Origin of the sequence: Nonomuraea sp. NPDC052116 (assembly GCF_040680035.1) — a bacterium.
Taxonomy (GTDB): Bacteria; Actinomycetota; Actinomycetes; order Streptosporangiales; family Streptosporangiaceae; genus Nonomuraea; species Nonomuraea angiospora_A.
This window is the reverse complement of sequence record NZ_JBFAWA010000004.1, coordinates 228,350-453,025: the sequence shown is the minus strand read 5'-3', so window position 1 is coordinate 453,025 and position 224,676 is coordinate 228,350. Positions and strand designations below refer to the sequence as shown.

The 224,676-nt window shown below is 69.3% G+C and carries 212 protein-coding genes, 4 tRNA genes and 1 pseudogene (2 of these 217 only partly in view); 110 read left to right on the top strand and 107 right to left on the bottom strand.

The window, feature by feature from the left end; translation table 11 throughout:
* From AB0L65_RS10205 to AB0L65_RS10165, 9 genes are all read right to left on the bottom strand, one after another.
* On the bottom strand, window positions 1–786 hold the 5' portion of the coding sequence (locus AB0L65_RS10205) for a hypothetical protein (RefSeq protein ID WP_364242759.1). The gene continues 219 nt to the left of window position 1, outside the view; 786 of the gene's 1,005 nt are visible here — the first part of the coding sequence; it begins with the start codon at window positions 784–786; its stop codon lies beyond the left edge, outside the window.
* 124 nt (window positions 787–910) lie between these two features.
* On the bottom strand, window positions 911–1,858 hold the full coding sequence (locus AB0L65_RS10200; RefSeq protein WP_364242756.1) for a C40 family peptidase: 948 nt from the start codon (window positions 1,856–1,858) through the stop codon (window positions 911–913).
* A gap of 42 nt (window positions 1,859–1,900) precedes the next feature.
* Entirely contained in the window at window positions 1,901–2,767 is an 867-nt protein-coding gene (locus AB0L65_RS10195; RefSeq protein WP_364242753.1) for a replication-relaxation family protein, read from the bottom strand.
* Between the two features lie 55 nt (window positions 2,768–2,822).
* Complete coding sequence (locus AB0L65_RS10190) at window positions 2,823–5,288, bottom strand: type IV secretion system DNA-binding domain-containing protein (protein WP_364242750.1); 2,466 nt, start codon at window positions 5,286–5,288, stop codon at window positions 2,823–2,825.
* On the bottom strand, window positions 5,285–7,093 hold the full coding sequence (locus tag AB0L65_RS10185) for an ATP-binding protein (protein WP_364242747.1): 1,809 nt from the start codon (window positions 7,091–7,093) through the stop codon (window positions 5,285–5,287). The genes AB0L65_RS10190 and AB0L65_RS10185 overlap by 4 nt, the downstream gene beginning before the upstream one ends.
* Entirely contained in the window at window positions 7,093–8,043 is a 951-nt protein-coding gene (locus tag AB0L65_RS10180; RefSeq protein ID WP_364242744.1) for a PrgI family protein, read from the bottom strand. Before AB0L65_RS10180 ends, AB0L65_RS10185 begins: the two co-directional genes overlap by 1 nt.
* Window positions 8,040–9,404 (bottom strand): hypothetical protein, encoded by a 1,365-nt coding sequence (locus tag AB0L65_RS10175; protein WP_364242741.1) that lies wholly within the window; start codon window positions 9,402–9,404, stop codon window positions 8,040–8,042. The genes AB0L65_RS10180 and AB0L65_RS10175 overlap by 4 nt, the downstream gene beginning before the upstream one ends.
* A gap of 365 nt (window positions 9,405–9,769) precedes the next feature.
* The gene (locus AB0L65_RS10170; protein WP_364242738.1) at window positions 9,770–10,177 is read right to left on the bottom strand and encodes a pilin; all 408 of its coding nucleotides are present in this window, start codon (window positions 10,175–10,177) and stop codon (window positions 9,770–9,772) included.
* A gap of 249 nt (window positions 10,178–10,426) precedes the next feature.
* Entirely contained in the window at window positions 10,427–11,281 is an 855-nt protein-coding gene (locus AB0L65_RS10165) for a hypothetical protein (RefSeq protein ID WP_364242736.1), read from the bottom strand.
* Window positions 11,282–11,645: 364 nt separating this feature from the next.
* Here AB0L65_RS10165 and AB0L65_RS10160 point away from each other — a divergent pair, with 364 nt between their 5' ends.
* Window positions 11,646–12,119 carry a hypothetical protein gene (locus tag AB0L65_RS10160; protein WP_364242733.1) on the top strand — a complete coding sequence of 158 codons (474 nt, stop codon included), beginning with the start codon at window positions 11,646–11,648 and terminating at the stop codon, window positions 12,117–12,119.
* Between the two features lie 50 nt (window positions 12,120–12,169).
* Here AB0L65_RS10160 and AB0L65_RS10155 read toward each other — a convergent pair whose 3' ends face one another.
* Window positions 12,170–12,517: a hypothetical protein gene (locus AB0L65_RS10155; protein ID WP_357749575.1), complete on the bottom strand. Its 348-nt coding sequence runs from the start codon at window positions 12,515–12,517 to the stop codon at window positions 12,170–12,172.
* Window positions 12,518–13,031: 514 nt separating this feature from the next.
* Here AB0L65_RS10155 and AB0L65_RS10150 point away from each other — a divergent pair.
* The 4 genes from AB0L65_RS10150 to AB0L65_RS10135 all read left to right on the top strand — a co-directional run bounded on the left by AB0L65_RS10150 (window position 13,032) and on the right by AB0L65_RS10135 (window position 17,220).
* Entirely contained in the window at window positions 13,032–13,988 is a 957-nt protein-coding gene (locus AB0L65_RS10150) for a hypothetical protein (protein ID WP_364242729.1), read from the top strand.
* Window positions 13,985–14,863: a DNA methyltransferase gene (locus tag AB0L65_RS10145; RefSeq protein WP_364242727.1), complete on the top strand. Its 879-nt coding sequence runs from the start codon at window positions 13,985–13,987 to the stop codon at window positions 14,861–14,863. The genes AB0L65_RS10150 and AB0L65_RS10145 overlap by 4 nt, the downstream gene beginning before the upstream one ends.
* Before the next feature lie 798 nt (window positions 14,864–15,661).
* Window positions 15,662–15,853: a helix-turn-helix domain-containing protein gene (locus AB0L65_RS10140; RefSeq protein ID WP_364242724.1), complete on the top strand. Its 192-nt coding sequence runs from the start codon at window positions 15,662–15,664 to the stop codon at window positions 15,851–15,853.
* Entirely contained in the window at window positions 15,850–17,220 is a 1,371-nt protein-coding gene (locus AB0L65_RS10135) for a tyrosine-type recombinase/integrase (protein WP_364242721.1), read from the top strand. Before AB0L65_RS10140 ends, AB0L65_RS10135 begins: the two co-directional genes overlap by 4 nt.
* A gap of 212 nt (window positions 17,221–17,432) precedes the next feature.
* Here the strand turns inward: AB0L65_RS10135 and AB0L65_RS10130 are convergent, their stop codons facing one another.
* The 11 genes from AB0L65_RS10130 to AB0L65_RS10080 all read right to left on the bottom strand — a co-directional run bounded on the left by AB0L65_RS10130 (window position 17,433) and on the right by AB0L65_RS10080 (window position 30,117).
* Window positions 17,433–17,735 carry a hypothetical protein gene (locus AB0L65_RS10130; protein WP_364242718.1) on the bottom strand — a complete coding sequence of 101 codons (303 nt, stop codon included), beginning with the start codon at window positions 17,733–17,735 and terminating at the stop codon, window positions 17,433–17,435.
* Between the two features lie 4 nt (window positions 17,736–17,739).
* Entirely contained in the window at window positions 17,740–18,330 is a 591-nt protein-coding gene (locus AB0L65_RS10125) for a hypothetical protein (protein ID WP_364242716.1), read from the bottom strand.
* A 2-nt stretch (window positions 18,331–18,332) separates the two neighbouring features.
* A complete protein-coding gene (locus AB0L65_RS10120) occupies window positions 18,333–20,288 on the bottom strand; it encodes a DUF6571 family protein (protein ID WP_364242713.1) in 1,956 nt (651 codons plus the stop codon).
* A 413-nt stretch (window positions 20,289–20,701) separates the two neighbouring features.
* Window positions 20,702–21,484 carry an IS21-like element helper ATPase IstB gene (gene istB / locus AB0L65_RS10115; RefSeq protein ID WP_364242710.1) on the bottom strand — a complete coding sequence of 261 codons (783 nt, stop codon included), beginning with the start codon at window positions 21,482–21,484 and terminating at the stop codon, window positions 20,702–20,704.
* Between the two features lie 93 nt (window positions 21,485–21,577).
* A complete protein-coding gene (gene istA / locus AB0L65_RS10110) occupies window positions 21,578–23,194 on the bottom strand; it encodes an IS21 family transposase (RefSeq protein WP_364242707.1) in 1,617 nt (538 codons plus the stop codon).
* Between the two features lie 219 nt (window positions 23,195–23,413).
* Entirely contained in the window at window positions 23,414–23,632 is a 219-nt protein-coding gene (locus AB0L65_RS10105) for a DNA cytosine methyltransferase (protein WP_364242843.1), read from the bottom strand.
* 988 nt (window positions 23,633–24,620) lie between these two features.
* Complete coding sequence (locus tag AB0L65_RS10100) at window positions 24,621–24,854, bottom strand: peptidoglycan-binding protein (protein ID WP_364242841.1); 234 nt, start codon at window positions 24,852–24,854, stop codon at window positions 24,621–24,623.
* 173 nt (window positions 24,855–25,027) lie between these two features.
* On the bottom strand, window positions 25,028–25,975 hold the full coding sequence (locus tag AB0L65_RS10095) for a pentapeptide repeat-containing protein (RefSeq protein ID WP_364242704.1): 948 nt from the start codon (window positions 25,973–25,975) through the stop codon (window positions 25,028–25,030).
* Between the two features lie 163 nt (window positions 25,976–26,138).
* The gene (locus AB0L65_RS10090) at window positions 26,139–27,119 is read right to left on the bottom strand and encodes an HNH endonuclease (RefSeq protein ID WP_364242701.1); all 981 of its coding nucleotides are present in this window, start codon (window positions 27,117–27,119) and stop codon (window positions 26,139–26,141) included.
* 652 nt (window positions 27,120–27,771) lie between these two features.
* Entirely contained in the window at window positions 27,772–28,851 is a 1,080-nt protein-coding gene (locus AB0L65_RS10085; protein ID WP_364242699.1) for a hypothetical protein, read from the bottom strand.
* Window positions 28,852–28,962: 111 nt separating this feature from the next.
* Window positions 28,963–30,117, bottom strand: coding sequence for an HNH endonuclease (locus AB0L65_RS10080; RefSeq protein ID WP_364242696.1), 1,155 nt, complete (start codon window positions 30,115–30,117; stop codon window positions 28,963–28,965).
* 509 nt (window positions 30,118–30,626) lie between these two features.
* Between AB0L65_RS10080 and AB0L65_RS10075 the strand changes: the two genes are divergently transcribed.
* Entirely contained in the window at window positions 30,627–30,971 is a 345-nt protein-coding gene (locus AB0L65_RS10075) for an ABC transporter ATP-binding protein (protein WP_364242693.1), read from the top strand.
* On the opposite strand, the gene AB0L65_RS10070 is transcribed toward AB0L65_RS10075, so the two are convergent.
* Window positions 30,925–31,386, bottom strand: a complete 462-nt coding sequence (locus AB0L65_RS10070; protein WP_364242690.1) for an SMI1/KNR4 family protein — start codon at window positions 31,384–31,386, stop codon at window positions 30,925–30,927. The genes AB0L65_RS10075 and AB0L65_RS10070 overlap by 47 nt on opposite strands.
* Before the next feature lie 246 nt (window positions 31,387–31,632).
* On the opposite strand from AB0L65_RS10070, the gene AB0L65_RS10065 reads away from it, so the two are divergent.
* The 3 genes from AB0L65_RS10065 to AB0L65_RS10055 all read left to right on the top strand — a co-directional run bounded on the left by AB0L65_RS10065 (window position 31,633) and on the right by AB0L65_RS10055 (window position 33,618).
* Window positions 31,633–31,890 carry a hypothetical protein gene (locus tag AB0L65_RS10065; protein WP_364242688.1) on the top strand — a complete coding sequence of 86 codons (258 nt, stop codon included), beginning with the start codon at window positions 31,633–31,635 and terminating at the stop codon, window positions 31,888–31,890.
* 106 nt (window positions 31,891–31,996) lie between these two features.
* Entirely contained in the window at window positions 31,997–32,593 is a 597-nt protein-coding gene (locus AB0L65_RS10060) for an RNA polymerase sigma factor (protein WP_364242686.1), read from the top strand.
* Complete coding sequence (locus tag AB0L65_RS10055) at window positions 32,590–33,618, top strand: DUF742 domain-containing protein (protein WP_364242683.1); 1,029 nt, start codon at window positions 32,590–32,592, stop codon at window positions 33,616–33,618. The genes AB0L65_RS10060 and AB0L65_RS10055 overlap by 4 nt, the downstream gene beginning before the upstream one ends.
* A gap of 557 nt (window positions 33,619–34,175) precedes the next feature.
* On the opposite strand, the gene AB0L65_RS10050 is transcribed toward AB0L65_RS10055, so the two are convergent.
* Both AB0L65_RS10050 and AB0L65_RS10045 read right to left on the bottom strand, forming a co-directional pair.
* Complete coding sequence (locus tag AB0L65_RS10050; protein WP_364242680.1) at window positions 34,176–34,370, bottom strand: hypothetical protein; 195 nt, start codon at window positions 34,368–34,370, stop codon at window positions 34,176–34,178.
* A gap of 730 nt (window positions 34,371–35,100) precedes the next feature.
* Entirely contained in the window at window positions 35,101–36,648 is a 1,548-nt protein-coding gene (locus tag AB0L65_RS10045) for a hypothetical protein (RefSeq protein ID WP_364242677.1), read from the bottom strand.
* A 319-nt stretch (window positions 36,649–36,967) separates the two neighbouring features.
* On the opposite strand from AB0L65_RS10045, the gene AB0L65_RS10040 reads away from it, so the two are divergent.
* From AB0L65_RS10040 to AB0L65_RS10020, 5 genes are all read left to right on the top strand, one after another.
* On the top strand, window positions 36,968–37,348 hold the full coding sequence (locus tag AB0L65_RS10040) for a PrsW family glutamic-type intramembrane protease (protein WP_364242675.1): 381 nt from the start codon (window positions 36,968–36,970) through the stop codon (window positions 37,346–37,348).
* 232 nt (window positions 37,349–37,580) lie between these two features.
* Window positions 37,581–38,765 carry a hypothetical protein gene (locus AB0L65_RS10035; RefSeq protein WP_364242672.1) on the top strand — a complete coding sequence of 395 codons (1,185 nt, stop codon included), beginning with the start codon at window positions 37,581–37,583 and terminating at the stop codon, window positions 38,763–38,765.
* 47 nt (window positions 38,766–38,812) lie between these two features.
* Entirely contained in the window at window positions 38,813–39,142 is a 330-nt protein-coding gene (locus AB0L65_RS10030) for a hypothetical protein (RefSeq protein WP_364242670.1), read from the top strand.
* A 458-nt stretch (window positions 39,143–39,600) separates the two neighbouring features.
* On the top strand, window positions 39,601–40,479 hold the full coding sequence (locus AB0L65_RS10025) for a DUF732 domain-containing protein (protein WP_364242667.1): 879 nt from the start codon (window positions 39,601–39,603) through the stop codon (window positions 40,477–40,479).
* 363 nt (window positions 40,480–40,842) lie between these two features.
* Window positions 40,843–41,112 carry a hypothetical protein gene (locus tag AB0L65_RS10020; protein WP_364242665.1) on the top strand — a complete coding sequence of 90 codons (270 nt, stop codon included), beginning with the start codon at window positions 40,843–40,845 and terminating at the stop codon, window positions 41,110–41,112.
* A gap of 43 nt (window positions 41,113–41,155) precedes the next feature.
* Here AB0L65_RS10020 and AB0L65_RS10015 read toward each other — a convergent pair whose 3' ends face one another.
* Together AB0L65_RS10015 and AB0L65_RS10010 are read right to left on the bottom strand one after the other, a co-directional pair.
* Entirely contained in the window at window positions 41,156–42,301 is a 1,146-nt protein-coding gene (locus AB0L65_RS10015) for an SMI1/KNR4 family protein (protein WP_364242662.1), read from the bottom strand.
* A 418-nt stretch (window positions 42,302–42,719) separates the two neighbouring features.
* Window positions 42,720–42,792 (bottom strand) — tRNA-Arg (locus AB0L65_RS10010).
* Window positions 42,793–43,603: 811 nt separating this feature from the next.
* Here AB0L65_RS10010 and AB0L65_RS10005 point away from each other — a divergent pair.
* The gene (locus AB0L65_RS10005; RefSeq protein WP_364242660.1) at window positions 43,604–44,647 is read left to right on the top strand and encodes a D-alanyl-D-alanine carboxypeptidase family protein; all 1,044 of its coding nucleotides are present in this window, start codon (window positions 43,604–43,606) and stop codon (window positions 44,645–44,647) included.
* Between the two features lie 4 nt (window positions 44,648–44,651).
* On the opposite strand, the gene mscL is transcribed toward AB0L65_RS10005, so the two are convergent.
* The 6 genes from mscL to AB0L65_RS09975 all read right to left on the bottom strand — a co-directional run bounded on the left by mscL (window position 44,652) and on the right by AB0L65_RS09975 (window position 49,686).
* Entirely contained in the window at window positions 44,652–45,044 is a 393-nt protein-coding gene (mscL, locus tag AB0L65_RS10000) for a large conductance mechanosensitive channel protein MscL (protein ID WP_364242657.1), read from the bottom strand.
* Window positions 45,045–45,066: 22 nt separating this feature from the next.
* Window positions 45,067–45,654 carry an RcpC/CpaB family pilus assembly protein gene (locus AB0L65_RS09995; RefSeq protein ID WP_364242654.1) on the bottom strand — a complete coding sequence of 196 codons (588 nt, stop codon included), beginning with the start codon at window positions 45,652–45,654 and terminating at the stop codon, window positions 45,067–45,069.
* A complete protein-coding gene (locus AB0L65_RS09990) occupies window positions 45,651–46,457 on the bottom strand; it encodes an S-methyl-5'-thioadenosine phosphorylase (RefSeq protein ID WP_364242652.1) in 807 nt (268 codons plus the stop codon). The genes AB0L65_RS09995 and AB0L65_RS09990 overlap by 4 nt, the downstream gene beginning before the upstream one ends.
* 766 nt (window positions 46,458–47,223) lie before the next feature.
* The gene (locus tag AB0L65_RS09985; RefSeq protein ID WP_364242650.1) at window positions 47,224–47,520 is read right to left on the bottom strand and encodes an FmdB family zinc ribbon protein; all 297 of its coding nucleotides are present in this window, start codon (window positions 47,518–47,520) and stop codon (window positions 47,224–47,226) included.
* 67 nt (window positions 47,521–47,587) lie between these two features.
* Window positions 47,588–49,093: a potassium/proton antiporter gene (locus AB0L65_RS09980; RefSeq protein WP_364242648.1), complete on the bottom strand. Its 1,506-nt coding sequence runs from the start codon at window positions 49,091–49,093 to the stop codon at window positions 47,588–47,590.
* A gap of 23 nt (window positions 49,094–49,116) precedes the next feature.
* On the bottom strand, window positions 49,117–49,686 hold the full coding sequence (locus AB0L65_RS09975; RefSeq protein ID WP_364242646.1) for a 5-formyltetrahydrofolate cyclo-ligase: 570 nt from the start codon (window positions 49,684–49,686) through the stop codon (window positions 49,117–49,119).
* A gap of 24 nt (window positions 49,687–49,710) precedes the next feature.
* Here AB0L65_RS09975 and galU point away from each other — a divergent pair, with 24 nt between their 5' ends.
* From galU to AB0L65_RS09940, 7 genes are all read left to right on the top strand, one after another.
* Window positions 49,711–50,613 (top strand): UTP--glucose-1-phosphate uridylyltransferase GalU, encoded by a 903-nt coding sequence (gene galU, locus AB0L65_RS09970; RefSeq protein WP_364242644.1) that lies wholly within the window; start codon window positions 49,711–49,713, stop codon window positions 50,611–50,613.
* On the top strand, window positions 50,600–51,787 hold the full coding sequence (gene glp, locus AB0L65_RS09965; RefSeq protein WP_364242641.1) for a gephyrin-like molybdotransferase Glp: 1,188 nt from the start codon (window positions 50,600–50,602) through the stop codon (window positions 51,785–51,787). Before galU ends, glp begins: the two co-directional genes overlap by 14 nt.
* Window positions 51,784–52,266, top strand: a complete 483-nt coding sequence (gene moaC / locus AB0L65_RS09960; RefSeq protein WP_364242638.1) for a cyclic pyranopterin monophosphate synthase MoaC — start codon at window positions 51,784–51,786, stop codon at window positions 52,264–52,266. The genes glp and moaC overlap by 4 nt, the downstream gene beginning before the upstream one ends.
* A complete protein-coding gene (locus tag AB0L65_RS09955; protein WP_364242635.1) occupies window positions 52,263–52,745 on the top strand; it encodes a MogA/MoaB family molybdenum cofactor biosynthesis protein in 483 nt (160 codons plus the stop codon). The genes moaC and AB0L65_RS09955 overlap by 4 nt, the downstream gene beginning before the upstream one ends.
* Before the next feature lie 54 nt (window positions 52,746–52,799).
* On the top strand, window positions 52,800–53,444 hold the full coding sequence (locus AB0L65_RS09950) for a GNAT family protein (RefSeq protein ID WP_192788162.1): 645 nt from the start codon (window positions 52,800–52,802) through the stop codon (window positions 53,442–53,444).
* 124 nt (window positions 53,445–53,568) lie between these two features.
* Entirely contained in the window at window positions 53,569–54,156 is a 588-nt protein-coding gene (locus AB0L65_RS09945; protein ID WP_364242632.1) for a hypothetical protein, read from the top strand.
* Window positions 54,157–54,205: 49 nt separating this feature from the next.
* Window positions 54,206–54,279, top strand: a tRNA-Ala gene (locus tag AB0L65_RS09940).
* A 247-nt stretch (window positions 54,280–54,526) separates the two neighbouring features.
* Here the strand turns inward: AB0L65_RS09940 and AB0L65_RS09935 are convergent.
* From AB0L65_RS09935 to AB0L65_RS09915, 5 genes are all read right to left on the bottom strand, one after another.
* Entirely contained in the window at window positions 54,527–54,793 is a 267-nt protein-coding gene (locus tag AB0L65_RS09935; RefSeq protein WP_364242629.1) for a hypothetical protein, read from the bottom strand.
* A 122-nt stretch (window positions 54,794–54,915) separates the two neighbouring features.
* On the bottom strand, window positions 54,916–56,364 hold the full coding sequence (locus tag AB0L65_RS09930; protein WP_364242626.1) for a TfuA-like protein: 1,449 nt from the start codon (window positions 56,362–56,364) through the stop codon (window positions 54,916–54,918).
* A complete protein-coding gene (locus tag AB0L65_RS09925; RefSeq protein WP_364242623.1) occupies window positions 56,364–57,548 on the bottom strand; it encodes a YcaO-like family protein in 1,185 nt (394 codons plus the stop codon). Before AB0L65_RS09925 ends, AB0L65_RS09930 begins: the two co-directional genes overlap by 1 nt.
* A gap of 48 nt (window positions 57,549–57,596) precedes the next feature.
* Window positions 57,597–57,737 (bottom strand): hypothetical protein, encoded by a 141-nt coding sequence (locus AB0L65_RS09920; protein WP_355199200.1) that lies wholly within the window; start codon window positions 57,735–57,737, stop codon window positions 57,597–57,599.
* Window positions 57,738–57,854: 117 nt separating this feature from the next.
* Window positions 57,855–58,949, bottom strand: a complete 1,095-nt coding sequence (locus tag AB0L65_RS09915; protein WP_364242620.1) for an L-histidine N(alpha)-methyltransferase — start codon at window positions 58,947–58,949, stop codon at window positions 57,855–57,857.
* 398 nt (window positions 58,950–59,347) lie between these two features.
* On the opposite strand from AB0L65_RS09915, the gene AB0L65_RS09910 reads away from it, so the two are divergent.
* A complete protein-coding gene (locus AB0L65_RS09910) occupies window positions 59,348–60,592 on the top strand; it encodes a hypothetical protein (protein ID WP_364242617.1) in 1,245 nt (414 codons plus the stop codon).
* 453 nt (window positions 60,593–61,045) lie between these two features.
* Window positions 61,046–61,243, top strand: coding sequence for a hypothetical protein (locus AB0L65_RS09905; RefSeq protein WP_364242614.1), 198 nt, complete (start codon window positions 61,046–61,048; stop codon window positions 61,241–61,243).
* A 59-nt stretch (window positions 61,244–61,302) separates the two neighbouring features.
* On the opposite strand, the gene AB0L65_RS09900 is transcribed toward AB0L65_RS09905, so the two are convergent.
* From AB0L65_RS09900 to AB0L65_RS09890, 3 genes are all read right to left on the bottom strand, one after another.
* Window positions 61,303–61,716, bottom strand: a complete 414-nt coding sequence (locus tag AB0L65_RS09900) for a hypothetical protein (protein ID WP_364242611.1) — start codon at window positions 61,714–61,716, stop codon at window positions 61,303–61,305.
* A gap of 647 nt (window positions 61,717–62,363) precedes the next feature.
* Window positions 62,364–62,573, bottom strand: coding sequence for a hypothetical protein (locus AB0L65_RS09895; RefSeq protein ID WP_364242609.1), 210 nt, complete (start codon window positions 62,571–62,573; stop codon window positions 62,364–62,366).
* A gap of 840 nt (window positions 62,574–63,413) precedes the next feature.
* Window positions 63,414–64,259, bottom strand: a complete 846-nt coding sequence (locus AB0L65_RS09890; protein ID WP_364242606.1) for an MBL fold metallo-hydrolase — start codon at window positions 64,257–64,259, stop codon at window positions 63,414–63,416.
* An 85-nt stretch (window positions 64,260–64,344) separates the two neighbouring features.
* On the opposite strand from AB0L65_RS09890, the gene AB0L65_RS09885 reads away from it, so the two are divergent.
* Complete coding sequence (locus AB0L65_RS09885) at window positions 64,345–64,953, top strand: XRE family transcriptional regulator (RefSeq protein WP_364242603.1); 609 nt, start codon at window positions 64,345–64,347, stop codon at window positions 64,951–64,953.
* A 387-nt stretch (window positions 64,954–65,340) separates the two neighbouring features.
* Here AB0L65_RS09885 and AB0L65_RS09880 read toward each other — a convergent pair whose 3' ends face one another.
* Window positions 65,341–65,970, bottom strand: a complete 630-nt coding sequence (locus AB0L65_RS09880; RefSeq protein WP_364242601.1) for a TetR/AcrR family transcriptional regulator — start codon at window positions 65,968–65,970, stop codon at window positions 65,341–65,343.
* A gap of 87 nt (window positions 65,971–66,057) precedes the next feature.
* Here AB0L65_RS09880 and AB0L65_RS09875 point away from each other — a divergent pair, with 87 nt between their 5' ends.
* Window positions 66,058–66,444, top strand: coding sequence for a nuclear transport factor 2 family protein (locus AB0L65_RS09875; protein ID WP_364242599.1), 387 nt, complete (start codon window positions 66,058–66,060; stop codon window positions 66,442–66,444).
* A 2-nt stretch (window positions 66,445–66,446) separates the two neighbouring features.
* Window positions 66,447–67,880: an MFS transporter gene (locus tag AB0L65_RS09870; RefSeq protein ID WP_364242596.1), complete on the top strand. Its 1,434-nt coding sequence runs from the start codon at window positions 66,447–66,449 to the stop codon at window positions 67,878–67,880.
* A gap of 393 nt (window positions 67,881–68,273) precedes the next feature.
* Here the strand turns inward: AB0L65_RS09870 and AB0L65_RS09865 are convergent, their stop codons facing one another.
* Complete coding sequence (locus AB0L65_RS09865) at window positions 68,274–69,077, bottom strand: integrase (protein WP_364242593.1); 804 nt, start codon at window positions 69,075–69,077, stop codon at window positions 68,274–68,276.
* Between the two features lie 127 nt (window positions 69,078–69,204).
* Here AB0L65_RS09865 and AB0L65_RS09860 point away from each other — a divergent pair, with 127 nt between their 5' ends.
* Complete coding sequence (locus AB0L65_RS09860; protein WP_364242590.1) at window positions 69,205–69,555, top strand: hypothetical protein; 351 nt, start codon at window positions 69,205–69,207, stop codon at window positions 69,553–69,555.
* An 88-nt stretch (window positions 69,556–69,643) separates the two neighbouring features.
* Here the strand turns inward: AB0L65_RS09860 and AB0L65_RS09855 are convergent, their stop codons facing one another.
* On the bottom strand, window positions 69,644–70,861 hold the full coding sequence (locus AB0L65_RS09855) for an MFS transporter (RefSeq protein ID WP_364242587.1): 1,218 nt from the start codon (window positions 70,859–70,861) through the stop codon (window positions 69,644–69,646).
* A 72-nt stretch (window positions 70,862–70,933) separates the two neighbouring features.
* On the opposite strand from AB0L65_RS09855, the gene AB0L65_RS09850 reads away from it, so the two are divergent.
* Window positions 70,934–71,776: a LysR family transcriptional regulator gene (locus tag AB0L65_RS09850; protein WP_364242584.1), complete on the top strand. Its 843-nt coding sequence runs from the start codon at window positions 70,934–70,936 to the stop codon at window positions 71,774–71,776.
* Window positions 71,777–71,911: 135 nt separating this feature from the next.
* Here the strand turns inward: AB0L65_RS09850 and AB0L65_RS09845 are convergent, their stop codons facing one another.
* Window positions 71,912–72,787 carry an alpha/beta hydrolase gene (locus AB0L65_RS09845; RefSeq protein WP_364242581.1) on the bottom strand — a complete coding sequence of 292 codons (876 nt, stop codon included), beginning with the start codon at window positions 72,785–72,787 and terminating at the stop codon, window positions 71,912–71,914.
* A 212-nt stretch (window positions 72,788–72,999) separates the two neighbouring features.
* Between AB0L65_RS09845 and AB0L65_RS09840 the strand changes: the two genes are divergently transcribed.
* Both AB0L65_RS09840 and AB0L65_RS09835 read left to right on the top strand, forming a co-directional pair.
* Window positions 73,000–73,551: an RNA polymerase sigma factor gene (locus tag AB0L65_RS09840; protein ID WP_364242578.1), complete on the top strand. Its 552-nt coding sequence runs from the start codon at window positions 73,000–73,002 to the stop codon at window positions 73,549–73,551.
* Window positions 73,548–74,132 carry a hypothetical protein gene (locus AB0L65_RS09835; protein WP_364242575.1) on the top strand — a complete coding sequence of 195 codons (585 nt, stop codon included), beginning with the start codon at window positions 73,548–73,550 and terminating at the stop codon, window positions 74,130–74,132. Before AB0L65_RS09840 ends, AB0L65_RS09835 begins: the two co-directional genes overlap by 4 nt.
* 108 nt (window positions 74,133–74,240) lie before the next feature.
* On the opposite strand, the gene AB0L65_RS09830 is transcribed toward AB0L65_RS09835, so the two are convergent.
* Entirely contained in the window at window positions 74,241–74,975 is a 735-nt protein-coding gene (locus AB0L65_RS09830; protein WP_364242573.1) for a hypothetical protein, read from the bottom strand.
* Window positions 74,976–75,103: 128 nt separating this feature from the next.
* On the opposite strand from AB0L65_RS09830, the gene AB0L65_RS09825 reads away from it, so the two are divergent.
* Both AB0L65_RS09825 and AB0L65_RS09820 read left to right on the top strand, forming a co-directional pair.
* Window positions 75,104–75,829 (top strand): ABC transporter ATP-binding protein, encoded by a 726-nt coding sequence (locus AB0L65_RS09825; RefSeq protein WP_364242570.1) that lies wholly within the window; start codon window positions 75,104–75,106, stop codon window positions 75,827–75,829.
* Window positions 75,826–77,139, top strand: coding sequence for an ABC transporter permease (locus AB0L65_RS09820; protein WP_364242568.1), 1,314 nt, complete (start codon window positions 75,826–75,828; stop codon window positions 77,137–77,139). The genes AB0L65_RS09825 and AB0L65_RS09820 overlap by 4 nt, the downstream gene beginning before the upstream one ends.
* A 19-nt stretch (window positions 77,140–77,158) precedes the next feature.
* Here AB0L65_RS09820 and AB0L65_RS09815 read toward each other — a convergent pair whose 3' ends face one another.
* Window positions 77,159–78,010 (bottom strand): helix-turn-helix transcriptional regulator, encoded by an 852-nt coding sequence (locus AB0L65_RS09815; RefSeq protein ID WP_364242565.1) that lies wholly within the window; start codon window positions 78,008–78,010, stop codon window positions 77,159–77,161.
* A 128-nt stretch (window positions 78,011–78,138) separates the two neighbouring features.
* On the opposite strand from AB0L65_RS09815, the gene AB0L65_RS09810 reads away from it, so the two are divergent.
* Entirely contained in the window at window positions 78,139–79,134 is a 996-nt protein-coding gene (locus AB0L65_RS09810; protein ID WP_364242562.1) for an aldo/keto reductase, read from the top strand.
* Between the two features lie 37 nt (window positions 79,135–79,171).
* Here AB0L65_RS09810 and AB0L65_RS09805 read toward each other — a convergent pair whose 3' ends face one another.
* Together AB0L65_RS09805 and AB0L65_RS09800 are read right to left on the bottom strand one after the other, a co-directional pair.
* Window positions 79,172–80,032, bottom strand: a complete 861-nt coding sequence (locus AB0L65_RS09805) for an LLM class F420-dependent oxidoreductase (RefSeq protein WP_364242559.1) — start codon at window positions 80,030–80,032, stop codon at window positions 79,172–79,174.
* Between the two features lie 81 nt (window positions 80,033–80,113).
* Window positions 80,114–80,407 carry a helix-turn-helix domain-containing protein gene (locus tag AB0L65_RS09800; protein ID WP_364242556.1) on the bottom strand — a complete coding sequence of 98 codons (294 nt, stop codon included), beginning with the start codon at window positions 80,405–80,407 and terminating at the stop codon, window positions 80,114–80,116.
* 66 nt (window positions 80,408–80,473) lie between these two features.
* Between AB0L65_RS09800 and AB0L65_RS09795 the strand changes: the two genes are divergently transcribed.
* Window positions 80,474–81,394 carry an alpha/beta hydrolase gene (locus AB0L65_RS09795; protein ID WP_364242553.1) on the top strand — a complete coding sequence of 307 codons (921 nt, stop codon included), beginning with the start codon at window positions 80,474–80,476 and terminating at the stop codon, window positions 81,392–81,394.
* A 44-nt stretch (window positions 81,395–81,438) separates the two neighbouring features.
* Here the strand turns inward: AB0L65_RS09795 and AB0L65_RS09790 are convergent, their stop codons facing one another.
* Entirely contained in the window at window positions 81,439–81,828 is a 390-nt protein-coding gene (locus AB0L65_RS09790) for an NAD(P)H-binding protein (RefSeq protein WP_364242550.1), read from the bottom strand.
* Window positions 81,829–82,001: 173 nt separating this feature from the next.
* Here AB0L65_RS09790 and AB0L65_RS09785 point away from each other — a divergent pair, with 173 nt between their 5' ends.
* The 4 genes from AB0L65_RS09785 (at window position 82,002) to AB0L65_RS09770 (ending at window position 86,722) form a co-directional block, all read left to right on the top strand.
* A complete protein-coding gene (locus AB0L65_RS09785) occupies window positions 82,002–82,856 on the top strand; it encodes a hypothetical protein (RefSeq protein WP_364242547.1) in 855 nt (284 codons plus the stop codon).
* Window positions 82,853–84,055 carry a S8 family serine peptidase gene (locus AB0L65_RS09780; RefSeq protein ID WP_364242544.1) on the top strand — a complete coding sequence of 401 codons (1,203 nt, stop codon included), beginning with the start codon at window positions 82,853–82,855 and terminating at the stop codon, window positions 84,053–84,055. Before AB0L65_RS09785 ends, AB0L65_RS09780 begins: the two co-directional genes overlap by 4 nt.
* 142 nt (window positions 84,056–84,197) lie before the next feature.
* Window positions 84,198–85,019, top strand: a complete 822-nt coding sequence (locus tag AB0L65_RS09775; protein ID WP_364242542.1) for an SDR family NAD(P)-dependent oxidoreductase — start codon at window positions 84,198–84,200, stop codon at window positions 85,017–85,019.
* Window positions 85,020–85,063: 44 nt separating this feature from the next.
* Window positions 85,064–86,722, top strand: coding sequence for a TlrC/CarA/OleB/SrmB family ABC-F type ribosomal protection protein (locus AB0L65_RS09770; RefSeq protein ID WP_364242539.1), 1,659 nt, complete (start codon window positions 85,064–85,066; stop codon window positions 86,720–86,722).
* Here the strand turns inward: AB0L65_RS09770 and AB0L65_RS09765 are convergent.
* The 3 genes from AB0L65_RS09765 to AB0L65_RS09755 all read right to left on the bottom strand — a co-directional run bounded on the left by AB0L65_RS09765 (window position 86,697) and on the right by AB0L65_RS09755 (window position 90,238).
* Entirely contained in the window at window positions 86,697–87,155 is a 459-nt protein-coding gene (locus AB0L65_RS09765; protein WP_364242537.1) for a hypothetical protein, read from the bottom strand. The two genes, AB0L65_RS09770 and AB0L65_RS09765, sit on opposite strands and share 26 nt — an antisense overlap.
* A 27-nt stretch (window positions 87,156–87,182) precedes the next feature.
* Complete coding sequence (locus tag AB0L65_RS09760; protein ID WP_364242534.1) at window positions 87,183–88,541, bottom strand: hypothetical protein; 1,359 nt, start codon at window positions 88,539–88,541, stop codon at window positions 87,183–87,185.
* A 143-nt stretch (window positions 88,542–88,684) separates the two neighbouring features.
* Window positions 88,685–90,238 carry a carbohydrate-binding protein gene (locus tag AB0L65_RS09755; protein ID WP_364242839.1) on the bottom strand — a complete coding sequence of 518 codons (1,554 nt, stop codon included), beginning with the start codon at window positions 90,236–90,238 and terminating at the stop codon, window positions 88,685–88,687.
* A 306-nt stretch (window positions 90,239–90,544) separates the two neighbouring features.
* Here AB0L65_RS09755 and AB0L65_RS09750 point away from each other — a divergent pair, with 306 nt between their 5' ends.
* Window positions 90,545–91,765: an MFS transporter gene (locus AB0L65_RS09750; protein WP_364242532.1), complete on the top strand. Its 1,221-nt coding sequence runs from the start codon at window positions 90,545–90,547 to the stop codon at window positions 91,763–91,765.
* Window positions 91,766–91,777: 12 nt separating this feature from the next.
* On the opposite strand, the gene AB0L65_RS09745 is transcribed toward AB0L65_RS09750, so the two are convergent.
* Window positions 91,778–92,182, bottom strand: a complete 405-nt coding sequence (locus AB0L65_RS09745) for a hypothetical protein (protein WP_364242530.1) — start codon at window positions 92,180–92,182, stop codon at window positions 91,778–91,780.
* Window positions 92,183–92,349: 167 nt separating this feature from the next.
* On the opposite strand from AB0L65_RS09745, the gene AB0L65_RS09740 reads away from it, so the two are divergent.
* The gene (locus AB0L65_RS09740) at window positions 92,350–92,781 is read left to right on the top strand and encodes a hypothetical protein (protein WP_364242527.1); all 432 of its coding nucleotides are present in this window, start codon (window positions 92,350–92,352) and stop codon (window positions 92,779–92,781) included.
* 57 nt (window positions 92,782–92,838) lie between these two features.
* Window positions 92,839–93,684, top strand: coding sequence for an NAD(P)H-binding protein (locus AB0L65_RS09735; RefSeq protein WP_364242525.1), 846 nt, complete (start codon window positions 92,839–92,841; stop codon window positions 93,682–93,684).
* Between the two features lie 254 nt (window positions 93,685–93,938).
* Here the strand turns inward: AB0L65_RS09735 and AB0L65_RS09730 are convergent, their stop codons facing one another.
* Complete coding sequence (locus AB0L65_RS09730) at window positions 93,939–94,559, bottom strand: hypothetical protein (protein WP_364242522.1); 621 nt, start codon at window positions 94,557–94,559, stop codon at window positions 93,939–93,941.
* 118 nt (window positions 94,560–94,677) lie between these two features.
* Here AB0L65_RS09730 and AB0L65_RS09725 point away from each other — a divergent pair, with 118 nt between their 5' ends.
* Both AB0L65_RS09725 and pip read left to right on the top strand, forming a co-directional pair.
* A complete protein-coding gene (locus AB0L65_RS09725; RefSeq protein WP_364242519.1) occupies window positions 94,678–95,460 on the top strand; it encodes a neutral zinc metallopeptidase in 783 nt (260 codons plus the stop codon).
* 58 nt (window positions 95,461–95,518) lie between these two features.
* Window positions 95,519–96,478, top strand: coding sequence for a prolyl aminopeptidase (pip, locus tag AB0L65_RS09720; protein WP_364242517.1), 960 nt, complete (start codon window positions 95,519–95,521; stop codon window positions 96,476–96,478).
* A 268-nt stretch (window positions 96,479–96,746) separates the two neighbouring features.
* On the opposite strand, the gene AB0L65_RS09715 is transcribed toward pip, so the two are convergent.
* The gene (locus AB0L65_RS09715; RefSeq protein WP_364242515.1) at window positions 96,747–97,457 is read right to left on the bottom strand and encodes a TetR family transcriptional regulator; all 711 of its coding nucleotides are present in this window, start codon (window positions 97,455–97,457) and stop codon (window positions 96,747–96,749) included.
* Window positions 97,458–97,538: 81 nt separating this feature from the next.
* On the opposite strand from AB0L65_RS09715, the gene AB0L65_RS09710 reads away from it, so the two are divergent.
* Entirely contained in the window at window positions 97,539–98,648 is a 1,110-nt protein-coding gene (locus tag AB0L65_RS09710) for an FAD-dependent monooxygenase (protein ID WP_364242512.1), read from the top strand.
* Window positions 98,649–98,654: 6 nt separating this feature from the next.
* On the opposite strand, the gene AB0L65_RS09705 is transcribed toward AB0L65_RS09710, so the two are convergent.
* Both AB0L65_RS09705 and AB0L65_RS09700 read right to left on the bottom strand, forming a co-directional pair.
* On the bottom strand, window positions 98,655–99,455 hold the full coding sequence (locus tag AB0L65_RS09705; RefSeq protein WP_364242509.1) for a maleylpyruvate isomerase family mycothiol-dependent enzyme: 801 nt from the start codon (window positions 99,453–99,455) through the stop codon (window positions 98,655–98,657).
* A 5-nt stretch (window positions 99,456–99,460) separates the two neighbouring features.
* Complete coding sequence (locus AB0L65_RS09700; RefSeq protein ID WP_364242507.1) at window positions 99,461–100,651, bottom strand: Cmx/CmrA family chloramphenicol efflux MFS transporter; 1,191 nt, start codon at window positions 100,649–100,651, stop codon at window positions 99,461–99,463.
* 271 nt (window positions 100,652–100,922) lie between these two features.
* Here AB0L65_RS09700 and AB0L65_RS09695 point away from each other — a divergent pair, with 271 nt between their 5' ends.
* Both AB0L65_RS09695 and AB0L65_RS09690 read left to right on the top strand, forming a co-directional pair.
* The gene (locus AB0L65_RS09695) at window positions 100,923–101,513 is read left to right on the top strand and encodes a TetR/AcrR family transcriptional regulator (RefSeq protein WP_364242505.1); all 591 of its coding nucleotides are present in this window, start codon (window positions 100,923–100,925) and stop codon (window positions 101,511–101,513) included.
* Window positions 101,510–102,157, top strand: coding sequence for a haloacid dehalogenase type II (locus AB0L65_RS09690; RefSeq protein WP_364242500.1), 648 nt, complete (start codon window positions 101,510–101,512; stop codon window positions 102,155–102,157). Before AB0L65_RS09695 ends, AB0L65_RS09690 begins: the two co-directional genes overlap by 4 nt.
* Here AB0L65_RS09690 and AB0L65_RS09685 read toward each other — a convergent pair.
* Genes AB0L65_RS09685 through AB0L65_RS09675 form a run of 3 tightly spaced genes read right to left on the bottom strand, consistent with a single transcriptional unit; the run spans window position 102,147 to window position 104,238 of the window.
* Window positions 102,147–102,620, bottom strand: coding sequence for a VOC family protein (locus tag AB0L65_RS09685; RefSeq protein WP_364242498.1), 474 nt, complete (start codon window positions 102,618–102,620; stop codon window positions 102,147–102,149). The genes AB0L65_RS09690 and AB0L65_RS09685 overlap by 11 nt on opposite strands.
* Window positions 102,621–102,650: 30 nt before the next feature.
* Window positions 102,651–103,442, bottom strand: a complete 792-nt coding sequence (locus AB0L65_RS09680; protein WP_364242496.1) for an alpha/beta fold hydrolase — start codon at window positions 103,440–103,442, stop codon at window positions 102,651–102,653.
* Between the two features lie 28 nt (window positions 103,443–103,470).
* Window positions 103,471–104,238: a PIG-L family deacetylase gene (locus tag AB0L65_RS09675; protein ID WP_364242493.1), complete on the bottom strand. Its 768-nt coding sequence runs from the start codon at window positions 104,236–104,238 to the stop codon at window positions 103,471–103,473.
* A gap of 58 nt (window positions 104,239–104,296) precedes the next feature.
* Between AB0L65_RS09675 and AB0L65_RS09670 the strand changes: the two genes are divergently transcribed.
* The gene (locus tag AB0L65_RS09670) at window positions 104,297–104,974 is read left to right on the top strand and encodes a TetR family transcriptional regulator (RefSeq protein ID WP_364242491.1); all 678 of its coding nucleotides are present in this window, start codon (window positions 104,297–104,299) and stop codon (window positions 104,972–104,974) included.
* Between the two features lie 311 nt (window positions 104,975–105,285).
* Here AB0L65_RS09670 and AB0L65_RS09665 read toward each other — a convergent pair whose 3' ends face one another.
* Together AB0L65_RS09665 and AB0L65_RS09660 are read right to left on the bottom strand one after the other, a co-directional pair.
* Complete coding sequence (locus tag AB0L65_RS09665) at window positions 105,286–106,218, bottom strand: DUF5996 family protein (RefSeq protein ID WP_364242488.1); 933 nt, start codon at window positions 106,216–106,218, stop codon at window positions 105,286–105,288.
* 14 nt (window positions 106,219–106,232) lie between these two features.
* Entirely contained in the window at window positions 106,233–106,994 is a 762-nt protein-coding gene (locus AB0L65_RS09660; RefSeq protein ID WP_364242485.1) for an MBL fold metallo-hydrolase, read from the bottom strand.
* A gap of 79 nt (window positions 106,995–107,073) precedes the next feature.
* Between AB0L65_RS09660 and AB0L65_RS09655 the strand changes: the two genes are divergently transcribed.
* Window positions 107,074–107,472: a MerR family transcriptional regulator gene (locus AB0L65_RS09655; protein ID WP_313043208.1), complete on the top strand. Its 399-nt coding sequence runs from the start codon at window positions 107,074–107,076 to the stop codon at window positions 107,470–107,472.
* A 9-nt stretch (window positions 107,473–107,481) separates the two neighbouring features.
* Here AB0L65_RS09655 and AB0L65_RS09650 read toward each other — a convergent pair whose 3' ends face one another.
* Together AB0L65_RS09650 and AB0L65_RS09645 are read right to left on the bottom strand one after the other, a co-directional pair.
* Window positions 107,482–108,666 (bottom strand): hypothetical protein, encoded by a 1,185-nt coding sequence (locus tag AB0L65_RS09650; RefSeq protein ID WP_350725879.1) that lies wholly within the window; start codon window positions 108,664–108,666, stop codon window positions 107,482–107,484.
* A gap of 113 nt (window positions 108,667–108,779) precedes the next feature.
* Window positions 108,780–110,414 (bottom strand): phospholipid carrier-dependent glycosyltransferase, encoded by a 1,635-nt coding sequence (locus AB0L65_RS09645; protein WP_364242482.1) that lies wholly within the window; start codon window positions 110,412–110,414, stop codon window positions 108,780–108,782.
* Window positions 110,415–110,491: 77 nt separating this feature from the next.
* On the opposite strand from AB0L65_RS09645, the gene rsmI reads away from it, so the two are divergent.
* Complete coding sequence (gene rsmI / locus AB0L65_RS09640; RefSeq protein WP_364242480.1) at window positions 110,492–111,340, top strand: 16S rRNA (cytidine(1402)-2'-O)-methyltransferase; 849 nt, start codon at window positions 110,492–110,494, stop codon at window positions 111,338–111,340.
* A 10-nt stretch (window positions 111,341–111,350) separates the two neighbouring features.
* On the top strand, window positions 111,351–112,937 hold the full coding sequence (locus tag AB0L65_RS09635) for a phospholipid carrier-dependent glycosyltransferase (protein ID WP_364242478.1): 1,587 nt from the start codon (window positions 111,351–111,353) through the stop codon (window positions 112,935–112,937).
* On the opposite strand, the gene AB0L65_RS09630 is transcribed toward AB0L65_RS09635, so the two are convergent.
* Window positions 112,873–114,348 (bottom strand): hypothetical protein, encoded by a 1,476-nt coding sequence (locus tag AB0L65_RS09630; protein WP_364242476.1) that lies wholly within the window; start codon window positions 114,346–114,348, stop codon window positions 112,873–112,875. The two genes, AB0L65_RS09635 and AB0L65_RS09630, sit on opposite strands and share 65 nt — an antisense overlap.
* A gap of 171 nt (window positions 114,349–114,519) precedes the next feature.
* On the opposite strand from AB0L65_RS09630, the gene AB0L65_RS09625 reads away from it, so the two are divergent.
* Together AB0L65_RS09625 and metG are read left to right on the top strand one after the other, a co-directional pair.
* A complete protein-coding gene (locus AB0L65_RS09625) occupies window positions 114,520–115,740 on the top strand; it encodes a glycosyltransferase family 2 protein (RefSeq protein ID WP_363970623.1) in 1,221 nt (406 codons plus the stop codon).
* 89 nt (window positions 115,741–115,829) lie between these two features.
* Window positions 115,830–117,611, top strand: coding sequence for a methionine--tRNA ligase (gene metG / locus AB0L65_RS09620; protein WP_350725869.1), 1,782 nt, complete (start codon window positions 115,830–115,832; stop codon window positions 117,609–117,611).
* On the opposite strand, the gene AB0L65_RS09615 is transcribed toward metG, so the two are convergent.
* Both AB0L65_RS09615 and AB0L65_RS09610 read right to left on the bottom strand, forming a co-directional pair.
* Window positions 117,556–118,791, bottom strand: a complete 1,236-nt coding sequence (locus tag AB0L65_RS09615) for an FAD-dependent monooxygenase (protein ID WP_364242473.1) — start codon at window positions 118,789–118,791, stop codon at window positions 117,556–117,558. The two genes, metG and AB0L65_RS09615, sit on opposite strands and share 56 nt — an antisense overlap.
* A gap of 46 nt (window positions 118,792–118,837) precedes the next feature.
* Window positions 118,838–122,041 carry a BTAD domain-containing putative transcriptional regulator gene (locus tag AB0L65_RS09610; RefSeq protein ID WP_364242470.1) on the bottom strand — a complete coding sequence of 1,068 codons (3,204 nt, stop codon included), beginning with the start codon at window positions 122,039–122,041 and terminating at the stop codon, window positions 118,838–118,840.
* Between AB0L65_RS09610 and AB0L65_RS09605 the strand changes: the two genes are divergently transcribed.
* Together AB0L65_RS09605 and AB0L65_RS09600 are read left to right on the top strand one after the other, a co-directional pair.
* Window positions 122,040–122,915: a TatD family hydrolase gene (locus AB0L65_RS09605; protein WP_363970629.1), complete on the top strand. Its 876-nt coding sequence runs from the start codon at window positions 122,040–122,042 to the stop codon at window positions 122,913–122,915. The two genes, AB0L65_RS09610 and AB0L65_RS09605, sit on opposite strands and share 2 nt — an antisense overlap.
* Before the next feature lie 109 nt (window positions 122,916–123,024).
* A complete protein-coding gene (locus tag AB0L65_RS09600) occupies window positions 123,025–123,942 on the top strand; it encodes a ubiquitin-like domain-containing protein (RefSeq protein ID WP_364242468.1) in 918 nt (305 codons plus the stop codon).
* Window positions 123,943–123,946: 4 nt separating this feature from the next.
* Here AB0L65_RS09600 and AB0L65_RS09595 read toward each other — a convergent pair whose 3' ends face one another.
* Window positions 123,947–125,134 (bottom strand): hypothetical protein, encoded by a 1,188-nt coding sequence (locus AB0L65_RS09595; protein ID WP_364242836.1) that lies wholly within the window; start codon window positions 125,132–125,134, stop codon window positions 123,947–123,949.
* The gene (locus tag AB0L65_RS09590) at window positions 125,134–127,002 is read right to left on the bottom strand and encodes a protein kinase (protein ID WP_364242834.1); all 1,869 of its coding nucleotides are present in this window, start codon (window positions 127,000–127,002) and stop codon (window positions 125,134–125,136) included. The genes AB0L65_RS09595 and AB0L65_RS09590 overlap by 1 nt, the downstream gene beginning before the upstream one ends.
* Window positions 127,003–127,072: 70 nt before the next feature.
* On the opposite strand from AB0L65_RS09590, the gene rsmA reads away from it, so the two are divergent.
* Both rsmA and AB0L65_RS09580 read left to right on the top strand, forming a co-directional pair.
* Window positions 127,073–127,933 carry a 16S rRNA (adenine(1518)-N(6)/adenine(1519)-N(6))-dimethyltransferase RsmA gene (gene rsmA, locus AB0L65_RS09585; protein ID WP_364242466.1) on the top strand — a complete coding sequence of 287 codons (861 nt, stop codon included), beginning with the start codon at window positions 127,073–127,075 and terminating at the stop codon, window positions 127,931–127,933.
* A 638-nt stretch (window positions 127,934–128,571) separates the two neighbouring features.
* Window positions 128,572–129,345, top strand: coding sequence for an NlpC/P60 family protein (locus AB0L65_RS09580; RefSeq protein ID WP_364242463.1), 774 nt, complete (start codon window positions 128,572–128,574; stop codon window positions 129,343–129,345).
* Here AB0L65_RS09580 and AB0L65_RS09575 read toward each other — a convergent pair.
* Window positions 129,318–130,160 carry an arginase family protein gene (locus AB0L65_RS09575; protein ID WP_364242460.1) on the bottom strand — a complete coding sequence of 281 codons (843 nt, stop codon included), beginning with the start codon at window positions 130,158–130,160 and terminating at the stop codon, window positions 129,318–129,320. The genes AB0L65_RS09580 and AB0L65_RS09575 overlap by 28 nt on opposite strands.
* A 223-nt stretch (window positions 130,161–130,383) precedes the next feature.
* A complete protein-coding gene (locus AB0L65_RS09570; RefSeq protein WP_364242457.1) occupies window positions 130,384–131,286 on the bottom strand; it encodes a 4-(cytidine 5'-diphospho)-2-C-methyl-D-erythritol kinase in 903 nt (300 codons plus the stop codon).
* Window positions 131,287–132,183: 897 nt separating this feature from the next.
* Between AB0L65_RS09570 and AB0L65_RS09565 the strand changes: the two genes are divergently transcribed.
* Entirely contained in the window at window positions 132,184–134,025 is a 1,842-nt protein-coding gene (locus AB0L65_RS09565) for an ABC-F family ATP-binding cassette domain-containing protein (RefSeq protein ID WP_364242455.1), read from the top strand.
* A 211-nt stretch (window positions 134,026–134,236) separates the two neighbouring features.
* Here the strand turns inward: AB0L65_RS09565 and AB0L65_RS09560 are convergent, their stop codons facing one another.
* A complete protein-coding gene (locus tag AB0L65_RS09560; RefSeq protein ID WP_364242452.1) occupies window positions 134,237–134,743 on the bottom strand; it encodes a MarR family transcriptional regulator in 507 nt (168 codons plus the stop codon).
* A gap of 57 nt (window positions 134,744–134,800) precedes the next feature.
* On the opposite strand from AB0L65_RS09560, the gene AB0L65_RS09555 reads away from it, so the two are divergent.
* From AB0L65_RS09555 to AB0L65_RS09540, 4 genes are read left to right on the top strand one after another with little or no spacing between them, the layout of a single operon-like run.
* The gene (locus AB0L65_RS09555; protein ID WP_364242449.1) at window positions 134,801–135,571 is read left to right on the top strand and encodes a trans-aconitate 2-methyltransferase; all 771 of its coding nucleotides are present in this window, start codon (window positions 134,801–134,803) and stop codon (window positions 135,569–135,571) included.
* The gene (locus AB0L65_RS09550; RefSeq protein WP_364242447.1) at window positions 135,568–135,906 is read left to right on the top strand and encodes a glyoxalase; all 339 of its coding nucleotides are present in this window, start codon (window positions 135,568–135,570) and stop codon (window positions 135,904–135,906) included. The genes AB0L65_RS09555 and AB0L65_RS09550 overlap by 4 nt, the downstream gene beginning before the upstream one ends.
* Window positions 135,907–135,958: 52 nt before the next feature.
* Window positions 135,959–137,437 (top strand): CYTH and CHAD domain-containing protein, encoded by a 1,479-nt coding sequence (locus tag AB0L65_RS09545; protein WP_364242444.1) that lies wholly within the window; start codon window positions 135,959–135,961, stop codon window positions 137,435–137,437.
* Window positions 137,434–138,609, top strand: a complete 1,176-nt coding sequence (locus tag AB0L65_RS09540; protein WP_364242442.1) for a cytochrome P450 — start codon at window positions 137,434–137,436, stop codon at window positions 138,607–138,609. The genes AB0L65_RS09545 and AB0L65_RS09540 overlap by 4 nt, the downstream gene beginning before the upstream one ends.
* Window positions 138,610–138,633: 24 nt before the next feature.
* On the opposite strand, the gene AB0L65_RS09535 is transcribed toward AB0L65_RS09540, so the two are convergent.
* From AB0L65_RS09535 to AB0L65_RS09520, 4 genes are all read right to left on the bottom strand, one after another.
* Window positions 138,634–139,464 carry an NUDIX hydrolase gene (locus AB0L65_RS09535; protein WP_364242439.1) on the bottom strand — a complete coding sequence of 277 codons (831 nt, stop codon included), beginning with the start codon at window positions 139,462–139,464 and terminating at the stop codon, window positions 138,634–138,636.
* Entirely contained in the window at window positions 139,457–141,517 is a 2,061-nt protein-coding gene (locus tag AB0L65_RS09530; RefSeq protein ID WP_364242436.1) for an RNA degradosome polyphosphate kinase, read from the bottom strand. Before AB0L65_RS09530 ends, AB0L65_RS09535 begins: the two co-directional genes overlap by 8 nt.
* Window positions 141,518–141,705: 188 nt before the next feature.
* On the bottom strand, window positions 141,706–142,665 hold the full coding sequence (locus AB0L65_RS09525; protein WP_364242433.1) for a TetR family transcriptional regulator: 960 nt from the start codon (window positions 142,663–142,665) through the stop codon (window positions 141,706–141,708).
* A 43-nt stretch (window positions 142,666–142,708) separates the two neighbouring features.
* Entirely contained in the window at window positions 142,709–143,647 is a 939-nt protein-coding gene (locus tag AB0L65_RS09520) for a fatty acid desaturase (protein WP_364242430.1), read from the bottom strand.
* 300 nt (window positions 143,648–143,947) lie between these two features.
* On the opposite strand from AB0L65_RS09520, the gene AB0L65_RS09515 reads away from it, so the two are divergent.
* From AB0L65_RS09515 to AB0L65_RS09460, 12 genes are all read left to right on the top strand, one after another.
* A tRNA-Gln gene (locus AB0L65_RS09515) sits at window positions 143,948–144,019 on the top strand.
* Between the two features lie 126 nt (window positions 144,020–144,145).
* Window positions 144,146–145,597: a bifunctional UDP-N-acetylglucosamine diphosphorylase/glucosamine-1-phosphate N-acetyltransferase GlmU gene (glmU, locus tag AB0L65_RS09510; RefSeq protein WP_364242428.1), complete on the top strand. Its 1,452-nt coding sequence runs from the start codon at window positions 144,146–144,148 to the stop codon at window positions 145,595–145,597.
* Window positions 145,594–146,571, top strand: coding sequence for a ribose-phosphate diphosphokinase (locus AB0L65_RS09505; protein WP_364242425.1), 978 nt, complete (start codon window positions 145,594–145,596; stop codon window positions 146,569–146,571). Before glmU ends, AB0L65_RS09505 begins: the two co-directional genes overlap by 4 nt.
* 100 nt (window positions 146,572–146,671) lie before the next feature.
* Window positions 146,672–147,286: a 50S ribosomal protein L25/general stress protein Ctc gene (locus tag AB0L65_RS09500; protein ID WP_364242423.1), complete on the top strand. Its 615-nt coding sequence runs from the start codon at window positions 146,672–146,674 to the stop codon at window positions 147,284–147,286.
* A 63-nt stretch (window positions 147,287–147,349) separates the two neighbouring features.
* A complete protein-coding gene (pth, locus tag AB0L65_RS09495) occupies window positions 147,350–147,934 on the top strand; it encodes an aminoacyl-tRNA hydrolase (protein WP_350725826.1) in 585 nt (194 codons plus the stop codon).
* A gap of 108 nt (window positions 147,935–148,042) precedes the next feature.
* Window positions 148,043–149,482 carry a sugar transferase gene (locus tag AB0L65_RS09490; RefSeq protein WP_364242420.1) on the top strand — a complete coding sequence of 480 codons (1,440 nt, stop codon included), beginning with the start codon at window positions 148,043–148,045 and terminating at the stop codon, window positions 149,480–149,482.
* The gene (locus tag AB0L65_RS09485) at window positions 149,482–150,246 is read left to right on the top strand and encodes a 3'(2'),5'-bisphosphate nucleotidase CysQ (RefSeq protein WP_364242417.1); all 765 of its coding nucleotides are present in this window, start codon (window positions 149,482–149,484) and stop codon (window positions 150,244–150,246) included. Before AB0L65_RS09490 ends, AB0L65_RS09485 begins: the two co-directional genes overlap by 1 nt.
* 20 nt (window positions 150,247–150,266) lie before the next feature.
* The gene (gene cysD / locus AB0L65_RS09480; protein WP_350725820.1) at window positions 150,267–151,181 is read left to right on the top strand and encodes a sulfate adenylyltransferase subunit CysD; all 915 of its coding nucleotides are present in this window, start codon (window positions 150,267–150,269) and stop codon (window positions 151,179–151,181) included.
* Window positions 151,181–152,443: a sulfate adenylyltransferase subunit CysN gene (gene cysN, locus AB0L65_RS09475; RefSeq protein WP_364242414.1), complete on the top strand. Its 1,263-nt coding sequence runs from the start codon at window positions 151,181–151,183 to the stop codon at window positions 152,441–152,443. The genes cysD and cysN overlap by 1 nt, the downstream gene beginning before the upstream one ends.
* Window positions 152,444–152,530: 87 nt before the next feature.
* Window positions 152,531–153,427, top strand: coding sequence for a sulfotransferase (locus AB0L65_RS09470; protein WP_364242412.1), 897 nt, complete (start codon window positions 152,531–152,533; stop codon window positions 153,425–153,427).
* On the top strand, window positions 153,424–154,305 hold the full coding sequence (locus AB0L65_RS09465; RefSeq protein ID WP_364242409.1) for a glycosyltransferase: 882 nt from the start codon (window positions 153,424–153,426) through the stop codon (window positions 154,303–154,305). Before AB0L65_RS09470 ends, AB0L65_RS09465 begins: the two co-directional genes overlap by 4 nt.
* Window positions 154,302–155,198, top strand: coding sequence for a WecB/TagA/CpsF family glycosyltransferase (locus AB0L65_RS09460; RefSeq protein ID WP_364242406.1), 897 nt, complete (start codon window positions 154,302–154,304; stop codon window positions 155,196–155,198). The genes AB0L65_RS09465 and AB0L65_RS09460 overlap by 4 nt, the downstream gene beginning before the upstream one ends.
* On the opposite strand, the gene AB0L65_RS09455 is transcribed toward AB0L65_RS09460, so the two are convergent.
* Genes AB0L65_RS09455 through AB0L65_RS09430 form a run of 6 tightly spaced genes read right to left on the bottom strand, consistent with a single transcriptional unit; the run spans window position 155,188 to window position 161,614 of the window.
* Window positions 155,188–156,072, bottom strand: coding sequence for a sulfotransferase (locus tag AB0L65_RS09455; RefSeq protein ID WP_364242403.1), 885 nt, complete (start codon window positions 156,070–156,072; stop codon window positions 155,188–155,190). The genes AB0L65_RS09460 and AB0L65_RS09455 overlap by 11 nt on opposite strands.
* Window positions 156,069–157,334 (bottom strand): polysaccharide biosynthesis C-terminal domain-containing protein, encoded by a 1,266-nt coding sequence (locus AB0L65_RS09450; RefSeq protein WP_364242400.1) that lies wholly within the window; start codon window positions 157,332–157,334, stop codon window positions 156,069–156,071. Before AB0L65_RS09450 ends, AB0L65_RS09455 begins: the two co-directional genes overlap by 4 nt.
* A complete protein-coding gene (locus AB0L65_RS09445; protein WP_364242831.1) occupies window positions 157,322–158,167 on the bottom strand; it encodes a sulfotransferase domain-containing protein in 846 nt (281 codons plus the stop codon). The genes AB0L65_RS09450 and AB0L65_RS09445 overlap by 13 nt, the downstream gene beginning before the upstream one ends.
* Before the next feature lie 5 nt (window positions 158,168–158,172).
* The gene (locus AB0L65_RS09440) at window positions 158,173–159,069 is read right to left on the bottom strand and encodes a hypothetical protein (RefSeq protein ID WP_364242397.1); all 897 of its coding nucleotides are present in this window, start codon (window positions 159,067–159,069) and stop codon (window positions 158,173–158,175) included.
* Complete coding sequence (locus AB0L65_RS09435) at window positions 159,066–160,346, bottom strand: hypothetical protein (protein ID WP_364242395.1); 1,281 nt, start codon at window positions 160,344–160,346, stop codon at window positions 159,066–159,068. The genes AB0L65_RS09440 and AB0L65_RS09435 overlap by 4 nt, the downstream gene beginning before the upstream one ends.
* Window positions 160,343–161,614 (bottom strand): Wzz/FepE/Etk N-terminal domain-containing protein, encoded by a 1,272-nt coding sequence (locus tag AB0L65_RS09430; RefSeq protein WP_364242392.1) that lies wholly within the window; start codon window positions 161,612–161,614, stop codon window positions 160,343–160,345. The genes AB0L65_RS09435 and AB0L65_RS09430 overlap by 4 nt, the downstream gene beginning before the upstream one ends.
* Before the next feature lie 323 nt (window positions 161,615–161,937).
* Here AB0L65_RS09430 and AB0L65_RS09425 point away from each other — a divergent pair, with 323 nt between their 5' ends.
* Entirely contained in the window at window positions 161,938–162,948 is a 1,011-nt protein-coding gene (locus AB0L65_RS09425; RefSeq protein ID WP_350726204.1) for a hypothetical protein, read from the top strand.
* Here AB0L65_RS09425 and AB0L65_RS09420 read toward each other — a convergent pair.
* The 3 genes from AB0L65_RS09420 to AB0L65_RS09410 all read right to left on the bottom strand — a co-directional run bounded on the left by AB0L65_RS09420 (window position 162,893) and on the right by AB0L65_RS09410 (window position 165,769).
* Complete coding sequence (locus AB0L65_RS09420) at window positions 162,893–163,768, bottom strand: sulfite exporter TauE/SafE family protein (protein ID WP_364242389.1); 876 nt, start codon at window positions 163,766–163,768, stop codon at window positions 162,893–162,895. The two genes, AB0L65_RS09425 and AB0L65_RS09420, sit on opposite strands and share 56 nt — an antisense overlap.
* The gene (cysC, locus tag AB0L65_RS09415; RefSeq protein WP_364242387.1) at window positions 163,765–164,979 is read right to left on the bottom strand and encodes an adenylyl-sulfate kinase; all 1,215 of its coding nucleotides are present in this window, start codon (window positions 164,977–164,979) and stop codon (window positions 163,765–163,767) included. The genes AB0L65_RS09420 and cysC overlap by 4 nt, the downstream gene beginning before the upstream one ends.
* Window positions 164,980–165,049: 70 nt before the next feature.
* Complete coding sequence (locus tag AB0L65_RS09410; RefSeq protein WP_364242384.1) at window positions 165,050–165,769, bottom strand: methyltransferase domain-containing protein; 720 nt, start codon at window positions 165,767–165,769, stop codon at window positions 165,050–165,052.
* Between the two features lie 170 nt (window positions 165,770–165,939).
* On the opposite strand from AB0L65_RS09410, the gene AB0L65_RS09405 reads away from it, so the two are divergent.
* The 19 genes from AB0L65_RS09405 (at window position 165,940) to AB0L65_RS09315 (ending at window position 182,988) form a co-directional block, all read left to right on the top strand.
* A complete protein-coding gene (locus AB0L65_RS09405; protein WP_350725795.1) occupies window positions 165,940–166,194 on the top strand; it encodes a signal peptidase I in 255 nt (84 codons plus the stop codon).
* A 92-nt stretch (window positions 166,195–166,286) separates the two neighbouring features.
* Window positions 166,287–169,775 carry a transcription-repair coupling factor gene (mfd, locus tag AB0L65_RS09400; protein ID WP_364242381.1) on the top strand — a complete coding sequence of 1,163 codons (3,489 nt, stop codon included), beginning with the start codon at window positions 166,287–166,289 and terminating at the stop codon, window positions 169,773–169,775.
* A gap of 29 nt (window positions 169,776–169,804) precedes the next feature.
* Window positions 169,805–170,407, top strand: a complete 603-nt coding sequence (locus AB0L65_RS09395; RefSeq protein WP_364242378.1) for a SurA N-terminal domain-containing protein — start codon at window positions 169,805–169,807, stop codon at window positions 170,405–170,407.
* A gap of 3 nt (window positions 170,408–170,410) precedes the next feature.
* Window positions 170,411–171,349, top strand: coding sequence for a MazG family protein (locus AB0L65_RS09390; protein ID WP_355197407.1), 939 nt, complete (start codon window positions 170,411–170,413; stop codon window positions 171,347–171,349).
* A gap of 103 nt (window positions 171,350–171,452) precedes the next feature.
* Window positions 171,453–172,730: a phosphopyruvate hydratase gene (eno, locus tag AB0L65_RS09385; RefSeq protein ID WP_363970698.1), complete on the top strand. Its 1,278-nt coding sequence runs from the start codon at window positions 171,453–171,455 to the stop codon at window positions 172,728–172,730.
* A 133-nt stretch (window positions 172,731–172,863) separates the two neighbouring features.
* The gene (locus AB0L65_RS09380; protein ID WP_364242375.1) at window positions 172,864–173,280 is read left to right on the top strand and encodes a septum formation initiator family protein; all 417 of its coding nucleotides are present in this window, start codon (window positions 172,864–172,866) and stop codon (window positions 173,278–173,280) included.
* On the top strand, window positions 173,270–173,758 hold the full coding sequence (locus tag AB0L65_RS09375; protein WP_364242828.1) for a DUF501 domain-containing protein: 489 nt from the start codon (window positions 173,270–173,272) through the stop codon (window positions 173,756–173,758). The genes AB0L65_RS09380 and AB0L65_RS09375 overlap by 11 nt, the downstream gene beginning before the upstream one ends.
* Window positions 173,749–174,696 (top strand): Ppx/GppA phosphatase family protein, encoded by a 948-nt coding sequence (locus AB0L65_RS09370; RefSeq protein ID WP_350725782.1) that lies wholly within the window; start codon window positions 173,749–173,751, stop codon window positions 174,694–174,696. The genes AB0L65_RS09375 and AB0L65_RS09370 overlap by 10 nt, the downstream gene beginning before the upstream one ends.
* Window positions 174,697–174,869: 173 nt before the next feature.
* Window positions 174,870–175,976 (top strand): hypothetical protein, encoded by a 1,107-nt coding sequence (locus tag AB0L65_RS09365; RefSeq protein WP_364242373.1) that lies wholly within the window; start codon window positions 174,870–174,872, stop codon window positions 175,974–175,976.
* Between the two features lie 98 nt (window positions 175,977–176,074).
* On the top strand, window positions 176,075–176,401 hold the full coding sequence (locus tag AB0L65_RS09360; RefSeq protein WP_364242371.1) for a PadR family transcriptional regulator: 327 nt from the start codon (window positions 176,075–176,077) through the stop codon (window positions 176,399–176,401).
* Window positions 176,398–177,270 (top strand): hypothetical protein, encoded by an 873-nt coding sequence (locus AB0L65_RS09355; protein WP_364242369.1) that lies wholly within the window; start codon window positions 176,398–176,400, stop codon window positions 177,268–177,270. The genes AB0L65_RS09360 and AB0L65_RS09355 overlap by 4 nt, the downstream gene beginning before the upstream one ends.
* Before the next feature lie 18 nt (window positions 177,271–177,288).
* The gene (locus tag AB0L65_RS09350) at window positions 177,289–178,083 is read left to right on the top strand and encodes a uracil-DNA glycosylase (RefSeq protein WP_364242366.1); all 795 of its coding nucleotides are present in this window, start codon (window positions 177,289–177,291) and stop codon (window positions 178,081–178,083) included.
* A gap of 95 nt (window positions 178,084–178,178) precedes the next feature.
* Window positions 178,179–179,495: an NAD(P)/FAD-dependent oxidoreductase gene (locus AB0L65_RS09345; protein WP_364242364.1), complete on the top strand. Its 1,317-nt coding sequence runs from the start codon at window positions 178,179–178,181 to the stop codon at window positions 179,493–179,495.
* Window positions 179,496–179,575: 80 nt separating this feature from the next.
* Complete coding sequence (locus AB0L65_RS09340; RefSeq protein ID WP_350725772.1) at window positions 179,576–180,088, top strand: ACT domain-containing protein; 513 nt, start codon at window positions 179,576–179,578, stop codon at window positions 180,086–180,088.
* Window positions 180,089–180,104: 16 nt separating this feature from the next.
* Entirely contained in the window at window positions 180,105–180,680 is a 576-nt protein-coding gene (locus AB0L65_RS09335; RefSeq protein WP_364242362.1) for a peptide deformylase, read from the top strand.
* 49 nt (window positions 180,681–180,729) lie between these two features.
* Window positions 180,730–180,802: transfer RNA gene (locus AB0L65_RS09330), tRNA-Leu, on the top strand.
* 519 nt (window positions 180,803–181,321) lie between these two features.
* Window positions 181,322–182,113 (top strand): Bax inhibitor-1/YccA family protein, encoded by a 792-nt coding sequence (locus AB0L65_RS09325; protein ID WP_364242358.1) that lies wholly within the window; start codon window positions 181,322–181,324, stop codon window positions 182,111–182,113.
* 168 nt (window positions 182,114–182,281) lie between these two features.
* Entirely contained in the window at window positions 182,282–182,515 is a 234-nt protein-coding gene (locus AB0L65_RS09320; RefSeq protein WP_185068609.1) for a DUF4287 domain-containing protein, read from the top strand.
* Window positions 182,516–182,580: 65 nt separating this feature from the next.
* Window positions 182,581–182,988 carry a PPOX class F420-dependent oxidoreductase gene (locus AB0L65_RS09315; protein WP_364242355.1) on the top strand — a complete coding sequence of 136 codons (408 nt, stop codon included), beginning with the start codon at window positions 182,581–182,583 and terminating at the stop codon, window positions 182,986–182,988.
* A 249-nt stretch (window positions 182,989–183,237) separates the two neighbouring features.
* Here the strand turns inward: AB0L65_RS09315 and AB0L65_RS09310 are convergent, their stop codons facing one another.
* The 3 genes from AB0L65_RS09310 to AB0L65_RS09300 form a co-directional block, all read right to left on the bottom strand.
* On the bottom strand, window positions 183,238–184,452 hold the full coding sequence (locus AB0L65_RS09310) for an acetyl-CoA C-acetyltransferase (RefSeq protein WP_364242352.1): 1,215 nt from the start codon (window positions 184,450–184,452) through the stop codon (window positions 183,238–183,240).
* A 45-nt stretch (window positions 184,453–184,497) separates the two neighbouring features.
* Window positions 184,498–185,856 carry a PQQ-binding-like beta-propeller repeat protein gene (locus AB0L65_RS09305; RefSeq protein ID WP_364242349.1) on the bottom strand — a complete coding sequence of 453 codons (1,359 nt, stop codon included), beginning with the start codon at window positions 185,854–185,856 and terminating at the stop codon, window positions 184,498–184,500.
* 89 nt (window positions 185,857–185,945) lie between these two features.
* A complete protein-coding gene (locus AB0L65_RS09300) occupies window positions 185,946–186,953 on the bottom strand; it encodes an SGNH/GDSL hydrolase family protein (RefSeq protein WP_355197389.1) in 1,008 nt (335 codons plus the stop codon).
* Between the two features lie 146 nt (window positions 186,954–187,099).
* On the opposite strand from AB0L65_RS09300, the gene AB0L65_RS09295 reads away from it, so the two are divergent.
* Complete coding sequence (locus AB0L65_RS09295; RefSeq protein WP_364242347.1) at window positions 187,100–188,470, top strand: cystathionine beta-synthase; 1,371 nt, start codon at window positions 187,100–187,102, stop codon at window positions 188,468–188,470.
* On the opposite strand, the gene AB0L65_RS09290 is transcribed toward AB0L65_RS09295, so the two are convergent.
* Window positions 188,471–189,328 (bottom strand): NAD(P)-binding domain-containing protein, encoded by an 858-nt coding sequence (locus tag AB0L65_RS09290; RefSeq protein WP_364242344.1) that lies wholly within the window; start codon window positions 189,326–189,328, stop codon window positions 188,471–188,473.
* Window positions 189,329–189,392: 64 nt separating this feature from the next.
* On the opposite strand from AB0L65_RS09290, the gene AB0L65_RS09285 reads away from it, so the two are divergent.
* Window positions 189,393–192,479, top strand: coding sequence for a BTAD domain-containing putative transcriptional regulator (locus AB0L65_RS09285; protein ID WP_364242341.1), 3,087 nt, complete (start codon window positions 189,393–189,395; stop codon window positions 192,477–192,479).
* Here AB0L65_RS09285 and AB0L65_RS09280 read toward each other — a convergent pair.
* Window positions 192,402–193,208, bottom strand: a pseudogene (locus AB0L65_RS09280) (histidine kinase); the annotation flags it as partial. The gene AB0L65_RS09285 and the pseudogene AB0L65_RS09280 sit on opposite strands and share 78 nt — an antisense overlap.
* A 408-nt stretch (window positions 193,209–193,616) precedes the next feature.
* Between AB0L65_RS09280 and AB0L65_RS09275 the strand changes: the two are divergent.
* Together AB0L65_RS09275 and AB0L65_RS09270 are read left to right on the top strand one after the other, a co-directional pair.
* A complete protein-coding gene (locus AB0L65_RS09275) occupies window positions 193,617–193,805 on the top strand; it encodes a hypothetical protein (RefSeq protein WP_364242339.1) in 189 nt (62 codons plus the stop codon).
* A 123-nt stretch (window positions 193,806–193,928) separates the two neighbouring features.
* Entirely contained in the window at window positions 193,929–195,068 is a 1,140-nt protein-coding gene (locus tag AB0L65_RS09270; protein WP_350725751.1) for a cystathionine gamma-synthase, read from the top strand.
* Window positions 195,069–195,084: 16 nt separating this feature from the next.
* Here the strand turns inward: AB0L65_RS09270 and AB0L65_RS09265 are convergent, their stop codons facing one another.
* Complete coding sequence (locus AB0L65_RS09265; protein ID WP_364242336.1) at window positions 195,085–195,516, bottom strand: hypothetical protein; 432 nt, start codon at window positions 195,514–195,516, stop codon at window positions 195,085–195,087.
* Between the two features lie 10 nt (window positions 195,517–195,526).
* The gene (locus tag AB0L65_RS09260) at window positions 195,527–195,652 is read right to left on the bottom strand and encodes a hypothetical protein (protein ID WP_364242334.1); all 126 of its coding nucleotides are present in this window, start codon (window positions 195,650–195,652) and stop codon (window positions 195,527–195,529) included.
* 138 nt (window positions 195,653–195,790) lie between these two features.
* Here AB0L65_RS09260 and AB0L65_RS09255 point away from each other — a divergent pair, with 138 nt between their 5' ends.
* Window positions 195,791–196,213 carry a DUF6292 family protein gene (locus AB0L65_RS09255; protein ID WP_350725745.1) on the top strand — a complete coding sequence of 141 codons (423 nt, stop codon included), beginning with the start codon at window positions 195,791–195,793 and terminating at the stop codon, window positions 196,211–196,213.
* A 484-nt stretch (window positions 196,214–196,697) separates the two neighbouring features.
* On the opposite strand, the gene AB0L65_RS09250 is transcribed toward AB0L65_RS09255, so the two are convergent.
* The gene (locus tag AB0L65_RS09250; protein WP_364242330.1) at window positions 196,698–197,177 is read right to left on the bottom strand and encodes a YcxB family protein; all 480 of its coding nucleotides are present in this window, start codon (window positions 197,175–197,177) and stop codon (window positions 196,698–196,700) included.
* 391 nt (window positions 197,178–197,568) lie between these two features.
* Between AB0L65_RS09250 and AB0L65_RS09245 the strand changes: the two genes are divergently transcribed.
* The gene (locus AB0L65_RS09245; protein ID WP_364242327.1) at window positions 197,569–200,814 is read left to right on the top strand and encodes a BTAD domain-containing putative transcriptional regulator; all 3,246 of its coding nucleotides are present in this window, start codon (window positions 197,569–197,571) and stop codon (window positions 200,812–200,814) included.
* Here AB0L65_RS09245 and AB0L65_RS09240 read toward each other — a convergent pair.
* Window positions 200,799–201,500 (bottom strand): hemerythrin domain-containing protein, encoded by a 702-nt coding sequence (locus AB0L65_RS09240; protein ID WP_364242325.1) that lies wholly within the window; start codon window positions 201,498–201,500, stop codon window positions 200,799–200,801. The genes AB0L65_RS09245 and AB0L65_RS09240 overlap by 16 nt on opposite strands.
* 115 nt (window positions 201,501–201,615) lie before the next feature.
* Between AB0L65_RS09240 and AB0L65_RS09235 the strand changes: the two genes are divergently transcribed.
* Together AB0L65_RS09235 and AB0L65_RS09230 are read left to right on the top strand one after the other, a co-directional pair.
* Window positions 201,616–202,569, top strand: a complete 954-nt coding sequence (locus tag AB0L65_RS09235) for a pyridoxamine 5'-phosphate oxidase family protein (protein WP_364242323.1) — start codon at window positions 201,616–201,618, stop codon at window positions 202,567–202,569.
* A 191-nt stretch (window positions 202,570–202,760) separates the two neighbouring features.
* A complete protein-coding gene (locus tag AB0L65_RS09230; RefSeq protein WP_364242320.1) occupies window positions 202,761–203,483 on the top strand; it encodes a hypothetical protein in 723 nt (240 codons plus the stop codon).
* Between the two features lie 70 nt (window positions 203,484–203,553).
* Here AB0L65_RS09230 and AB0L65_RS09225 read toward each other — a convergent pair whose 3' ends face one another.
* From AB0L65_RS09225 to AB0L65_RS09210, 4 genes are all read right to left on the bottom strand, one after another.
* Entirely contained in the window at window positions 203,554–204,033 is a 480-nt protein-coding gene (locus AB0L65_RS09225; protein WP_364242317.1) for a GNAT family protein, read from the bottom strand.
* A 33-nt stretch (window positions 204,034–204,066) separates the two neighbouring features.
* A complete protein-coding gene (locus AB0L65_RS09220; RefSeq protein ID WP_364242314.1) occupies window positions 204,067–206,085 on the bottom strand; it encodes a hypothetical protein in 2,019 nt (672 codons plus the stop codon).
* 30 nt (window positions 206,086–206,115) lie between these two features.
* Window positions 206,116–206,829, bottom strand: coding sequence for a hypothetical protein (locus tag AB0L65_RS09215; RefSeq protein WP_364242311.1), 714 nt, complete (start codon window positions 206,827–206,829; stop codon window positions 206,116–206,118).
* A gap of 94 nt (window positions 206,830–206,923) precedes the next feature.
* Complete coding sequence (locus AB0L65_RS09210) at window positions 206,924–208,315, bottom strand: sigma 54-interacting transcriptional regulator (RefSeq protein WP_350725727.1); 1,392 nt, start codon at window positions 208,313–208,315, stop codon at window positions 206,924–206,926.
* Window positions 208,316–208,486: 171 nt separating this feature from the next.
* Between AB0L65_RS09210 and AB0L65_RS09205 the strand changes: the two genes are divergently transcribed.
* Entirely contained in the window at window positions 208,487–209,656 is a 1,170-nt protein-coding gene (locus AB0L65_RS09205; RefSeq protein WP_364242825.1) for an FIST N-terminal domain-containing protein, read from the top strand.
* A 93-nt stretch (window positions 209,657–209,749) separates the two neighbouring features.
* On the opposite strand, the gene AB0L65_RS09200 is transcribed toward AB0L65_RS09205, so the two are convergent.
* The 5 genes from AB0L65_RS09200 to hppD all read right to left on the bottom strand — a co-directional run bounded on the left by AB0L65_RS09200 (window position 209,750) and on the right by hppD (window position 214,071).
* Complete coding sequence (locus tag AB0L65_RS09200) at window positions 209,750–210,415, bottom strand: hypothetical protein (protein WP_364242309.1); 666 nt, start codon at window positions 210,413–210,415, stop codon at window positions 209,750–209,752.
* Window positions 210,412–210,957, bottom strand: coding sequence for an RNA polymerase sigma factor (locus AB0L65_RS09195; protein WP_364242306.1), 546 nt, complete (start codon window positions 210,955–210,957; stop codon window positions 210,412–210,414). Before AB0L65_RS09195 ends, AB0L65_RS09200 begins: the two co-directional genes overlap by 4 nt.
* Window positions 210,958–211,029: 72 nt before the next feature.
* The gene (locus tag AB0L65_RS09190; RefSeq protein WP_364242303.1) at window positions 211,030–212,442 is read right to left on the bottom strand and encodes a M1 family metallopeptidase; all 1,413 of its coding nucleotides are present in this window, start codon (window positions 212,440–212,442) and stop codon (window positions 211,030–211,032) included.
* A gap of 44 nt (window positions 212,443–212,486) precedes the next feature.
* Complete coding sequence (locus AB0L65_RS09185; protein WP_364242301.1) at window positions 212,487–212,927, bottom strand: RDD family protein; 441 nt, start codon at window positions 212,925–212,927, stop codon at window positions 212,487–212,489.
* A 34-nt stretch (window positions 212,928–212,961) separates the two neighbouring features.
* The gene (gene hppD / locus AB0L65_RS09180) at window positions 212,962–214,071 is read right to left on the bottom strand and encodes a 4-hydroxyphenylpyruvate dioxygenase (RefSeq protein ID WP_364242298.1); all 1,110 of its coding nucleotides are present in this window, start codon (window positions 214,069–214,071) and stop codon (window positions 212,962–212,964) included.
* Between the two features lie 103 nt (window positions 214,072–214,174).
* Between hppD and AB0L65_RS09175 the strand changes: the two genes are divergently transcribed.
* The gene (locus AB0L65_RS09175) at window positions 214,175–214,654 is read left to right on the top strand and encodes an Lrp/AsnC family transcriptional regulator (protein WP_350725715.1); all 480 of its coding nucleotides are present in this window, start codon (window positions 214,175–214,177) and stop codon (window positions 214,652–214,654) included.
* 255 nt (window positions 214,655–214,909) lie between these two features.
* Window positions 214,910–216,910, top strand: a complete 2,001-nt coding sequence (locus AB0L65_RS09170; RefSeq protein ID WP_364242295.1) for a transglycosylase domain-containing protein — start codon at window positions 214,910–214,912, stop codon at window positions 216,908–216,910.
* Here the strand turns inward: AB0L65_RS09170 and AB0L65_RS09165 are convergent.
* Window positions 216,907–218,859 (bottom strand): thioredoxin domain-containing protein, encoded by a 1,953-nt coding sequence (locus AB0L65_RS09165; protein ID WP_364242292.1) that lies wholly within the window; start codon window positions 218,857–218,859, stop codon window positions 216,907–216,909. The genes AB0L65_RS09170 and AB0L65_RS09165 overlap by 4 nt on opposite strands.
* Before the next feature lie 158 nt (window positions 218,860–219,017).
* On the opposite strand from AB0L65_RS09165, the gene AB0L65_RS09160 reads away from it, so the two are divergent.
* The gene (locus tag AB0L65_RS09160; protein WP_364242822.1) at window positions 219,018–220,166 is read left to right on the top strand and encodes a hypothetical protein; all 1,149 of its coding nucleotides are present in this window, start codon (window positions 219,018–219,020) and stop codon (window positions 220,164–220,166) included.
* Here the strand turns inward: AB0L65_RS09160 and AB0L65_RS09155 are convergent.
* The 3 genes from AB0L65_RS09155 to mca are packed head-to-tail and all read right to left on the bottom strand — an operon-like array spanning window position 220,149 to window position 221,529.
* Window positions 220,149–220,445 carry a GNAT family N-acetyltransferase gene (locus AB0L65_RS09155; RefSeq protein WP_350725709.1) on the bottom strand — a complete coding sequence of 99 codons (297 nt, stop codon included), beginning with the start codon at window positions 220,443–220,445 and terminating at the stop codon, window positions 220,149–220,151. The genes AB0L65_RS09160 and AB0L65_RS09155 overlap by 18 nt on opposite strands.
* Complete coding sequence (locus AB0L65_RS09150) at window positions 220,446–220,610, bottom strand: hypothetical protein (protein WP_192788033.1); 165 nt, start codon at window positions 220,608–220,610, stop codon at window positions 220,446–220,448. It lies immediately after the preceding gene.
* A 34-nt stretch (window positions 220,611–220,644) separates the two neighbouring features.
* Window positions 220,645–221,529 (bottom strand): mycothiol conjugate amidase Mca, encoded by an 885-nt coding sequence (mca, locus tag AB0L65_RS09145; RefSeq protein ID WP_364242289.1) that lies wholly within the window; start codon window positions 221,527–221,529, stop codon window positions 220,645–220,647.
* Between the two features lie 135 nt (window positions 221,530–221,664).
* Here mca and AB0L65_RS09140 point away from each other — a divergent pair, with 135 nt between their 5' ends.
* The 4 genes from AB0L65_RS09140 to AB0L65_RS09125 form a co-directional block, all read left to right on the top strand.
* The gene (locus tag AB0L65_RS09140; protein ID WP_364242287.1) at window positions 221,665–222,084 is read left to right on the top strand and encodes a DUF4307 domain-containing protein; all 420 of its coding nucleotides are present in this window, start codon (window positions 221,665–221,667) and stop codon (window positions 222,082–222,084) included.
* A 108-nt stretch (window positions 222,085–222,192) separates the two neighbouring features.
* Entirely contained in the window at window positions 222,193–222,693 is a 501-nt protein-coding gene (gene greA, locus AB0L65_RS09135) for a transcription elongation factor GreA (protein ID WP_148437100.1), read from the top strand.
* A gap of 122 nt (window positions 222,694–222,815) precedes the next feature.
* Window positions 222,816–223,973 carry a C40 family peptidase gene (locus AB0L65_RS09130; RefSeq protein ID WP_364242285.1) on the top strand — a complete coding sequence of 386 codons (1,158 nt, stop codon included), beginning with the start codon at window positions 222,816–222,818 and terminating at the stop codon, window positions 223,971–223,973.
* A gap of 630 nt (window positions 223,974–224,603) precedes the next feature.
* On the top strand, window positions 224,604–224,676 hold the beginning of the coding sequence (locus tag AB0L65_RS09125) for a hypothetical protein (protein WP_364242282.1). It continues 449 nt past the right edge of the window; the window shows 73 of its 522 coding nt (coding positions 1–73); it begins with the start codon at window positions 224,604–224,606; its stop codon lies off the right edge, out of view.

The window sequence follows — 224,676 nt, the reverse complement described above, 5'->3', positions numbered from 1 at the left end:
TGCATGGTCTTCGAGCCAGCCGTCGTCGGCAATGGTGACGAAGCCGGGATACATGCGCGAAGGACTGACGAGTTTGGTGCCCGAGGCGACGAGCCCCTCTTCGAGCAGGTCGTACACACATATGTCGCTGCGGGAGCGAGCGCCGACGCGAGAGCGAGGCTTGGTGCGGGCCCGGTTGGATGCTTCGGTGGGCACTTGTGCCTCAGCGCGAGAGGACGCTTGACGGGCGCGAATACGCCAGCGGACCGTGCGCTGTTCCTGCGCGGTAGCGGAAGGCGGAGCGGGGATGAGGCGGTGCCCGAGCAGGTGCAGTGTGTGAAGGATGGGAGGGACGTACTCGCTCAGGCTGATCTGATCCTCCAGCGAGATGGTGTCGTCCTGAGGCCGGTTGCGATTATGCAGGTAGACCTGATCGGAGGCGAGCAGGTGGTTGTAGAGCTCTCCTTCCAGCCAGCCGGCCTGCCCGGAGTGCAACTTGTCGTCGTTTCGGCGAACGAGCAGGGCCCGGTACCAGGCATTGTCACGGGTGCTGGCGTGGTTGAGTACTCGAGTGCGCAACCCCCCAGGGGAGGCTTTACCGACATAGGCTGCCCAGCGTCCGGTTGGGTCTGGGCGGTCCAGCAGGAGATAGATACCCGGAACGTTCCAGTGCGCCGTGAGCCGATGGACGGCACTGCGGTCGACGATCGCCATGCCGATCACGCGATGTCCGATGGAGATCTGCAGGGGGTCGTTGAGGTCATTCGGGATCATGACGTGGAGCGGCTTGGGGCGGGAGGTTTCCATTCCGGGTCTCCTTCGAGCATGAGGCGAGTCGAAATGTGCCCGGAGAGTACCGAAAATATGACTGTCCGTGACAGTCGCTTTGGGAAAGCAGCCACAGGTTCGCGTGCGCCGGAACGCGTGGGGTTCATCGGGAGGCGGGGCGCGTGAATCCGATGAGGTCGGCCCGCCGGTAGCTGGCGATCTTGACGGTCTCGTGGCGGTTGGGGGCGTGGATCATCTGGCCGTTGCCGATGACGATGCCGACGTGTCCGGGGCCATCAGGTTGCATGTGGAAGAACGCCAGGTCGCCGGGCTGTTCATGGCCGGGCGGGATGGGCTGGCCATGTCTCCATTGGTCGGCCGCGACGCGAGGGATAGTGATGCCTGCCGCCTGGTAGGCGCGCATGGTGAGGCCGGAGCAGTCGAAGGCGAATGGGCCTTCGGCACCCCAAAGGTAGGGCTTGCCGAGTTGGGCGTGGGCATAGGCGAGAACGGCTGCTACTTTCTCGCCCGCGATGGGCAGCACGCAGGCACCAGAGACGGCGTCGACGGCCTGCTGGGCGAGCGGTTCCCAGCGGGCGTACGCATCGGGGTAGGCCGAGCGTTGGACGGCTTGTGCCGCCCTGGTCAGTGGCAGCTGCTCCCAGCGGGGGACCTTGACCAGGCGATCGTAGAACTGGCGAGCCGCATGTGACGGGTCGAGGATCTGCTCGCGAGTTCCCCAGCCCTGTGAGGGGCGTTGCTGGAACAGGCCCAGGCTGTCGAGGTGGCCGTGGGGAAGATTGCGGAGCTCGGACTCCTGCAAGGCGGCCGCCACCGCGATCACGGCGGCGCGCGCGGGCAAGCCGAGCTGCTGGGCTGTGCTGACGATGAGCAGGGCATTTACGCGTTGCTCATCATCGAGGGTCGTGATCTGGCGGGTGGGTTGGTTGGCGGGTGCCGCGACCGGGGCGACCTCTCCAGTGGTGCGTGCCATCGTCGCCACGCAGGCCGAGCCGCTCGGTCCAGCAGAGTCCAGGAGACTGGCCACCGCTGCGATGATGGCGGCTACGAGGAGTAGGAGAAGAGCGGCGCCGGCCGCGGCGTACTTCATCTCGTCCCAGCTCCGTTCCTTGTCGCGGGAACGGTTGGGAGGTCACGCATCCGCGTGCTTCTGAGGCCGGCCGGGGAGAGTCCAGGCATCGGCGAGTTCGGCAAGCCGCAGACGGGGCTCATCGGATCCGGCGGGGATCCAGATGGCTCCTGCCGGGCCATCATCGGAGTGGACCGCCGTGGCAACCGGGACCTCGGCTGTAGCCATGAGCTTGCGCAGGTTGTTCTCTCGGGTGCGGTTGGGCAGCCAGAACAGGACAGGTGTGGTGATCCCGGTGGCGTCGGTGAGGTTGGCGTAGGCATGGAGCTTGGCGGTGACCTTGGCGAGGGTTTCGGTGCCGGTGTCGTGTTCGAGGAAGAAGTCGAAGTCGCGGCCGTCTTCGATCCAGCGGCCATAGGCATCGGGGCGGGCAATGTCGCCCCAGACCTGGGCGCAGCGCCGTTCGGACCACCATGTCCTGACCTCGGCCTGCGCGTCGGGTTGCCGGGCGCGATGGTGCAGGTGTGAGAAGAACTCGTTGACGCCGACCTGGTGGGTCAGTCGCGAGGAGACTGCAATCGGGTGGTCGGGGTCGTAGCCGAGCTCTTTTACGGTGATGCCTTCTCTTATGGCCAGGGCGGCGGCTCCGGCTCGGCCGAGGAGCCAGTGCACGGGTTGTGAGCCTGCGCCGTACGGGGCCCAGGGGCGGAAGCGGGTGACGGCGTTGAGCGCGTAGAGGGTGGCCAGGCGTTTGCGGGCCGATTGCGGGATGCCGAAGAAGATGCGCTGGAGCTGGTGGGTGGTAAGCACGCGGTGGCGGTGAAGGTAGGCGAGGATCTCGTAGTCGCGCGGAGTCAGGCGGGCGGCCAGCGCGGTCAGGGTGACGCGGTCGAGGCGGGGCTGTCCGGTCGGGACGGGCTGTGCGGTCATGCGGATCTCCCTCTTGGCGAGCTGGCTGGCTCGGTCGGATCGGGTGCTGGGTGAGTCAGTGGTTGTGGGCACGCGGGTCGTGTTCGGACCTGCCATGGGCTGGTCGCTTCTGCCGTATCGGGCGTTGGGCATCGGACGGGGGCGAGCTGGTGAAGCGGTCCCGTGATGCCTCGCGGATGGCCTGCTCGCGACCGGGGATGAGAGACGGCAGAGGGCGGGTGCGCAGCGTGAAGGCGGCGGCTTGCTGGCCGTCGACGATGAGACGTGTGGCGGCCTGATAGGCGCCGAGGTGAGTGAGGTCGTGCGGAGTGATGAGCGGCGCGGTGTGGTGCTTGAGCTCGGCCGCGTCTTTGGGGGAGGCGTTGAAGTAGATCTTGTTGCGGGCGTCGGCGGAGAGAGCCTCGCGCAGGTCGGCGGGGAGCTGGTCGAGGTGCTGGTGGGCGAGGATGAGGGAGAGGCGGTAGCCGCGTGCTTCGGCCAGGACATCGTTGATGTGGCCGGGCAGGTTCAGGAAGTTGTGGCACTCGTCCAGGTAGATCGCGGCGTCCGATCGGTCGGCCTCGTTGCGGGTGGCTCGGCGGGTGGCGGCTTGCCAGGTATGGGCAAGCAGGATCGATCCGAACAGCCGGGCCGCGTCGTCGCCGAGGATGCCTTTGGGGAGGCGGGCCAAGATCAGCCCTCCGTCGTTGAGGAGCTGGCCGACGGGGACGGTGGTCGCGGGGCTGGCGAGCGCTTGGCGGATGAACGGACGGAGGAGGACGGCGCGCAGCTTGTTCATGACCGGGCCGATGACGGTGGCTTGTCCGGCAGGCGTGAGGGCCTGGTAGGAGTCCCAGAACCCGGTCAGGAGCTCATCGTTGAGCCGGGCGGTGATGCGGGCGCGGAAAGCGGAGTCTGTGAGCAACCGAGGAACTTCAGCCAGCGTGGCCTGCTGGCCCAGCACCTTCGTGAGGGTGAGGCAGGCAGAGCGCAGCAGGTCGTCCACTCGCGGTCCCCAGGCCGACCGGAAGCAGCGGTGAAAGATGGTGACAACGGAGTCGACGGCGAAGGCGGGGTCGGGCCCGGCGAGCACGTTGATTGCCGGCGGCCTGCTCGGGTCTTGCGGGTCGAAGACGACGGTCTTGCCGAGGGCGCGGTCGGGGAGGCGGGTGAGGACGTCGGTGATGAGGTCGCCTTTGGGATCGATGACGAGGGCGCCTCGGCCTGCGTGAGCGTCGGTGAGGATCATGTTGGCGAGCAGGGTGGATTTGCCGACGCCCGTGCCGCCGAGGATGTGGGTGTGGTGGCGGCCATCGGCTACAGGTTGGGCTATGGGGCGGCGTGGGCCGCTGTCGCTGTCGCCCAACACCCGGACCGGCCCGGCCGCCGCGTCGCGCGGTACGGCCGGTGACGGGGCTATGGGGCGGGCTCCGGCACGGGTGATGCCAGGGGCGTCGGCATCCCAGGGCAGATGCGCCAACGCTGCGAGCTCGCTGATCGACAGCAGGAATCCCGAGTGCAAGAGCCGTGACCGGATGATCGCGTGGGGGCGGTAGAGACGGGCGCGGCGAAGGTGCTGGTGGCCGGAGGTGAACAAGGCGAAGACGCCGGCCAGGGCGTGGGCTTGGCCTCGTAGCCAGCCGGGTGTTGAGTCGTCGTCTCGTGTGGAGGCGACGGCGTAGCGGATCGCGACTTGATAGCGCGGCTGGCCAGCCTTGGCGAGGATGGCACGTACCTGCTCGGCGCGTTCGGGAAACATGCGAGCGAGCTCGCCGGGGTGGCTGTGGCCGGACATGGGCGCAAGTTCGTCGAAGGCCTGGCCTAGCAGGCTGCTGGTGCGGGCGCCACGGAGCGCGGCTGCGGCTCGATAAGCGCGGCGCAGGCGGCGTCCGGTGGTGGGCCGGGCGAGGATCTGGACGGCGGCGTGTTCGCCGTCGCGCAGGCCGCCCATCGCGCTGAGCAGGGAGCGTATGGGGTCGTTCGGGTGTTCTGACTTGAGAGGGAAGTGCTCGGCCCGGCCGAGGATGAGCCGTCCGCCTGCCATATCAGTCGCGGGCGGGAGGGGGCTGGCAGCGGGCGCGGTGGTCGTGACGGCGCCAGGCCAGGCGGCCTGGATGGCCTTCTCGACGATGCCAGGTGGGATGGTGCCGGGTACCCACAGGCGTACGCGAACCCCGGAGGCGTCACCGTGGTACTCCCACACCAGGTGGGGTTGGCCACTCAGAAGGCGTTTCCATGCAGGGCGGAGCAGTCCGACGAGCTGGCTCCACAGCACCTGGGCGCCGTGCGGGTCGCTGTCGGGCGGGCAGGAAATCTCGATCAGGCGGGCACCGGGAAGCAGGGGCCGGTGGCGTAGCCGTCCGATGAGGCGCCGTACGAGCTCCAGCGATGACATCGCGCCTAGGACGATGGCGGCGACCTGCCAGCCGTAGCTCAGGGCGTAATCGGACAGGTGCGACGGCAGGTCCCTGAGAAAGCTCAGAACGGCTTGTACGTCCTGATCGTCAAGGTCGCACAGCAGGCAGGAACTTGTTGCTCTCATAGCGGGTCAGCCTCTCCGTCGAATTCGTTGTAGGCGGTGTTGGAGATCAGCGGGTCTGCGGCGGGTTCGGAGGTGTTCAGCTCGGCGAGTTCGGCTGGGTCTGTGGTGATCAGCTGCGCCTCGGTGGGGGAGGCGGTGACGTGGAAGGCGACGCGGCTTGCGGGGCCGGCGACCATGAGGGCTTCGCCGCGTTCGGCGGTGAGCAGGAATTGCCGCTCGCCCTCGGACAGGTCGAAGGCGTCGCCGACGGCGGAGATGGCTTGCGGGGATTGGCGGAGAAGGATCTGGCTGGCTGCGTTGGCGACGATGGCCTGGCCGAGGTTGGTGCCGAGCAGGTCGGCGGCGTCCTGCGTGATGACGGCGAGCCCGGCCCAGTGCTTGCGGGCGGCTTTGGCCATCCGGAACAGGAACCGGGCGCCCTCGGCTTCCTTCATCAGGAGCCAGGCTTCGTCCACCACGACGAGGCGTTTCTTGCGGTCGTGCGGGTTGGCTACGCGGCGCCAGATGGCATCGAGGGCGAGCAAGGTACCGACAGCTTTGAGCTCGTCGGGCAGGTCGCGGAGGGAGAAGACGATCAGGTGGCCGGTGGGTGTGGTGGTGGTCGGGCCGTCGAACAGTTCTCGGTAGGAGCCGGTGACGTACGGGGCGAGCTGGGCGGCCAGTTCCGCGCTCGTGGTCTTCAAGGCAGTGACGAGGTCGCCCAGTAGCGGGGCGGGTCTGTTCCAGGTGTCCGGGTCTCGGGTGATTCCGGCCTGCTGGTAGGTGGCGATGATCGCGGTGTCGAGTGAGGCTCGCTGCTGCGGGGTGAGCGGGGTGGCGAGCATGGTGGCGATGAGGGTCTGCAGGAAGAGCGCTCGCCGCGACAGGACGTCGTCGTGGGGGCCGTGGCTGGTAGGCAGGTCGAGCGGGTTCCAGCGGACTCCGGTGGCACCGAGGCGTAGGTGGGTGCCGCCAACGGCGCGGGCCAGGCGGGCGTATTCGTCCTCGGGGTCGACGACGGCGACTTCGACGCCCTGGTAGAGCAGGCGCAGGGCTTCGAGTTTGGTGAAGAAGCTCTTGCCGGCGCCGGATCGGGCCAGGGTGACGGAGTTATGGTTGTCCTGGGCGAAGCGGTCCCAGACGACGATGCCGGAGCTGGAGGCGCTGAGCCCGTACAGGATGGCGCTGTCGCTGGTGGGGGCGGCGAGGTCGGGCGAGGTGAACGGGAACGCGGCCGCCAGAGCGGTGGTGTCGAACGTACGGGTCAGCTGCACCGAGTCCACTCCGAGGGGCAGGCTGGTTGCCCAGCCCTGCAGGGCCCGGAAGGTGGTCGGCTGGGCATCCAGGAGGAGCGAGGCGGCCAGGGCGTGGACGCGTTCGAGCTCGGCGTTGAGTTCTTCTTCGCTGGAGGCGTGCACCGTGAGGTAGAGGCCGACCTTGAACAGTCGCCCGTGGCCTCGGGCGAGGCTGGCGGCCAACTCGGTGGCGTCGTCGGCGGCGGCTTCGACGGCGAAGTCCTGCAGGCGGCCGTGCTGGGCGTCGGCCCGGCTGGACGATTCCAGCCGGGCGAGCTGGCGGCGCAGCCGCATTGCGGCGACGGCCTGCGGGATCGGCTCGATGTGCAGCGACACGTCCAGGCGGCCGGGATAGGTGAGCAAGGGTTCCAGCCAGCCCGCACCGACCTCACGCGGGTAGCCGACCACAGCGAAGGACGCGGCGACTCCTTCAGGGAAAGCCAGAACGCGAGCGCCGACCTGCAGAGCGGCAGGCCTCAGCAGCGTGGCTGCTTCTGCCGTGCTGTCGTGCTGGCCGTGGTGTCGTCTCATCAGTCCTCCTGGCCAGTGGTGGTGATCACGTCGTCGGGGAGGGCCGCCGGCACGGGGTGCCAGCCGCCGGGGTCGAGGCATTCGGAGAGAACCCGATGTGCCGCTGGGGCGTTCAGGACGGTGGCGGAGATGCCGAGCGCGGCAAGGGTGCGGGCGCTCTCGTCGGCGCGGCGCAGCACGACGGCGGCCGCGGTGTCGCGCCTGGTGGCGCGGCGCCCGCGAGCCGGGCCCGAATCTCGCAGCACGATGAGCACCTGGCGGGCCAGCAGCTCGCGGGAGTCGTTGAGCTGCTGCAGGAACGCCGCATGCTCGGTCGCGCTACGAGCGAGCGCCAGGTGAGGCAGCCGATCGGCGCGTCGCAGGACTGTGCCGATCAGGGCATCGAGCTCGATCGGGCGGGCCCGTACCAGGATCTGCGCGGATGCTTCGAGCGAGTTGAGCCAGCGGCCGAACGCGCCCACCAAGCCCGCTTGCTCCGCGGTCGTGCGCAGATGGAAGGAGACGGTGGTGGTCTCCACGAGCACCGCCACCCCGCCGTCCATCAGCTCCAAAGCGCCATCCGTACGAATGGCGCGAACCGGCAGGCGAAGCGGCGCGGGCAGCTTGCCCCGCAACCGGCACCAGACGGGCGGCTCGACCACCTCGCCGGAGGCAGCGACCAGTCGCTTGGGAGCGCGGGCGAAGCGCAGGGCGGCCAGCGAGAAGCGATCGAGGCTGAGGCCCTCCCGGCGTCCGAGGGCGACCGCCAGGCCGACGGCGAGCAACGGCAGCACCAGCCCCGCGATGACCACCACGGGTAGCAGGTGATGGAACAGGTAGTAGATGGCGGCGGCAAGGGCTCCGGCGGTAGCGACGATGATGATCTGGCGGATGGTCAGCCCGTAAGCGATCTTGTCGGGCTGGGAGATGTCGGCGGGGATGTGGGCGATCAGCGGCTCGGGCTCGTTCACGGATCTCTCCTTCCGCGTGGCAGGCGGCGGGGTGGCGGATCGAGCCGCAGGTGTAGTTGTCGTTGGCGTCCGGGACGGGTGGGCATGCCGGGCAGCATGGGTTGCACCCACGGCGGGCGGGGGCGGATCCATGGCCCGCTAGGCACAGGTGGCGGTGCTGGTGCGGGTGGCCGTGGCACCCGGGTGACCGGGAATGGCAGCGCCAGCTGGCGACCGCGTGCCCGCGAGGCAGGGGCCGGTGCCGGCGCGGGCGGCAGGTTGAGCGGAAGCGCGAGCTGCTGCGGCCCGCGATTACCGCCCGCTGCGGTGGTGGAGCTCGACGGGGCCTGGGCAGATGCGTTCATCGGCTGGGGTCCTCTCATGCTTGGCGGCCCGCCCCTGGGTCGAGGCCCGCTCGGGCCTCGCCGTCCGGCCCGTCCTGGCCCGGACGGCGGTCGCGAGTGACGTGCGGCTCCGGCGCCTCTGGCGGCGGAACTGGCGGCCTTGCCCTTGCGCAGAGCGGCGCCAGCCAGGCCGAGGGTCTTGTAGACGATCAGGGACTTGATCAGGCGTTGGAGCAGCTGGGGCTGGGCGTGTTGCCAGACGGAGCGGGCGACCCAGCCGGGGATCTTGATCAGGATGAACAGCAGGCCGATCAGTACCAGCGTGTCGATGGCCCGCGTGACGACCGGTTTCACCACCGCCACGACCGGCTGATCGGGCGGGGTGGCGAACGCGTCGGTGGAGTCGGTGAAGTACACCTTGAACGCCAGGATGAGCACCAGCGCCTGCAGCACCTGCATGATCAGGACGCCGGTGAACGCTCGCCACCACAACCGGGCGATGTGCTCGGTTTGCGGCAGCGCGTGGCAGAGCAAGGCGAGTGGCGCCGCGATGATCAGGAACAGCAGCAGGGCGACCCGCAGGATCGCGATGAAGGCCAGGACGAGGCCCATCACGACGGCGAGTCCGATCATCCAGATCAGGAACATCTGCGGGCCTTGGAGCTGGCCGACCGGGTTGGCGAGCTTGTTGGCCAGCAGGTCGCCTGCCCGCTTCCCGTCGACACCGTCGCCGAGCAGCGCGGCGACCAGACCGTTGGCCAGCTCGATGGCGTACTGGCAGAGGGTGATCGAGGTGTTGAGCGCGACGACGGCGACCACCAGGCGCGGGATGATCTCCTGTGCGGTGGTGGAGGTCTGTACGCTGCCGTACGCCATCACGATCAGACCCGCGACCAGTACGAACAGCGCCAGCAGCGCGTTGGCCACCAGCCGCACGTGAGCCGACAGCTCCTGGACCCGCTCCAGCATCGAGGGTGGCGGCGAGGACAGCAGGAGAGTCCCGACCGCCTGGAAGGCCGGCTGGATCGCCTCGGTCACGATCAAGCCGAACCAGCCGTTCAGCGCCCGATTGATCTTGCAGCCGAAATCGAGCCAACCGCACTCGTCTGGAGCAGCCGTTTGATCTGGCGTCGAGGTGGAGGGCGGCGTGGTGGGATGCGGCTGGGGCGGCGGCGTGAGCATCGGACCAGTGAGTGAAGTCGGCGCTGGTGTGGAGGCCGGCCCAGGTGCGGGCGGGGTGGGCTGTGGATTCAAAGATGGCGAGGGCGTCGGCGGCGGAGACGCCCACGTTGGGGAGCTCATCGCGGCCAGCGTGGTGACGATGAGCGCGAGCAGTTGCGCTGTCGCGACCACCACGCGTCGTGGGCTCGCGGCGGGCAGAAGCGGCGACTGGCGGGGCACTGTCAGGCTCCTACGATGCCCTTGAGGATGCTGACCAGCAGTGGCGCCAGAACAGCGATGCCATAGCCCATAGCCGCGTAACGCAGGGTCTTCTTGGCCGCCTCCACCTCACCGGGATCGCCGCCGGCCAGGATGTAGCGGACCCCGCCCACGGTCAGGAAGAGGGTGGCCAGCGCGACCAGCAGGCCCACGATCACGTTGCGCAGGTTGTCTATCACCTGGTTGAGCGAGCTGGCCTCCTTTGCCAGAGCAGGCCCAACCCAGGCCGAAGCCCTGATGCCGGAGATGCGGGCGGCCTCGGCGAGGTGGGCGAGCGCCAGCTCGAGGAGCGTGCCGAGTGCGGTGCCCGCGACGATGACGACGCCGATGAGAAGGACCTTGCGAGGGGTGAAGCGGGAACGTGGTACCACTGCTACCTCCCGGTATGGCGTTGAGGATGCGTGCGATGGGTGGGACAGGCAGCGCGGAGGCCCGGTCCCGGCCAGGGCCGGGTGGGCATCCTCCTTCTGTGCGGGGCGGTTGGCGGGTCCGGTGGTGACAGGAACCGGGTGGCCTGGTGCGGCCTGGCCGGACCGGTGCCGTCCGCGCTGCCTTTCACCTGTTAAAAGACCGGGTTCAAGTGCCGAGATCGGACATCGAGGCCCGTGGAATTTGCCCGATCATGACCTTGAGCGGTGGCGCGTGGCGCTGGCCGTCATGCCGCCAAGCTCGGCGGTGCCGGATAGCTCGCCGCTGATCAGGGCCTGGCGGAGGCGTGCTTCGGCACGCTGCCGGCGTTTGAGCTCCGCGCAGTAGAGCAAGCCACGAGCTCGGCAATAGTCGGCCAGCGATGTGTTGTCCAGCCGGGTCATCCCGATCAGCTCCGCCGCCTCCGCCGTGATGATGCCGGCCTCGACCGCGCGGGCCAGCAGCAGATCGGCGTGACCGGACGGATAGCGCAACGCCAGCCGGTCATCGCTCATCTCGGGCTCGGAGAGCAGCTCGGGCTGATTGACGGCGTGGGCCCGCAGGACGCCGAACTGGGTCAGCCGCGACAGCCGCAGCAGCGGGTGGGACCAGGACAGCTCCACCCGATACAGCGCCTCCATGAAGCAGGCCAGCATCTCGGCCTCCAAGTCCTCATGCTCGGCGTTGACCATCTCGTTCAGGGTCTTGAGCAGGCGGCGCAGCATCGGCGCCGCCAGCGCGACGGCGGCGACCATCCAGGCGCCTCGGTGGGCACGGGCCTGCTCGATCAGGTGCCGCCAGACCCCGTCCCTTGTGGTCCGATCGCAGCTGGGGTGCAGCAGGATGGTTCGCAGCTCGTCCAAGGGGATGGGGCGAGCGGGTAGGGCGAGCCCGAGCGCGGCCCCGTCGACCGCCAGCGGCTGCGGTCCTTGCATGAGCAGCGTGAATGAATGCTCGGCCTGGTTCAGCGGACGCCTTCGGATCGAGGCGGTGGAAGAGGCGCCCGAGGAGGGAGCCTCGTCGCTGCTCGTGAGGGCGGCTGTGGTCTGGGATTGGACGTGGAACATGGCAGCTCCCGAAAGAGTGAGCGGGTTCGGATGCTGCTCATGGCGCCAGAGGCCGCGTACAGAAACGGGACGACTTCCGGGCGGACTTCGGCTCAGATAAAGATCACCCAAAGCTCGAATGTGCGTAGGAATTTTTACCTGACCTGCGCAAACGCCTCTCGGCGCATCGTTGAAGGAGCGGAGAGGGGCGAGGATCGGGCACCGTCCGCTCCGAGTCCGGAAACGCGCCCACCTGCGTAAACGGTGAGGACCAGGATCGGAGGCTTATAGATATGGCAAAGAGAGCCGGACGGTGGACCGGCCGCCGCTCTACTGCGAGGTTGCTGCCCCTTACGCACCTTGTCTAAAGGGCAATGGCGGCAGGGTGACCGATGAGACGATGGTGCGCTGGGAAGGCACCGGTCCATCTGGTTGTCTGCTGGCCCTCGGCGTCCTGCCGTTCGGCGTCTTACTTACGTTCGCGCTGAATCTCTTCTTCTCGGTGCCGTGGTTCCCGCACGGCCTGAACGCCCTCGGCTCGATGCTCGCTCTGGGCGTTGTGCCGTGGCCGGTGAACGAGCGGTACGAGGTTACGGTGGCGGAGTTCATACGGCACCAGATCCGTCTGGTCAGCAGGGCCGCCGTTCGTACGGTGGAGGCGGCGGACTCGATCGGGGCGATCGTGGCCCATTCGGCCTCCATCAATGAGGGCTACACGCGGACATCGCTGCAGGTGGCCTGGTACGGCGGGAAGGAGATCGCCGACGGTTTTCACGCTGCCACGCTCGCCCCATCGCTCAGGCGACTCCTCCCGCCAGGCGTCCGGCACGTGTGGGAGGAGCTGGAGTATCTGCTGTGAAGAACGCCCGAGGGCCGTTCAGCCCGCATCCTTCACGCTGTCACGGGCTATCAGTGCCAGCCGATGCGGATAGGGGTACGGCATCGACCGTACTTGGTCCCCTCGCACAACTTGAAGACGTTGATTCGGCTGAAGAAGGTGGAGTCGGTCCCACAGCCCCATCGGGCGCCGTTGGAGTCGACCACCGTCCAGGTCTGCAGGTAGGAGGTCTTATACACGGCTCGTACGGCACGACCGTCGTTGCTCAGGTCGCAGACCTCGATGTGTTTGCGGTCGGCTGAGATGGTGACCGATCCCCAGCCGGCGTCGTCGTACCAGCCGCCCGCCGAGTCAGCTGAGGCTGAGGAGGCGCAGAGCACGGCGGCGAGGGTGATGGCCAGTGCGCGGCGAACGTACATAGGGCGTCCGTTCCGTTGAGGCGAATTAGAACGGAGCCACTGTGATCCCATCGCGCGCCTGAATCTCGCGGGTCAGAGCCCGTGACGACATGGCTTGATCAACATTTGGCTGGCACGCGAGGCAGCGACGCAGTGAGGGGGCGTGGAGCACCCCGAGCCGAACCCGAGCGTGCATCACTGCTCGACCTGGGCCGTGATCTCTCCGTCCCTTCTCCAGAACAACGGGGCTCGAACGGCGGTCGATGACTGTCCGGTCCTTGTCCCGAACGTGTCCAGAAGCGCTGTGACCTGCGAAAACTCGATGGTAGAAGTTGCCTTGGAGACGGTGGCGGGGAGACCGCGTGCTCGAACGGATACTGCTGTCCCCTCTCCGAATCGAGCCTGTTCAGGACTGGGCATACGTGTCATAGAACCGGGTGCCACCCAGTGCCCGACTGAATCTTTGCCTGCCCTCATGTCTCAACTCGGCCCTCGGCGCCGGTATTTAGATAGGTGACAGGAACCAGGTGGTCCGGTGACGGGCCACACCATCGTGACACCACCCGTACACGCTGACTGCTCCGCCGCCACCACTCACTTCGTCGCTCCTCGTCGAACCGTTCGCGACGTTCACCAGAAGCATCTGCCGTTGAGCGTCTGGCTGGCTGCGGCCGATGCCGAGACCATTTCCGCCTGCCGAAGTGGCTGCTGCGTCCCGGTGAGCCAGGCCCTGGCCCGCCATCTCGTCACAGTCTGTACCCGGCTCGGCGATCTCGTGATCGACATGGACGCCGCCGACCACAACCTCATCTCCACCGCACTTGCACTCGGCTGCCGGGCCACCGCCACCGTCGCCAGCCCACGCCGTGCTGGCGAAATCGGCAAGCGGCTGGCCACCACCCACTCCGACGCCCGTCTGGAGGTGGCCGACCTACGCGTTGTCCGCCCCGAATCCCTGCACTCGGCCGTCAGGGACTTGGCCGGAGCCGCAGCCTTGGTGGTGTTCACCCACACCTGTCCAGGCCAGCACTGGGGGCAGCAGCTCATGACGGCCCGGCTGGTTGACGGGTCCGAGCAGGCTGCGGTCGATCCAGCTGGATTGGCGGCGCTGCTGAAGCCGGGTGGTCACCTTGTGGTTGTGACCGGCCTACACCACGGCGAGCAGGAACTCGTCGACCCGGTCCCAAGCTTGATCGCAGGCGTGAAGCGTTCGGGGCTGGCGTACATGCAGCACATCGTGGCCCTACGGACGCCCGCCCGCGGCGGACACCTCGAACAGCCTCTGGGATGGGGCGCGCAAACGACTGGCACTGCGGGGACAGGGCGGCCGGCCAGTGCTCGCGTGCACAGCGACGTACTCATCTTCACCAAACCTCGCGCCAGCCGTGGAACGCCGCTATCCGTAGTCGAGCCGCCCCGAAGGACCGACCACCAGCAGACGAATAGTCCGGTGCTGGGGGAGCGGTCTTGGCTGGAGGGAGAGCTGTCATGACGCCGATCACGTCGGTGTGGGCGACGGGCCAGCAGCAGTCACGTACTCAGAGGCGAGACCGGTACCTGCCGGAGTCGATGAAGCACCCGGGCAAGATGCTGCCCTCGATCGCAGCCCAGGTGATCGACACCTACACCCAGCGGGGTGAGCTGGTTATCGATCCGATGTGCGGGATCGGCACCACTCTGGTCGAAGCCGTCCACCTGGGTCGGCACGCCGCCGGAATGGAATACGAGGAGGGTTGGGCGAAGCTCGCTGTGGCCAACCTCGCTCACGCCCGCCGCCAGGGCGCCACCGGGTTCGGCACGGTGATTGCCGGAGACGCGCGAGGCATCGCCCGGCTGCTGCCGGACCTGGTCGGCCAGGCGGCGCTGGTGCTGACCTCACCGCCGTACGGGTCGGCCACGCACGGCCACATCCGCGCCACCCGCGACAGCGGTGAGCCAGGTATCCGGAAATGGAATCAGCGCTACTCCCGGGACAGGGCCAACCTCGCGCACCAGGGTCTCCCAGTGCTACTGGATGGGTTCGCCCAGATCCTGTCCGGGTGCGGTGAGCTCCTACGGCCCGGCGGCGTCGTCGCGGTGACGGTGCGTCCGTACCGGCACCGCGGGGAACTGGTCGACCTGCCTGGCCACGTCCAGCAGGTGGCGCAGCGCGCTGGGCTGGTATTCGCTGATCGGATCGTGTGCCTGCTGTGCGGGCTGGGCCACGGCAAGCTGCTGAACAGGGCGTCGTTCTTCCAGCTGTACGAGGCACGTAAGGGCCGGGCTCGCGGCCTGCCGATCCACGCCACCGCGCACGAGGACCTGCTTGTCTTCACCAAGCCTCACCCGCTCGACAAGACCGCTTCGACCGTCCAGAGAGCTGCGTGATCCAACTGAGGGGACCTCACACGGCGTGCGGTCAGCGTCTGGATGCTGAGGGCACGGTGCGGATGGCGCGGCTGGTGGGCAGCCGCCAGACCGCAACCGGCCATCCACAAACCTGTGCCTCGCTCTCGTACCCGACCATTTCAGGGGATGGCGCAAGGGTCCTTGCACCATCAATCGGGGCGATTCAGCTTGGGCGAGCCGTAAGGCGCAGCTTCCCATGCCACGTTCGCCGTCACGCCACCGGTCTTGACGACCCGGTCGGAGGCGGTGATTCATATCCCTGCCCCTGACGGTCTGGGACACCCGCTATGCGGGTGGTCGCCCCCAGGGACACGGCGAAGCGCCAAGCCTTGCAGCCCGGCTGGCTGCTGGACGCGCCTCCGCGGACCGTCATCCAGTTCGTCCTGGTCAACGGAGCAGGCAGGTGACCTGCTCATTGGCCAACAAGAAGGAGCGATCAAGGAGGTCGTGAACTATCCGAGACTGCGCCGACTCGCCCGCATCAAAGTCGACGCCCGCAATAGCGCCCTCGCCTGGCCACATCCGCCAAGATCCGCCAGGTCGAGGGCCATCCCACACCAGACCACTGGAGAGGACGTATCCCATCTTGCACGAGCGTGTCCATTCCGGCGCCAAGACGAGAATGACCGACTGGCTCGACGACCCGGACAACGATCGCTGGGCCATCGCAGTCGGCGGCTCTCACTGCCCGCACTGGGCCTGGCCAACGTCATGCTGTCGGGCCACAGCGGGAAGCCGTCGGACCGCGACCTGTCTGCTGAACGCGGGCGGTGGTCGATGACCAAGCAAGACGAGTTGCTAACCATCCCTCAAGTTCTCGACGAGCTGGGCGGCGTCTCACGCCGCACCTTCTACCGCTGGCGCCAGCTTGGCCGCGCGCCGGTCTGCATCCAACTACCCAACCTCGAACTGCGCATCTGGCGGAGCGATCTCATGGCCTGGCTCGACTCCCGACGGGAGGCCGCGTGAACACCACGTACGACGTGAAGCTCAGTGGAGTTCAGCACCGCACCGACCGAGACACCCCCACGTTCGTCGCCCGGTGGCGCGTCGCAGGCAAGGCCAAGTCCAAGAGCTTCCGGACCAAGGGTCTTGCCAACGCCTTCATGTCCGACCTGCGGCAGGCGACCAAGGTAGGGGAGGAGTTCGACATCGCAACCGGGCTGCCGTTGTCAATGCTCGCGCCGCAGTCCTCCGGCCCGACATTCCTGGAGTTCGCACAGGCGTACATCCTCAGCCGCTGGAACAGCCTGGCAGCTCGAACCCGAGAGACGGAAGCTTACGCACTCCTCTCGCTGATCCCTGCTCTGGTGACCGACGCACCGCGCCGTCCCACGGCCGAGACCCTGCGAGAGGTCCTCCGGATTCATACGCTCCTTCCGGAGAAAAGACGGGCCAGCCTGACCACAACCCAAGCTGCGGCCTTGGGCTGGCTGGAACGGGCGTCCGTTCCACTGTCCGCGTTGAAGGAGCCGCACATCCTTCGTACGGCACTCGACGCCATCTCGGTCACCTTCGCTGGTACTACAGCCGGCGCGAACACCGTACGGCGCAAGCGCGCCATCCTTCATCACCTCCTGGAGCACGCGGTAGAGCAGAAGGCATTCAGCAGTAACCCGCTGGACGAGATCAAATGGACGGTGCCCAAGGCTGTCACGGTCATCGATCCGCGTACGGTGGTCAACCCAACCCAAGCGCGGCAACTCCTCGACGCCGTGCCCAAGGTGGGCCGGAAACGCGGTCCCCGGCTCAGGGCCCTGTTCGCATGTATCTACTACGCGGCGCTCCGTCCCGAGGAGGCGGCGGACCTGCGGCTGAGGAACTGCACTCTCCCGGAGAAGGGCTGGGGCCTGATCGTCTTGGAGAACGCACGACCTCAGGCAACGAAGCGCTGGACCAACTCCGGCGAGACCCACGAGTCGCGCAGCCTGAAGCATCGAGCGGACAAGGAGACGCGCGAGATCCCGATCCCACCCATTCTGGTTGCGATGCTCCGTGAGCACATCGCCGAGTACGGCACCGCCAAGGACGGCAGGATCTTCAGCACGGGCACCGGCGGCACCTACTCCAGTTCGGCGCACTCCTACGTCTGGCAGGAAGCCCGCAAGCTTGTCCTCACTCCAGCGCAGGTCGACTCTTCCTTGGCTGCCCGGCCGTATGACCTACGCCATGCAGCGGTGTCGCTCTGGCTGAACGCGGGAGTCCCGGCTCCCGAAGTCGCCAAGCGGGCCGGCCACAGCGTTGACGTCCTGCTTCGGGTGTACGCGAAGTGCATGGACGGTCAGCAAGAACACGTCAACAGCAAGATCAACAACGCACTCGACGTGCACATGTAGAACCGTGGACCCCAAGTCGGCCCCGGTCTTCGCCCGGGGCCACCTATATCTCCGCTCACTCTCGTTGGCTGCAGGGTGACTGCCACCTTGTTCTACAGGCGCACGGTCGGTAGCTCCTGCTGGGATCAGATCAGTAGTCCACCGTCTGAACGCGGCACAGGCTCGACTGGCCGCTGTCGCGGGTATGAGGGAGAGACACGATCATGTTGGTATCAGGGCAGTCCATATCTTCGCTTGATTGAGGCGGCTTCTTCCTCGGTGACCTCACTCGGCGTGCGGCCCAGTATCTGCCGCAACTCGTCCATAATCGCTTGTCCGGAGGTCCGGGTCCGGGTACCTAACAGGGTGAGTTGGGCGTCGAACTGCTTGGCACTCGGGCCGGTCCAGACCTTGCCGGTATGGAACATCTTGCTGGGCCTGTCAACGTCAGTATTGATTTGTTCGATCAAGGAGCCGATCGCACGGATGGCGTGCTGGAGCGCCTCATACAGCGGGTTGCTCACCATCGCGGGCATAGGTTCAGTCCTTGGTCTTTCCGGGGGTGGGTGTCGCGTCGAGGATCAGTTTGGGGGCGATCAGCTTCATCATGGCCACCGTGTCGGCCGCGTTGTCGCGCCCTTTGACGCCCCGTACGAGTTCTACGGTCACGCGGTCTTGGCCGTGTACCAGAACTGCGGCTGCCTGCGTGTTGTCAGCGCTGCCGTCTTGGAAATAGAAGCCGACTGCGCCAGGAACGACTTCCGGGAGGCGGGCGGCACCGTTGCGAATCCGGTACGCGACTTCCTCTTCCGTCCCGTCGGGGGACAGGCTGACATCCAGCACCTTCGACTTGTCACCTGTTGGCCGGTAGACGAAGCACCCGCCACTGCCCCATTTCGAGCTTCCCATATTTTCGCCGGCGGCCATGTCGAACTTCCCGTCAACGATAGGGTCCTGCACACCCGTCATCAGCCGTACAGCATCAAGCGGAATGTAGTCGCAGACATACGGAGGGGATGCGGCCGACGGGAGCGGTGCCTTATTGACTGGAGGGTCTTCCTGTTGCTGGCATGCGCTAACCAATACTAATGCAGTCAGCGCCGTGACAGGTAAATACAGATACGCTTTCATGGCTAAGTGTGCCTCGATTGCCCCTTCTTGAAGCCCGACTCTAATGCTTCGTTGAGCGTTTCCCATCGTTTCCCAGCGAAGGCATCCTCCAGCCATGTTTCGTAAGCCTGGAGTCTCGGGTGGCTGTCGCCGTCATACGGCGCCATCTCCTTACGTGTCATCAGGGATTTCCCATCATCCTTCAGGAAATTATGGCGCGATTCTCTGGGATCATCTCCCTTTCTTAGATCTGGAAGCGAAGCCCACGGGTGCGTCTTGGCGGGCGGATCAGAGCTGCCGAACAAGCCATGCCGAAGCATTGCATCCACGGCGATCTGGTCGAGCAAGAACTGCGCCTTGTTATCCGCCACGTTCGCGTCGTATTTGGCTTTTTCTGTATTCTTGTCAGTCTTGGCCGTATCTTCGATCAGGCCTGTCCATGAGCCCACGGTATCTGCGGTTATCCCCGCAATGGCTGTCTGCGGGATCGCGAGGCCGGTGTTGACTACGGCCATGAGAATTTTCATGTTCCTCTCCTGGGTCTCGTCCAACTCCTGGCCTTGCTGAATTTTGGCAAGCCCGCTGGCGTCTGTGATCATCCCGAAGCCGGCACCGGCCTCTCTAGCATTGACCAGGAGGTATCGGCCGTCCTTGGTCTGGGCGGCCACCGCAGCGCCATAGTCAAGTAGCTTTCGCCCCCAGGCGGTCTGCGCGGCCGTGACCGCTGCCAATGCCTTTGAGTCGTACTTGAAGGCGTCTCTCATGACGATGCTCAGATGATTTTTCTCGAATTGTGCATTCCAGACCCGATCTTCTTCTGGAACATTTTTCCGGTTTATTTCGAATACGCTGGAATCATCATCACTGGTCCCTTTGGCGACGCGGTTCACGTCGTTGATGTAAGCGGCCAGGATGCGCCCGGTGGTGCCGGTGGTCGCGAAGGATGGGCCTTTGGTGCCGTCCAGGATGCGCTGAGCCTCCCAGCGGATGAAGTCTGAGGCTATCTTGGCCGAGATGAACCCCGGTGACGGTTGTTGGGTTGTTCCGTCGCGGTCACGATACGTCATTGTCGCGGCCTCTAGAGCCAGACCGAAAGCTGCTCCGTTGTCGTACATTGGCCGCTCGGTGACGTACCGTTTCATGATGCTGGGATCGCCGGCGAAGAAGTCCTGCGCGGCCTTCGGATGCTTGGCCAGCGCCTTCATCACTCCGATCATCGGATCCTGCGGGATGCCTGCGGAAACGGCATCGTCCCAAGTTTTCCTGTCTATGCCTTCCAGCGTCTTAGCGACGGCCACCAGGAAGTCTCGCTCGTAAGTCCCATGAGGGAGCAGCGCGGAGAGCGCATGCTGATCCTCCGGTACTCGCAGATTCGACAACAACTCCTTCTGCCATGACGCGTTCAGGCGAGTACTGGCCGCACCGAGCGCCTTGCCCAATGCCGCCTGCAAACGCTGTTTCCCAGCATCCTTCTGGTATGCCAGCGCTGCCATGAGATGCCGGAACCGTTCGGTCCCCAACGCGTACATGAGCGAAGTGGCGAACCCCTCATCGCCAGCGCGCTTCTCCAATTGGGCGATGGTCTTCTCATCTACCTTGCCGTTCCGGCTGATCTCGCCAAGCCTGAGCGCGGCTGCGTACACGTCGGGGTCGCCAGAAGCTCCGCTGTACAGCGCCTCGTCGAACGGGCGTAGACCGCCGGTCGCATCCGTGCCCCATTCCGTCGTCACAGCCTGGATCGTCTCGTTGCGGCGTCGCAACTCCGGCCGCTTGGACCCGATCCAGTTGCTGAGCTCCCGCATGGCGTTCAGCCGCGACGTGTCCAGGTCGAGGTTCTGCAACATCCGGCGGATCTGCGGCTCGGCGCGGCCGAGCGTGTTCCCCGCCTGCCCCAGGTCGCGCTCGAAGTCGTGCATCAGCTTCGGATCAATCCCCGAGTACTTCCAGTCAGGCGGCTGTGCCAGCGCGGGCGGGGTCATAGAGGGAGGTGCCGGGGTCGTTTCGGTACGGGCGGGGCGATCGGTGGGTGGACGCTCGGGAGACGGCTGGGGAATCGGCGATGGCGGGGTCGTCATGGCGGGTCTCCAGCACAAACGAGGACCACCGAATTGTCCCCCAGCCGCACTTTCATGGCGAGGGGCGCATAACGGATCAGCATTGTCATTCCCGGCTCTGAGATGGTGAGACGCCAGGACGTACGCAGCGCACGCTCCGCAGGTTCGCTTCTATAAGCAGACAGTCGCATCAGACCAAGCGTGTCGACCCGTGCCGAAGCTTCGGTAACCTGCCGCATACAGCACCTTCCACTGCAGTATCCCGTGGGTGTGAACGATCTCGTTATTGAGCAGGGCTGCGTTCACGTAATTGACCAGGTCCCGGTCTGCGTTCTGTTCTATCCCGCGTTCGTCGTGCTGGGGGTCGCGGCGCGCCCGGGTCGTTTGTTGGGACGGTAGCTTGGCCCGTTCATGAAGACCTGGTGGCTGTTGTTGATCAGACGGTCGAGCAGGGACTCGGCGACGACGGGGTTGGGGAACAGGGGATACCAGTCCGTCGGCTGCCGATTCGAGGTCAGGATCATCGATTTGCCGGTCCGTTCGCTGATCAGCTCGTAGAGATCGTCGGCCTGGGCCGCGGTGAGCTCCCGCATCGCGAAGTCGTCCAAGATGAGGATGGCGGGTCGGGCGAGCTCGGCCAGGCGGCGGGTCCAGGTGCGGTCGGCGTGACCACCGGCCAGCTCGGCCAGTGCACGGCTGGTCTTGACGAAGCGGACGTCGGCGCCGTGCCGGATGGCCAGGTGACCGAGGGCTTGGGCGATATGGCTCTTTCCAACCCCAACCGGGCCATAGAGGATGACCGATTCGCCGGCGTGCAGCCAGCGCAGTGCGGCCAGGTCGCGGATTTGAGCGGCGGGGAGTTTCGGGCTGGCGCCGAAGTCGAAGCCTTCCAGCGTGGCCTGCTGCTCGAAGCGGGCCTTGCGCAGTCGTCGCTGCATTGCCATGGTGTCGCGGCGGGAGATCTCGTCCTCGCAGAGGACCTGAAGGAAGTCGATGTGGCCAAGTTCCCCGGCGCGGGCCTGGGCCAGGCGGGCGTCCAGGGTGTCGAGCATGCCGCCGAGCTTGAGCGCGCGCAGCGCCTTGTCCAGCGCGCCGGTCTCGATCGGGGTGATGGTGGTCATGGTGAAGCTCCTCATGATGGTTCGTGGTGCGCTGGTTCAGCGCGAGTGTGATTGCCGTACTTCGCGGTGAGCCTGGTCAGCGCGGTCAGGGTGTCAGCTGGCGGCCGGGGCGCTGGCCTCGCGCAACGGGATCACCTCGGCGATGTGGCCCTGGTAGGCGTCGGCGAACAGGGCGTCGGGGCCGTGCAGGAAAGCATCGGCGCCGCCGTCGCCGCGGCTGGCCGGCGCGGGGTCGGTCTCGGTGCCCGCGGCCAAGATGCCCTTGACGGTCCGGTAGGAGGGGTCGCCGACGGCCAGCGCCTTGGCGCAGGCGGCTTCCAGGCGCTCGGGGTTGTGCTTGTCGGCCAGGCCGAGCACCCCTTGAGCGGCGCGGAGCCGATACAACGCGTTCTCGCTCAGCAGGTCGGCGATCACCTCGATGCAGGCGGGGCCGATCTGCTCGGCCTTGCTGCGGCACCAGGCCGGGGTGCGCATATGGAAGGCGACCTTCTCCGGCGGGTAGTCGGCCAGGTCGGTCTGCTTGCCCGCGAGCTTGCGCGGGTGGGTCTTGATCAGCTCGCCGCCGAGGAAGAACTGCACCTTGGTGGCGGTGGAGCGGACATCGAGCTGTCGGCCCAGATATCGCCAGGGGATGGAGTAGAGCACCCGCTCCACCCGGGCGTGGATGTCCGGGCCGACCTTGGCCTTGCTCCAGCGCGACAGCACGAACGGCGTGGCGGGCAACGGCGCCAGCCGTTCAGCCTCGATTGCGTCGAAGACCATCAGCGGCGCGGCATCGGCCAGTGGGCGGCAGGCGCGGGCCCCGGCGACCTCGATGCACCAGCGGGCGGCCTGTTCGCGCATCTCCTCCATGCTGGCGAAAGTCCGACCGCGCCAGAAGCTGTCGCGGATATAGGGCATCGGCCGCTCGACGCTGGCCTTGTCGCGTGGCTTTCGCGAGCGGGCCGGGTCGACCAGAACGCCGTAGTGCGCGGCCAACTCGGCATAGGCGCGGTTGATCTTCGGGTCATAAAGGTCGGGCCGGTCCACGCCGGTCTTGAGGTTGTCGGGCACCAGCCGGGTCGGGCAGCCGCCGAAGAAGGCGAACGCGGCCACGTGCGCGCTGCTCCACGCCTGCTGGTCCATCTTTAGCACCGGGTAGACGAACATGTGCCGGGAGGCGGGCAGCACCATCACGAAGGCCTGCACCATGTGACGGCGCCCGGTCTTCGGGTCGGTCCAGCGGCCCAGTTGGCCGTAGTCGATCTGCCCCTGCTCGCCTGGTTCTGCCTCGCGCAGCCGCAGCACCCGCACCTGCGAGGCGCGCATCTCCTCGGGCAGGTTGGCGTGCACATAGCGGCGCATCGAGGCGATACTGACCGCCAGCCCTTCCTCATCACGCAGTCGCTGGTGGATCGTGGTCACCGTCACTCCGGCCTTGAGCTGGGCGACGATGTAATCGCGGTGCTGCTCGATCGTTGGCCAGGTCACCTGCCGCAGCCGGATGTCGGTCAGCTCCGGGAACCATTCACGCACCCGCGCCGCCCACTCCGCCGAGCTGATCGCCATCCCACCTGGAGCGATTCCCGCAGCCTCGGCCGGGGCCACGTACTTACGCACCGTGTTACGCGAGACCGCCAAGCTGTCCGCGATCTCGTTCTTCGACCGGCCTGCATGCCAGTGCACCAGGATCTCGGTGATGTCCACCACGTCGAAGCTCCTCCTCGCCATCGGCCCCCCGTCCCGTGACGAGGGCAAGAATGCTGATCTTCCGATGACCAGGTCCATCCCGACACGCACGCCGTGACCAGGGTCAATAACGTGATCGAGGTGGTCAATTACGTGATCGCAGAGGGCTCATGCCTGCTCAATTCTGTGATCGTCGACAGTGGGGGGCAGAGGCCAAGGTTGAGCTGCTCCTTTATGACCGAAGGCCGGTTCTCTTCAGCATCATGCGGAGGACGGCCATGGCTGCGAGCCGGGACTCGGTGTAGATCGGCGGCTGCGCTGAGGTCCGCACGGTGGCGTGCACAAACAATGGTGCAAAGCGCCTGCGATTGCCCTGGCCAGGCCGACGGGGACTGCATTATCGATTTGGCAGGCGATGCAGATTTTGCTGCCAGCCCACTTGTAGTCGAGTTGGAATCCCTGCAGGAGCGCGACCTCCAGGTGGGTGATGGGGGCGCTCGGCCTTCGGATAGAGGTAACGCCCCCTCTCGGGCTTGTAGAACTCGGTGCGGATCGTTACGGAAGGTTGGTCCCGCCAGAGGCGGGCCCATGATGTCCCCCGAGCCGTTTCGGTGGTTGATCCAGTTCGGAGTGGACAACCCAGGAGGCAGATCGTGGCGGGTTCTGCCCTCAGAGATCTCTCGGCACCGCTTGAGCGAGAGGCCAGTTGGATTGCGCCCGATGTGAAGGTCCGTGGTGTGGAAGATGCCGGGCAGCGTCTTGCCGGGGAGTTCGCAGGTGGGGTCGAGGAGCTCCGTGGTGTGGGTATAGGTGTCGGTGGGTGGTGCTGAAGACTTCGCTGGAAGGAGTCCAGTCATCGATGGGCTCGAAGAGCGTCGACCGCCCGCTGCCGTCACTGTCGGGCTTCCTGGGAGTTGGTCGAGGGTGTTCAAGGGGCTTCCCGAAGGGCGGGAGGCCGCTACGTCTCGATGACTGGCCGGGACGACTATTGACCGACGGGTCTGGTGTTTCGCCGTAGTCTGCCGCGTTGAGCAGTTTCGTCTCCAGGACGGTCGGCCGCGCCATCGTCTACCACGTCCTCGAACGCGCCGCACCAATTCAAACTTGCACCGAGCGCCTGACGCGCCACCGAAATCCAGCCAGGGCGGCCGCGAGCGGCATACTACTCCCGCAAGCCCAGTTCGCGTTCGAGCTCGGCGATCCGCGGGTTCCCCGAGCGAGCCGCATCTCGCGGTCGGCCAGGCGCTGGCGGATCTTTGCGGTCTGCCGTGGGTGGGCGGCCGGTGACCTCCACGGCCATCTATGCGAGCGGCCACACCGCGTCGGCCGCGAAGCCGACAAAGCGGACCATGGTGCCGTCTACCAAGTCTGCTCTGTTCGATCAGGTCGGTGTTGCGCAGGGCCGTAGCCGTCTTCTGCGCACTGTAGGCGAGTGCTGCTACGTAGAAGAGGGGGATCAGTCAGCCGGTCACTTCACCGCGGCCGCCTTCCGGCCGGCCTGCCACGTGGTCCTGTCCACGGTGCCGGTGACGAAAACCTTGGCCGTGGTCTGGGACTTCTTGGTCGCTGTGGTGGAGCCGGGATCAGACAGGCCATCCACGTCGACGTCGTAGCCCAGCTCGTCGAGGAGAGCCTGCCACGCCTCAACTCGGCACCTTTCATCATGACCCTGCCCTTGGTTTGGATGAGCGTCCGCGACCAGGCGAAGGCGTTCTCTCTCCAGACGCTGGCGTTCTTGTAGAAGCCGGGGCCTCCTCAGGGCGGCTGCGGCATAGAACGTTAACGCGATGCTGTGCGTGGTGCGCTCGGTCTGCTCGTGGCGCTATCTGCCCACCGATCTGTCGTCCCTTTCTGCGGAATCTGACTTGTCGAGTTCTACTCGATTGCGGTGTTTGACGGCCCACCCTCGTCGTTGGTGAGGTGCATTCCGGCGTGGAGAAGGCGGTTGGTGTCGAAGTCGAGCGGCCAGGCTGTCGTGGCGTCGACCAGTGCGCCGACCAGTGTGGCGTCGGTGAGATCGGCGCCGCGAAGATCCGCCCCGCGGAGGTCAGCCCTACTGAAGTCGGCTCCCCTCAGATTCGCACCCTCCAGATAAGCACCACGGAGGTTGGACTCTACGAAGCTGGCGTTCTCGAGATTCGTCTGCCGGAGGTCGGTCGACTTGAGGTCGCTATGATCCAGCCGTACGCCGCGTAGCCAGGCCCGCGCAAGATTGGCGTGGCGTAACTGTGTGCCGATCAGGCGCGCCCCGTCCAGTTGGACACTGCGTAGGTCCACGCGAGATAGGTAGAGTCTTCGTGCTTCTGGCGACGTAGGACGATTTCCCAGCACGTCCATGGCGGTCTGAATGTCAGGGGCGCGGACATGCAGCCAGGGCAGATGTTGATCCACCGTGGTGGTCGGATGCTCGGGGCCGTCGGGCATGCCGACCGGCCAGGCTGCATGGGTGCGAATGAACGCTCCGAGGATGAACTGGACAGTGTTGCGATCCGATGGGGAGTTATCAGCGATGCGTCGCAACGCGTAGATACCGCCGACGCGGACGTCGGTGTTGTCACTCCCGAGTTGGTCGACAGCCCGGGTGAATCGCTCGGTGATCTGTCCTTCGCGGTTGACTTGCACCTGCCGCCAAGTCGCCACCGCACCCGCGACGACCAGCAAGCCAGCGACAGCCTGGAGGAGGGTAGAGCGTGCATTGTTCTGCAGCTGAGACTGCGCCTGTTGCAGCTGGATGCGGGTATCAGCACCTTTCACTCCGCTGAGCTGGGTATCGGTCAAAGGCGGGTAGAGCAGGTGCGGTAGCAGCGTGAGAGTGCCGAGCACAACGACCAGGAAACATGCGACACCAGCCACGGTGCGCCAAAAAGCCGCGCCTATCATGGGGCCCCTCTTATCACGTCGATCAGCTTCGCGGCTTGCAGTCGGTCCGAATATGCCGCGGACGATTCCCGGGTCAGGCTAGCCGTGCCTTAGCCGTAACAGTCAATCAGTTAGGAACACCCATTGTTGACTTGGATGCTGCGATAAACACCTCATTTCGATGCCATTCCAGGAAGGCTTGGCTGGGTCGGTCGGCTGCGTTGGTAGGCATAGTGACCGTACTCCCTGCGTGCCGGTAGACCTCGTCGCCGGCACCGAACTCTTCGCGTAAGCGCGGGCTGACCAGCAGCCGGTGGTCCGTATCGATCGCGAGATATCCCTGATCGAACAAAATGTGCACGTCCGAACGCAGCAGGATGCCGTTGTCCAGACGATGCTCGCCTCCGCGTGTTACCGGGCGAATGTGGGCTGCTTGCAGCACAGGGCGGATCGTCGAGCCGGTGATGGCGCAGCGTCCCCCATAGGCGTTGAGAACCACAGCCTTGAAAGCGCGCTGGCCCAGACGCCGGGGGGCCAGACGGGGATCCCCGAAGACGGGGCCTTCGCGCCGCCATGGTTGTGACACGTCGGCAGTGTTGTCTCCGAGCAGACGGGTCATGAGGTCGGTGAAGTAGTCGGTGTAGGAACCGGCGTACATGTCGTAGCCCTTGCCCTGAACGATGTTGGGGGCGAAGCCGGGGGGCGGGCCCGTTGGAGGCTCGAAGAATCGAGTGTCTCGGAGCAGGACGCAGCCGATGATCGGGTCCTCACTTGCGGCTATGGGACGTCGACGATACTTGCTGATCCTCTCCCTCATCTGCTCCCGATTGTCGGTGCCGTTGGCCTCACCGAAGATCTCCCATGCCTCGGACAGGGGAAGCGGCTCGAAGGCCTCGAAGATGCCGCCGCCGACCACCCGATCGTACGGAAAGCCGCTGACCGGGTGCCTGCCCGGGTGGTGGGTCTTGAAGAAGAACGGTTCGCCGGGACGCAGCGCGCGGAAGCTTGTGCCGCCCGAGGGGCGCCAGAAGTTGGCCTCCATCAGGGCTGGGCGCGTCGCCAGGAAGCGATACCAGTCGCCGTCGGTGACTCCGACATATGCCTTCACGTACGGAATTGTGCAGCTCGAAGATCGTTTCTGCTAGTGGATATGCCCGAAGAAGCTCGGCAGATCGCCTTGTCGTGCTGATGTCCGGTTCGGCACGCCAAGCTCAGGCACCGAGCGAACTCGTGTCGGCGAAGGCGGAGGCAGGTCGTGGAGAGCCGCATGGTGCGTCGGAGGGCGTTGGGATGTCGAGTTGCTGTGTGGCGGACCGCAACGGTGACGGCACCCTCCGGAATTGGCGAGAAGTGGTCCTTGCCGCTTAATCGCGGAGAGCATGGTCCATAGCCATGGCCGCTGGACAGTGGCCGGACGGCTGATTTACCGAGGCTCTAGCGTTTGCTGTTCAAGGCGAGTCCTTGATAGAGATCCGCCATGCGATAGGCGGTCGCCCGTTGCCCCATGCATATACCGAGGCACACTCCGGGCCAGAGGATGTAGCTCTTGAAGGCGTACCGGCCATCGGCTCCGTTGCGGTATGTCTAGGCGCTCCAGCCTTCTCGGCCGGCGGGCAAGCTGGTGGAGGTGCGTGGGTGAGCTTGCGGTGGTGCTGTTGTTCGTGACGGAAGGCCGTCCGGGGTAAAACTGCACGTTTTCTGGCTATCTGGAACGGGGCCGAGCTCATGCTTTCTGGAACTTCGGAGAATTATACGTCGCCTTACACGGCTGGCTGTGACCGATTGCGGGCGGCTTCGGCGTAGGCATCCTTGAGCAAGCCGAGCATCTCTTGGTTCATCGGATCGGTGAGGTAGTTGTTCTGGCCGATCTCTTTGGGGAAGCGCTCGTCCATGCGCGCCAGTGTCAGGGCTGCCTCGGCCTCTATGACCGAACGCTGCGGGCAGACGAAGGCTCCCCGGTCATTCCAGATGCTCACCATTCCGCGCTGCTGGGCCGGCAGCCTCAGGTTCAGGATCCAGCGTCCCTTGCCGACAGTCGTGTACAACGTGGTCAGTCCCTCGCTCTCCAACTGCTGCGCCCATGCGCACAGGCGGCGCAGGTGCTCGCGGTGGGACGGCTCGGCATTGTCGATGCTGTTGACGAACAGCGCCGATCCCAGCGTCGGCTTCGCCTCTCTTCCCGGCCTTGGCGATCGGAGCGGCGCCTGCGGGGCCGCCTGCTCGGGCTCGACCAGCTGGGGCACTAATACCTGGCTGTCGCCGACCTTGTAGGCAGACACGGTCACCAGGTCGATATCGAGCCGGTCATTGGTAACCGCTTGCAGGTATCCCGCGAGGTCGATCAGGTCGGCTGAGGCAGCGTCGAGAACCACCACGCACCGGATCCGTCCCTGTTCCAGCGCCTCGGCCAGGCTGACGCGAAAAGCCGCCGGGTCTATTGAGCCGTCACCGACGTCTGTCTCGACCGCTTCGGCGATTGAGGAACTGCCCCGTCTGGCCAGATGCGAGCCCAAGAGTTCCTCGAATGCTTCCGGTGTTAGCCGGAAAACGTACGAGGCATAACCGAGGACCTGGGTGAAAACGGACCTTCTGTCAGAGTTGGCCGCCAGCTTTACCTCAATGATCACGGGTATGCCGGTATAGGCGTCGACCGCGACGAGATCGGCGTATCCGGTCCCGAGGGCGACCTCCCGCCCCAGGACCACCAGGCGAGGCTGCCCGCGTAGCGGCAGCATGGCCGGAGCCCGCTCGATACTGTCGTGAAGATCCTGCTCGCGCAGGAACGGCTCCGCGTTCAGAGGGACCAATCCGTCGGCGGTGTCGTGCCAGATTCCGGTCATCAACTCTCCGGTGATTCTCGCGATAACGTGATGCGCCTCTGATCCGCGTAATTGCCAGGATAGGGGCCAAGAGCGGAACAGGCAGCCGATACGTTCGCCTGAGTGACGGCGTCAGTACATGCTTCGGTGGTACGCCAGATACTGCGGATCGACGTCGTGGCCGGGGACGGTGCGCAAGGCCCCTCGCGACTCGCCGGTGAGCTGGTTGACCACCGTGAGGTCGTCTTTGATGGTGATGGCGCCTTGGTCGAAGAGCACGTGGTCGTTGGGGCACAGGCACAGGAGGTTGCCTGCCACGTCATGACCGTCGTGTGGGCTGCCGAGCGGCCGGATGTGTGCTCCCTCGGCGTACTGGCCGTGAGGAAGCAGCAGTCGGGTTCCACAGATCTGACATGTGTGGTCGTGCAAGCTCTTGACCAGCCGTGAGAGCGCGTTGTCGCGGATGATCCGCCTGACCGTGACCGGGCGGCGCTCCGGAGTGCGGAGATCTTCGGGCGGCGGTGGCGGCTCGTCGCCGACCGTGTCCATGCCGACGCGCGTGAGTAATGCGTTCTGGTCCTCGTCCGGGAAGTATTGGCTCAAGAGGTACGCGCTCGCCTGAGACCGTACTGTCTCGTTCTCCGCCACCAGGTCGTACACCCAGTCGTGGAGACCGGAGATCGGCTGGTTCCGGCTCATCCACCCAAGAGGAGCGCTGCCACTGGGGCGGGGCGGCTCCGGGTGGTCGAGCAGCGTCCATAAGCCGAAATGTGTGAGCTTCAAGACCGGGTATTCGGGATTGGGCCGGTCGCCGTCGAGGCCGAACTCCGTGATGAGCGCGCTGACCTCAACCCAAGTCACATCCCAGGGAACGAGACGCTCCTGTCGTTGTGCGGCCCGGCCGAGAGCCCACAGCAGAGTGAGCGGCTGATGTCGCTTGGGGCGGCCATTCGAGACGGCTGTGTCGAGATTTCTGATCTTTTCGAGGAAAACCTCTGCGGGGGAGATGCTCTCGTGCGGGGTGACGAGGAATCCAAGCTGGCCGAGGATCCTGCCCACCGTGGCGGCGCCACCAGAGAATTCCGAAGCGCGCAGTGGTCGCCCGCCGACACCACGGTGTGCCACGCCGGCGATGGCCTTGGAGTCGTATCGACGTCCGTTGTGAATTAGGAAATAGTCACGGGCCTCGCGGTAGCCGTACTGTTCCAAGAAGGCGCTGCGGCCTAGCTGGTCGTACTCCTTGATGGCTGTCACAACCATCTCGCGATCAAGGTCGGATAAAGCCATCGGGTCATGATATGTCCGGACGCTCGCAGTTGTATGCGTACTGGGCATCCGGTCGGCTGCCGAGCGCCAAAGGCACATCGATGTGCACCCTGCGCAGTTGTCGTGTGCGCCGCATGGTCACGCAGTTGAGCTTCTCGGAGTGGGCGGACTCGTTGATCGCGACGTAGCGCGCTACTCAGAGTGGGCCGCCAGAGGCGCGGTAGGACGTCGTGTTCGCAGGGATGCCATGCGCCGGTCGAACTTGGCGCGGGTGCCCGAGCTCTGGTCGACGTTCTGCATGTGGTTGGCCAATTCCATCGTGACCCAAGAGGTACTTGTCTTCGCCGACTCGCTTGCCGACGCCTGGCCCCAGCCCGCCGCCACCGACGGCGACCTGCGCGCCGCCCTGGCCACTGTAGACGTCCTCACCTGGGCGGAGGCGCTCTCTGACGGGCCTGGCCACCATCGTCGGCGAAGGCGGCCACCGCCCAACCGGAGCCCAGCGCCAGCCGCTCTCCCCGGCCTGGCTGATGCTGGCCAACCCCGCCATGGCGGTTCTCGACGAGAGCACGGCCGAGACGGGCAGCGTTGGCGCCTGCGCGCTGGAACGCGCCGTGGACAGGGCCGTCGACGACAGGACTGCGGTCATCGTCGCCCACCGTCTCACTCAAGTTGCCATCGCCGACAGCGTCGTGGTCCTGGAGGACGGACGCATTGTGGAACGCGGCTCCCACGGCGACCTGCGCGCGGCGGTCGGCCGCTACGCTGCCCACTGGGTCGCTTGGGCCGTCCCGCGCCCGCAGCAGGACGATGAACTCGTCGTCGCACTCAGAACCACATCATGGGCCCGTCATGTGACGGATCCAGCCCGGTGAGCGGCGAGGCCAGCCTGCTTGTCAGGTCGGCGATCACCAGTTCGGTCAGGGTACCGGGGAAGGTGTGCCGGTCGAATTGGACGTCCCAGACCATCGTCCACCGGTCGGGGTCCGGATCGCTGGTGTCCCACCAGATGGTCTCGCGGCCTTCGGTGTTCGCGCACCACAGCAGCCCTCCCGGCGCAGGATGCACAGCCATCGCCTCGTCTTCCTCCCAGTCGAGATATTCGACCTGCTCTTCGTGCTGCTGCTGGAGCTCCTCCGGATGTCCGATCATGATGCCGTTGATCCCGATCGCCCCGTACACCTCGAACAACCGCTTGTAGTCGCTCGGAAGCCGCAAACCGAGCGACCGCTCGATCGCCGGCCAGTCATAGGTGTGGCCACCGGTCCGCGACGCTCCGATGATCGTCACTAACTGCGCCAGCGCGTCTCGCGGCGCCTCTTCCGCGGGCGTGGAACATCTCGGACTTGATCAGCTCCAGCGGGACGGTGATGTCCCCTCGTTGAACAAGCGCTCGCCCTTGCGAACCCGATCGAGTGCAGAATTCGGGCACTAGGGTCACCCTGTATCCCCGGCTAACTGCCGTTTTCACGCGGCCACGCTCGTGCGGACCTTATCGGGTGACAACAGTTCACCCGCTCATGAAGGACATCACTGGTGGATCCGCACGTCACACCGCAACAGCTCGGGTCTGATGATGCCCCGCCGCCCAAAGGCACGGACCGGGTCGATTCGTCGCCCAGCCGCCGGAGGCCGTCGCCCGAGGCGTGGCAGGCCAGCAGTCTGCTTGCTCTCATCAACGGGGTCATGGTTGCCGTAGGTGGCGTCTTCGTCACCACCTCCTCCCTGGTCATCACTGTGATTGCCAGCGTGGTGGCGCTGCTCATCGCTCTGATGATTCTGGTCAAGAACTGATGCGACCGTCACGTTCCATAGATCATGCTTCTGTCTTCAACGCTTGATGGGATCTCACCGCAACGAGGGCGAGCGGCACGGGCCTCGAAAACACGGAGGTTGGCAGGTGGTCCAGCTGGACAAGGGCACTGCTCGAGTTGCGGCTCCGCCGGGGGCGGACCTCGGCAGCCGAGGCGAGGTCGAGCAGTTCTTTCGCGGCCACTATCGACTGTTGATGAAGGTGGCGCGAGTGGCCGGCGCCACAGAGCAGGAGGCCGATGATGCCGTTGGCATGACCATGGTCGACCTGTGGCGGCGTTGGCCGACAATTGACCGCCCCAAGGCCTACGCCTGTCGGGCGGTGGTGAGCAACTTCATCAAGCGCCGCAATCGGGAAGCGAAGGAAACTGAGCGGCTGCTCAGCACGCAGGCGCCCGTCACAGAGGCCGACTGGGATGCCCGGATGACCTTGTGGGAAGACCGCGAGTGGGTGGAGCAGATGCTCGATCGGCTGCCACCCACGCAGCGCGAGGTCATGGCGTGCTACGTGGAGGGCCTGAACTCACCGGAGATCGCTGACTACCTCGATAAGAGGCCCGACGCGATTCGCAAGAACCTGCAGTTCGCCCGCGAACGCCTCAAACAAATCATTGAGCAAGAGCGCTGCATACAGGCGTCGCCCATCCACACGGCGCCACGGACCAGGGAGGAGGATGCTCTGTGAACCACGACCACACCCCCGAAGCCCTGCAGCAGCCGCTTCCGCCGATGTCTCATGACCCGGTGGCTGATTACCTGGAGTTCCTGGAAGAGATCAGCGAGGACATCGACCAGATCCCCGACCAGAAGGTGGACGAGCGAGCGCGGCAGATCTTCGGCCAGTCCGCGCAGCCGAACGGACTAGCGGTTCAGGGCACTCGCCTGGATGACGTCGTCGGTTCCGGTCAGCCTCAACAGATGGGCATGGGCCGTATCCTGAGGACGATCATCAGGATCAGAGACGTTCTGAAGGGCAGGCCCCCGGAGCTGTCCGACGTGGTAGAGATCGTCGCCGCCGCACAACGAGAGGCTGACCGAACCCGGCGCACGGCGTGCCAGGAGGCGCTGGCTGAAGCCGCGCACCTTTGCGCCGAGGCTGAACGCGACGCGAGCGCCCTCACGGACACCGCCCTCACAGGAGCGGCCGACATTACGACCAAGGCGCATCGCACCGCTAAGGGCGAGGCCGCTCACATGCACGCCGGTACTGAACGCACCGCCGAGGCAGTCATGGGCTCCACCCGCGAGCGAATTGCCCTTCCCCGCAGGCCGACTGCAAATGTACTGACCGCGCCCGCCAACAAGGTCGACGCCGACAGGAGCGCGTCTCTCACAGAGCGGGGCCCCGATGCGAGCCGGGACGCACGCTGGCTGGACGAGGACGCTGGTGCGATCGTTCCCGCCTACTTGCTGACCAGGAGTCGTACAGTACCCGCAAGCGAGGCCATCGACCTTATTGCAGTGATCACCACAACCGGCGCCCTGACACCGCCTGCGGGCCTCGGCCCCGAGCATTTGATCGTCCTGCACAAGTGCACCAAATCCACCCAGCTCGTGGACCTGGCCGTCGAGTTGAATCTGCCCATCGGCGTAGTCCGCGTGCTGGTGGGTGACCTGCACGTGCAGCAACTCGTACAAGTCGAGAATCCGCCTCCCGCGCCGGATGTCAATGTCCTGGCGAAGGTGATCAGCAACCTGAGCGCTCTATGACCGGCCAGTGGTGAGCCGACCGTGCCGGTCGGCGAGTACGGGGCATGGTCGGCGCCGGTCTCCGGGCCTACCGGCCTACCGAGCCGGTTTTGTCGAGGGTGCGAACGTGAGCGGAGGAGGGGCGGTAGCCGATGGGGAGGCTGTGGCTGATGTAGTGGCGGTTTACATGATGGCGGTCTCCCGCGATGGAGAGGCGGCTGAGTGCTCTCCCAGGAGGGGAGGAAGGATGATGCCACCGTGTGATCGCAGCCACTGCGATCGCCGCGAAGCGATCGACAGTATCTGGGACGTCCAGCTGCGCGCGGCCGGCTCCCAGAGCTCTGCTGGACCGGTCAGCGTCCACGTTCGCTCGAGTCGCACGATGACCTCCGTTGCCGGGGGCCGGTCTTCGCTGGCTGCTGGGTCTTGCTGGAGAGCACGCCAGCACTCGGCCGTCCGGTGAAGCAGGGTGCGAGCGTCGGCTCCGCCCTGGGGATCCTTTCGGTGTGCGGTTTGCCGGGGCCTCAGCTTGCCACCCAGATGCGAGGTGTCAGCGTCCTCGCCTAGCACCCTGGCGGCTAGGACCTTGGGATGTCCGGTGCCGAAAAGGCGGCTTGCTGCCGGGCGGCGTAGGCGATCAGGAGTGCCCAGTTGGGGATGTCAGTCGCGGCGCCGCCGTACTCCTCGGGGCTGCTCCAGCAGGGCGAGCCGACGATCATGCCGGTACGGGTCATGGCGGTCTCCTCCAGGGCGTGGACGGTCCCGAAGTCCACGACTCATGGACACCCTGCGGCGGCAGGATCAGAGTGCCGGGCTTAGACCCGATACACAACGTCCGCGGCGTGTATGGCGACGATCGCCTCGGCCAGACCGGCCGCCAGGCCGACCGGTCAGCGGCCCGTGTTGCCGAACTGGTAGAGCAGCCGGGTCAGCTGTGTAGCGGGGGACGACGCTCGGCTTTACGCACGTATGCGGCACGATTAACCGGTGTGTACGTCGCATGCCCGGACGGTCGTAACGGGTTGCCGTAGGCCCTGATGGCCCAAAACCGGGATCCGGCCAGGGGAAACACCTTCAAGATCATCCCGCATATGTCCCCTGATCATGGTCTTACGGCTGCATGCGGGCACCGTCGGCTGCCTATCAAGGTCCACAAAGCAAAGACCTGCGGCTGAGAAACCGCAGGTCAGGGGCCAAAATGCCTGTTCAGGTAAGTGCCCCCGGCAGGATTCGAACCTGCGGCACCCGCTTTAGGAGAGCTCTAGCCACACGGAGTCCATTATGTCTTGTAATGGGAGATATGAAGCCGCCACTCGGTGTGTGTCATTTTCCAATGATGACCTCCTACGCCGATCACTTGACTGCTGTTTGGCCTGGTCAGGACGATATCCGTGGTGAGAGGTGCGTTGGGTGTTCCCGCTCGTCAGATGCGGGTGTCCTGACTGGTAATCGCTGTGCTGCTTAAGCCAGGTGTATCAGTGGGTGCGGTTGCCTGGGGCTGTTTCATGGCCTGGGGTCAACCGTGCGTAGGAGGCTGAGCAGGCCTTTAACCGTCTGGTATTGGTCGCGGGAGAGCGGGTCGGGGGTGAAGTGCATGAGATCGTTACGGATCTCGCGGACTTCGTTCAGATATCCGAGGAAGAGGTGGTGATCAAGCTGCCAGCCGAGGATGGACCAGCGCTGCTCGTCCTTTAGGAGGAAGATGTAGTCACCGAAGGTGAGGTCGGAGGCTCGGTGGACCTTCAGTTTTCGGTGTGGCTGTACCGCGTCGCGGAGATGTTCCATGGTGAATGCTTCGTCCGCGGCACGCCGAAGCCTGTTCTCGGCTTCCTCGATGAGCACGAAGGGGCGTGCAAGGTTTCCGAACTGGCCGGTGAGGTCGGCGGCCGTGAGGATGCCGGTGACGTGCACTCGATCGGGGTCTCGTACGAAGATGAAACCCTTGTCGCGGATTGCTTCGATTTGATCGAGGAGGAGTGCGTCGTGGTCGGCGACCAGCGCCGGTGTGATGGCGTCCTTCAAGGAAGGATCGTTTGAGGCGATGTGGGCGCGGCCGATGGATTCCCAGCTGATCGCTCCGTGGTAGGTGCCGTCTTCGTCGATCACAGCGATCTGTGAGAATCGGTTTTGCAGCATCAAGGTCTTGGTGTAGGTCAGGGCGACGGTGCTGGGGACCGAGACCAGCCGTGAGGGCAGGCTTCCCAGGCGCAAGCTCATGTGCTCGGGTGCGGCCACGTTCTCGGTGTCAGCGGCTTCTTCGACGGTTTCGGCGCCGGATCCGGGCTCGGCGCTGAGTGGCACAAGGGTTACCTCGTCGCTGACTGAGCCTTCGGTGAAGGGCGGCCGAGTCGTCAGCCCTTTGTTGGCCAAGTCGGCCTTGATGGTGGAGATGACCGGGCTGGTCCGGCGCCGTTGGCCCCAATGCTCCAGCAGGCTGCGGATGGTCAGCCGGCGTGGATTGGCGGGGTCTCGCAAGGCGGCGTCTTGGAGGAGTTCGTCGGCGGTGGTGGCCTCCTCCTCGCCCTCCATGCCGGGGTCTGCCCCTGTGGCGGCGATCTGAGCGAGGCGGCTCGCGGCATTGTTGCGTGTCAAGCCGCACACGGTAAGCAAGGAGCCAAGGCTGGCACGCAGGTCAGATCTGATTGTTTCTACAGATACATCTGAACGCAGCCAGTCGACCTTTCGTACCTGCTGGAAGTCTTCCGACTCCTGCCGACGATATTCATAGGCGCCCGTGACTGTGCCGATGGCGAGGTGCCCGGCATGCGATCTCAACGGCATCACGACCAGGTCTCCTGGGCGAATTTCCGTCGCGAATCTCCATAGTTGCCCCGTCCAGTTGGCGATGACGTTGGACGCGGCGCTCGGAAATGCGAGGCGTAGTGCGTCGGCGAGTTGGTCTCGTGTCCGGTAGCGGCTGAGGTCGCCGACCTCGTGCCAGCCGATGATGACGAGCCCTTCCTCTAACGCGCGCGCCTCGCGTTGCCCTTCCCGGCCGCCGCGGATCATCCATGCTCGCAGCTCGGCCGTACGCCGGACGTCTTGGTGCATGCTCCACCTCTCTCAACTCCGCTGAATTCTGGGAATCTGCCAGATGCGCAGGGGCGAGACAAGAGGAATCCGAGATCGTCCAGGATCGCGACCTTCGCATTGTTCAGTCCATCAGTTGCGCACCTGCTGGTGTTTTAGCCGTTCGTTATAGATCGGGCTAGGATGGTCGATTCTGGCCTAGTTTGCGTGCTGTTTCTGGTATCCGGCGGAGCGGAACGGCATCGATGCTTACCTTGGCGATGGTGGCGGCAGCCTGTTATGGCGTGTTCCAGCTTGCGCTGCTTGGCTGGGCAGGGCGTTCGGTGCGGGTTGGCGGCCGATGGTGGCCTTGGGGACGGGGCTGTATCGGTGCGGCATGCTCGCGGCGCTGCTCGAGCTGGCGTGGACGCGGGGCGTGGCGGCATGGTCGGGCGAGGCGGTGCGCGAGGTGGTCGGCACCGCCTCCTACACGGTGGATCCGTTCATCGAGGAGGTCGTCAAGGTCATACCGCTGGCGGTGGCGGCATGGGTGGTGCGGCGGAGGCTGCGGTGGGGACTGACCGACCATCTGCTGCTGGGGGCGGCGTTGGGGGCAGGGTTCGCGCTGCTCGAGGCGTTGCTGCGGTTGAGCCACCTGGCCGGGCGCGCGATCCCGGTTGTTGGAGGTTGGGTGATTTCGCGGTCGGCCGCGGCGTACGTGCCGGACGTAGGGCGGCGTTAGGCGCGTGGCTGCCGGGGCCGGTGGCTTTCGAGCGGCTGGCACGACTGCCGCAGGAGCCGGGCGTGGACCTGCATCTGGCCTGGAGCGCATTGGCCGGTTTCGGGATCGGGATGCTGGTGAGATGGCGCGGGCCCACGCGGCTGCTCGGTCTCGTCCCGGTGGTGCTGGTCGGGGCGGGCATGCGGCTTACAACTACGACCTGGCCCATCCCGCCTCAGGCGCGACGGCGGGAATGCTGGCCGCTCCGGCGCTGGCCGTGCAGTCGGTGCTGGGACTGTGGCCGCTGCTGGCTCTGGTAGTGGCGGCCTGGATCGACTCCAGGGCGATAAGGGCGGCCAAGGCTGCTCATCCCGAGCTGCTGCTGGAAGGGGAACGGCCGAACGGCTGGTCAGGGTTGCGGGCCATAGGGCGCTATGCGACTGGCCGTCCGCCCTGGGGTGTCGTGGTGATTTGCCGCTTCGTCCTGACGCGTCGCGCGGCGCTGCTGATCGGGGACGGACCTGCGCTCCGCCTGGCGTCAGACCTGCGGCAGCGACTGTCCGCGCGTCGAGCTGCTGGGGGGCGAGGCGAACTGCGGGTGCTGCATTACTGGCCTGTCCTGGTGTGGGCGGTGCTGGTGCTGCCCGCGGTGGTCTATTTCGCGGTGGGGACGACCCCCGCGACCGCCCGTGCTCAGGGGACACTTGCCGCGTCGCCGGGATTTGTCGTCATGCTGGCGCTGCTCGTGGTGGGCCTGCTGTGGATCGGCTGGCGGATGGTGTCAGGGCTGCGCCTGCTGCGCCGTGCCTTACGCGCGGGATACGGCGAGGGGGCGGCCCTCGCGCAGTTCCAGGTGTTCGCTGCAGCCGGCGCCGGAGTCCTTGGCGTCCTGAACCTGGCGGCCTGGCTACGAGGCGCCGCTCCTGGGCAGCGCGTGATGATCGGCGCGCATGTTCTGGAGGCCCTCGACGCGCTGTTGCTATACGGCGGGATCGCGCTGCTGTTGCTGGCGTTCCTGTGGTTCCCGCCTGTGGGTGCCGTCGCGCTGGCCGGTGGAGGCATCGCGCTGGTGCCTACGGTCTCGGCGGGGTTCGTGGGCTTGGGAGCGCTGGGATTGACCGGCATCGCACTGTCCCAGGCGAGCCCGGAGTCCTCGGAAGGAGGCGAGGGCGGGGAGCAGGAAGCGCCCGACGAAGACTTCGAAGGTACCGGCTTCAGCAGGGAAGAGAGGGCACAGCTCGTCTACCGGCACGCCGGAGGTGGCGACCTGGCGGGACGGCCCTCGTTCGGCAAGATCCTGGAGACATTGACGAAGGGCCGGCCGACCGAGTTGGAAGGGCAGAACGCGGTGAAGTACGAGTACCAAGGGGTGCGGGTCATCATCAATCGGGACCAGCCTCTACGCAGCACGGGGTACAGGATCGGTGGCAGGCGATGACGTGGACGGAAAATGACGCCAGGGAGGTGGAGGCGTGGCGACTACACGTGGACAAGATCGACACTGAGCGGTCGCTGTCGAACGCCGACCCCGCCGTCCGCGCCAACCCACGGGTGTGGGGTGCCCACGATCTGCCGGCCGCGCTTTACATCCGCGACCGCGTGGAACAGGCCCTTGCCGAGCCGGACGCGCCGCAGGAAGCGCGTGAGGTGGTGGCGGCCGCCGACGCCAGGTTCGCGGCGGCCACCAGAGCGGGTGGCCGCCGCCTGATCAGCCTGTTGCTGAACGAGGACCTCACCGGTAAGGCCTGGTGGTGGGATCGGGTGCCCACCTCTGGGCCGATCATTGAGGAACTGGGGCGGCTCTTCGGCGGATGAACGATTGGTAAGGCCTGGAGCTGTCTCTTGTGTAAGTCCGCGTTAGCCCTGTCTGGCTCCAAGCCTCGGGGTACCACGCCAGGAGGAGGCAGGGCCCGATCACGCCTTCGTTGGACGCCACTTGGGTCCGTTCGAGGGCCACCAGTCGGTCGCCTCCCGTGCCTGCCAAGCTGGGATGCATGGCGACTCACACATCGCATCATCTGGAAGCGGAAGGAGCATGCTTGCCGCTCTTTGGGTCAATATTCACCGCCCTCAGGTTGATCTGATAACCGCCGGACTGATGCAGTGTTAATAAGGAAGTGTGTGGGTCGGCGCGGAGAGTGGAACTGAAAAGCCCTTCGTGGCCCAACGTGCTCGACCTTTACGGTCTGATCCATCCAAGCTGCCGGACGGCGTCGACATGCGACCATACGGCACGCATCTTATCCTCTCTCTACGGCGAGGGGTGAATGACAATGCATCCTCAGCTGATCAGATACATCTGGTTGATGATGAGCGCGGCAACGTTCTTTGTTGTCGGCCTGATCGGATTGTGTGTAACAGCACAGGCGAATGGCGATGAGCCGACGATGTTCGCGGGCGGCGCGACACCGCCTTCCGTGCGCGATCCGGATGATGAGAAATTCCTCAATGACATCCATAGCGCGGGCATCGTTGCGCCCGACGATCAGGCGATCAAGGTTGGGCATAAGGTGGTCGATTTCGCTTATGGTGTGGTGGAAGATTTCGGTGTTTATGACTATCACGTTCCAGCTTTCGTTCAGGCAGCAGTGAACGCATATCAGCCAGTCGGACGCTCATCTGGGTCAGCTTTGAGCGATGGGCAATTCCTCAATGACATCCATAGTGCGGGCATCGTTGCGCCCGACGATCAGGCGATCAAGGTTGGGCATAAGGTGGTCGATTTCGCTTATGGTGTGGTGGAAGATTTCGGTGTTTATGACTATCACGTTCCAGCTTTCGTTCAGGCAGCAATGGGCGCATATCGACCAAACGCGACTTCTTCAGGTGGTACTTTTCCTGCTCCGAGGACTGGAACGGGCCTCTCCGGAGACTGGAGTGGAACCTGCACGAAGGTCGGAACAGGGGCAACCTGGGATCTTGACATCGCTATCCGCGACGATGGTATGTACAGCTGGACGAGCAAATTCCCGGCGACTAGCGATAGTCCGGGTTGGACCGTCACCGCCACCGGCACGGTCGACCGTACGTCTGGGCAACTGATCGAAAGTGAGCCGAATAAGGGCAGGATAGCCGCCTACTACTCGGTAGACGGCAGGAACATGCGCGTCGATACAGGTAATGGAATGGCGCGGTGCTCGCTCACACGATAGTCAATATCCCTTCACGGCCACCGTCCGGAAGCGTTTTGGGAGGCCGACGCCGCATCCGCTTGGGGGGCCAGGAGGTTCGTCAGCTTCCCGGAAACGCGGAGTCACCCAATGCTGGGTCTAGCGTGCACCCCTTCGCCGACACGAAAGCGGATTACTGCTTGGGTCAAGATAAGCGCCATGGCATGAACGCCGTCGCATTCTGCCATGGCTCCGCTGGACGCCGTATCCATTCAAGTTGATCACAAGTGTGGTGTCGTGCTCCAAGGCCTGGCGACACGTCGCGGCCGCAACCCTGTCATCTGCACCCAAGTTGTGCTCCCGCCGCGTAGCCCTCGGTCCGTGTTCTTGGGGCAGCAAAGGAGCATGGTGCTGCTGGGTAACACGGCGCGGGCTTCGCCGTGGCGGTCCTCGACGAGGCCACGGCCGAGGCGGGCGGCCTCGGCGTCCGCGCGCTGGAACTGCCGTGGACAGCACCATCGACGGCAGGACCGCCTCGACGTCGCCCACCGCCTTACCCAGGCCGCCACCGCCGACAGCGTCGTCCTGCTGGAGGATGGGCGCGTCATGGAACGCGGCTCCCCGGGCGGCGTGGGCGCGATGGGTGGCCGCGATGCCGCCCGCCGAGTCGCCTGAGCCGACCAGCGCCCGCAGCAGGACGATGAAATCGTCGTCGCCGTCAGAACCACATCATGGGCCCATCATCTGACGGATCCAGCGCGGTGAGTGACGAGGCCAGCCTGCTCGTCAGGTCGGCGATCATCAGCTCGGTCAGGGTGCAAGGGAAGTTGTGCCGATCGAATTCGACGTCCCAGACCATCGTCCACCGGTCGGAGTCTGGATCGCGGGTGTCCCACCAGATGGTTTCGCGGCCCTCGATGTTCGCGCACCACAGCAGCCCTCCCGGGGCGGGATGCACGGCCATCGCCTCGTCATCCTCCCAGTCGAGATATTCGGCCTGCTCTTCGTGCTGCTGTTGGAGATCTTCCGGATGTCCGATCGTGATGCCGTTGATACCGATCGCCCCGTATGCCTCGAACAACCGCTTGTAGTCGCTCGGAAGCCGCAATCCGAGTGACCGCTCGATCCGTGGCCAGTCGTAGGTGTGGCCGGCGGTCCGCGGATCTCCGATGATCGTCGCCAACTGCGCCAGTGCGTCTCGCGGTGCTTCCCCGGCAGGCGTGGCGGAGGCGGCGGGCTCGGCGCCTGGCGGGAACAGCAGGCGCGGACGCGGCACCGCCGACAGCGACAGCACCGGCAGATCCAGCCGCCCGTCCAGCCACCGGCCGAGAAATCCCGTGGCGCTGTACGGCAGCCGCTGCCACCCCAGGCCGTCGACATCGACCACCACCACCGGCCACTCGGCCGGCTCGCCGCTGACGGGAAGCCACCAGCACGTCTCACCCCCGTCGAATACGCCCCACAACCGCAAGCCGCCGGGCTCGGGCGCGATCGGTGACGGGACCACCCGCTCGCCCGCCGCTCGCCGCGCACGCAGCCGTTCGCTCACCATGGCCTCTTCCGCATTCAGGTCGAAGCCCTCCGGCGCGCCCGGAGCGAGCAGCCGCAGCACGCCGGCCAGCTTCCCCACGCCGTACTCGCCGACCAGCGCGGCATAGTCCTCGGGCACCCCTGTGGTCGCCTCGACCCTCGCCGCCTGCGCGACGACCTCGAGAGCGAGCGGCGCTTGCGGGAAGGAGGCCCTCTCCGGCAGGTCCTTCAGCACGAGTGAGGCGAATTTCCAGGCGTACGGAGGCGACACCGCGGGCAGCGCTTCCCCCAAGTCCAGGCTGCCGCTCACCCGCGCGGCGAGCACTTCCGTCATGGGCGCGTCCACCAGCTGCCACGTCTCATCCGGCCAACGCTGGGTGAAGATCGACGTGCACAGGCAGCGCACACCCAAGATCAGCCAACGTCGAGACGGTCAGCGGGCACGATCCGGCTGGGAGTTGGGCTGGGCTTACGCAGCGAGGTGACGCTCGGATTGTGCGCACATATTTGGCACGATCAACGGCTGTGTTCGTGGCATGCCCGGCCAGTCGTAGCGGGCGGCCAGAGGCTTGAATGGCCCTGAATTAGGGTCTGGCCTGGGGAAACGTCGCCAAGATCATCCCCCGCATGTCCCCTGATCATGGTCTTACGGCTGCATGCGGGCACCGTCGGCTGCCTATCAAGGTCCACAAAGCAAAAGACCTGCGGCTGAGAAACCGCAGGTCGAGGGCTGAAATGCCTATGTAGGTGAGTGCCCCCGGCAGGATTCGAACCTGCGGCACCCGCTTTAGGAGAGCGGTGCTCTATCCCCTGAGCTACGGAGGCGGACTCTCGTAAGCCTAGCGAAAGTCTGGCACTGCGTGGGACGTGGAGCCGGGGTGAGTTTGGTGGGGTTGGTTATGGGTGCTCTGAGCTGCGGTAAAGGCATGACAAGTGGTCGGAATCTTGTGGATCCGGCGTGGATAGCGTCTGCCTGTGACCAGGAGGCGATGTAAGCAGGCACGGCGGCGGCCTGTCGTGTTGTTCGGGGCGTTGTTGGCGCCGGCGATCCTTGCTGGGGGGTTGTTGGCTGGGGAGATGCGGGGGTTTGAGGGGAGTGTCCCGGCGGTGGTTCGGGAGCGGGTCGTGCGGGTGGGGTTTGGGCCGATGGTGGTTCGGGCGCCGGCGCATCCGGATCGGCTGTACGAAGGGAGCGTGCCGGCTCCCGTTCGCGTGGTGAGTCGGCCGCGGGCTGTTGTTCCGGCGGCGGTGCTGCCTGTCGGGGATGTGGAGCCTGGGGTGGAGGAGCCTGTTACGCCGGCTCCGGTGCGGACTCAGACTCAGGTGGGGTGTTCGGGGGAGTGGGTGAACACCTGGCTGTGGGATCTGTGCCGGGACGAGGAGGAAGGGGTGGGGTTGAAGGTCGGTGGGAGTTTGGTGCCTGGCATCTGATAGGCCCTGTTTCGGTGGCGGGATCTGGCTGGTCGCGGGGGGTGGGCGGACAGAGTGCGCTTTTTGTCTCATAACAGCTCTCCCGAGTTCGGTCCGGGCACTCGGGGGGCTGTAGTAACGTGCGTGCCTGACCCAGGTAACGAGTTTGCAAACGGAGGAGTCGAACGTGCCAGCCCCTCGATCAGCGGGTCTGATCGCGGTAGTCATGGCGGTGGCTTCTCTTTTCGTGCCTTCCGGGCAGGGGCGCGCTCAGGCGCAGGTGGCGCAGAAGCAGGAGCGGCAGGCGCCGGGCGACCTGGCGGCGCTGCGCAAAGAGGCCGAGCGGTCGGCCAAGGAGCTCGAGGACGCCACCAAGGCACTGGAGAAGCGGCGGTCGGACATCGCCGCCTCCGAGAAGCAGCTGAAGACCAAGCTGGCGGCTCTGCAGGATCTGGAGCAGCGGGTCGCGGTGATGCGGCAGCCGGTGTCGCAGATGGCCGAGCTGCTGTATGAGCAGCCGATCATGGCGGACGGGATCGTGCCGTTCCTGTCCGGGACCGCGGACGAGACGACGCTACGGGCGCTCAGCGACGTGACTCAGATCGTCTCTGTACGGCAGCAGGCCGTCGAGCAGACCAGCGTGCTGTACCAGCAGGCCGAGGGGCTGGCTGCGGAGGCGCAGGAACTGCGGGCCGGTAACCTGCTGGCCGAGGCACAGCTGGCGGTCGAGGTGGACACGCTCCGGCAGCGTTCCGACAAGATCGTGAAGTCGCTGACCGCCGCGCTCGTGAAGATGGGCATCAAGATCGACAAGGTCGGGCGGGCGGCGCTGGGATGCAACCCGTTGCGGGCGGCGACGGCCAACGACTATCCCAACGGGCTGATTCCGAAGAGCATGCTCTGTCCGTTGCAGCAGAAGGGTTTCAGTCTGAGGGCCGATGCCACCATCGCGTTCGTGAGCCTGAACGAGGCCTATCGGAAGCGGTTCGGGAAGAGCATATGCGTCACCGACGCCTATCGGAGCCTGGCCGAGCAGCAGTCGGTCTACTACCGGCGGCCGGGGTTCGCCGCCGTGCCGGGGCGGAGCAACCACGGGCTCGGGCTGGCCGCGGACCTGTGTGGTGGCGTGGAGAGGTCGGGGTCGGCGGAGTTCGTCTGGATGGAGAAGAACTCGAAGAGGTACGGGTGGTTCCATCCCTCCTGGGCCTACACCGGCCCGTTCGAACCATGGCACTGGGAGTACGATCCCAAGATCGATTCGCTGCTCTAGCTCCCTAGGCGACCTGTGAGCTGCAGAAGGCGCAGCGGGACGCGGCCTTGGGGATTTCCGACAGGCATTCGGGACAGTCGCGGGTCTTCGATCCGTTCTTGGCGACGCTGCGGTCCTTGAGGTGCGTGTACGGCTTCACCAGTAGGAAGTAGACCACCGCGGCGACCATCAGGAACGAGATGACCGCGTTGATGAAGTTGCCGTACATGAAGTTGGATCGGCCGACCGTGACCTTGAGTGAGGAGAAGTCGGGCAGGCCACCGAACGCCGAGATCAGCGGGGTGAGGAGGTCGGCCACGAACGACTGCACGATCGAGTTGAAGGCCGCCCCGATGACGACCGCCACGGCCAGGTCGATGACGTTCCCCTGCATGAGGAACCTCTTGAATCCGCTCATGGGGAAAATCGTAGCTGAGCGATTACGTTGAGTTAGCTTTGATGGTGATCGAAAGGTGGCCGGTCGTCTGGGCGGAGGCGAGTTCGGCGGCTTGGGTCGGGGTGGTGGCGAGCACGACCAAGGCGCCGTGAGTTTCGCTTGTCGTCTTGGGCGTCTGCGGGATCGTGATGATCCGTACGTCCTCGGCAACTGTGCGGGCCGGATGGATTTCCTCGCCGGATGCCAGGATGGTGATCGTGGCTCCTGGGGTGAGGAGGCTCGCGGTCGCGGCGTCGGCGATGCGGACCGGGGTGGCGACCATGCCCGGTGGGAGCCGGTAGGAGTGGAGAAGGCGGACATCCGTCAGCGGCTCGCCCTTGCGCATGGGGCTCGCCAGGATCTGGCCCGCCGCGGCTGCGCGTACGGCACCTGTGGGTGGATGGTTGAGGGCCGCAGGGGTCAGGTCGCCGGGGCCGAGAGGGCCGGGAGACAGGTCGCGGGCCGCGACCAGGACCGTGGGGGTCGGCTCGGGGCGGGTGGCGATGAAGGCCGACACGACGGCCAGGGCGGCCAGCGCCGCCGCGACGAGGCGGCGGCGACGGCCGTAGCGGATCAGCCAGGCTCGGATCACGGCAACTCGAAGGGGAGCTTGATGCCGTCAAGAGTCGCCCCGCACGGGCAGGTGCGCTCTTCGGGGAGGGCTTGCACGGTCTCCGCCACCAAGGTGCGCATGCGGGTGACGTTTTGCGCGAAGAACTCCAGGACCTCGTCGTGCGTGACGCCCTGGCCGGCCTCGACCCCGGCGTCATGGTCGGTCACCAGGGAGAGCGAGGTGTAGCAGAGGGCCAGCTCGCGGGCCAGGACGGCCTCGGGGAAGCCGGTCATGCCGACGATCGACCACCCATTGCCCGCGAACCACTGGGACTCCGCTCGCGTCGAGAAACGCGGGCCCTCGATGACCACCAGGGTGCCGCCGTCGACCGTCTCCCAGCCTGTCGAGCGGGCGGTTTCCACCGCGACGGCACGGCCTGAGGGGCAGTAGGGGTCGGCGAAGGAGACGTGGACCGCACCGTCCACGTCGTAATACGTCTGGACGCGGCCTGAGGTGCGGTCTACGAGTTGGTCGGGGATGACCATGGCGCCGGGGCCGTACTCGGCTCTCAGCGAGCCTACGGCGCTGGGGGCGAGCACCTGGCGCACGCCGAGCATGCGCAGGGCCCAGAGGTTGGCGCGATAGGGGATGCGGTGCGGGGGGAAGCGGTGATCTCGGCCGTGTCTGGGGATGAACGCCACCGAACGGGTGCCGATGCGTCCGACTGTGACGACGTCGCTCGGGGGGCCGTAGGGGGTGGAGAGCTTGATCTCTTCCGCGTCGTCGAGCAGCGAGTAGAAGCCGGAACCGCCGATGACGCCGATGTCTGCGCGAGGGACCATGGCCGAGAGAGTAGCCGGATCCGGGACGGGCCAGGGTGAGCCGAATTCCGTTCTGTGGATAACTTGATTGCGGCTCAAGGGTCCCGGCTTTGGGGATGCGTCTGGCCCGGCGCCAGGGGCCTGAAGCTCCGGTGGATCCGAGAGGTCCCAGCCGGGTGAGGGCGGGGTGGCCGCCGTGCCGGGTGGCTGGTGCGTGGGGATTCAGGACCCCTGAGGGGTGGAGTCCGGCGTCGGCAGCGGTGCACATACGGGCGGGTCACAGGAGCCGTCGACGCCGATGCGGGCGAGGGGATCCGCGTGGGCTGGGCATGGGTGCGGTGGTGCGCAAGTGTGGCCCGGCGGAGGGTGACGTGGGCCCGCGTGAGAGTTAGGTGTGGGGGCCGACGCCTGTGCTTCGCTGTGGTGGTGCGTGGTTTGGGCCTCAGGTGAGATGCGCGTGTGGGGCCGACGCATGCACATGGCCGCGGTGGTGGACGGTGTGGGTCCCCACGAGATGCGGGCGGTCGCGGTGGACCGGTGTGGGTTCCGCGTGAGGTGCGGGCGTGAGGCCGAGGTGGGGCTGCACCAGGCGTACGTGCGGGACCGATGTCGGTCCCGTGTGAGGGCTTGGTGTGGGGTCCAGCGTGAGCCTGTGTCCCATGTCGGTGCGCGCACGCGGAAACGTACGCGCGCGAAACCCGCCCAGGTGTCCATGGCCGCGGCGGCCAGGTCCTGGGGGGCGGCTACGGAAAAGATCCGCGGGAGGCCGCGGTCGCTGACGGGAGGGTCAGTTGGAGGCGGCGGCGGGGGCGGCGGCAGGGGTGGACGTGCTCGTGTCCGCGGACTTGCTCTCCGCGGGCTTCGACGACGAGGAAGAAGAGGGCGTCGTGGAAGTCGAGGCCGACGACGAGCGGTTGTCGGTCCGGTAGAAGCCCGAACCCTTGAACACGATGCCGACAGCCGAGAAGACCTTCCGCAGGTTCCCCTCGCAAGCAGGGCAAATCGTCAACGCGTCGTCAGTGAACTTCTGAACGACCTCGAGCTGCTCGCCGCAGTCGTTGCAGGCGTACTGGTACGTCGGCACGCGCTCCTCCTTAAGGTCTGGCACTCGAGGGATGCGACTGCTAATGGTAACCGATTAGGTCAAACGCCTATTCCAGTCCCCGCTCTCCGTACCAACCCGCCAGCTTTCCGCTACGGCTCACGGCGCGCAGGCGGCGTTCGACCTGGTCACGGCAGGAGGCGGTGGTGACCAGCAAGATCTGGTCCTCCACCCTGATCCTGGTATTTCCGGTGGGGACGAAGGATTTGCCGTCACGCACGATCAGGGTCACCTGCGCCCCGGCGGGCAGGCGGAGCTCGAAGATCTCCACGCCGTGCAGCCGCGAGCCGGGAAACACCTTGACCTGCAGCAGGTCGGCCTTGAGCTCTTCGAGCGGCGCCGCCTCCACCTCCAGGTCGTGCGCCTCCCCGGGGGCCGCCACTCCGAGCAGCCGGGCCACGAAGGGCAGCGTCGGCCCCTGCACCAGCGTGAACACGATGACGATCACGAAGACCTCGTTGAAGATCTCCTTGGATCCCTCCACGTTCGATGCCCAGGGGATGGTGGCGAGCACGATCGGGATCGCGCCGCGCAGCCCTGCCCACGACAGGAACGCCTGTTCGCGCCAGCTCACCCTGCCCGCCCGCAGCGCCCACGACAGCAGCGAGCTCACCATGACCGAGAGCGGCCGCGCCAGGAGCACCAGGACGGTGCCGGCGATCAGGCCGGGCACGATGGACGACGGCATCTCCTTGGGGCTGGCCAGCAGACCGAGCATGACGAACAGCCCGATCTGCGCCAGCCACGCGGCCCCCTCCGCGAACCCCCTGGTCGCCGCCCGGTGCGGCAGCCGCGAATTGCCCAGGATCAACGCCGTCAGGTAGACGGCCAGGAACCCCGAGCCGTGTATCAGCACGGCCCCGCCGTACGAGACGAATGTGAGCGAAAGCACGGCGAGCGGATAGAGGCCGGAGGCGGGGAGCGCGACGCGGCGCAGCGCGTACGCGCCCGCGGGGCCGACGGCCAGGCCCACCGCGGCGCCGATGATCAGCTCGACCGAGGTCTCGAGGAGGAACGTTCCCGGGGACGCCGAAGAGCGTCCCGCCCCGCTGAGCAGCATCACGGCGATCACCGTGGGGGCGTCGTTGAAGCCGGACTCGGCCTCCAGCACGCCCGCCAGCCGGGGCGGGAGCGGCAGTCTGCGCAGCACGGAGAAGACGGCGGCGGCGTCCGTTGAGGCCAGCACCGCGCCGAGGATCAGCGCCGTCGTCTGGTCTATACCGAGAATCGCCTGTACGACCAGCGCCACCACGACGATGCTGACCGTCACGCCCACGGTCGCCAGGATCATGGCCAAGGGGACTGAACGCCGTACGTGAGACCAGTTCGTGGTAAGTCCACCTTCGGCCAGGATCAACGCCAGCGCCGTGAGGCCGATCTGCTGGGCGAGCTGGGGGTTGTCGAAGGGGATCCCGAACCCTGCCTCGCCCAGGACCAGGCCGAAGCCGAGGAACACGAGCAGGCTGGGCAGGCCGGTACGGTGCGCGACGCGTACGGACGCGATGGCCGCGATGACAATTGCGGCGCCAAGAAGAAGCCAGACATCTAGTGTCATCTGGCCCCCTCTCGTACCTGCGGTCACATAAGCCTAGTGAGTCCCTCCGGGGTCGCGGCAAAACGGACGTGCCGGTCATGAGGCTCCGCCGGGATGCCGTCGATCAGCTCGCCGTCGTGCAGCAGGGCGACCGTCGGTACGTTCGGGCCCACCCTGGCCAGGGCACGATCGTACGAGCCGCCGCCGCGCCCCAGACGTACACCTGTCGCCCTGTCCACCGCCAGGGCCGGGACGATCACGAGGGCGGCGGTGCGGATGGCGTCGACGCCGCGGCGGGTGTCGACCGGCTCCATGATCCCGAAGCGGCCCGGGGAGAGCGAGTCTGGCCCGTCGTACACCGCCCAATCCAGGTCATAGTCCTCAAGCAGGACGGGGAGGATAACGGTGGCTCCATGTTTCCAGAGAGCGAACACGAGCCCGTGCGTATCCGGCTCCGACCCCGTTGACCAGTAGCAGGCCACGAGACCGGCCATCTGGACCCACGGCTGGTCGAGCAGCGTTTCGCGGATCTTGATGGAGTTTGCCCGCTGTTGTTCGGGGGAGAGGGAGGCACGTGCCGAGCTCAGCTCGCGACGCAGGTTCAGCTTGTCCACAGATACCTCCACTAGGGTCTACTCATGGCTGACTTCGACCCTGTGACGAAAGCCGTCGTGCCCGCCGCGGGTCTGGGCACCCGGTTCCTTCCGGCGACCAAGGCGACACCGAAGGAGATGTTGCCCATCGTCGACAAGCCCGCGATCCAGTATGTCGTCGAGGAGGCAGCCTCCGCTGGGCTCCTCGACGTCCTCATGGTCACCGGCAAGAATAAACGCTCCATCGAGGATCACTTCGACCGCGCGTTCGAGCTGGAGGAGGCCCTTGAGGCCAAGGGCGACGAGCACCGGTTGTCCCAGGTACGCGAGCCGGCCTCGCTGGCGACGCTCCACTACGTACGTCAGGGCGAGCCCAAGGGGCTCGGCCACGCGGTGCTCTGCGCCAAGCAGCACGTCGGCGGCCACCCCTTCGCCTGTCTGCTCGGCGACGACCTGATCGACTACCGCGATCCGCTGCTCAAGCGCATGATCGAGGTGCGCGACACGTTCGGGGGGAGCGTGATCGCGCTGATGGAGGTGCCCAAGGAGCAGGTCTCCCTGTACGGCGTCGCGACCATCGAGGCGACCGCCGACGACGACGTCGTACGCGTGACCGACCTGGTGGAGAAGCCGCCGGCCGACGAGGCGCCGTCCAACTGGGCGATCATCGGGCGCTATGTGATCGACCCCGCGGTGTTCGAGGTGCTGGAGAACACGCCGCCGGGGCGCGGGGGCGAGATCCAGCTCACCGACGCGCTGCGCACGCTCGCCGGACGCGGGTCCGGGGAGGGCGGGCCCGTGCACGGGGTGCTGTTCAGAGGGCGCAGGTACGACACCGGCGACAAGCTGGACTATTTGCGGACGGTGGTGAAGTTCGCGGCGGGCCGGGAGGACCTGGCGCCCGATTTCGTGCCGTGGCTGCGGGAGTTCCTCGATGAAATCGGTTGACGAGCATCTGGCTGAGATCCTGGCCACTGTTCGTCCGCTGGCGCCGCTGGAGCTGGAGTTGGAGCAGGCGCTGGGGGCGACGCTGGCCGAGGAGGTGGTCTCGCCGGTTCCGCTGCCGCCGTTCGACAACTCGGCCATGGACGGCTATGCCGTACGGTCTGCCGATATTTCGGATGTTCCGGTTACGTTGCCGGTGACGGACGATGTGGCGGCCGGGTCCGAGGAGCTGCGGGCCGTGGGGCCCGGGCACGCCATACGGATCATGACCGGTGCTCCCATGCCCGCCGGGGCCGACGCCGTGGTGCCGGTCGAGTGGACGGACGGGGGGACGGTCACCGTACAGATCTCCCGCCCGGTGAGCGCCGGCAACGCGATCCGCCTCGCGGGCGAGGACGTGCAGGCCGGCGAGGTCGTGCTCAAGCCGGGCACGGTGATCGGGCCCTCCCAGCTCGGGATCATCGCCGGGGTGGGGCGGCGGCGGGTCTGGGCGCGGCCCCGGCCCAGGGTCGTCGTCATCTCGACGGGCGCGGAGCTGGTCGAGCCGGGTGGTCCGCTGGCCCCCGGGCAGATCTGGGACTCCAACAGCTTCACGCTGACCGCCGCCGTGCGGGAGGCCGGAGGCGAGGGGTTCCGGGCGGGGTCCGTCGGGGACGATCCGCGCGTACTCCTCGATCGGCTCGACACCCACCTGATGCGGGCCGATGCGATCATCACCAGCGGTGGTGTGTCCATGGGAGCGTACGAGCCGGTCAAGGAGGCTCTGTCCCCGCTGGGCACTGTCCGGTTCGAGAAGGTCGCGATGCAGCCGGGGATGCCGCAGGGGTTCGGCGTGCTGGGGGAGGACCAGGTGCCGATCTTCGCGCTGCCCGGCAACCCGGTGTCGTCCTATGTGTCTTTCATGCTGTTCGTACGTCCGGCGCTCGACAAGATGCGCGGGCTCCCCGCGGACATGCCGCAATCGGTGACCGCCCGCCTGACCAGGCCGGTGCGCTCGCCCGCCGGACGGCGGTCGTTCCTGCGCGGCGTGCTGGCTGCGGACGGCACGGTGTCGCCGGTGCACGGGCAGGGCTCGCATCAACTCGCCGCCCTGGCCTCGGCGAACGCGCTGATCGTGGTCGCGGAGGACGTGACCGAGATGCCCGAGGGGGCGACTGTCGAGGTGATCCGGCTGTGAGCGACTCGGGGCTGACCCATGTGGATGAGACCGGGGCCGCTCGCATGGTGGACGTCTCCGCCAAGGACGTGACGGCTCGCACCGCCACGGCGACCGGGCGGGTGCTGCTGTCGGGCGAGGTCGTGGAGCTGCTGCGGTCCGGCGAGGTGCCCAAGGGCGACGCGCTGGGTGTGGCGCGGATCGCGGGGATCATGGGGGCGAAACGGACGCCCGACCTGATCCCGCTCTGCCATCCGATCGCGTTGCACGGGGTGAAGGTCACGCTGGACGTCGAGGACTGGGGTGTGGCGATCACCTGCCGGGTGAAGACGGCCGACCGCACCGGCGTGGAGATGGAGGCGCTGACGGCGGTCTCCGTGGCCGCGCTGGCGCTGATCGACATGGTCAAGGCGGTCGATCCGGCCGCGGCGATCACCGATGTCCGGGTGGAGGAGAAGCTGGGCGGCAAGACCGGCCGCTGGACCAGGGAGCCGGAATGATCCGCGCACTCGTGATCACGGTGTCGAACCGGGCGTCGGCCGGGATTTATGCGGATAAATCCGGGCCGCTGCTCGTTGACCTGCTGCGCCGCGACGCGGGCTGCGAGGTCGTGGAGGGCCCCTTGGTGGTGCCCGACGGAGAGCCGGTCGAGGGAGCGCTCCGTGACGGGGTGGCGCAGGGGTTCGACGTCATCGTGACCACCGGGGGGACCGGGTTGACGCCCATGGACCTGACCCCGGAGATGACGGCCAGAGTAATTTCTCGGGAAATTCCCGGTATAGCCGAGACCATTCGGCTGGCGAATCGGGAAAAGGTCCCGACCTCGATTCTGTCCAGAGGGCTGGCCGGCCAGGCGGGCGCTACCTTGATCGTTAATTTGCCCGGATCATCGGGTGGCGTACGCGATGGCGTCGCCGTACTCGCGCCGATTCTCCAGCACGCGGTCGATCAGATCCGGGGAGGCGATCACCCGCGCTGATCGCGGTTCCCTGATGCGTGGCGACATCATGCCCGATGGGGGGATGATGAGTGGGTGGATCGACTTCGTGGCTGGCCGGTGACCCTGAACGAAGGTCCGGTAGGCCTCCGGCCGCTGCGGCTGAGCGACGTGCGCGTGTGGCGCGAGACCCGGCTGCGAAACGCCGACTGGCTACGCCCCTGGGAGCCCAGCAATCCCGAGACGCCGCTGTTCAGGACCGGGCTCGGCCCGTACGTCTCCATGGTCGGCACCCTGCGCCGCGAGGCCCGGCAGGGTCTGGCGATGCCGTGGGTGATCACGTACGGCGGGCGCTTCGCGGGGCAGCTGACCGTGGGCGCGATCGTGTGGGGCGCCGCCCGTTCCGCCCAGGTCGGCTACTGGATCGACGGCGCGCTCGCCGGGAAGGGGATCACCCCCACCGCCCTCGCCATGGCCGTTGACCATTGCTTCTTCACCACGGGGCTGCATCGGCTGGAAGCGAACATCCGCCCCGAGAATCAAGCCAGCCGACGGGTGGTTGAGAAGCTCGGATTCCGGGAAGAAGGCATTCGGCGGCGCCAACTCCACATCGATGGGGCCTGGCGCGACCACATTTGCTACGCGTTGACCGCTGAGGACATTCCTGGCGGCCTGCTCGTGCAGTGGCGTCGCGCGCGTGAGTCAGCTGCTCACGGGGGGCCTTCCGTCGAAGAGGTTTGACGATCTCGCGACACACCGCACCGAATGCTCGTCAATTAGTGACACGCGGTCTTACGGTGCGTGACGTGAGCACATTGAAGGCGCGACGAGCACACTCGCGTCTTTGTGCTGCCCGGAGGTGCCCATGAGTAGCGCCTTCCTCTATCTGGTCATCGTCGTGATGTGGCTTTGCGTCCTGATCCCGATGTGGCTGCGCAAGGACAAGACCAACCTGGCCGAGCTGGCCGAGCTCGAAGAGCACTACACCGGCGAACACCAGCTTCCCGATCTCGACAACCTGGACCCATCGGACGCGGACGAGGACGACGGGTCGTCTCCTGCCGAGGTCGAGAAGGTCGATGTGCGCCAGTTCCGGCTCCGGCGCCGCGCCATCATCGTGGCCCGCCGGCGGCGGCTGCTGTTCTTCACCACGCTGCTGGTGCTGGCCTCTGTCGTGACGGCCGCGGTCAAGATGATCCCGTGGTGGGGCGTGGCTCCCTCGGTCGTCATCATGTTCGCGTACATGGCCTTCCTTCGCATCGCCGTACAAGTCGATAGGGAACGCCGCGAACGGGGCCGTCAGGCGCGCGCTGAGCGCCTGCGGCGCGCACGTGAGCGGCGGCGGGCCGCGGAGGAGGCCGCCCAGGCTGAGGTCATCGATCTCACGACCCTGCAAGCGGACGTTCTGTTCGATCAGTACGCCGAACCGCCCAAGCGGGCGGTGGGCGACTGAAACGTTGGCGCGAGGACCCCTCAGAGTTTGCTAATCTGGTCGAGTCCTTGGGGATGTAGCGCAGTCCGGTAGCGCACTTCGTTCGCATCGAAGGGGTCAGGGGTTCGAATCCCCTCATCTCCACAAGGGGCCGTTCTTGAGACGGCTGGACTGAAGTTGACGGGATCCCGTCTGATCGTTGAGATCGGGCGGGATCTTGTCGTTTCAGGGGTTTCCGAATCGGGTTCGTCCTGGTTCGGGGACTACGGAGTCGGCGTCTGGGAAGGCCCAGGTGGTGGCAGGCCGCTGGTGGAGGACCGAGATCCGGCCGTTGGGCATGGTGGAGCCGACGGTGAGCTGGGCGCTGCGACAGGGTGGCGGGTTTTGCGGCTTATGGGGCGGGTGGTGGCCTGCTCTGGCCTGCGGGTGGCGTGCCGTCGAAGGGCTCGACTGGAGTCTGCGGAGTGTCGGCCGGTGTGATCGGCTCGTCTTGGGGCTGGTGGGTGTGGCGCCACTGGTCGAGGAAGTGGTCGTTGGCGACGGTGACGAGCAGGGCGACCAGGATGGTCTGGGCGACGCGGGCGCGGGCGAGCCGGTTCTTCGGGTTGCTCAGGTCGAGGTCGTGGCCCTTGAGACGGCCGTTCAACCCCTCCGTCATCGCCCTGGCAGTGGAGTACGTCCTTCGCCAGGAGGGGCTGAGGCAAGGCAGATCCGGACGGAACTTGTCGAGGTGGCCGAGGTCGCCCGGGGTGCAGGATGATGGTGTGCTGGGACGAGGATCTACATCTTGCCGGGCGCTGACGATTGAGTCTCTGCAGGCGGTGAAGGGCTCACGTTCGAGTGGTCGATGTGCAGGTCCATGAGGTCCGGGTTGTACCTTGCCAGGAGGTAGTACGGTCGGGCCGCAGCGACCAGGACGTCCCGGGAGCCTATCCCCCGGTCCAGTGCGTGTAGTTCCAGGGCTCCGGGTTCGGCGCCCCATCGTTCGCTGATATGGGTCAGAATGCGGTCCGCCGACAAGGTATGGATGTCGAAGATGGACTGAGTCTGCTGTGCGTGCTCGTTCACCGACTTCGCGGCGTTGACGAGCTTCGCCGCTGTCGAGACGATTGGCCGCCGGCGCAGCGCGTCCAGCGCCAGGCCGTCCGCGGGAGCCCCAGGCGTCAGCTGGAAGCTGCGCACCAGGAAGGTGCCGAGCTGGTCCTTCAGCGGGCGTGAGGTTCGCTCTGACGGGGTCAGCCACAGGTCGAGGAAGCTCAGCTCTTCGAGGTTGTCAGATCGGGGATCCGGGATGACGTTGCGATGCCGTGCGTGCTCCAGCGCTCTGTCGAGGGTCGCCTCCGTGTGCTGGGTCCGGCAGTTGGAGGCACATTCCTGGACCAGATGGTTGAAGACCAGGTCCCGGTAGAAGTCTGGGTAGTCCCGGGCGAAGAGCTGACACATCCGCAGGACGCTCATCTCGGCGGTCCGGCCGTCCTCGGTGTCGACGCTGCGTGCTCCCAGCTGCCAGCGGTGCACGTAGATGGTGGGTGCCATGGTGAAGTTGGGCGAGGGGTGCGTGGTGCCGTTCGCGCGGCTTTCGTGGGGCATGCGTAATCTGTGGACCAGTTGCAGTGCGTCGTCGCGTTTGAGGTTGACGGCCCGGGTCGCGCACAGATGCCGTAGCGCTTCGACCTTTGCGGCTGGTATGGCCGCCTCGCGGGCGAGCTGGATGAGTTCCGGGTAGGAGCGCAGGCGGTACGGCCGCCGGGCCAGCACGGCGACGAGGTGAGCGGCGGTGGGCTCGTCGAGGATCCCTTCCTGTATGCACAGGCTCAGGGTCGCGCGTATGTTGACGAGGGCTTCGGAGAGCGGCCGGTAGCGTTCCTCCGCTGGACCGTGCAGGAGGGCCACCTCGTCGTCGGCCGTCAGCCGGCCTTCCAGGTAGTCGCGGTAGATGCGTCCCACGCCGTACATGCCGAAGGTGTCGAGTTCGGCTGCGCGCAGAGCGCCCATGCTGGCAGCGCCGAGGACTGTCACGCCGGTCTGGATGAGGGAGAGGATCTCTTTGTGCCGGACGGCGCGGGTCTGGCGGAAGTAGCCGTCGATGATGCCGACGACGTCTCCCTGCTGGGGCGCGAGTTTCAGCAGGTCTCCTGCCGCTACCGGTGGGAGGACGGTGATGTCGTCCGCCGCGAGCAGGTCGGCGGCCTCCGGCAGGCTGGGGCCGACGAAGAGGTACCGGGTCATCACATGAACGCCGGTTCGCAGAGAAGCCCGGGGCAGACCACTCGTACGACGGGGATGCCGAGGTCGGGCCTGGTATGGTCCGCGACCAGCGGAGATCGCCCGGTCAGGGCGAGGACGCGGGTGACCGTGGTGCGCAGGTCGTCCGCGAGGGTTTCGTTGCGGACGGAGGCGATCTCGTCGTAGCTGAGCCGGTCGGCTTTCGAGAGCGGTGCGGGACGCGCGGACCCGCTCGAGACGGCGCGCCGGTAGGCCCCCGTGGTGAGGTCGTCCCGGGCTCCGGCGATCTGGGTGGCGCGCGACTGCGCGGCCTCGGTCAGGGCGCGGCACAAGGCGACGTCACGGTCAAGGTGGGCACCCGCGCCGGCGAAGAGCACCGGGAACTCTTCGCTCCAGATGGTGGCCAGGAAGCAGGCGAGCCCGGTGGGCGACGGGAGTACTTCGACCCGGACCTCGACCGCGGCCGCGTCCATGAGGCCCAGCAGCTCCTGGGCTGGACCGTCCACGGTGGCCAGGTCCAGGGCCGGTGATGGGTTCCTCTTGGCGCGGGCCAGACAGTCGCGTTCGATGACCTCGTAGATGCCGTGGAGTGCCGCTTCGGCGAAGGTGTTACCGCTGGCGAGTCCATTGCTGTTCTGGGCGAACAGGGGTGGTGCCCAGGTGTCGCGCACACGGCCGTCAAGGCGCAGCAGGTCGGTCGGCAGGAAGGTGTCCGTTCCGTCGTCCAGGCGGCTTGCCCTGGTCCATTCAAGCTCCAGGCCCGGCCGGAGGTGGTGGCGGGGTTCCAGGGGCAGTTCGTGGACGCGGTAGCCGCACGCGCGTTCCATGTCGCCAACGGTTGCGGTCGTCTCGCCGGGATCTATGCGCTCGGCGTGCCAAGATTCGATCGATTCCATGGCAGCCGAGACCTGGGCGAGGTCGTGAGTGAGGCCTTTGCCCTGGCTCACCGACACCGTCCGGGAATTCGGGCGGACGGCCTGGTGGACCGGTATGCCGATCTCGTCGAGCCAAGTGACGTCGGCGAGCCGGGTGATACCGACGATCGGGAAGAGTGGCTGGATCCGGCGCAGCGTGTCTGTGGGGGTCAGGACGCGGTGGGTGCCGGACACGCAGGCTTTGCGGATCTCGTCGAGGGCGGGAACGGGGTGTGCGAGCACTCCGTCCCCGCCCGACAGGTTGTCCGCCATGCCGCTGTCGGTGTGGTCAACAGTGGTGAGACGGCTCAATCTGAACCGTCACGCGCCGTGGACGTCGGCGGGCTCGAGGTCGTCGTTGTCCTTCAGCTTGACGCTCCAGACGGTGTCCTTGCTCGTCATCTGGAGCAAGTTGGTCAGCTCGCCACGGAGTTGGGTTGCGGTGGGCAAGTTGAGATTCATCCGCCAACCTTTCTGTCGTCGGCCGGTAGCGCACCGGCGATCCCACGCTGAGCGTAGCCAAGTCTGATCTTCCTGAGAAGATCTTTCCCGTCGGAGTCCGGGCGCGGGCTTCGACGTTCACTGCGCCGGCGTCGCGGCGACGAGGACCACCTGCCTGTCCTGACCGTGTTCGAAGAGGCGCACCTGGAGCCCACAACGGGTGAGCTGGTCGGCCACCGCCGCGCTGTCGTGGTAGAGGTAGCGCCAGACGAGCACTGTGTCGCCCGGCTCGAACGACACCCTCCTCTGGTCATCTCCGACGTCGAAGGTCACGGTGACCGGCTCGATGAACCGTGCCCGGACGAAGACTTCGCTGCGAACGCGGTCGAACCCTGTTTCCGTGACGTACCAGGAGCGGTCGATGGCGAGCAGGTTCAGTCCCACCAGCTGCTGGGGCTTGTACGGGCTGCCGACGCTGACCTGATCCATGAACGGGGGCCTGTCGACGCCGGTGTCGATGCGCAGCGTCAGCAACAGCACGTCGTGGTCGCTCATGGCGTGACATACGTGGCGCAGGACCTGGGCCGGCTCGGCGAAGTTGTACGGCGTCCCGCCGGCCAGGACGACGAAGCGGACCGGATCGGCACCATCGTGGCCGAGCCTGGGCTTGGCGGTGAGGACGCGGGCGAGATCGGGGCCGGTGAAGTCGCCGCGGCACAGCTCGAAGCGCTCCACATGAGCGGGGAAGTCAGCTCGGAGGTTCTCCCTGGCCAGCTCAAGGATCTCTGCGCTGATGTCGATCGCGCGATAGCCGGTCAGGCGGGACCTGTCCAGCAGGTGGCGGATCAGCCCGCGCACGGGACGCGTCGTTCCCGGCCCCAGATCGACGATCTGCACCGGCGATGATGACGGCGCAAGGGCGAGGAGCTGCTCGGCGTGGCAAGTCAGGAGCGTGTCGAAGTCGCTCAGCATCGGTGCGAGTTCGGGGTTGGACGGCACTTCGCTTTCGCGCCACATCTCGCTCCCGTCGCCGAGGTAGGTCAGTTCGTACGGAAACTCGGCACGGTCGTTGAGCGAATCGACGATGGCACCCACCTGTGTCGCCGAGTAGGCGCGATAGAAGTTCTCGTGCGGCGACACCGCATGCTGCTGTACACCCATCACGTCGGACAGTACATCGCCGGCCACATACGTCCGTCTACTCCTCCACAGCCCCGGCTCCAGACGGGTCACCGCCGTTAACGCTGACGGTGACGGATCCTGCGGATCAGGAACGCCGAATCAGCTGTTCCTTATCCGCCGAATCGTCGTGCTGAGCGGAGGTTTGATCATTTCGCGGTGCAGGCCATGGCACCAGCGTCGAGCTCGCTGTCCAGCGCCGTACTACTGGTGAACAGCCCTGTTCACTCGGCCAGATATGCGGTTCCCGGTGCATCGCGGAAGGGCGGCCGATGAAAAGCCTGCGAAGGATTACTCCACTCGTACGACGCACGCGGTCTGGCGGCGGTGTGTGCGGTAGACGGTAAGTGCGTGATCACGTGCAGCTTCCTGGTGCGAGAGGCGTACCGCGCAAGGGCCGACGCGAGTCGAAGGGCGCGCTGGCGCCAGGGAGCACTGGCTAATATGCGCGCATGCCATTGGACGACGCGCTGACGGCCCGCATGGCTGACTCCGGCTTCTGGGCGGCATACCTCTTCGAAGACGACGCTGCCGAGCCCGAGTTCGACGAAGAAGATGCGGAATCGTTCAGCGCGGAGTTCCAGGTGGCGGAGGGGCTGGGGCTCGTCCTTGAGTTGGACGTTGCCACCGGGTACTTCGACCTCGCCCTTACGGCCCCCGAGTTGCCCGAGCCCGTCACCGTCGGCTGGGACGACCAGGCTCACTTTCATCCCCATACGATGCGCTGGAGCGAACTGGACCTGCTCGCTCGGGCCGTGGCGCTGCGCGATCCCCAACTGCGCCATCCCGGACCGATGCTTGCGCTGTTGGCCCGCTTCGTTGTCCTTGACGAGCAGGACGACCCGGACGCCATAACCCCGCTGATGGACGCGGCCTTGCGGATGGTGCGCCCGGGTCCGCTGAGCGGTCTGCGGCCTGAGACCCGCGACTGGTTCGAACTGCGCGACCTGCGCGGCTGCGGACTACGGTGGACGGCTACGGACCATGGCTGCCTGGCTGTCGAGCAGCCTGACCTCGATTCGACCACACATGATCTCTACTCCCTGCGCGCTCCCGGGTCCGCGGATTTCCCCTTCGCGGCCTGGGCCGCTCTTCTCGACCAGGCGGAGCAGGCTCTCGTCCGTGCCACGGGCGCCGCATCTCTGCAGACCCCTGCAATGCGTGACGCCCTCAGCCGCTGCGATACCGACGAAGGGCATGCTCACCTCGAACCACTGGCCGCGGCGTTGCAGACCGCGGACTGGGTCCATCCTGTTCTCGTGCGGGCCCTGACTGAACCAGTGAGCAGGGAGGAGTCCTGCTGGGCCGTGGAGACGCTGGCCGGGCTGCCGCGAGGCTCTTTGGTCCGGCGACGGTACGGGCCAAGCCGCATGGCCGGCGCCCAGTCATGGGAACTGTGTCTGACAATCGCCACCGAACGGCGTCCGGCGGAGCGTGCCCGTCTCCTGATCTCCGAGCTGCACGATGCCTTGAAACAGGAGGGGCTCGGTCGCGCCGAGATCACTGGCAGCGAGATGGCTCGCCGGGGGGAATCGGGAAGCCTGATGGATGTCTCGGCCTCGGCCGACGTACTCATCCGCGACGACCTGCCACGCGGCTTGTCGCTGATCTCGCAGATCCTGCGCCGCCACGACGCCGCAGACACGGCTGAACTCCGTTACGCATCCCCGCCGCGTGCTTCGGTTCCCATTCCCTGACGCCTCAGCCGCCCCTTCTGGCCCAATACGCGGGAAACGATCAACACCCGCGTGGGAAGCGATCTCCAACGGCGCCAATGGTCCACAGGTCAGATGTACTCGTGAACAGCCCACAAGGGGCCGTTCTTGAGACGGCTGGACTGAGGTTGACGGGATCCCGTCCGATCATCTGAATCGGACGGGATTTCGTGTTTTCCGAGGTCTTCGGATCGTTGGGCGGGCTGGTTCTGGCTCGTTTGGCGTTCGTGGCGAAGGGCGCTGGTGGTGTTGAGCCGCTGGGAGCGCGTGAAGGGCTGGCGGCCGGGCGTGCGGGACCGGTCGGTCGGAGTAGTGCTGTCCGGTTATCACCCCAGCGAATCAGGCGCCCGGTGGCGGTCTTCCGGATGCTGCCGGCGGTTCCGGATCCGGCTCTTGTGCATCGAATGTGTAGGTGTCCTCGGGCGGAGGTTCGCGGTGGTCGTGGGCTTGCCGCCAGGCGAGCAGGATGAGCTCGTTGGTGACGGCGACCATGAGCGCGGTGAGCAGGGTCTGAGCGACGCGGCCGTGGGCGAGGCGATTCTTGGGGTCGCCGAGGTCGATGTGGTGGCGCCGGTGAAGACAGATGCGCAAACCTCAGCGTGCAAAGTGGCCAGCCTGCAAAGGGGTAGATGATCGCCAGATGCCCGTAGTTCGGGCGGCGTGCCGAACAGCGTCTGCTCGACTGCCAACCCTCACGAGAGCCTGGCCACCAGCACCGCCCAACTGGCACCGGACGGAGCCTTGACCGTCAGCGTGCGTGGTTTCGGTTTCGAGACCGGGTAATTGTCGAGTGTGAACGTGGTGTAGCCCGCGGCACACTGCCGCAGCGTCTGGAAGCCCTCACTGATCACGATTGCTAACTTTCCCTGAGAACCGGCACAATCCACAGCGATCTTGTACGAGTTCCCCACCTTCAACTCGCCGGCCCATTCATCCTCGCCGCCGTCGGCGACATGATGCAAGAGAACCTTTCCCTTCACCTTCTTCCGCAAGTCAACCAACGGCCGCGCCGATGGAGGGCTTGCCGACGGGGAAGGCGCGGGAACCTGAGCAGACGGGCCCGGTTCCGCGGATAACCGTTCAGAGCAGGCGGTCAGCAGGAGCATGACCACGACGAAACCAACGGGGAACCGGCCGAGTCGACTGGAACGAAGATCAGAAGGCATCACGGCGAGCACTCTAACGACCCGACACCTCGAAAACTCCGGGAAGCGCTCACAGAAATTCAGGGAAGCGATCTTCTACATGCATACTCCGCCCCAGGCCAGCACTATTCGTGAACACCCCACAAGGGGCCGTTCTTGAAACGGCTGGACTGAAGTTGACGGGATCCCGTCTGATCATCATGATCAGGCGGGATCTTGTCGTTTCAGGGGTTTCCGAATCGGGTTCGTCCTGGTTTGGGAACCGCGGAGCGGGTGTCCGGGGAGGCCCGGGTGGTGTCAGGGCACTGGTGGAGGTCGGAGCTCGCGTCGCTGGGCATGGCGATGCCGGCTCCGGGCTGGGTGCTGCGACACGGTGATCTGAAGTGCGGGTTATGGGGCAGGTGGTGGCCTGCTCCGGCCCGTGAGCGGCGAGCAGTCGAGGCGCTCTGCTGGAATCTCGGGGATGTCGGCGGATGTGTCGGGCTCGTCTGGGAGATGGTAGGTCTGGCGCCACTGGTCGAGGAAGTGGTCGTTGGCGGCGGTGACGAGCAACGCGACCAGGATGGTCTGGGCGACGCGGCCGTGAGCGAGCCGGCTCTTAGGATCACTCAGGTTGAGAGCGTGGCCCTTGAGACGGCCGTCAGCCCCTCCGTCATCGCCCTGATGGTGGAGTACGTCCCCCGCCACGAAGGGCTGAGGTAAGCCAGGTCCTGCCGGAACTTGTCGAGGTGACCGAGGTCGCCGGGGTGCAGGGTGATGGTCTGCTGGTGGCAGATCTTCGGCAGTTCGCCGCTCTTGCGGTCAGGGGTAGGGGGCAAGACGCGGGGTTTGGCCGCCGGGTGGGCGGCTGGCTGCCGGGCATCGGTCAGGTCGACCGTGGTGGGCCTGCTGGGCCCGCGCTGGTGGAGGCGGTCGAAGCGGGGGGCAGGTCAGCGATGGGGAGGTGCTTGCTGCCGGGCACTGGAAGCGGACGGTGCCGCCTGGGTTTGGGCTCTGCTTGGGGCGCATGCAAGTACGGATTTCGCGCGCTGATGAGTGTGGTGAGTTCTTCCGATGGTGTGCCCATCCAGGCCGGCGGCGGCCTGGATGAGCCGGTAACCGAGCTCTCGTGCGGGCTGGTCGAAATGGGCGCTCTGTTGGTCGGTGTAGGCGCGGTCGACGACAGCGAATGCTACGGGCAAGCCGAGGGCGGCGATGGCGTTGGCGCCGATGCCTTTGTGCGGGGTGTCCAGGACCAGGCCGAGCGCCAGTTGCGGAAGAGACCCGGAAACCGAGCGCGTGCGGGCGGCGACGGTGAGGGTGGCGCTGTAGCCGGTACTCGGGTAGGCCGTGTCCGGCCGAGTGATGCCAGCCCGCGGTGATCTCGGTGGAGGCGATCAGTTCGCCGGTGGAGCGGCGAGCTCGGGGTGGGCGGGCGAAGACCGGGTGGCGGTGGTGTCGATGCCGACATCGCCGCGGAAGTGACGGAGGTAGCCCCGGCCTTTGGTCCAGCGCACCGGGGTGAGGGCCCTGAGGTCGACTCGTTCGACTCCGACGAGCCAGGACGCACCCTTGCGGTGGCCGTCCAGGTGGTTGAGTTCGTGGGCGCCCAGCCGGGCCGGACGAGCTTGCCCTCCTTGGCCGCCATCGCGAGCGCGGCCCGGAGCCGACAGGCTCGATCAGCCGATCGGTGGTGCGAGGTATTCCAGCGCATAACCGGCGCCGGAGGGGGTTACGCGGGCGATACCGGGTGAGTCGAGGTGAGCGCCGGCTACGAAGTGGTGTGGTTGGGTCAGTCGTTCGAGGAGGGCTGCTCGCGCGGCGCGGGCCTGGGACTGGTTGCCGTCGAGCTCCCAGGACACGTTCGGCTGATCGAACTGGAGCGTGGGAACGTGAACGGTGTCGCCCCAGACGAGAAGGTGGCCGGTGCCGCTCCTGACGTCGTAGACGGTGTGGCCGGGTGTGTGGCCCGGTGTCGGGATCGCGGTGGTCCAGTCGTTGATCGCGACCTTCTCCGACACGGGTACGACCCGGTCGCGGATCGGCTCCAGCCGCCCCGTGAACACCGAGGTGTCGCCCGCGCCGATCCACACGCGCTCGAGTTTGGTGAACGCCTCTGAACCGTCCGGCGCGATCAGGCCGCTCACATGGTCTTCGTGCTTGTGGGTGATGGCCACATCGGTGACCTGCGCGCGGTCGATTCCCGCTTCGTCGAGCGCGTCGTAGATCAATCCCATCGTGGGGTCGTGCCAGGCGTTGGACGCGCCGGTGTCGATGAGAACCGACCGTGTGCCGTCGGTGACGAAGAAGGCGTTGACCGACAGCCGCAAGTTGTCGCCGGTCAGCGGGACGGCGGCTGGCAGCTCATCGAGCGTGCGCCCCTCCTCGTCGCGCAGCCGTGTCGGCGGCATGTCGATGTACCCGTCTCGCAACGAGATCACCTGCAGATCGCCGAATTCGAACGTGGCATGGTGCTGGCCACTCGAGATCAAACGCATGGAACCTCCGTCGTGTTGGGCGCACATCGCGCTTCTCCGATAGGAGACAATATCTTCTTTAGGAGAAACCCTACACTGTGGGAAGCGAGGTATCCATCGATCGAGGAGCACGGTGGTCGAGCAACACGGAAACGCGGCCGAACCACAGCACGGTGACGACCTGGCCGGCGCGTTCGGCGGGAACGTGCGGCGACGCCGCGAGGAGGCGGGCCTGACGCTGGAGCAGTTGTCCACACAGTCGTCGGTCAGCCGGGCGATGCTGTCCAAGGTCGAACGCGGTGAGAAGAGCCCGACGATCGGCGTCGCGTCTCGGATCGCCCACGCGCTCAACGCGTCGCTCTCGGACCTGATCGGTGCGCCGGCTGCTGCCGCGTCGGGGGTGGCCATTGTCATGCGCAAGAACGATCGCCCCGTTTTCCGTGACCCGGAAACCAGCTTCGAGCGGCACATGGTGTCAGCGGCCCCGGGCGCGGGAGGAGCCGAGATGGTCGTCCACTACCTCCCCGCGCAGGTCTCTACCGGGCTGCTGCCCGCGTATCCGCCGGGTACGGAGAAACAACTCGTGGTGCTCGAAGGTACCCTCACCGTCGCGATCGGCGGGATCAGCGAGACCCTGAACACAGGCGACTCCCTGTTCTTCCAGGCCGACGCGGACCACGGCTTCGCCAACCGAACTAACGCTCCCTGCGAATACATCATGGTCATCTCGCGCAGAACCTGATCGGCCGCAGCCTGCGGTACAAGCCTGTCCTGCAACACACCGACGTACGGGGCAGGTCAGTTCCTCACGCGCGATGGACGGTCGTTCCAGGCGACGCTGCGCCACGGCCGGCCGCTCCTGAATCTTCTCCGTCTGCCCAGACGGCTCGGCGGAGTCCTGCCGTGTGGACTCCTAGGTCCGCCCATGCCGTCTCCGCGACGATCTCGAAGATCCGTTCCGGCGAGCAAAGGAGCAATGTGTGAATACCGGACAGCTCGGGCGGGGTGCGGACGGTTTGGTCGTTCAGGTCGGTGGCAGCCTGTGCCAGACGCTCGGGCATCAGGTTACCGCCGATGAGCAGAGCGCCGTGGACGCTGCCTTGGATGCCCGGTAGCGGCGCCTGTGCCTTCACTTATTCGTCAGGCTCACGCCGATGAGCTTGATGAGGAACCGATCGATCTGCTCCTCCAGAGGTGGCCACGCCAGGCCCGGCTCGTTCACCCGGATCGACACGGCGCCGTGCACGGCTGCGCGCAGGTCGAGCGCGAGGGTGACGGCGTCGCCGACGGGCGCGAGCCCCGCGTCCAGGCACCGCTGGACGGCAGCCGTGGTGCGCACCGCCAACTCCTCCTTGAACACCAGGTGCATCCGCCGATTGAGCGTGCTCTCGTGCAGCACTTTGTACAGGCCCGCGTGGTCGCGGACCCACGTGCCGAGGAACAGCAGGCGCGCTCGTAGCCGGGCAACCGGGTCGTCGTGGACGGACTCCGCCTGATTCAGGTCGGACAAGAGGCCATGGGTGCACTGCTCCAGGGCGGCGAAGACCAGGGCGTCGCGGTCGGCGAAGTGGATGTAAACCGAGGTCGCCGCGATGCCCACCTCGCGCGCGACGGCGCGTAGGGACAGCGCCTCATCGTCGCCCAATTCATCGAGCATCCGCAGCGTGGCATCGATGATGTCGCGGCGCAGTCGTTCCCCCTGGCCTCGCCGGTTGCGGCCCCGCGCGGACGAGGGAGAGGCCGAAGAGATGGCATCCATGGCCCGTATTGTATTGCGACGTCCGTTGCCTTACAGTCGTAGCCTTACAAGAGTAGGACTACAGCTGTTAGCTTAGTTGGGGAGATCATGAAGTCGAGGCTTGAAAGCAACAAGCAGACCGTTCTGGCCTTCTACGAGGTGGGTCTGAACCAGAAGGACTTCGAGGCCGCGTCGAAGCTCATCGGCGACCGTTACGTCCAGCACAATCCCCGCATCGCGGACGGCATCGAAGGCTTCGAAGCCTTCGTCGGCCAGTTGCGGGCGGACTTTCCCGCGCTGCGAGCCGAGGTCAAAAAGATCTTCGCCGATGGCGACTTCGTCATCGCACACGTGCACGGCATACGCGTGCCGGGGCAACTCGGCACGGCCATCGTCGACATTTTCCGGCTGGACGAGAACGGCAAGATCGTCGAGCACTGGGACGTCATGCAGCCGATCCCGGAGACCGCCGAGAACCAGAACGGGATGTTCTAGCCGTGACCACCACGACCGGCACCAGCCGGCATCCCGCCGACGCGACTCTGCCCGACCCCCGGCGCTGGTGGGCGCTGGCCACGGTCGCCACGGTCCAGCTGATGGTCGGCATCGATATGACGATCGTGAACATCGCGCTGCCTTCCGTACAGCGCTCACTCGACCTGTCCGACCCGGCCCGCCAGTGGGTGATCACGCTCTTCGCGCTCTGCTACGGCGGCCTGCTGCTGCTCGGCGGGCGGCTGTCGCAGCTGATCGGCCGCAGGCGGATCCTGCTGGCAGGGCTGATCGGTTTCGCCGCGGCCTCGGCGCTCGCCGGCGCCGCAACCGGACCGGCGATGCTGCTCACCGGCCGGGCCCTGCAAGGCGTGTCCGGCGCGCTGCTCACCCCGGCCGTGCTGGCCACCCTGGCCACCGCCTTCCCCTCACCCGCCGAGCGCGGTAAGGCGTTCGGCATCTACGGCACCGTGATGGGCAGTTCCTCCGGCCTGGGCGTGCTGCTGGGCGGAGTGCTCACCGACTACCTCGACTGGCGCTGGTGCATGTACGTGAACCTGCCCATCGCGGCCCTGGCCGTGGTCGGGGTGCTGTACGCCGTGCGCCCGTCCCTCCGTGCGGCCGGCGCCCGCATCGACGTCACCGGCGCGGTCCTGGCCACCGCCGGCCTGATGGCCCTGGTCTTCGGGTTCGCCCGGGCCGAACCCGACGGTTGGAGCGCGCCGACCACCTTGGGCCCGCTGGCCGCCGGAGCATTGGCACTGGTCGCGTTCGTCTGGGTCCAGGCCCGGGTCAAGGGGCCGCTGCTCCCGCTGCGGGTCGTCCTGGACCGTCCTCGCGGCGGTTCGTACCTGGCGGTGTTCGGCCTGGCGGTGGGCATGTTCGCCGCGCTGTTCTTCCTCACCTTCTACCTGCAGAACGTGCTCGGCTATTCTCCGATCCAGGCAGGCCTGGGATTCCTGCCGCTGACCGCCGGTCTCACGATCGGAGTTCGGGCGGTGAGCCCGCTGATGGCCCGCGTTCCGGTGCGGGCGCTGCTGTGTCCCGGACTCCTGACGATCGCGGCCGGGCTCGCCCTGCTCGGCTTCCTGCGAGCCGACAGCGGTTACCAGCTCCACGTACTGCCGGTGTTCCTGCTGGTAGGGCTGGGTACGGGATGGGTACTCGTCACCGCCAACAGCACGGCAACCCTCGGCGCCGGCGCCGACAGCGCGGTGGCGGGAGCCATGGTCATGACCTCACAGCAGATCGGCGCGTCCCTGGGCACTGCGCTGCTCAGCACGATCGCCGGGACGGCCGCGGCCCGTCACTTCGGCCACACGCCGGCCGAGACCGCCGTCCACGGCTTCAACGTGGCCAGCCTCGGCGCGGCCGGGTTCCTGTGCCTGGCCGCACTCGTGGTCTTCTTCGTCACCGGTCCGCGCAGACCTCAACCCTGAAACGCCGCTGACGGCGGCGGGTTGTGGGCGGGTGGTGCCTCGTCGACGGCGACCGGCCCACCCCCGCCTGGAGTGGTCCGAGCACCCCGAACACACCTGGGCCGGCCCCGACAACCTGCCGCTGCTCCTGGAGAACCGGTAACACGGCGACACCTTCATCCCCTCTTAGACCACACCGCCACACCTGGGAAGCGATCGGGGAGCCATCCCGTCGGATTCCGCCCGCTTGGTGATCTTTTCGAGGCGTTCAGTGGGGCGCCCGTGCAGAAGACCAGGTGGTGATCTTGGCGGGTGTGGTGTTGCCGGAGGGCCTCGGCGTATGACGTGGCTTGTGGGTCTTGGGGTCCCCGGCCCGCACGGCCAGACGCATACGAGGTTGCAGGGCAAGTGTCGTCAAGCCTGCCCGAAGTCGGTGCAGTGTGCGATCGTCGCATCGTCCGCCGCTACCGCGTGATGTGCCTCCGCCTGCCGGACACGGCGAATGATTTCGTCTGGTCCGCTCGACGCCAGGACGGTCATGACCCCTGGCCAGTCGGTGAGCCCGAACCGGTCCACGATGCCGCTGGCGCCATTGCTGAGGAGAACGGCGCCGACATCGGTCAGCTCCGAGATCGGACAACTGCCGGTGATGGCCTCGTCCGCCGCCCGCGGGTCGTCCTTGGCCACCCAGAAGCCGCCCGGTTGGTTCCGGTTCGAGCGTAAGTCGTTGAGGATCCGGTGGTACTCGTCGCTACCCTTGGTGGCGGTCTCCAGCGCGGGCTCGTACGAGCGGCTGATCACGACCTCCCGGGGATCGGAGACGACGAGCGGCGCGCTGTCTGCTTTGTCGAGCACGACGTACGCGTCGCCGAGCACCAGGTATTCGACGAGGCCATTGGACAGGCGCAGGATGGCTACCGCCGCCGACGGGCTTATGCGGTTGGCGACGTCGCAGGTGCTGCGGTGATCGTCCGTCACCTGCTCGATGGCATCGGCGAGCACTGCCGGAAGGTCGCGGTCCTGTGCGAGTGACAGGAGACCGAGGAGGCTGCCTCCTAAACGGTTGGCATACCAGGCCACGCCGTGCCGGCAGATCGATTCCGTGCCGGGGATGCCGGCACCGTCGACCAACACGGCCGCCGTCGGCAAGGCCCCGGTGAAGTCCTCGTTCGCGCGGTCGGCCCGCCCCGCGGCAGCGCTCGCCATGGCCACCCGCATGTCCTACCGCCGATCAAAGCGCTCACCATAACAATCGCCGACGCGCTGAAACGTACACGTCTGCCTGATCGCCCGCTTCCCGAGCGCGGTCCTCGGCGCCCGGGACGCCTCCGGGGCACCGCTGCTGGTGCGCACGCGGCCGAAGGCCACCACAGACGGCTTCACCATCGCGACGGACGCCGCCGATGGCCTCGTGCCGGGCACGGCCAGCCTGCTCGTGCACCGGCACGACGAACGACTCAACGCCATGCACAACGCACTGATCCGCGGCGAACTTCACGCCGACGGCGACCAATGGACGATGGTCCCGCGGAATGTGATCGAGCCGGCCGGATCCGGCCGCATCAGCGACGCGTTCCACACCCTGCGCAACGCCCGCCGCTCCACGCTCCGCTACCTGGAGCGGCGCGGCCTGGCGCGGCCCCGGGTTCAGTGGGACCAGTTCCAGCTGCTCGCCACATCCAGCAAAGACGCATAACGCCGGGCTGGGCAGGACGGCAGGGTCACCGGTCCTGCCGTCCGCAGCCCTCACCGGCCGCCGGTGAGGCGCCGACGAAACGCCGGATTCAGGTCGGCGTGACGGTGTCGCAGGGCTCGAGTGCCTGCGATGAGGACGACGGCGCCGCCGCGGGTGACCGGCGCGAGAGCAGGTATCCCGTCAGTGCGGCGAGCAGACCGGCCAGACCGGCCGCCGTGAAGCCGCCCGCCGGCACGGACGCGTCGATCGCCACTCCCACGACCGGGGAGCCGAGCGCGAACCCCGCGCTCGCCGCCGAGGACTGCAGGCCGGTCGCCTCACCTCGTACACCGGCCGGCGTCAGCCGGCTCACCGCGTCGGAGACCGTCGAAAGGGTCGGTGCGGTGAGCAGCCCGGCACCGATGACGGCCACGCACAGCCAGGGCCAGTCATGGGCAAGTCCGGCCGGAATCGTCACCAGCCCGAGCAGGCCGAGCAGCAGCCAGGTGGGCATCGGCCGGGGCAACGCTCCGTACACCAGACCGCCCACGACGGACGACACCCCGAGCGCGGCGATGACCACGGCCGCCCACGAGACCTGGCCGGCTTCTCGAAGAGTGGCGACGATGGCCAGGTCGACGCCGCTGAGCAGCATCGCGACGCCGAACCCCATCGTCAGAACAGCGACCATGCGCGCTCCCAACCACTCCCGGCGCCGGGGCCGGCCCGCTGCCTCGCCGTCCACCTCGTCCTCGGCCCGCAGCGGCGGGTTGAGCAGGGCGATCCCTGCCCCGCCGGCGACGATCGCGGCGCCCACTCCCCATGCCACCACGCCGGGGGACACCGTCGCCGCGCACAGGATGACCACCGCCGGCCCCACCATGTACGACAGCTCGCCCGCCACCGACTCCAGCGCGAACGCTGCCCGCCGCTGCCCTGCCGTCGTCATCGCGGCGATCGCCTGCCTGGTAACCGATTGGACCGGCACCATCAGCAGACCGGCGGCGAAGGAGGCGCACAGCAAGATCACGAACGGCAGCACGGGCACGGTCAGCCAGAACACGAGCTGCGGCACGACCGTGGCCAGCAGCACGGTACGCAGTCCCCGCCGGTCGATCATCCGCCCCAGCAGCGGCCCGCCCAGCGCGACACCGGCGGTGAGCGCCGCCACCACGGCTCCCGCCGCCGCGTAACTCATGTCGAGGGCGACGACGACGTACATCGTCAACGCCATCGCGTCCGCCGTGATCGCGGTACGAGCGAGCAGCGAGATGCCAAGCAGTGGCGTCATCCCCGGCACCGCGAGCACCTGGCGAAATCTGGTCACCGTTTTGACGCTAGATCACCCGTTATGCCATAGGAAGTCGCGAATTCATTGGACCGGACATAATGAACACTTATGGCACGTGATCTCGAGACCGCACTGCTGCGATCGTTCGTCACCGCCGTACGAGCGGGCAGCATCAGCCGTGCGGCGGCCGCGCTCGGCCGCACCCAGCCCGCGCTCAGCCAGCAGTTGCGCAAGCTCGAGAGGGACGTCGGCAGCCCGCTGCTGCACCGGGCGCCGTCCGGCGTCTCGCTGACCCGGGCGGGCGAGGAACTGCTGCCCTACGCCGAGCGCATTCTCGCGCTGTCGGCACAGGCCCTCGCCGAAACGGGACGTGCGCTCACCGGGCATTGCGGGGTGGGGCTCCTCGAAGATCTCGCCGCTTCCCGCCTTCCTCAGGCACTCGCCGACCTCGCACGGCTGCACCCGGACGCGACACTGGAGGTGCTCAGCCTCTCCAACGCGGCGATGCGGGAGGCCTACGACACGGGCCGCGTCCAGCTCGTGCTCGACGAGGCCGCGGTTCTTCCCTGGCCGCCCCGCTGGACGGTGCGTCTGCCGCTGGTCTGGGCGGTCGGGCCGGGTGTCGCCACCGACGCCGATCCGCTGCCGGTGGTGCTGTTCTCGAACGCGTGCGCCTGGCGGACGTCGGTGCTGGAAGCGATGGAAGGCACAGGGCGCCGCTGGCGGGTGGCGTTCGAGAGCAACAGTCTCGCCGGAGTGCTCGCCGCGCTACGGGCCGGGCTCGGAGTCGCGGCGCTCCTGCCCGCCAACCTCGAGCCGGCCATGGCCTGCCACGACGCGGCCGTGCTGCCTGCTCTGCCGGACGTCGAACTCGGCCTTGCCCGCCACCCCGGCACCGAAGGTGATGCGCTCATCGACGCTGTGGAGACCGCCCTGCGGCGGATGCTCTGAGCCGTAAGCCTGTCCCCGCCGGCCCCCGGGAGGTCTCAAGGGACCGCATCGAGGTGGCGCGGCGTACCGGCGGTTCCGTTACCGCTGGACGTCCGACACAGTCATGATCGCGAAGTGTCACCGGAGCGCCAGGGACTAACTGATCAGGCTTCTGATCGCCGCGGTGACGGCGTCGGGTTGAGTCTCCGGTAGAAAGTGCCCACCCGGCAGCATCAGGGTGCGGACATCCGGCGACCAGCCGTGCCAGATCGCCGAGGGGTCGAACGGCAGGACCATGTCGCCGGGGTCCTGCCAGATCGCCAGGGTAGGAGGCTTGACGCGCCGATCGGCCTGCCGATCTTCGCTGTCGTGGGCCGCATCGACGAAGGCGCTGGCCCGGTAGTCCTGGCAAATGGCGTGGATCGTTTCCGGATTGCGCGTCGCGGCCAGGTATGCCTCACGGACGTCGGCGTCGAATGTGCCGGGCTCGGCCCAGGCATCGAGGAAGTGGCCGAAGAACGTGTCGGGGTCAGCGCCGATCATCCGCTCGGGCAGGTCGTTGAGCTGCGCGAGGAAATACAGGTGGAAGCCGAAGACGCCACCCACGCCCGCCAGCGACCCCCACATGTCGGCAGTAGGGATGACGTCGATCACGCCGAGGTGAGCGACGGCGTGAGGGTGATCCAACGCGGCGCGGAAGGCGACCAGCGCTCCACGGTCATGACCGACCAGGCTGAAACGTTCGTGGCCGAGCTGCCGCATCAGTGCCACCATGGTCGCCGCGGTCACACGCTTGGCGTACTGTTCGTGGCCACCCTCCGGCTTGGCGCTGGCCCCGTAGCCGGGCAGGTCGGGGCAGATGACGCGGAAGCCGTCTGCCAGCACCGGAGCGACATGCCGCCAGGTCAGATGGGTCTGTGGGAAGCCGTGCAGCAACAGCAGCGGCGGTCCCTCGCCTCCTGAAGCCACATGGAGATCAAGGCCGTCCACCCGGACCGTGTGTTCGTCGAAGCCTGAGATCGTTGAGGGCATCGGCTCAGGCTGCCATCAGCAACCGACAATTCTTCGCCGGCCTCCGGCCTTTGACGTGTCCAGCGGGGTGCCGCCGCTCGTGCGGAACACCGGGTCGCTCACGCCGCCCAGGGCCCCAGTACGGACAGCCGACGCGTCTACGACGTCCGCTTGTAAGCCTTTGGTCGCTTCCTACCAAGTATGGGTGTAGATCGACGAAGGGAGCATGGCCGGTGCGTCGTAAACAGGCGGAGTTCGCCACAGACTCTGCGGCGTTCGAGGCCTTCTACCGGCGGCACGTCGAAGGAGTCACGCGATTCCTCGCCCGCCGGGTCGATGACCCACACATGGTCGCGGACCTGGTGGCGGATGTGTTCCTGGCGGCGATGGAGTCCGCTCACACCTACCGGCCGGGACGGGGCAGCGAGGTCGCGTGGCTGTACGGAGTAGCGCGCAACACGCTCTCGGCCGAGCGGCGCAGGTCGTTGCGGGAGTCCCAGCTGACCGACCGCGTGAGCAGGCGACGGCCGCTGGACAGCGATGACATCGCCCGGCTGGAGGAGCGGATCGACGCGGAGCAACCTGCCCGGCGGGCCTTTCAGGCCATGGCTGAGTTGCCCGAGGGGGAACGCGCCGTGCTGGAGCTGGTCGTCCTCGATCAGCTGACGGTCACCGAAGCCGCGAGCTCCCTCGGCATCCGGTCGGGGACCGCCATGGTCCGGCTGCATCGCGCGCGCCGAACGCTCAAGGAGCTGCCCTTCGTCATGGAAGGAACCGGCAAATGAGTTTCGAGGAGCAGTTGCTGATGGATCTGAAAGTCGAATTCGCCGCGCGGGCCGAACGCCGCCGCCGTACCGTTCGCCGCGTGTCCGTGGGAGCGGCGGTGGCCGGCCTTGCCGCCGCGGCGGCCATCGCGGTGCCGCTGCTGACGGGCACGGAAAGCCCGGCGTACGCGGTGAGCAAGAAGGCGGACGGCACCGTGGGGGTCGAGATCCGTGAATTCAAAGACGCCGACCAACTGGAACGGGACCTGCAGGCGGCGGGCGTCAGAGCGGACGTCACGTACCTCGAGGCCCGCAAGCAGTGTGAAAAGAACAGAGGAATGAGCACCCTTCCGGCAGAAGGGGCGATTCGCATGCGGAACGGCGGGCTGGACATCGATCCCCGGCTCCTCGACAAGGACAAGACGCTGGTCCTGGAGTTCGCCGGGGACGAGGACGGAGACCCTGCGGCGGAGCCGCCGAAGACGTGGTGGGTGCTCTCGACACTGATGATCCCCGGCAAGGTCGGCCCGTGCGTCGTCGTCGACAGCACGGACTGGGACGACGCCGGCGGCCCGCAGGGCCAACCCCCAGCGGGAAGCTAGCACTCGCGTGGGAGCAGGAGGATGCGGCGGGTCGGCGCCCGGGTACGAGGCGACGCGGGTGAGGTCTTCCGTCCTGGGGAACGCGGTACGACCGAAGATCGCGGCTCGTCAGCCCCACAGCCAGTCGGTCAGGAGATCCGCGAAGGCACTCTCCTCCCGTGAGCCCCGCAGCGGACGGGTCTCCTTGTGGAACCGCAGGGTCACACCGGCGACGGGCAGAGGTGGCTGGTCGGGGACGACCATCGACGTCCCGGCGGGCAGGTCGAAACGCCGGGACCCCCAAGAGGCCCCCTCCTCCTGCCAGGCCAGCACGGCGCACAGCCCCGCGAACGAGGCGATCGGGCTCTGCCGGGCGTCGCGGAAGACCGCGCCGTCACTGCCGTCGTGTACGGCTCTCCACTGATGCTCGCTGAGGGTGGGAGCGTTCGGCGGCTGCGTGAACTCTTGGTGGGACAGGATGGCCATGTCGTAGCCCCAGGAGCCCTCACCCGTGGGATGAACGCTCAGAATCCGCAGGTTACGCAGGTAGGCGGCCTTGACGGCTTCCTCGGTCGGCGTGCGGCGCGAGCACAAGAACGCTGCGGGCCGCCCTTCCGAAGCGGCGGTCGTTCCCACCTGGGCGGCAAGGTCCGCCACGCGCGCGACGTCGTCGACGGTGACCGTCGCATCGAGCGACCACGCGTCGATGAGCGCCACCACCTTCAACTCGTCGTCGACGGCGCGGGCCACCCGCGTGGACCCGCCCGCCGGCGTCTGGAAGTGCCAGATGTCGTCCTCTTCGGACATCGCTCGGGCAACGGCGTCGAGAAACCGCCGGTGATCGGCGGGCTCAGCTCGCGTCATGGCCGATGATCATACGGCCTGCGAACGCGGCGCCGACCAAGGAGTGGGTGAGATGTCAGCGCGCCTCAGGGGCCGATCAGGGAGATGCCGGATGGGTGAGGCGTGCGCGTTCCGGCACGCTGTTGATCATGATCGACCATGCGGTCCACCTTGAGGAAGTGACCAGGACATATGGGAAAGGCGCCACCGAAGTGGTCGCGCTCCGGCAGGTCAGCATCGGATTCCCGCGCGGCAGTTTCACCGCGGTGATGGGCCCGTCGGGGTCGGGCAAGAGCACGTTGCTGCAGTGCGCGTCGGGGTTGGACCGGCCGGATTCGGGGGCGGTTCGCATCGCCGGGCAGGACATCACCCGCTTCGGGGAGAACGAACTGGCGGTGCTGCGCCGCGACCGGGTCGGCGTCGTCTTCCAGGCGTTCAACCTGGTGCCGTCGCTGACCGCCTGGCAGAACGTGGTCCTGCCCAGCAGGCTGGCCCGGCGGCGGCCCGACCCGTCACGCGTGCGCGAGCTGCTGCACCGGGTCGGGCTGGCCGGGCGGGAGGGGCATCGCCCGTCGCAGTTGTCCGGTGGCCAGCAGCAGCGGGTGGCGATCGCGCGTGCCCTGCTCGGCAGGCCGGAAGTGCTGTTCGCCGACGAGCCGACGGGGGCGCTGGACCGCCGTACCGGGCACGAGGTGCTGGCACTGCTGCGGGAGGCGGTCGACGCGTTCGGCCAGACGGTGGTCATGGTCACGCACGATCCGGAGGCGGCGGCCCGGGCGGACAGCGTGCTGTTCCTGACCGACGGGCGGATCGTCGAGGTTCTGGACAGGCCCTCGGCCGACCAGATCGGCCTGCGGCTGGGCGGCCGCCGGTGACACTCGTCCTGGCCTGGAACAACGTACGGACCAATCGGATGGGCTTCGCCGCCTCGTTCGCGGCGGTGGTCCTGGCCGTGATGCTGATCGGCGGGAGCGGCCTGGTGGTCGCCGGCGCGGGCGCACGTGACGACTTGAACGGCGTCATGGGGTTGCTGGTGCTGTCGGCCGTGGTGTCGGGATTCGTGTCGATCTTCGTGGTCGCGGGCACGCTGAGCCTGCACGTGCTGCGGCAGCGCAGGACCTGGGCGTTGCTGCGGTCGGTCGGCATGAGGCCGCGGCAGGTGAGCCGGCTCATCACGGCGGAGGCGCTGGTGGTGGCCGTGCTGGCGGGCGTGGCGGGCTGCGTGCTGGCCGTCCCGTACGCCGCGCTGATGGCGGCGTTCATGCGCATGACCGGGTTGGCGCCGGGAGGCGTCCCGGTCGAGGTCACGACGGGGCCGTTCGTCGTGGCGCTGGTGGTCGGGCTGGCGGTGACGCTGCTGGCGGCCCGGGTCGCGGCGCGCAAGGCGGTGCGTGTGGGGCCGCTGGAGGTGCTGCGGGACAGCGCGGCGCAGCGGCGGCTGCTGCCCTGGTCCAGGGCGGTCGTCGGAGCGGCGGCGCTGGCCGGCGGCGGCGTGCTGCTGTGGCTCGTGCCGCAGGTCACGTCGAAGAACGCGCCGCCGACTGCGCTGGGGGCGACGATGGCGCTCTGCGTGGGTGCGTCCGCGCTGGGCCCCGTCGCGGTACGGGGGATGGGATGGCTGCTCGGAGCCCTGGCTGCCCGGCTCGATCCGGGCGCCGGGATGCTGGCCAGGTCCTCGCTGGTCGCTCAGCCGCGCCGGGCGATGGCGGCGGCGTCGCCGGTGATGTTGACCGTGGCGCTGGCGTGCACCTTCCTGTTCGCCGTGGCGACCACCGATGCGGTGGCGGGGGTGACCCGTACCGGGCCGTCGGCGTGGGCGGCCCCGGTGCTGGTGGGATCGGCGGTGGCTTACACGGTGATCTCGGTGCTCAACGCGACGGCCATGACGATGGCCGAGCGGACGGAAGAGATCCGGCTGCTGCGCACGGTGGGGACCAAGCCGCGGCAGCTCGCGAGAGCGGTGTGCTGGGAGACGTTGATCGTGACGTGCATCGGTACGCTGCTCGGAACGGGCATCGCCGCCGCTTCGCTCACCATGCTCGGCAAGGCCGCGACCGGCGAGCCGTGGTTCGCCTACTCTCTGCCGCAGTACGCCGGGCTGGTGCTGGTCTGCGCGGTGAGCGGCCTGGTGGGAGGACTGGCCGCCACGCGGCGAGTACGGCGTCGGGCCCTTCTGTCGGATTGAGGCAGGGAGGAAGCGGCTTTCACCGTACGGGCGTGCCCGTGGGGAACTCCTCGATGCCGAGCACCAGCAGCAGCTCCAGCCGCTCGCGGGACTCGGCGTCCGCCGGGGTGAGCACCAGCAATTCCTGGCCCTGATCGGGGGTGACCAGGGTCTCGCAGTCCATCACCAGGCGGCCCACCCGCGGGTGCAGCAGGGTTTTGCGGTCGCCGCGCCGTACGGCCACCTCGTGCTCGGCCCATATCCGGCGGAAGTCGGCGCTCGCGGCCTGCAGCCGGTCGACGAGCCCGGCGACCACGGGGTCGCCGGAGCGGCGGCCGGCGGCCGCGCGCAGGTCGGCCACGAACTGTCGGGCCCGATGCTCCTGCTCCTCGGGCGGGCAGACGGCGCGCGTGGCGGGGTCGGTGAACCAGCGGTAGACGATGTAGCGCCGGTCGCCGGAGAAGCCGGTGTGGTCGCCCGTCAGCAGGACGGCCGCGCGGTTCTGGGCGAGGATCTCGCCCAGGTCGGACAGCACCAGGGCCGGGGTGTCGCCGAGCAGGTCGAGCATGCGGATCAGGCCGGCGCGGGCCAGGCGGGCCACCCCGTCGGCGGGCTGCGGCCGGTGGCCGGCCAGGTGGAACAGGTGGTCACGCTCGTCGTCGGACAGGCGCAACGCCCGGGCCAGCGCGCCGAGCATCTGCGTCGAGGGCTGACTGCTGCGGCCCTGCTCGAGGCGTACGACATAGTCCACCGACATGCCCGCGAGCAGCGCCACCTCTTCCCGGCGCAGGCCGGTGGTGCGGCGGCGGGGGCCGTCGGCGAGGCCCACCTCGGCCGGCCGGATCCCCTCGCGGCGGCGGCGCAGGAAGTCGGCGAGCTGGTCACGTTGCATGGCTTCATACTGCCTCGCGGCCGGCGAGCCGAGCCAGGGAGCGGCTCTCCCACGATGAACGCTCCGCTCCCGCCCGCCCCGGTTCGGGCGCATGGTTGGGGACGACATCGAGAACGAGGGAGAACGTGATGCAGAGACGAACCCTGGGCCGCACCGGACCGGCCGTTTCCGCGCTGGGCCTGGGCGCGATGGGCATGTCGGGCGCGTACGGCACGGCCGACCGCGCGGAGAGCATCGCCACCGTGCACGCCGCGCTGGAGGCCGGCGTCACGCTCATCGACACCGGCGACTTCTACGCCATGGGTCACAACGAGTTGCTGCTCGCCGAGGCGCTGCGCGGCCGGGATCGCGACAGCTACCGGCTGAGCGTCAAGTTCGGCATGCTGCGGGGGCCGGGCCATGAGTTCGGCGGGCATGACGGCCGGCCCGAGGCGGTGAAGAACTTCCTGGGCTACTCGCTGGCCCGGCTGGGCACCGACCACATCGACATCTACCGTCCCGCCCGGCTGGACCCGGCGGTCCCGATCGAGGAGACGGTGGGCGCGATCAAGGAGCTGGTCGAGGCCGGGTACGTACGGCACATCGGCCTCTCGGAGGTCGACGCGGCGACGATCCGCCGGGCCCACGCCGTCCACCCGATCGCCGACCTGCAGATCGAGTACTCGCTGATCTCCCGCGCGGTGGAGGCGGACGTCCTGCCCACGCTGCGGGAGCTCGGCGTCGGCCTGACCGCGTACGGCGTGCTCGGCCGCGGCCTCATCTCCGGTCACTGGACCGCAGGCCACACCGCCGGCTCGGGTGACAGCCGCGGCTTCAGCCCGCGCTTCTCCAGCGGGAACGTGGAGCACAACCTCGCCCTCGTGGACGCTCTGCGCCGGGTCGCCGAGGCGAGGGGCCGCACCGTCGCCCAGCTGGCCATCGCCTGGGTGGCCGCACAGGGTGAGGACATCGTGCCCCTGGTCGGCGCCCGTACCCGAGAGCGGCTGGCCGAGGCGCTGCCCGCGATGGGCCTGGGCCTCACCGCGGACGACCTCGCCGAAATCGAGAAGGCGGTGCCGCCGGGCTCGGCGCGCGGCGACCGATACCCGTCCGTGTTCATGTCCGGCCTCGGCGTGGGCAACTGAGCGCGCGCTCTCGCCGCCTGTCCACCGCCGGAGCAGGTCAGCGGACGCTGAGGAGGGCGAACCGCTCGGCGAACGCGGACATCTCATCACGCTGCTGTTCCGGATCCGCCGAGGTGGGGCCGACCACGACGCGGGTAACGCCTTGCGCGGCGAAGGCCTCGACCCGTTCGGCGGACATGTCGATCGACCCCCATCGGGTGTGCTCCAGCGCGCCGGGGTCACGGCCGGCCTCCACGGCGGTGGCCCGGGCCAGCTCCCACTGGATCGCGCGTTCCTCCGGAGTGAGGGCGCCGCCGGGGAAATAGCCGTCGCCGCGCCGACCGGCGCGCCGCGCGGCCGCCCGGCTCGACCCGCCGACGTGGATCGGCAGGTGGGTGCCCGAGTACGGCTTCGGGTAGCTGGTCACGTCGTCGAAGCCGAAGAACTCGCCGTCGAAGCTGACACCCTTCTCGTCGCCTCCCCACAGCAGCCGCAGCACGTCGATGGCCTCGTCGGTACGGCGTCCGCGGGTGCCGAAGTCGACTCCCATCGCCCTGGCCTCACCGGGCAGCGTGCCCAGCCCCACGGTGAGCAGCCGCATCCGTCCCTTGGACAGCACGTCGATGGTCGCCAGCCGCTTGGCCAGGACCACGGGATGGTGGTACGGCAGCAGCAGCACGGCGGTGCCGAGCAGGATGCGACGGGTGGCCGCCGCGACGAAGGCCAGGCAGTCGAGCGGATCGGGGAAGGGCAGGGACGGCGGGAACTCGAAGGGGCCGACCGCGGCGCCGGGATACAGCACGACGTGCTCGGGCAGGTACAGCCCCTCAAAGCCGCAATCCTCGGCATGGCGGGCATATGTTACGAGCCTGTCGGGGTCGAGCCCGTCGGCCGTGGAGTAGCTGATCGCGAATTTCATCGTCATCCTCGAGGTCAGAGTCCGCGGGCACGCTACATCCTTGACGTCAGTGTCAGGGCAAATGCGTGGCCGACGCCGTGCTCACCGGAACACGACGGCGAGGAGCCCGGGAAAGCGCTCCTCAAGATCGTCTCTGCGCAGGGTGAGGTAGTTTCTGCGTCCCGAGTGGCGCAGGCGGATCACGCCGCTCTCCCGCAGGACCCGCCAGTGATGCGTGAGGGTGGATTTCGGCGCTCCGGTCTCGATCGCCCCGCAGTACGTCTCCTCGCCGGAGGCGAGAGCGCGCACGATCGTCATCCGGACCGGGTGCCCGAGTGCGGCGAGCACGTCTTCCAACTGCAACTGCTCGGTCGTCGGATGCAGAAGAGCAGCCATGGTCCGATCGTACGGTACTGCCGTAGTCGGCTAATGTACGGTACTCCCGTACATTGGGAGGATCACATGCCGAAAGCACTGTCCGACGCCGAGCTGGCGCGGTCGTTGCCGGGCGGGTTCGTCAGCAGTCACGCCGACGTCAACGGGACTCGCCTGCACTACGTGATGGGCGGGCAAGGCAGGCCCTTGGTGCTGCTGGGCGGATGGCCGCAGACGTGGTGGGAGTTCCACAAGATCATGCCGCCGCTCGCCGAACACCACCAGGTGATCGCCGTCGATCTGCGTGGCATGGGCGGCTCGGACAAGCCCGCCTCCGGCTACGACAAGAAGACGATGGCCGCTGACGTCCTCGGACTCGTGCGCCGGCTGGGCCACGACCGGGTGGACATCGCCGGCCACGACATCGGCGGCATGGTCGCCTACGCCTTCGCCGCGAACCATCCCGCTCACGTCCGACGCATCGCCCTGCTGGACATCGCCCACCCTGACGAGCGCTTCTACACTTTCTCGTTGCTCCCTCGGCCCGGACGCCAGCAGGTCGACGGCGACATCCACGCCGGGCCGGGCCGCTTCCTGTGGTGGTTCGCCTTCAACCAGGTGCCCGGCCTGCCGGAACGCCTGCTCGCCGGCCGCTCCCGCGAGCTGATCGACTGGATGTGCGACTACCTGGTCGAGAATCCCGCCTCCATCGGCGACCGCGATCGTGACATCTACGCCCGCGCCTACTCCACGCCGGACGCGATCCGGGCGGGCAATGCCTGGTACCGGGCGTTCGGGCAGGACATCGCCGACGAGAAGACCTACGGCAAGGTGACCGCCCCGCTGCTGGGTCTGGGTGGCGGAGAGGGAGGTCACCTGCTCCTTCAGGCGGTGCTGCCGGACAAGGGCACCGATGTCGAGGTGGTGCTGGTGCCGGACAGCGGCCACTACATCCCCGAGGAGCAGCCCGAGCTCGTCGTGAAGCACCTGACGCGATTCTTCGCCTGAAGCCGAGCCGCACGGCGAGACCCCGCCCGATCTCGGCGGGCGGCCTAACGGCTGATCTTGAAACGTTCGGCGTGCTCCGCCACCCATTGCGCGAACGTAGGCGCCGGACGGCCGATCACCCGTTCGACGGTGTCGTCCACGGTCGTGGCGGAATCGCTGGGGGTGGCGGCGATCGCCCGCCGGACCAACTCGGGACCGACCTCGGCGAGTCCCGTCGTCACCGTGATGTGCAATCGGCCGGCGCCGTCGAGGGCGGTGTCCAACGTCGCCGGTTCGTGGTGCGTGCCGGCCACCAGCTCCACCTCGGCCGGCACCTTCTCGGCCGCCGCGACCGGATCGCGGGTCAGCGCCCGAACGGGCTCCCCGCGGCGGAGCAGCTCCGTCACCACATGGCGGCCGGTGTTCCCGGTGGCGCCCGTGACAAGTGTCGTCACAGTCGAACTCCTTTCGTCCGCCGCCGACGACGCTAGAAGCTGAATCGCACTTGAGGTCAAGGAAGTCCGGGGAGGTGATCCGCCGAGCACCGATAGGGTCAGAACGCGCAAATCGATCAGAGGGGCTTAAACGGAACCTTGATCGGCCCGCTCGCACGACAGGAGAGACATTGATGTACCCCCCGTCCGGCTCCGGGCCGGGGTTCCATCCCCCTCAGCCGCCCCCGGGGCCTCCCCAGCCGTACCCGCCCGGCCCCTACCAGCAGCCGCCACCGCCGACCGGGCCGGTGCGGCCGCAGCGCAGCGCCTGGCGGGTCCTCGTCGGGCTGGTCGTCGCGGGTTTCGGTCTGCTGGCCGTGCTCGGCGGTGGCGCGCTCATCGCGCACGCCTACTCCAACAGCCGGCAGGTCATCCACAACTCGGCGTACTCCAAAGAGCTGTGGCGCAACGTGCCTGTCGAGAAGCTGTTACCGCCGCGGCTCGGCCGGGAGCACCCCGACAAGGGCTACTCCTCTCCGAACGACGAGCGCGGCTGGACCAGGGCCGCGATCTCCTCCGACACCTCCTGCCGGGCGGCGCTCTCCGGCGAGCTGGCCCGGGTCGCCACTGAGCGGGGCTGTGTCGCGGCCGTGCGCGCCACGTACGTGGACGACACCGGAGGGACGGCCGCCACCGTGGCCCTGGTCGCCTTCCGCGAGTCGCAGCCCCGCGTCGACCTGGAGGGCATCGTGCGTGAGGCGCAGCGGAAGCCGGACCACGCGGTACGCGCTCTCGCCGCGCCCGGCACCCAGTGGAAGGACTCCGCGCGCACCGGCAACGGCGGCCGGACCGTTGGGGACGTGCCCATGTTCGTGGCGGTCACCACGGGGCCGGCGGACGGCCGCAGGCCCGGACGGCTGCCCGAGCCGTGGGGCAGGAGGGAGTTCCCGCAGCGCGAGGACCGTGAGGCGTGGGCGTACACCGCGCAAGGGCTCGCGGAGAGCCTGGCCACCCGGCTGTACGCGGAGGCCCGGAAGGTGGGGGCATGATTCGCAGGCTGACCTGCGCGGCCGTCATGGTCGCCGGACTGGTCGCGGCCACCGCCGCGCCAGCCGTGGCCGAGGCACCGCGGGGCTGGGAACAGCAGATCATGAAGGTGCCGGCCGCGCAGCGGCTCGGACAGGGCAAGGGGGTCACCGTCGCGGTCCTGGACACCGGGGTCGTGAAGAACCATCCGGAGTTCCGCGGACGGGTGACGAACGGTCCCGACTTCATCGGCGGCGGCGCGAAGCCCGGGCAGTCGTACTGGGGCGCGCACGGCACCGCCATGGCCTCCAGCGTGCTGCGGGTCGCCCCGCAGGCCCGCGTGCTCTCGGTACGGGTGATCTGGGACCGGGAGGACCCGGCGCGCAAGCGCGCGGAGTCCGCCGCCAAGTCCGGCGGCACCGCCGCCGACAAGGAGAGCATCAAGGCGGCCACCGCGCTGGCCAAGGGCATCCGGTACGCCGTCGACAAGGGCGCTCGGGTGATCTCCATGTCCCTCGGCACCGACGAGTGGGGCCTCGGCAGCGGCTACGACGAGACCACGGCCGCGGCCGTCGACTACGCTCTCGGCAAGGGGGCCATCCTGCTGGCCAGCGCGGGCAACGGCGGATCCACCGACCCGCTGGAGGTCGACGCGAACAACGTCGTCTCCTACCCGGCCGCCTACCCGGGAGTGATCGCGGTGGCGGCGATGGGGCCGGGCGGCGCGCGGGCGGACTTCTCCCAGGTGCACACGTACAACACGATCACCGCACCCGGCGTGGACATCTACGCCGCCGACAACCGCGGCGACTACCGGATGGGGGACGGCACCTCCCCGGCCTGCGCGCTCGCGGCGGGCACCGCGGCGCTGATGCTGTCCCGCAATCCCGATCTGACGCCCCGGCAGGTACGCGACATCCTGGTGCGGACCGCCAGGAAGCCGCCGTCCGGCTACAACGTGTTCCTCGGCTTCGGGCTGATCGACGCGGCGGCGGCGGTGCGGGCGGCGGGCGCCGCCAAGGACACGAAGATCGAAGCGGCCCCGTACAAGGGGAAGGAGTACCTCGGTGGCGGGCCGGTCGCCCCGCCGACCACCAACCCGCCGATCGACATGACCTACGTCGTCGTGGGCGGCGCGGCCGCCGGAGCGGGGCTCTTGTTCCTGCTGGTCGCGGTGCTGCTGATGCGCCGGCCCCGCGCACGCCCGGTGCCCGGCGCCTGACCTGGCGAACCCGGTGACGGTGCGGGCAGCCGCATGCCGTCCAGGCGAGACGAGACGGTCCGTCTTGACGTAGAAGGGGAACGCCTGTATACCTTGTCATCACGAGACGGACCGTATCGTCTCATAGTGATGAGGAGTCCGTGTGACGACTGCCCGAGTCTGGTTCATCACCGGCGCGTCGAGGGGCCTGGGCAGGGCCTTCGCCGAGGCGGCGCTCGCCGCCGGAGACCGCGTCGTGGCCGCCGCCCGCGACCTCGGCCCCCTCGCCGGCCTCGCCGCCGCCCACCCCGACAGCCTCGTACGGCTGACGCTGGACGTCCGCGACCGCGCGGCCGTCCGGAAGGTCGTGGACGAGGCAGCGGCGGCGTTCGGCCGGCTCGACGTCGTGGTCAACAACGCCGGCACGCTGCTGTTCGGCATGGTGGAGGAGGCCACCGAGGAGCAGATCCGCGCCCAGTTCGACGTCAACTTCTTCGGTGCGGTCTGGGTGGCCCAGGCCGTGGTGCCGCACCTGCGGGCGCAGGGGTCCGGCCACATCCTGCAGGTCACCTCGATGGGGTCCGGCGGCGGGTTCGCGTCCGTCGGGTTCTACGCGGCGAGCAAGTCCGCGCTCGACTCGGCGAGCCAGGCGCTGGCGATGGAGGTGGCGCCGTTCGGGATCAAGGTGACGATCGTGCAGCCGGGCGGGTACGGCACGGACCTGTTCACGCGGGGCACCACGCTCGCGGAGCGGCGTCCGGAGAACGAGCCGCTGCACGCCCAGCTGGCCGAGATGTGGGGTGAGGACGCCGGTCCCGACCCGAGCACCGCGGCGCCGGTGATCATGGAGCTGGTCGAGCTGGCGGAGCCGCCGCTGCGGCTGATCGTCGGTGGCGCCTCGTACGACATGGTCCAGCAGATGGAGCAGGCCCGCACGGAGGAGTACCGGGCCTGGGAGCACCTCAGCCGGAAGGCGCCGGGCTGACCACCTCACCCCGTTTGTTCATCCTCGAAAAGGAGGCATGCCTTTTGCGTACCGCTGCCCAACTCGCGCTCACCGAGATCACCAAGCGTTACGGCACCCGCGTCGTCCTGGACCGGGTGTCGCTCACCGTCAGACCCGGCGAGCGGATCGGAGTGATCGGCGACAACGGGTCAGGCAAGTCCACGCTGCTCAGGCTCATGGCGAACGCCGAGCGGCCGGACAACGGCGAGCTCCTGGTCGTCGCACCCGGCGGCGTCGGACACCTGCCGCAGTCGCTCGCGCTGCCGCCGCACGCGACGGTGGCCGACGCCGTCGACCTGGCGCTGGCCGACCTGCGAGAGCTCGAGGCCCGGATGCGGGCGGCCGAACGGTCGCTCGAAGAGGCGGGCACGGAGGCGGACACGGAGGCGGACACGGAGGCGTACGCGGGGCTCGTGGCGCAGTTCGAGGCACGGGGCGGCTACGAGGCCGACGTCCGGGTGGAGATCGCGCTGCACGGGCTCGGGCTGCCCGGGCTCGACCGGAGCCGAGCGCTGGGCACGCTCTCCGGCGGCGAACGCGCCAGGCTCGCCCTGGCCGCCACGCTGGCGTCCGATCCTGAGCTGCTGCTGCTCGACGAGCCGACCAACGACCTGGACGACCAGGCCGTGGCCTGGCTCGAACAGCGCCTGCGCGCCCACCGTGGCACGGTCGTGGCGATCACGCACGACCGGATGTTCCTGGAGCGGGTGACCACCGCCATCCTGGAGGTCGCCGACGGGCAGGTACGCCGCTACGGCGACGGCTACGCCGGGTACCTCGTCGCCAAGGCCGCCGAACGCGCCGCACAGGCGCGGGCCCACGAGGAGTGGAAGACGGAGCTGGACCGGCACGCCACGCTGGTGGCGGCCAACGCGGGCCGGCTGGCCGGGATCCCGCGCAAGGTCGCCAAGGCGGGCATGGGCACCGGCGCCTGGCGGGCGCGCTCGCGTACCCACGGGGCCGCCGGGCGCATCCGGCAGTCCCAGCAGCGGCTACGGTGGCTCGCCGAGCACCCGGCGCCGCCGCTTCCCGAGCCGCTGCGCTTCACCGCCACCTTCGCCACCGCGGGGACCGCTTCCGAAGCCGAGGTGGCCGCGCTCGACGGCGTGGTGGTGGCGGGCCGGCTTCGCCTCGACTCCCTGGCCGTCCGCGCCGGTGAACGGCTGCTCGTCACCGGCCCGAACGGGGCGGGCAAGACCACGCTGATGCGGGTGCTCGCCGGGGAGCTGCGTCCGGACGCGGGCGAGGTACGGCGGGCCGGCCGGGTCGGGTTCTTCCGGCAGGACGAGGGGGGCCTCGGGCCGGCGGACCGGACGGTGTTGCGGGCCTACGCGGACGGGCGTCCCGGGAGCCTGGACGAGCACGCGGACGCGCTGCTCGTCCTGGGGCTCTTCCGGCCGTCGGACCTCGGGTCGCGCCTGGGGGAGCTCTCCTACGGGCAACGGCGCCGGATCGAGCTCGCGCGGCTGGTGAGCGAGCCCGTGGACCTGCTCCTGCTCGACGAGCCGACCAACCACCTGTCGCCGATGCTCGTGGAGCAACTGGAGGAGGCGCTGGCCGCCTACCGGGGCGCGCTGGTGGTCGTGACGCACGATCGGCGCCTGCGGGCCGCGTTCACCGGCTCCCACCTGGAGCTGGGCGCGGCGGATCGCGGGGTCAGCGGCGGAACGAGCCAGCGTTGAACACCATCACCATGCCGCTCGGCGGGCAGAGCCTCGCGGTGCCCGGCCAGTCGTCCCCCGCCGGTCGCTCGTCACCTCCGGCTTCGACCGTGTCACCGTCCATGACGCGGCCGAAGCCGGGGACGTCCACGCCCCGCCGCCCGCCGTCCTCCACGGGGCGCGTGCCGGCCGGCCAGATCGGCGTGAAGATCGCCTCCTTCCCGCCCCTCGTGGCGGAGACGGTCAGGCACCGGCCTTCGGCCTGGTATCTCAGGGTGCCGCCGACCTTCATGTCGGCGCCGTAGGTGAGGGTGTGGACGACGATCGAGGGGTCGTCGCCCGTGACCGCGAACTGGTCGGGACCGGGCGTGGTCGCCCCCGTGCCGCCACCGCCGGTGCAGGCGGTGGCGGCCGTCAGGAGCGTCACGGCCAGTGCCACGGCGGCCCGGCTCATGCTGCCTCCTCCTTCACGCCGTGTCCGTCAGCGGTGCCAGACGTCGTAGCCACGGTTCTGGTACAGGTACGCGGGCGTGAACGCCGACTTCCCGCTGATCAGGCCGAAGTGGATGCCGTACGCGGTCCCGGCGTAGTACCAGGGTCCGCCGGAGTCGCCTCCCTCGCTGATGTTCTTGTCCATGACCACCATGTGCTTCATGCCCCCGGCGGAGACGTCGCGGCGGGCGACCTTGGCGCAGCTCCCGCCGCTGGTGATGCCGAAATGGCAGATACGCGTGCCTATGGAGGGCATGGCCGAACGGTCGTCGGCGTACCTCGTCTTGTTCCAGTCGTGGTAGAACGTGCGGCCCGCGGTCTTGGAGCCGACGGTGTAGTAGGAGAGGTCGCCCCAGTCGCCGACCGCCCACCAGACGCGCTTCACCGTGGTCGAGCCGCCGTGGGTGCTGTGGTTGGAGTACGTGCGGGTGGGGTAGTTCTGCGCGCAGTGGCCGGCGGTGCCGTGGCGCTTGGTGTTGCTGTGGATGTACTTCAGGTTGAAGCCCGAGGTGCAGTTACCGAGCGAGCCGCCGCCCCGCATGTACCTGTCCTGCGGCTGCGACACCTTGTCGACCAGGGTGACCTGGGCCTGGATCCCGGCCTCCGACGCCTGCCGGGGCAGCAGGCCCTGGGCGGTGAGGGGCGTGCTCGACTGCGCCTCCACGGTGACGGTCCCGGTGCGTACGTCGTAGGAGGTGGTGGCGTCCTGCACGGCGGGGTTGGCCAGGACGGTCGCGTGGGTGGCCGTGCCGGCGGCGGCCAGTTCCTGCTCGGAGAAGCCGCGGTCGCCGACCAGGTCGACGCGTATGGGGAGGGTTCTGGCGAGTTCGACCGCCTTGGCCGGGACGTCTCCCTTGAAGCCGAACCAGGCGCTGTCGTCGTACTTGACCGCTCCGGCGAACTCGGCGGGGAAGCCGGTCTCGAGTTCCGCGGCCACCTTCTCGAACTGGGGCTGCCAGGAGATCGCGTCGATCGCGGCGGCCAGCCCGATGCCCTCGGCGGCGGCGATGCGCGTGAGGTCCTCGATCTCGCCCGCGTGCAGGTCGTCCACCATGACGTCAGGGGTGTCCACGGGACCGTCGGGCTGGGCGGCGGCCGAGAAGGTCTGCTTGGCGGCGGTGGCGCTGATGTAGTCCTTGACGGCCTGCTCCAGGGGGACCCCGTCCTGGGCGGCCCGCTGCTTGATGGCCTCCAGCGTGGGGCGGGCCGGCTTGGGCTGGTCCTGGGCGGCCAAGGTGACGCCGGTCGTGCCGGGCTCGGCGGACGCGGCCCCGGCAGGTAACCCGACGAGCGCGAAGGCGAGCACGGCGCCGGCGCCGATATGGCGGGCATGGGAGAACGAGGGCATGCGCAAGCTCCTGCACTGTCGTCGGAAAAACGGGATGCATGCCCCAAGATACACAATTCTAGAGCACACGCTCCATTATCTTTCCCGCTGAACGCCGAGAGCGGGGCGAGTACGGTGGCGTACTCGCCCCCTCTGTCACGGCGTCACCCGAAGGTCACGACGAGGCGGCCGTCCGAGGCGAAGGACCAGTGCAGGGCGCCGCTGTAGGACGAGCACCGGGACCCGTTCGAGCCGGACCAGAACTGGTTCGAGCTGTCGGAGTTGCCGACGATCCGGTCATTGGTCCCGCTGCCGCTGCGGCACGAGGTGTTGTTGCGGAACACCGAGGTGCCGGCGTCGAACGAGTAGTTGCGCTCGGTGTTGTCGATGCTGACGTTGTCCGACACCGTCATCGTGCCGGGGTTGCGGTTGTAGGTGAAGCCGTGCTTGCCGTTGCGGTACGCGATGCTGCGCCGGATGGTGTGGTTGACCGCGATGTCCTCGCCGCCGAGCTTGTAGCCGTTGCGGTCACCGTTGCCGGCCTGGCTGCCGTCGCTGAGCGTGCCGTTGTTGTACGACAGGGAGTCCTCGATGGTCACCGGGCCGATGGCGCCCGTGTCCGTCTTGGTGTAGAGGTCCCAGCCGTCGTCGATGTTGTTGCGGGACACGCAGTAGCGGAAGACGTTGCCGGAGCCGACGGTCAGTTTCGCGGCGAAGCCGTCGGCGTCCTCGCCGTCGGAGTCGGCGTTGTCGTGCGACAACGCGCTCAGGATGAGGTTGTTGGACGGCCACTGGTCGCGGGGCGTGTCGGAGGCGATCCGCGAGAGTTGCAGCCCCGTGTCCCGGTTGAACCGGGTCTCCGTGCGCTCGAAGATGTTGTTGCTGCCGCCGACGAAGATGCCGTTGTCACCGGCACGCTCGACGACGATGCCGTAGATGTGCCAGTACGACCCGTTCACGGCGAGTCCGCGGTTGGCCGGGTCCTCGCTCTGGGCCGAGAAGTTCAGGATCGGGGTCTCGCCCGGGTAGGCGGACAGTTTCTTGCGGGCGCTCGAGGTGCCGTTGTTGCCCGCCGCGATGGTGACCGTCTGCGAGAAGTTGTAGGTCCCGCCGCGTGCGTAGATCGTCCCGCCGGCGGTGATGCGGGTGATCGCCGAGGTGAGGGTCGTCGGGTCCGACTGCGTCCCGGTCGCGCCGTCCCTGCCGTTCGGCGCCACGTAGAGCGCGCTGCCCGTCGGTGGGGTGGTGCCGCCCGCGTCGACGTCGATGTAGTCGAGGTTGGCCAGGCCGTTCGAGGTGGTCGGGCTGAACTGGATGGTGTTGCCGCCCGCCCGCACCGACACGGTGAGCGTCTTGGTGACCCAGGTGTCCCACGCGCCGGTGCCCTCGTACGAGACGTTCTGGACCGTCGACCCGTTGACGATCAGGTCGGCGGGGCGGGCGGTCGTGGTCCCGTTCGCGAACCGCACGCTCAGCGTCGCCGTCCCGGCCGCGCCGGCGTTGATGGTGAACTGGGCGGAGGCGCCGGTGGCGTTGTTGCCGTTGCAGAATCCGCTGCCGGAGTAGCCGGACCAGTTGCTGTCGATGGTGCCGGTACAGACCGCGGGCGAGCTCTCCGCCTCGTACCGCGTCGGCGCGGCCTGTGCGGCGGTCGGTGACAGTGCGACGAACGCGCCGGCTAACAGGCCGGCGCACGTGAGGATGGCTTTCAGGCGCATCATCGTTCTCCAAGGTGTCGGGTACGGAGGCGCGGGCGAAACGTCGCCACAGTAGGAAAGCGCTTTCCTTGCCGTCAATGCGCCACTGCAAACGCGTCAACCCCGAAACCATCGCCGCTGGCCAGGGATTTACCGCCAGCTCAACCGCCGGTGAAACTTTCATTCAGCCCGAGCAGCGAGGCCCTGCGGCAGGAACAGGCACTACCATGCTGCCATGCAGCACCTTTGTGCCTGACCAGCGGATGCGCCGACGACGTCATCCCTTTCCGGTCCTTCTCCGGAAGGACGCACCGCTGGAGTCACCGAGTGTTCCCTGCATGGCGCCGATCTTCCGGCGACCTCTTCACACTGCTGCGCGGCAACGCCGATTTCCGACGCCTCGTCGGCGCCTGCGCGCTGAGCCTGACCGGCGACTGGTTCGCCTTCGTCGCGTTGAGCGGTTTCGTCTACCACAGCACCGGCTCGCCGGGGTGGACGGCGCTGCTGTTCGCGATCAACTCCCTTCCCGGGGTGCTGCTGTTCCCGTTGATCGGCCCGCTCACCGACCGCTTCGACCGGCGACGTCTTCGGATCGTCTGCGACCTGGGCTCGGTGGTCCCGGTGGGCGGGCTGCTCGTCGCCTTCCACACCGGCTCGGTACCACTGGCCCTGGGAGGCCTGGCCGTCCTGTCGGTGCTCGCGGCGATGTCCGGTCCCATCCCCGAGGCTGCGCTGCCCAACCTCGTCACCGGCCGAGACCTCTCACTGGCCCAGACCGTGCTCGGCAGCCTGTACTCGGCCGGCCTGCTCGTCGGAGCCGGCCTGGGAGGCCTGGTCACCGCCGCCTGGGGAACCTCGGCCACGCTCCTCGTGGACGGCGCCTCGTTCATCGTCTCCGCGCTGCTCGTCGCGAGGATCAAGCGGCCCTTCTCCAGCGCCGTGTCGACGCGCCGCATACGGATACGCGCTGACACCGCCGAACTCTGGCGGTTCCTGCGAACCACCCCCGTGGCCGCGGCCCTGCTGTGGCTGACCGCGGGGCTGCGTATCTGCTACGGAATGGTCGGACTCCTGCCGGTCTACGCCCTTGATCGCTTCCACGTCGGCGATGCGGGAGTCGGCGCCCTGTACCTGGCGCAGGGCCTCGGCGCCGTGCTCGGCCCCTTCGCGGGCAGGCGGCTCGCCGGCGGCTCGACACGTCGGCGGCTGTACGTGGCGGCGGCGGCCCTGGCCCTCTTCGGTCTCGGATACCTGGTCCTCGCCCACGTCTCCGGACTCGGCCCGGGAATGGCCGCGGCGTTCGTCGGCCACCTCGGGGTGGGCGCGTGCGCGATCCTCGCCCTCAACGGCCTGCAACTGGCGACGCCTGACCATGTACGGGGACGCGTGATGGTGCTGGTCTTCAGCCTCTCGGCGGCGTTCCAAGGCGTGTCGACACTCGCGGTCGCGCCCATGACCGCGGCCATCGGCATGGCCGACACCACCCGTCTCCTCGGGCTCCTGGCCGTCGCGTACGCGATCGTCTGGACGGCACGCGTCCGGCGCTGACACCGGTCCTGCTCAGGGCTGGGAGCCGGGTGGCAGGGCGAAGGGATCTTCGGGGAGGAAGCAGCCGTAGTCCTGCAACGGCATCGGATCCTCGAGCACGATCCGCTGGAGCTCGCCCGCCGGTGACAGGCCGTCCGGACGGTCCACCACGCGCCGGCCCGGCCGCAGCCCGCCGCGGCCGAGCGACGTCTCCGGCGCGTCCGCCGCGAGTTGCCCGAACCGGTCCAGCAGAACGTGTACGGCGTCATAGACGTCGCGGACGTTCTCGGCGGCGTCATCCTCGCCCGCCTCGGGCCAGAGGTCATGGTAGGCGGCGCGGGCCGCGGCCAGGAAACGCTCCGGATCCACGATCACCACGTCCCGGCGCGTCCGTACGCTGATCGTCATACCCGCCGCCGGAAGCGTCTGCTCATCCACCGTCCGACGGTATCCCGCCGCCGAGCCTCCACAGCCGGCCCGGCGAACCGGATGCGGCCTTCGACGAGGTCGATCCCGGGACGCCGGGATCGTCGGCACGCGGATTCTGCACAGAGCCCTTACATCGGGCGCGTAAGACGCGCACACCCGTCTGCTTCGATGGCAGCGTGATCGACCGGAGACTGGAAAAGGCCGGCGAGGTGTCCTGGACCTTCGGGTGCGCCCTTTCCGTCGTTGTCGCCCTGGCGTGCGCGATCGCCGGGAGCTACTTCGACGCGACCCTGGTGGCCCGCGCTCAGGTCTATTGCGGTCTCGATCTGAGCTCGGGCGAGAAGCTGTCCGAGGTGCTGTGGCTGCTGAGCCGTTTCGCCGTCATTCCGGTCGTCTCGGTTGTGTCGGCGATCCTGGCGTTGCCGTTGCACCTGGTGGCCCGGCTTCCCCCGCTGGCCGGCCGGGTGTGGCCGGTGCCCGTCTTGGCGCTGCTCGCCGTCGGTGTCTCGATCGCGGGGCCGGTGGCGATGGTCATGTACGACGTCGCCACCGAGGGCACGCCCGATGGTTGCGTCCTGCCCTGGTGGCCCTCGTGGCTGCCTTCGTAGGGCGACCCGATCGGGAGCGGCCGGAATATCGCCGTCCGCGTCCGGGCTGACCCGGTCATGACCGAGATTCTGGTGACCGGGGCGACCGGGAACGTCGGCCGGCAGGTGGTGGCCGGGCTGGTGTCCGCCGGTGGTTCCGTGCGGGCGTTGGTGAGGGATGCGCGGGCGGCGCGGCTTCCGGGGGGAGTGGCGGCCGTGGAGGGGGACCTGGGTGTGCCCGGCACGCTGGAGCGGGCGCTGTCGGGTGTGGAGACGGTGTTCCTGGTCTGGCCCTTCCTCACCGCCGACGGCGCCTCCGCCGTTCTGGAGGTGATCAGGAGCCGGGCCCGCCGGGTCGTCTACCTCTCGTCGTCGGGGGTGGACGACGGGGTGCAGCGGCAGGGTGACCCGATCAACCAGCTGCACGCCGACATGGAGGGCCTGATCGAGAGGTCCGGGCTGCGGTGGACGATCCTGCGGTCGAACACCATCGCCTCCAACACCCGGGGATGGGCGGCGCAGATCCGTGCCACCGGTGCTGTGCGCGGGCCGGAGATCGCCGCCACCGCGGTGATCGACCCGCGCGATGTCGCGGAGGTGGCGGTCCAGGTGCTGGCCGGTGACGGGCACGACGGCGCGACGTACGTGCTGACCGGGCCGCAGGTGATGGGCCGGGCCGAGCAGGTGCGCGCGATCGGGGAGGCCATCGGGCGCCCGCTGCGGTTCGAGAAGGTGGCCGTACAGGCCGCGCGTGAGCAGATGCTCGCGGACGGGAGGCCGCCGGCCCTGGTGGAGGCCCTGCTGGCCAGCGCGGAGGCGCGGCCGCGGTCGGAGCTGATCACCTCGACGGTGGAGGAGATCACGGGGGCGCCGGCGCGTACGTTCGGGCGCTGGGCCGCCGACCACGCGGACGAATTCCGCTGACCGCAGGCCGCTTCAGCGGCACCCGCTGTACGCCGCCCGTGTCGGCGTACAGCATCGTGAACTCCCAGGAACGCGTCCACGGGGGACGGCTCGGCATCGGTGTGCCGGCAGAGGAGAATGGTGTCCTCCTGCCAGGCGCATTCGGTTCACGCGATGCCGAGGCCGTCCGTCTTCGGTTGGGCCGGTGCGGGGTGCTCGCTGTTCATGTCGCAGTCCCTTCGCCCCGTCCCTCTGACGATGAGGCCAGAGGCGCGTCAGTTGCCGAGGATCTGGTTGACCAGCGACGAGACCCCGGTGGTGTCCAGGAGCGTCACGGGCTGCTCCACCGTGAGATCGCCCGGCGACTCGAACGTCCAGGTCCCGGTGGCCGGGGACCAGGTCGGGAACCAGCTGGTCGGTGACCAGCTGGTCGGGGACCAGGTGCTCGTCGCGGCGCAGGGCACCGCGCCCAGCCAGAGCGAGTCGACGACCTGCGTGAGTCCCAGGGCGGCCAGCAGCGACGAGGACGACGTGCTCGTCGTCGTCGTGCACGGCGCCGCGGGTGCGGGGTCGAGCAGCCCGTCGACCAGGCCGACGACGCCGCCGGCCTTGTACGTGGGGATGCTCTGGCTGCACGTCGTCGTCCGGTTGACCCAGGTCAGGCCGTCGACGGGGATCGGGCGCCCGGACCACGGCGGCCCCAGCGGCGACTCGTTGAAGACCGATTCGGCCAGGGCCTGGAAGTCCTCGGTCCAGGACGACTGGCCGTTGTAGCTGAGGACGTTGTTGTTGCCGCACAGGACCGTGTCCACGGCCCCCTCTTCTGCGGCGGCCGGCCCGGCGGCCAGCAGCAGGCCGGAAGTCGCGGCGAATGCGGCAATGGCGTGCTTGTACATGGTGCTCCCTGCGGATGGTAATCCGGTTATCCGCAGAGATCATTACCCTTAGTGGTGGTTGAATTACTTCATAGTTGTATCTAGCCCTCTTTACCGGGAGGTCCTATTCTCACGACTCGTGAAACTTCTCATGTTCGCGGCGCTTGCGGGCGCCCTCATGATGCCCTTAGCGGGTACCGCTACCGCCCAGGCAGCTGCATACCCCGTCAAATCCTCCCAACTAACCGCCAATCCGCTCTATAAGGCAGGCGCACTGCCGACGACCACCTGTACGGAGCCGTCGCTCAAGCCGAACAATCGCAAGCAGGCCCGCGCCTATCTCGACGCGGTCATCGCCTGCCTGGAAACCACCTGGGAACAGCACCTCACGAACGCCGGCCTGACCTACAGGCCGGTCAAGGTGCGGCACATGGACCGGATTCCGAAGAAGTGGTGCGGCTATGACATCGAGAAACTGAATTCCCAGACCTGGTACTGCGACCGCACCGAGACACTGGCCTTCCAGCTCGGCAAGGACTGGCTCGACGAACCCGACGACCTCTGGCTGTTCGAGACGGCGGCCTCCATGTACGGCTACCACGTGCAGAAATTGGTCGGAATCGCCAAGGCCTACGACAAATTGCCCTATGACAAAAAGACCGAGCTGTATGAGCAGCAGCGCCGCATGAGTCTCCAGAACGAATGCTTCGCCGCCGCCTTCATCAAGAGCGTCTGGCCGATCGAGGGCAGGAACCTGAGCGACTGGAACGCGCTCGTCAACCTCCGGCTGAGCGAGGACCCCGCCGAGGTGCGCGAGTTCGGCAGCCGGGCCGCGGTGCGCCACTGGCTCAGGCGCGGCTTCACCGCCGGCGACCCCGGCTCGTGCAACACCTGGTCGGCCCCCTCGTCCAAGGTCGCCTGACCGGACAGGCCGCGGTGGTCCACCGGGTCCACCGCGGCCGTCTCGATACGATCGTTCCATGTATCCCCCCATCGAGCCGTACGACCACGGCCTGCTCGACACCGGTGACGGCAACCTCGTCTACTGGGAGGTCTGCGGCAACCCGGAGGGGAAGCCCGCGCTCGTCGTCCACGGCGGCCCCGGATCGGGGTGCAAGACGGGGGTGCGCCGGCTCTTCGACCCGGAGCGCTACCGGATCGTCCTGTTCGACCAGCGAAACTGCGGCCGCAGCCGCCCGCACGCCAGTGACCCCTCCGTCGACCTGAGCACCAACACGACCCACCACCTCGTCGCCGACATGGAGCGGCTGCGCGAGCACCTCGGCATCGACAGGTGGCTGCTCTACGGCGGGTCGTGGGGCTCGACGCTGATGCTGGCCTACGCCGAGGCCCATCCGGCGCGGGTGTCGGAGATGGTCATCGTGGCCGTCACGACCACGCGCCGCTCCGAGATCGACTGGCTCTACCGCGGCGTCGGGCGGTTCTTCCCGGAGGAGTGGGAGCGCTTCAGGCGGGGCGTCCCCGAGGCCGACCGCGACGGTGACACCTTCGCGCTGCTGGCGGCGTACTCGCGGCTCCTGGCCGACCCCGATCCCGAGGTCCGCGCGAAGGCGGCCGAAGACTGGGTCACCTGGGAGGACGCGGTGATCTCCATGGAGCCCAACGGCAAGCCGAACGCCTACAGCGACCGCCCGGCCGAGGCGGTGATGGCGCTCGTCCGGATCTGCTCCCACTACTTCTCCAACGCCGCCTGGCTGGAGGAGGGCGTGCTGCTGCGGGAGGCGGGGCGGCTGGCCGGGATCCCCGGCGTGCTGATCCACGGCCGTCTCGATCTGGGCGGCCCGCTGGAGACGGCCTGGGAGCTGGCGAAGGCCTGGCCGGACGCCAAGCTGGTCGTCGTGGACGACTCCGGGCACACCGGCAGCGGCACGCTCTCCAAGGAGTTGTCCGCCGCGCTCGACGGCTTCGCCGGGCGGTGAGGGGGCGGGACCCGCGGCTCGCGATCGTCTGGGGCGTTGGGACGGCGCCAGTGGTGACCATCGCCTCGCCGTCGGTCGATTCCGTACGGGTGAGCCGCGGGTCCGCAGGGGACAGCGCGCTGACAACCGCGTGCCCACTCGCTGACCTGCAGCAACAGTAGCTTCGCCGACTGTCCGGACACCACCGAATTAAACGCCCGTGCGCGGAGGATTCCCGCGACGGCCACCCTGGCGGTGTCTCGAAAACGTCTCAGAAAATGTCTCGATATTATGCGGACAGGTGGCGGTAGAGGGTGGCGCGGGAGACGCCGAGGGCTCGGGCGATCTCGGCGGCGGTGTGCCGGCCCGAGGCGTGCATGCGCCTGGCCCGCTCGATGGCCTCCGGCGTCATCGCCCCCGGTCTGCCGCGCCGGCGCGCCTCCTGCACCGGAGGTTCGGGACGGTCCTCCAGCAGGCGTTCCACGCCGGACAGCACGGCCGGGCGGAGCATCTCCGCCGGCAGGTCGGCGAACATCACGACGGGGTCGCTGAGCATGCCGAACGCCTGCGCCGCCCGGATGCGGTCCACGTGGTCGGCGAGCGGGCCGGCGATGAGGTGCTGGGCCAGGTAGGCGGCGTCTCGAAAACGGTCGAAGACCGATCCCTCCGCGGCCAGCGCGAGGTCGCGCATCTGCAGCCTCAGCAGGTCGCGGTGCGTCAGCCAGACGTCGAGCAGGCCCTCGATCACCGCCCACCGCTTCTGCCGCTCGTCGCTCCCCGGCGCGCGGTTGGCCGCGTCGATCGCGGCCTCCATGTCGGCCAGCAGGGGCTCGGCCAGGGCCGCGATGATCTCCTTCTTGCTGGGGAAGTGGTAGAGCACCGCCGTCTTGGTCAGCTCGAGCCGCTCCGCGATCTCGCGGATCGAGGTGGCGTGATAGCCCTGCGCGGCGAACAGGTCGTGCGCCACCTGAAGGATCCGCGAGCGGGTGTCGTCCGTCACGCCGCCGATTCTAGACCTTGCCTGACCGTTGGTCGGGAGCCTATAGTCCTGAACTGACCAACGGTCAGGAGGGGCATAGGCATGACTGAGGTTCTGGTGGTCGGGGCGAGCATCGCCGGGCAGACGCTGGCGTACTGGCTGGCCCGGCACGGGATGCGGGCCACGCTGGTCGAGCGGGCGCCGCGGCTGCGCACCGGCGGCAACGGGGTGGACCTGCGGGACGAGGCGACCGAGGTGGCCGAGCGGATGGGGATCATGCCGCGGGTCAGGGCCGCGGCGGCGGACGTGCGGGGCATGAAGTTCGTGGACGCGGCAGACCGGGCCGTGGCCCGCGTGAACATGAGCAGGAACGGCGAGATCGAGATCATGCGGGGTGACCTGGTGGCGCTGCTGCACGAGGTGACCGGGCCGGAGGTGGAGTACGTCTTCGGCGACTCCGTCCGGTCGATGGAGGAGGACGGCGGCGGCGTGACGGTGTCGTTCGAGGGAGGCTCGACGCGGCGGTTCGACCTGGTCGTCGGGGCCGACGGGCTGCACTCTTCGGTGCGGCGGCTGGCCTTCGGGCCGGAGGAGGGGGCCCTGCGGCACATGGGGCACTACTTCGCGTTCGCGAACGCGGACTCCGCGCTGGGGGAGGACCGGTGGGTGACGATGTACAACCTTCCGGGCAAGATGGCGGGGCTCTACCGGTCGGGCAACCACGCCCAGGCGAAGGCGTACTTCATCTTCAGGTCGGAGCCGCTGGCCTATGACCATCGCGACGTCGGGCAGCACAGGACGCTGCTGACGGAGGCGTTCGGCGGCGAGACGTCCTGGCGGGTGCGCGAACTGCTCGACGGGGCCCTCGCCGACCCCGACTTCTACTTCGACGCGCTGAGCCAGGTGCGCCTGCCCTCGTGGTCGTCGGGGCGGGTGGCGCTCGTGGGGGACGCCGCCTACTGCGCCTCCCCGGCGTCGGGGGCCGGGGCGGAGCTGGCCGTCGTGGGGGCGTACCGGCTGGCCGAGGAGCTCGCGGGCACCTCCGACCACCGGGTCGCCTTCCGGCGGTACGAGGAGGGGCACCGCGAGCTGGTCAAGCGCAAGCAGCAGATCGGGCCGAACGTCCGCATGATGGTGCCGAAGACCCACCTGGGCATGTGGGCGCGCAACGGGCTGGCCCTGGGGATGGGCCTCGTCGCCCGGAGCTCCTAGGAGGGGTCATACGGGAGGCACCAGGACGAAGTAGCGGTCGAGCCTGCTCCTGTCGCCACGCACGTCGAGGCCGTCGGCCGGGATGCGGTTCCAGAGGAACAGCATGAGGTCCGACGCGCTCCCGGCCAGCTCGACGTCGAAATCGCCGCCGTCCGCCCCGGAGGACAGCCGTACGTCCGGGCCGTCGAAGTGGACCGCCCAGTCGCCCTCGCCGTCCGTGCGACGGAAGCGGAAGCGCTCGCCCGAGCCGGCGGGCGCCTGCGTCCACTCCCGCCGTGCGGGCACCATGACCTCGAACGTCTGTGTGACCGCGTCGGCCGCCACGTCCTCGTGGATCGGGTGCGGGACGCCAAGGGTGTTCTCGGCGTCCCAGCGGTGCACGGCGGCCTCGATGGTCTGCATCCGCACCCAGAACCCGACGGTCTGCTCCTTCGACCACGTCCACGCCGGATCGCCGGCGTCGCGCTCGTCGAACAGCGCCGCCAGCCGGGCCGCCCCTTCCTCGAACCAGTCGAGCACCCCGTCCGGGATCGGACCGAGGTTGGGCGCGTGCTGCGGATCGGGCCACCCCGTGAGGTCCGGCGGCAGCCCGGCGAAGGACAGGTCGGAGCCGTCCGGCGGCCCGTCGCGCCGGTCGTCGATGATGCTGAACACGCCCCGGTGCACGAAGCCCAGGTGGATCAGCAGATCGGCGACCGACCAGCCGGGACAGGACGGCACCGGCGGCGCGGCGCCGGTCTGCGCCGCCTGCCGGGCGGCGTCCCGGAATGCTCGGACCTCTCGGTGAAAGCGCGAAGCGGGTTCCATTCCCCTCACTGTGCCTCAGCCGGCTGGTCCCGCTCCACCGGCTTCGCCGATGACGGCCTCCCGACGGCGTGGGCGACGGCGGCGGTGACCAGGGCGGCGGCCACCAGCAGGGCGCTCACCCACAGCGGCGAGCGCAGCCCGAGCCCGGCCCCGATGGTCAGGCCGCCCAGCCACGGGCCGAGCGTCGCGCCCACGTTGAGCGCCGCCGTGGCGAACCCGCCGGCCAGGGTGGGCGCGCCGGTGGCCGCGTACAGCACCTGCGAGATCAGCGTGGAGCCCACGGCGAACGAGAGCGTCCCCTGGACGAAGACGAGCACGACCGCGGGCACCGGCGCGCCGGCCGTCAGCGCGAAGAGGGCCCACCCGGCGGCCAGCGCCGGCCCGCAGATCACCAGGAGGCGGATCGGCCGCCGGTCGGCCACCCGCCCGCTGACGGTCACCCCGGCGAACGAGCCCAGCCCGAACAGGGCCAGCATCAGGGGCATCCAGGAGGATCCGATCCCGGTGTCCCCGGTGAGCAAGGGCGTGAGGTAGGTGAACGTGCAGAAAGTGCCGCCGTTCACCAGACCGCCCAGCACGAGGAAGACCAGCAGCCGCGGCCGGCGCAGCGCCCGCAGCTCCCCGCGGGCCCGCGGACCGGCCGGGCCGGGGGCGCCGGACGGCACGGACTTGAGCACCGCGACGATGGCCGGGACCAGCGCGACGGCCACCGCCCAGAACGCCGAGCGCCACCCCCACACCTCGCCCAGCAGCGCGCCGCCCGGCACACCCGCGACGCAGGCGATGGTGACGCCGCCGAGGAGCACGGAGGTGGCGCGCCCCTTGGCGTCGGAAGGCGCGAGCGCGACGGCGGTCGCCATGGCCACCGCCAGGAACCCGGCGTTGGCCAGCGCCGCGATCACCCGCGTGCCGAGCAGCACGCCGTAGCTGGTGGTGAGCGCACCCACCACGTGCACGACCAGGAACGTGACCAGGAAGGCCAGCAGCGCGAACCGCCGGGACCAGCGCAGGCTGAGCACCGCCATGAGCGGCGCCCCCACCACCATCCCGACGGCGAAGGCCGAGGTGAGCAGCCCCGCGGCGGGGATGGACACCTGCAGGTCCCGCGCGATGCCCGGGATGAGCCCGGACAGCATGAACTCGGACGTCCCTTGGGCGAAAACCGCCAGTCCGAGCAGGTAGACAGCGAAAGGCATGAGAGAACTCCGCGACCGTATCGAGGATCGACAGGGAAGCGGGCAGGCCGGAGGAAGGTCCTGCCCCGCTGGGGAATCGGCCGCATCACGAAGAACCGCACGGCTCGCGGAGAGCCCGGCGTCAGCGCGAGACAGCCACCGGATGACCGGTGGCTAGCGTCTTGACGCCTCGGGGCTGGACATGAGGGCGAACGTAGCAAGGCTGCGGAGAACTGCGCAAATGATTTGCTATCTTGGACTGGTCGTTCCAAGATAGGCCGCGGAGGTGCCGATGCCGGACGTGAAGCATTTCGATCCCGACGCGGTGCTGGAGCAGGTGGAGCGCCTGTTCTGGCAGCGCGGCGCCGCCACCACGGGCATCGCGGAGGTGGTCGCGGCGACGGGCCTCAGCCGCTCCAGCCTGTACGCGACCTACGGCGGAAAGCAGGACCTGTACGTGCGGGCGCTGCGCCGCTACGTCGAGGAACGCTCGCAGCCGATGTTCCAGGCCCTGGCCGACGACGGGCGCGGGCTGCCCGCCGTCGAGGCGTTCTTCGACCGCCTGATCCGGATCAGGTGCGCGGGCGAGCACGCGCGCTGGGGCTGCATGGCGACCAACGCCAACGCCGAAGGCGCGGACCCGGCCGTACGCCAGGTGCTGGACCAGCACCACGACCGGCTCCGCACGACGATGCGCGCGGCCCTGGAGGCGGCAGACGCCCAGGGGCAGCTCGCCGACGGCCTCGACCTCGACGCGACCGCGGAGTCCCTGACCCTGCTGGCCTACGGGGTCAACCTCCGCTCGCGCGCCGGCGCGGACCCGGCAACCCTGCGCATGGGCACGTCCGCCGCACTCGACTCTCTCAGAAGGGACCGGTCATGAAACCGCAGGTAGTGATCTTCGACGTGAACGAGACGCTGACCGACATGGAGCCGATGCGGGGCAGGTTCGAGGAGGTGGGGCTGTCCGGCGAGCAGATGGGGACGTGGTTCGCGAGCGTGCTGCGCGACGGGTTCGCGCTCACGGCGGCGGGCGGTTTCGCCGAGTTCGGCCGGATCGCCGACGACGTGCTCAGGGAGATGGGGGCCGGGGACGAGGCGGTGCGCCACGTGCTGAGGGGGTTCGCCGAGCTGCGGGTGCATCCCGACGTCCCCGAGGGCATGCGGCTGCTGCGCGAGGGCGGCATCCGCCTGTTCACCATGACGAACGGGGCGGCCGCCATGACCGCGGGGATCCTGCGCCGCGAAGGGCTGTCGGACCTGGTGGAGGCCACGCTGGACGTGAGCGGCCCCCGCGCGTGGAAGCCCGCCCGCGCGGCCTACGAGTACGCGGCCGGCCAGGCCGGGGTGCGGCCCGACCAGGCGGTCCTGGTCGCGGTGCACCCGTGGGACATCGACGGGGCCCAGCGGGCCGGGCTGTCGGGGGCCTGGCTGGAGCGGCGCGGCACGCCGTACCCGAGCGTGATGAGCGCCCCGCGCCTGTCGGCCCCCGACCTGGTCTCGCTGGCGAGGCTTGTCACTGCTTAGGGAAGAAGTCCGCGCCCTGGACGTACTCCATCGCCTTCATGAAGACGGGGTCGGTCATGCGGCGCTCCAGCTCCTCGGGCGCGACCTCCTCGACGCGCGCCTGGATCCACCACAGGTTGCCGAACGGGTCGCGTACCCGGCCGACCCGGTCGCCCCAGAACAGGTGGGTGATCTCCGTCACCGACGTCCCGCCCGCCTCGACGGCGCGTCGGTGGGTGGCGTCGGCGTCGGGGACGTACAGACGCAGGAAGGCGGGCGTGGGCGGCCAGCCGGGAGCCGAGTCGAACATCATCACCACGGCGTCCCCGATCCGCACCTCCGCGTGCCCGATGCGCCCCTCGTCGTCGGTCACCCGGGCCAGCTCGACGGCGTCGAACGCGGCCGTGAGGTAGTCGATGAGGCCCGCGGTGTCGGGCCCGATGATCCACGGCGTGACGGTGGTGTATCCCTCAGGAATGCTCATGCCCGCAGGCTATTCGGGAAGTAGGCCAGATCATGTCCTACTTGCGTTCGCGAGCAGGAAATCCAGCACCAGAGGGCTCGCGACCTCCCTGAACTCCTCGAAGTACGCGTGCCGCGCCCCCTCGATCATCCGCAGCTCCGCCCCGGGGATGCGGCCGGCCAGCAGCGGGGCGTTGGCCGCCGGGTTGAACACGTCGTCGGTGCCGTGCACCACCAGCGTGGGCGCGGCGATGGAGGGCAGCGCGGCCCAGCTGTCGTGCCCGGCGCTGGCGGCCAGGTGGCGGCGGCGCGCGTACGCGGGCATGGCCGGGTCGCCGACCGTGTGGTGGGGGCCCGGGTGCGTGGACAGCCAGGCGGGCGTGTACATGAGCTCCAGCAGCGCCCGCTCGGCGGCCGTCCGGTCCGGCTGGGCCAGTGACCTGCGCACGTCGTTGTCCCGTTCGAGCCCGTGGACGCCGCCCGGCGAGCTGCAGCCGAGCACCAGCGACCCGACCCGCTCGGGATGGTCGGCCGCCAGCCACTGGGCCACCCGCCCGCCCATCGACGTCCCGTAGACGTGTGCCTTGTCCACGCCCAGCTCGTCGAGCACGGCCAGCACGTCGGCGGCGAACCCGCGGGTGGTGTACGGCTCGTCGGGTTTGTCGCTGCCGCCCGTGCCGCGGTAGTCGAAGGTGACGGTGCGGAACTCCCGCTCGAAGTCCGGGCGCACGGGATCCCACCAGCGGTGCTCGTTGGCCTGCCCCTGGAGGAGGACGAGGGGTTGCCCGCCGCCGCGGACCTGGTAGGACAGCTTGACGCCGTCCACGGCTGTCGCAAATGGCATGTCTGGCATCGTAGGGGTGTTCGGTGAGCTACCCCGCGCGGCTCTGGCCTGTTTTCGCCTCGACGTACCATTCGCGGCCGAGCAGCAGGCCGAACACGGGCGCCGGGAGCCGCACGAGCACTCTCGCGATGGCGGCCCCCCGGCCGCCGCCGCTGATCTGGGAGTGGTGGGCGGCCAGCGCCCGCTGCTTCTGCCCGGCGTAGCGGCGCACGTCGATCCTGTGGGTGATGGCCTTGCCGGGGCTGTACGCCTTCGCCAGCTCGCGTTCGTCGTAGCGGAGCGGGATCCGGAGCAGGTGGATCAGGCGTACCAGCCGGACGGCGGCGTCGCGCGGGACCGTGGCCTGCAGCACGCGGGGCACCCCGGCCAGCTCGGCGGCCCGCTTGCCGACCTCGTGCACCTTGACGTGGTCGCGGTGGCCGTACCCGCCGTTGGGGTCGTAGCTGAGCAGGAGGTCCACCTGCTCCTCGCGCAGGATCGCGGCGAGCCTGGCAGCGGCCTCCTCCGTGCTCGCGCGTACGAACCGCATCCGGTCCGGCGGGTCGGGATACAGGTCCTTGCCGTGCCCGCTATCGGCGTAGCCCAGGTGCTCGACGCGCGCCACGCCCAGCTCGGCGGTGGCGGCGCGCAGCTCGTTCATCCTGGTCGTGCCGCCCTCCGCGACGGACTTCATGACGCCGTCGGTCGCGACCACGACGATCACGCGGTGGCCCTCGGCGGCGGCGCGGGCGAGCGTGCCGCCGGTCAGGAGCACCTCGTCGTCCGGATGCGCGTGAAAAGCCAGGAGTGTCGCCATAGCCGGACACCCTATATTCCGTTGACGGAGTGAGTACTCACTCCGTAACGTGAAAGCCATGACGAACCCGACAGGCCGGCGACGCGCGCCGGCGATGAGCCCGGAACAGCGCCGCGAGATGATCGTCCGGGCGGCGCTTCCCCTCGTGGTGGAGTACGGCACCTCCGTGACCACCGCCCAGGTCGCCCGCGCCGCGGGCATCGGCGAAGGCACGATCTTCCGGGCCTTCGGCGACAAGGAGACCCTGCTCGCCGCCTGCATGGCGGAGGCGGCGCGGCCCGACGACACGCTCGCGCACGTGGCGGCGATCGCGCTGGACGTGCCGCTGGAGGAGCGGCTGATCGAGGCCGCGGAGACGTTGCGCGGCTACCTGGCCCGGATGGGCGCCGTGGCCGGTGCCCTGGCCGCCTCGGGCGGCCTCCGCCGCGATCCCCGCCTCCTGGGCACACCTTCCGAACCCTCCGGAGACGCGCCGTCCGGCACCTCCGAAAGGCCGCAGGAGGGCTCAGGGCGGGCCCTCTCGGGGCGGGAGGCGTCGATGGCGGCCACCCGCGACGTGCTGTCCGGGCTGTTCGAGCCCGAGCGCGACGGCCTCAGGCTGCCCCCGGAGCGGCTGGCCGAGGCGTTCCAGTTCCTGATCCTGGCGTCCGGGCGGGGCGGGTCGTCCCCGCTCACCTCTGAAGAACTGGTCGACCTGTTCCTGCACGGCGCGCTGAAGGGCGGCGAGGCCGAGTGACGGACCTCTACGAGGAGGGGGTCATCGGGCGGGCAGGGGGAGGTGGCGGTGGGTGTCGGGGGTGGGGAGGGAGGGGCGGCCATCTCCTGGTGGCCGGAAATTCGTGTCGGGGTGGGAATGTTCGGGGGGCGGGTGTGGTTACATAGACCGTGGCCGGTGTGTCCAGTGTCCCCGGGCCTCACCTATTGCCTTCGCGGAATACCGTTCGGCTGGAGCCGCGTTGTGCCTTTCGCCGAGAGGCGACCTGCACACCGGTTCGCATACGTTGAGCGCCCGCCCTCCTCGGAGGGCGGGCGCTCAATACTTTCCGCTCAGTACTTCCCGTAGTACGGGTCCGTGACGCCCCCAGGCGAGCTCAGCGCCTCCACGTCGACCCCGGTCAGCCGGGCCCCCGCCTGGTAGGCGCTGTCCAGGAACTCCAGCACGGACGCGACCGGATCACCCATCGCGCGCACGTCGTCGTACTTGAGGATGGCCAGGTGGCTGCCCCGGGCGGGCAGCCACTCGGCCTCGACGGGCCGCAGCGGCTCGAGTTCCAGGCCCTTGGGCTCCGGCGCGGTGTAGGAGTAGAACGCCGGCCACGGCCGCTCCTTGTCGCCGAACCAGAAGCCCGCGCTGATGACCTCCCAGCTGTACGCCTCCCGCGTGACCGGGTCGGCCTCGGGCGAGACCCGGACCACGCGGCCGGTGAAGCGCGTCACGGCGATGTCGAACGTGTGCCAGAAGTGGTGCACCGGCGAGGTCTTGCCGGCGAAGTCGGCGGCGAAGCGGTCGAGCAGCTGCGCCACCTGCGACAGGATCCGCCAGTAGCGGTTGATCAGGACGGGGTCGTACCGGGCGTGCAGGGTGTCGTCGGCGAACGGCGTGTCGTCGCCCAGGTCGAACGGCACGGCCCAGATCTCCGGCCGGATCCCCAGCCCCGCGAGCGTCTCGAAGAGCCGGTCGTGGAACGACGCCACCGACCGCCCGATCAGGGTGAACTCCGCGCTTCGCCCGTCGAGCACGTCCACCACCAGCCGGTGGCGCACCAGGTCGAAGTCGATGCTGAACAGCGGTTGCTCGCCCAGCCCGCCCATCGGGCGCGTGGTGAGCCCGCGCCCGGTCGGGTGGAAGGGCACCTGCCACCAGTGGTTGCGCCGGTTGCTCGACGACAACCGGATCTTCCCCACGATCTGCGCGAACCTGTGAAGGGTCTCCTTGGCCTCCGCCCACTCCGCGAGCGGCATTGCTGGGAACAGCTCCATGAGACCAATGGTAACTACCGTATGTAATGGGACAGTTCCCAAGGGTCATGCGCAGAGAAGACTGTGACGTCGTGGTCGTGGACGAGCGACCTCAGGCGTTCCTGGCTGGACAGGCGGCGCTCGGCGTCGACCTGGGCGCCGACCTGCACGAGGTCCATCAGCGGGTGCGGCTGGGGCTCGCGGTCCAGTTCGCCGTGGTAGAAGTACGCGTCCCCGGCGTGCAGCAGCCAGCGCTCGCCGTCGTTGACCGCCACTCCGGCGTGCCCGCGGGTGTGCCCGTCCAGCGGTACGAGCAGGAAGTCCTCGCCCAGGTCCGTCAGCGGCCGCACCCCGTCCACGCCCAGCCACCGGGTGCCCGTGTCTGGATAAGTCACCCATTTGGGTGAGTGGGCCCAGTGGCCCGGGCGGTAGCGGCGGTTCGGGGCCTGGGCGATGGCGTCCTCCAGTTCGACCTCCATGACGTGCACCTGGGCGTGCGGGAAGTCGGGCAGGCCGCCGCTGTGGTCCACGTCCAGGTGGGTCAGCACGATGTGCCGTACGTCGAGCGGGTCGTAACCGAGCGCGGCGACCTGCCGCACGGCCGTCTCGTCGGGCGAGAGCAGCGGCTCGACGAGCTCCGCCCACTCGCGCTCCAGCATCTCCTCGGGCCTGGCCACGTCGTCGAGGCCCAGCCCGGCCTCGACCAGCACGAGCCCGGAGGCAGGCGTCTCGATCAGCAGCGCGTGGCACACGGCGGGCGCCGCCGGCTGCCCGTCCGGGGATTCGATCTCGCGCATGGAGCCGAGATTCAGGTGGTGAATTCGCATGCGCACTAGACTGCGACTTGAAGCGCGGTTCAAGTCAAGGGGCCAGGTCGTGGAAGACACGTTGATCGACATAGGCGAGGTGGCCAGGCAGAGCGGGCTGGCCGCGTCGGCGCTGCGGTTCTACGAGCGCAAGGGGCTCATCCAGGCGGAAGGACGCAACGGCCTGCGCCGCGCGTACCGTCCCGAGACGCTGGAGCGCCTGGCGCTGATCACGTGCGCCCGGGACGCGGGGTTCACGCTGTCGGAGATCGCCGAGTTCCTGCGCGCCAGGCCGTCCGACGCGAGGCTGCGCGAGCGCATGGCGGCCAAGGAGCGCGAGGTGTCCGAGCGGGTCGCGCAGCTCACCCGGCTGCGCGACAGCCTGCGGCACGCGGTGACCTGCGACCACGACCCGCTTGTGGAATGTCCTGAGTTCAAGCAGGCCGTGGGCCGCGTGCCGCTGGGCTGAGCACGTTCGTCAGCTCGGGTTGACGTACTTCCTCGGCCGCAGGGCGTGGGCGCGCAGGGCCGCCAGGGCGGCGAGCTGGCCGGAGCGGTCCATCCGCACCGCCAGCTCGTCGCTGAAGGCCAGCCCCAGCGCGGTGAGCTGCGAGATCAGGTCGGCCACCGGCGCGGCGACGTCCTCCACGGTCGTGGTGGGATGCCAGCCCTCGCCGCCGACCACTTCCGCCACCCGCTCGCGCAGCTCGGTGGGCGACATCAGTGTGCCGTCGGCGATCAGCATCAGCGCGGCCTCCCGCGCCGACACCTCGAACTCGTGCTTCCCCCTGGCCAGCAGCAGCCTCGTGACCGCCGACCACATGGCCGACTTGGACTTGAGCAGCCGCCGGCCGTAGTCGGTGATGGCCAGCTTCGTGCCGTCGCGGCTGATCGCGCCGAGCTCCCGCTCGGCCAGCTCGCGCAGCCTGAGCGCCTCGGGTGAGGGTGCCAGCCGCAGCGGCAGGCTCTCCTCCGAGGCGGCCAGGGTGAGGAGACGGTGCAACGGGGGCAGGGGCTGCGGGGTGATGGGCGCGTGCAGGCGCACCTCGAACGGCTGGGCCAGCTCGCGCCTGGCCGGGCCGCGGCCCAGCACCCAGCGGTTGAGGCGTTCGCCGTGCACCCGGTTGAGCCAGCTGTCGCCGCCCAGCTCGGAGCGGGGCTCGGTGAGCCAGCGGCGGGTCAGGGCGGTGCGGTCGACGGTCTCACCGGCGACGATCGCCAGTTCGAGGGCGGCGGAGCAGGCGAGGTGCGCGCCCAGCTCCTCGGGCCCCATGATCATGCTCCACTGCAGTTCGGGGACGTCGGGCGGGAGCACGCCCGTGGCCTCGAGCGCCTGCTGGTAGGCGCTGGTGCCGGCGTCCTCACCCTCACGGGCGTAGGTACGGAGGATCTGGAGGGTCGTGGGTGACACGCACAGAGCGGCGTAGCGCTCCATCCCGCCGAGCTGGAGCAGCCGGCCCAGCGAACGTGCCAGTCGTTCGTGGTCGCCGCCCACCTTGAGCGGCAACGTGTACCAGAGGAACTCGCAGACGTCGAGCTGGGTCACCGTTTCCAGCGGCTCTCCACCCGTCAGCCATTCGACGGCGGTCCTGGCCTCCTCGGCCAGCTCCGGCTGAGAGCGCTCCAACTCGGCGAGCAGGGCGGTGACATCCGGTGCACTCATGCCTCGAAGTTTGCCGTATCGACCCCGGGCCTGACGATGGCCGAATCCGGTGCGTATTGGGTCTTGCACAGCGATAACCCTAAGAAACCACTATGGGGCGGATGGTAAGCAGATCATATCCACCGTTTCTCGAACAACATGCGGGCCTTCCACTCGGTGTACGGGATGAGTTCGGCGGACAGGATCGGGTGCAGCCACCAGAAGTTGATGAGCGCGAGCAGCGTGAACGCGCCGACCACGGCGGCCCCGACGGTGCGCCGTAGCGGCATCGCCCCCGTGATCGTCGGTTTCGACGACCCGATCAGCAGCCCGGCGCACAGTGTGATGGCCAGCACCATGAACGGCACCATCGGGATGGCGTAGAACAGGAACATCGTACGGTTGTCGGCGACGGCGAAGTAGATCCACGGCACCAGGCCCATGGCGTACGACAGCAGCACGGCCCCCGCCCGCCAGTCGCGCGAGGAGACGTACCACGCGATGAGGGCCACCAGCGCGGCCACCGCCCCGAACCAGATCACCGGCGTGCCCACGCCCAGCACGGCCTCGGAGCAGTCCTTGACGCCGCACGTGTTCTGCTTGCCCTCGTAGTAGAAGGCGACCGGGCGCAGCAGCAGCGGCCACTGCCAGGGCTCCGACATGTACGGGTGCGAGGTCTCCAGCCCGCTGTGGAACGTGTAGACCTGCCACTGGTACTTGATCCACGACCGCATCGAGTCGACCACGAAGAAGATCGGGTTGCCCGCGGAGGTGGCCTGATTCCAGTCGCGCCCGTAGCCGGTCGCGTTGGCGAACCAGCCGATCCAGGTGGCCATGTAGGTGACGAACGGCACCACGGCGAACGCCAGGAACGCCTGCGGCACGTCCTTGTTGAACGCCCCGACGTACGGATTGCGCAGCCCGACGGCCCGGCGCGCGCCGAAGTCCCACATCACGGACATGATCGCGAACGCCACGGCGAACGCCAGCCCCGACCACTTGACCGACATCGCGAAGGCCAGGCAGACCCCGGCGGCGATCCGCCACCACCTGATCCCCAGCGAGGGGCCGTGCGGCGAGAGCGGCGAGTTCTCGTACCAGGTCGCGAGCCGCTCGCGGGCCTGGTCGCGATCGACCACCAGGCAGGCGAACGCGGCCAGCACCCAGAACATCAGGAAGATGTCCAGCAGCGCCGTGCGCGAGAGCACGTAGTGCAGGCCGTCGAGGGCCAGCAGCAGGCCGGCGAAGCAGCCCAGCAGCGTCGAGCGCGTCATCCTGCGGGCCACCCTGGCCAGGATGAGGATCGACAGCGACCCGATCAGCGCGGCGGCGAAGCGCCAGCCGAACGGGTTGAGCCCGAACAGCCACTCGCCCACGCCGATCATCCACTTGCCCAGCGGCGGGTGGACGACGTAGGAGGCGCACTTGTCGAGGGTCTCGGACGTGCACGACTGCCAGATGTCGGTGTTGCCGGCGATGATCGCCTTGTCGGCGTCCTTGATGGTGGTCCGCTCGACACCCCAGGTGATCAGCGAGAACGCGTCCTTCATGTAGTACGTCTCGTCGAACACCACGGCCTTGGGATGGCCCAGGTTGATGAAGCGCAGGACAGCGCCGAAAAGGGTGACCAGCAGCGGGCCGATCCAGCCCCACAGGATGCTGCCGTGCATGGGAGGCACGAGCCGTTCGCGTACGGACATCGTCTTGGGAAGGCTGTCGCCGACCTCCGAGCTCTCGTAGGCCTGGTATGGGGAATCGGTCACCGCCATTCGGACATCGTACGGGCCCCAAGCCGATCGCAAACGCAGAAACACGGTTATTTGGGATGCCCTGCCACAATGGTCAGGTGACTGGAGACGGCAGGTTGGTGCTGGCAGGAGCCCCCATCGGCCAGGCGGGTGATGTCTCGCCGCGGCTGCGCGAGGTGCTCGGGAGCGCCGACGTGGTGGCCGCCGAGGACACCAGGCGGCTGCGCAGGCTCGCGACCGAGCTGGGCGTGGAGATCGAGGGCCGGGTGGTGTCCTACTACGACCAGAACGAGGTGGCGCGGGCCAAGGAGCTCCTGGAGACCCTGAAAGAGGGCCGCACGGTCGTGATCATCACGGACGCGGGCATGCCGGGCGTCTCCGACCCCGGCTACCGCCTGACCCGCCTGGCGGTCGAGGAGGGCATCACGGTCACCGCGCTGCCGGGGCCGAGCGCCGTCACGACCGCGCTGGCCGTGTCCGGGCTGGCCAGCGACCGGTTCTGCTTCGAGGGCTTCCCGCCGCGCAAGCCGGGCGAGCGGGCCCGCCGCCTGGCCTCCCTGGCGGCCGAGGAGCGCACGATGGTCTTCTTCGAGTCGCCGCGCCGGCTGGCGAGCTCTCTGGAGGCCATGGCCGAGGCGTTCGGCCCCGACCGGCAGGCCGCCGTGTGCCGCGAGCTGACCAAGACGTACGAGGAGGTACGGCGGGGCGGGCTCGGCGAGCTGGCCGAATGGGCGGCGAAGGAGGTCAAGGGCGAGATCACGCTCGTGGTCGCCGGATATGCGCCGGGGGAGGGCGAGCCGGACCTGGACGAGCTGGTCGCCGAGGTGGACCGCAGGGTCGCCGAGGGCGTCCAGCGCAAGATCGCCGTCGCCGAGGTGGCCAGGCAGGCGGGCATCCCCAAACGCGAGCTGTATGACCTGGTTCACAGGAGATCCCCTACGCCATAGGGTGCGCATCGTGAGGAACTGGGGGGTTTCCGCTCAGCGACTGGTCCCGCCGATGCCGGGGACACCCATGCTGGGCTGGGCCGGGCCGATCCTGGTCGCGCTGTTCGGCGGCCTCCTGCGGTTCATCAGGCTCGACGAGCCCGAGGCCGTCGTCTTCGACGAGACGTACTACGCCAAGGACGCGTACTCGCTGATCACGCACGGCGTCGAGCGGACCATGCTCGGCGACGCCAAGGACCCGATCGCCGACAGACGCCTCATCACCGGCAACCTGGACATCTTCAAGCAGTGCCCGCAGCCCGACGACTGCGCCTCGTTCGTGGCGCATCCGCCGCTGGGCAAGTGGATGATCGGCGTGGGCGAGTGGCTGTTCGGGATGGACCCGTTCGGCTGGCGCTTCGCCGCGGCGCTGATCGGCACGCTGTCCATCCTGATCATGGCCAGGGTGGCGCGCAGGATGACGCGCTCGACGCTGCTGGGCTGCCTGGCCGGGCTGCTGCTCTCGCTCGACGGGCTGCACCTGGTGCTGTCGCGCACGGCGCTGCTGGACATCTTCCTGATGTTCTGGGTGCTGGCCGGGTTCGCCTGCCTGGTGACCGACCGGGACTGGGCGCGGCGACGGCTGGCGGACTGGCACGAGCGCGGGCCGATCGGCGAGCTGGGGCCGCGTCTGGGGCTGCGGCCGTGGCGGCTCGCGGCCGGGCTCTGCCTGGGGGCGGCGTGCGCGGTGAAGTGGTCGGGGATCTTCTTCCTGATCGCGTTCGCGGTCATGAGCCTCATGTGGGACCTGGGGGCCAGGCGGGCGCTGGGGCTGCGGCAGCCGTACCGGGGGGCGTTCTCGTACGACCTGCCGGGCGCGTTCGCGGCCATGGCGCTCGTGCCCGCGGTCACCTTCGTGGCCTCGTGGACCGGGTGGTTCGCCACCTCCGGCGGCTGGGGGCGCAACTGGACGCAGGCCACCTCGTCCGGGCCGGTGTTCTTCGTGGTCGACTCGGTGCGGTCGTGGCTGCAGTACCAGGTGCAGGTGCTGGGCTATCACAGCAACCTGCACGAATACCACCCGTACATGTCGGAGCCGTGGCAGTGGCCGCTGCTGATCAGGCCCGTCTCGTTCCACTACCCGTCGGACATCCCGCCGTCGGCGTGCGGGGCCGACAAGTGCTCACAGGCCGTGCTCGGGGTCGGCACCCCGGCCCTGTGGTACGCCGCCGTGCTGGCGCTGGTCGGCCTCGTCGTCTGGTACGTGGCCACGCGCGACTGGCGGGCGGGGGCGGCGCTGCTGGGCGTCGCGGCGGGCTGGCTGCCGTGGTTCTACTACGCCCTCGCCGACAACCGGACGATGTACCTGTTCTACATGATCCCCGTCGTGCCGTTCATGGTGCTGGCGCTCGTGCTGGTGGCGGGGCTGGTGCTGGGCAGGCAGGACGCCCCCGCGCCACGGCGGGCGACCGGGGCCGCGCTGGTGGGGGCGTTCGCGCTGGTCGTGCTGATCAACTTCTGGTGGCTCTATCCGGTGCTGACCGCCGAGACGATCACACACGCAGACTGGTGGGCTCGGATGCTGATGCGTTCTTGGGTGACCGCCGCGCCCAAGTGACGCCGCGGCGCAGCGTGATCGCCGCGGCGACGCAGGCCAGTGGGACGGCCGGGAGCACGTACCGGTAGTCGAACTCCGCCGTCGCCGCCGGGGCCAGCAGCAGCCCCACCGCGCCGAGCCACGGCAGAGCCACCGGGCCGCCGAACTTGCGCCACCTGACCGCGACGCCGTACAGGCCGATCAGCAGGATGCCGCCGAGCATGATGCCGCGCAGGTAGAACACCTTCTGGTAGCCGCTCATGATGTCGGCCCACGGGTGCACGATGCGGGTCTCCGGCGGGCCCTGCTCGTAGCTGAACGCGTCGGTGTCGGTGCGGCCGCCCGCGTACGACGACCACTTCGGCAGCCGTTTGGGCTGGCCGCTCTCGTCCGGCTCGACGTACGGCTTGAACTGGTACATGCCGTACGTCGACGGGTCGGGGAACATCGGCCGGCCCCAGTGGAACGAGCGGAAGAAGTCACGCGTGACCACCTTGAGGTAGTCGCCGGGCTGCGACAGGATCGCCCGCGTGGCGAACGCGCTGGCCGCGTCGTTGGTGATCTCGCTCCACTTCTTGTTGATGCCCCACCGGTGCAGCACCTCGCCGGTGCCCGTGCCGTCGCCGTTGCCCTGGCCCCACAGGTACCACTGCGCGTAGTCCTTGCGCTGGCTGACCGGGTCGTTGATGCACAGCAGGAGGAGCTGGACCTCCTTGTACTTGTCGATCTTCATCTTGTTGCAGTCGGCGAAGATGGCCGTGCGCATGTAGAGGATGAGGCCGTCGCTGTTGGTCATCGCGAACTTGCCGTACGCGGAGGCGAACCAGCCCATGTACGCCATCACCGGCACCGCGCAGGCCGTGATCACGGCGACGATCGGGCGCCAGCCGGTCCGCTTGACCAGCAGGTAGAGCACCACCAGCGCCAGGATCGGCAGGCCGATCGAGCGGGTCAGCCACGTCACCGCCAGCAGCAGGCCGACGACCGCGCCCGCCTGCCACGACAGCCGCCGCTTCCACAGCACCAGCGTGATGACGCCCACCACGAGCAGCGTGAACATGCTGTCGGACATCACCAGCTGCTCGAGCTGGATCTGGTACGCGTCCAGCAGCACCGGCGCCGCCGCCAGCGTGGCGCCCCACTTCGGCAGCCGGAACTTGATCCGCAGCAACGCGTAGATCAGGCAGGCCGTGGCCAGGCCCATCAGGTGCTGCGTGAAGATCACGAGTGCGAAGCTGTGGAACGGCTTGAGCAGCATGAGCCAGAAGCTGTAGCCGTCGGGCCTGATCGGGTGCGGCCGCGGGTGCAGCGCCACCGAGACGTACTCGTAGGAGTCGTTGAACCACATGGCCGGGCCGTAGCCGAGCATGGTGATGAGCCGCAGCACGGCGCCAACGCCGAAAACCGCGGCGAACACTCGATGCCGGCGCACGAATGACAGCCAACGAGCTGCCCGGCCAGGAGCGGAGTGGTCCACAGGGGTAATCTCCGCGACGCTCACCATGCTGTAAAGAATGCCAGTCGTTTTTGGGTCTTGACCCGAGCACGGTTGGGCACAGGGCATGATGGTTCACTGGAAGAGTCTTAACTGAAGGGTAGACACGTGGAACTGACGGTGGTCATGCCCTGCCTCAATGAGGCGGAGACCGTGGAAGTCTGTGTACGCAAGGCGCTGGCGTGCATGGAGGAGCACGGCATCGAGGGCGAGGTCCTGATCGCCGACAACGGCAGCACGGACGGCTCACAACAGCTCGCCCGCGACGCCGGAGCCCGCGTGGTCCACGTCGACGAGAAGGGCTACGGCAACGCCCTCATGGGCGGGATCAGGGCGGCGCGCGGCAAATACGTCATCATGGGCGACGCCGACGACTCCTATGACTTCACCGCGCTGCTGCCGTTCGTCGAGCAGCTGCGCGACGGCGCCGACCTGGTGATGGGAAACCGCTTCAAGGGCGGCATCGCCCCGGGCGCCATGCCCCCGCTCCACCGCTATCTCGGCAACCCCGTGCTGTCGTTCGTCGGCCGGCTGTTCTTCCCCTCGGCCATCGGCGACTTCCACTGCGGGCTGCGCGGGTTCCGGCGCGACTCGATCCTCAAGCTGCAGCTGCAGACGGGCGGCATGGAGTTCGCGTCCGAGATGGTGGTCCGCTCCACGCTGTCGGGCCTCGACGTGCGCGAGGTGCCCACCACGCTCTCGCCCGACGGCCGCTCCCGCCCGCCGCACCTGCGCTCCTGGCGCGACGGCTGGCGCCACCTGCGCTTCCTGCTCCTCTACAGCCCGAAGTGGCTGTTCTTCTACCCCGGCGTGCTGATGATGATCATCGGCCTCGTCGCCGGGACGGCGCTGACGTTCGGCCCGGTGGAGATCGGTGAGCTGGCCTTCGACGTCGACACCCTCGTCGGGTCGTCCGCCCTGGTCGTGATCGGCTTCCAGGCGGCCCTGTTCGCCGTGTTCACCAAGGTCTACGCGGCCGAGGAGGGCTTCCTGCCCGAGTCGCCGCGCATCCGGCGGCTGATCGACATCGTGAGCCTGGAGAAGGGGCTCGTGGTCGGCGGCCTGCTGGCGCTGGCCGGTCTGATCGGCCTGGTGATGTCGCTGGTCCACTGGCAGGTGCGCAGCTTCGGCGAGCTCGACCCGCGCGAGTCGCTGCGTATCGTCGTGCCTTCCGCGACCGCTCTGGTCATGAGCTTCCAGACGATCTTCGCGGCGCTGTTCATCAGCATCCTCGGCATCCGCCGCACGCGCGAGACCTCCATCGACGTGGCCGCCAAGGCCGCCGAGGAGGCCGCGGAGGCGGTTTCCCTGGAGGAGTCCAAGCGATAGCCGTCCCCGCTTCGGCGGGGTCCTGACGGGCCCCGCCGACACGGGGGATTCGGTCCGAGACGGACAGGGAGCCCCGTAGGCTAAGGACTATGTCCCAGCACATCTTGACCGCCGTCGCGTGGCCGTACGCAAACGGCCCCCGCCACATCGGGCACGTCTCCGGGTTCGGCGTGCCGTCCGACGTCTTCAGCCGCTACCAGCGGATGGCGGGCAACAAGGTGCTGATGGTGTCAGGCACCGACGAGCACGGCACGCCCATCCAGGTGCAGGCCGACAAGGAAGGCGTGACCGCCAGGGAGCTGGCCGACCGCTACAACCGCGTCATCGCCGAGGACCTCACCGGGCTCGGGCTCTCCTACGACCTGTTCACCAGGACCACGACGAAAAACCACTACGCCGTCACACAAGAGATCTTCAAGGGCCTCTTCGACAACGGCTATATCTTCCCCAAGACCACGATGGGGGCGATCTCCCCCTCGACCGGCCGCACTCTGCCCGACCGCTACATCGAGGGCACCTGCCCCATCTGCGGCTACGACGGCGCGCGCGGCGACCAGTGCGACAACTGCGGCAACCAGCTCGACCCGATCCAGCTGATCAACCCCAAGAGCCGCATCAACGGCGAGACGCCCACGTTCGTCGAGACCGAGCACTTCATGCTCGACCTGCCCGCCTTCACCGAGGTCCTCGGCTCCTACCTGCAGTCCAAGCAGGGCGAGTGGCGGCCCAACGTGCTGAAGTTCGCGCTCAACCTGCTCGGCGACCTGCAGCCGCGCGCGATCAGCCGCGACCTCGACTGGGGCGTGCCGATCCCGCTCGACGGCTGGCGCGACCAGCCCAACAAGCGGCTCTACGTGTGGTTCGACGCGGTGATCGGCTACCTGTCGGCCTCCATCGAGTGGGCCAGGCGCTCGGGCGACCCCGACGCGTGGCGCCAGTGGTGGCAGAACCCCGACGCCCGCGGCTACTACTTCATGGGCAAGGACAACATCGTCTTCCACGCCGAGATCTGGCCGGCGATGCTGTACGGCTACAGCGGGCAGGGCGACCGCGCCGGCACGCCGGGCTCGCTCGGCGGGCTCCAGGTGCCGTCCGAGGTGGTCTCCAGCGAGTTCCTGACGATGGAGGGCAAGAAGTTCTCCTCGTCCAGGCAAGTAGTAATTTACGTAAGAGATTTCCTGGCGCGTTACGACGCCGACGCCCTTCGCTACTACATCGCGGTGGCCGGACCGGAAAACCAGGACACCGATTTCACCTGGCAGGAGTTCGTCAACCGCAACAACGGCGAGCTGGTCGCGGCCTGGGGAAACCTGGTCAACCGGTCGATCTCGATGGCGGCCAAGAACTTCGGGGCCGTGCCCGAGCCGGGCGACCTCACCGACGCCGACCGGGCCCTGCTGGAGCGCTCGCGCAAGGCGTTCGCGCCGGTGGGCGAGGAGCTGAGCAGGTCGCGCTTCAAGAACGGGATCAACGAGGCGTTCGACGTGGTCCGCGAGGCCAACAAATACCTGGCCGAGCAGGAGCCGTGGAAGCTCAAGGAGGACCCGGAGCGGCAGAAGTCGATCCTGCACGTCGCGCTCCAGGTGGTCGACGACGCCAAGACGATGCTCACGCCGTTCCTGCCCAGCTCGTCCAACAAGGTCTTCACCATGCTCGGCGGCGAGGGCGTGTGGTCGGGCATGCCGGAGATCCGCGAGGTCGACGAGGACGGCGGCACCCCCTACCCGGTGATCACCGGCGAGTACGACGGGGCGGCCCGGTGGGAGCACCGGCCGATCAAGCCGGGCACGCCGCTCGCGCCGCCCGTGCCGCTGTTCAAGAAGCTCGACCCGAAGGTCGTGGACGAGGAGCTGGCCCGGCTGGGCGAGTGACCTCGTAGGCCCCGTAGTCCTTGAGGCTGATGGCGCCGGCGGTCTTCCTGACCGACTTCGCCATCAGCCCCTTCCACGGCAGATACGGCAGGAGCCGGTAGTTCTGGTTCATGAACCAGGCCATGAACCTGTTCTCCGGGACCATGAACCTGCTGACGCCCACGGCCGACCGCTGGCACCCCTCGGCGTAGGCGCGTACCTCCCGCTCGTAGCCGGCGAAGGCGGCGCGGTGGTCGCCCCCTGCTGCGGCCAGCTCGCCCGCCAGCACGTACGCGCTCACCATCGCCAGCCCGGTGCCCATGCCGGACAGCGGCGAGGCGCAGCACGCGGCGTCGCCCAGCAGCACCACCCGGCCGCGTGACCAGGAGTCCAGGCGGATCTGGCCGACCGAGTCGAAGTAGAAGTCGTCCGTCCGCCGCATCCTGCGCATCAGCTCCGGGACCTCCCAGCCGACGCCCTCGTACGCCTGCTCCAGGAGCTCCTGCTGGCGGGCGACGTCGTGCCGGTCGTGGTCGAGCGGCGGTGAGCCGAACCAGAACACGGCCTTGGCCTCGGCGTTCCCCCTCGCGCTGTAGATCGCGGCCATCTTGCCCGGGACGTTGTAGGCGTGACCGCTGCGGTCGAGCCCGAGGTAGTTGTCGATCGTGAACACCGCCGAGTAGAGGCCCAGGTACGACAGGTGGTCGCGCTCGGGACCGAAGGCCAGGGATCGCACGTTCGAGTGCAGGCCGTCCGCGCCCACCACGAGGTCGAAGCGCCTGGCCGGGCTCCGCTCGAAGGTGACCGTCACCCCGTCCGCGTCCTGGTCGACGGCCGTGATGGAGTCGCCGAAGACGTACTCGGTGTGGGCCTGGGTGGCGTCGTACAGGATGCGGGCCAGGTCGCCGCGGAGGATCTCGACGTCGCCCGCGAACAGGTCTTCGGGCATGGCCACGAGCTTCCTGCCGGCCTCGTTGACGTTCCACATGGCGCCCATGTGGGTCTGCTCGCGTTCGACGGCGTCCAGGATGCCCATCTTGCGAAGGACGGTCAGATGCGCCTCGCCGCGGAAGTCCACGGCGTAGCCGCCCGCACGGAGGGCGGGGGCGCGTTCGACGACGGTGGTGCGGTGGCCGTACCGGGTGAGCCAGAGGGCGAGCGCGGGGCCGGCGACGCTCGCGCCGGAGATCAGGATGTCCATGCCCCTGACCCTGCCGATCCGGTCTCACCGCGTCCTCACCGGACTCTCACCACGGGGTCGGCTGATCGGTGACGGCGGTGATGGCGCTCAGCGGTGAGCGGTCGACGACCTCGTCGGGCACTCCGGCGAGCGCCAGCGCCTCCCGGTGGGAGAGCCGCGCGCCCGCTCGCCGGGCCCGCGCGTAGGCCTGGTCGCCCAGCGCCGCCCGCACTCGCTCCGCGACCTCGGGCTCCTGGGGCAGCTCGATGCCCCGCATGGCGACGGCGGCCCCCAGCAGCGTGGCCGCCCGCTCGGCGTCGCCGTCATCGAACGCCAGCGCGGCCAGCGCCTCGAACGCCCGGGCGGTCTCGGGCAGCGCGCCCGACTCGATCGCGCCCGCCACCGCCCGCTCGTAGGACTCTCCGGCCGTCTTCCGATCCCCTTCGGCCTCGGCCAACCGGCCCAGGCCGACGTGGAGCCGGGCCAGGTTCCCCGCCGATCTGACCCATACGGGATCCGACTGCCGCAGCGCCCGCTCGTACAGCTCCCGCGCCCGTGCCAGGTCGCCTTTCGCGGCGGCCACGTCACCGAGCCCGCGCAGCGCCGAGGCCAGGTACGTCGGCAGGCCCGCCCGCCCCGCCAGCTCGGCGGCCTGCTCGTAGTCGGCCCGCGCCCCGGCCGGGTCGGTCGCGATGCGGTGATCGCCCCGGTTGCACAGCAGGTCGGGCAGATCCTCCTCGGCCCCGAGCTGCTCGGCCAGCGCGATCGCCTCCTCCACGCGCGCCACGGCCGTCGCGTCGTCGCCGCAGGTGCCCGCCAGCCACGAGAGCCCGTCCAGGGCCAGCGCCATGCCCCAGCGGTCGCCGAGCACCCTGAACTGGTCGAGCGCCGCCGTCAGATCGGCCTCCGCCGAGGCGAACTCCCCGGCGGTCATCTGCGGATAGGCCCAGATGAACCGGGCCATCGCCCGCTCCCACGGGTCTCCGTCCCGCGCGGCCCGCCGCAGCACCGTGAGCGCCACCGTCGGATCGATCGAACCCGCCGTGATCATCGGCCACAGGAACGTGACGAGCGGGTACCGCCGCGCTCCGGAGCCGTCGGTGACCATCGTCTCGGCCAGGCTCTTGTGGCTCTCCCAGGCGTCCCTGCCGGTGCTCCCGGCCAGCGCGGACAGCAGGCACAGCACGTACGCCTCGCCCAGCTCCGGATCCGGCGCGGGACCCGCCGCCTCCAGCAGGGCCACCGCCGGGGCGGTCGCGGCGGCCCGCATGCCGCGCATCCACAGGTACGACGACTGGGCCGCCAGCAGCCGCATGCCGAGCGCCACCTCCCCGGACTCCGCCGCCCAGCGCAGCGCCGCCTGCAGGTTGTCGTGCTCCGCGGCGAGCAGGTCGAGGTGGTGGAGCTGGTCGGCGCCGCGCAGGTGCGGGTCGGAGCGCTCGGCCAGGTCGAGGAAGTACGCGGCGTGTGCTCTCCGTACGGTGTGCGCCTCGCCGGCCAGTTGCTCGGCGCAGAACGCGCGGATGGTCTCCAGCATGCGATAACGGCCGCCGCCCGGCTGGAGGAGCGATTTGTCGGCCAGGGAGTCCAGGAGGTCCTCGGCGTCCGCCAGCCCGCACACCTCGGCGGCGGCCGTGGCCGTGGCGCCGCCGGAGAAGACGGTCAGGCGCCCGGCCATGGCCTTCTCCCGGTCGGTGAGCAGCTCCCAGCTCCACGCGACGACCGCGCGCAGGGTCTGGTGCCGGGGGTCGGCCGTCCGGCTGCCATGCGACAGCAGGCTGAACCGATCCTGGTCCGCCAGCCGTACGGCCAGCTCGTGGGCCCCGTGCGTACGCAGGCGGGCGGCGGCGAGCTCGATGGCCAGGGGGAGGCCGTCGAGTGCCGCGCAGATGCGCTCGACCGACTCGTCCGGGGTGAAACCCGGGCTCGCGGCGGCGGCCCGGTCGGTGAAGAGCCGGACGGCGTCGGTGGGGGCGAGCGGGTGCACCGGCCAGACGTGCTCGGCCGTGATGGCCAGCGGCTCGCGGCTGGTGGCGAGGACGCGGAGGTCGGGGCAGGCGGAGAGCAGGCGTTCGGCGAGTTCGGCGGCGTCGTGGACGACGTGCTCGCAGTTGTCGAGGACCAGCAGCATCGGCCGCCCGGCCAGCGCCGCGACCAGCCGGTCCGCCGGCGCGGACCGGTCGCCCGGCCCGATGGCGCGGCCGCCCAGCAGGCCGCTCTCCCGCACGCCGAGCGCGCCGAGCACGACCTGCGCGAGATCCACACCTACCCCCGCCGCCTCTGGCCCCGCTGTGTTTGTCCTCGACGCGCCGGCGCGCGCTGAGGCCAGTTCGACCAGCACCACCTCGGCCGGCTCCCGGGTATCGCCCATCGGCGGCTCGGCGAGCGACCGGGCGACCTCGACCGACAGCCGGGTCTTGCCCGCGCCGCCCGGCCCCAGCAGCGTCACCAGGCGCGCGGAGCCGAGCAGCGCGGACACCGCCGTCACGTCGGCGTCCCGTCCGACGAAGCTCGTCAGCCTGGCGGGCAACGCCCGCCGCACCGGCGCGACAGGATCGGCCGCCCCGCGCAGCAGGCGGCCGTGCAGGTCGGCCAGCTCGGCCGACGGATCCGCGCCCAGCTCGTCCGCCAGCAGCCGCCGAGCGTCCTCGAACACCACCAGCGCCTCCGCGGGCCGCCCGTCCGCCTGGAGGGCACGCATGAGCCGGCCGCGCAGCCGTTCCCGCAGCGGGTGCCGCTCGATCAGCTCGCCCAGCTCCGCCACGACCTCCCGGTGGGCGCCGCGCCGCAGGTCGGCCTCGATCCGGTCTTCGAGCGCGGCCAGCCGCCGCTCCTCCAGGAAGGCCCCGTGCTCGGGGTCCAGGTCCGCGACCGCAGGCCCCCGCCACAGCGCCAGCGCCTCAGCCAGCAACCCCGCTGCCCGGACGGGATCCCCGCCATCCTCCAAGGCGTCCCGGCCCGCGTCGGCGAGGCGCAGGAAACGGTGGGCGTCGATGTCGTCGGGCGCGGCGAGCAGCCGGTAGCCGAGCTCGGTCAGCTCGATCGCGACCCCGTCCCGCCGCAGCCGGGACACCTGCGAGTGCAGCGCGTGCACCGCGTCGCCGTGGGCCCGATCCCGGTAGAGGACGTCGACGAGCCGATCCCGGGAGATCACCTCCCCGGGGCGGAGCAGCAGCAGCGCCAGCAGCGCCCGCCGCGCGGGACCGCCGAGCGGCACCTCGCCCCCGTCCGCGCGCCAGGCCGTGGTGCTGCCGAGGATGCCGAACCGCATGGACGCTACTTTAGAACTCGTGACCAAGCTTCCCGCCGCTCCCGAGCCGCTTTCCGCACCGGTGTTCGACAGCCACTGCCATCTCGACATCATGGTCGGCAACAGGCAGGCGTCATCCGGCGACCCGGTGGCGCAGGCTGCGCAGGCGTCGGAGGCCAGCGTTCGGAGCATCCTGGAGGACTCCAGGGCGGTCGGCGTGACGCGGCTGGTCACCATCGGCTACGACCTGAGATCCTCCAGGTGGAACGCCGACGTGGCGGCCGAACAGGAGGGTGTGTACGCCGGGGTGGCCATCCACCCGAACGAGGCCCACGAGGCCACGGCGGAGGTCCTGGCCGAGATCGAGAGCCTCGCGCGGCGGCCGGAGGTGCGGGCCGTGGGGGAGACCGGGCTCGACTACTTCCGTGACTGGGCGAGCAAGGAGGACCAGCACGCGAGCTTCCGCGCGCACATCGAGATCGCCAAGCGCACCGGCAAGGCGCTGGTCATCCACGACCGCGACGCGCATGACGACGTGCTGAGGGTGCTGGCCGAGGAGGGTGCGCCGGACAAGGTCGTCTTCCACAGCTTCTCGGGCGACGCCGAAATGGCGAAAAAGTGTGTCGAAGCCGGATATTTCATGTCTTTTTCCGGGCCTGTGACGTACAAGAACGCCGCCTACCTCCGCGAGGCCGCCCAGACCGCCCCGCAGGAGCTCATGCTGGTCGAAACCGACGCCCCCTACCTGCCGCCGGTCCCGCACCGCGGCAAGCCCAACGCCCCCTACCTCATCCCCCTCACTTTGCGCTGCCTGGCGGAGGTCAAAGGGGTCCATCCGGATCAGTTGTGCGAGGCGATCAGTGCCAACGGAGTCATGGTCTTCGGCGAGTGGTGACCATCTTTTGCTGAACCCGCGGCTGCGGGGACGAGCGCGGCGCTAACGTTCGGGCGGTCCTGACCGTTACCGGAATCGGGCGGCCCGTGGCCGCACCCGGAGGTGCTTCGTGCGAGGTAAGAGGCGCGCGCCTCGTCCCCCGATCCCGTGGCGTTCGCCGTGGACGCCGGTCGTGTGCCTGGCGGGCATGGCGGCGCTGGGGGCGATCGTGGCGGTGTCGTCCCTGGTCAAAGAGGTCGTCGTGATCGTCGACGGCAGGCAGTCGCAGGTCCGCGCGTTCGCGGGGACCGTGCACGACGTGCTCGCCGAGGCCGGGGTCTCGGTGGGGTACGGCGACCTCGTACGGCCTCCCGCCCACGAGGACGTCACCGACGGATCCACCATCGAGGTTCGCCACGCCCGCCCGATCACCCTGACCCTGGACGGCCGTACCAGCAGGCACCTGGTCACCGCCACGAACGTCGGCGACGCCCTCGCCGAACTCGACCTCACCCCGGCCGCCGGCAAGCTCTCCGCGCCGCCGGACGGCGCGGTGCCGCTGTCGGGGATGGAGCTGACCGTCTACACCAGGCGCAGGGTGTACGTGGTCGCCGGCACGAGCCGGATCGCCTCGCGCACCACCGCCAGGACGGTACGCGAGGTGCTCAGGCAGAAGCGCATCCCGCTGCGCCGCGGCTACGTGGTGAACCCGCCGCTCGGCAGCTTCCCCAAGGACGGGACGGTCATCACGGTCACGCCATCGCACACCGTACCGATCCGGCCGGAGGTCCTGCGGCTCAACTGGCAGGCCCTGGCCGTATGCGCGGCTCAGGGCGACCCCCAGGCCTACAACCCGGACGGGCCGTACTACGGGATGTACCAGTTCAGCCTGCCCGTGTGGCAGGTCGCAGGCGGGATGGGGATCCCCAGCACGTGGCCGGCGGAGGAGCAGACGTACCGGGCGCAGGTCCTCTACCAGCAGATGGGCAGCCGCTGGCAGACCCAGTGGCCGAACTGCGCCGACCGCCTCTTCGACCCGCCCCAGTAGGGGGTCATCCCGATAGGGACACCCCGAAATCCGCGCCCTTGGCCGGCTGGATCGGCTGGAGCGTCTCGGCGTTCCGCCCGGCCACCGCCACCCTCCCGTACGGCCGCGCGTCCGGCTGCCCCACGAACAGCTTGTTGCCGCTGAACGCCACCGACCACCCGGACAGCCCGTCGCCGGTCGCCAGCTGCCGATCCTCGGCCGCGTTCTTCCAGGAGACCACCCGGACACCGCCCCCGTACGGGGCGCCGATGGCCAGCCTGCCGTCCGCCGACGCCGCCATCGAGAAACCGAACGCCTGCTTGCCCCCCTGCGTCACCCTCCGCGTCGGTTTCCTGCCGGGGTCGAGCAGCTGCACGTACCCGGGGCCGGGGGAGCTCACCGCGTACCCGGAGCCCTCGCCGTACACCACCGAATAGCCGAACCTGTCGCCGGAGACGTCGGTCGGCGAGTCCAGCTTGAACGACGTGATCTTGGGTGCCAGCACGTCGTCGATGAAGACCACCGACCCCGAGTCGATCTTGCCGGTCTCGACCTGGCGGCCGGCGCCGTCGTCGTTCTCGTACGGGACGCCGACGACCAGCTCGTTCTTCGGCCCGAACGCCATCGACCAGCCGAACTGGTCGCCGACCTCGCTGTTGCCCCGCACGTCGTCGGACTCCTGGCTGATCCTGCGCAACTGGCCGGTGCCCTGGCGTACGTAGATCGCGCCCACGTCGGGGAGCCGTCCCTCGTCCTCGTACGGCGCGCTGATCGCCAGCAGGTCGCCGCGCGCGGCCAGCGACCAGCCGAAGTGCGCGAACCGCTGGGGCCGGGCCGCGGTCAGCCGCTGGGGAGGCGTGGCGCCGCCGCCGTAGACGACGTACGCGGCGCCGGCGTCCTCGGTACCGTCCACGTCCGCGTACGGCGCGCCGATCACCAGGTCGGCGCAGGCGTCGGCGTCGACCTTGGCCAGCCGTACGGACCAGCCGAAGGCGTCGCCCCTGGCCAGGTCGGGGACGGTGACGGGGACGACCTTGTCGCCCGACAGCACGCTCACCGAGCCCTTCTGGTCGTCCGCGAACGGGTCGCCCACCGCGACGTCGTCCACGCCGTCACCGTCGAAGTCGGCGGCTCCGGCGCAGGCCGCCGCGCCGGTGTGCATGAGCGGTGTCCCCGTCGCGAGCATGAGCGCGATGAGCGCGGATCGGATCATCACAGCGCGACCTCGATCTGCTTGCCGTTCTCGAGCATGGTCGCCGTCAGCTTCACGGGTTTGCGGTACATCGCCAGGTCGAACACGAACGCGCTGTCCACCCGCCCGCCCGGCAGGATGGCCGGGGGCAGGGTGAGGGCGGCCGGGTCGTGTTCGCCGCCCCGGTCGTCGACCATGGTGACGACGGGCTGGATCAGCTGCCTGCGCTCGCCGCCGGGGTTGAGCATCGTCCAGCGGATCACGCAGAGCTGGCCCTGGGTCGCGGTCTTGCCCTCGTACTCCTTCAGCCCGCACTCCGGCGCCGACGCGACGATCGCGACGGGGTCGTCGAAGTTGGCGCCCAGCGCGAAGCGGCGGCCCACGTCGTTCGGACCGGCGGTGCCGGTCGTCTGGGACGGGGTGCCGGAGGTGGCGGTGGTGGGCGTGTTGCGGGCGGAGGTGACGATCAGTACGGCCACCGTCACGACGATGGCCAGCACGGCGGCCGCGGCGGCGATGAGCCACCGGGTGCCCTTCGTCCTGGAGCCGCCGAGGGTGTCGGGTTCGTCGTTGCCCGCCAGGGTTTCGGGCGGCCGGGTGTTGTCGCCGGGCAGGCTGCCTTGACGCAGCTGCGCCTGGGCTTCCGGTCCACCCGAGCGGGCCTGCTCCTTCTTCTTGGCCAGGGCTTCGGCCTGAGCCTGTTCCCGCTGCCGCGCCTGCGCCTCCCAGCGCGCGAACTCCTCCTTGGCGGCCTCTTCCTCCCTGCGCGCCAGCTCCTCGACCGACGGCTGAGGGGGCGCGCCCGCGTTTCCGAACGAGCCCGGCACACTGGGCGCACTCGAGGCGCTGGAGGCGCCAGGGATGCTCGGGTTGGGAGGGCTGACCGGGTTGGCCGGATTGCCCGCGTTGCCGGGGATGCTCGGGGCTCTACCAGTGGCATCACTCGGCGGCGGTGTCGTGAAAGTAGCCGTGATATCCGGCTCATCCACGACATTCTGCGGCGGCTGCCATTCGTTGAGCATCTCGGTCGCGACCAAGGTGGGCGGATCGGCGGGGCGCGCCGGCGTACTGCCTCCCACCAGGGCGATCAGGAGATCCTGCGCCGACGGGCGCACGGTGGGGTCCATGGAGGTGGCCCGCCGTACTAACTCGTTGAGCGGCGCGGGCAGCACGCCCAGCTCGGGCGGGGCGTTCAGCACGCGCGTGGCCAGCGTGATGGGGTCGCCGCGGCCGAACGGGTGCCGTCCGTTGCCCGCGTACGCCACCAGGCAGCCCCAGGCGAAGATGTCGGCCGCCGGGCTGACCACCTCGCCGCGCACCTGCTCCGGGGCCCACCATCCGGGGCTGCCCAGCAGTTCGCCGGAGAGCGTGAACCCGGTCTCCCGGTCGAGCGCCCTGGCGATGCCGAAGTCGATCACCCTGGGCCCCGACAACGACAGGATCACGTTCGCCGGTTTCAGGTCTCTGTGCACGAGCCCGGCCACGTGGATCGCCGCCAGCGCCGCCGCGACCCCCAGCGCGACGCCGTGCAGCGGCCCCGGTTCGAGAGAGCCGTATTTCGCGATCTGGTCCGAGAGCGGGGTGCCCGCGATGTACTCGGTCACCATGTACGGACGTCCGTCCCCGGTGTTGCCGTTGTCCAGCACCTGGGCAGTGCAGAACGACGCCACCCGGCGAGCGTTCTCGACCTCCGCATGGAACCTGGCCGCGAACCCCTCCTGGTTGGCGAACTCCGCCTTGACGACCTTGAGCGCGACGAATCGACCCGTCGGTGCCCGCGCGAGGAACACGGTTCCCATCCCGCCCTCGCCGAGCCGACCGAGCAGCCGGTACGGTCCGATTTCCCGCAAGTCCGTCGGGCGGAGCGGCGCGGCGCCCGTTGGCTCCATGAGGGACGTCCCTTCCTGTTCCACGCCATCCTCTCCTTTGGTCTCCCCAAGCGCCATCGATGGTTCTTCGATGCGAGAGACTGGTTGGATGATGAGGCTGTTGGGCCCTGCAGAAATACGTATTTTGGCGGACAAGCTAGATCTTCGTCCGACAAAAAAGCTAGGCCAGAACTTCGTGATCGACGCAGGAACCGTCCGGCGCATCGTCCGCGTGGCCGATCTTTCGGAGAACGACGTGGTCATCGAGGTGGGGCCGGGCCTCGGCTCGCTCACCCTCGCCCTCCTGCCCCCCGCCGCGCACGTGGTGGCGGTCGAGATCGACCCGGTGCTGGCGGGCCAGCTCCCCATCACGGTGGCAGACCGCGGCGGGCTCGACAAGCTCACGGTCGTGAACGCGGACGCCATGAGGATCACCTCAGACGATCTGTCCGGATTCGCCCCCACCGCCCTCGTCGCCAACCTCCCCTACAACGTGGCCGTCCCGGTGGTGCTCCACCTTCTCGAGGTCCTGCCGTCCCTGCGCAAGGGCCTGGTCATGGTCCAGTCGGAGGTCGCCGACCGCCTCGCCGCCGGCCCCGGCTCGAAGGTGTACGGGGTGCCGTCGGTCAAGGCCGCCTGGTACGCGGACGTACGCCGCGCCGGTCCGGTCGGCCGTACCGTCTTCTGGCCCATCCCCAACGTCGATTCCGGCCTCGTCTCCATGGTCCGCCGCGAGCCGCCCACGACGAGCGCGTCGCGCGAGGAGGTGTTCGCGGTGGTGGACGCCGCCTTCGCCCAGCGCAGAAAGACCTTGCGCGCGGCCCTGGCGGGCTGGGCGGGCAGCGCGGCCCAGGCGGAGACGGCGCTGAGGGCGGCCGGCGTGGACCCCTCGGCCCGCGGGGAGCAACTGGACATCACATCCTTCGCCCGCATAGCCGAACTCAAGCCCTAACCCCCTCCGCATCCCCTCCCATCCGACACCCTGCCCACCCTCCCCGGCCACTCCCCGGGCCACCACCCCCGGGGCCGCCACCACGCCCGGGGCCGCCACCCCCGGGACACCACGCCCGGGACACCACGCCCGGGACACCACCCCCGGGACACCACCCCCGGGACACCACGCCTGGCCGCCACCTCTCCGGGCCACCACCCCCACCTCACCCTCTCGCCCGGTACCCTGCCCCGCCCTCCGGCCCGGCACCTCACCTCACCCTTCCGCCCGGGTGCCCTGCCCCACCGTCCCGGCAGGTGCCCAACCAGCCCTTCTGGGATGCCCCATGGCACCCCTTCCGTCCGGTGTGCCCAACCCCACGCTTCCGTCCGGCGCCCCAACCGACTCCTCGTCGGCCTCAACCGACTCTCCCGGTCGGCACCCAACCAGCCGTCCCGGCCGATGCCCTGACCCACCCCGACCGGTACCCCCTCCCGGCCAGCACTCCAATTCACCCGCGGCGCACCGATCCGATGTCGTTGTCCACAGCCCCACTCACCCAGCCTCCCGTTTTCCACAGAATCACGCTCGGCCCAACCTCATCTCCCGCCACCGAATGATCCTGGCCTCCACACCCACCACACGGTCAGGAGGCCACCATGATCACCCTCCCCACCTTCCTCAGGCTCACCCTCGGCGGCGTCCTCTTCGGCGGGCTCATCGCAGTCCTGACCCCCCTCCCGACCTCCGCCCAAGCAGCGGCGCCCCGGCCCCGGCCTCAACCCAGGACCCTGCCCCCCGTCCCGACCTCGGCCCAAACTGCAGCAACCCGGCCCCAACTCAGCAGCCTGACGCCCCTCCCGACCTCGGCCCAAACCGCAGCAACCCCACCCCAACGCAGGATCCTGACCATCACCCCCGAAGCCGAGCCCCTTCAACGCACCTCAGACGGTAGGGCCACCGATCCCACAACCGGGCTCGATTCACTCCTACGCACCCCCGGCGGCAGGATCACCACCCCCACAAGGGGCCAGATCGCCGCCTCGGCCGCCCTCGACCAGTTGGGAGTCTCCTTCTCCTGGGGCGGCGGCTCATCGAAAGGCCCCACCATCGGCATCGGAAGGGGAGCCGGCACAAGGGGCTTCGACTGCAGCGGCCTGACCCTCTACGCCTGGTCGAAGGCTGGCATCGCCCTCACCCACTACACCGGCGCCCAGTTCCGCCAGGGCCGCAGGATCCCGTTCCGCGCGCGACGCGCGGGCGACCTGCTCTTCTTCGGCGGCGGCACGGGCGACCCGACCCACGTGGCCCTGTTCCTGCGGGACGGCCTCATGATCCACGCCCCCAGAACAGGCGACGTGGTCAGAAAGACCAACTTCCTGGCCTCGCCGTACTTCCGCGCCGCCTACCGCGGCGTCGTACGTCCAGGCTGAGCACAGACCTTCACCAGCTCGCCGACCAACCCGGAGAGCAACTCCTGATCTTCCTGCCTGGACGGCTCGTACTCCGTGAGCCCCAACCCCGCCACCTCGAACCGCTCGGCAACGGCGGTGACGAGTGAGAGCAACTGTTCAGGCTGCAGCCCGCCCGGCGTAGGACACCCCACACTCCGGAAGACCAGAGGATCGAGCACATCGAGATCGATATGAACGTAGACCACAGGCTCGCGCCCGTCAGGGCCGTCATCCCCGAGCGCCCCAGCACCACAGCCCTCGATCGCCGCGACCAGCCCAGCGCCGTCCACCATCGGAAGATGCCGGACCCCGTGCTCCTCGACGAAGGCGGCCTCACCCGAATCGAGGTCCCGCACTCCCACAAGCACGATCCGCCCAGGCGCCACCGGCTCCCGAGCCACCAGCCCCTCGGGCCCTTCCCCGGTGAGCGCCCGCAGCACCATCCCGTGATAGGCCCCGGAAGGCGACGACTCAGGCGTGTTCAGATCCCCGTGGGCATCGAACCAGACCACAACGAGCCGATCCCCGTACCGCTCCCGAGCCGCCGCAACCGGCTCGAGCTCAACCCCGCAATCCCCGCCAACGGTGACCAGGAGCCCACCTTGAGCCTGCCCGACCGCCGCACGAACCTTCACAGCCGTCGAGCGAAGATCGTCATCAACTTCGACACAAACCTGCTGATCCGCCGCCCCTACCATCCCGGCCAGCAACCGCGCCCCTTCCCGCAGGCGCTCAGCCGTGGGAGCCCCGGACCCCCGCCACTGCCCCACCTCAACCACCGTCACCCCGGCCATCGCGGCCTCCCTCGTCACCTCAGCCTCATCGGTCACTCCCGGGAGACCAACTGCTCAAGCCGATACCCCGCAAACCAACGCTACGCGGGAGGACGAGAGTGCCACCAGGGCGGCGTCCTGGACCAGGGCGTGGGCGCCAACGCTATGCGAGAGGCCGAGTACCAGACCAGGGCGGAGTCCTGGACCGGGGCGTGGGCGCGGACGCTATGCGAGAGGCCGGGGATCAGACCAAGGTGGCGCCCTGGACCGGGCCGTGGGCGGCTACGGCCGTGTGCGCGGCGCCCGTGGTGGTCAGGCTGAGGGCCAGGTCGCGGGCGTGGAGGGCGTCGATGGCCAGGAAGGCGCACGTCGGGCCCGACCCCGAGACGATCGCGCCCAGGGCCCCGTGCTGACGGCCGGCGTCCAGCGTGGGCGCGAGTTCCGGCCTCAGGCTGAGCGCGGCCGACTGGAGGTCGTTGCTCAGGTGGGCGCCCAGGGAGTACGCGTCGCCCGTACCCAGCGCCTCCATCAGGGAGTCGTCGAGCTGAGGCCACGGCACCTCGGCCCCTTCGGCCGCCCTGAGCCGGTCGCACTCGGCGTAGACGCTGGCTGTGGAGAGCCCGCCGTCCGCCAGCGCGAACACCCAGTGGAACGTCCCCCCGGTGGGCAGCTCGCTCAGCTGCTCACCGCGACCTGTGCCGACCGCCGTGCCCCCGAGCAGGGAGAACGGGACATCGCTGCCGAGGTCACCGGCGATCTCCATGAGGTCTTCGAACGGCAGCCCCAGACCCCACAGCTCATTGCACGCCACCAGCGCACCGGCGGCGTCGGCGCTGCCGCCCGCCATCCCGCCCGCCACGGGGATGTCCTTCTGGATGATCAGATCGACGCCGTACGTGCGACCCGCGTGCTTGGCAAGCGCCCGGGCGGCCCGGATCGCCAGGTTGCTCTCGTCGGTCGGCACCTGGTCGGACCACTTCCCGTTCACCGCCACGGTGATCGACTCGGACTCCTTGGCTACCACCTCATCGAAGATCGATACTGCGTGGAAGACGTTCACCAGGTCGTGGTAGCCATCTTCCCTGAGCGGGCCGACAGAAAGCTGTACGTTGACCTTCGCGGGCACACGTACGGTCACCGAACTCATCGATCTTCTGCCACTCTCATCACTTGCCGGGGTCAAGGACACTCGATGTTATCGAGGCCCGCCGCCCTGACATGCGGTTCTCGAAAGATGACCTCAGGAACGCCCAACTCATCAACACGCAGAGTCAAGTTCGTAGACATTTGCCCCAGATCCTCACCGGATCATGGGCGTGCCCCGAGATGGACGTCTCCTGCGACGGCGACGGCGACGGCGACGGCGACGGCGACGGCGACGGACGGTCCTACGACGTACGCTTCCAGCAACGGCCGCCCGATCGCGGCCTGGGCGCCTCCTGCGATGAGCGCCTCATCGCGGCGTGGACTCCTGCGACACACGTCTCCTTCGGTGACGGATGCCCCTGTTGGATGTGAACGCTTCCTGCGATGGTGATGCCTCGTGGGATGTGGGTGTCTCCTGCGGTGCGGGTGCTTCGTGGTTACGTGAGCGCCTCGTGCGGTGGTGATGCCTCGTGGGATGTGGGCGTCTCCTGCGGTGCGGGTGCTTCGTCGTGACGTGAGCGCCTCCTGCGGTGGTGATGCCTCATGGGACATGGGCGTCTCCTGCGGTGCGGGTGCTTCGTCGTGACGTGAGCGCCTCCTGCGGTGGTGATGCCTCATGGGACATGGGCGCCTCTTGCGATGGAGTGCTTCGTCGTGACGTGAGCGCCTTCTGCGGTGACGGGTACCGGCAGGGACATGGACTTTCCCCGGGATGGACGTCTTCTACGACGACCGGGACGTCTTCTACGACGACCGGGACGTCTTCTGCGACGTACGCCTCGTGAGCGGGTCGTGCGTGTGTACGGCTGGTCGGAAGTGCTGCCGGGCGTTACGAGGGGTGGAGGCGCGCAAATCGTCGGGCGTTGGGTGGGCGGGGAGCCGATACCCTGGGGAGGTCATGAATCTGGTCAATCTTGAGTCGGTTTCCCATGCGTACGGGCCCAAGCCGCTCCTCAGCGACGTTTCCCTGGGTGTCGAGGCAGGCGAGCGCATCGGTGTCGTCGGCCGTAACGGGGGCGGGAAGACGACCCTCCTGTCCGTGATCGCGGGAGCGGTACAGCCCGACAAGGGGCGGGTCACGCATAACCGGGGCCTGCGGGTCGGGTTCCTGTCGCAGCAGGACACGCTCGACGCCGGCGCCGCCGTTCGCGAGATCGTCCTCGGCGAGCGGGCCGAGCACGAGTGGGCGGGGGATCAGCGCGTACGCGAGATCCTCGCCAACCTGATCGGCGACCTCGACCTCGACGCCAGGGCCGGCGATCTGTCCGGTGGAGAGCGCAGGCGTACGGCGCTGGCGCAGTTGCTCATCGACGACCATGACCTGATCATGCTGGATGAGCCCACGAACCACCTCGACATCGAGGCCATTGCCTGGCTGGCCGGGCATCTGGCGGCGAGCAAGAGCGCGCTGGTGGCCGTGACGCACGACCGGTGGTTCCTCGACGCCGTGTCGAGCCGTACGTGGGAGGTCGTGGACGGGCGGGTCGAGCGGTATGAGGGCGGCTATGCCGCTTACGTGCTCGCGAAGGCCGAACGGGCGCGGATCGCGCAGGCCGCCGAGGAGCGCCGCCAGAACCTCATGCGCAAGGAGATCGCCTGGCTGCGCCGTGGCCCGCCTGCCCGCACGTCCAAGCCGAAGTTCCGCATCGAGGCCGCCCAGGCTCTGATCGCGAACGAGCCTCCGGCGCGCGAGACCGTCGAGCTGATGAAGTTCGCCGCGGCCCGCCTCGGCAGGACCGTTTACGATCTTGAGGACGTCACCCTGCACGCCGGCGGGCCGGACAGCGGGCCGCTGGTGCTCGACGATCTCACGTGGCAGTTCGGCCCGGGGGACCGCATCGGGCTGATCGGGGTGAACGGCTCCGGCAAGTCGTCGGTGCTGCGCCTGCTCGCCGGCACCGTGGTGCCCGACTCCGGGCGCGTGATCAAGGGCAAGACGGTACGCCTCGCGCACCTGTCCCAGGAGCTGGCCGAGCTGGATCCGGCGCGGCGGGTGCTGGAGTCGGTCGAGGAGGTACGCAAGTACCTCCAGGTCGGCAAGCGGGAGTGGACGGCCTCTCAACTGCTCGAACGCCTGGGGTTCAAGGGCGAGGCGCAGTGGAAGGTCGTCGGCGACCTGTCCGGCGGTGAGCGGCGGCGGCTGCAGTTGCTCAGGCTGCTCATGGACGACCCCAACGTCCTGCTGCTCGACGAGCCCACCAACGACCTCGACATCGAGACGCTCAACGAGCTCGAGGACCTGCTGGACGCCTGGCCCGGCACGCTGGTCCTGGTGAGCCACGACCGCTACTTCCTGGAGCGCGTGACCGATCGCTGTGTGGCGCTGCTCGGTGACGGCAAGCTCTCGCTGCTGCCCGGCGGGGTGGACGAATACCTCGAACGCCGCGCGGCCGGCACGGCCCTGACCGCCCGCCTCGGCACCTCGGCCAACGCCACCATCGCGCAGGCGCCCAGTGTCGCCGCCGCATCGGGGGGCGTCGCGGGTACGTCCACGCCCGACGAAGGGCTCTCGGGGCTGTCGGCCAAGGAGGAGCGCGAGCTGCGCAAGGAGCTCAACCGCCTGGAACGCCAGCTCGACAAGCTGAGCGACCAGGAGTCCCGCCTCCACGCGGCCATGGCCGACGCGGCCAGCGACTACGAGAAGCTGGGCTCCCTCGACGCCCAGCTGCGCGAGATCAACACCCAGAAGGACACGATCGAAGCGGAGTGGCTCGAGGTCGCAGACCGCCTGGGCGACTGAGGCTTCGCGTCCCACAAGGGCGGAGTGGCTCGGGGTAGTCGACCGCCTGGGTGGCTGGGGCTTCGGGTCGCCCGAGGTGAAGTGGCGTGGGGTGGTCGATCGCTTGGGTGACTGACGCGCCGCCGCACACCCGCCCGATGGGGGCGTGGTGTGCGGAGGGCGGGTTGGGGTCGTATGAGAAGGGGTGCCTGCCGGGCGTAGAGCTGGTGGGCTAGCGGGGGGAGTCGAAGGGGGCGAGGAGGGTGCGGAGGAGGCCGGAGAGGGCGCGCTGATCGTCGGAGCCGAGGCCGGACAGGAGCTCGTGTTCCCGCCGCAACAAGTCCGCGAAGGCGGCGTCCACGCGGGCGAGGCCCGGGTCCGTCAAGGACACCAGGACGCCGCGCCGGTCCTCGGGGTCGGGTCGGCGGCGCACCAGGCCCGCCTGGGCGAGCCGGTCGATGCGGTTGGTCATCGTCCCCGAGGTGACGAGCGTGGCCCGCAGCAGGGCGCCGGGGCTGAGCTCGTACGGCTTGCCAGCCCGTCGCAGCGCCGTCAGCACGTCGAACTCCCACGGCTCCAGGTCGTGCTCGGCGAACGCCGCCCGCCTGGCCCGGTCGAGATGCTTGGCCAGTCGTGACACCCTAGAGAGCACCTGGAGCGGCTCGACGTCGAGGTCGGGGCGCTCCGCGCGCCAAGCCGCGACGAGGCGGTCCACCTCGTCTCTAGCATCCTCCGTCATGACACAAGAGTGTACTGTCTTGACATCGAGATATCTCTCTCGATATCAATTATCTTCATGTCAAGAGATATTTGGGACCCGGTAACGTACGCGGTCTACGCCGACGAGCGGTCGCGGCCGTTCATCGAGCTGATCTCCAGAGTGGGGGCGGTCGACCCCGATTATGTCGTGGACGCGGGCTGCGGCAGCGGTGAACTCACCGTTGAGCTGGCCAATCGCTGGCCCCGCGCGACCGTGGAGGGCTACGACTCCTCGCCCGCGATGATCACCAAGGCCCGCGGGCTGGGGTCCAGGGTGCGGTTCGCGGTGGCGGACGTGGCCACGTGGCGTCCCGACCGGCCGATGGACGTGATCGTCTCGAACGCCGTCCTGCAGTGGGTGCCGGAGCATCGCGAGGTGCTGGAGCACTGGGTCGAGGATCTGGCCCCGGGGGGCTGGCTGGCGTTCCAGGTGCCGGGCAACTTCGGCGCCCCCAGCCACGTCGCCATCCGCGAGCTGTGCGCCTCCCGCGCCTGGTCCGACAGGCTCGACGGCGTCCTCAGGGCGCACCCGGTCGACGACCCGATCGACTATCTGGACCTGCTCAACCACGGCGGCGTGCAGGTGGACGCGTGGGAGACGACCTACATGCACGTCCTCCAGGGTGAGAACCCGGTGCTCGACTGGGTCTCCGGCACCGCCCTGCGCCCGGTCTTCGACCGGCTCGACCCGGACGAGCAGCGGCGGTTCAAGCAGGACCTCGCCAAGTCGCTCGCCGAGGCGTACCCGGCCAGGAGCTACGGGACGCCCTTCCCGTTCCGGCGGATCTTCGTGGTGATGCAGAAATGATCCAAGCGCTGCACCACGTCCAGCTCGCCGCGCCCAGGGGCAGCGAACCGGAGCTGAGGCGCTTCTACGAGGGCGTGCTGGGGCTGCGGGAGGTGCCCAAGCCGCCTGAGCTGGCCAAACGCGGTGGGGTATGGTTCAAGGGCGAGGGTGTGGAGGTCCACCTCGGCATCGAGGACGACTTCAGGCCCGCGCGCAAGGCACATCCTGCCTTCCTGGTGGACGACCTCGACGCGTACGCCCCCGGCACGGAGCCCGACCTTCTCTTCCCCGGCTACCGGCGGATCTATCTCTCGGACCCCGTCGGCAACAGAATCGAGCTCCTGCAAGTCGTGTGATGTTCACCTCAAAGTGGCATGATGTTCCGAAATCGGACTCTTGCGAGGTGTAGTGGGCATCGAGATCGAGGACAAATTTGACGTTCCTCCCGACTACGCGATTCCGGACCTGAGCCGTGTGGCCGAGGTCATGGGGCCGAAGAGCTATCAGCTGGTGGCTCTCTATTTCGACACCGCCGACCTGCGGCTGGCCGCCCGAGGCGTCACGCTCAGGCGGCGACGAGGCGGCGACGACGCCGGCTGGCACCTGAAGCTGCCCAAGGCCAAGGGGGTGCGGCAGGAGATCACCCGTCCCCTCACCCGCAGCACCAAGGTCGTGCCCGCAGAACTGGCCGAGCTCGTCCGCGCCTACACCCGCGGCGCCCCGCTCGTGCCGGTCGCCGAGCTGGACACCCGCAGGAGCGTCACCGTCCTGCTCGACGGCGACGTCAAGCTCGTCGAGGTCGCCGACGACCGCGTCAAGGGCACGGTGTACGGGGACGAGCCCACGATCGTACGGTGGCGCGAGGTCGAGGCCGAGCTGCTCGCCCCCGATCGCCAGGCCGTTCTCGCCAAGGTCGGCAAGCGCCTCAGGAAGGCCGGCGCGACGCCCTCGGCGGCCGCCAGCAAACTCGCCAAACTGCTCGAACCCGCCCCGCTCCCCAAAGCCCCGACCGAGCCGGACACGGCGGGCGAGATCGTCGTCGCCTACCTGGCCGGGCAGGTCAACGCCCTCCTCGCGCAGGATCCGCGGGTACGCAGGGCCGAGGACGACGCCGTGCACCAGATGCGCGTGGCCGCCCGCAGGATGCGCAGCGCGCTCAAGGCGTTCAAGAGCGTCATCGCGGACACCGCCCAGGTGCAGGACGAGCTGCGCTGGCTCGGCAACGTGCTCGGCGAGGCCCGCGATCTGGAGGTGATCAGGGCCAGGTTCGCCAAGGAGCTGGCCAGGCTGGAGCCCGAGCTGGTCCACGGTCCCATCCAGACCCGGCTCGGTACGGATCTGTACGAACGCGAGCAGGAGGCGTACGGCCGCATCAAGGAGGCACTCAGCGGCGACCGCTACTACACCCTCCTCAACGTGCTCGATCAGCTCGTCTCCGCCCCGAAGCTGGAGAAGGCGGCGGCCAAGCCCGCCCAGGAGAAGCTCAGCGCCATCGCGGTGGCCGGCTGGAACCGGGTGACGAAGGCCTACGAGACCGCTCAGGCCATAGAAGACCCGGAACGTCGTGAAATAGCCATGCACGACGTACGCAAGGCCGCCAAACGCGCTCGCTACACCGCCGAAGCGCTCCAGCCCACCCTCGGCGCGAACATGGGCAAGCTGGCCAAACTCTCCGAGAACGTCCAGGAAATCCTGGGCACGCACCAGGACGGCGTGGTGGCGCAGGAGACGCTGTCGAAGGAGGCCGAGAGCGCCCGCCAGGCAGGCGAGGACACGTTCACGTACGGAGTGCTCATCGGCATCGAGCGCGGCGCGGCCGAGCGGGCGTACGCGGAGTTCCCCAGAGTCTGGGCAGAGACGGTCGGGGCGGTTATGAAGGTTCTATGAGGAACCTTCCCACCATCCCCTTCGAACGCGGCAACCCGCTGGAGGTGCCCGCCGCGTACCGCGACCTGCGGGCCGAAGCGGGCATCGCGAAGGTACGCACCCAGACGGGCGACGAGGTCTGGCTGGTCAGCGGCTACGAGGACGCGCGCAGCCTGTTCAACGACCCCCGGCTCGGGCGCTCGCATCCCGAGCCGGACAAGGCCGCCAGGCTGTCGGGCTCGGCCATACTCGGCGGCCCCCAGGGCGACATCGCCACGGAGAAGGCCGAGCACGACCGCATGCGCAAGCTGTTCATGCCGTCCTTCTCGGCGCGCAGGATGAAGGCGCTCAGCGACCACGTCGGCTCGCTCGTGGACGAGCGGCTCGACCACCTGGCCAAGCTGACGCCGCCGGTCGACCTGCACGCCGAGCTCTCCTTCCCGCTGCCCGTGCTGGTCATCTGCCAGCTCCTCGGGGTGCCGTACGAGGACAGGGAGTACTTCGGGGGCGTGTCGTTCCGCCTGGGCGACATGCTGGACCTGGAGAAGGGCCAGGCGGCGCGCGATGAGCTGAGCGCGTACATGGCCGGGCTCATCGAGCGCAAGCGGCGCGAGCCGGCCGAGGACGTGCTGTCCGACCTGGCGAACGAGCTGGACGACGACGGGAGGATCGCCGAGCTCGCCGGCGGGCTGCTGTTCGCCGGCCACGAGACCACGGTCAACCGCATCGACTTCGGCGTGCTGCTCCTGCTCGCCAACCCCGGCCAGCGCGACCTGCTCATCGCCGACCCGGGGCTGGCGCCCGGCGCGGTCGAGGAGATCCTGCGGATGGCCACGCCGAGTCTGCACGGCCTGCCCAGGTACGCCCACGAGGACATCGAGATCGGCGGCCACACGATCCGCCGGGGCGAGGCCGTGGTGCTCACCCCCGGCGCGGCCAACCGGGATGAGCGGATCTATCCGGATCCGGATACGTTCGACATCCGGCGTCCGCCGTCCGACCCGCATCTGAGCTTCGGGTACGGCCCGCGCTTCTGCATCGGCGCCAGCCTGGCCAGGGTCGAACTGGTGGCGGTGTTCGGCAGGCTGTTCCAGCGCTTCCCCACCCTGCGGACGGCCGTACCCGTCGAGGAGCTGCCACGCAGCGAGGGGAGGATCGCCGACGGCTTCGCGAAGCTGGAGGTCACCTTGTGAGCGGCGTGGCCTCCAGGCGCTCGGTCAGGCCGCGTAGCGCTCGACGCTGACGACGTGCCCGCCCGCCCGCTGCAGCACGGCGAACGCGCCCTTGCGCAGGTGCAGGTCCTTTCCGCTCAACGTCCTGATCAGGTCGGGGAGCACCTTGCGGTGGCTGCACACGGCCGCGGGCACGGTGATCTCCCTGACCATGGCGGGTGTCTTCTGCGCGTCCTGCCCCTCCTCGCTGAGGAGGGGCTCCAGCTTGAGTTCGGCCCCGTACGGCTCCAGGGTCTGGACGCATCGGGCACTGGGGGAGCTGATCAGCAGCTCGGGCCGGTACGCGGGCAGTGCGGTGGCCAGGTGTGCCGCCTGCGACCGGCCGCCGGTGTCGAGCGGGCGCAGCTCGTCGTCGCCCTGCCACTCGTTCCTGGAGCCGGCCGAGCCGTGCCGTACGAGGACGAGGGGCACGGTCTCGAGCGGCGCGGCCTTCAGCGCGCGCAGCAGCCCCACATCCCATTCGTACGTCAGCAGCCGCCTGGCCTCCTCTAACGGCAGCCAGCGCAGTTCGTCCACCTCGTCATTGGGGGAGAAGCCGTCGTCGGCGGCCACCCGCGCCGTCCAGTAGTCGACCCGCTTGAGCCGCCCGGCGCTGAGGTAGTGGACCGGTGGCAGCGCGCGGCCGAGCAGCACGGTCAGCCCGGTCTCCTCCCGCACCTCGCGCAGGGCGGCGGCGATCACGTGCTCGCCGGACTTCAGCTTGCCCTTGGGGAAGGTCCAGTCGTCGTAGTTGGGACGGTGGATGACGGCGACCTCGGGGCGGCTCTCCTCGCCCCTCCAGACCACGGCTCCGGCGGCGCGGAGCAGGTCAGTCATCAACGGTCCTCCAGCGACGCGTGCTGATGAGATGGCTCTGCGGGTCCTCGCCCGGGTGGCGGGCCCACGTGCCGTCGGAGTGCAGGACCCACGCGTTCGTGGTCTCGGCCATGGCCAGGTCCATCAGCTCGATGAGGTAGGCCTTGTGCTGCGGTGAGGTCACCTTGACCAGGGCCTCGACGCGGCGGTCGAGGTTCCTGCGCATGAGGTCGGCGCTGCCGATCCAGATCTCGGGCCGGCGGCCCAGGCCGAACTCGTACACCCGGGAGTGCTCAAGGAAGCGCCCCAAGACCGACCTTACGCGGATATTTTCGGACAGGTCTGGAATGCCTGGGCGGAGGCTGCAGATGCCCCGCACCCACAGGTCCACCGGGACGCCCGCCCTGGACGCCCGGTAGAGGGCGTCGATGATCGGCTCGTCCACCAGGGAGTTCGTCTTGATCCTGATCCGTGCCGGGCGCCCCGCCTCCTGGTGGGCGATCTCCCGCTCGATCCTGGCCAGCAGCCCGCTGCGCATCGAGTGGGGCGCGACCAGCAGCCGCCGGTAGGCGGAGTGGTTGGAGTAGCCGGTCAGGTGGATGAACAGGTCCGTCACGTCCTCGCCGACCAGCGGGTCGGCGGTGAGCAGGCCGAAGTCCTCGTACTGCCGGGCGGTCTTGGGGTTGTAGTTGCCGGTGCCGATGTGGCAGTAGCGGCGCAGCTCGCCCGAGGGCTCCTGGCGGACCACGAGCGCGAGCTTGCAGTGGGTCTTCAGCCCGACCACGCCGTAGACGACGTGGCAGCCGGCCCGCTCCAGCTTGCGTGCCCAGGAGATGTTGGCGTGCTCGTCGAAGCGGGCCTTGATCTCCACGACCACGACGACCTGCTTGCCCGCCTCTGCCGCGTCGATCAGCGCGTCCACGATGGGGGACTCGCCGCTGGTGCGGTAGAGGGTCTGCTTGATCGCCAGGACCCTGGGGTCGGCCGCGGCCACCTCGATGAAGCGCTGCACGCTGGTGGCGAACGAGTCGTACGGGTGGTGCAGCAGCACGTCGCGCTCGCGCAGGATCGAGAAGAGGTCGTCCTCGGCGCTGATCACCTCGGCCGGCACGAACGGCCGGTAGCTCAGCTCGCCCCGGTCCAGGTCGGCGATGGCGTGCAGGCCCGACAGGTCGAGCGGCCCCTGCAGCCGGTAGATCTCGTGCGGCGCCAGCTCCAGCTCCTCGATCAGCGGCGCCAGCACCTCCGGGGTGATCGTGTCCTCGACCTCGAGCCGCACGGGCGGGCCGAACCGGCGCTTGAGCAGCTCCTTCTCCAGGGCCTGCATGAGGTTCTCGGTGACGTCCTCGTCGACGTCGAGATCCTCGTTCCTGGTGACGCGGAAGACGTGGTGCTGGAGGATCTCCATGCCCTTGAAGAGCTGCCCCAGATGGGCCGCGATGACATCCTCAAGAGGGACGAACCGGTCCTTCGAGGCCTGCACGAACCGCGGCAGCTGCGACGGCACCTTGACCCTCGCGAAGACCGTGTGATCGGTCGCCGGATTCCGCACCAGGACCGCGAGGTTCAGGCTGAGCCCGGAGATGTAGGGGAAGGGGTGCGCGGGGTCCACGGCCAGCGGCGTCAGCACGGGCCTGATCCGCTCCCTGAACAGCTTGCGCAGCTCCGTACGCTCCTCGCGGCCCAGCTCGTCCCACCGGACGATCTCGATGCCCTCGGCGGCCAGCTGCGGGGAGATGTGGTGGTGGAAGGCCGCGGCGTGCCGGATGGCCAGATCGTCCGCGATCGTGGCGATCCTGGCCAGCTCCTCGCGCGGCTTCAGCCCGCTCTTGGTACGCAGCAGCAGGCCCGTGGCCATGCGCCGTTTCAGGCCCGCGACCCGTACGCGGAAGAACTCGTCGAGGTTGCTGGCGAAGATCGCCAGGAAGCGCACCCGCTCCAGGAGGGGGGTCGATGGATCTTCGGCCAGATCGAGCACTCGCTCGTTGAACTGGAGCCAGCTCTCTTCACGATTGAGAAACCGCTCCTGAGGTAGGGGCAGGTCGTTGGCGGGTTGGAACGGTTCCGCGGACATATGGCCTATATTGCCCCGTTTGGTTGAACAGAACGTTAACGCGGTCGCAACGGCTTATCCCGGAAAGTCAACCACGCTCTACCCAATCGTCACTCAAGACATCCCCCCTGTTCAAGCCCACCGCCGGACCGTCTTCCCACATCCGCCCCTCCCGCCGAGGCCCTCCGGACTGGGGTCCTAAGGGCGGTTTACTCCTGGTGGTCCACCTGTTCGAGGCGGGCGGTGCGTTCGGCCAGGCGGGCCTCGCGCTGGCGGATCTTCTCCTCGCGCTCCCGCGTCTTCTCCGCCTCCTTCAGCACCCGCTCGCGCTCCTTCTCGGCCTCCTTGAGCAGCCGCTCCCGCTCCTTGAGGTCCCGGACCCGCGCCTTCTCCGCCTCCTTGAACTCCCGCACCCGCGCCTTCTCGGCCTCCCTGAGCTCCTTGTCCCGAGCCTTCTCCAGCTCGCGCAGCTCCTTCTCGCTCGTGCGCGGCTTGGCGGGGACGGGGGCCGGGGCGGGGACGGAGACGGGCTGGTCGCGGGTCGCGGCGGTGATCGCCGGGTCGGGGTTGAGCCCGGTCAGGCCGTTCCAGGCCAGGTTGACGAGGTGGGCGGCGACCTCCTCGCGGCCCGGCTTGCGTACGTCGAGCCACCACTGACCGGTCAGCGCGACCATGCCGACCAGCATCTGGGCGTACATCGGCGCGAGCTTGGGGTCGTAGCCCCGGGCCGCGAACTCGTCGGCAAGCACGTCCTCGACCTGGCTGGCGATCTCGCTGATCAGGCTCGCGAACGTGCCGGTGCCGGAGGCGGCATGGGAGTCGCGCACCAGGATGCGGAAGCCCTCGCTGCTCTCCTCGATGTACTGGAGCAGCGCCAGCGCGGCCCGCTCCAGTTTGATCAGTGAATGGGACGCGGCCAGCGCCTCGGTGATCATGGTGAGGAGCTTCTGCATCTCGCGGTCCACGACGACCGCGTAGACGCCTTCCTTGCCACCGAAATGCTCGTAGACCACGGGTTTCGACACCTGTGCGGTAGCGGCGATCTCCTCGATAGAGGTCCCGTCGAACCCCTTCTCCGCGAAGAGGGTGCGGCTGATGCTGATCAGCTGCTCTCTGCGCTCGCTACCGGACATGCGCCTGCGAGATCGGGGTTCGGTCACGGTCTCCATAATGACGGCCACGGGTGCGCGGCCGCTCACCGGCTGATCTACGTCAGGCAATGCGCTTCGCCGCCAGGCGTTCGGGGGTGGGCCAGCGGACGTCGTACACCCAGCCCAGCTTCTCGAAGATCCGGATGGACCCGGCGCTCAGGTCGATCTGGCCCTTGAGCGCACCGTGCCGGGCGCAGGTCGGGTCGGAGTGGTGCAGGTTGTGCCAGGACTCGCCGAAGGACGGGATGGCCAGCCACCAGACGTTGCGCGACTTGTCACGCACCTGGAACTCCTCCTCGCCGAAGACGTGGCAGATGGAGTTGATCGACCAGGTCACGTGGTGCAGCAGGCCGATGCGGATGAGCGAGCCCCAGAACAGCGCGGTCAGCGCGCCCTGCCAGGACCAGGTGACGAGCCCGCCGATCACGCCGGGGAGCACGATGGAGGTGATGGCGATCGTGCCGAACCACTTGTGCAGCTTCATGACGTCGGGGTCCTTGACCAGGTCGGGAGCGTACTTCTCGCGGTTGGTCCGCTCGCTCTCGAACAGCCAGCCCATGTGGGCGTACAGGAGGCCCTTGGACAGGGACTTGAAGCCGGGGCCGAACCGCCACGGCGAGTGCGGGTCGCCCTCCTTGTCGGAGAACTTGTGGTGCTTGCGGTGCGTGGCCACCCAGTCGAGTACGGACATCTCCAGCGAAAGGCTGCCCGCGATGCCCAGCGCGATCTTCAGCGGCCGCTTGGCCTTGAACGAGCCGTGGGTGAAGTAGCGGTGCAGCCCCACGGTCACGCCGAGCCCGGAGACCACGTAGAAGACGAAGGAGATGACGATGTCCGACCAGCCGAGACCCCATCCCCACGCGAACGGCACCGCGGCCGCGATCGCGATCAGCGGCAGCCCGACGACGAGCGTGAAGGTGACCAGTTCTGCCTTGGATCTGGGCTCGGGTTCGAATTCGGGCTTCGGCGTCGGAGCAGAACGCTCGGCGACAACGGTCATGGACGACCTCCAACGGCATGTATGAGGATGTATGTCCGGGCTACGCCACCGTAACCTACGCTAGCGTAAGTAAGGAAGCCCTAAGCCGTTAATGGGGGGAACGTGACGCTCTGCAGAACAAGGTGGGTGGGGTTCGCGCCTTGCGCCTTTTAGGGCGGTCTGTTATACGGTCGGCGTGCCGCGTACCTGCCGTTACCTGGGACTTCACGCCCGAGCCGGGTGTGGGACGCAATTACGGGCGCGCGCCGGGGTTCGGGATCGGTATCGTAGGGATGTGTCGGACGCCACGTGTCCGATCTGTCCCGGATCGTCTAATCGGCAGGACAAGTGGTTTTGGTCCACTTTGTAGGGGTTCGAGTCCTCTTCCGGGAGCTGTGACCTGCTCCCCCGGCGAGAATGTTCCGGGTGCGTCCAGGTATCCTCACGGTGTCGGGAGGGTAGCGGTGCGGTAGACGTACCAAATGCCCTGATCCGTCCAGTCACAGGGAGCCTCAGTCCGTGAGTGTGCCGCGCCCGGCAGCCGTCATCGTCCTCGCCGCGGGCGAGGGTACCCGGATGAAGAGTCAGACCCCCAAGGTCCTGCATGAGCTATGTGGCCGTTCGCTGGTCAATCACATGCTCGCAGCCGCACGGGGCCTCGGTCCCGAGCAGCTGATCGTCGTCATCGGCCACGCGCTGGAGCAGGTCGGCGGCCACCTGGCCGCCACCAGCCCCGACGCGCGCGCCGTCGTCCAGCATGAGCAGCGTGGCACCGGCCACGCGGTCCGCACCGTGCTCGAAGAGGTCGGCGTGATCTCCGGCACCGTGCTGGTCACGTACGGGGACGTGCCGCTCATGCGCCCGCGAACCCTCGCCGAGTTGCTCGAACGGCACGAGGCCGAAGGCAACGCGGTCACCGTGCTGACGGCCAACGTGCCCGATCCGACCGGCTACGGGCGGATCATCCGCGACGAGAGCGGCGCCGTGCTGGAGATCGTCGAGGAGAAGGACGCCAGCCCGGAGCAGCGCGCGATCAAGGAGATGAACTCCGGGATCTACGCCTTCGACGGCTCGCTGCTCGCCGACGCCGTCAAGCGCGTGTCCACCGACAACGCCCAGGGTGAGGAATACCTCACCGACGTCCTGGCCATCCTGCGCGGCGACGGCCACCGGGTCGGCGCCTGCGTCGCGGGCGACTTCGTCGAGGTCGAGGGCGTCAACGACCGCGTGCAGCTCGCCGCCGCCCGCAAGGTGCTCAACCTGCGCCTGCTCGAAGACCACATGCGCGCCGGGGTGACGATCATCGACCCCGGCAGCACCTGGATCGACGTCGGCGTGCGGATCGCGCCCGACGTGGTCATCCACCCCGGCACCCAGCTCCACGGCGACACCGTGATCGAGTCCGGCGCCGAGGTCGGCCCCGCCACCACGCTGACCGACACCCGCGTCGGCGAAGGCGCCGTCGTCCGCAACGCCGTCTGCGACAGCGCCGACATCGGCCCCGAGGTCAGCGTCGGCCCCTACGCCTACCTCCGCCCCGGCACGGTGCTCGGCCGCAAGTCCAAGGCCGGCACGTTCGTCGAGATGAAGAACACCAAGGTCGGCGAGCGCTCCAAGGTGCCGCACCTGTCCTACGCGGGGGACGCCACCATCGGCGACGACGTCAACATCGGCGCCTCCACCGTCTTCGTCAACTACGACGGGGTCAACAAGCACCAGACGACCATTCGCGACGGGGTGTTCGTCGGCTGCGACACCATGCTCGTCGCTCCGGTGACGGTCAATGACGGCGCCTACACGGCGGCGGGCTCGGTGATCGTCGACGACGTGCCTCCCGGCGCCATCGGCGTGGCGCGTGCGCGGCAGCGCAACATCGAGAAATGGGTCTTGCGCAGGCGCGCGGGCACGAAGTCGGCCGCGGCCGCCCAGCGGGCGCTGGCCGAGCAAGAGCAGCAGGAGAGTGGCACGTGAGCAGTATCAAACAGCCGGGCGAGAAGAATCTCATGCTCTTCTCCGGCCGGGCCTACCCTGAGCTCGCCGACGAGGTGGCCCATCACGTCGGCGTCTCCCTCACCCCCACCAAGCTGATCGACTTCGCCAACGGCGAGATCTACGCGCGCTATCTGGAGTCCGTACGCGGCTGCGACGCCTTCGTCATCCAGAGCCACACCGCGCCCATCAACAAGTGGATCATGGAACAGCTGATCATGGTCGACGCGCTGAAGCGGGCCTCCGCCAAGCGCATCACCGTGGTCATGCCGTTCTTCGGCTATGCCCGCCAGGACAAGAAGGGCCGGGGCCGCGAGCCCATCACGGCCCGGCTGATGGCCGACATGTTCAAGACCGCGGGCGCCGACCGGCTCATGTCGATCGACCTGCACACCTCGCAGATCCAGGGCTTCTTCGACGGCCCGGTCGACCACCTGTTCGCGATGCCGGTGCTGGAGAGCTACCTCAAGAACAAGCTCGACCTGGAGAACACCACCGTCGTCTCGCCCGACACCGGCCGCGTCCGGCTGTCGGAGCGCTGGGCCGACACGCTCGGCACGCCGCTGGCGTTCATCCACAAGCGCCGTGACCTCGACGTGGCCAACCAGGTGAAGGTCAGCGAGGTCGTCGGACGGGTCCGCGGCCGCACCTGCGTGCTGATCGACGACATGATCGACACCGCGGGCACCATCTGCAAGGCCGCCGACGCCCTCTACGAGCAGGGCGCCACCAACGTGATCACCGCCGCCACCCACGCGGTCTTCTCCGACCCGGCCGTCGACCGGCTGAAGAACTCCCGGATCTCCGAGGTCATCGTCACCAACACGCTGCCGCTGGCGGAGGCCAACAGGTTCGACAAGCTGACGGTGCTGTCGATCGCGCCGCTCATCGCCCGCGCGATCACCGAGGTCTTCCAGGACGGCTCGGTCACGAGCTTGTTCGAGGGTGACACGTGACCGAGTAGACTGGCCCGGTTGCGCTCGTAACGCCTTCCGCTAGGGCGGGTGAGGGAGAGCGCCGACACCCACCAGACTCCAAGCATCCCTAGGAGATGTCATGTCCGAAGTACGTATCGCCGCCGAGCCGCGCAGCGAGTTCGGCAAGGGCGCCGCTCGCAAGATCCGCCGCGCCGACAAGGTGCCCGCGGTTCTCTACGGGCACGGTATCGACCCCAAGCACCTGACCCTGCCCGGCCACGAGGTGCTCCTCGCGCTCCGCACGCCCAACGTGCTGATCCACCTCAAGGGTGAGGGCGTCGACGAGCTGGCCCTGCCCAAGGGCGTGCAGCGTGACCCGATCAAGGGCTTCGTCGAGCACGTCGACCTGCTGCTGGTCAAGCGCGGCGAGAAGGTCACGGTCGAGATCCCGGTCAACACGGTCGGCGACGTCCACACCGACGGCCTGCTCGACCTGCAGCTCGTCGCCGTCGCCGTCGAGGCCGAGGCCACCCACATCCCGACCGGCGTCGAGGTCGACGTCGAGGGCCTGGAGGTCGGCACCGCCATCACGGCCGCGCAGCTCGCGCTGCCGAAGGGCGCCACGCTGGCCGCCGACCCCGAGTCCGTCGTGCTCCAGGTGATCGCCAAGCCGGTCGAGGCGCCGGAGGAGGCCGCCGAGGCCGCCGAGGGTGTGGTCGCCGAGGGCGAGACCGCAGAGGCTTCCGCCGAGTAACGGTCCGATTCGTGAACGGGGCGGCCGGACTCGAGCCGCCCCGTTCCGCTGTTAGGGGTGCAGATGGATCGCTGGCTGATCGCCGGCCTGGGCAATCCCGGGCCCGAATACGCGGGCAACAGGCACAACGCGGGCTTCATGGTGCTCGACGAGCTCGCGGCCAGGGCCGGCGGGCGGTTCAAGGCGCACAAGAGCAGGGCCGAGGTGTGCGAGACCAGCACCGCGATCCTGGCCAAGCCCCTCACCTACATGAACCTCTCCGGCGGGCCCGTCAAGGCGCTCTCCGACTTCTACAAGATCGGCCCGGAGCGGCTGATCGTCGTCCACGACGAGCTCGACGTGCCGTACGGCGCGCTCAGGGCCAAGCTCGGCGGCGGCGACAACGGCCACAACGGCCTCAAGTCGATCACCAAGGTCCTCGGCACCCGCGACTACCTGCGGGTCCGCTTCGGCATCGGGCGCCCGCCCGGGCGCATGGACGCGGCCTCCTTCGTGCTGCGGGACTTCGCCACCATGGAGCGCAAGGACCTGCCCTTCCTCGTGGACCGGGCGGCCGACGTCGTGGAGTCGCTGATGTCCCGCGGCCTCGAAGTCACCCAGAACGACTTCCACCGGTCTGATCTGCATATTTCGGGCCCTCCACGCTGATCGCCACATAGGTCCGTTCGCCGGTTCCCTGCCTCTCCCGCAGCTACCATCTGTGACTGTCCGTTCAGGAATGGTCACCTGGAGGCATGCGTGCGGGGTGAGGGCTTCATGGCCGTCGTCGGACCGGGCCATGTGGCCTCCTGGCGAGTCAGCCCACGCACGCCCACCTGGGTCCGCTCCTACCGCTTCCGCGCGGTGCTGGGCGACCTCTGCGGGGCCTGGGTGGGGTCCGGGCTCGCCTTCTACGTGCGCTTCGGCGAGCTCACGCCGTATGTGCTGCCGTACCTGCTGGTCAGCCTGGCCCTGCCGGTGGTGTGGGCGTTCGCGGTGGCGCTCAACCGCGCGTACGAGCCGCGCATGCTCGGCGTCGGCTCCGAGGAGTTCCGCCGGGTCGTGCAGTCGGGCGTCGCGCTGACCGCGGGCACCGCCATCGGCTCCTACCTGACCAAGACCGACGTCGCCCGGGGCTACGTCGTGCTCGCGCTGCCGCTGGTGACGTTGCTCACGCTGCTCCTCAGGTACGCCCTGCGCCGCTCCCTGCACCGGCGCAGGGCGGCGGGGGAGTGCATGCGCAAGGTGGTCGCCGTCGGGCACGAGACGTCCGTCGAGGAGCTGGTGCGGCTGTTCCGGAAGGAGCGCTACCACGGCATGGACGTCGTGGCCGCCTGCCTGCCGGGGGGCGTGCCGGGCGACTTCGTGAGCGAGGTGCCGGTGGCCGGCGACCTCAGCGACGTGCCGATCGTGGTCGACCAGTTCCGCGCCGACACCGTGGCCGTGCTGGCCTGTCCCGAGATGGACGGGCAGGCGCTGCGGCGGCTGGCCTGGCGGCTGGAGCGCACCCACACCGACCTGGTGGTCGCCCCGGCGCTGATGGACGTGGCGGGCCCGCGCACCATGATCAGACCGGCCGCCGGGCTGCCGCTCCTGCACGTGGAGCACCCCGAGCTGGGCGGGGCCAGGAAACTGGTCAAGAACATCTTCGACCGGCTGGTCGCCACCGCGCTGCTGGTGCTGCTCGCGCCGCTGCTGGTGGGACTGGCGGTGGCCGTACGCGTGACGAGTCCGGGACCCGCGCTGTTCAGGCAGACCAGGGTCGGCAGGGACGGGCGGCTGTTCACGATCCTGAAGTTCCGCACCATGCGACGCGGCTCCGAGCAGCAGAAGATCACCTTGGTCAGCGACCGCGACGGCGTGCTCTTCAAGATCAGGAACGATCCCCGGGTCACGCCGCTCGGCACGCGGATGCGCCGCACCTCGCTGGACGAGCTGCCGCAGCTCATCAACGTCGTACGCGGCCACATGTCGCTCGTCGGCCCCCGGCCCCCGTTGCCGGAGGAGGTGGCGCGCTACGGCGACGACGTGCGCAGACGGCTCCTCGTACGCCCCGGGATGACGGGCCTGTGGCAGGTCAGTGGTAGATCTGACCTATCGTGGGAGGAATCCGTCCGCCTCGATCTGCGTTATGTCGAGAACTGGTCCCTCACGCTCGACCTCCAGATCCTGTGGAAGACTTGGTCGGCCGTCGCCCGCGGGCAAGGAGCTTATTGATGACGATTCGCGACGACCACGCACTCGCCGCTGATCTGGCCACCGAGGCGGGCGAGCGGCTGCTGCGCATTCGCGAGCGCACCGGGTTCGGCGACTCCTCCGCCCTGCGCGCGGAGGGCGACCGGGCCTCCCACGTCTTCCTCATGGAGTCGCTGGCCAGGCTCCGTCCCAGCGACAGTGTGCTGTCGGAGGAGGCCACCCGCGAGGAGCGGCTCGACCCGCGCCGGCTCAGCGCGTCCCGGGTGTGGATCGTGGACCCGCTCGACGGCACGCGCGAGTTCGCCGAGGAGGGGCGGTCCGACTGGGCCGTGCACGTGGCGCTGTGGGAGGGCGGCAGGCTGACCGCGGGCGCCGTGGCGCTGCCCGCCCAGGGCCGCACGCTGACCACCGCGGAGCCGCCCGGGCCGCGCTCCTTCGACGGGGGGCGGTTCCGCATCGCGGTGAGCCGCACGCGCCCGCCGGAGTTCGTGCAGAAGCTGGCCTACCTCCTCGGAGCCGACCTGGTCCCCATCGGGTCCGCCGGGGCGAAGATCTCGGCGGTGCTCACCGGCGAGGTCGAGGCGTACGTACACGCCGGGGGCCAGTACGAGTGGGATTCCGCCGCGCCGGTCGCCGTCGCCCAGGCCGCCGGGGCCCACGCGAGCCGGATCGACGGCTCCGAGCTGACCTACAACCAAGCCGACCCGTCACTACCGGATATCCTGGTTTCCCTACCTGAGCTAGCGACATCGCTGCTCAGCGGGATTCGGGACCTGCACCGCTAAAACCGCCGGAGGAAGCTCCCATGCTCCAGCGCGACTACACGACGTCGCAGCTCGACGTGCTCGAAGCCGAAGCCATTCACATCATGCGCGAGGTTGCGGCCGAGTTCGAGCGTCCCTGTCTGCTCTTCTCCGGAGGCAAGGACTCGATCGTCATGCTCCGCATCGCGGAGAAGGCGTTCTGGCCCGCGGCCATCCCGTTCCCGCTCATGCACGTCGACACGGGTCACAACTTCGACGAGGTCATCGACTTCCGCGACCGCCGCTCCACCGAGCTCGGCGCGCGGCTGATCGTGGCCAGCGTGCAGGACTCCATCGACGCCGGACGCGTGGTCGAGGAGACCGGGCGGCGCGCCTCGCGCAACCGCCTGCAGACCACCACGCTGCTCGACGGGATCGAGGAGCACGAGTTCGACGCGGTCTTCGGCGGCGCTCGCCGCGACGAGGAGAAGGCCCGCGCCAAGGAGCGGGTCTTCTCCTTCCGCGACGACTTCGGCCAGTGGGACCCGAAGAACCAGCGCCCCGAGCTGTGGAACCTCTACAACTCGCGCATCCGCAAGGGCGAGCACATCCGCGTCTTCCCGCTGTCCAACTGGACCGAGCTCGACGTCTGGGACTACATCAGGCGCGAGGGCATCGAGATCCCCTCCATCTACTTCGCCCACACCCGCAAGGTGTTCGAGCGCGACGGCATGCTGCTGCCCGACTCCGAGGTCGTGCAGCGGGGTGACGACGAGCCGCTGTTCGAGGCCGTGGTGCGCTACCGCACCGTGGGCGACATGACGTGCACGGGCGCCGTGCAGTCCACGGCCGCCACGGTCGAGGAGATCATCGAGGAGATCGCGGCCACCCGGATCACCGAGCGCGGGGCCACCAGGGCCGACGACCGCGCGTCGGAGGCCGCGATGGAGGACAGGAAGAGGGAAGGCTACTTCTAATGGACATTCTTCGCTTTGCCACAGCGGGAAGTGTCGATGACGGTAAGTCCACCCTCATCGGACGGTTGCTCTTCGACTCCAAGGCGATCTTCGAGGACCAGCTGGAGGCGGTCGAGCGCACCTCGCGCGACCGGGGCACCGAATACACCGATCTGTCGCTGCTGACCGACGGCCTGCGGGCCGAGCGGGAGCAGGGCATCACGATCGACGTGGCGTACCGCTACTTCGCGACGCCCCGGCGGAAGTTCATCATCGCCGACACGCCCGGCCACATCCAGTACACCCGGAACATGGTCACCGGCGCCTCCACGGCCGACCTGGCGATCATCCTCATCGACGCCCGCAAGGGCGTGCTGGAGCAGTCGCGGCGGCACGCGTTCCTGACCACGCTGCTGCGGGTGCCCCACCTGGTGCTGGCCGTCAACAAGATGGACCTGGTCGGCTACTCCCAGGAGCGGTTCGACGAGATCAAGGAGGAGTTCACGGCGTTCGCGTCCAAGCTGAACGTCGCCGACCTCACCTTCATCCCGATCTCCGCGCTCAACGGCGACAACGTGGTCTCGCGCTCCGAGAACATGCCGTGGTATCTCGGCACGTCGCTGCTGCACCACCTGGAGAACGTCCACATCGCCTCCGACCGCAACCTGGTCGACGTGCGCTTCCCGGTCCAGTACGTGATCCGCCCGCAGCGGGCCACCGAGCAGGCCTTCCACGACTACCGCGGCTACGCGGGCCAGGTCGCGGGCGGCGTGCTGAAGCCCGGCGACGAGGTCGTGCACCTGCCCTCGGGGCTCACGACCCGCATCGCCTCGATCGACACCTTCGACGGGCCGGTGGAGGAGGCGTTCCCGCCCATGTCGGTGACGCTGCGCTTCGAGGACGACCTCGACATCTCGCGCGGCGACATGATCGCCCGGCCCAACAACCAGCCGCAGGTGGCGCAGGAGCTGGAGGCGATGGTCTGCTGGATGGCCGACGGGCTCAAGCTGACGCCGCGCTCCAAGCTGACGATCAAGCACACCACCCGTACGGCCCGTGCCATGGTGCGCGACCTGCACTACCGGCTCGACGTCAACACCCTGCACCGCGACGAGGAGGCGACCTCCCTCGGCCTCAACGAGATCGGGCGGGTGTCGCTGCGGATCACCCAGCCGCTGTTCGTGGACGACTACGCGCGTAACAGGCTCACCGGCGGCTTCATCCTGGTGGACGAGGCCACGAACGGCACCGTCGGCGCCGGCATGGTCATCGACGCCCGTTAGGTAGATCTTTCCGGGTTCCCCGACCTTCGGTTACTCTCCGCGATAGGGTCTTCGCGTTCCGTGTTCACGACGTGAAGGCCCTTTTTCGTGACCGACCGCGAAAGCACCACCCGGGTCATCTACCTGGGCGGCCTCGGGCGCAGTGGCACCACACTGCTCGAGCGGCTCCTGGGCGAGCTGCCGGGAGTGGTCGCGCTCGGTGAGGTCGTGCACCTCTGGGAGCGGAGCGTGCTCGCGGGGGAGCTGTGCGGGTGCGGCGTGGCCTTTCCCGACTGCCCCTTCTGGCGGCAGGTGGGGGAGCGGGCGTTCGGCGGATGGAGCCCGGCGCTGGCCGGGAAGGTCCTGACGCTGCGGCGCCGGGTCGACCGCACGCGCAGGATCGCGCGGATCGCGCATCCCGACCTGGCCGAGTACGTGCAGGCGTACCGGCTCCTGTACGAGGCCGCGGGCGCGCCGGTCGTGATCGACTCCAGCAAGCACGCGTCGCTGGCCTGCTGCCTGGTGGCCGCCGGGGTGGACGTACGGATCGTCCACGTGGTCAGGGACCCGCGCGCCGTCGCCCACTCCTGGGCCAGGACGGTGCGGCGCCCCGAGGACGGGCGGCCCATGACCCGGTGGCGGCCCGCCCACACGGCCGTCCACTGGACGGCCCAGAACGCCGCGCTGGAGCTCCTGCCGGGACGCGGGGCCCGCGTCACCAGGGTCCGTTACGAGGACCTTCTCGCCGCGCCCGGGCCCACGCTCAGCTCTCTGGCGCTCGGGCTCGGCCTGGCGGAGCCGGAGCTGCCGTTCCTGGACGGTCGCACGGCCTGGCTCGGGCCCTCCCACACCGCGTCCGGCAACCCGATGCGCTTCCACGTGGGGCGGATCGAGCTGCGCCCGGACGACGCGTGGGTGACGGGCCTGCAAGAGGGCGACCGCCGGGTGGTCAACGCCCTCACGTGGCCGCTCAGGGCCCGCTACGGCTATCGGGGGTTCGCGTGACTCCCTCCATAGGGGTGGTGATCCCGACCCGGGGCGACCGCCCGGCGCAGTTGCGCGAGGCGGTGGAGTCGGCGCTGGCCCAGGACTACCCGGGTCACCTGTCCGTGGTGGTGGTCGCCGACGGCGCCGCCCCTGGGGACATCGAGGTGCCTGCCTGTGTCCCGGTCCTGCCGAACACGCTCACCCCGGGCCTCCCCGGCGCCCGCAACACCGGCATCGCGGCCTGCGACACCGACCTCGTCGCCTTCTGCGACGACGACGACGTGTGGCTGCCCGGCAAGCTCGCCGCCCAGACGCGGGCGCTGGCCGAGCGCGGCGGCGAGTTCGCGAGCTGCGGCATCGAGGTGGAGTACGGGCACCGCCGCGTGGCCCGCCTGGCCGGCTGCGACACGGTGACGGCGGACGACCTGGTCCGCTCGCGCATGGTGATGGTGCACTCGTCGACGTTCCTGTTCGAGCGCGGCGCGCTGCGGGTGGACGAGAGCGCCCCGGGCGGCCAGAACGAGGACTGGGACCTGGCCCTGCGCGCCGCCGGACGCCGGCCGATCACCCATGTGGACCGCCCGCTCGTCCGGGTGCGCTGGGGTGGATCCCACTATGTCGCCCGATGGGCGGACCGCATTGCCGGGCTCGACTGGATGCTCGCCCGGCACCCCGAACTGGCCGTGGACCCGCGCGGCGCGGCACGGGTCTACGGCCAGCTGGCCTTCGGCCACGCGGCGCTCGGCCACCGCCGCGAGGCCGTCCGCTGGGCCGTGCGCGCCATGGGGGCCCGGGCCGGGGAGCCGCGCGCCCCGATCGCCCTGGCGGTGGCGGCCGGCCTCATCTCCGCGCCGGCGGTTCTTTCCGCACTTCACCGTAGGGGGCACGGCATTTGACTCGCACCGAGACCACCACTGCGCACGTACCGCTCCAGCGCCTCCCCGAGGCCCCGCGCCAGGACGCCATCCCGTCTCCACCCACCCTCCCCGACGGGCCGCCGCGCGCGCGGGCGGCGGCCTCCGTCCGCTGGTGGGATCGGGTGCGGGTGGGCGGGATCGGGGTGGACGCGCTCACCGAGGACGAGGTGGTCCGGTGGGTGGAGGCCGAGTTGGAGGCCGGCAGGGGAGGCCGCATCGTCACCCCGAACGTCGACATCTGCCGCGCCGCCGCCACCGACCCCGCACTCCGGGAGCTCGTGTGCACCGCCGAGCTGGTGGTGCCCGACGGGATGCCGCTGGTGTGGGCGGCCAGGCTGCTCGGCACCCCGGTGCCCGAGCGGGTCACGGGCGCGGACCTCATCTGGTCGCTCAGCAAGCTCGCCGCCCGCCGGGGCTGGCCCGTCTACCTGCTGGGCGGCCCTCCCGGCGTGGCCCGCAGGGCCGGCAAGGAGCTCACGAGCTGTCATCCCCGGCTGCAGGTGTGCGGGGTGCACGCGCCGCCGTACCACTTCGACACGACCCCCGCGGGGAGCGCGCGCGTCCGGAGGATGGTGGCCGCGGCCCGGCCGAGGGTGGTGTTCGTCGGGCTCGGGTTCCCCCGGCAGGACCGGCTCATCGCCGACCTGAGGGAGGAGCTGCCGGAGGCGTGGTTCGTGGGGTGCGGGGCGGCGATCGCGTTCGCCGCCGGCACGGTCTCCAGGGCGCCGGAATGGATGCGCAGGGCCGGGCTGGAGTGGGCGTACCGGCTGGGCTGCGAGCCGGGGCGGCTGGCGCGCCGCTATCTGGTCGACGACCTGCCGTTCGCGGCACGGCTGCTGGGAGGCAGCCTGGTCACCCGCCTCATGAGGTGAGGGCGCGGACCCGGGCCGCGTCCCGCGGGCTGAGCCCACGGGCGGCGTCGTCGAGCGCGCGGCGGGAGTCCATGGGGCGGTAGGCCGTGCGGGACAGGCCCGACCAGGCGAACCCCGTGCCCGCCCCGGACGGGCCCGTGCAGGCCCGCGTGATGCGGCGTTCGGCCGCGGGCGTCCATGGCAGGCCGGCGTAGGCGTACAGGCCGCGGAAGCCGGTCAGCGGGTCGGCGGCCAGCGACTCGTACGAGGTGACGCGGACGCCGGGCGTGCGGTCCAGGATCGCGCGGGTCGCCCGCCACAGCGCGGCCGCCTTGGCGAGGCGGTCCTGGGAGCCGACGAGCGCGCGCAGCTCCAGCAGCTCGGGGTGGTCGCGGACCAGGAGCGGCTGTTCGAGCAGCTCGTGGAAGTAGACCGTCCAGCCGAGCCGCTGCCAGCTCGCCACGAACGACACCGGATCCCGCACCAGCGCGATCACCCGGCAGCCCAGGGAGGCGGCGAACCAGCCCGCGCTCAGCACCGCGAACGGGTCGTCCAGCAGTGCCCGGCGGCCCCTCAGGCGGCCGACGGCGAAGGCGGTGCCGTAGCGGAGCAGGCGGGCCAGGTCGTACGGGGAGCGGTTGGCGCGCAGCTCGGAGAGCCAGCGGTAGCGCAGGGCCACCGTGTCGCGGAAGGCGGGCAGCCAGTCGGCGGCGTTGTCGTCGCAGATGTACTGGAACCGGTGGGTCACGGTGGCCCTGAGCACGCCCGGGCAGCGGCCGGGTGGGTGCTGCGGGTTGAGCGGCTCGTTGACGTAGACCAGGTCGCCGCCGGCGGCGAGCATCTTGCCGGTCCAGCTCGTACCACTCCTGGGCAACCCCGTCACCAGGACCGTCATACCGTCCTCCGGTGAAGGAGAGCGGGCAGGGTGTGGCGGCCGAAGGGGTGGAGGCCGTAGCGGCGGTGCAGTTGCCACAGCGGGAGGAGGTTCTTGACGAGCACGCCGCCCGACCAGCCGATGACCGCCCCGAACGCGCCGTGGACGGGGATCAACGCCACGTCCAGCGCCACCGTGCAGGTGATCGCCGCCACCAGGTTGAGCAGGCTCGTGCCCGTGTGCCCGGCGGCCGTCAGCACGACGTCCACCATCCCACAGGCCGTCGCTACCATCATCGTCCCCGCCAGCACGAGGGCCACCGGGACCGCGGACCCGTACGTGGGGCCGAAGAGCCGCAGCAGCCACGGCGCCAGCGCCGCGTACGCCAGCCACACCGGCCACGTCAGCAGCACCAGCCAGATCGTGGCGGTCTGGTACAGCTCCCCGGCCCGCGCCCGCTCGCCGTCCGCGAGCGCGCTCACCAGCCGAGCCTGTACGGCCTGCGCCAGCCCCTGGCTCGCGAGCTGCCCGACCACCTTGAACCGGGTGGCGGCCGTGTAGACGGCGGCCTGCGCGGGCCCGCCGAGCAGCGCGACGACCACGATGTCCAGCCGCTGGAACACCGCCTGGATCGCCCCCGCGACCGACCGGGGAGCCGTGTGCCGCCACAGGTCGCGGGTCGTCCCCGGCAGGTACGGGCTCCGCGGCACCCGCCCGCGCAGCTCTGCCCAGGCGATGACCGCCACCAGCGCGTACGGCGCCCCCCACGCCACCGGCAGCCACGAGACCGCCCCCGACAGCGCGGCGCAGGTGACCAGCGCGAGCTGCGAGAAAGGCACCAGCAGCCCGTCCACGAGCACGGTGGGCCGCATGGCCCCGAACCCCCGGGTGGCGGCCAGCAGCACGTCCCCCACCACCATGACGGGCAGGATCGCGGCGAGCGGCCCCAGCCGCGGGTAGAGCACGACCCCCGCGACGCAGGCGGCCACCACACAGGGCACGAGCGCCGCCCGGATATATCCGGATATGCCGAGATAGTCGTACGTCTTCGCCCGCGCGATGAAGAACACGAGCCCGTTCCCCGCGTCCAGCTTGGCGATCCCCGCCGCCATGAGGGCCATCGCGGTGACAGTGAAGAACGCCCCGGCGTCGGCCGGACTGAACGCCCTGGTCACGACCATCACGAGGACGAACTGCGCGACCGCCCCGCAGCCCGCCCCCAGCACCCCCGCGATCCCGCCACGCCGCAGCCGCCGGTCCGCGACCGCGGTCACCGCCGCCACGAAGGCTCCGCTCCCAGCCACCGCACCAGCCGGGCGTCGTACGGCTCGAAGTGGTCGCGCAGCTCCCGCGCCAGCACCCGCGGCACCGGCCGCGGGAGGGGGCGGCCGTTGTGCCGCTCGAACAGCGGAAAGCCGAGATGCGGCACGCCCAGGAACGCCAGCACCCGGTCGTACGCGGTCTCCGGCTCGGCGAAGAACCGATGGCTGTCGAGCACCAGGATCCGCTCGCGGCCGACCAGGGCCTCCAGCCGGTCGAGCTGGTCGGCGTAGCGCCCGCGGGCCACGTACGCGTGGTGGCGGTGGGAGTGGTGCAGGGAGAAGGGCGACTCGCGCAGCGCCTCCTCGGCCCCCGCCAGCCGCTCGGGCTCCAGCTCGATCGCGTGCTCGAGCAGCGACTCCGTCTCGTAGCCCCTGGCCAGCTCGTGGGCGTGGGCCGAGCAGGCGCGTTCGACCGGATCGCGTACCAGCACGATCAGCCGCACCTCGGGCAGGTCGGCGGCGATCCGCTCACCGGCCAGCGGATGGAACAGGTAATAGGGGGACGATTCGAACGCCAGCGCCCGCGAGCCGTACCGGTGCTCGACCAGCCCGGCGCTCATCCGCAGCGGGAAGTGCGCCTGGTACCAGTGCTGTCCCCGCGCGTAGCCGACGTCGAAGTAGTGCACCCCCTTGTGCAGCACCGGCTTGAGCAGCAGCGGATGCTGGGCCAGCGCCCGGTACAGCGAGGTCGTGCCGCACCGCTGCGCCCCCGCGATCAGGAACGACGGCAGCACCCGCACCCCCGACGTGATCCTCCCCGTGGCGCGTGACAGCGACAGCACCGACCGTTTCATGGTCTTCACGTGAGCAGCTCCTCGTGGTCGACGACCGGGTTGAGCCAGGTGTCCGGGGGCCCGAGCGGCGCGTGCCCGTCGGCGGCGTGCCGGTCGGCCAGCGCGATGAGATAGCGCAGCGCGGTCTGCCTGGCCACCACGGCCGACACCCCCAGGGGCGCGAGCTCGCGGAAGGCCCGCGCCACGCACGCCCGCGCCGCGACCCGCGGGGACATCCTGCGCAGGGCCCGCTGGAAGAAGTGGTGCACGGCGTCGAAGCCGTAGGGGACGCCGAGCTCGTACCGCTCCCAGTCCCACACCAGCAGCCGGCCGTCGGGGGACGGGCACATGTTCCACGGCGCGAGATCCCCGTGCCAGGCGGCGCGCGGCCCACCGGTGGCCGCGATCTCCCTGATCGCGTCGACCAGCAGCGGCCGCGGCACCCGGCCGCGCCGCACCGGCAGCGGCGACAGCGCCAGCACCGCCAGCCCCCGCCAACTGCCGTGGTGCAGCACGGCGGGCGGCACCACCGTGTCCAGCTCCAGCCCGGCCAGCCTGCGCAGGGCCGCCGCCTCGGCGTTGATCAGCGCGCGCGCCCGCGCGCTGTCGCCGATCTTCACGAACGCCAGCAGCCGCCCGCCCGAGCGGGCCTCCAGGACGGGCTTGCGGTTGGCCCGCGCGGCCGGCCGCACGTGCAGGACGGTCTCTACGGGCTGCCCGAAGACCTCACCCAGGTACGTGGCGATGGACCCCTCACCCGGCACGACGACCCGGGACCAGGGGTGCCACCAGCGGCGCGGCACCATGCGGCGGGGCACGGCGGAGTGCGGCAGCACGGTGTACGCCCGGGGCGACCCCGGCCCCGGATACAGCAGCCGCACGGTCTTCTCGAGATAGTCGAGCCGGATGGCGGCGTCGCTCACGTGACTTCCCCTCGGCTGTTGCGCCACAGCAGGGCGAACGAGATGAGATAGAGGCTGAGAGGGGTGACCAGGCCGTCGTAGACGAACATGTAGACCAGCACCAGCCCCATCACCAGCACCCCGGCCAGCCCGATCGGGCTGCGGTCGGCCCAGTGACGCCGGATCGCGCCCGCGAAGAACGCCACGTAGAGCACGGCCCCGGTGAACCCCTGCGTGATGATCAGCAGCCAGAGCTGGCCGTCGCTGCCCAGCGGCGGGTGCCCGCAGCCCTCGCACCACTCGGTGCGGCCCGTGGTGATCGTGCGATGGTTGCCCGTGGCGTTGCGCGTGTTGCCGTACCCGATGAGCGGCGAGTGGCCGGCGGCCGCGACGGTGGCCGTCACGGTGAAGGCCCTGATGTCGTTGGAGTGCGGCCGGTCCAGCCGCTGCGCGACCAGCGGCGCGAGCGGGCTCAGCGCGAACGCCACCGCCGCCACCGCGACGGCCCCGCAGAGCGCTGCCCTGGTCCGGCCGCGCACCCGGACGATCAGGTACGCCACGGCCAGGCCGAGCCCGATCCACAGGCCGCGGTTGAGCGAGTAGACGATGGGGATCGCGGCCAGGGCGACCACGGCGGCCACGAAGGCCTTCCGCCGCCGCCCTCCGTACACCCACCACCCGACCACGAACCACACCAGCAGCACCGACACGTTGCTGCCCCACGCGTTGGCCCACTCGAACGGCGCCTCCGGCCTGGGGGAGGCGAAGCCCAGCACCTTCTGCGTCTGGGCGGCGGTGGGGTGGATGAGGTTCTGGACGAACGAGTTGGAGGCCACCCAGTCGGGCAGCAGCAGCTCCACCGGCGAGGTGAACGCGAACGACGGGACGAACACGCCGAGCAGCCCACCCGCGACCGTCGTGACGAACAGCACGCCGAGCATCCGCACCAGCCGCAGCTGCGGCAGCTCGCGCTCGGTGAGGTTGCCCAGGTAGAGCACCATGATCAGGATGGCGGTGTAGAGCGCCAGCCGCATGACGTAGCCGACGATCCGGCCGGGCCCGATCTCGCCGTACGTGCCCGGCGGCATCTCCGACAGCATGAGCCCGCTCACCAGGTAGCCGGCGATCAGCAGCAGCCACAGCCCGAACCCGCGCGGCACCCTGATCGGCCGGCGCCGCCACAGGATCACCGCCATCGGCACCGCCACCACGATCACCGACAGCCCGCCGAACCCCAGCGCCCACCACACCGGATAGCCGACGAGCAGCGCCGCGATCGGCCACGCGGGCCCTCTCACGTCGGCTGGCCGGGGCGCCGCGGGTGCATGGGCATGGGGGTGGTCTCGCCCAGGTCCAGCTCGCCCGTGGCGACGAGCTTGCCGAGCGGGGTGTGCGTGCGCGGCTCCAGCAGCGGCACGAACGACGGCAGCGCGTCGGTCACCGTCACCACGCCGATGACGGGTACGTCGTGCCTGGCGAGCCGTCGTACGGCGGCGGCGACGTGGACCGAGGTGGCCCGGCCGAGCCCCACCAGCAGCAGTGCCGCGTCGGCCCTGGACAGGTCGCGTACGTCGCAGCCGTCGAGCACCGTCAGGGGCAGGCTGACGGCCACCGGGTCGGCGGACTCCTCCAGGTCGGGCGGCAGGATCCGGACCAGCAGCCGCTTGCCGGGACACGCGGCCACCGCGGCGCAGGCCAGCTCGTGGGCCACGCCGGGCTCGCGCGGGCTCGACAGGTCGCCCAGCACGGGCAGGCCGGTCAGCCGTTCGACGTCGGCGACCGTGCGCAGTCGCCGGTCGAGCCGGTCACGGGCGTAGGCGGCGGCCGAGCCCGCGAGCAGGCCCGCCATCAGCCCGGTGCCGAGGTAGAGGGGCAGGCTGGGGGAGCTGGGCGCGGTCGGCGGGGCGGCCTGGCTGATGATCGTGCCGGGGGTCACCGCGACCGTCCTGAGCCCGTCGTACCTCAGCGCGAGCCCGGCGGCCTGCCGGTTGAGCACGCTCTCCCGCTGGGTGGCGATCGTGTGCTCGGGGGTGCCCTTGGTCAATCCGGCGAGCTGCTTGATCACCGCGTCGAGCGCGGTGTTGACCTGCTTGAGCTTGCCCAGCACCACCTGCTGCTGGGCGGTCAGCGCGGCCAGCGCGCTCTCGCGGCGGTTGGCCAGGTACGCCTGGGCGTACGCGCGGGACTGGGCCGCGGCGACCCCGGCGTCTGCGGCCGTCACCGAGATCCACAGCACCGCCGAGTTGGGCGGCACCGAGACCTCGACGGGCTCCGGGATCTCGACCCGCAGCGTCCTGGCCGCCCGCGCCGCGACCACGGCGGACTGCGCGACCTGGGCCTCGGTGTCGAGGTTGAGCGCCTCGCGCTGGCGGCTGGTCACCTGGTTGGCCGGCTCCTGCGGGCCCACCGGCATGACGAGCACCTGCGTGGTCGCGGTGTAGGCGGACGGCGTGAGCCGCATGAGCGCGAGGCCGGCGGTGCCGCCGAACACGACGCAGCCCACCAGCAGCAACCATCGCCTGCGCAGCAGCGAGAGATGCTCGTCCAGGTCCGTGCCGGAGCTCATTGGGGAGGGTCTCCTGGAATTGCGTCGAGATGTGCGCCCACTATAGGGCGGACGATTATCAGCCAAGCCTAATACCCAAGATTTTCTGCAGAACGGCACAAGGTAAAGGCAGCTATAAAAGGAAATGTCCGGAAAATTCCTTGGGTCATATACCCATCGCGAGCTGCCGAGACACGGCACACTTGCTGAAGTTCCCGGAACGGCATGGCAAGGATCCGGTTTGATAGGCGGGGGTCGTTCGACGAGGGGGTTGAAAGGCTTTGCAGCTACGGGGAATTTCTCATAACACCACCAACGCGGCGCTCATTCTGGCCGTGATCGTGATGCTGGCCGCCTGTTCCACGGCGGAGGGCTCCAACGCGCGCGCGCCCGTGGCGATCAAGGAAGCCTCGGGCTCGCCCTCCTGCACGGCCACCTCCAGGCTCATCCCGTCCTGCGGCGCCTGGTGGGGCCTCGCGCCGGAGGTCTTCAGCGGCGCCCCGCTGGACCAGGCCCTGCACAGCGCCGAGTCGCGCATGGGCGCCGCCGCCGACGTGGTGCACGTCTACCACCGGGGCAGCGAGCTGTTCCCCACGCCCGCCGAGATCAGGCTGGCCCGCGACCCGGCCAGGCCCCGGCTGCTCATGGTCAACTGGAAGCCCTCGCTCGACCACACCTGGGCCGAGATCGCCGACGGGGCGCTCGACGCCCGGATCGACCGGCTGGCCGGATACCTCAGGCGCACCTTTCCCGAGCGGTTCTTCCTCACCCTCCACCACGAGCCGGAGAACGACGTGGACGAGTCGTCGGGCTCGGGCATGCAGGCCACCGACTACGCGGCCATGTTCCGGCACGTCGTGGCCAGGCTGCGGGCCGAGGGGGTGAAGAACGCCGTCATGGTCATGACGTACATGGGGGCGCCCAACTGGGCGGCCGAGCCGTGGTTCGAGGACCTCTACCCGGGTGACGACGTGGTCGACTGGGTGGCCATGGACCCGTACGCCGACGGCAAGGTCGAGGACTTCGAGGGGCTGGTGAACAAGACCCGCAAGGAATATCCGGACTGGCCGGGGTTCTACCGGTGGATGCAGGCGCGCTTCCCCGGCAAGCCGGTCATGGTGGCCGAGTGGGGGGTGTTCGAGCGGAGCGACGACCGGGGGTTCAAGCGGGCGTTCTACGAGTCGGTGCGGCGGCAGATCAAGCGATATCCGCAGATCAAGGCGCTGCTGTACTTCGACTCGCCGCAGGCGCCGCGCGGCGACACCAGCTTCGACACCGGCTCGGGGGCCGACCGGGCGTTCACCGAGCTGGCTCGGGATCCTTACTTCCGCTCGACACCCGTCCCGAGGCCGTGATCCGCCACCCCACGACCGTGACGGCCGTGGCCGCCACCAGGGCCCAGACGGTGAGGGTGTTGCTCACGTTGAGCAGCTTGAGCGCGGAGGCGAGCAGGACGATGGCCAGCAGCGCCCGGATCAGGCCGCCGGGGGCGCGCGAGGAGATCCGGGCGCCGAGATAGACGCCCGGGATCGAGCCGATGAGCAGCGACAGCGTGAGGTCCAGCTGGAAGTCGCCGAACAGCAGGTGCCCGAGCGCGGCGGAGGCCACCAGCGGCACGGCCTGGACGAGGTCCGTGCCGACGAGCTGGTTGGCCTTGAGCGCCGGGTAGAGGACGAGCAGGGCCACGATGATCAGCGATCCGGATCCGACGGAGGAGACTCCCACGACCAGTCCGCCCACCGTACCGACCAGTAGGGTCGGAATTGGGCGCACGACGATCTCATGGGCGCTCGACGTGCCTTCCCGCGCGCCGAGCCAGCTCTTGAGCGCCATGCCGGCCACGGCCAGCAGGAGCGCCACGCCGAGCGCGTACTTGACCGCGTCGGTGACCGCGAACGCGCGGGCCAGGAACACCCCGCAGAAGGCGGCCGGCACCGAGCCCGCGCACAGCCAGCCGACCAGCCGCAGGTTGACCGTGCCCCGGCGCAGGTGCACGGCGCTGCCGACCGGCTTCATGACGGCCGAGGCGACCAGGTCGCTGGAGACCGCGGCCAGCGGCGGGACGTTGAAGAACAGCATCATCATCGGCGTCATGAGCGCCCCGCCGCCCATCCCGGTCAGCCCGACCACGATCGCGACGAGGAAGGACCCGAGGATCAGGGGGAAGTCGATCACCGAACCCAGCCTCCAGACCGCAGCGTCCCCAGGACCTGGGAGACGGCCGCGTCGATCGAAATGTGCGTGGTGTCGATCACCAGCTCGGCGTCGTCCGGCTCCTCGTAGGGGTCGGAGACGCCGGTGAACTCGGGGATGAGGCCGGCGCGCGCCTTGGCGTACAGGCCCTTGCGGTCGCGCCGCTCGCATTCCTCCAGCGGCGTCGCGACGTGCACGAGCAGGAAGTCGGCCCCGACCGACTCGACCATCTCGCGCACCTCCTCGCGGGTGGCCGCGTAGGGGGCGATGGGGGCGCAGATGGCCAGGCCGCCGTGGCGGGCGGCCTCGGCGGCGACGAAGCCGATGCGGCGGATGTTCAGGTCGCGGTCGGCCTTGGAGAAGGTCAGGCCCTTGGACAGCAGGTGGCGTACGACGTCGCCGTCGAGGTAGGTCACCGTGCGGCTGCCGAGCTCCAGCAGCGCGTCGCGCAGGCCGCGGGCGATCGTGGACTTGCCGGAGCCGGACAGGCCGGTGAAGAAGACCACGAGGCCGCGGCGGTGCGGCGGGCCGGGGATGTGCAAGGGGTTGGGGCCGGCCAGGTGCTCGGCGGCCCCGTAGGCGGTGGCGACGTGCTCGCGCAGCTCCAGGTCGATCTCGGGCTCCTCGCGGGGCGCCAGGGGCACGGAGACGACGATCGTGTCCTCCGGCAGCTTCTCCTTGGCCCGGAGCGCGGCGCGTACGACCGCGGGGCCCGGCTCGCCGTACGAGAGGGGGAGCAGCATGATGAGCGCGTCGAGCTCCTTGGCGGTGGCGACGATCTCGGAGAGGTCGTCGAGGGGCCCCCGCATGGTGACGGCGAGCGCGGGACGCCCGCCGAGCTCCGCCCTGACCTCGGCCGGAGTGCGCCGCAGGCGCGCGAACGGGCCGTGTTCGGGCGTGCCGAGGCCCTTGACCGGCCCCGAGGTCAGTCCGTCGGGCTCCTGGGCGGCCACCGTGAGGGCGGCCAGCGGCAGGCCCTCGGGGTCGAGCAGCGTGACCTCGTCGCCGGGTGAGAGATCGGCGGACACGTGGAGCGTGACGGATGCGGGCCACGGCGTGCCGTCGGCGAGAGTGCCCCGCTCGTGCACCGCGTGCAGGTCATCGTGGCCCAGGAACCCGGTCAGCGGCTCGAAGGCGCCGGAGAGCAGCAGCTCGAGGTCGGCCAGCTCGCGCGCATCGGGGGTCCACTCCACGGCTCCAACATCCCAACTATTCCGATTGAATTGGTAGGGATGGAGTCTACCGATTGATGCAAGTGTGCCGCTAGAGGACCCGGGCGAAGTGGTGTTGCGGCTTCCTGATCACCATGGTGATCTCGTCATGGGTGGCAGGGTAGCGGCCGTTGCTCAGCTTGGAGGCCAGCGCGACCGCGGCGACGGTGAGCTTGCGCCGGCGGGCCGGGCCGCTGGTGTTGCGCTGGTCGTCGGTGATCATGAGGCCCCGGCTGAGGCAGAAGGCGTAGATGCCGTCGCTCGACGCCAGCGGCTCGTACACGCCGGGCAGCGGCCCCGGGGTGCCCGGGGTGACGAGCATGCGCCAGAACACGCGGCGCAGCAGCGACGGCGTGATCCGGTCGAGCAGCCCGTAGGCCGACTTGCGGTCGCGCATCCGCAGCAGCACCAGGCCGCCCGGGCGCAGGGACTGCAGCAGCCGGTCGAAGACCAGCTCCGAATGCTTGATGCGCTCCAGCAGGAAGGACAGCTGGATCACGTCGTACGACCTGGGCGGCAGCGGCACGCTGCGCAGGTCGCCCAGCGACCACGACACCAGGTCGGCCCGCTCCTCGAGCACCGCCCGGATGGCGGGGATCTCCTCGTCGGCCCCGGTGGCCCTCGTCTCGATCTCTTCCAGGTTGAGCGGTTCGTCGTGCACGCACCCGGCGACCAGCACGTCGAGCCGCCTGCCGGGCAGCCCGGACCAGTGCTCGCGGACCCGTTGACCGAAGACGTCGCCCCGCTGGGCGACCGATCGCACCTCAGACATGTCACCTACAGTAATCACTCGAACGGTTTCAGTGAGCCATTTCCTCGCTAGCATCCTTCCCCGTGAACGGCGAGGTTTACGTAGGAAATGCGGGCGTAGATGCGGCCATGGACCGGGGCTGGTTGCTGGGTCATTTCAAACCCCTCGGCGACCCAAGGCACAGTGACGACGTGGAGATCAAATGGGGGGTGCACGCGCCCGGCGAGGAGCGCGCGGAGTGGGTCAAGGGGGAGGCGCGCACGGCCCTGCTGGTCCTGATCAGCGGCCGGTTCCGGGTGGAGCTGCCGGGCCGCAGCGTGCTGCTGGCCGAGCCGGGTGACTACGTGGTCTGGGGCAAGGGCGTCGACCATTCGTGGCGCGCGGAGGAGGCCTCGACCGTGCTCACCGTCCGCTGGCCCTCCGTGGCCGGTTACCGGGTCGGCTGAGCTGCGCCTGCGAGTACCCTTGGAGAGAACCCCCGCGACCTGACCCGGCCGGGGGTAGTCGTGTTGCCGTCGTGGGGCTGTGGGCGTATCTGATGAGTCTTTCCGGGCTACTTGACCTTGTTCGCGCCGACCCGAAACTGACCGCCGCTCTCGAAGAGGGCGGCGATGTCGCGCTGGTCGCGCCCGTCGCGCTGCGGCCGTTCGGCGTGGCCGCGCTGGCCACGCACGACCAGCGGGCCGTGCTGGCGGTCACCGCTACGGGCCGTGAGGCGGAAGACCTCGCCGCCGCGCTGACCAGCCTCATCGAGCCCAGCTCGGTGGCCGTGTTCCCGGCCTGGGAGACGCTGCCGCACGAGCGGCTCTCGCCGCGCAGCGACACCGTGGGGCAGCGGCTGGCGGTGCTGCGGCGGCTGGCGCACCCGATCAAGGGTGACAGCGCGGCCGGGCCGCTCAGCGTGATCGTGGCGCCGATCAGGGCGCTGCTGCAGCCCATCGTGAAGGGGCTCGGCGACCTGGAGCCCATCAGGCTGCGCGCGGGCGACGACGCCGACCTCGACGAGGTCGTCGACCGCCTGGTGACCAACGGTTACCACCGCGTCGACATGGTGGAGAAACGCGGCGAGGTGGCCGTGCGCGGCGGGCTGCTCGACGTGTTCCCGCCGACCGAGGAGCACCCGCTGCGGCTGGAGTTCTGGGGCGACACGGTCGAGGAGATCCGCTGGTTCAAGGTGGCCGACCAGCGCTCGCTGGAGGCGGCCGAGGAAGGGCTGTTCGCTCCGCCGTGCCGCGAGCTGCTGCTGACCGACGAGGTCAGGGCCCGGGCGGCGGAGCTGGCCGAGGAGCACCCGGCGCTGGCCGAGGTGCTCGACCAGCTCGCCGAGGGCTCGCCGGTCGAGGGCATGGAGGCGTTCGCGCCCGTGCTGGCCGGCGAGATGGACCTGCTGCTCGACCACCTGCCGGTCAGGTCCGCGGTGTTCGTGTGCGACCCCGAGCGGATCAGGGGGCGGGCCGAGGAGCTCGTACGCACGTCGCAGGAGTTCCTGGAGGCCTCCTGGATCAACGCGGCGGCCGGCGGCGAGGCGCCGATCGACCTGGGCGCGGCGGCGTTCCGCTCGCTGGAGGAGATCCGCGACCACGCCGACGCGCTGGGCCAGCCGTGGTGGACGATGGCGCCGTTCGGCGGCGGGGTCGAGCTCGACGCGCAGGACTCCGAGGCCTACCGGGGCGACACCGCCAAGGCGCTGGCCGACATCAAGGGCTGGCTGGCCGAGGACAAGGCCGTCGTGCTGCTCAGCGAGGGCCACGGGCCGGCCGAGCGGATGGTCGAGCTGCTCAAGGGCGTCGACGTGCCCGCGAGGCTGCGGCAGTTCCTGGACAAGGCGCCCGAGCCCAAGGTCGTCCACGTCAGCACGGGCCTGATCGAGCACGGCTTCATCACGCCCAACCTGGCCGTGCTCACCCACCTCGACCTGGTCGGGCAGAAGGCGTCCACCAAGGACATGCGGCGCCTGCCGTCGCGCCGGCGCAACATGGTCGACCCGCTTCAGCTCAAGGTCGGCGACCACGTGGTGCACGAGCAGCACGGCGTGGGCCGCTACATCGAGATGGTCCAGCGCACGGTCCAGGGCGCCACCCGCGAATACCTGGTCATCGAATACGCCAAGGGCGACCGGCTCTACGTGCCGACCGACCAGCTCGACGAGGTCACCCGCTACGTCGGCGGCGAGGCGCCCACGCTCAACCGCATGGGCGGCGCCGACTGGGCCAAGGCCAAGTCCCGGGCGAAGAAGGCGGTCAAGGAGATCGCGGGGGAGCTGATCAGGCTCTACTCCGCCCGCATGGCCTCGCCGGGCCACGCGTTCGGGGACGACACGCCGTGGCAGCGGGAGATGGAGGACGCCTTCCCGTACGCCGAGACCGGCGACCAGCTGGAGGCCATCGACGAGGTCAAGCGCGACATGGAGCGCGGTGTCCCGATGGACCGGCTGATCTGCGGCGACGTCGGCTACGGCAAGACCGAGATCGCGGTGCGGGCGGCGTTCAAGGCGGTGCAGGACGGCAAGCAGGTGGCCGTGCTGGTGCCGACGACGCTGCTGGTCCAGCAGCACATGTCCACCTTCACCGAGCGGTTCTCCAGCTTCCCCGTCACGCTCAAGCCCGTCTCCCGGTTCCAGACCGACGGCGAGGTCAAGGGCACGCTCGAAGGGCTCAGGTCGGGCGCCGTCGACGTCGTGATCGGCACCCACCGGCTGCTCAGTCCCGAGGTCCGCTTCAAGGACCTGGGGCTGATCATCATCGACGAGGAGCAGCGGTTCGGCGTCGAGCACAAGGAGGCGATGAAGCACCTGCGCACGCAGGTCGACGTGCTGGCCATGTCGGCCACGCCGATCCCGCGCACGCTGGAGATGGGCCTGACCGGCATCCGCGAGATGTCCACGATCCTCACGCCGCCGGAGGAGCGGCACCCGATCCTCACGTTCGTGGGGCCGTACGAGGAGAAGCAGATCGGGGCGGCGATCAGGCGCGAGCTGATGCGCGACGGGCAGATCTTCTTCGTGCACAACCGAGTGGCCTCGATCAACCGCGTGGCCGCGCGGCTGCGCGAGCTGGTGCCCGAGGCGCGCATCGCGGTGGCCCACGGGCAGATGAACGAGCACCAGCTCGAGAAGATCATGGTGGGCTTCTGGGAGCGCGAGTACGACCTGCTGGTCTCCACCACGATCGTCGAGTCCGGGCTCGACGTGCCCAACGCCAACACGCTGATCGTCGACCGGGCCGACAACTACGGCCTGTCGCAGCTGCACCAGCTCCGCGGGCGTGTCGGCCGGGGCAGGGAGCGCGGTTACGCGTACTTCCTCTACCCGCCGGAGAAGCCGCTGACCGAGACCGCCCACGAGCGGCTGGCCACGATCTCGCAGCACACCGAGATGGGCGCGGGCATGTACGTCGCCATGAAGGACCTGGAGATCCGCGGCGCGGGCAACGTGCTGGGGGCCGAGCAGTCCGGGTTCATCGCGGGCGTCGGCTTCGACCTGTACGTACGGCTGATGGCCGAGGCCGTGCAGGAGCAGAAGGCCAAGCTCGAAGGCGGCGAGGCGCAGGAGGAGCAGCCGGACGTCAAGGTCGAGCTGCCGATCAACGCCCACATCCCGCACGACTACGTCACCTCCGAGCGGCTGCGGCTGGAGGCGTACAAGCGGATCGCGGCCATCGCCGCCCACGCCGACATCGACGAGGTGCGCGCCGAGCTGACCGACCGCTACGGCAAGCCGCCCGCGGAGGTGGACAACCTGCTGGAGGTGGCCAAGTTCCGGATCAAGGCGCGCCAGGCCGGGCTCACGGACGTGACGCTGCAGGGCCAGAACATCAAGTTCGGCCCGGCCAGGCTGAGGGAGTCGCAGCAGGTCCGGCTCGACCGGCTGTACAAGAAGGCGATATACAAGCAGGCGGCCGAGACGCTGCTGGTGCCGGTGCCCAAGACCAAGCCGCTCGGTGGGCAGCCACTTCGGGATCTCGACCTGCTCAAATGGTGCGGTGACCTGGTCGAGGCGATGTTCCTCGAGCCAGCGCGGGTAAGCTAGCGGCGGTTTTCGGTCGGAAAGGGACGCACGTGAAGTCGATACGAGTGGCTGTGGCCGCTGCCGCGGTGGGCATCGCGCTGACCGCCTGCTCTTCCCCCATGCAGGCCGGCGCCGCGGCCGTGGTGGGCAAGGAGCGCATCTCGACGGGTCAGCTCAACAAGGACGCGGAGGCCTACAAGGCCGCGCTGAAGCAGAACAAGCTGGACGAGACCGCGCTCGGCGTGCCGGTCAGCCAGTACGTGCTCCAGCGGCTGGCCGACATCAGCGCCGCCAGCCAGCTGATGGCGCGCAACAACGTCCAGGTGACCGACAAGGAGATCGACGCCAAGCTCCAGGACCCCGGCCAGTACCAGTCGCCCCAGATCAACCTGCTGGCCCTGGGCGTCGCGCCCAGCTACGCCCGCGAGTACGCGCGCACGGCGGTCGGGATGGCCAAGCTGCAGCAGCAGGCCGGCCAGGGCGGGCTCGACAAGCTCCGCCAGGACTTCGCCTCGATCAAGACGATCTTCAACCCCCGCTTCGGTGTGGTCAACGCCAACCCGTCGCAGGAGAACCCGTCGCTGTTCGTGGACGCCGGCAGGTTCGGCAAGGCCACCCCGCAGCAGGCTCAGCAGCCGCAGCAGCAGGGCTGATCCATGCCGCTGACCGTCGTCACCACCTCGCCCAGGGTCCCGCCGGGCCTGCTGAGCCATCAGGCGTGGCAGGTGCTGCGCTCGGGTCCGGTGCTGACCGGGTCCGCCGCGCATCCGCAGCTGCCCTACCTGGCGGAGGCGGGGGTGACGGTCGAGGTCGTGGAGCCCGACCCGCGCGGGCTGGCCGCGCGGGCCGTCGGCGAGAGCGTGGTGTGGCTCGCCTCGGCCTCCGAGAAGGAGGACGAGGAGTTCATGCGCGCGGTCGGGCACGCCGCGATCGCGCTGGAGGAGCCGCCGCTGATCGAGGTGGTGCCGGGCTCGTACGACCTGCCGGGGGCCCGGGTGCTCGACCTGGTCGCCGTGATGGACCGGCTGCGGACCGAGTGCCCGTGGGACCGCAAGCAGACGCACGAGTCGCTGGTGCCGTACCTGCTCGAAGAGGCGTACGAGGTGCTGGAGACCATCGAGCAGGGCGACTACCCGGCACTCCGCGAGGAGCTGGGCGACCTGCTGCTCCAGGTGGTCTTCCACGCGCGGGTGGCCGCGGACTTCGACATGGACGACGTGGCGGCCGGGATCGTCGAGAAGCTGGTGCGCCGCCATCCGCACGTCTTCGGCTCGGTACGCGCGGAGAGCGCCGACGAGGTCAACGACAACTGGGACGCGATCAAGGCGGCCGAGCGGGCCGCCAAGGGCCGGGAGTCGGTGCTCGACGGCGTGCCCATGGGGCAGCCCGCGCTGTCGCTGGCCGCCCAGCTGGTGCGCCGGGCCGAGCGGGCCGGGGCGCCCGACGCGCTCGCGGCGGCCGTCGGGCAGGGGGTGGCCCGGGAGCTGTTCGACCTGGTCCGCCGGGCCGCGGAGGCCGGTCTCGACGCCGAGGCCGAGCTGCGGGCGGCCGCCCGTACGTATCGCGACCGGGTGCGCGCCTGGGAATCGGCCTGACCCTGCGGTGCCCGGTTCGGTGTCCGGTGACCGTGCGGTCCCGCGTGCGGGTGTACCGATAGGCTCTGATGGCATATCGCCTTTCACTTAGGAGCGCAATCCCGTGGCTACCATCGAGGTCGTATACGCCCGCGAGATCCTCGACTCCCGAGGCAACCCCACGGTCGAGGTCGAGATCGTGCTCGACGACGGCAGCACCGGCCGCGCGGCCGTGCCGAGCGGGGCGTCCACCGGCCAGTTCGAGGCGGTCGAGCTGCGTGACGGCGGCAAGCGTTACGGCGGCAAGGGCGTGGAGAAGGCCGTCCTCGCCGTGACCGACGAGATCTTCGAGGAGATCAACGGCATCGAGGCCGAGGACCAGCGCATCATCGACCAGATCATGATCGACCTGGACCGCACGCCCAACAAGGCCAAGCTCGGCGCCAACGCCATCCTGGGCGTCTCGCTGGCCGTCGCGAAGGCCGCCGCCGACAGCGCCGACCTGCCGCTCTTCCGCTACGTCGGCGGCCCCAACGCCCACGTGCTGCCCGTGCCGATGATGAACATCCTCAACGGCGGCGCCCACGCCGACACCAACGTGGACATCCAGGAGTTCATGATCGCGCCGATCGGGGCGGAGACGTTCCGCGAGGCCGTGCGCATGGGCACGGAGGTCTACCACGCGCTCAAGGGCGTGCTCAAGGAGAAGGGCTACGCCACGGGCCTGGGCGACGAGGGCGGCTTCGCGCCCAACCTGCCGTCCAACCGCGACGCGCTCGACCTGATCCTGGTCGCCATCGAGCGGGCCGGCTACGTGCCGGGCGAGGACGTGGCGCTGGCGCTCGACGTGGCCGCCTCCGAGTTCCACAAGGACGGCGTCTACACGATCGACGGCAAGGGCCTGTCGGCGCAGGAGCTGATCGAGTTCTACGCGGACCTGGTCGCCAACTACCCGCTCGTCTCCATCGAGGACCCGCTCGACGAGGAGGACTGGGCCGGCTGGAAGGCCATCACCGAGGCGCTCGGCGACAAGGTGCAGCTCGTGGGCGACGACCTGTTCGTCACCAACCCCGAGCGGCTGGAGCGCGGCATCAAGGAGGGCACCGCCAACGCCCTGCTGGTCAAGGTCAACCAGATCGGCACGCTGTCGGAGACCCTCGACGCCGTGGACCTGGCCCACCGCAACGGCTACAAGTGCATGATGAGCCACCGCTCCGGCGAGACCGAGGACACGACGATCGCCGACCTCGCGGTCGCGGTCAACTGCGGCCAGATCAAGACCGGCGCCCCGGCCCGTTCGGACCGGGTGGCCAAGTACAACCAGCTGCTGCGCATCGAGGAACTCCTCGACGACGCCGCCCGCTACGCGGGTCGCGCCGCCTTCCCGCGCTTCCGGCGCTAGGTTTTTTGCGAGGGAGCGCCGTCGTTTTCCTCACCATGGAGGGAGCGAAGCGACCGGAATGGTGAGGAAAACGACGGCTCCAGGGCGACCGAGCCCGCCTCACGAAGTGAGGCCATAGGCAGGGGGTGCAGCAATGGCGAAAAGGCCGCAGTTGACCGGGCGGGCCGCCATCCTGGCCGTCGTGGTGTGCGCGATCGCGATGAGCCTGGCCTACCCTGTCCGCGAGTACATCAGCCTGCGCCGCAGCATCGCCGAGCATCGGGCGGAGAAGGACAGGGTCGAGGCGGAGAAGCAGACGCTGCTGGAGCGCGACCGGCAGAGCGACGATCCCAACTGGATCAAGAAGACGGCCAAGGAACGGCTGCACTACTGCGGGCCCGGCGAGAAGTGCTACGTGGTGATGGACCAGCAGCAGATCAAGGAGCCGGCGACCGTGCAGCAGGCGCCGGCGCCGCCGCCGTGGTACGAGACGCTCTGGGAGTCGGTGGAGGCCGCCGACAAGGGCACCGGCCGCCGGGCCGTGACGGGGAAGGAAAGTGTTGGACGGTAAAGACGTCGAGACGGTGCGACTGCAGCTCGGGCGGCCGCCCAGGGGGCTGCGCGGAGTGGCGCACCGCTGCCCGTGCGGCAACCCCGACGTGGTGGAGACCGCGCCGAGGCTGCCCGACGGCTCGCCCTTCCCGACTCTCTACTACCTGACCTGCCCCAAGGCGGCCTCGGCCATCGGCACGCTCGAAGGCTCGGGGCTGATGCGGGAGATGCAGGCCCGGCTGGCCACCGATCCCGAGCTGGCCGCCGCCTACCGCGCCGCGCACGACGACTACGTGGCCAGGCGTGACGAGGCGGCGAAGGAGGAGGGCATGGAGCCGCTCCCGCGCGACATGCAGAGCACGGGCGGCATGCCGCTGCGGGTCAAGTGCCTGCACGCGCTCGTCGCGCACGAGCTGGCGGCGCCGGGGAGCAACCCGTTCGGCAGGGAGGCGCTCGACGCCCTCCCCGACTGGTGGGGTGACGGACCATGCGTGTAGCCGCCGTCGACTGCGGCACCAATTCCGTACGCCTGCTCATCGCCGACGTGGGCGACGATCTCATCGACGACGTCGAGCGGCGGATGGAGATCGTCCGCCTCGGCCAGGGCGTCGACAGGACCGGCAGGCTGGCCCCTGACGCCCTTGAGCGCACGTTCAAGGCCATGAGGGTCTACCGGGAGCTGATCGACCGGCACGGGGCTGTCAGGACCCGTGTGGTGGCCACCAGCGCGACCCGGGACGCGGCCAACAGGCAGGAGTTCGTGGACGGGGTCCGCGAGATCTTCGGGGTGGAGCCGGAGGTCGTGTCGGGGGCGGAGGAGGCCGAGCTCTCGTTCGTGGGGGCGACCAAGGGGCTGGTCCGGCTGTCGCCGGAGACCGAGATGCCGCAGGGGCCGCTGCCGCCGTACCTGGTGGTGGACATCGGCGGCGGATCCACCGAGTTCGTGGTCGGCTCCGAGCACGCCGAGGCGGCGCTGTCGGTGGACATCGGCTGCGTGCGCCTGACCGAGCGGCACCTGAAGGACGCCGGCGACCCGCCCTCCGCGCCCGCGCTGGAGGCCGTGGTGGCCGACATCGAGGCGGCGCTCGACCGGGTCGAGGCGGAGGTGCCCGTGCAGCGGGCCCGCACGCTGGTGGGGCTGGCGGGGTCGGTGACGACGGTCGCGGGGATGGTGCTCGATCTGCCCGCTTACGACTCGGCCAGAATTCACCACTCGCGGATTTCGGCCGGGCAGGTTCATGAGGTGACGCGGCGGCTGCTGGCGATGACCCATGGTGAGCGTGCCGAGGTTCCGGTGATGCACCCGGGAAGGGTCGACGTGATTGGCGCCGGCGCGCTAATTCTTGACCGGATCGTCCGTCGTTTCGCGTTTTCGCAGGTCGTGGTCAGTGAACACGACATCCTTGACGGTATCGCCTGGTCTATCGCCCGATAGCTGAAGAAATCCGGACATTTCAGGTCTATGGCCTGTGTTGAGCGTGCAATCAGTATTGTGGTTAGGTAAAGGGGCATTACGGGGGCTTTGCCATATTGCTGTGCACGGAAGGTGCCGGCGTGGCGACCGTTCCCGAGCGCGTCTCTTCCCTCAAAGGAATGGAGCACTCTCACATGATGTCTGTTGGGTTAGCACGTAAGGCGGCGGCGTTCGGTGCGTCCGCCGCGGTGCTGGCCGCCCTGGCCGCGGGCCTGGTCGCCAGCCCCGCCCAGGCGGCGACGGCCGCCAAGGCCGCTCCCAAGGTCGCGGTGTCCGCGCCCTCGGTGTCGGCGGGCGACTACGAGGGAGCCTGCCCGGTCAAGGTCAACTTCGCGACCAAGATCAAGGTTTCCGTCAAGGGCAAGACGGAGCTGGCCTACCGCTGGCTCCACGGCGACGGGTCCAAGAGCAAGGTCAAGGTGATCAAGCTCTCGGGCAAGGGCACCAAGTCGGTGACGGTGAAGCAGTCCATCACCTTCAAGGAGAGCGTCAAGGGCTGGGAGGCCGTTCAGGTCCTCGGTCCGAAGAAGGCCACCTCCAAGAAGAGCTACTTCTCCGTCTCCTGCCAGGAGCCCAAGGAGGTGCGTTCGCACCTCGACGTGTCGGTGTCCGCCCGCGCATGGGCCAGCCCCGACTCGTACTCCGGCGTCTGCACGCCCGGCGACAAGATCGACTTCGTCGGCCTGATCGAGGCCGACCGCCCGACGTGGGTCCGCTACCGCTGGATTCTCAACGGTGAAGTGGCCGACTACGGCAGGGTCAAGGTCTACGACACGCGCAAGGTCGGCTTCGGCATCTCCCCGCGTCACAGCCAGCGCGGCTGGGCGCAGCTCGAGATCGTGAGCCCCGAGGGCACCTCCTCCAACCGGGCCTACTACAAGGTCTGGTGCAAGGACGATGCTCCGACCCCGGCTCCCGCCCCCAAGGTCTCGGTTTCGAGCGCGTCGGTCTCCGGTACCCGGTACGACATGTGCGCCGACGACCGTGGCCCCGGGGTGGACTTCAGGGCCACGCTGACCAGCACCGGCCCCACCACCGTGCAGTACTACTGGGTCGTCAACGGCGTCCGTGACCACAACACGCTTGAGCGTACGGTCAACGGCAGCCTCGACGTGACCTGGGGCATCGGCGGAGCGCAGAACTCCACCAAGACGGAGGGCACCGTAGAGCTCGTCGTCACCAGCCCGAACGCCGCGTCCTCGGGCGTCGCCTCTTACTCGGCGACCTGCCCGCCCAAGTAGGCCGCAGCCTAGGCTGACCGGACCGGGTGGCAGCCCTTGCGGGCGCCACCCGGTTTTCTCGTTGCCACTACTACGCTTTGCACAGTAGTGTGCATTACGTGGATAGCAGCCAGCTCCTCAAGGGCGTGCTCGACCTGGCCGTGCTCGCCGTGCTCAACGAGCGCGACGGCTACGGCTACGACGTCGTGCGCCGGCTGAGGGAGGCCGGCCTGGAGGAGGTGGGCGACGCCTCGGTCTACGGCACGCTGCGCCGCCTGTTCAAGGCCGGGGCGCTGACGTCGTACGTGGTCGCCTCGGACGAAGGGCCGCACCGCAAGTACTACGGACTCAACGAGGTCGGCCGGACCATGTACGCCACCTCGGCCAAGACCTGGACCTCGTTCTCGGCGACCATGGCATCCCTGCTCAAGGAGGGACAAGCATGACCCCCGAACAGTACGCACAGGCCGTACGGGATGCCCTGGCAGACCATCCCGAGCGCGGCGAGTTACTCGAAGACCTCGACGACCACCTGGCCGAGATCGCGGCCGAGTCGGAGCTGCCGCTGGAGGACCGGCTGGGCCCGCCCGAGGTGTACGCCGAGGAGCTGGCGGCCGCGTACGGAGACCGCCCCGAGAGCGGCGGGAAGCGCCGCATCGACCCGCGGGCGTGGGCGCTGGGCGCGCACACCCGGCTGATGGGCCAGGGGCCGTACCGGAGCTTCGTGGGCTTCCTGCCGGAGCTGCGCCCCGGGTGGTGGGTGCTGCGCGGCTACCTGCTGGCCCTGCTGCTGCTGGCGCTGACCGGCCAGGGCGGCATCGTCCCGTCCGACCTGGCCGGCTGGGCGCTGGTCGCGGCGGGCGTCTGGATCTCGGTCTGGGTCGGCAGGCGGCGCAGGGGACGGCTGGCCGCGGGGCTCGTCGGGGCGCTCAACCTGGTCGCGGCGCTGACGTTGTTCGGCGGGATGGTGGAGGCCGCGTCGTACGGCGGTCCCGAGCGGGCAGACGTCGTCATGGTGAACCCGTCGCCGGTGTGGGTGGACGAGGCGTCGTCCAACGACCGCGTGTACAACATCAAGCCGTACGCCAAGGACGGCACCCCGCTGAGCGACGTCTACCTCTACGACCAGGACGGCAAGCCGCTGATCACCAACCCCGGGAACTTCGGATACACGGTCGACAGGTCGTGCGGCGAGCCCATACTCAACCGCTACCCGCTGCCGCTGGTCCAGGACGGCCTCGCGGATCCGCAGACCGCGCCGGAGCCGAGGCCGACCTGCCCGACGGCCACTCCCAGTCCGAAGCCCGCCAAGTGATCGGGCACCATCGGTGTCATGAGCTTCGTACCTCCTGGCACCGGCTGGCCGGAAGACCCGGCGACCGCTGACACCCCGGTCGCCCACGACCCCGCGGACGTGCGCCGCCTCGCCGCCACCAGTGACACCCTCGCGGAGCTCACGGCCGGACAGTCCGTCTGCCGTGCCTGTCCCCGCCTGGTGGAGTGGCGCGAGCAGGTCGCCGAGGCGAAGCGGCGCGCGTTCGCGGACGAGACGTACTGGGGCCGCCCGGTCCCCGGCTGGGGCGCCGAGCGCCCGCGGATCCTGCTGGTCGGCCTGGCCCCGGCGGCCCACGGGGGCAACCGCACCGGGCGGATCTTCACCGGCGACCGCAGCGGCGACTGGCTGTTCGCCTCGCTGCACCGCACCGGCCTGGCCGCGCAGGAGACCAGCACGCACGCCGGGGACGGGCAGCGGCTCATCGACACGCGGGTGGTGGCCTCGGTGCGCTGCGCGCCGCCCGCGAACAAGCCGCTGCCCTCGGAGAAGGCCGCCTGCTTCCCGTGGATGGCCAGGGAGGTGGCGCTGGTGGCGCCGTACGTACGGGTGGTCGTGGCGCTCGGCGGGTACGCCTGGCAGGCCGTGTGGCCCGCGCTCAAGGACGTCGGCTACGAGCTGCCGCGCGCCAGGCCGCCGTTCGGGCACGGGGCCGAGGTGGAGGTCCGCCACGCCGGCGCCCCCGTCACGCTGATCGGCTGCTACCACCCCAGCCAGCAGAACACCTTCACCGGCCGCGTGACCGCCCAGATGCTCGACGACGTCTTCACCAGGGCCAGGTCACTGGCTGTGTGACGCGTTCCACCACCCCCGGGTTGGATTCATCAAGCGCGCTTGACGTAAGCTTGTGAATGCTTTCACAAGCACTCCACGAGGGATGGGGCCTCAGGATGAACAAGCACATCTTGATCGTCGGCGGTGGATACGTCGGCCTGTACACAGCGCTTCGGCTGCAGCGCAGACTCCAGCGGGAGCTGCGCGACGGCGAGGCACGCATCACGATCATCGACCCCCAGTCCTACATGACCTACCAGCCCTTCTTGCCTGAGGCGGCGGCGGGTAACCTCTCGCCCCGGCACGTGGTGGCCCCGCTGCGGCGGATCCTGCCCAAGGTGCGGATCCTCAACGGCAGGGTCACCGAGGTCGACCACGACGAGCGCACCGTCACGTTCCAGCCGCCCGAGGGCGCGCCGCGCCAGGTGGCCTACGACGTGATCGTGATGGCCGCCGGATCGATCTCGCGTACGCTGCCCATCCCCGGCCTCACCGACATCGGCATCGGCTTCAAGGCAGTGGGCGAGGCCATCGCCCTGCGCAACCGCGTGCTGCACCTGCTCGACGTGGCCGAGTCGACCGACGACCCGGAGGTGCGGCGCAAGGCGCTCACGTTCGTGGTGGTCGGCGCCGGGTTCGCGGGCGTCGAGGCGCTCGCGGAGCTGGAGGACATGGCCAAGGACTCGACGCGCTACTACCGCAACATCAAGCCGTCGGACCTCCGCTGGGTGCTCGTGGAGGCCTCGAACCGGGTGCTGCCCGAGGTCGGCCCCGAGATGGGCAAGTGGACCCTGGAGCAGCTGCGCGAGCGCGGCATCGACGTCAAGCTCGAGACCCGCCTGGAGTCCTGCACCGACGGGCACGTGATCCTCTCGGACGGCTCGGAGTTCGACGCGGAGACGCTCGTGTGGACCGCGGGCGTCAAGCCCAGCCCCGTGGTCAACGACAGCGGCCTGCCGCTCGACGAGCGCGGCCGGATCAAGTGCACCGCCATGCTCACGATCGCCGGCACGAGCGACGCCTTCGCGGCGGGAGACGCCGCGGGGGTGCCCGACGTCACGAACCCCGGCCAGTACTGCGCCCCGAACGCCCAGCACGCCGTCCGCCAGGCCAAGGTGCTGGCCGACAACATCGTCCGTCACCTGCGCGGCCAGCAACTGGTCGAATACCGCCACAAGTATGTCGGATCGGTTGCCGGTTTGGGCCTGCATCAGGGCGTCGCCAATGTCTATGGCGTCAAGCTTCGCGGATTCCCTGCGTGGTTCATGCACCGGACCTACCATCTGTCGCGGGTGCCGACGCTGAACCGCAAGGTCCGTGTCGTCGTCGATTGGACCCTGGCCCTGTTCTTCAAGCGCGAGACGATCTCGCTGGGTGAGATGGAGCACCCGCGTGAGGACTTCAGGGCCGCAGTCGCGACGACCCGTCGCTAGCCCAGGAACGGCAAGCGCCCCGGCGAACCTCGCCGGGGCGTATTCGGCACCCCTGGTCGCAAGCGGAAGGGGTACCACGGGTGGGGCTCTCAGCGGTGACCGTGCTCGGCGTCGACCGGCCCGGCGTGATCGCCGCGGTCACCGGTTCGCTCGCCGACTGCGGAGCGAACATCCAGGACTCGACGATGACGTTGCTCGGCGGCCACGTGGCGATGATGCTGCTGGTGTCGGGCGATCTGGACTCGGCCGAGCTGCTGAAGCGGCTGTGCGCGCCCGATCTCGTGGTGACCGCCTCCGCCATCGAGGCCCAGCGGCACTTCTGCGAGGAGGGCGGCGGTCTCGGTTACGTACTGACCGTGCACGGGCCCGACCGGCCCGGGATCATCTCGGCCATCAGCGCCGTGCTCGCCGCCGACCGAGGCAACATCACCGGGATGAGCACCAGGCTCACCGGCCGTCTCTACGTGCTGATCGCGGACGTCGAGCTACCGAAGGAGGTGGACGTGGCGGCGCTCATGCGCAGGCTGGCGGCAGTCGGCGCCGGACTCGACTCGGAGATCACCTTCCGCCCCGTCGAACCGGACCTGCTGTGAACGAGCAGGAGGACAGATGAACGGATGGGGCGGCGAGCCTTGGGGTGCGCCCGGCGGCCGTGATGTGCTCGGCGGTCGCGTGGGGACCCCGCGCGAGGTCCTCGGCGCCCCGCACCCGCTCCTGTCCGCCGCCGCCGAACTGGTCGATCCCACCGACCCCGAGATCGTGGCCGCCGCCGCCGATCTCCTGGCCACCCTGCGCCGGGAGACCGCCACGACCGGGCTGGCCGCCCCCCAGATCGGCCTGAGCTGGCGCCTGATCGCCTTTGATGCCGGACTCCACCCCCGGAGCCGTTCGTGGGCCGGAGAGCTCGTTCTGGCCAATCCACGCCTCGCCAGAGCGTCCCACTGGGACCCGGGGCGCGAGGGCTGCACGTCCATCACGGGACTCACGGCAGATGTCCTCCGCGCCACCCGTATCACCGTACGTGGGCATTTGCCAGGTACGGGGGAGCCCGTCACCATCGAAGCGGACGCCTTCGAAGCCCGCTGCATTCAGCACCAACTCGACCATCTGGACGGTCTACTCTTCTTGGACAGAGTGCCTGGAGCCCTCTCACTTCACCGCAGACTTCACAGTTGTGACGCCTGATGCGAAGTTGTGCTCCTCTTAACCATGGTCTGTTTCGTATGATTGCGGCGCCCCCGTAGCCCAATGGCAGAGGCAAACCCCTTAAAAGGGTTGACGTGCGGGTTCGAATCCCGCCGGGGGCACTTGCCGTCTTCATCGCCTTTGGGTTCCTGACCTGGAGGTTTACCGCGATCGTCGGACGGGCCTGTTGCGGCCGATATCGAGTTGTTACGGTGTCGCGCCGCCTGCGGGCGCTTCGCCCCTGCTGGAAGGGCCTGTGGGCGCCGACGCCGGACCGGTTGGGGCCGACGTGGAGCGGCCGAGTAAGCTCAGGTGGGCGTCGTTTACTTTTCGCCTTCGGCATATTGACAACGGGCTGTCTTTCTGCCTCTCCGGGCTTCTCCCGAACGTTTCTTTCTGTGAATGCTTGACTACGCCATTACTGCCGGTCTTTTCTCGTGGACGCACAGTAAATAGGACGTGCCGAGACCCTGGGCCCTGGGCTGCGGATGATCTTGAAGGGCGAGCTCGATGACCTTGGGAACTCTGGGCCGGGCACGTTCGTTGGGAAGCTGCCGAAGTCCCGAATGAACATCGATCTAACACGTCAGTTGACCAAGGTGTCGCCGCGCACCGTAGGCTCGGCGTCACAGGAGGCAGCGATGGAGAGCAAGAACCCCGTTTTCAGCAGGTCGCGGCAGCAGTCCGCGGGCTGGGCCGGGCCGTCCCCGACCCCCGACCAGCTGCAGAACATGTACGACGCGCCGTCGTACGCGCAACCCACTCGGCCCGCGTACCGCACCATGACGCTAGACGACGTCGTCGTGCGCGGGTTTCTCACCCTCGGGGCTCTCGTCGCGGCCGCCGCCGCGGCCTGGGTCCTCAACGTCCCGCCAGGGATCGCCATCGGCGCCGCGATCGTCGCGCTGATCCTCGGGCTGATCGCCTCGTTCACGCAGAGCACCAACCCGGCGCTCATCCTGGGGTACGCCGTCGCCGAGGGCGTGTTCCTGGGCAAGATCAGCTCTGTCTTCGAGGGCATGATCAGCGGCATCGTGCTGCAGGCCGTGCTCGGCACGGCGTTCGCGTTCGGCGCGGTGCTGACGGTCTACTCGTTGCGGATCATCCGCGTCACACCCAAGCTCGTGAAGTTCGGCCTCGCGGCCGGCATCGCGGCGCTCGGGCTGCTGCTCGTCAACCTGATCCTCGGCTTCTTCGTCGACGGCGGCCTCGGCCTGCGCACCGACAGCCCGATCGGCTGGGCCTTCAGCATCGTCATGATCCTGATCGGCTGCTTCTTCCTGCTGCTCGACTTCGACTCGATCGAGCAGGGCGTGCGGGAGGGGGCGCCGGAGAAGTTCGCCTGGCAGTGCGCGTTCGGTCTGACGCTGAGCCTCGTCTGGATCTACCTCGAGGTGCTGCGGTTCGTCAGCTATTTCACCAGTAGTGATTGATCGTTAACGTCTGCGTCACCCCCGAGGGCTCCGCCGTTCCGGCGGGGCCCTCTCCTTGTGTGACCGAAAATCTACGTGCCGTCACAAAATGATGCCTGGTTGGGGGCTTGCCATTCGGACGCTGGTGTTGCAGGGTCGAGCAAAGGACCCTTATTCGCGGAGGTGCCCATGTCCTTGAACCACTCACCGGAGACGCAGACGAAGCTGATCGCAAGAGTCCCGTCCATAACGGGGCGCGAACTCCCCGAGTGGTTCCAAGCCATCGACAACGGCCCGGCTTTCCTGAGGTGTGACGAGCGGGCCAACTGGCTTGCCGACGAGCACGGGCTATCCCACGGCTACGCCGCCGCCATCGTGCACGAACACGAGCGGCACCGCCGTAACCGCATGGGCTTCATCTAAGCCCATCCATCCTCGCGCCCGTGCCCCAGGCGCGGGCGCGTCCTCATGGGCGTCATCATGAGGAGATGGACCTCGACAAGGCACTCGCCTTCCTCCGCACCCACCACCGCGCCGTCCTGCTCACCAGGCATCGCGACGGGCGCCCGCAGATGTCCCCGGTGACCGCCGGCGTCTCGGGTGGCCAGGTCATCATCAGCACCCGCGAAACGGCCGTCAAGGTCCGCAACGCCCGCCGCGACCCGCACGTCTCGCTGTGCGTCTTCACGGACGGCTTCTACGGCGAATGGATCCAGGTGGACGGGACGGCCGACATCCAGTCGCTCCCGGAGGCCATGGAGGGCCTGGTCTCGTACTATCGCGACATCTCCGGCGAGCACCCGGACTGGGACGACTACCGCGCCGCCATGACCCGCGACCGCCGCGTCCTCCTCCGCATCACCCCCCACCACGCCGGCCCGGACACCCACGGCTGACCCACCCCCGACCCGCCTCCCCCTGCGATGGGGACGCCGCCGATCGGGCGCCCGATCGGCGGGGCGGGCGCGGTGGTGCCCGGCGCAAGACGGGCGGTGGGCAAGGTGGGGGAACGTAACCGGGCAACCATGGGCTCGCGTAGCGGCGCTCAGCCGGTGAAGGGTCAGAGGCCGTTTCCCTGGAGGGCCCTCAGCCGGAGTATGGCGGGTGGTTGCCCGGGCAGCGCGTAAAAGATGGATGGGACGTGGTCAGAGGCGTTCGAGGATCATGGCCATGCCCTGGCCGCCGCCCACGCACATGGTTTCGAGCCCGATGCTCTTGTCGTGGTGCTGCAGGCTGTTGATCAGCGTGGACGTGATCCGCGCCCCCGTCATCCCGAACGGGTGCCCCACCGCGATCGCCCCGCCGTTGACGTTGAGCCGGTCCAGCGGGATCCCCAGATCCCGGTAGGACGGGATCACCTGGGCGGCGAACGCCTCGTTGATCTCCACGAGGTCGACGTCCTCGATCGCCATCCCCGCCCGCGCGAGCGCCTGCTTCGAGGCCTCCACCGGCCCCAGCCCCATGATCTCCGGGGACAGCCCGGTGACCCCGGTCGAGACGATCCGCGCCAGCGGCGTGATCCCGAGTTCGGCCGCCTTGACGTCGCTCATCACGATCACGGCCGCCGCCCCGTCGTTCAGCGGGCAGCAGTTGCCGGCGGTCACGGTCCCGTCGGGCCGGAAGACCGGCTTGAGGGTGGAGACCTTCTCGTACGTCGTCCCCGCCCGCGGCCCGTCGTCCTTCTCCACCACCGTCCCGTCAGGCAGCGTCACCGGCGTGATGTCCTTGGCCCAGAACCCGTCGGCCAGCGCCTTCTCGGCCAGGTTCTGCGAGCGCACCCCGAACTCGTCCTGCTCCTGGCGGGTGACCCCCTTGAGCTGGGCGAGGTTCTCGGCGGTCTGCCCCATCGCGATGTAGATGTCAGGGACGACGCCGTCCTCGCGCGGGTCGTGCCACACCTTCCCGCCCTCGGCGAAGGACTTGGTACGCGCCAGGGCGTCCAGGAAGACAGGGTTGTGCGTGTCGGGCAGCGAGTCGGAGTTGCCCTTCGTGAACCGGGACACGGTCTCCACCCCGGCCGACACGAACACGTCCCCCTCGCCCGCCTTGATCGCGTGGAAGGCCATCCGCGTGGTCTGCAGCGACGAGGAGCAGTAGCGCGTCACGGTCGTGCCGGGCACGTTGTCCAGCCCGAGCATCACCGACACCACCCGGGCCATGTTGAACCCCTGCTCGCCCCCGGGCAGCCCGCACCCCAGCATGATGTCGTCGATGGACGAGGGATCGAGCTGGGGCACCTTGGCCAGCGCCGCCTGGATCATCTGCACGGTCAGGTCGTCGGGGCGGATCTCCTGGAGCGAGCCCTTGAAGGCCCGGCCGATCGGGGAACGCGCGGTCGCGACGATGACTGCCTCGGGCATGGCCCCTCCTTTGTCGGGTGCTACAGATAGAACTATATTCCGGTCCTATCCGTACATGCCGGGCGCGGTGGAGGTTTGGTCGTTGATGGCGTGGATGGCCCCCTGCTCGTCGCGCCACAGCCGCCACCCGTCCTGGCTGCCGGTGAACCAGGGAGGCGGCACGACCGCACCCTTGACCTGCTTGCCGGTGGCGAGGTCGTACTCGCAGACGGCCGCCGTCGAGTAGAAGCCCGGCGCCTGCCCGCGCAGCGGCAGCGGCTTGGGGTCGGTGACGCAGAAGGACCAGCCGTGCTGCTCCTCCACCGGCACCGGCTTGCCCGAGACCAGGTCGAACGCCGTGCCCTTGGCGTCGTGCTTGAGGAAGCCCAGTTTGTCCATCCGGTCGGGGAAGGCCAGCCACCAGCCGGACCCGGGCACGTCGGCCGCGGTGACCTGCCCGACCACCCGGCCGCTCTCCGAGTCCAGCCGGGCGAAGCCGCCGTAGGCCCCCTGGCGGTCGACGGGGCGTACGACGGGGGCGTAGCCGGGGCTGCCGCTCGGATAGACGCGTACGACCGAGGGCCGCATCCAGTTGATCGTCCCGTTGGCGATCTTGACGGAGAAGAGGCCGAAGGCGGAGACCTTCTTCGTCTGGGGGTTCGTGTAGGGGGCGACGTAGCCGACCAGATTGTCGCCGGTCGCCCCGAACGCCCACCCGCCCGACATGTCGATCCCCGGGCCGAGCGCCTGCTCGATCGGCTGCTGCCACTGCAGCTTGCCGGTCTTCAGCTCGTACGACTCGATCATGGGGCTGGCGGCCAGCCGGAGCAGCAGGACCCGGCTCGGGTCCGACCACTCCACCTCGGAGATCCCCGGCAGCTTCCACAGGGTCTTCCCGGTGGCCGGGTCGAGCACCACCATGCGGGCCTTGGCCAGGGCCGTGTGCTCCGACACGCAGACGTACGGCCCGCACCGCTGCGGCCCGAACGTCGAGTGCACCGGCCTGCTCCACTTCTGCGCCCCCGAGTGGGCGTCGCGGGCGATGAGCGTGGCGTTCCAGTGGCCGCTCTTGGCCGGGTCGAGCGCGACGACCACGCCCTGGCCCGGGGACGTCTCGACGACCGCCGGGGCCGAGACGCCCATGCCGGGCAGGCGGCCGGCGATCGTGGCCGGGTAGGACCACAGCCGCTTGCCGTCGCGCAGGCCGACGGCGACGGTCTCCAGCGAGCCGTCGGGCTTCATGGAGGTGGCGGCGACGACCCCGCCCGCCACCGCCATCCGGCTGACGGCGTTGACCTGGGTGTTCTGCCAGGTCGGGAAGTTCGGGGTGGTGGCCGCGTCGCTGCCGGAGCAGGCGGCCGCGGAGAGGACTCCGACGAGGGTTCCGGCGAGGGCTACGGTCGGTTTCCAGAGGGGTCGCTGCACGGGCAATCCACTCCAAAGGGGACGAAGAGTGGCGACGCGGGCGCGCAGAGTAACCGACACTGGCACTCGGCGGGCCTTGACGGGGGACGTCAGGCGTCGTCGAGCGTCTCGCCGAGCCGGGACGTCAGACGCCGGGCGTCGTTGAACGTCTCGCCGAGCCGCCGGCGGAACAACGTCGCCCACTTTCCGTGCAGGCCCGTCGCCCGTCCGTCGACCCGGGTCGCGGTGACCTCGGTGCCGGGCTCCTCCGCGGCCGTAGCCGCCGCAAGGTAGATCGGTTGTAGTGCTTCGCCGCGTGCGGGACGCGGCTCAGGCCACAGCCCCAACGCAGCGCACACTGACGGTAGCACCGCGTAAGCGGCCTGCGCGTAACCTCGGGCAGATGGATGGAAACGATCCGGTCCGAACATTTCTGCCGGATTTGTTGCGAACTCGGGGCCCAGAAGGTCGGCGAACGCCACCGTACGGCCGCCCGCGTCCACCACCGCCACCGTCTGCGCCGCGGCGAGCTGGCGGCTCCACCGCCGCGCCACCCAGCGCAGCGGCTGCCCGATCGGCCGCACCGTGCCGAGGTCGGGACAGGTGCCCACGACCACCTCGACCCCCGCGTCACGCAGCCGCCGCACGGCTTTGGCCAGATGGCGTACGGCGACGGCGGGCGGCGTCTGCGTGATGATGTCGTTGGCCCCCACGAAGATCACCGCGATGTCGGTCTCCATGGCCAGGGCCTTGTCCACCTGGTCGCCCAGTTCGGACGAGGGCGAGCCCGACTTGCCGACGACGAGCAGGTGTACCGGGCGTTCGGCGACCGAGGCCAGGCCGTGCGCGAGCAGCGCGCCGGGGGTCTGGGCGGGGTCGGTCATGCCGAGCCCGACCGACGTGGAGTCGCCGAGCATGGCGATCTTGAGCGGTTCGCCGGGAAAGTCGCCGTACGTGCCGTCGGAAGGCGGCCCGTCCAGGCCGTGCGGCTGCCCGATGGCCCGGCGCGCGAGCAGCCCTTCGGCGACCAGCAGCCCGTACGCCGTCGCGCCGAGGGCCGTCAGCCCGCCGCCTCCGAGCGCCGCGGCGGTGGCGATCTTGCGTGCCGCGCGCGCCATACCAGCTGGCCAGACCACCGTACGTGCCCTCCTAGTCGAACTCAGCGGTAGCGTTTGCTTGAAAACTAGCCGAGTGCCGGCCACCCCCACTGGATCTCGGCCACTGGCAAGCTGACCAAGCTTCGGTAAAGAAGGTGAACACCGCGGTGCGCGTTTACGATTCCCTGGTTGATCTCATGGGGAACACTCCGCTCGTCCGGCTGCACAAAGTCAACGCGGGGTTGTCCGCACAGGTGCTGGCCAAGGTCGAGTACTTCAACCCGGGCGGCTCGGTCAAGGACCGCATCGCCGTACGGATGATCGAGGCCGCGGAGGCGTCCGGCGAGCTGCGTCCGGGAAGCGTGATCGTCGAGCCGACCTCCGGCAACACGGGGGTTGGCCTGGCGATCGTGGCCCAGCAGAAGGGTTACCGGTGCCTGTTCGTGGTGCCGGACAAGGTGGCCCAGGACAAGATCGCGGTCCTGCGGGCCTATGGGGCCGAGGTCGTGGTCTGCCCGACCGCCGTCTCGCCCGACCATCCCGACTCGTACTACTCGGTCTCCGACCGGCTGGCCCGCGAGGTGCCGAACGCCTGGAAGCCCGACCAGTACTCCAACGTCAACAACCCCGACTCCCACTACCACTCGACGGGTCCGGAGATCTGGGAGCAGACCGAGGGCCGGATCACCCACTTCGTCGCGGGCATCGGCACCGGCGGCACCATCAGCGGCACCGGCCGCTATCTCAAGGAGGTCTCCGGCGGCCGCGTGAAGATCATCGGGGCCGACCCGGAGGGCTCGGTCTACTCCGGCGGCAGCGGCCGGCCGTACCTGGTGGAAGGGGTGGGCGAGGACATCTGGCCCGCCACGTACGACACCAAGATCTGCGACGAGATCATCGCGGTGTCCGACAAGGACTCCTTCACCATGACCCGCAGGCTCGCCCGCGAGGAGGGGCTGCTGGTCGGCGGCTCCTGCGGCATGGCGGTCGTGGCGGCGCTGCGCGTGGCGGCCACGGCCGCGCCCGACGACGTGATCGTCGTGCTGCTTCCCGACGGCGGGCGCGGCTACCTGTCCAAGATCTTCAACGACGACTGGATGGCCGACTACGGCTTCCTGACCACGTCGTCCGAGGAAGGGCTGGTCGCCGACGTGCTGGCGCGGAAGGGGGCGGGGCTGCCGGAGTTCGTGCACGCGCATCCGCACGAGTCGGTGGGCACGGCCATCTCGATCATGCGGGAATACTCGGTGTCCCAGCTCCCGGTGATGAAGGAGGAGCCGCCGGTCATGGCGGCCGAGGTGGTCGGCTCCATCGTCGAACGCGACCTCCTCGAAGCCCTCTACCACGGCAGACTCTCCTCCGACGACCAGATCGGTGATCACATGTCGGCGCCACTACCCATGATCGGTAGTGGTGAACCTGTGGCCCGTGCGGTCGAAGCGCTGGAGAAGGCCGATGCGGCCGTTGTGCTGGAAGACGGCAAGCCCTCGGGCATGATCACCCGCCAGGACCTGCTCGCCTTCCTCGCGAATCACTGATCAGGGCTTCCTGATCGACTCGATCACGGTGCCGAGCCCTTCGTGGCCCCGGCCCTCGGCGTCGGCGCGCTCGAACAACGCCTTGAGCGCGCCCGGCACCGTGGTCTCCAGCCCGGCGTCGGCCAGCGCCTCCACGGCGTGGCCGATGCCGACGGCCTGCATGTGCAGGGAGTTGAGCTCGCCCGGATACTTCCCGGCCGCGAACTCCTCGGCCAGGATCTTGGCGTACCCCATGGGCCCGTCACCGCCCAGCTGGGTGAACAGGTCCCGGGCGAACGGCAGGAACTCCTCCGGCGCGGTCCCCGCCGTGCGCAGCATCGCCATGGCGTGCATGAAGCTGGTCAGGCTCGACCAGAAGATCAGGAGCTGGGCCTGGTAGTACATCATCGCCAGCGCCCGGTCCGCCCCGACGTAGGTGACCTCGCTCAGCGCCTCCAGCGTCCCGGCGTGCCGGTCGAGGACGTCCTTGGGGCCGCTGTAGAAGGTGTACGCGCCCGGCTGCCCGATCCCCGGCGGCGGCACCATGATGCCCGCCGTGATCAGCGTGCCGCCGCGCTCCTCCACCCACCGGGCCGCTGCGCGCAGTGCCTCCGGGGTGTCGGAGCTGAGGTTGACGACCACCTTCCCGTCCAGCCTGGCGTCGCCGAAGCTGTCGTACATCGCCTGGTAGCTGATCTGGCTGACCACCAGCAGCTCGCCGTCCGCCGCGCTCGCCGCCTGCCTGGCGCCTTGGGCGACCAGCGGTGCCGTCCTGCTCGCCGTACGGTTCCAGACCGCCACCTCGTGCCCGGCGGCCAGGAACGTCTCGGCCATCTTCGAGCCCATCGGGCCCATTCCCACGACTGTCACTTGACTCATGCCCGACACCCTCGGACACGCCGCTACGGAAATCCTTCGGCCCCGCCACGGGTTGAATACTGACGTGGTGCGATTCGGGGTGCTGGGACCGCTGGAGGTCCGGGCCGAGGACGGCAGGCCCGTCCCGGTGGCCGAGCCCAAAGTACGCGCGCTCCTGGCGGACCTGCTGGCCCACGGGGGCGGGCCGGTCTCGGCGGACCGGCTGATCGACGACCTCTGGGGCGCCGCGACCGGCCGCAACCCGGTCGGCACCCTCCAGGCCCGCGTCTCCCAGCTGCGCCGGGCCCTCGGCGACCCCGGCCTGGTCGTGCACGGCCCCGCCGGCTACCGGCTGGCCGCCCACGACTGCGACGCCGGGCGATTCCGCTCCCTCGTGGAGCGCCGATCCCCTGATCCCCGCACGCGCGCGGCCGAGCTGGAGCAGGCGCTGGCGCTGTGGCGCGGGCCCGCGTACGCCGACTTCGCCGACGCCGCCTTCGCGCTCCCTGAGGCCGCGCGCCTGGAGGAGACGCGCCTCGCGGCGCTGGAGGAGCAGGCGGAGGTACGCCTGGAGCTGGGCCGGCCCGTGGACCTGGGCGACCTGGTGGCCCGCCACCCGCTGCGCGAACGGCTGGTCGCCGCCCACATGACGGCGCTCTACCGGGGCGGGCGGCAGAGCGAGGCCCTGGCCGCGTACGAGGGCCTGCGCAGGCGGCTGGGGGAGGACCTGGGGCTCGACCCGTCACCCGCGCTGGCCGACCTCCACCAGGCCATCCTGCGCCAGGACCCCGGCCTGACGCCCGCTTCCTCGGTGGCGCCCGCCACCAACCTGCCCGCGCCGCTCACCGACCTGGTCGGCCGGGAGGGGGAACTGGCCGACGTCCGTGCGCTGCTCGCCGCCTCCCGCCTGGTGACCCTCACCGGGCCGGGCGGCGTCGGCAAGACCCGGCTCGCCCTGGCCGCCGCCGCCGACGCGGGGCCGGACTTCCCCGACGGGGTGTGGCTGGCCGAGCTGGCGGGGGCGGCCGAGCCCGCCGAGGCGGTCGCGGCCGTGCTCGGCGTGCGGGACGACGACGCCGCCCCGCTCGCGCCCAGGCTGGCCGGGGCGCTGGCGGGCAAGCGCATGCTGCTCGTCCTCGACAACTGCGAGCACCTGGTGGAGCAGGCGGCCGAGCTGGCCGCCGCCCTCCTGCGCGCCGCCCCCGGGCTGCGCGTGCTGGCCACGAGCCAGGAGCCGCTGGGCGTGACGGGCGAGTCCGTACGCGCGGTGCCGCCCCTGCCCGAACCCGAGGCCGTACGGCTCTTCACGGCCCGGGCGAACGTCCCACCGAGCGAGACCGTGGCCACCATCTGCCGGCGCCTCGACGGCATCCCGCTGGCGCTCGAACTGGCCGCCACCCGCGTGCGCGCCCTCGGGGTGCGGGAGCTGGCCGACCGGCTGGACGACCGGTTCAGGCTGCTCAGCGCGGGCATGCGGGACGCGCCGGCGCGGCAGCGCACGCTCCGGGCGATGATCGACTGGAGCTGGGAGCTGCTGAGCGAACCCGAGCGCGTCGTGCTGCGGCGCCTGGCCGTGCACGCCGACGGGTGCACGCTGGACGCGGCCGAGGAGGTGTGCGCCGAGCCCGGCGTGGACGTGCTCGACACCGTGGCCAGGCTGGTCGACCGGTCGCTGGTGGTGCGCGTGGCCGGGCCGCGCTACCGCCTGCTGGAGTCCGTGACGGCGTACTGCGTGGAGCGGCTGCGGGAGGCGGGCGAGTACGACGCGATCAGGGAGCGCCACGCCCGCCACTACACGGCCCTGGCCGAACGGGCGGACCTCAAGGGGCCCGGGCAGCGGGAATGGCTCGCCCGGCTCGACGCCGAGAGCGCCAACCTCCGGCTCGCCCTCGCGGGACCGGAGCCGCTGCGCCTGGTCAACGCCCTGGCCTGGTACTGGGTCCTGCGCGGCCGCCTGCGCGAGGCCCGCCGCTCCCTGTCGGCGGCCCTGGGGACGCAGGCCACCTCCGGGGCGGAGGCGGCGCGGGCGTCGGTCTGGCTGGCCGGGATCGAGCTGCTGATCGGCGAGCCCGCCTCGCCGGTCCGGCGGGCCGAGCTCGACCCGGCGGGCGCGGCGCTGGCCGACTGGTTCCTGAGCCACGTCCGGTGGGCCTACGGCGACCGGCGGGCGCACGAGGTGGCGGCGGAGCGGGCGCTGGCGGCCTACCGGCAGCTGGGCGATCGGTGGGGAGTGGCGGCGGCGCTCTGCCTGCGCGGGAAGCTCGCCGTCGGCCGGGCCGACCTGGCGGCGATGGAACGCGACGGCGAGCGGGGCCTGGCGCTCTTCAGGGAGCTCGGGGACGAATGGGGGCAGATCGAGGCCATGGACGTGCTCGACCGGGCGGCGGAGATCCGCGGCGACTACGCCAGGGCCGCCCGGCTGCGGGAGGAGGCGCTGCGGCTGGCGGAGGAGCTGGGGTTCGAGGTGTCGTTCAGGGTGGCCGCGCTGGGCCGGATCGCGATGTTGTCCGGCGACTACGGGCGGGCCGACGACCACCACGAGCGCGCCAGGCGGCTGGCGGTCGAGCAGTCGTACAAGTCCGCCGAGGAGAACGCCGTGCTCGGCCTGGCCCTGAGCGCCCGGCGGCAGGGCAGGTACGAGGAGGCGGAGTCGTACCTGCTGTCCCTGCTCGACTGGCTGCGGCAGGTGCGGGGGACGCCCGGGATCGCGTTCGTCATGGCGGAGCTGGGCTTCGCGGCCGAGCAGCGCGGAGCCGCGGCGCTCGCGCTGGCCAGGCATCGCGAGGGGTACGAGGCCGCGCGGGCGAGCGGCGATCCCCGGGCGGTCGCGCTGGCGCTCGAGGGCCTGGCGGGAGCCCTGTCGCTCGACCCAGGGGGCAGGCCCGTGGAGGCGGCCAGGCTGATCGGGGCGGCCATGGCCATGCGGGCGGCGGCGGGGGCGCCCCTGCCGGTGGGCGAGCGGCTGGACGTGGAGCGGATCGTCGGGCGGGTGCGGGCCGTCCTGGGCGGCGAGGCGTTCGAGCGGGCCCTACGGGAGGGGGAACTCGGCGACCACCTCCCAGGCGCCCTCGGCGGACGGGCCCGCGTAGAGCCTGCCGCCCAGCGCCTCCACCCGCTCGGCCATCCCGACCAGCCCGAACCCGCCGCCGAGGCGCGACACCTTCGGATCTGACCCCGACCCGAAGTTCCGCACCCGCAGCACCACCACCCTCTCGAAGCGCCGCAGACCCGCCTCGACCCAGGCGGTACGGGAGGCGTGCTTGCGGATGTTGGTCAGCGATTCCTGGAGCACCCGGTGCAGGGTGGTCATGACCTCGGGCGGCAGCGTGCGATCGTCCAGCCCCTGCCCGATCTCGAACGCCACCTTCGGCCCTTCGGCGGAGAACCGCTCGGTCAGCATCCGCAGGTCGGCCAGCGTGACGCCGGGTTTGCGGGCCGCGTCGTCCTCGGTGCGCAGCACCGTGACCATGCGCCGCATCGAGGTCAGCGCCTCCGACCCGGCCGTGGCGATCGCGTCGAGCGCGGGCGCCACCGCCTCCGGCTTGGTCTCGGCGACCGTACGCGCGGCCTGGGCCTGGACCACGATGCCCGTGATGTAGTGGGCGACCAGGTCGTGCAGCTCCCTGGCGAGTTCGAGGCGCTCGGCCCGCCGTACCGAATAGACGGCCTCCGTGCGGCGCTCCTGCTGGAAGCGGAGGTAACCGCCGACCCCGGCCGCCGTCGACCACCCCGCGAACAGCAGGAACGAGAACGCCAGCCCCGAGTCGTTGTACTTGCGGCCGACGGCCTCGGCCAGCAGCACGATCAGGCCCACGCACGCGAGCACGGCCGCCCGCCGCACCGGCTCCACGTGCCGCAGCACGCCGATGATCAGGATGAGCAGCGATCCCGTCTCCGCCATGCCGGGCACGCCCCGCAGTTCGGTGCTGCCGATGACGATCGACACGCTGAACGACAGGGCCAGCATGATGCTGAACCCCTCGATCCGGTAGCGGCGCCGCAGCACCACGGCCGCGATGCCGGCCGCGCCGCAGAACGGCACGAGCCACTGGACGCCTCCGGTGACGCCGGCCAGCACGAGGTCGAGCAGCAGCATCATGCCCAGCCAGCCGATCATCGCGATCTCGCTCAGCCGCCGGATCCAGTACACGATGCGCTTGCTCTCCACCACGGCCTCGAGCCTAGGCCGGAAGTCGGACATCTCGTATCAGCCGTTCGGCCGAGACGGGTGGCCGGAGACCAGTCCTTCAGCGGAGGCGGGAGCCATGGGGTGTCGCCGATGCTGGGAGATGTCGGAAGGGGACAGGAAATGGTTGCCATCGGATTCGTGCTGCTGGGTGTCGGGCTGCTGGTGGGGGTGCTGCTCGCGCTGGCCGACCCGGTGCTGCTCTCCCGCATCAACGGGGAGCCCGCGGAGGGCGGCAGCGGCCGGTTCATCGAGGCGGATGTCGTACGGCTCCGGCCTCGCTCAGAGGACCACGAGTCCAGGGCGGCCTGAGGACCTGGCTCGCGCGGGCATGGTGCGCGAGCCATCGCGGGGGCCGTTGGGGGACGGTGCCCGCGAGCGGCCCGCGATCCGGAGGGGACGGATCGCGGGCCGACTTCCATTAACGTGGCGGGTATGAGCAACGGTTTTGAGACGCTGGCCATCCACGCAGGTCAGGAGCCCGACCCTACGACGGGTGCCGTGGTGCCGCCGATTTACGCGACCTCCACCTACAAGCAGGACGGCGTGGGCGGTCTGCGCTCCGGATATGAGTACAGCCGTTCGGCCAACCCCACCAGGACCGCGCTCGAAGAGGCGCTGGCGGCGGTGGAGAGCGGCGTGCGCGGGCTCGCGTTCGCGTCGGGGCTGGCCGCCGAGGACACCCTGCTGCGCACGGTGTGCAAGCCGCAGGATCACGTCGTCATTCCGAACGACGCGTACGGCGGGACGTACCGGCTGTTCGCCAAGGTTCACCAGCGCTGGGACCTGCACTACGACCCGGTCCCGCTGCACGACCTCGACGCCGTCGCCGCGGCGATGACGCAGAAGACCAAGATCGTATGGGTCGAGACGCCCACCAACCCGTTGCTCGGCATCGCCGACATCGCCGGGCTGGCGCAGCTGGCCCACGACAACGGGGCGCTGCTGGTGGTGGACAACACGTTCGCGTCACCGTACCTGCAGCAGCCGCTCCAGCTGGGCGCGGACGTCGTCGTGCACTCGACCACCAAGTACGTGGGCGGCCACTCCGACGTGGTCGGCGGGGCGCTGGTGACCGTCGACCGCGGCCTCGGGGAGGAGCTGGCCTACCACCAGAACGCGATGGGCGCGGTGGCCGGGCCGTTCGACGCGTGGCTGACGCTGCGCGGGCTCAAGACCCTGGGTGTACGCATGGACCGCCACTGCGACAACGCCGAACGCGTCGTCGACCTGCTGCTCGCGCACCCGCGGGTGACCCAGGTCCTCTACCCGGGGCTGTCCGAGCACACGGGGCACGAGGTGGCGGCCAAGCAGATGCGGCGGTTCGGGGGCATGGTGTCGTTCCGCGTCGCCGGGGGCGAGGCAGAGGCCGTGGAGGTGTGCAACCGGGCGAAGCTCTTCACGCTCGGGGAGTCCCTGGGCGGGGTGGAGTCGCTGATCGAGCACCCGGGCAGGATGACGCACGCCTCGGTGGCCGGATCGCCGCTGGAGGTGCCCGCCGACCTGGTGCGGCTGTCGGTCGGCATCGAGACCATCGACGACCTGCTCGCCGACCTCACCCAGGCGCTCGCCTGAGCGGCTGCCCGGGCCTCTAGCCCGGCACTACCATCAGGAACAGGATCACCAGCCAGATCACGGACACGAGCCCGCTGATCGCGGCGATCCTCCCGATCTGCACCTTCGCGTCGTCCTCGGGGCTCTCGCTGGAGAGCGCCCGCAGGGCGGTGCGCAGGTCGCGGTCGATGATGACGAGCAGCACGGCGGCCACGATGAACAGCGTCATCGAGGCCGTCATGTACCACTTGCCGAGCAGCCCGTCGCCGAGCACCGCGCCGAGCGCCACCCCGAACACGAACACGCCCAGGGCACCGAGGCTGTAGATCCTCGTCATGCGCTGGATGATCTGCAGCGCGGGCACGTTCTTGTTGCGGATGACGCGCGGCGCGGTCATCGTCGCGGCGGTGACCGGGCCGATGGTGAAGATCGCGAAGGCGATGTGCAGCCAGAGAAGCAGGGACGACATGCCCGAGAGACTAGTCCCCGGTGATCTCGGCAGTGGACTCGACACTCTCTTTGCTCTTTTCGGAGCACCACATGATCATTTCTGTGGCCGCGACGGCGACGACCATCAGGACGATGAGCAGAACCGTGGCTATCATGGGCACCCCTCCTTCCCCGTATCCGACGTAAATATCGTCCGTAATGACTAGACGGCTGTGCAACGGAATAAGTTCGGCGCGGGTATGGTTGGTCACTGTCATTTTTTCTTACCGTTAGGGCACAAGGGGGTGCCGTCCGTGGCCATCAGGCACGTCAAGCCGTACTCCGACGAGTGGCTGCAGCAGCCGACGAGCTATGTGCGGCAGGTCATCGGCGTACTGGGACCTGAGGTGGCGGACTGGTGGGAGGGCCCCTGCGATCCGCGTGACGCGACGCTGAAGCTCGCGGACGGGGCCGTCCTGGTCTGGGACGAGGAGAGCGGCTGGCGGCTGGGCACGTTCGTCTCGGGCGGCCGTGGGGCCCACACCGAGCTGACCGGCATCCGCTACCTGGGCCACGGCCTCCTCCCCAAACCGGAACGCGTCCCCTCGGCCCTCAGCGACGCCAGGGCGGGAGTCGGCGCCAGCTCGGCCTGGCGGCCCTGCTACCGATCCCACCGCAACTGCCACGACGGCTTCGACGTGGCCCTCGACTTCTACTCCCGCCTCATCGACGCCTGACCCTCAACTGCGCGGGCCTTCGCGGGGCGGACACGCTTCGCGCGGATGCGGCTACGGGCTCCTCTTACGGGGGAGCCAAGCTCCCCCGGACCCCCGGTGGTGGGCCGGTTACCGTCTGGTTGTGGCGTCATCCTGGAAGCGCCACGCTGAATGCCGGCCTCGTGGGTAAGGCCGCTCTCCCGCCCGTTGACCGATTGGGTGGTTGACCTGCTGGAGCCCGCCCTAGCGGCTGAGCAGGCACGTCGCCGGCCGTCTGGACAACGGCGAGGTCGGATTGCGGACCAGCTCGTCCATCCGTGCACCGTCGGGCCAGGCCGGGTCGGCGGACCCCTGAGGGTGAGCTTCGTGAGGCGGGCCGCCATGTCAGGGGCATCGACAGGGCTGGAAGCGGAGGTGCCGGCGTAACCTTTGGCGTGCCGAGTTGAGTACAGGTGAACGGGCTCTGACGCTGATCTTGTGACGTGGCCATCGGGCGATAGCCGGCTCAGGAGGCTCCCGCATTCTGCCGTGCGGCCAGGAAGTCAATGAGTTCGGCCTGTTGCTCGCTGTTGAAGGCACGTTTGGGGAGGAATGCCGCGGGCTGCCTGTTCACGAAGAACAGCCAGAACTCTGGAGTTGTCACGACTTGTCCGAACATAGACCACTGCATCGTGGTGCTGTACTGCTCTGTTCGGCACTCGTACCCTTCGCTGGTCACCCGAATCGTCGTAGGCACGCACATATAGGCGAGCTGTCGCGCGGTGAGCCGGCGGATCGCCCGGGTCGCCGCGAAGGGAGCCACGGCCGCTGCGACGAGCATGCCCGCACCCACGAAGACGGCATCGGCCCAGATGCAAGTGAGTCCTGCCACGACCAGGACCGAGGGAAGGAAACGATAGACCGCGGTGAGTTGCCGTTTGAGACTTTGGCGTAGCGCCCGCGCCACTTCGTCGGGAGCGGGTTCATATCTGATCGTGAAGTCCACCAGTACTCCTTCGCCTGAGCTGCCGATCATCATTCACTGACCAGCACCACGTCGCAAACCCTCACGCCTGTCAGCGAGGAGCCGTTCCAGGTCACAAGATCAGCGACAGAGCCCGTTTACCTCTACCTCGCTTAGCGCTGGAAGCCGTACGCCGACAGGAGGCCCGGCTCTTGAGCCCCGCCATTCACCGCCACGTCGCCATGGCGTCGCCGCCGTGGTCCCTCGGCACCTGCATCGCCGCCGTGCCGGATCGGAAGCCAAGGACCCGTGCCGGTCCCGGGCCTGGGCACGCCACGACGGAGCCGCCACCCGGGGCCGAGGCAGCGCCGTGGTGAACCACACCAGCCCTCCTTGTCGTAAGATCAGGCGACTTCATGAGGGTGGTAGGGCTGTGGACTTCCGTGTGCTGGGCCCGCTGGAGGTCGTCGGCGACGACGGGCGGTCGTGTCAGATCGGCTCGCTGAAGATGCGGGCGCTGGTGTGCGGGCTGGTGCTGGCGGAGGGCCGGCCGGTGGCCCCGAGTGCGTTGATCGACCGGTTGTGGGGCGAGGAGCCGCCGGCCGAGGCGATGGCGTCGCTGCACTCGTACGTGTCCAACCTGCGCCGCCTGCTGGAGCCCGGTCGCCGGGCCAGGGCGCAGAGCCGGTTGCTGACGTTCGGGCCGGTGGGTTACACGCTGGCGATCGATCCGGAGCAGGTGGACTCGACGCGGTTCCTGCGCCTGGTCGGGCAGGCCGAGCAGGCGGCCGAGCCCGCCGAGGCGGAGCGGCTGGCGGGCGAGGCGCTGGTGCTGTGGCGCGGCGAGCCGTACCAGGAGCTGGACGACCAGGCGTATGTGACCGCCGTCAGGGCGCGGCTCACCGAGGCCCGGGAGCGGGCCCGCGAGCTGCGGGTGAGCGCGGTCATCCAGCAGGACCGCCACGGCGAGTTGCTGGGCGAGCTGGAGGCCCTGACCCACGAGCACCCGCTGCGCGAACGGCTGTGGGCGTTACGGGCGCTGGCGCTCTACCGGAGCGGCCGCCAGGGCGAGGCGCTGGAGACGCTGCGCACGGCCCGCCGGATCCTGGCCGAGGAGCTCGGCATCGACCCGGGCGAGGAGCTGCGCGTTCTGGAACGCGACATCCTCGACCAGGCCCCGGCCCTGTTCCCCCACCGGCCGCCGCAGCCGCCCGAGCCGCGGGTGGCCGAGAGGGGGATCACGGGCCGGCAGGAGGAGCTGGCCGCGCTGGACGGGCTGCTGGAAGCGGCGGCGGCGGGCCGGACGGGGTTCTCGCTGATCACCGGGGAGCCGGGGATCGGCAAGACGCGGCTGGCCGAAGAGCTGGTGAGTCGCGCCCGTGCCAGGGGTTTCACGGTCGCGGTGGGGCGGTGCGCGGCGACGGAGGGCGCGCCGGCGTTCTGGCCGTGGGTGACGGTGCTGGAGCGGCTGGCCGACACGCTGCCGCCACTGCCGGCCGACGTGCGCGCGAACCTGCCCGGAGTCGGCTCCGCGACCGGGACCGACCCCGAGGGCGCGAGGTTCCGCACCTACGGAGCGGCGGCACAGGCGCTGACCGCGGGCCGGCGGCCGGTGCTGGTGGTGCTGGACGACCTGCACTGGGCGGACCGGTCCTCGCTGCGGCTGCTGAGCTACCTGGCCGAGTACGTGCTGGACGGCAGGCTGGCCGTGGTGGGCACGGCACGCGACTGGCCGCCGCCGGAGGGCGCGCTGGCCGAGGCGTTCGAGGCGCTGTCGCGCCGGCAGGCGGTGCGGCTGCCGCTGTCCGGCCTTTCGCCGTCCGACCTGGCCGAGCTGACCCCGGCGGGCACGGACGTGTGGGCGATCAGGGACCGTACGAACGGCAATCCGTTCTTCGTCACGGAGCTGATGCGTTACCTGGAAGCCGGATCGCCGGGCCGTGGCACGCTGCCGCTGGGCGTGCGGGACGTCGTGCTCGGCCGGGTGAACCGGCTGCCCGAGCCGTCCGCCGAGTTGTTGCGGGTGGCGGCGGTGGCCGGGCGGGAGTTCGACGTGACGATCGTGGCCGAGGCAGCCGGGCTCGACCTGGACGCGGCGCTGGACCGGCTGGAGCCCGCCATGGCCGCCGCCCTGGTCGCGGAGGGTCGGCCCGGCCGGTTCCGGTTCGTGCACGCGCTGGTGCAGGAGGCGCTCACCGAGGTGGTGCCGGTGCTGCGGCGGGCCCGGCTGCACGCCGCCGTGGCCGCCGCGATCGAGTCGCGTACCGGCGGCTCGGCCTCCGACCGGCTGGCCGCCGCCGCCCATCACTGGTTCCAGGCGATTCCCGCGGGCCACACCGCGCGTGCCTGGCGGGCGGCGTGGCGGGCGGCGGAGGAGGCCAAACGGCTGCGCGCGTACGACGTGGCCGTCGAGCTGCTGGAGCGGGCCGGCCAGGTGGCCGAGGACGACCCCGAACTGGGCCCGGCCGAGCGGATGGACCTGCTGTTCGCGCTGGCCGAGGCCAGGTTCGGGGCGGGCGACTCGATGGGGCAGGAGGCCGAGCTGACGCGGCTGCGCCGGCTGGCCAAGCAGGAGGGCGACCGGCGGCGCTGGATCGAGGCCGCGACCGGGTACGGCGGCCGCATCCTGCAACCCTGGAAGGTCTACGGCGACCACGACGCCGATCTGCTCGCGGACCTGACGGAGCTGGCCGCCGACGAAGGGCTGGAACCGTCGGCCCGGGCCCGGGTGCTGGCCTGCCTGGCGCTCCAGGCGTACTACCTGCCGGGGTGTGACCCCGTGGAGCGGGACCGGTGGAGCGCCGAGGCGACGCGGCTGGCCCGCCAGGAGAACGACGCGACGCTGCTGGGCCGGGTGCTGTTCGCTCGCTACTACGCGCTGCTCGACCCGGATTCGGTGCGTCAGCGGCTGGAGGCGGGGGAGGAGATGGCCCGCGCCGGGCTGGAGGCGGGCGACGACGAGCTGCGCACGATCGGGCTCACCTGCCAGGGCGGCACGCTGCTGGAGCTGTGCCGGGTGCCGGAGGCCCTGGACGTGCTGGCCGAGGCGGAGCGGCTGATCGGCCGTACGCAGATGCCGTACCTGCGGATCATCCTCGACTGGCTGCGGCTCGGCGTCATCGTCCACCGCGGTGACCTGGAGGCGGCCGAGTCGCTGCTCGCGGCCACCGCCGCCGAGCAGCGCGCCACCTCGATGTGGGGTCCGGAGAGCACCGCGGCCGGCGCCACCTACCAGGTCGCGCTCATGCGCCTGCGCCGCGGGGAGGCGGATGCGATGCAGCCGCCGCAGGAGATCTCACACGACCAGCTCGACCAGTTCAACCTGGACGGGTACGCCCACTACCTGGTGGTCAGCGGCCACCTGGAGGAGGCGCGGCGGGTGCTCGGGCCGTGGGAGCGGCAAGCGCCGGTCCCGCGCACGTTCGTCTACCTGTTCTGGCTGGTCATCCGCTGCGAGACCTGGGCGGGGCTGGGCGACCGGCAGGCCTGCGCCGACCTGTACGAGGAGGCGTCCCCGTACGCCGACCGCATGGGGATCGCCGGGCTGAGCCTGCTGATGTGGCCGGTCAGCCGGTCGCTGGCGCAGCTGGCCGAGGCACTGGGCGACGCTGAGGCGGCGCGGCGGCATGCCGAGCACGCCGAGAGCGTGGAGCGGGAGCTGGCTCAGCCCCACAGGTAGCCCGTGCGCCGCCGGTAGCGACCGCCGGCCAGGGTGTTGAGCAGCACCATCGGCCTGGGGGAGGTCCTGCGCAGATGGGCCTCGACCTCGGGCGGCAGCTCGGAGGTGATCCAGCCGACCAGCGTGATCAGCTTGCGGAGACCGTACTGCTTCATGATCGTCTTGTGTCCCTCCGCGTCCTCCTCCGGAGTGATGTGGGCCATCATCAGCGGGATCCCGTCGGTCTCCTCGTGCGCCAGGTGCGCGCCGAGGGTGTCGGCCAGCGCGCGCAGGGCGGTCATGAGCGGCTCGCGCCGCTCCTCGGACGGGCCGGCGTCGAACGCCTGGAAGGCGTCGGTGCTCTCGCGGATCCAGTGGTCGCAGGCCTCGTGCTCGGCCTCCAGCGCGTCGATCGTGCCGATCGCCTCCGGCGCCCGCTCCCGCAGCCGCGGCCAGACCGTCTCGTCCTCGGCGGTGTGGTGGTGGTGCAGCACGAACAGCACCCACGCGTGGTGCTCGCGCAGGGCGGTGATGCGCCGGCGGTCGCCGAGGCGGACCCGGCCGATCGCGGTGATCAGGTGGCCGAGGTCGCGGCGGAAGCCGTAGTGCGCCAGGTACATGTTGGTCATGTCGAGCGGCCCCGGCGCGGCGGCGGCCTGACCGGGCAGCGTGATCTGCGGCACGTTCGGGTGTGCGGCGGTGCGCATTGTCGTGCTCCTTCTGGTTTGTCAGGGTGCCGTCATCGTGGCCTCCCGGTCTTGGGCGGTTCTTGAGAACCGACTCCAAGAACGGCCCAAGACACCGTCATTAGCGTGCGCGGGCATGACCCTCACGCTCCCCACCACGACGTTCCGGAGCTCCGTGGTGTGCGCCTACACCTCGCTCACCCGCGACGGGCGGCCCATCACCTGGCCCGTCACCCCGTACACCGGGTCCCGCGGCACCATCGACGTCAGCACCGGCCTGACCTATCCCGACAAAGCCGAGCGGGCGCGCCGTGATCCGCGCGTCGCGCTGCTGTTCGAGGGCGATCCGGTGGTGCTGGTGCAGGGCCGCGCCACCGTCCGCGACGCCGACCTGCAGGCCAACACCGACCGGTACGTCCGCGAGTCCCAGGCCAAGATCCCGGACGCCTTCGCTGGGCTGCCGTGGTTCCTGGTCAAGCGCTTGGCCTGGTACTTCGCGCGGATCTACATCGAGGTGACCCCTGAGCGGATCACCTGGTGGCCGGGCGGCGACCTGACCCGCGACCCGCTGACCTGGACCTGCCCGCCCGGCACCACGGCCCCCGCCTCGGACCCGGCCCCGTCGGGTCCCCGCCCGCCCGGCCGCTCCGCGCCGCCCGCCGACTGGCGCCCGTACGCCCGCCGGGCCCGCGACCTGGGGCGGCCGATCGTGTCGATGGTGGCGGACGGCCGGCCCGTGACCGTGCCCGCGCGCGCCTTCTCCCGCACCACGACCGGGTACGAGCTGGATCTGCCCGCCGGCGTGGCCGCCGTGCCCGGGCCGGTCTGCCTGACCTTCCACCGGCACGATCCCGGCATGCGCTGGCAGGAGAACGTCGTGCTGCTCGGCACCGCCACCGCCCAGGGCGACGACCGGCTCACCGTCGCGATCGACCGCGCGCTCCCTGACTGGAGCCTGCCGGAGGACCGCCGCCTGCGGACCCGTTCCTTTCTCGGCCGCGGCGGGCAGCTGAGGCGCCGGCTCCGGGCCGAGGCCGCCCGCCGCGCCCAGCAGGTGCCGAAAGTCCGCCTGCGGGCGGATCATTCGTAGCGCCTCGGGCGGTCGGCGCATCGCCTGCCTTGGACGGCTTGCGACGGTGGCGGCGCCGGCGGGCGTCAATCAGCGCCGGGGATCGCCCCGCTGGAGATTGGCCGGCCAGGGCCATGGCCGTGGTGCGTGGCCAAGCTGCCACCAAGCCCTCACCAAGGCCGGGGTCAAGCGCTCGCCAAGAGCGAATTCCTATGTTCGTCGATGCGACCACGACGGACGACATGCCGTTCCGAACGGAACGCATCGCGCCGGCAATTCGGCGCAGAGACTCGACCACGGCAAGGAGAAACATGCGAATCGCTAAATCCGCGCAGATCGTCGCGGCGGTCACGCTGGCCACGGCGGGATTGGTGAGCGTCACCGGTCCGGCCTGGGCCGGCGCGGCCTACGGAGAGTTCCAGAGCGGTAAGAGCCTCGGCGCGCAGACCAGTGGGTACGTGCCGGTGAAGTGCCCGTCCACGCTGCCGTACATCGTCGGTGTCGCCGGCGAGACGACGATCAGCTCAGAGGCGGACGCGCAGCACACGAGCCTCACCAAATTCGAGATCGACGACGCCAATCGGTCGGTGAAGGTCTACTTCTCCAATACGCAGTCATTCGAGGATGCGGCCCACCACCCGATCGATGTCTCGCTCACGGTCACCCTGGCCTGCTCGAACGAGAAACCGGCGCAGCCGCCTGTGCCGATGGTCAAGCAGCGGGTGGATGTGAACCCCCTCGGAACACTGGGAACCTTCATCCTGTGCCCGCCGAGTCATCCCAAGCTCAGGAACGCCATAGAGATCCATGAGCCCGGGCTGGTGAATGTGGGACTCTCGGACACTCCGGGAAGTCCTGGTGCCTCCGCCAGCTGGCGCAACGATGACGCCCTCTTCTACAGGCGAGGTGTGCTTCACGCGTACTGCACGACGTGACGGCCTGTGGACGATCACGCTCTGGGGGCCGGCACGGGCGCTCGACCGGGATCCGGCACGTCGGCACCCCTCAGGCCGCGGGAGAGGGTGGGGCCGGGGCGTGGAGGGTCAGCATGAGGTGCTGGTCCTCGCCGTGCCGCACCGTGCCGGACCGCTGGAAGCCGACCTTCTCCAGGAGCCGGACCGAGCCGGTGTTGCCTTCGTACGGGTCGGCGTAGAGCGGACGGGCCTTCTCCTGCTCCAGGAAGAGCGCCAGGGCCCGGGTGCCGATGCCGCGGCCCCAGAACTCGCGGCCGAACCAGTAGCCGATGAAGCGCCGCTCCTCCTCCCACCAGGCCACGATGTTTCCGGCCGGCTCGCCGTCGACGAGGACCGCCTGCACGAAGACGGCGGGGTCGGCCAGGATCCGGGTGGCCCAGTGGTGGAGGAAGCGCTCCCGGGGGCGGGGCGGGAACCTGGACCTCCGGGCCGCCTCCGGGTCGTGCTCCTGCGCCAGGAAGACCTCCAGATCGGCCTCCACCACATCCCGCAACCGCACATCATCGCTCATGGCGAGCGAGTCTGGCATACGGCACCGACAAACTCAGCGGGCGCGGCGCAGGCGGAGGAAGTCGCTGACCACGTACTCGCCCAGGCGCTCGGCGCTCGGCGAGAAGACGCGGCCGCCGTTCCTGCGGGCCACCTCGTCCACGAACTCCTTCAGCCGGTCGTCGGCGGCCAGCATGAAGACGTTGATCGTCGCCCGCCGCCGGGTCATCTTGTCGACCTCGGCCAGCGTGAGCTCCAGCGTCTCGTGCGACGGCGGCCACTCGAACGCCGACCTGCCGTTGCGCATGAGGTGGGCCGTGGGCTCGCCGTCCGTGACCACCAGCACCACCGGCTCGAAGTCGGGGTGGCGGTCGAGGTGGCGGCCGGCGATCAGGAGGGCGTGGTGCAGGTTGGTGCCCTGGACCATGTCCCAGTCGAGGCCGGCCAGCTCGTCGGGCTGCAGCACCCTGGCGTAGTTGGAGAAGCCGATGATCTGGACCGCGTCCTGCGGGAACTTGGACGCCACCAGCGCCTGGAGCGCCAGCGCCGTCTGCTTGGCGGCGGCCCAGGTGCCCCGCAGGGCCATCGAGTACGACAGGTCCACGAGGAGGCAGACGGCCGCGGCGGTGCGGCGCTCGGTCTCGGCCACCTCGAAGTCGTCCACCGAGAGGCGGACCCTGACGCGCCTGCCCGAACCGGCGGGCCCCGCGTCGCGCACAGCGGCCCCCGCGTCGCGGACGGCGGTGCCCGGGGTGGCGACGCCGCCGCTGCGCACGCCGTTCACCAGCGTCCGGACCACGTCGATGGGCTGCTCGTCGCCGAAGCGCCACGGCCGGGTCGAGCCCGTCAGCTCCCCGGCCGAGCCCGCGTCGTGCTGGTCGTGGTCGCCGCGGCGGCCCGCGTCGAGGGAGGAGAACACGCGGCGCAGCGCCGTCTCGCCCAGGCGGCGGACCGCCTTGGGGGTGAGCTCCAGCTTGCCCCGGCGGCGCAGGAGGTAGCCCTGCTCCTCCAGCTCGCGTTCGATGCGCTTGAGCGCCTCCAGGTCGTCTACGGCCGAGCGGCCGAGCGCACGGCGTATGGCGGACTCGTCGATGTCGTCCAGCCTGGCGCCCGGGTAGTCCTGCCGCAGGGCGGTCTCCAGCTGGGTGAGGTCGGCCAGCTCCTCAAGGGCCGTGACCGCGTCGCCCATGCCCAGGGGCTCTTCGCCGGTGAGGCGTTCGGGGGCGTTCCACGCCAGGTCGGGGCGGCGGGCGTAGAGGGCCTCGCCGAGGCGGCGCATCTCGTCGGAGAGCCCGGCCTGGTCGAGGGTCTGGTTGATCAGGCCGGCGAGCTCCTCGCGCTGACGCGGGGTCATCGAGGCCAGCATGCGCTGCGTGGCGGCGGCGCGGCGGGCCAGGATGTCGACGAGCTCCTCGAGGTTGCGCGGCTTTTCGGGGAACAAATCGCCATATTTCCCCATAAAGTCGTCAAAATCGGCCTGAGTGTGCTGGCCGCGGGAGTCCTTGTCCAGCATCTCGTTCAGGTCCGCCATCATCTGGCGGACGCGTTCCATCGCCTCGGGGTCGGGGTTGGCGAGGGCGTCCCGCAGGCCCCTGAACTGGCTGTCCAGGACCTCGCGCCGCAGCAGGTCGCGCAGCTCCTCGAACGTCTGGCGCGCCGCCGACGAGCGCCACTCGTACGTGCTCAGCTCCTGGATCGCGCTGGCCGTGTCCTCGGGCAGCCCGTCGAGCCCGGCCTCCCGCAGCCGCGCGTCGTCGGACGGGTCGGGGAACAGCTCGGCCCGCTCCTGCCCGATGGCCTTGTCAAGCAGCGCCCGCGCCTTCTCCAGCGTGCCGTCGAGCCGTCCGCGCTCGCGCAGGTCGCGCCGGCGCCGGCGCACCTCCCTGAGCATGTCGTCCAGCCCGCGGCGGTCCTGCGTGCCGGGCAGGCCGCGCTTGAGCAGGTCGCGCAGGGCGTGGACCGGCGTCGAACCGGACAGGATCGCGTCGCCCATCTCGTCGAGGGCCGCCCGCACGTCGTAGGGCGGGGCGAGGGGATCGGGGCCGTCGTGGTACTCACCATAGCGAAAGGCCATCACGCACCCACGCTAACCCGATCCGCCCGTTTACGCGTCCCCGAAGACCTCCCACACCTCGTTGACGCCGCCGGCCTCGGGGGTGTAGTCGATCTTCACCAGTACGGGGTGCTCCGCCGTCTTGAGCGCCTTGGTCAGGTCCGCCGAGGTGCACGACTTCTTGCCGAGCCCCTGCTTGTCGGCGTTGACCGGCCTGCCCGCCAGCCACCCGTCCCGGCAGCGCGCGGTGGCCCGGTAGAAGCTCGTGGCGTGCGTGTACCCGAGCTTGACGGTCTTTCCGCCGGTCGTGAACAGGACCGTCGTGTCGTTGACGCGATTGAGCGTGCCGCGGGCGGTGCGCGTGCCCGGCCACTCGGTGACCAGGAACTCGTTGATCTTGACGGCGTCCGTGCCCCGGTATTCGACGCGGAGCGGGACGGGGCCGCGGGCCAGCCCGTCGGTCAGATCCCCGGGTTCGCAGGCCGTCCGGCCCAGCCCCTTGGCGTCGAGGGCCACCTGGCCCTCGGTCTCCTTCAGGTCGCACGCCACCGTGACCCGGCCGAAGGAGGCGCCGGTGTAGTCGAGCCGCACCTCTTGTGCCCCGGCCACCGGCTTGAGCCGGTAGCTCCGGAACTCGCCCTTCCGCACGAAAGTGGCTGACTTGGGGACGATCCGCAGGTGCCCCTTCCCGTCGGCCCAGGCGTACCCGTACACGACCTTGGCCGCCGTGGTCTCGGCGGAGGCGGGCACGGCGACGAAACCCATGGCAAGAGCGGTGGCACAGGCAAGCAGGCGCATGGGCGGCCTCCCGGTCGGCGTGATCAGCTATCCACTATGACGCGGAAGACCGCCGATATGTTCATGTGCGGTAGACGCTCACTCCGTCAAGGTCTTCCTTGGACAGGCGCCGCATGAGGTAAAGACCCTCCAGCGCGAACTCCAGGGCTGCTGCCGCGTGCCCCGGCGACTCCTCGCCCGCGCCCATGCCGAGCCTGGACATGACCTTCGCCAGGCCCGTGACCGGGCCCATCCGGTGGAGCAGCTCGCCGGCGGGGACCAGCTCGCCCGACTCCACCTGGGTGCCCTCGGAGAACTTGTCGATGATCGCCGACAGGTCCATGCCGCCCAGCCGGGTCCTGAACGTCTCCGCCGTGGCCCGGCGCAGCAGGTGGGCGAGGATCTCGGTCTCCCTGCCCTCCTCGCTCACCTCGAACTCCACCTTGCCCCGCAGGCTGTGGACCACCGAGGCCAGGTCGACCACGCGCGTGACGGCCTGCTCCTCGCCCTGCAGCGCCGCCCTGCGCACGGCCGAGGCCGCGGCGGTCTCGGCGGCGGCGATCGAGAAGCGCGCCGACACGCCGGAACGGGCGTCCACCGCCGTGGACTCGCGTACGAGCCGGGTGAACCTGGCGATGACCTCGATCAGGTGTTCGGGGACGTCGGCCCCGATGTCCGGCACGGACTCCTGGCGGATGAGCGTCAGCTCGTCCTCGACGGTCAATGGGTAGTGGGTGCGGATCTCGGCGCCGAAGCGGTCCTTCAGCGGGGTGATGATCCGGCCCCTGTTGGTGTAGTCCTCGGGGTTGGCGCTGGCGATGAGCAGGATGTCGAGCGGGAGCCGCAGGTTGTAGCCGCGTACCTGGATGTCGCGCTCCTCCAGCACGTTGAGCAGCGACACCTGGATGCGCTCGGCCAGGTCGGGCAGCTCGTTGACGGAGAAGACACCGCGGTTGGTGCGGGGGACGAGGCCGTAGTGGACGGTCTCGGGGTCGCCCAGGGTGCGTCCCTCAGCGATCTTGATCGGGTCGACGTCGCCGATCAGGTCGCCCACGGAGGTGTCGGGCGTGGCGAGTTTCTCGCCGTAGCGCTCGTCGCGGTGCTTCCACGCGACCGGCAGCTCGTCCCCCAGCTCCCGCGCGAGGGCCTGACAGCGCGTGCAGGCCGGCGCGTACGGATGGTCGTTGATCTCGCAACCTTCGACGACTGGGGTCCATTCGTCCAGCAGACCGGTGATGGTGCGGATGAGCCGGGTCTTGCCCTGGCCGCGCTCACCGAGGAGGACCAGGTCGTGCCCGGCGAGCAGGGCCCGCTCCAGGTGTGGCAGGACGGAGTCGTCGAAGCCCACGATGCCGGGGAATCGTGGCTCGCCTGCCCGCAGCTTGGCAAGCAGGTTCTCCCGGACTTCGGCTTTGACGGTGCGATGAACGTGGCCGCTCTCTCGCAACTCGCGGAGAATACGTGGCTGATGCACGGGAACGAGACTACGTCCCCCGCGAGCGATGCGGCAGAGAGTTTCGCATCTGGCGCAGATTTCGGATCTCGACCATTGCGTGACGTTTCGTGCGCGTGCTTGTCCTTTTAGTGGGGAGAATCGGGCCTAGGGAACTTTGACATGTCGAGGGAGGCGAGACTCGTGGCCGTTATGACTAGCCGCTTCGCCGACGGCCTCGCCGTGGGTTCCGACCTGGTGGGGGCCGCGGAGACCGCCGTGGGCCAGGCCCTGTCGAGGCTCAGTGGCCGGGCCGACCTGGTCTGTTTCTTCATCTGCGGCGATGATCCCGAGGACGTCGCGCGGGCCGGTGAGGCCGCTATGAGGCTCGCGCCCGACGCGCACGTGGTCGGATGCAGTGCCACGGGGGTGATCGGCGACGGACAAGGGGTCGAACTGCTGCCCGCGGTGAGCGCGTGGGCGGCGACCTTGGACGGCGCCCGGCTGACGACCTTCCAGCTGGAGACGCTGGCGGCCGAGGACAGGTTCGTGGTGGTCGGGCTGCCCGAGCGGGGCGCCGATGATCATGTGGCGATCCTGCTGGCCGACCCGTACACGTTTCCGACCGACGCCTTCGTCGAGCGCTCCGTCGATGTGCTCGGCGACCTGCCGTTGATCGGCGGGCTGGCCAACGGGTTGCAGGGACGGGGCTCCGTACGGCTGTTCGCCGACGGCGAGGTCTACACCGAGGGCGCGATCGGCGTGCTGATCAGCGGCCCGGTCAGGATCAGCACCGTCGTCAGCCAGGGCTGCCGCCCGATCGGGCCCAGCATGGTCGTCACCGCGTCGGAGGACAACCTGCTGCTGGAGCTGGCCGGGCAGCCCGCGCTGGCCCGGCTGGAGGACATCGTCAGCGAGCTGGACGAGGACGACCGCGAGCTGGTCGCCTCCGGCCTGCAGATCGGCGTGGCCATGGACGAGTACGCCGAGCGCCACGAACGCGGCGACTTCCTCATCAGGGGAGTCATCGGCATCGATCCCGAACGCGAGGCCGTGGCCATCGGCGACATCGTGGAGATCGGCAGGACCGTGCGTTTCCAGGTACGCGACGCGGCCACCGCCGACGAGGACCTGTACGACCTGCTGGACGCCCATCGGGAGCAGCTCGGCAAGGTGGACGGGGCGCTGCTGTTCTCGTGCAACGGACGGGGCTCGGCCATGTTCGGCACGGCCGACCACGACCCGGTCGCCCTGCGTGACACGCTGGGGCCCATCGGCATGGCCGGCTTCTTCGCCGCCGGCGAGGTCGGGCCGGTGGCGGGCCACAACCATGTGCACGGGTTCACGGCGTCCGTCCTGGTGTTCTCCAGCTCCGGCCCGTGACACGCGCCTGAAGGCCCGGCGGCCCCGTCTGCTCGGGAGGGCCACCGGGCCTGGACAGGGCCGGTCGGGCCCTGGTGGGCCCTGGCGGGTGGGTTACTCGGTCGCCGAGTCGGTGCTGGGGCCCTGCCCCTCGTCTCCGGTGCTGGTGTGGAAGCCGCCCCCGCCGTCCTGGGCGCCGGGACCGGGCATCGCGGTCGGCTCGCAGGGCGCGACCGGCCCCTTCACGACGGTGAGCGACATCCCGAACGGCGGCTGGTCGTCGCCGGCCTTGCTCTTCGAGACGGCCATCACCAGCGTCGAGCCCTCCGGAACCTCCCCCTTCTCGATCATGAACGAGGTCACGTTGTCCGACCGGCCGAAGCTCACCGCGAACTCGCCCGGACCGTTCCCGTTCGCGCCACGCGGCATCTTGCAGGTCTGCCCCTCGGGCAGGTAGTCGACGATCGCCTTGACCCCGGCGTCGGCCAGGTCGGCCTGGAGCCCCTCCGGGTCGTCGAACTTGTTGATCTTCACGGTGATCACCCCGTTGGCCCCCTCGGTCACCGCGTACGCCGGGCTGCCGTTGAGTCCGGACAGCACCACCGCCGTCGCTGTGGCGGCCGCCGCGACCCCCGCCAGCGCGGCGGCCAGCCCCACGTAGCGCCGCCGGGAGCTGCCGCGCCTGGCCGGTGTCACAGTCGTCGTCACGTCGTCCTCCGCCGTTCTCGTCGTGATCTCTTCCTTGAGTGCACTGAGAAGGCGCTCCTCGAAATTGCTCATGCCTGTCCCTCCACGTACACGGGTGCCGGCGAAGCGACGTTCTCAAGGGCCCGTCTTGCCCGGTGCAGTCTGACTCGTACGGTCACCTGCCTGATCCCCAGGACCTCGGCGACCTCGGCGACGGTGAGCTGGTCGATCGCGACGAGCTCCAGCACCGCGCGCTCGCCCTCCGGCAGGCCGCGCATGGCCTCCAGGGAGCCGCGCATCCGGCGCTCGGCGTCGATCCGCTCCTCCATCCGCACGAGGTCGTCGTCGTCCATCAGCCGCCGGCCGGCGACGCGGCCGGTCGCCCGCGCCTCCCGGGCCGCCTGCCGATGCCGGGCCGACACGACGTTGCGCGCAACGCCGTACAGCCAGGCGATCTCGGTGCCCCGGCCGGGCACGTAGGTGTGCGCCGAGTCAAGCACCGCCAGGAAGATGTCCGCCGTCAGGTCGGCGGCGAGGTGAGGGTCGCTCACCCGCCGGACCACGAAACGCATGACGGCATCGACGTGGCGGCGATAGAAGGCCTCAAAGGCCGCAGGGTCTTCGTTGAGGCGCACTGGCCTCGCTCCCTTCGTCGTTCGCCTTACATCCGTACTTGGACCGAGCGACGAGAAGCGTTTCCCCGCAGGTCAGCTGGGGCGGCGGGGCTGGAAGAGCCAGGCGTCGAAGAGCGGGCGGAGGTTTTTGCCCGACAGTTGCTCGGAGAGGGCGATGAACTCCTCCGTCGTGACGTGACCGTAGCGGTGGTCGGCGGTCCACGTCTTGAGCAGCCTGAAGAAGGTGTCGTCGCCGATCGCGTCGCGCAGGGCCTGCAGCGTCATGGCGCCGCGCGTGTAGACCGACGCGTTGAACAGGTCGGAGGGCTTGGCCCGCCCCGGCGGGTAGGCCCACATCGGGTCGTCGGCCGGGCGGGCGTGAAGGTCCTTGAAGATGGCCTTTGCGGTCTTCGTGCCCTTGTGCTCCTGCCACAGCCACTCCGCGTACGTGGCGAAGCCCTCGTTGAGCCAGAGATCCTTCCAGCGCTTGAGGGTGAGGCTGTCGCCGAACCACTGGTGGGCCAGCTCGTGCGCGATGATGGTCGCGTCGGGCTCGAAGCCCCCGTAGAGCGGCTTGGTCTGGTTTTCCAGCGCGTAGCCGGCCATGTAGTCGTCGATGACGCCGCCGGTCGAGGAGAACGGGTAGGGGCCGAAGACCGTCGACCAGTAGTCGGTGACCTCGCCGGAGAGCTGGTAGAGCTTGTCGAGCGAGCTCTTGAACTTGGGATCGACGGCGGCGAACTCCGGGATGCCGCCGGGGGTGCGGCCCTGGCGCAGGTCGAACTTGCCGAGCGTGGCGGTCGCCAGGTAGGTCGCCATCGGGTGGAGCTCGCGCCACCGGTAGGTGGTCTTGCCGCCGGCGGTCGTGGGCCGGCCCTGGAGCTCCCCGTTGGACACGGCGGTCAGCCCGGCGGGCACGGTGATCGCGACGTCGAACGTGGCCTTGTCGGCAGGGTGGTCGTTGTTGGGGAACCAGGTCTTGGAGCCGTTGGGCTCGGAGGCCACGAACGCGCCGTCCGGGGTCGGGATGAACCCGTACGTGCCCAGGTTGTCGCTGTCCTCGGCGGCCTTGGGCCGCCCCGCGTAGACGACCTTGACAGTGAAGCGGGACCGGTTGCCGAGCGGGCGGGAGGGGGTCACGGTGAGCTCGTCGCCCTTCCGCCTGAACCTCGCCGCCGCGTTGTCGACGGTGACCTGGCGCACGTCGTAGCCGGCCAGGTCGAGGTTGAAGCTCGACAGGTTCTGAGTGGCGGCGGCCTGGATGGTGGTCCGGCCTTCGAGCTGCTTGGTCTTCGGGGTGTAGTCGACGGCCAGGTCGTAGTGGGACACGTCGTAGCCGCCGTTGCCGTCCTCGGGGAAGTCGGGGTCGCCGATGCCGGCGGCGCCCGGTCGGTAGTCGGTGACGGCGGGCGGGTCGTCCGCGCTCGCCGCCCGGCCGTCGGTGGGCGCACAGGCCAGCACACTCAGCGTGGCCAGCAGCGCCACCCCGCGTCTGTCGATACGCATTGGCAACACGCCCCTTCGGATCGTGACCAAAATCTTACGCTGAGTCAGGCATTCACCACGACCGTCCTGGCGGCCTTGTCATGGACCGCCTGTTTGCGAGCGTCGAAGAGGATCCAGCCGAGGTCCACCAGCGAGCCTACGCAGCAGACCCAGGCGAGCGCGGTCTCGACGATCTGTCTCACCGCGGCCTGCGCCACGGTGATCCGCGCGCCGTTCTCCTGCACGACCCGCATGCCGAACAGCCTCTTGCCGAGGGTCTGGCCGTTCCAGAAGGCGTGCAGGAGCCAGAAGTACAGGAAGGCCACGAGTCCGGCCAGGAAGGTGTGCTCCACCGGGTAGCGGTCCCAGGCCCCTCTGCTCCGGTCCCAGACGTACTCCCAGCTCGACCAGGTGAAGGGGGCGGAGATGACGTTGACGATGAGCCAGTCGAGGACGCCGGCGAACAACCGTCGCCAGCGTCCCGCCAGTCCCGGTGGTGTTCCCATGATGTCCTGATGACCACCACTAAGTCGGGACAAACTATAGATTGCCCCTTCGTTCCTGCTCCCGCTCGATCGCCTCGAACAGCGCCTTGAAGTTGCCCTTGCCGAATCCCAGCGAGCCGTGCCGCTCGATGAGCTCGAAGAAGACCGTGGGCCTGTCCTGCACCGGCTTGGTGAAGATCTGCAGCAGGTAGCCGTCCTCGTCGCGGTCCACGAGGATCTTCCGCCGCTTCAGCTCCTCGATCGGCGCCCGCACCTTGCCGATGCGCTCCCGCAGCTCGGGGTCGTCGTAGTACGAGTCGGGCGTGTCCAGGAACTGCACGCCGGCCGCCCGCATGTGGTCGACCGTGGTCAGGATGTCGTTGGTGGCCAGGGCGATGTGCTGCACCCCGGGGCCGCCGTAGAACTCCAGGAACTCGTCGATCTGCGACTTCCTGCGGCTGACGGCCGGCTCGTTCAGCGGGAACTTGACCTTGCGCGTGCCGTCGGCGACGACCTTGGACATGAGCGCCGAGTACTCGGTGGCGATGTCGTCACCGACGAACTCCGCCATGTTCGTGAAGCCCATCACCTTCTGGTAGAACTCCACCCACTCGTCCATCTTGCCCAGCTCGACGTTGCCGACGCAGTGGTCGATCGCCTGGAAGAGCCGCCCGCCCTTCGTCGCCGGCGGCGCCACCAGCGGCTCGGCGGCCACGTAACCGGGCAGGTGGGGGCCGCCGTAGTTGGACCTGTCGACCAGCGTGTGGCGCGTCTCACCGTAGGTGGCGATGGCCGCGACCTGCACCTTGCCGTGCTCGTCCTCCATCGTGTACGGCTCCGCCAGCCCCTCGGCCCCGTGGGCGACCGCGTACGCGTACGCCGCCTCCACGTCGGGCACCTGGATCGCCAGGTCGATCACCCCGTCGCCGTGCTCGGCCACGTGCCTGGCCAGGTCCGTGCCCGGGCGGACCGCGGCCCGGAACTCGAACGTGGCGCCGCCCGAGACCAGCACGTACGCGACCTCGTCCCGGCTGCCGTTCTCGGGCCCGCGGTAGGCCACCAACCTCATGCCGAACGCGGTCGAGTAGTAGTGGGCGGCCTGCTTGGCGTTGCCCACGGCGAACACGACGGCGTCCATGCCGTTGACCGGAAAGACATCATTCATACTGGCAACTCTCGATATCCCTGAGCTCAGTGCGCAAGAGTTACTTCAATCGGTGGACAACATGCCTAGCAGAGCTCCGGGAAATCGGGTAAATCTGTGCAGTATGACGATCGATGAACTGGACGCCAGGTTGATCACCCTCATGACGGAGGAGCCCCGCCTGGGGGTGCTCGAGTTCTCGCGCCGGCTCGGCGTGGCCCGCGGCACCGTACAGGCCCGGATGGACCGGTTGATCGCCAGGGGCGTGATCACCGGGTTCGGGCCGGACGTGTCGCCGGAGGCGCTCGGCTATGACGTCACCGCGTTTGTCAGCATGGAGATAAGACAGGTCGCCGGGCACGACCCGGTGGCCGACCGGCTGGCCGCCATCCCGGAGGTGCTGGAGGTGTACACGATCACCGGCGACAGCGATCTTCTCTGCCGCGTGGTGGCGCGGACAAATGCCGATTTGCAGCGGGTTATCGACCGAATCGTTGATGTACAGGGTGTGCTCCGGACTAATTCGATCATCGCCCTGGACACCCCGGTTCCCTATCGAGTGTTGCCGTTGGTCGCCGATGTTCCGCGCCGCGGTGACCGGTAGCCGTACTATCGCTAGGGGACGAGGCACCGTTATCGATCGTTTAGCCTTGACATTCGCCCAGCGCATGAGGGGTGACAAGGGGGGTCGAGGGTGCGGAGCGGCGGTGGCAACGGGATGCGAAAACGACGAGTACTCCGACTTCTACTGATTTCATTTGGCGCGGGAATCCTCGTACTCGTCGGGCTTTTCGCGGTCGCATGGGCGCTGACGCCTATTCCCGATTCCACGCAGAAGCAGGCCACCGCGCAGGGTTCGGTGATCTATTACCGCGACGGCAAGACCGTGCTCGCCCGCCAGGGCGTCGACCGCAAGAGCGTCGAGCTGGCCAAGGTGCCCAAGCACGTGCAGCAGGCGGTCATCGCGGCCGAGAACCGCTCCTTCTACGAGGACGGCGGCGTCTCGGTCAAGGGCACCGCGCGGGCCGTCTGGTCCACCGTCACCGGGCAGCAGCTCCAGGGCGGTTCGACGATCACCCAGCAGCTCGTGCGCAACTACTACAGCGGCCTCAGCCAGGAACGTTCCGTCACCCGGAAGTTCAAAGAGATCCTCATCGCGATCAAGGTCGACCAGTCCAAGTCGAAGGACTGGGTGCTCGAGCAGTACCTCAACACGATCTACTTCGGCCGTGGCGCCAACGGCGTCCAGTCGGCCGCCCGCGCCTACTTCGGCAAGGACGTCGGCCAGCTCAGCGTGGCCGAGGGCGCCTACCTCGCGACGGTGATCCAGCAGCCCAGCCGCTTCGCCGACCCCAAGGGCCCCGACCTGGCGGCGGCCCAGGAGCGCTGGAAGTCCGTGATCGACGCGATGGGCCAGACCGGCATGCTGACGCCCGCCCAGGTCGCCGACCAGCGCTTCCCCAAGCTCACGGCGCCGAGGAAGCCGTTCGAGCTCAAGGGGCAGGCCCAGTACATGCTGGAGCAGGTGACGGCCGAGCTCAACCGGCGCGGCTACTCCGACGAGGACATCAACGGCGGCGGGCTGAAGATCGTCACGACGTTCGACAAGAAGCTCATGCAGGCCGCCCAGCGGGCCGTCAAGGACGTGCTGCCCGACGCCACGCCCAAGAAGGTCCACACGGGGCTGGCGGCCGTCGATCCGGCCACCGGTGAGATCGTCGCGTTCTACGGCGGCAGCCCCGCGCAGTCCCAGTACGACAGCGCGTTCTCGGCCAAGGTCCAGGCCGGGTCGACGTTCAAGCCGTACACGCTGGCGGCGGCGCTCGAAAACGGCTTCGACCTGTCCACCAGGGTCGACGGCAACTCGCCGATGCGCGTGGCGTCCGACCCGAAGCCGATCCCCAACGACAGCGACCGCTCCTACGGCGAGATCGACCTGGTGCATGCCACCCAGAACTCGGTCAACACCGCGTTCGTGGACCTCGGCCAGAAGGTCGGCCTGGACAAGGTCGCCGCCGTCGCCGAGAAGGCGGGCATCCCCAAGACGCAGCTCGCGAAGCAGCAGAGCTACGCGTCCTTCCCGCTCGGCGTCTCCTCGGTCAGCGCCGTCCAGAACGCCTCGGGCTTCTCCACGTTCGCCAACAAGGGCGTGCACATGGAGGCCCACGTGGTGATGTCGGTCACAGACGCCGAGGGCAAGAAGAAGACCGTCGAGCCGGCCTCGACGCGGGTGGTCGGCGAGCAGGCCGCCGGGGACGCCACGTACGCGATGCAGCAGGTCGTCAAGTACGGCACCGGCACCGCCGCCCGGCTCTACGACCGCCCGGTGGCCGGCAAGACGGGCACCACGGACAAGTCGAAGAGCGTCTGGTTCAACGGGTTCACGCCGCAGCTCGCCGTCGCCGTCGACATGTTCAGGGAGGACAACGCCACCGTCACGATCCCCGGGTACGGCACGCAGTTCGGCGGCCAGCTCCCGGCGCAGATCTGGCGGGCGTTCATGACCGAGGCCATGGCGGGCAAGCCGGTCGAGGAGTTCCCCGAGCCGTCCGACTACGGCTGGGGCCCCGACTACTCGTCGCCCGACCAGAACCAGGACGGTCCCCAGCAGGACTACACGCCGCCGCGCAACCCGAACGACTGGTTCGACAACACGCCCGAGCCCGACATCACCGCGCCTCCGTCCACGGACGGCCCGCCGGTGACGGATCAGCCGAGCGACAACGGGCCGCAGCAGGACCAGCAGCAGCCCGACGAGCAGACCGGCCCGCCGTCCACGCAGCAGCAGACGCCCGACCAGCCCACGACCGGGGGCGACACGATCAACGACACCAACACGGGCCGCCCGCAGTCGGGTTAGCGCGCCGCTCCCAGCTCCGCCCGCAGGTCATCGACCGTCGTCACGGGCAGGCGGCAGGTGAACCCCTTGCACACGTACGCGGCAGGCGCCCCGCCGACCAGCCCGCGCCCCTCCAGCAGCTCCGGGAAGCCGCCGGGGCCGCGGGCGACCACCAGCCCCGGCACGTCGGCCAGCAGCGCCTCTCTGTGCAGCTCCGCCGTGCGCGGGTCGTCGGCCGGGCCGATCACGGCCACCTCCACGGGCCCGTCCAGCGCCGCCCGCGCCACCGCGAGGCCCCAGCCCGCGAACCTGGCGTGCCCCGTGGCCAGCACGGACACCGCGCCGAGCGCGGCCTGGGCGGCCTCCCTGTGCCGTGTGGAGCCGGTCAGGGCGCCGTAGGAGAGCAGCGCGCCCGCGGCCGCGAACTGGCCCGACGGGGTCGCGTTGTCCGTGGGGTCCTGCGGCCGCTGGAAGAGCCGTTCGGAGTCGTCGGCCGTGTCGTAGAAGCCGCCCGTGTCGTCGGCGAACCTGTCGAGCACCGTGTCCAGCAGCGAGCCTGCCAGCCGGAGCCACCTGGCCTCGCCGGTCACGCCGTACAGGGAGATCAGGCCCTCGGCCAGGTTGGCGTAGTCCTCGAGCACCCCGGCGTTGGTGCCCGCCCGGCCGTCCTTGGACGTCCGCAGCAGCCTGCCGTCGGCCACGTGCGTGCTCGCGAGCAGGCCGGCCGCGGCCGTGGCCGCCGCCACGAGGTCGGGGCGCTCGAACACCACGCCGGTCTCCGCCAGGGCCGCGATGGCCAGGCCGTTCCACGAGGCCACGACCTTGTCGTCGCGCCCAGGGCGTACGCGCCGGTCCCTGGCGGCCAGCAGCCGCTCGCGGACGCTCGCGTAGCGCGCCGGGTCGTCTGGATCGCGCGGGAGCTGCAGCACGGACGTGCCGTGCTCGAACGTGCCGGTCACCTCGAACAGCTCCTGCGCCCAGCGCCCGTCGTCCTCGCCGAGCACCTCGCGCAGCTCCTCCGGCGTCCAGACGTAGAACTTGCCCTCCACGCCCTCGCTGTCGGCGTCGAGCGCGGAGGCGAACCCGCCCTCCTCGGTGCGCATCTCCCGCAGCAGCCAGTCGGCCGTCTCCAGGGCCACCCGCCGCGCGAGCTCGCCGCCGCCCGCCTTCCACCAGTGCGTGTAGACGCGCAGCAGGAGCGCGTTGTCATAGAGCATCTTCTCGAAGTGCGGCACGACCCATTCCGCGTCGACGCTGTAGCGGGCGAACCCGCCGCCGAGCTGGTCGTACAGGCCGCCGCGGGCCATCGACCCGAGCGTCTCGCCGCTCATCTCGCGCTCGCCCGAGCGCAGCAGGAACTCCAGCACCATGGACGGCGGGAACTTGGGAGCCCTGCCGAAGCCGCCGTTGACGCCGTCGAACTCCTGGCCCAGGTTCCGCATGGCGAGCGCCAGCGTCTCCTCCTTGGGCACGGCCCCGCTGGGCAGCGTGGTGTTCGTGGTGAGCGCCTCCACCACCTTGGCGCCCTGCTGCAGCACGGACTGCCGGTCGCCGACCCACACGTTGTGCACCTCGGTGAGCAGGCGCTGGAAGTGGGGGCGCGGGAAGTAGGTGCCGCAGTAGAACGGGTGGCCCTCGGGCGTGGCGAACACCGTCATCGGCCAGCCGCCCTGGCGCGTCATCGCCTGGGTGGCGCCCATGTAGACGGCGTCCACGTCCGGCCGCTCCTCGCGGTCGACCTTGATGTTGACGAAGTGCTCGTTCATGAGGCGCGCGGTGCCGGGGTCCTCGAAGCTCTCGTGCGCCATCACGTGACACCAGTGACACGCTGAGTAGCCGACGCTGATCAGGAGCGGCACGTCCCGCCGCCTGGCCTCCGTGAACGCCTCCTCACCCCAGGGGTGCCAGTCCACGGGGTTGTCCGCGTGCTGCAGCAGGTAGGGGCTCGTGGCGTCTTTCAAGCGGTTCATCAGGACCTCCACTGATCAGCCTAGTCCGCCCCCGCCCCGGGCCTCTCCCGCCGCACGGCCCGCCCGCTGCCCCGTTGCTCGGACGGGGCGCTCGCCGAACGAGAGCGGGGGGCGGCTGACTGGGGAGGCCGGGACGGGCTAGGTTACGGGGCGTGGATATGGACTTCGTCTGCGCACACGCCGGCCGCCCGGTCGGCGCCGTCACCCGCAGGGACGTGGCACGCTCCCTGCTGGCCGTTCCCTCAGGGGTGGCGCTGGTGGCGCTGCCCGACCTGCGGCGCGCGATGATGGCGGCGGGCAACCCGCTCTCCCGCCCGTTCTGGGAGTCCGCCAAGGCCACGCTCAGCTCGATCGAGTCGGGTGTCGCCACGGTCGGCGACGTGCAGCGCTGGGTCGAGTCCACCGGCACCGAGCCGATCCTCATGACGCCCAGCTACTTCGTCTGGCCGGAGGAGGACGAGCGCGGGCCCGTGGCGGTGGAGATGTTCGGCCGGCTGGTCGCGTACCTGGAGGAACGGGTCGAGTCCGGTGAGATCGACCCCGACGCGCTGGCGGAAGGCGATCGGGCGGCCCGCGGCGCGTACGAGGAGCTGCAGGAGCGCTGGCTCGGCACGCCGCTGGCCGACGGCAGGGTGCCCGGATTCGCGGTGAGCGACGAGCTGGACGAGGAGTCGTTCGCGATCTGGGACGAGGAGGAGGCGTTCGCGCTGTCGGAGCTGCGGCGGATCGTCGCCGGCCTGCCCGCGCAGCCCGAGCTGCCCGCCGGCGAGCTGGACGCGGCGGCGGCGCGCCTGCGCGCGCTGCTCGCCCTGCCCGGCTACCCCGCCAACGTGCTGCGGGCGTGCGCCGGGTTGGAGGACGGCCCGATGCCGGACGACGACGGTGAGCTGTGGCTGGCGGTGGCGGCGGGCATCGCGGGGCCGATCTCGGACCTGTCGGAGAGCGGGGACCTGCTGGAGGAGTTCGTCGACCTGGACGGGGAGCTCACCCTGGAGGACGCGACGCTGGCCAACCTCTGCGCGATCCAGCACGCCGACTGGCTGGCCGGGGTGGCGGCGCTGGCGAGGCTGGGCCCGGGGGTGCTGGCCTCGCCCGAGCGGATGGCGCGGCTCATCGCCGAGTCGGAGGACATCGACGTCGACGAGCAGGACACCGACGATCTCAACGCGACCGAGAGCCTGTTCGGCTCGGTGGTGAGCCTGTGGGGCTATCTCGGCATCGTGGACAAGGACGAGGTGCTCACCCCGCTGGGCTGGTGGGGCCTGCCCAAGGCGCTGGAACGGGCCTGGTCACGCGCTGCCGAATGAGCTGTCGACCAGGTGCTGGAACTCGGGGTGCCGCTTGATGTACTTCGCCACGTAGGGGCAGAGCGGCACGACGCGTAGGCCGGTGTCGGCGCTCGCCTGGAGCGCGAACGCGACCAGCCTGCTCGCCAGCCCCTGCCCCTCGTACGCGGGCAGGACCTCGGTGTGCGTGAAGACGATCTTGGTGGGCAGCAGGCGATAGTCGGCGAACCCGGCGACCTTGCCGTCCACGAGCACCTCGAACCGGCTCTCCGTCGAGTTGTCGACAACTTCGATCGGCATCTACTCGGCCTTCTTGTCGTCCACGTCGCCCTCGTGGGGGACCTGGATCTTCGACATCTGCTTGTTCATCGACTTGACCAGGAAGTACAGGGCAAAGCCGAGGAAGGCCACGACGAGGAAGCCGAGCAGGCCCGGACTCACATCACCTGCTGCTAGAACGTTCACAGTTCCAGTCTGCCACTGGGGGAGCGTGGTCCCGTCAGTGGCAGGCGGGGGAGACGTCCTCGGCGTGGATGCCCGCGAACAGGTCGTCCTCCGGCAGCTCCGTGTCCACCAGCGAGCGCGCCAGGTGGTAGTCCTCGGTCGGCCAGATCTCCTGCTGCAGCTCGCGCGGGCAGACGAACCACCAGCTGTCGGGGTCGATCTGGGTGGCGTGGGCGATCAGGGCCTGGTCGCGGATCTCGAAGTAGTCGCCGCACGGCACCCGCGTGGTGACCGGCCACTTGGCCGGGCGGTCCTCCCAGCGGGCGATCCAGTCGGCGTACGGCGAGCCGAGGCCACGCTCGGTCATCGCCTCGTGCAGCGCCTCGAACCGCTCCTTGGTGAAGCCCATCTGGTAGTAGAGCTTCAGCGGCTGCCACGGGTCGCCCGTGCCCGGGTAGCGGTCGGGGTCGCCGGCGGCCTCGAAGGCCTCCACCGAGACCTTGTTGGTCATGATGTGGTCGGGGTGGGGGTAGCCGCCGTCGTCGTCGTACGTGATGATCACGTGCGGCCTGAACTCCCGCACGGCCGCCACCAGCGGCGCCGAGGCGTCCTCCAGCTTCTGCGTGGCGAAGGAGCCCTCGGGCAGCGCCTCGTCCTCGTTCTCCGGCAGCCCGGAGTCGACGAAGCCCATGAACCGCTGCTGCACGCCAAGGATCTCGCGGGCCCGGTCCATCTCGGCCTTGCGCACCGCGGCGATGTTCGCCACGATCTCGGGCCGATCCATCTTCGGATTGAGCACGGAGCCCCGCTCACCGCCCGTGAGCGTACAGACCAGCACTTCCACACCTTCGCGCACGTAACGCGCCATCGTGGCGGCACCCTTGCTCGACTCGTCATCGGGGTGGGCGTGGACGGCCATCAGCCTCAGCGGTGCACTCACGGGCTCGATGTCTCCTCAGTAGGGACCGGTCACTCGCCCAGAGAGGTTAGTTTCTGCTGGGCGGTCGCGAGGGCACACCCCCCGCGGGCGACAATTGTCTCGGATAACGCTCAGGGAGTGCAGGGAGATTCCGCCATGGCGACCAGAGATGTCGAGAACCAACCAGTTCTCGGCACACCCGACGACTTCCCCGACCGCCCCAGACGAGGCGGGCGGCTGGTCGTCCACGTCGTGATCGGCGTGCTGGTGGCCATCATCGCGGGTGGCTGGGGTTACGTGATGTGGTCGATGACGGCGGGTGGTTCGGAGGCGCCGTCGCAGGTGGTGACGTTCAACGTCGTCAGCGCGAATCGCGCGGAGATCACCTTTGAGGTGTACAAGCCAGACGATAGGGTGGCTGTCTGCCGGATCAGGGCGCTGGACGTCTATCACGCGGAAGTGGGCAGCAAGGAAGTAAGAATCCCGGCTGGCGGGGGTAGTAAGCAGATCAAGGAAAGCCTCGACACCAGTGGTGAGGCCACTTCCGTCCACATCCAGTACTGCAATCTCGTATAGTGAGACGTTTGGGGAAGCGGTGGAGCGGTTGACTTGTTAGCCTTTCGCAATTCAACCACACGTAACCTCAAGTGATCTCAGGGCCCCCTAGGCAAGCAAGGAGAACCCGTGGCCGACTCTCGCGATGAGAACGTCACATGGCTGACGCAGGAGGCGTACGACCGCCTGAAGGCGGAGTACGAATATCTCTCTGGCCCCGGGCGCGTCGACATCGCCAAGAAGATCGAAGCCGCCCGCGAAGAGGGCGACCTGCGTGAGAACGGTGGCTACCACGCCGCCAAGGACGAGCAGGGCAAGATGGAAGCCCGGATCTTCCACCTCCGGCAGATCCTCGACAACGCCCAGGTGGGAGAGGCCCCCAAGGCCGAGGGCGTGGTGGGCCCCGGCATGACCGTGACCATCCGCTTCGTCGGCGACGACGACGAGGTCACCTTCCTGCTCGCCTCCCGCGAAGAGAGCGGAGCGCCGATCGACGTCTACTCGCCCAAGTCCCCGCTCGGGGCGGCGATCAACGGCAAGAAGATCGGGGAGAAGGCGACCTACTCCATGCCCAACGGCCGCCAGAACACGGTCGAGATCCTTGAGGCAGTGCCGTACATCGGCAACTGACACCCCCGCAGGACGACCGCCGGGCCCACGCTGGCCCGGCGGATTTTTCGCGTACGTCAGGGATCCGGCAGGACCTCAGCTTCCTGGTCAACTCTCGTAAGCGGAGCAACACGTACAAGCTGGTGCCGTTCATCGTGGTGGCGCTGGTCGCGGTGCTGACCGCCGACGTGCTGCTGCTCGCGCGATCCGGGCAGGACGTCGGTCCCGTACGCGCCCAGGCCACGCTCAAGCAGACGCCGCTGGCGCAGCGACGGCCGCAACAGCAGCAGGGGCAGCAGCAACCGCCGCCTGTCTCCACCGTCCAGCCGGTGGAGCCGCTGAAGAAGCTGCACAAGCCCAACCTGTTCGTGCTGACCAGCAAGCCGTTCACCAACGAGCTGTTACGGAAGGTGGCCAAGCTGCGCGGGGTGCGGGCCCTGGAGCTGGCCGACGCGGCGTCCGTCATGCTCGACGACAAGCGGGTGCAGACGCTGGCGGTCAATCCGTCCACGTTCCGCTCGTACACGCCCAAGGTGACCGCTTCGTCCGACGCGCTCTGGCAGAACGTCGCGGCGGGTGACGTGGCGGTGTCGTTCGTGCTCGGCAACGACGGCGGGCTCGCGCTGCACCGGCGCGTGGCGAGCCCGGCCGGGACGCTGCGGATCGGCGCGTACGCCACCACCGGGTTCGGCGCGGTGGACGCCGTCGTGTCCAAGAACGTGGGGCGGACCTTAGGACTCCCGCGCGACAATGCCCTCATCGTGAGCGCCCCCGACACCAACTCCGAGACGCTGCGCAGGGCCATCCTCAAGCGGCTGCCCAAGGGCACGCAGGTGGCCATGGTCAACCCGGTCCTCCCGCAGCCGCAGACTCCGACCCGTACCTGGCCTTCCGGGTCGTTCATGACGGGCGAGCAGATCACCGTGGCGCTGAAGGCCGCCGCCTCCAAGCTCGGCCGGCCGTACGTGTGGGGCGCCGAGGGGCCCGACACCTTCGACTGCTCCGGCCTGGTCCAGTGGGCCTTCGCCCAGGCGGGGGTGCGGATGCCCCGGGTGACGCACCAGCAGTGGGTGGCCGGGCCGCAGGTTCCGCTGTCGCAGGCGCAGCCGGGCGATCTGATCTTCTGGCGCCTCGACCCTACTAATCCCGACTACATCTCCCATGTAGCGATTTATTGGGGTAACGGGAAGATGATCCAGGCGCCGCGTACCGGCGATGTCGTCAAGATCTCGCCCGTGCACACCCGCAACCTGGCAGGCGTCGTCCGCGTAAGCCCCGTCGCCGCCGCCAAGGTCCGCTAACCCCACCCATCCGCCCCCGGTCCCGTCGGCCACCCTGCCTCCCGGCCAGCCCACCCTTGGGCCGGTCGGCTCCGGTCGGGCCCGCCACCCCATCGGCCCCGACCTCGGACGCCCGGCCCCCAGCCGCCTGACGCCGCCCACACGCGCACGGCGTCGCACCACCTGGGGCCGCGGCGCGATGCTGCGGGCGGATGGTGGCATGGCGCGCCTGGGCAGCGGACGGCGCGTACCCCGGAGGGCGCCGCATCGTGTACCCCGGGCCCACCCGCGAGGCCCGCGAGACCGACGGCCCGCCCCCGATGCGCCCGCCGTGCAGCCGTGCCTCTGCCGTGCAGCCGTGCAGCCGTGCAGCCGTGCAGCCGTGCAGCCGTGCAGCCGTGCGTGCGCCGTGCCGCTGCGCCCGCGCCCGTTGCTCAGGGGTGGGCCAGCGATGGCGTGGGTGGATGCGGTGGTGGCGTCGGGAGGCTGTGGCGGGGCGCGCACGATCGGGACCCCGTGAGCACTCTCGCGGCGTAGCCCTTCCGGGGCGGGTGGGGCCGGAGGTGGGCATGAGGGGGGAGGGGGCGGTGAGGTGCATAAACGCGGCCCCGGAGGCGTGCATTTCGCGTGCAACTGTGTAATGGTGATTACATGGCAACAGACGACGACACCGCGCAGATTCACGGCTGGTTCACCGGACGGCTGCCCGAGGGCTGGTTCACCG

Bases quoted from the DNA above. Each gene is read 5' to 3' on its own strand.
- AB0L65_RS10200 (WP_364242756.1), bottom strand. From the start codon at position 1,858: ATGAAGTACGCCGCGGCCGGCGCCGCTCTTCTCCTACTCCTCGTAGCC.
- AB0L65_RS10195 (WP_364242753.1), bottom strand. From the start codon at position 2,767: ATGACCGCACAGCCCGTCCCGACCGGACAGCCCCGCCTCGACCGCGTC.
- AB0L65_RS10190 (WP_364242750.1), bottom strand. From the start codon at position 5,288: ATGAGAGCAACAAGTTCCTGCCTGCTGTGCGACCTTGACGATCAGGAC.
- AB0L65_RS10185 (WP_364242747.1), bottom strand. From the start codon at position 7,093: ATGAGACGACACCACGGCCAGCACGACAGCACGGCAGAAGCAGCCACG.
- AB0L65_RS10165 (WP_364242736.1), bottom strand. From the start codon at position 11,281: ATGTTCCACGTCCAATCCCAGACCACAGCCGCCCTCACGAGCAGCGAC.
- AB0L65_RS10155 (WP_357749575.1), bottom strand. From the start codon at position 12,517: ATGTACGTTCGCCGCGCACTGGCCATCACCCTCGCCGCCGTGCTCTGC.
- AB0L65_RS10145 (WP_364242727.1), top strand. From the start codon at position 13,985: ATGACGCCGATCACGTCGGTGTGGGCGACGGGCCAGCAGCAGTCACGT.
- AB0L65_RS10140 (WP_364242724.1), top strand. From the start codon at position 15,662: ATGACCAAGCAAGACGAGTTGCTAACCATCCCTCAAGTTCTCGACGAG.
- AB0L65_RS10130 (WP_364242718.1), bottom strand. From the start codon at position 17,735: ATGCCCGCGATGGTGAGCAACCCGCTGTATGAGGCGCTCCAGCACGCC.
- AB0L65_RS10125 (WP_364242716.1), bottom strand. From the start codon at position 18,330: ATGAAAGCGTATCTGTATTTACCTGTCACGGCGCTGACTGCATTAGTA.
- AB0L65_RS10120 (WP_364242713.1), bottom strand. From the start codon at position 20,288: ATGACCCCGCCCGCGCTGGCACAGCCGCCTGACTGGAAGTACTCGGGG.
- istB (WP_364242710.1), bottom strand. From the start codon at position 21,484: ATGACCACCATCACCCCGATCGAGACCGGCGCGCTGGACAAGGCGCTG.
- istA (WP_364242707.1), bottom strand. From the start codon at position 23,194: ATGGCGAGGAGGAGCTTCGACGTGGTGGACATCACCGAGATCCTGGTG.
- AB0L65_RS10085 (WP_364242699.1), bottom strand. From the start codon at position 28,851: ATGACCGGAATCTGGCACGACACCGCCGACGGATTGGTCCCTCTGAAC.
- AB0L65_RS10080 (WP_364242696.1), bottom strand. From the start codon at position 30,117: ATGGCTTTATCCGACCTTGATCGCGAGATGGTTGTGACAGCCATCAAG.
- AB0L65_RS10075 (WP_364242693.1), top strand. From the start codon at position 30,627: ATGCTGGCCAACCCCGCCATGGCGGTTCTCGACGAGAGCACGGCCGAG.
- AB0L65_RS10045 (WP_364242677.1), bottom strand. From the start codon at position 36,648: ATGCACCAAGACGTCCGGCGTACGGCCGAGCTGCGAGCATGGATGATC.
- AB0L65_RS10040 (WP_364242675.1), top strand. From the start codon at position 36,968: ATGGTGGCCTTGGGGACGGGGCTGTATCGGTGCGGCATGCTCGCGGCG.
- AB0L65_RS10035 (WP_364242672.1), top strand. From the start codon at position 37,581: ATGCTGGCCGCTCCGGCGCTGGCCGTGCAGTCGGTGCTGGGACTGTGG.
- AB0L65_RS10025 (WP_364242667.1), top strand. From the start codon at position 39,601: ATGCATCCTCAGCTGATCAGATACATCTGGTTGATGATGAGCGCGGCA.
- AB0L65_RS10020 (WP_364242665.1), top strand. From the start codon at position 40,843: ATGGTGCTGCTGGGTAACACGGCGCGGGCTTCGCCGTGGCGGTCCTCG.
- AB0L65_RS10015 (WP_364242662.1), bottom strand. From the start codon at position 42,301: ATGACGGAAGTGCTCGCCGCGCGGGTGAGCGGCAGCCTGGACTTGGGG.
- AB0L65_RS10005 (WP_364242660.1), top strand. From the start codon at position 43,604: ATGGCGGTGGCTTCTCTTTTCGTGCCTTCCGGGCAGGGGCGCGCTCAG.
- mscL (WP_364242657.1), bottom strand. From the start codon at position 45,044: ATGAGCGGATTCAAGAGGTTCCTCATGCAGGGGAACGTCATCGACCTG.
- AB0L65_RS09990 (WP_364242652.1), bottom strand. From the start codon at position 46,457: ATGGTCCCTCGCGCAGACATCGGCGTCATCGGCGGTTCCGGCTTCTAC.
- AB0L65_RS09980 (WP_364242648.1), bottom strand. From the start codon at position 49,093: ATGACACTAGATGTCTGGCTTCTTCTTGGCGCCGCAATTGTCATCGCG.
- galU (WP_364242644.1), top strand. From the start codon at position 49,711: ATGGCTGACTTCGACCCTGTGACGAAAGCCGTCGTGCCCGCCGCGGGT.
- glp (WP_364242641.1), top strand. From the start codon at position 50,600: ATGAAATCGGTTGACGAGCATCTGGCTGAGATCCTGGCCACTGTTCGT.
- AB0L65_RS09955 (WP_364242635.1), top strand. From the start codon at position 52,263: ATGATCCGCGCACTCGTGATCACGGTGTCGAACCGGGCGTCGGCCGGG.
- AB0L65_RS09945 (WP_364242632.1), top strand. From the start codon at position 53,569: ATGAGTAGCGCCTTCCTCTATCTGGTCATCGTCGTGATGTGGCTTTGC.
- AB0L65_RS09935 (WP_364242629.1), bottom strand. From the start codon at position 54,793: ATGACGGAGGGGTTGAACGGCCGTCTCAAGGGCCACGACCTCGACCTG.
- AB0L65_RS09930 (WP_364242626.1), bottom strand. From the start codon at position 56,364: ATGACCCGGTACCTCTTCGTCGGCCCCAGCCTGCCGGAGGCCGCCGAC.
- AB0L65_RS09925 (WP_364242623.1), bottom strand. From the start codon at position 57,548: ATGGCGGACAACCTGTCGGGCGGGGACGGAGTGCTCGCACACCCCGTT.
- AB0L65_RS09920 (WP_355199200.1), bottom strand. From the start codon at position 57,737: ATGAATCTCAACTTGCCCACCGCAACCCAACTCCGTGGCGAGCTGACC.
- AB0L65_RS09910 (WP_364242617.1), top strand. From the start codon at position 59,348: ATGCCATTGGACGACGCGCTGACGGCCCGCATGGCTGACTCCGGCTTC.
- AB0L65_RS09900 (WP_364242611.1), bottom strand. From the start codon at position 61,716: ATGCTCCTGCTGACCGCCTGCTCTGAACGGTTATCCGCGGAACCGGGC.
- AB0L65_RS09890 (WP_364242606.1), bottom strand. From the start codon at position 64,259: ATGTGCGCCCAACACGACGGAGGTTCCATGCGTTTGATCTCGAGTGGC.
- AB0L65_RS09880 (WP_364242601.1), bottom strand. From the start codon at position 65,970: ATGGATGCCATCTCTTCGGCCTCTCCCTCGTCCGCGCGGGGCCGCAAC.
- AB0L65_RS09875 (WP_364242599.1), top strand. From the start codon at position 66,058: ATGAAGTCGAGGCTTGAAAGCAACAAGCAGACCGTTCTGGCCTTCTAC.
- AB0L65_RS09865 (WP_364242593.1), bottom strand. From the start codon at position 69,077: ATGCGGGTGGCCATGGCGAGCGCTGCCGCGGGGCGGGCCGACCGCGCG.
- AB0L65_RS09850 (WP_364242584.1), top strand. From the start codon at position 70,934: ATGGCACGTGATCTCGAGACCGCACTGCTGCGATCGTTCGTCACCGCC.
- AB0L65_RS09845 (WP_364242581.1), bottom strand. From the start codon at position 72,787: ATGCCCTCAACGATCTCAGGCTTCGACGAACACACGGTCCGGGTGGAC.
- AB0L65_RS09835 (WP_364242575.1), top strand. From the start codon at position 73,548: ATGAGTTTCGAGGAGCAGTTGCTGATGGATCTGAAAGTCGAATTCGCC.
- AB0L65_RS09830 (WP_364242573.1), bottom strand. From the start codon at position 74,975: ATGACGCGAGCTGAGCCCGCCGATCACCGGCGGTTTCTCGACGCCGTT.
- AB0L65_RS09825 (WP_364242570.1), top strand. From the start codon at position 75,104: ATGATCGACCATGCGGTCCACCTTGAGGAAGTGACCAGGACATATGGG.
- AB0L65_RS09815 (WP_364242565.1), bottom strand. From the start codon at position 78,010: ATGCAACGTGACCAGCTCGCCGACTTCCTGCGCCGCCGCCGCGAGGGG.
- AB0L65_RS09810 (WP_364242562.1), top strand. From the start codon at position 78,139: ATGCAGAGACGAACCCTGGGCCGCACCGGACCGGCCGTTTCCGCGCTG.
- AB0L65_RS09805 (WP_364242559.1), bottom strand. From the start codon at position 80,032: ATGAAATTCGCGATCAGCTACTCCACGGCCGACGGGCTCGACCCCGAC.
- AB0L65_RS09800 (WP_364242556.1), bottom strand. From the start codon at position 80,407: ATGGCTGCTCTTCTGCATCCGACGACCGAGCAGTTGCAGTTGGAAGAC.
- AB0L65_RS09795 (WP_364242553.1), top strand. From the start codon at position 80,474: ATGCCGAAAGCACTGTCCGACGCCGAGCTGGCGCGGTCGTTGCCGGGC.
- AB0L65_RS09785 (WP_364242547.1), top strand. From the start codon at position 82,002: ATGTACCCCCCGTCCGGCTCCGGGCCGGGGTTCCATCCCCCTCAGCCG.
- AB0L65_RS09780 (WP_364242544.1), top strand. From the start codon at position 82,853: ATGATTCGCAGGCTGACCTGCGCGGCCGTCATGGTCGCCGGACTGGTC.
- AB0L65_RS09765 (WP_364242537.1), bottom strand. From the start codon at position 87,155: ATGAGCCGGGCCGCCGTGGCACTGGCCGTGACGCTCCTGACGGCCGCC.
- AB0L65_RS09760 (WP_364242534.1), bottom strand. From the start codon at position 88,541: ATGCCCTCGTTCTCCCATGCCCGCCATATCGGCGCCGGCGCCGTGCTC.
- AB0L65_RS09755 (WP_364242839.1), bottom strand. From the start codon at position 90,238: ATGCGCCTGAAAGCCATCCTCACGTGCGCCGGCCTGTTAGCCGGCGCG.
- AB0L65_RS09735 (WP_364242525.1), top strand. From the start codon at position 92,839: ATGACCGAGATTCTGGTGACCGGGGCGACCGGGAACGTCGGCCGGCAG.
- AB0L65_RS09730 (WP_364242522.1), bottom strand. From the start codon at position 94,559: ATGTACAAGCACGCCATTGCCGCATTCGCCGCGACTTCCGGCCTGCTG.
- pip (WP_364242517.1), top strand. From the start codon at position 95,519: ATGTATCCCCCCATCGAGCCGTACGACCACGGCCTGCTCGACACCGGT.
- AB0L65_RS09710 (WP_364242512.1), top strand. From the start codon at position 97,539: ATGACTGAGGTTCTGGTGGTCGGGGCGAGCATCGCCGGGCAGACGCTG.
- AB0L65_RS09705 (WP_364242509.1), bottom strand. From the start codon at position 99,455: ATGGAACCCGCTTCGCGCTTTCACCGAGAGGTCCGAGCATTCCGGGAC.
- AB0L65_RS09700 (WP_364242507.1), bottom strand. From the start codon at position 100,651: ATGCCTTTCGCTGTCTACCTGCTCGGACTGGCGGTTTTCGCCCAAGGG.
- AB0L65_RS09695 (WP_364242505.1), top strand. From the start codon at position 100,923: ATGCCGGACGTGAAGCATTTCGATCCCGACGCGGTGCTGGAGCAGGTG.
- AB0L65_RS09690 (WP_364242500.1), top strand. From the start codon at position 101,510: ATGAAACCGCAGGTAGTGATCTTCGACGTGAACGAGACGCTGACCGAC.
- AB0L65_RS09685 (WP_364242498.1), bottom strand. From the start codon at position 102,620: ATGAGCATTCCTGAGGGATACACCACCGTCACGCCGTGGATCATCGGG.
- AB0L65_RS09680 (WP_364242496.1), bottom strand. From the start codon at position 103,442: ATGCCATTTGCGACAGCCGTGGACGGCGTCAAGCTGTCCTACCAGGTC.
- AB0L65_RS09675 (WP_364242493.1), bottom strand. From the start codon at position 104,238: ATGGCGACACTCCTGGCTTTTCACGCGCATCCGGACGACGAGGTGCTC.
- AB0L65_RS09670 (WP_364242491.1), top strand. From the start codon at position 104,297: ATGACGAACCCGACAGGCCGGCGACGCGCGCCGGCGATGAGCCCGGAA.
- AB0L65_RS09665 (WP_364242488.1), bottom strand. From the start codon at position 106,218: ATGGAGCTGTTCCCAGCAATGCCGCTCGCGGAGTGGGCGGAGGCCAAG.
- AB0L65_RS09660 (WP_364242485.1), bottom strand. From the start codon at position 106,994: ATGCGCGAGATCGAATCCCCGGACGGGCAGCCGGCGGCGCCCGCCGTG.
- AB0L65_RS09650 (WP_350725879.1), bottom strand. From the start codon at position 108,666: ATGAGTGCACCGGATGTCACCGCCCTGCTCGCCGAGTTGGAGCGCTCT.
- AB0L65_RS09645 (WP_364242482.1), bottom strand. From the start codon at position 110,414: ATGGCGGTGACCGATTCCCCATACCAGGCCTACGAGAGCTCGGAGGTC.
- metG (WP_350725869.1), top strand. From the start codon at position 115,830: ATGTCCCAGCACATCTTGACCGCCGTCGCGTGGCCGTACGCAAACGGC.
- AB0L65_RS09615 (WP_364242473.1), bottom strand. From the start codon at position 118,791: ATGGACATCCTGATCTCCGGCGCGAGCGTCGCCGGCCCCGCGCTCGCC.
- AB0L65_RS09605 (WP_363970629.1), top strand. From the start codon at position 122,040: ATGGACGCTACTTTAGAACTCGTGACCAAGCTTCCCGCCGCTCCCGAG.
- AB0L65_RS09610 (WP_364242470.1), bottom strand. From the start codon at position 122,041: ATGCGGTTCGGCATCCTCGGCAGCACCACGGCCTGGCGCGCGGACGGG.
- AB0L65_RS09595 (WP_364242836.1), bottom strand. From the start codon at position 125,134: ATGATCCGATCCGCGCTCATCGCGCTCATGCTCGCGACGGGGACACCG.
- AB0L65_RS09590 (WP_364242834.1), bottom strand. From the start codon at position 127,002: ATGGAGCCAACGGGCGCCGCGCCGCTCCGCCCGACGGACTTGCGGGAA.
- rsmA (WP_364242466.1), top strand. From the start codon at position 127,073: ATGCGAGAGACTGGTTGGATGATGAGGCTGTTGGGCCCTGCAGAAATA.
- AB0L65_RS09580 (WP_364242463.1), top strand. From the start codon at position 128,572: ATGATCACCCTCCCCACCTTCCTCAGGCTCACCCTCGGCGGCGTCCTC.
- AB0L65_RS09575 (WP_364242460.1), bottom strand. From the start codon at position 130,160: ATGGCCGGGGTGACGGTGGTTGAGGTGGGGCAGTGGCGGGGGTCCGGG.
- AB0L65_RS09570 (WP_364242457.1), bottom strand. From the start codon at position 131,286: ATGAGTTCGGTGACCGTACGTGTGCCCGCGAAGGTCAACGTACAGCTT.
- AB0L65_RS09565 (WP_364242455.1), top strand. From the start codon at position 132,184: ATGAATCTGGTCAATCTTGAGTCGGTTTCCCATGCGTACGGGCCCAAG.
- AB0L65_RS09560 (WP_364242452.1), bottom strand. From the start codon at position 134,743: ATGACGGAGGATGCTAGAGACGAGGTGGACCGCCTCGTCGCGGCTTGG.
- AB0L65_RS09555 (WP_364242449.1), top strand. From the start codon at position 134,801: ATGTCAAGAGATATTTGGGACCCGGTAACGTACGCGGTCTACGCCGAC.
- AB0L65_RS09550 (WP_364242447.1), top strand. From the start codon at position 135,568: ATGATCCAAGCGCTGCACCACGTCCAGCTCGCCGCGCCCAGGGGCAGC.
- AB0L65_RS09540 (WP_364242442.1), top strand. From the start codon at position 137,434: ATGAGGAACCTTCCCACCATCCCCTTCGAACGCGGCAACCCGCTGGAG.
- AB0L65_RS09535 (WP_364242439.1), bottom strand. From the start codon at position 139,464: ATGACTGACCTGCTCCGCGCCGCCGGAGCCGTGGTCTGGAGGGGCGAG.
- AB0L65_RS09530 (WP_364242436.1), bottom strand. From the start codon at position 141,517: ATGTCCGCGGAACCGTTCCAACCCGCCAACGACCTGCCCCTACCTCAG.
- AB0L65_RS09525 (WP_364242433.1), bottom strand. From the start codon at position 142,665: ATGGAGACCGTGACCGAACCCCGATCTCGCAGGCGCATGTCCGGTAGC.
- AB0L65_RS09520 (WP_364242430.1), bottom strand. From the start codon at position 143,647: ATGACCGTTGTCGCCGAGCGTTCTGCTCCGACGCCGAAGCCCGAATTC.
- AB0L65_RS09500 (WP_364242423.1), top strand. From the start codon at position 146,672: ATGTCCGAAGTACGTATCGCCGCCGAGCCGCGCAGCGAGTTCGGCAAG.
- pth (WP_350725826.1), top strand. From the start codon at position 147,350: ATGGATCGCTGGCTGATCGCCGGCCTGGGCAATCCCGGGCCCGAATAC.
- AB0L65_RS09490 (WP_364242420.1), top strand. From the start codon at position 148,043: ATGGCCGTCGTCGGACCGGGCCATGTGGCCTCCTGGCGAGTCAGCCCA.
- AB0L65_RS09485 (WP_364242417.1), top strand. From the start codon at position 149,482: ATGACGATTCGCGACGACCACGCACTCGCCGCTGATCTGGCCACCGAG.
- cysD (WP_350725820.1), top strand. From the start codon at position 150,267: ATGCTCCAGCGCGACTACACGACGTCGCAGCTCGACGTGCTCGAAGCC.
- cysN (WP_364242414.1), top strand. From the start codon at position 151,181: ATGGACATTCTTCGCTTTGCCACAGCGGGAAGTGTCGATGACGGTAAG.
- AB0L65_RS09455 (WP_364242403.1), bottom strand. From the start codon at position 156,072: ATGACGGTCCTGGTGACGGGGTTGCCCAGGAGTGGTACGAGCTGGACC.
- AB0L65_RS09445 (WP_364242831.1), bottom strand. From the start codon at position 158,167: ATGAAACGGTCGGTGCTGTCGCTGTCACGCGCCACGGGGAGGATCACG.
- AB0L65_RS09430 (WP_364242392.1), bottom strand. From the start codon at position 161,614: ATGAGCTCCGGCACGGACCTGGACGAGCATCTCTCGCTGCTGCGCAGG.
- AB0L65_RS09425 (WP_350726204.1), top strand. From the start codon at position 161,938: ATGCTGGCCGCCTGTTCCACGGCGGAGGGCTCCAACGCGCGCGCGCCC.
- AB0L65_RS09410 (WP_364242384.1), bottom strand. From the start codon at position 165,769: ATGTCTGAGGTGCGATCGGTCGCCCAGCGGGGCGACGTCTTCGGTCAA.
- mfd (WP_364242381.1), top strand. From the start codon at position 166,287: ATGAGTCTTTCCGGGCTACTTGACCTTGTTCGCGCCGACCCGAAACTG.
- AB0L65_RS09390 (WP_355197407.1), top strand. From the start codon at position 170,411: ATGCCGCTGACCGTCGTCACCACCTCGCCCAGGGTCCCGCCGGGCCTG.
- AB0L65_RS09380 (WP_364242375.1), top strand. From the start codon at position 172,864: ATGGCGAAAAGGCCGCAGTTGACCGGGCGGGCCGCCATCCTGGCCGTC.
- AB0L65_RS09370 (WP_350725782.1), top strand. From the start codon at position 173,749: ATGCGTGTAGCCGCCGTCGACTGCGGCACCAATTCCGTACGCCTGCTC.
- AB0L65_RS09365 (WP_364242373.1), top strand. From the start codon at position 174,870: ATGATGTCTGTTGGGTTAGCACGTAAGGCGGCGGCGTTCGGTGCGTCC.
- AB0L65_RS09355 (WP_364242369.1), top strand. From the start codon at position 176,398: ATGACCCCCGAACAGTACGCACAGGCCGTACGGGATGCCCTGGCAGAC.
- AB0L65_RS09350 (WP_364242366.1), top strand. From the start codon at position 177,289: ATGAGCTTCGTACCTCCTGGCACCGGCTGGCCGGAAGACCCGGCGACC.
- AB0L65_RS09345 (WP_364242364.1), top strand. From the start codon at position 178,179: ATGAACAAGCACATCTTGATCGTCGGCGGTGGATACGTCGGCCTGTAC.
- AB0L65_RS09335 (WP_364242362.1), top strand. From the start codon at position 180,105: ATGAACGGATGGGGCGGCGAGCCTTGGGGTGCGCCCGGCGGCCGTGAT.
- AB0L65_RS09325 (WP_364242358.1), top strand. From the start codon at position 181,322: ATGGAGAGCAAGAACCCCGTTTTCAGCAGGTCGCGGCAGCAGTCCGCG.
- AB0L65_RS09320 (WP_185068609.1), top strand. From the start codon at position 182,282: ATGTCCTTGAACCACTCACCGGAGACGCAGACGAAGCTGATCGCAAGA.
- AB0L65_RS09315 (WP_364242355.1), top strand. From the start codon at position 182,581: ATGGACCTCGACAAGGCACTCGCCTTCCTCCGCACCCACCACCGCGCC.
- AB0L65_RS09310 (WP_364242352.1), bottom strand. From the start codon at position 184,452: ATGCCCGAGGCAGTCATCGTCGCGACCGCGCGTTCCCCGATCGGCCGG.
- AB0L65_RS09300 (WP_355197389.1), bottom strand. From the start codon at position 186,953: ATGGCGCGCGCGGCACGCAAGATCGCCACCGCCGCGGCGCTCGGAGGC.
- AB0L65_RS09290 (WP_364242344.1), bottom strand. From the start codon at position 189,328: ATGAGTCAAGTGACAGTCGTGGGAATGGGCCCGATGGGCTCGAAGATG.
- AB0L65_RS09275 (WP_364242339.1), top strand. From the start codon at position 193,617: ATGGTTGCCATCGGATTCGTGCTGCTGGGTGTCGGGCTGCTGGTGGGG.
- AB0L65_RS09270 (WP_350725751.1), top strand. From the start codon at position 193,929: ATGAGCAACGGTTTTGAGACGCTGGCCATCCACGCAGGTCAGGAGCCC.
- AB0L65_RS09265 (WP_364242336.1), bottom strand. From the start codon at position 195,516: ATGTCGTCCCTGCTTCTCTGGCTGCACATCGCCTTCGCGATCTTCACC.
- AB0L65_RS09260 (WP_364242334.1), bottom strand. From the start codon at position 195,652: ATGATAGCCACGGTTCTGCTCATCGTCCTGATGGTCGTCGCCGTCGCG.
- AB0L65_RS09240 (WP_364242325.1), bottom strand. From the start codon at position 201,500: ATGCGCACCGCCGCACACCCGAACGTGCCGCAGATCACGCTGCCCGGT.
- AB0L65_RS09235 (WP_364242323.1), top strand. From the start codon at position 201,616: ATGACCCTCACGCTCCCCACCACGACGTTCCGGAGCTCCGTGGTGTGC.
- AB0L65_RS09230 (WP_364242320.1), top strand. From the start codon at position 202,761: ATGTTCGTCGATGCGACCACGACGGACGACATGCCGTTCCGAACGGAA.
- AB0L65_RS09225 (WP_364242317.1), bottom strand. From the start codon at position 204,033: ATGAGCGATGATGTGCGGTTGCGGGATGTGGTGGAGGCCGATCTGGAG.
- AB0L65_RS09220 (WP_364242314.1), bottom strand. From the start codon at position 206,085: ATGGCCTTTCGCTATGGTGAGTACCACGACGGCCCCGATCCCCTCGCC.
- AB0L65_RS09215 (WP_364242311.1), bottom strand. From the start codon at position 206,829: ATGGGTTTCGTCGCCGTGCCCGCCTCCGCCGAGACCACGGCGGCCAAG.
- AB0L65_RS09205 (WP_364242825.1), top strand. From the start codon at position 208,487: ATGACTAGCCGCTTCGCCGACGGCCTCGCCGTGGGTTCCGACCTGGTG.
- AB0L65_RS09200 (WP_364242309.1), bottom strand. From the start codon at position 210,415: ATGAGCAATTTCGAGGAGCGCCTTCTCAGTGCACTCAAGGAAGAGATC.
- AB0L65_RS09190 (WP_364242303.1), bottom strand. From the start codon at position 212,442: ATGCGTATCGACAGACGCGGGGTGGCGCTGCTGGCCACGCTGAGTGTG.
- AB0L65_RS09185 (WP_364242301.1), bottom strand. From the start codon at position 212,927: ATGGGAACACCACCGGGACTGGCGGGACGCTGGCGACGGTTGTTCGCC.
- hppD (WP_364242298.1), bottom strand. From the start codon at position 214,071: ATGAATGATGTCTTTCCGGTCAACGGCATGGACGCCGTCGTGTTCGCC.
- AB0L65_RS09175 (WP_350725715.1), top strand. From the start codon at position 214,175: ATGACGATCGATGAACTGGACGCCAGGTTGATCACCCTCATGACGGAG.
- AB0L65_RS09165 (WP_364242292.1), bottom strand. From the start codon at position 218,859: ATGAACCGCTTGAAAGACGCCACGAGCCCCTACCTGCTGCAGCACGCG.
- AB0L65_RS09160 (WP_364242822.1), top strand. From the start codon at position 219,018: ATGGACTTCGTCTGCGCACACGCCGGCCGCCCGGTCGGCGCCGTCACC.
- AB0L65_RS09155 (WP_350725709.1), bottom strand. From the start codon at position 220,445: ATGCCGATCGAAGTTGTCGACAACTCGACGGAGAGCCGGTTCGAGGTG.
- AB0L65_RS09140 (WP_364242287.1), top strand. From the start codon at position 221,665: ATGGCGACCAGAGATGTCGAGAACCAACCAGTTCTCGGCACACCCGAC.